We start from the raw sequence: 192,148 nt of genomic DNA on the forward strand, positions 1-192,148 counted from the left end.
CCCAACCTTCAACCTGATCCACCGAGAAAATTTCGAAACTGTCGGCATAGCGATAGCTCGCCTTGAGCGGGTATTCCGCCTGACGGCCGTTGAGATTGACCGGCTCGCTGTCGTGCTGGAACAGATTGATAGCCGGCACGCAGTTGAGCATGAAAGAGTCGGGACGGATCTTGAGTTCCGCTGGCAAGGGCCGGTCGAAACAGAAATGGATTTTGAATTCACTCACCGGCAGCGGCTGTTTGGGCCACTCACCACCGGAGAGTTCGAAGAAGAGAAAGCTCTCCGGAAAGCAGAAATACTCCTGCAGGATCCGGTAACCGGAGTAAACGTTGTTCGGATAGGGCAACAGCGCATCGTCGCGCTCGAAGCCGACCGATTTGAGAGCCTTGGCCTCCTGACGAAAGCGCTTGCCGTCGATCTCCAGCTCGATATGGGAGAGCTGGTTGGCGAGCCAGAAGTAGAGTTCATAAGCGGTGTAGCTGTCGCCCCCCAGGAAAAAGCGCAGCTTGTCCAGCTGTAACTCACTGAGCAGCAAGGGGGCATGCAGCGCAATATCGAGCGAGATGGTTGAGAGATCGTTGCCACTTTGCGCCGTCACCTCGCGCATCTCGGCCGGATAGACCCAGGCATCGTGGCAGGTTTGAAAATGACAGGTCACATCGTCAATAGGCAGACTGTCGAGTTGGCAGCCCTGCTTCACCAGCGCGGGCTGGGCGATGGCCCCCGGAATAACCGAAAACTGCATGATAGTCATGCTGGGGACGGGACGCAGGTAGTTTGGCCAGAGCATATTGAGCAGACCGTGGGTCAGCTCGGGAAACTCGTCTTCAATTTTTGCGCGCAGGTTGCCCGTGAGAAACGCAAAGCCTTCCAGCAGGCGTTCCACATCCGGGTCGGTATTCTGCTCCGACAAAAAACGGGTGAGTTCGGGATAGCTATCGGCAAATTCGCGCCCTTGCAGGCGCAAAAATGCCAACTCATCCCTGAAGTAATGTTCCAGCGACATTGATCAGACCATGCGGTAGTGGCGGTGACTGTCCATATGGACGTTGAACGAGGTAACTTGCTCGATATGCTCCAGCCGCACGTGGGCCGTCACCTGAAACGACATCTCGAGCGGACTCGCCTGATAGTCGGGTGAACGGACATCCACATGCACAATCCGCGGTTCATAACGACGGATGCATTGCCGGATCGCTTCGCGGATCCGCCCCTTGATATCCGCACTGCCCTGAGTGGCGTCATTGAGATCGATGACGCCAAGCTCGGGAGCACTGCGGCAATTGCCGGGACGGGTGTTGAGGATCTGTTCGAGCTGCCGCTTGACAGAATCAACCAACTCCTCAACCTCCGAACGGGGAGAAGGACTCAGCCCCTCCCCCCGTATGCGATCGAACAGGCTGGCCGCATTTCCTCTATCCCAGGAAGAGAGATACGGCATCGGGCCTTATTCCTTGTCCAGTCGACCTACCAGAGAGAGCTCGAAGCTCGCCCCCATGTACTTGAAGTGCGGGCGCACTGACATGGCAACCTGATACCAGCCCGGCTCCCCTTCCACATCCAGCACCTTGATCTGGGCGGCGCGCAGCGGACGACGGCTGCGGACCTCTGCCGGCGGATTCTCCTGATCGGCCACAAACTGCCGGATCCAGCTGTTCAACTCCCGTTCCAGATCCTGACGCTCCTTCCAGGAGCCGATCTGCTCGCGCTGCAGCACTTTGATGTAGTGCGCCAGGCGGTTGATGATGAACATATAGGGCAGCTGGGTGCCCAACTTGTAGTTGGTTTCGGCCTCGCGTCCTTCCTTGGTGTTCGGGAACACCTTGGGCTTTTGCACCGAGTTGGCAGAGAAGAAGGCGGCGTTGTCGCTGTCCTTGCGCATGGTCAGGGTGATGAAACCCTCTTCCGACAGCTCGTATTCACGACGGTCAGTGATCAGCACTTCGGTCGGGATCTTCGCCTGCAGCTGACCCATGGCTTCATAGACGTGCACCGGCAGATCGTGGATCGCACCACCGCTCTGCGGGCCTATGATGTTCGGGCACCAGCGGTACTTGGCGAAACTGTCAGTCAGGGAGGTGCCCATCAGATAGGCGGTGTTGCCCCACAGATAGTGATTGTGATCCGAGCTGATATCTTCCTGATAGTTGAAGCCCTTGATGGGGTTTTCGGTCGGGTCATACGGCAGACGGGCCAGGAAGCGCGGTGCGGTCAGTCCCAGATAACGGGCATCTTCCGATTCACGCAAGGCGCGCCACTTGGTGTAGGCCGGCCCTTCGAATACCGATTTCAGATCCTTGATGGAGGGCAGCTCGGTAAAGCTGTCTACACCAAAAAAGGTCGGTGCAACGGAAGAGATGAAGGGGGCATGAGCCATGGCGCCGACGGCGCTGACATACTGCATCAGCTTGATATCGGGTCCGCTGTGGGTGAAGGCGTAATCACCGATCACGGCCCCCACCGGCTGACCACCAAACTGACCATAACCGCTGGAGTAGACATGCTTGTAGAGACCGGACTGGGTGATTTCGGGTGAGAATTCGAAATCTTCCAGCAGCTCTTCCTTGGTAGCGTGCAGCACCTGGATCTTGATGTTTTCGCGAAAATCGGTGCGATCCACCAGCAACTTCAGGGAGCGCCAGGAGGACTCCATCTCCTGCAACGGCTTGGCATGGAGAATGATGTCCATCTGCTTGCCGAGCTTCTTGTCGAGCTCGACAATCATGCTGTCCACCAGTGCCTTGTTGACCGGACTGCTGGCAGTACCGCTATCCAGAATGTTGGCGATCAGGGCTGCGACCCCCTGCTTGGCGACGCTGTAACCCTCATCAACCGGCGTGATGCGTGCTTGTGCCATGATTTCGTCCAGCAAAGAGGACGAGGAGGCGGCATTCGCCCCCGCTTGAACCTGTTCTTCGACCAAAGACATGTTTGTTCCTTCTCGTTCAGTCAATACAACCCGCCGATCACTCGACTGGCTTGATCAAATCCAGCTCTTTGAGCAACTGCTCACGAGCCTCATCACTGGACAGCAGATCCTGCAAACGATTGCGGAAAGCAGGGATATTGCCGAGCGGCCCCTTCAGGGCAACCAGCGCCTCACGCAGCTCCAGCAGCTTGCGCAGTTCGGGCACTTGCTGGGCCACATTGTCAGGAGTGAAGTCTTCCAGGGACTGGATTTTGATCGAAACCGGCAGCTCGTCCTGGCTGTTCTCTTCCAGACGATTTGGAACGGTGAAGTTCAGTTCCAATGCCGATTCTTTCATGACAGATGAGAAATTATTCTTGTCGATGGAGACAGTCTGACGCTCCTCGATGGGGGTATCTTCGGTGCGTCCTTTCATGTTGCCGACCACCATCATGGTCAGGGGAAGTTCTACTTCTCCCTGTTGACCACCAGTCGACGGTACATACTTGATATTTATACGCTCTTTGGGCGCGACAGTAGCGCCATCAATTCCTTTTCCCATGCTCTAGTACCCGATTTTGAGGTTTTATCAAGAAGGGCAGAGCTTATAGCCAATAGTACTGGCAACAACTGTAATAAATTACAGTTGAAGCAAGGCCGATATTAAAAAGGGATGATCCAGAGTAATAACTTTAATATTTGACGACATATCAATAAGCCGCCACAGCACGACCCGCACGGCACCAGCCCTCTCAAGACCATATTTATTTCTTTTGAGACTGGTAAAGCACACGCGTTACTCCGCATCATCAAAAACAAAACAAAAAAACAAATAAAATCAATGACATGGCGATTTTCAATAAAGATTTTCAGCGCCAGAAGCTTTAGTGGTGCCTTGTCAGGTACATTATCGTTCTCGGCACATTCATATACGACAAATTCTGACATATATGAATCAAGGGTATGTGACCCTGGTAGATGGCATGGTCTTGAACAAAATTGTAACCGGAAATTACAGCCTAATAATCAGAATAATCTTACGTGAAACAAGAGGCCAAAAATGGCAGAGACAGATAAGTAAAAATTACGCTATTAACAAACAGTAATTAGCGTTACATCCCTTATTTAATATATCTGAGAGCAAGCCACAACACCGTCACCACAGATGACATCAGTCAATGTGAGCACTCCCTGCTAACGCTGGAGTCAAGCAGGATTGGCTGTGAAAATCAGCCCAAGCACCCTCGTCTGTTTTGACGATGCGCCCGGTGAGCAGAGGCAGAGGAATCTCACCATCATTGACCAAGCGCATGGTATGGCACCGGGAATAAATATAAGCCTTGACCAGAGAACCGATCCGTTCGCTCAAGCCACCAGAGCAGGGCTCCCTCACCGGGGAGATGGGACGTAATGAGAGGCACAACCAGATCCCGCTCTTTGCTACATAGAGAAGTGCACCTTACTCCACAAGAGGTGTCGTTCAGTGCGCCAAAAAGCGCGGGGGCCTGATGGCCCCCGCAAACACACCGGATGAGAAAATGCCCTACTTGGCGGCGCTATCCTTCACGCACTTCTGGACAAAGCTGTTCTTGGCCGCGCCAGCCAGCTTCTTGTCGGCCGCCGCCTTCTCGCACTTGGCCGCCGGATCCATCGCCGCGCCCGTCTTCACGCACTTCTGGATAAAGCTGTTTTTGGCCGCACCGGCCAGCTTCTTGTCGGCGGCCGCCTTCTCGCACTCGCCGGTCGCGGCGCCAGCGGCATCTTTCACGCACTTGCCGACAAAGCTGGTCTTGGCGGCGCCGTTAAGCTTTTTGGCTGCGGCCTGCGCCTCGCACTGCAACTGGGCTGCGTCGTTGGCAAAGACCGGATTGGCCAGCAGCACGCTGCCGCAGAGCAGGCCGAACAGGATGGTACGCTTCATGGGAGATCTCCTCTCTATCTGGTGATGTGTTTGCATGGTCATATTTGCATGACAATGTGTTGCAAATGGCTGTGATTGCAACAGCTGATTGTTGCCGCAGATCCCCCGCCTCGCCAGCTTGGGAGCGGAGCAGAGGGCAACCAGCGCCCGCACTATAGCGCCGATTGGCAGAGCGGGATTGCCCCCAACAACCCCCTCCTCAGCGGCAAGCCAACCACCCTCTTCCCCACCACGCCTACCAACCCCAATAAAATCAAGGGCCATGGGAATCCTGTCTCCGCCCACACCCTTTTATTGAGCCAGCGCAAAAAATCAGTCATTACTGACACTTACGTCAATTTTTGGCTAGCGTGACCAGATTCGATTGGCTTAACATAGCCATCCGGTGCCTATTCATCAGTGATGGGCTTCTGCCCTCGCTGGTTAATGGAGCATATTGGAAGCTGTAATCCACGGGCGGTAGCGTGCGTTTTGGTTACGTTACGCTCCTCCCAAAAAGGTGGGTGCCCAGATTTCCAATAAAAATTTCGCATTTGATTTTTTACTTTAAAAAATAAACACTCAGGAAAATATGCTAAATCAAGTCACCACATTTTATTCATCTGTTGATTGGGTAGCAGTTGCCACAGGTATTACTACATTTATCATAGCATTGATATTAAAAAGTCTCTTAGATTTTAAAATCGCTCACATAGCTGTTAAATATATGAGCTGGTTACCAGTTAGAAGTATTTTCAGAGAAAAGCCACCAGAGCTTTATGGCGAATGGGAAATTTTATGGGGTGATGGTGGAAGTCAAGACTTCTCATCTGAGATCGATAGACATGGTCATTCAGAATTAAAGCAACTCGGGAATTACATATATTTTGAGTTTTATTCAAAAAAAGTAAAGTACGCATTTTTTGGTCATATACGTTCAAGTTACATCATTGGTGAGTGGTTCGATATAAAAGATAAAAATGGTTATTTCGGTGTATATCAATTTGAAATAGTCAATAATAGATTATTAAAAGGTGTTTGGCTTGGCCACTCAAAAAAAAGTAGAGATATTAGAAATGATAAATTTGAATTTACCAAATTGAGTCCTTAAGAAAGCAATATCTCATTCTTCAACTTATTTTATTAAAAATAAAGGCACCAATTATTATCAGCCATGTAAAATAGGTACAAATTGCTTTTTATCCAACATGCATTTGTCAATTAACATTTATAATCAAGATAGACCGTAGTCGATATGAATAGTTTATCTGAACAGTGAGTGTATCTACTTCGACAGAGCACACATGGTAATCATCACTTAAATTTGATGGCGTTCTTTTAAACTTAAATAATGGTTCCGATTCACACTTCAACTAACATGACCTTAATTATAAACCATGAAAAATATATTGCATTTGTCTGATATTCACATCAGTAATATTGTTACTAAAATGAATGAATCAAGAGCAAGCAGCATCATGACTTGCTTGATTGATGACTTAATCTCAAAAAACAGAGAAATTGATACTGTGTTCATCACGGGAGACTTAACAAATACCGCTGGAGAACATGAATTTGAACTTATAAAAACAAAAATAATATATCCTCTGATAGACAAATTAAAAATCACCAAAAGCGATATATTTGTCACTCCTGGTAATCATGACATCCAACGCCTAAATTGGAAAAGGGCTGATAAATTCGCTAAAAACGATGTATTTACAAATGATCATGCTAATAAAGTAAATGAACTATTTGATGAAAAAAACAATGACAATGATTTCAACTGGTTTATTAACTATAATAATTTTATTGATTGGCTGGATGATACAAAAAAAATAATTCATAAGACAAATTTGTTTCGAATCTATGAGCATAATAACATTGCTATTGCATGTTTAAATTCCGCATGGTTAGCAAATGGTGATGATAAAGGTAAGCTAGCAGTTACCAACTCCCAAATAAAACTCAGCTTATCCACTGTAAAAAAATATGAACAAAAAATCGTTTTAATGCATCATCCACTAGATTGGCTATATGATGATGATAGAGCAATAACATCAGAGTTTTTGCATACATCTAATATTCAGATGTTTTTATTTGGCCATATGCATGAGTTAAATGTTATCCAGGAAACTCATTTTAACAATAACAGCTTAATTAAGATTCAAGCAGGCAAATTTGATATTAGTAACAATGATGAATACTCTGGATATAGTGTCATATCACTCCACCAAAGAAACAATCTTAACAGTGGAGATATATTTTTTAGGCGGTATGACCATAGCAAACAATTTTTCACCGAATGGAACAAACGAGTAACTAATGGTAGGATGTCTTTCTCACTATCAGAAAAATGTATTTTTAATATTGATGCTTTTTCTGAAGCATCCTCATGGCTAATTGATAAATTTGAATACGATTTACTATGTAACACTGGATTGGAGCATGATAAAAGAAAGCGTCTTTCAGATATTTATATAGAACCTAAGTTAAAGCTTGAACCTGGTATCGCAATGGAGTCTGGCACTAACGATGATTCGAATATAACAACTAACCAACTGGTGAATAGCCCCTTATCGTACTGTATTTTTGGTGGTGAAAATACAGGAAAAACCACTCTAGCAAAAAAAATTGTAACGGAACTACTTAGTAAACAGAAATATAAGAATATTGACAATATAGTTTATTATCTAAACTGTGAAGAAATCAATGATTCCAAGATTAATGAAGTTAAATTAAAAAATAAATTATTCGCGTTTTATGAGCAATCCTCTTCAAAAGTAAATCACCTTAAAGAGTTTAATAAAAAAATACAAGATGACGTTTTCTCTGATTCATCGATAATAATATTGGACTCTCTTGATAGATGTGATGGTTCTGTTGTACAGTCCATCTTAAATATTGTCAGAGACAACTCTCATGTCCGGTTCATCCTTTTTGCAAAAAATAATATCAAAAAAATAATAGAAGGGATATTTAATGAAACAGATCTTAAAAGCAAATTCCATATCGTTAACTTTTCAGGCATTGGCCGCACCGATATTCGGCAACTAATTGAAAAGTGGATTCCAGAAACCACCAACAAATCTGTGATTACAAGGCAAGCATTTAATGCTGTAAATAAAGCGGGCATGCCAAACAACCATTTTATATACAGCATGATAATGTCAATTTATGAACGTAAATCACATTATAGAAAATCATACTTACACGAGGCGGATCTTCTAGAGAACTTCATCGAAATTTTATTACAAAAGCATTGTATGACCGAAGGAAATAGACCTCAATATAAAGATTTGCTCCTGTTCCTCGGTTTTACTGCAAAACATTTAGCATTTGAAAGATGCACTTGTATTAAACAAACTGAACTATATAAGCTTGTAATTCAATTCAATTCATTGATTGGTCAAGATTTCGATGTAGAAGGATATATATCACCAATAATTCAAAGTGGAATAATTGTAAAGATAGATAATAACTATTGTTTTTCACAAGTGTGCTTTTTCAATTATTGTTTTGCATACTATTTATCAAAACTAGATTCAGAATTTTATGCAACTGATGATGGAATTGATTATCTGTATTTTGATAAAGCATTAGAATATCTTTCCGCCATTAAAAAAAATGATATCAAGTTAATAAAATTCATAGGTGAAAGAACTCACTCTTATATACAAAAAACAGCACTTCAAGTTCAAATAAATCTAGATGAAATTGATGCTCTATCATTGCTCAGGTCATTAGTGGACAAGAATCCTGTTGAGCTAGTTACAGAAGAAAATATTGATGATGGTTACTCTCATCGCCATAAAACGGAAGAAGAATGTGAAGTAATGTTAGATGAAATAGCTCCTGTAAATGAAAATGGAGCAACTCTGACAACTTACGATGACAATATAACACCTAATATATTATTGCAACGTTCTTTATCTTTATATGCAAGAGCTTTCAGAGCTGCAGAGCATATAATGGATGCTAATGAAACAGAAAAAATAATGGAAGATATATTTTTGTGTTATAAGCACGATCTAACTATCGGATTATATCTATTTAAGACCAAATTTAAAGAGTTTTTAGAAAGAGCAATCTCAGATGTAATGAAAAATTCAAAGGATGCGAATGTACCCAAAGAAAAAATTGACACATTCATTAGATTTGCAGCCTCATTCTTCCCTATTTGGGTTATAGATTTAATGTCAAATGACTTTATCAATCAAAGACAGATTGTAAGAGTAAAAGAATTACGAAGCAAAGTCGACACAAACTTTGATAAAGTCATCATTACGTTCGCTATGTGCGAACTAGATGATATAAAAATATGCGATGAAATAAAATCTCTTGAATACAAAGAAAACCATGAAGTTGCTATGTTACTGATAAAGTATATAGAGATAATAAATTTTAACTTCTCTATTAAAGAACAAGAAAAAGAAACATTAACAGACTATGTGAAAAAAATTGTAGGAAAAAGAAAATCCATCGCGGCAGAATATACAAGTATTGCTGATTTTTCAAATGAGCTTTTATTGGAGCAGCAGAATTAAATTCATAACATTAGCTATTTAAAGTTTCCTTTATATATCAGAGTGGGAAGCAAGAAGAGGGCTAACAGATCACAGCAATGGCGGAGTTGCGATAAGACGTTCGCCAAATAGCTTACGCCCCCTATCTGGTTGACCAAGAGCTGTACCCACATAAAAAAATCCCCCGCTCTTTGCAAAAAGGCGGGGGATTTTTTATTTCCTGTTCAACCCATTAGCCCAGCAAAAAAGCTCGCAGGGGGGCAAACTCCGCTGGCAAATTAACGGAGAGCAGCGGCAGTTCGGCGTGTTTGGCGAGCGGGCCGGGCAGCGGTACATCGAGATTGAGGATCTCGTCCACCGACTCCTTGAACTTGGCGGGATGGGCGGTGCAGAGGAACACCCCCACTTCTTCCTCGGCCAGTTGTTCCCCCAGCAGATCCCAGGCAATGGCGCCGTGGGGCTCGCACAGGTAATCCAGCTGGTGCAGCCGTTTCAGCGCATCGCGAGTCTGGGCATCGTCACGCATGCCAGAACCCAGGGTCTCCAGCGCCCAGCCCTTGCGACGGCAGAGCTCCTCCACTCGTGGCCAGTTGTTGGGGCGGCTGACATCCATGGCGTTCGACAGGGTGGCCACTGTCTGATGCGGCTCCCACTGACCGGTTTTCAGGTAGCGCGGCACGGTGTCGTTGGCATTGGTGGCGGCGATAAAGCGCTTCACCGGCAGCCCCAGCGCCTTGGCAATCAAACCTGCGGTGAGGTTGCCAAAGTTGCCGGACGGCACGCTGATCACCGCTTTGGCGCGGGAGGCTTTCGGCAGCTGGGCCACCGCTTCGAAGTAGTAGCAAACCTGCGCCAACAGACGGCTGATATTGATGGAGTTGGCGGAGTTGAGGCCAATGGCCTTTTTCAGCGCTTCGTCGTCAAAGGCCTGTTTTACCAGCGCCTGACAGGCATCAAAGTCACCATCGATGGCGATGGTGCGGATATTGCCGCCGAGGGTGCAGAAGAGCTTCTCCTGCAGCGGGCTGATCTTGCCCTTGGGATAGAGGATCACCACCTCGATCCCCTCCAGCCCGTAGAAAGCGTGGGCTACGGCGGCGCCGGTGTCGCCGGAGGTGGCGGTGAGGATGGTAATCTTGTCGTTGGTTCTGAACGCCGCGAGGCACTGGGCCATAAAGCGGCCGCCGAAATCCTTGAACGCCAGGGTCGGGCCGTGGAACAGCTCAAGGGCATAGGTGCCATCTTTCAATTTGACCAACGGTGCCGGGAAGGTGAAGGCGGCATTGATCAGCTCGCTCACTTTGGCGGCAGGCACTTCGTCCCCCAGCAGGTGGCTCAGGATGCGGGCGGAGCGTTCGGCCAGCGGCAGATCGAGCAGGGCATCCACATCGGCGAGCGGTTCGAGTTGTTCGGGGAAGAATAGCCCCTGTTCGCGACCCAAGCCCTGACGCACCGCCTGCGCGAAGCTCACCTGTTCGCTGTTGTCCTTGATGTTGTAGAGATTCATAGCTCGCTTCCTGTTACCCGTGCCCCGGCCATGTCCAGTTTGCAGACCCGGGCAAATCCATCTTCGTTCTGCACGAAATGTGTTTCCATCCAATCCTTCATCCGCTCGGCCTGCGCCAGATCCTTCATCACCACAAACACGGTGGGGCCGGAGCCGGAGATGCCGGTGGCCAGCGCCCCGTTCTGGGCCGCCTGCGCCCGCACCTCGGCAAAGCCTTCGATCAGCGCCGCGCGGTAGGGCTCGGCAATCACGTCTTTCAGTACGCTCGCCGCCAATCCCTCCTGCCCGGTGTAGCTGGCGTGGACAAAGGCAGCCAGGCGGCGGCCATAGGTGAGGCAATCCTGACGGCGATATTGGGCCGGCAGAATGGCGCGGGCCGCGGCGGTAGAGACGACGGTGCCCGGGTAGCAGACCACCCAGTACCACTGATCGAACACCGGAATGCCCTGGCTGATGACGCCGTGCTCTTCCAGCACCAGCTGCATGCCGCCGAGATAACAGGGGGCCACGTTGTCATAGTGAACGGAGCCGGAGATACGCCCCTCCATCTCCCCCATCAGCAGCAACATGTCGTGCTCATTAAGGGGCGCGCCGTGGAAGGCGTTGAGCCCTTCCAGCGCCGCCACCACGCTGCAGGCGCTGGAACCCAGACCCGAGCCCACCGGCAGGTTCTTCTCCAGCACCATCGCCAGCGGCTTGAGTTTCAGGCCCCGCTTCTCCAGCGCCTCGCCATAGGCTACCCAGCAGTCATGGAGAATATTCTTTTTCGGATCGTCCGGCAGCTTGTGGGCGTAGCGGCCCACGGATGAGAGGGCGAACGGCACGTCAGCCGCTTTTACCTGCACCCGATCGCCGAGCAGAGAGCCATCCACGGGGGCGAGCGCCGCCCCCAGAACATCGAATCCCACGCTCAGGTTGGCGCTGGAGGCTGGGGCATAGGCAACCACGCTTCTGTCATTACCCATGGCGCCTTCCGTCATATAAGAGGGGTACATGTCTGAACTCATGCTTATAGCTCCTGCTTCCAGTTCTGGGTGCGCAGCACGTCGGCAAAGACGCCCGCCGCAGTCACTTCGGTACCGGCGCCATAGCCGCGCAGCACCAGCGGGATTGGCTGGTAGTAGGTAGAGAAGAAGGCGAGCGCGTTCTCCCCGTCTTTGACCTTGAACAGCGGCTCGTCGCCACCGACCGCCTTGATGGCGACCTTGCACTTGCCACCCTCGATGGAACCCACATAGCGCAGCACCTTGCCTTCACGCTGGGCCGCAGCGAACTGGTCACGGAACCAGCCATCGGCCTCCGGCAGGCGGGCCATAAAGGCTTCCACGTCGCCGCTCACATCAAATCCGGGCGGCAGTGCCTGCTCGACTTCCACATCGGAGAGCTCCAGCGCCATGCCGGCTTCGCGAGCCAGAATGAGCAGCTTGCGCGCCACATCCATGCCGTTGAGATCGTCGCGGGGATCCGGCTCGGTAAAGCCGTTGCTGCGGGCGATTTGGGTTGCCTCGGAGAAGGCCATCCCCTCGTCCAGCTTGCCGAAGATAAAGGAGAGCGAGCCGGAGAGGATGCCGTCGAAGGCGCGCAGCTTGTCACCGGCCTTGATGAGGTTCTGCAGGTTCTCGATAACCGGCAGACCGGCGCCGACGTTGGTTTCATAGAGGAACTTGCGGCGAGTCTGGCGGGCAGTGCGGCGCAGCGCCTTGTAGTAATCGAGCGAGCCGGTGTTGGCCTTTTTGTTCGGAGTGACCACATGGAAACCGGCGGCGAGGAAGTCGGCATACTGGACGGCTACTGCCTCGGAGGAGGTGCAGTCGACGATCACCGGGTTGATGATGTGGCTATCTTCCACCAGCTTTTTCACCCCTTCCAGCGAGAAGCTGTCGCGGGCTTCCACCAGCTGTTCGCGCCAGTTGGCGAGGTTCAAGCCATCCTTGTTGACCGCCATCTGGCGGCTGTTGGCGATGCCGACCACGCGAAGGCCAGTGCCCTGCTCGGCCAGTACCGGCTGCTGGCGGGCAATCTGATCCACCAGCGCGGCACCGACGCCGCCGACCCCGACCACAAAGAGATCGATAAACTGCTGGCTGCCAAAGAAGTTCTGGTGGCACGCCTTGATGGCTTCCGCCACCTTGCGATCCCGCACCACCGCCGAGATGGAGCGCTCGCTCGACCCCTGGGCGATGGCGACGATGTTGATGGAGGCTTGCGCCAGCGAGGTGAAGAAGCGGGCCGCCATCCCTTTGCTGGTGCGCATGCCGTCACCGATGAGGGAGATGATGGCCAGATCGCTGATGATATCCAGCGGGTCGAGCAGCTGGTTTTTGAACTCCAGCTCGAACTCACGCTCCAGTACCTTGCGGGTCTTGTCGCTGTCGTAGCTGTGGATACAGAAGCTGACGCTGTACTCGGAGGATGACTGGGTGATCAACACGATACTGACCCCGGCACGGGAGACGGCGGAGAAGATGCGACCGGCCATGCCGACCATCCCCTTCATGCCGGGGCCGGAGACGTTGAACATGCACATGCCGGAGAGATCCGAGATGGCCTTCACTTTCAGGTCATCGTCGCCGCTCTCCGGGCCGATCAGGGTGCCCGGCCCTTGCGGGTTGAAGCTGTTCTTGATGAGGCAGGGAATGTGGAACTGGGCCACCGGCGCGATGGTTTTCGGGTGCAGCACCTTGGCGCCAAAGTAGGAGAGCTCCATCGCCTCCTTGTAGGAGAGGGTTTTCAGCAGGTAGGCATCCGGCACCAGACGGGGGTCGCAGCTGTAGCAGCCTTCGACGTCAGTCCAGATCTCGCAGCACTCGGCATCAACGCAGGCGGCCAATACGGCTGCGGAGTAGTCGGAGCCGTTGCGCCCCAGCAGCACGGTCTCGCCCTTGTCGCTGCCACCGGTAAAGCCCGGCATCAGGTAAAGACAGTCGCTACGCAGCCCCTTGGCGGCAAAGCGCAGGCGGGAGGCTTCAATATCGACGTGCGCTTCCAGATAACCGCCGTCGGTGACCAGCAGCTCTTCCGGTACGATCAGCTCCAGATCCAGACCGCGCACCCGCAGCAGTTCGTGCATAAAGGCGATGGAGAGGTTCTCGCCACGGCTCAGAATGCGCGCCTGCACGTTGTCCGGGCAGAGGCCCAGCAGACGGATGCCCTGCATCAGGCGCTCCACCTGATCCAGCTCGGCGGTGAGGCGGGCCAGCAGCGCCTTGTCATCGAGCGCCGGATAGGCCACCTTCAACCCGGCCAGCAGGCGGGAGAAGATGCCGTTGACTTCAAACAGGGTGGAACTGGCATCCATGCCGCGACTGGTCTGCTCGACCAGCGCCACCAGATGATTGGTCACCTTGGCAGGTGCAGAGAGCACCAGGGCTACCTGAGATTGGCCGTGGGTGTTGACCGCGATATCGGCCACCCGTAAAAAACGTTCTGCATCGGCCAGTGAAGACCCGCCAAATTTCAACACTCTCATCGCTTTCTCTCCCTGTAAATCTATGAAATTCAATCTAAAAACCAATCCAACAAAAAGGCCCGTACTGGGTGGGTACGGGCCTTTTCTGATTTCTGTGCTTGTTCGTCAGCGCATCAACCGGCCCCAGTGCCACCTGTGGTGGTACCGGTAATAATGGTGGTGGTGATGACGTTGGTGAATAACTGCATGACGAACACTCGTTGACGAAGCTGGCTTTTAGCAATACCGCGGCGGGCGATGGGCTGTCAACCTAAACCTCTTCGCTACTCACGCCCAAATCGGCGCGCAAGGTCTTTGCAGAGCAGGTGGAGCATGTTCAAATCCCGCTGCGGCAGCATGGGCACCCGGTCCATCACCCATTGATGCAGTTTTTCATCCTGCGAAACTCCGAGTTCACCCAGTAATTCTGCTGTTTTGCTTTTCAGCACCCGAACCTGCCCGGCGTTATCAAAATTTTCTGCTACCGCAGCGGCGCCGTCGGCGTTCAGCTCATCCATCAACTGACTCATCTCGTAGGCGTAGAGCATGATCGCCTGCCCCAGATTGAGAGACGGGTAGCTCACCTTGAGGGGCAGATAGCTGATGAGATCGACTTCGGCCAGCTGCTCGTTGGAGAGCCCCGACTCCTCGCAGCCAAAGACGATGGCCACCTTGTTGAGTGAAGGCTTGCTGCGGATCTGCTCGCGGATCTCCCCCGGCGTGAGGTAGTGCTGGTAACGGCCGCGCTCACGGGCGGTGGTGGCGATCACCAGATCCATGTCCGTCAGCGCCTCGGGCAGGGTATCGAACGCCTCGGCCTGAGTCAGGATCTCCTGGGCGCCGTGGGCCACCCAGCTCGCCTCCTCCTCTTCGTGTACCCGGCTCGCAACCAGTCGCATGGCATCGAATCCCATGGTTTTCATGGCGCGGGCAGCCGCCCCCACGTTCGCAGGTCGGGCAGGTGCCACCAGGACAAAATAGAGCTTCATCGGGTTTCCTCACAGGCCGGACGGCCTCTCAAACAGACAGCAAACAGTCGCTAAACCATCACCAAAACAGGGGCGCAATCTACCGTTTATCCCCGAAAATTGCCACTTGAACAGACGTTTGAATGTTGCGATAGTGGCCTGACGTGTGAACAAATTACACCCAATCCTTCGCGCTATCGGCCCGACAGATCACAAGGAAGAGAGAGATGCAGCAGCCATTGGAACAGGCCGTCGCCGAGACTATCTTGCAACGCTTCGAGTCGTTTTACAGCCGGTTTCTCGAGATAACCCAGGGCAGCAAGAGCCGCTTCGAGAACAGTGACTGGCTGGGGGTGCAGCTCGCCGGGCGCGAGCGTATTCGCCTCTATGACCACCATGTGGGGGCCACCGCCAGCTCCATTCGCCAGATGATGGGGGAGCACCACGCCACCCAGGAGCTGCTCAAGCGGGTCAAAAGTGCCTTCAGCGATCTGCTGCCCCGATGTGACAACTTCGAGGTGGCGGAGTCCTTCTTCAACTCCGTCTATAGGCGGATCTTTCGCCATCGCAACATCCGCGACGAAAACCTCTATATCCACCCCTTTGTCAGCCGTGGCGAAAAACCGGACCTGAGCGCCCTGCTGCGCATCTATCGCACCGATCTCGCCCACTTGCCACAGACGTTGAGCCAGCTTTTGGGGGATTACAGCTTCACCCTCCCCTACGAGGACAAGCAGCGGGATATTGTCGACATCCACCGCCATCTTGCGGAGAACGGCCCGCAAATCCTCCATGATGAGCCGTTTGCCATCGAGCTGCTCAAAGAGGTGTTCTACCGCAACAAGGGGGCCTATCTGGTGGGACTGATCCGGGCCCGGGATCAGGTGTTCCCCTTTATCCTGCCCCTGCTCAGCACAGGCCACAGCATCTATGTGGACACCGTCATCTTCGAGCCGGATCTCGCCTCCATCGTGTTTGGCTTCGCCCGCGCCTACTTTATGGTTTATGCCCGCGAACCGGCGCTGTTTGTCGCCTTCCTGCGCCAGATCATGCCCCACAAACCCGATTACGAGATCTACAACGCCATCGGTTGCCAGAAGCATGGCAAGACCGAGCTCTATCGCCACTACCGCCACCATCTGGCCCAGAGCCGGGATCAGTTCATCATTGCGCCGGGCATCAAGGGGATGGTGATGAGCGTGTTCACCCTCCCCTCCTACGATGTGGTGTTCAAGGTGATAAAAGACGAGTTCACTCCCCCGAAGGATGTGAGCCACGAGCAGGTGAAGGCAAAATACCGGCTGGTTAAACAGCACGATCGGGTGGGCCGGATGGCCGATACCCAGGAGTTCACCAACTTCGAGTTTCCGCTGGATCGCATCTCGCCGGAGCTCCTTGCCGAACTCAAGACGGTGGCACCCTCGGCGCTCACCATCAGCGACGACAAGCTGGTGATCAAGCACCTCTATACCGAGCGCAAGATGATCCCCCTCAACCTCTATCTGGACAAGGCGGACGAGCAGCAGACCCGGCTCGCGCTGGAGGAGTACGGCAACGCCATCAAGCAGCTGGCGGCGGCCAACATCTTCCCGGGGGACATGCTGTTCAAGAATTTTGGCGTCACCCGTCACGGCCGGGTGGTCTTCTACGACTACGACGAGATCTGCTACATGACGGAGTGCAACTTCCGCCAGATCCCGCCGCCGCGCTACCCCGAGGATGAGTGGAGCGCCGAGCCCTGGTACTCAGTGGCCCCCAACGACATCTTCCCCGAGGAGTTCGCCACCTTCCTGCTGCAAAAGCCGCAGGTGCGTGAGATCATGTTGCAGCTGCACAAGGAGATGTTCGACGCCAACTACTGGAAGATGCTGCAGAGCAATATCAAGGTGGGGGTGTTCGAGGATGTCTATCCCTACCGGCGCAAGAAGCGCTTCAAGTACCAGCGCGGCGGCTGATCCCGCAGCGCCCGCGCACATCGCAGCAACGAAAACGGGGTGGCCCAAGCCACCCCGTTTTGCTATCCGCTTTGCCCCTTAACTGCCGCGACGACGGATCACCCCCTCCTGCATGGTGCTCGCCACCAGCATGCCGTCACGGGTGAAGAACTGGCCGCGCACCAGACCGCGACCGCTGCTGGCGCTCGGGCTGTCTACCACGTAGAGCAGCCAGTCGTCGAAGCGGAAATCCCGGTGGAACCACATGGAGTGATCAATGGTGGCCACCTGCATATCCGGCTCCCAGTAGGACACCCCGTGCGGCTGCAGCGAGGTGAGCAGGAAGTTGAAGTCGGAGGCGTAGGCCAGCAGGTATTTGTGCACCCGCAGATCGTCCGGCATCTGGCCATTGGCCTTGAACCAGACGTGACGCACCGGATCCTGCACCGTCGGCCGAATAGGGTCGACCAGGGTCACCGGGCGCATCTCGATGGGCTGCTCGCAGAGGATCTTGTCGCGCAGGGAGGCCGGGATCAGGTTCTCGTAGGGGCGCACCAGCTCCAGCTCGCTCTTGAGCTCCTCCGGCGGGGTGATGCCGGTGGGCATCTGCGCCTGATGCTCGAAACCGTCGGCCGGCACCTGAAACGAGGCGTTGAGATAGAAGATGGGCTTGCCGCCCTGAATCGCCTTGACCCGGCGGGTGGAGACGGTCTGGCCGTCGCGGATATTCTCCACGTCATAGACGATGGGACGGGTCACATCCCCCGGACGCAGGAAGTAGGAGTGAAAACTGTGAACCTGACGACCGGTCTCGACCGTCTGCTTGGCGGCTGACAAGGCCTGCCCCATTACCTGTCCGCCAAACACGGCCCGCAGACCGAGATCCTGGCTCTGGCCCCGAAACAGGCCCTCCTCGATTTTTTCCAGCGCCAGCAACGCCAGCAGCTCATCAAGTACCTTGCTCATCGTTCACTCCTCTATCAGAGCCGCACAGGCTAACAAGCTCACCGGAGCAGAGCAACCGCCACAACCCCTTCCGCCCGCCAAAGGGAACTTCAAGGGCCATACGCCGCAACCAACAGCATTTATCGAGTCTGTTTTTTCCCTGCCAGAACCGCTACGCTGTCAGCAATCGATAGAGGTGAGGTCACCCGCCATGCACATCCGTTATCCGGTCACGCCCTCTGCCACTTATCGCCTCCGCTCGTCCCTTCGCTTTCTTGCCACCCTGTTTGCTCTCTCGCTGCTCCCGGCCGCCACGGTGCAGAGCGCGGTGATTATCACCGGCGAATTGCCCCCCTACTCTTCAGCGATGCTGGCCAATGGCGGCGAGCTGGCAAGCAAGGTGCTCACCACTCTCAAAGCGGCAGGCCACCCGGATCTGAGGGTCTCCTACCAGCCCTGGCCGAGAGGACTTAAAAACATCGAGCTGGGCAACGCTATCGCCGCCTTCCCCTTTACCTGGACCAACGAGCGCAGCAACACCCTGTTGTTCAGTACCCCCATCGCCTTTGATATCCAGTCCTGGTACACCACGCCCGACAAGAAGGGACTGGAATCCCCGCCCTGGCAGCAGAAAACCGCCTGCGTGCCCAAGGGGTGGTTCTCCGATGCTATCGAGCGGGTGACCATCGAGCAGAAGCTGATCGTCAGAACCACCAACCGCCTCAACCAGTGTGTCGAACTGCTGAAAAAGGGCAAAGTCGATCTGGTGCCCATCAACGACACCTCGAAAAAGAACCTCTCGGAGGAGGACAACGCCGCCCTCTACCGCCTCTCGCTGTTTCGCCAGAACGTCACCTTCTATCTGGTCACCGCCCGCAATGAAGAGGGAGAGATGTTTATCCGCGACTTCAACAAAGAGTGGATGACACCGGCCAACTGAGGAGTGTGAGAGCAATCATTGCCATATGACCGGAGCCAGCCGGCAGCTGGAGGTCACCCGCTAGAGATAAAAAAGCCCGCACCTGTTGGTGCGGACCTTTGCTTGGCCGACTGTGCGCTATTTGACGGCACGCAGTTCGCAACGGGTTATCGGCTTACTTGCTGCCGGTGCCGGAGTTGCGGGTAGAGGCTTGCGGCTTGCGACGGGCGGTGGTGGCGCGAGCGCGGGGCTCTTTGCCCTGCATCTCTTTGTGACGCTGCACGGCGCGACGGATCTGGGCGGCCTGCTTGTGGCGGCTGGTTTTGCCATCTTGCTGCAGATCGACCTTGGATTCGGTCTCCGGCGGCAGGTTGACCAGACCGCGCAGGTAGTTCACTTCCGGCAGTTTAAGCTCTTGCCAGCCGCCGCGCGGGATGCCGCGATCCAGCTTGACGTCGCCGTAGCGGATACGCATCAGGCGGCTCACCTGCACTTCCTGGGATTCCCACAGGCGGCGCACTTCACGGTTGCGTCCTTCGGTCAGGGTGACGTTGAACCACTGGTTCAGACCCTCACCGCCAGCCGGTTTGATCTTGTTGAACTTGGCGGTGCCATCTTCCAGCTGCACGCCCTTGCGCAGACGCTGCAGCATGGCTTCGGTGATCTCGCCAAAGACACGTACCGCGTATTCCCGCTCCACTTCGTGGCTCGGGTGCATCAGACGGTTGGCCAGCTCACCATCGGTGGTGAACAGCAACAGACCGGAGGTGTTGACGTCGAGGCGGCCGACCGCGATCCAGCGGGCCCCTTCCATCTTGGGCAGACGATCAAACACGGTGGGACGACCTTCCGGATCGTGACGGGTACACATCTCCCCTTCCGGCTTGTGGTAAGCCAGTACGCGGCAGATCACTTCCTCTGCGGCACGGGTCTTGACCTGGTGACCATCCACCCGGATCACGGCGTTCACTTCGACGCGATCCCCCAGTGTGGCGACCTTGCCATCCACACTGACCCGACCTGCGGTGATCAGGGCCTCCATCTCACGACGGGAGCCGTGACCCGCGCGGGCCAACACTTTTTGCAGTTTTTCACTCATCGGGGTTACCTGATTGTTGATCGCTGCCCACTGGTAAAAGGGGCAACGGGGTTAACTGTAACAAACGCCGGTTGGAGCACTCGCCACAGTTGAAAAATGTATATCTCGGTGACATCGGCACGCTTGGGCGCCATTCACCGGGCATCGTTCTCCCCGTCCACCGCAGAGGGCAACAGGGGTTGCAGCTCAGGATCCAGCTCGGGGAGCTGCTCCAGACTCTGCAGATTAAAGTAATCCAGAAACTCTCTGGTGGTGGCGAGCAGCTCGGGGCGACCGGCTACCTCTTTGTGGCCTATGCTGCGCACCCAGCCACGCTCTTTCAGGGTATTCACTATCTGGCTCGACACCGCCACCCCGCGGATCGCTTCGATCTCGGCCCGGGTGATGGGTTGGCGATAGGCAATCAGGGTCAGCGTCTCCATCACGGCGCGCGAATAGCGCGGCGCCCGCTCGCTCCAGAGCCGCGAGAGCTCTTCGGCATACTCCTGACGCGCCTGAAAGCGCCAGCCGGAGGCGACCTCCTTGAGCTCGACGCCTCGCGAGCTGTAATCTTGCCTGATCTCGGCCAACAGCAGCTGAACATAGCGACTGGTCACCGGATAATCGGCCAGCACGCTGCTTTTCAGCTCGCTGACATTGAGCGGACGACCGGCCACGAACAGCGCCGCTTCGATCAGGGTCTTGAGTCGTTCAGTGGGCAGCGCCACGGTTGCCCTCCTCGCTCTGCTCGGCCAATGCGAAATGGATTGGGCCAAGGGGTTCTGCCTGCAGGATCCAGATCAGTTGCTCCTTGCACAGCTCCAGCAGGGCCAGAAACGTCACCAGCACCCCCATGCGCCCCTCTTCGGCGCGCAGCACCTGCTCAAGGCGCAGGGTCTGCCCCAGAGTCAGCATGGCGAGGATCTCCGCCATGCGCACCCGGGTCGGGATCTGTTCGCGGCGGATCTGGTGATGTTCGAAATGAGTCGCGCGTTTTACCACACTTTGCATGTAAAGGGCGAGCTCAACCAGCGAAACATCGGGCGCCAGTGGCTTGAGGGCGCCAAAATCGGGGGGCAAGGCAGCGGCGATATAAATTTCCCGCTCCACCCGTGGCAGCTCATTGACCCTCTCCGCCCCTACCTTGTAGCGCTCGTACTCCTGCAGGCGGCGGATCAGGGTCACCCGCGGGTCTTCTCCCTCCTCTTCATCCTCCAGCTCCGGCGCCTTGGGCAACAGCAGGCGGGATTTGATCTCCGCGAGCCAGGCTGCCATCAGCAGATACTCAGCCGCCAGCTCAAGGTTGAGCCCCTGCATCAGCTCCACGTACTCCATGTACTGGGCGGTGATCTGCAGGATCGGCAGGTTGAGGATATCGAGCTGCTGACGCCGGATCAGATAGAGCAGCAGATCCAGCGGCCCCTCGAAGGTATCGAGGAACACCTCCAGCGCATCGGGCGGGATGAACAAGTCCTGAGGCAGCTCGTGATAGGGCTGCCCCTGGACTTTCGCGATGGGTAGCGCGGCGCCAGTCCCCGTCTCGGCGGAAGGGACTGTCACCGGTTCAGCGACATCACTCAAACGGAGTCGGGTCTCCGGCGCCGCGACGACGCAATACCGGCTCGTCGTCAGAGAAATCGACCACTGTGGTGGGCTGCTCGCCCAGATAACCGCCGTTGACCACCAGATCGATCTGCTTGCCCAGCTTGTCGAAGATCTCTTCCGGGTCGAACTCGGCCATCTCGGAGTCCGGCAGGATCAGAGTGGTGGAGAGCAGCGGCTCGCCGAGTGCTTCCAAGAGCGCCTGGGCAATCTTGTTGTCCGGCACCCGGATACCGATGCTCTTCTTCTTCTCGTTCATCAGGCGACGCGGCACCTCTTTGGTCGCCTTGAAGATAAAGGTGTAGGCGCCCGGGGTGTTGTTCTTGATTAGGCGAAACGCGCTGTTGTCGACCTTGGCGTAGGTGGAGATCTCGGAGAGATCGCGACACACCAGAGTGAAGTCGTGGTTGGCGTCGAGGCGACGGATGCGGCAGATGCGCTCCAGCGCCCCTTTGTCACCCATCTGGCAACCCAGCGCATAACCGGAGTCTGTCGGATAGACGATGACGCCGCCGTTCTGGATGATCTGTACCGCCTGACCGATCAGTCGGGCCTGGGGGTTTTCCGGATGTACGTAAAAATGCTGACTCATAGCTTGTTCTCGCAATGGGGGCAGCAATACCTGCCCGCTCGTATGGTCACGGGCCAAAGACCCATAACACTACCTTAACCTGTTTGTGGCCGCTTCGCTGGTGCCGTTACCGGCTCGCCAGCAGCTCGGCATGCTGTTTGGTGGTGAGCCCGAAGTGACCGGGATAGGCCAACCAGACGGGCATCCCCTCTTTGGGCAGCCAGAGGTGGCGGCCCAGCTCGGTCCAGTTGGAGGGGAAGTGAAAATCCGATCCCACCGAGATATAGAGGTCGTGATCCTTGGCCCATTGGCCCAGATTGGCCCGCTCCTGCGGGCTCTGCTGGGGCAGCGAGACCTCCATGGCATCGCCACCGGCCGCCTTGAAGGCCACCAGCAGCCGCTTGATCCACTTGGCAGTGAGATCGTAACGGCTGGGGTGGGCCAGCACCGCCAGCCCACCGGCGGCGTGAATGGCAGCGATGGCTTCGTTCATCTCGGGCCACTCGGCCGGGGCATAGCCTTTATTGCCACGGCTCAGGTACTTTTTGAATACCTTCTGCATGTTGTCGGCCACCCCGCGTGCCACCAGCACCCGGGCAAAGTGGGCGCGGGTCACTGCGGCGTCACCGGCGAGCGCCTTGGCCTCTTCATAGGTGCCGGGGATGAGGCACTTCTCCAGACGACGCCCGATTTCCAGCGCACGCGCTTCGCGACGGGCCAGCTGACCGGCCAGAAAATCCAACAGCTGCGGATTTTTTTCATCCACCCCCAGCGCCACGATATGGATCTCGTGGTGCTCCCAGCCGGTGGAGATCTCGACCCCGCTCACCAGTCGCAGCGGCAGTTGCTCGGCTTCGATAGTGCGACGCACCTCATCAAGTCCGGCAAGGGTATCGTGGTCAGTAACCGCTAACACCTCGACCTGTTTCTCGGCGGCGCGGCGCACCAGTTCGGCCGGGCTCAGCACCCCGTCGGAGGCAGTGGTATGGCAGTGAAGATCGAATCTCATCAGGTTATTCCGCTCTCGTGGTCAGGTCACCATTCATGGCAAATCGGTGAAAGAAGGCTAAAAAGCGACTTGACTTGGCCGCGGCTTTATCGTTTTCTGTAGGCACTTCATTGCAAACATCTTTTTACAGGACTTTATCATGCAAACGACTTCCATCCTGACCATCTGGTGGTGGCACACTCCCTGACATGCGGGCGTGTGGTCGTTGCTGTACCTGTAATCTGACAGCAAATTAAGAACCCAAAGAAAAAGCCCGCTGACCCCAGCGGGCTTTTTTATTATCCGGCAAATGGACCTGTGATGAAACCGAGAATTCAGACAAGCAAGCTGACCTGGCGATGGCGCCCCTGAACCAGCCACCCCGGACCAATTAAATTTTCAAGGAATTCAACGTCATGAACATCGGTAAAACGCATCACACGCAAGGGAACGCACTATGACAGCCACACATCGCCTTCCTCTGGGTGAATTCGATACCCTCAAACTCAACGCCCCCTATGTGGCCGATCCGCTGGCGCTCTATACCCGCCTCTGTCAGGGCCGCCCCAACAACCTGCTGCTGGAATCGGTAGAGATCGACTCCAAGGCAGGCAAACAGAGCCTGCTGCTGGTCGATGCCTGCCTGCGCATCGAGTGCCGTGGCCGCACCGTGCGGGTTCGCAGCCTGAACGACAACGGCGCCCAGTTGCAAAGCCTGCTGGCCGAGCGGCTGCCTGCGGTGGTTGCCCGCTCGCTGGTAGATGGCGAATTGCAACTCGACTTCCCGGCCTCCGATCGGGAGCTGGACGAAGATTCCCGCCTCAAGGGGAGCAGCGTGCTGGATGTGCTGCGCACCCTGCAGCGGGAGCTCGATTGCCAGTTGGGTAAAGAAGCCCTCTTTATGGCGGGCAGCTTTGCCTACGACCTGATCGCCTCTTTTGAAGATCTGCCCGAGGTGCCAGAGGGGAGCAACGACTGCCCCGACTACTGCTTCTACGTGGCCGAAACCCTGATCACCATCGACCATATCGCGCGCACCACTCAACTGCTGGCCTGCATCTTTGGCGGCGACAGCGACGAAAGCCAGGTGGAAGACAGATACACCCGCCTGACCGAACGGCTCACCGACTTCAAACAGATTTGCCAGCAACCTCTAAGCGCCGAGCTGACCACCCAGCCCCTGACCGGTGGCATGAGCGTGGACAAGAGCGACAAGCATTTCTGCGCCGAAGTAGAGAAGCTCAAGGGCTTTATCCGCCGTGGCGACATCTTCCAGGTGGTGCCGTCCCGCTGCTTCTCCCTGCCCTGCCCAAGCCCCCTGGCCGCCTATCGCCGCCTCAAGCAGACCAACCCCAGCCCCTACATGTTCTACGTGCAGGATGAGGACTTCACCCTGTTTGGCGCCTCGCCGGAGAGCGCGGTGAAATTCTGCGCCGCCAGCCGCGATGTGGAGATGTACCCCATCGCCGGCACCCGCCGCCGCGGCTTCAACCCGGATGGCAGCATCAACCGGGATCTCGATGGCCGCATCGAGCTGGAACTACGTCAGGACGAAAAAGAGGTGGCCGAACACCTGATGCTGGTAGATCTGGGCCGCAACGACATCGCCCGCATCTCGGAGCCCGGCACCCGCTACGTCAAGGAGCTGCTGAAAGTGGATCGCTACAGCCACGTGATGCACCTGGTCTCCAAGGTAGTCGGCACCTTGCGCACCGACCTTGACGCCCTGCACGCCTATCAGGCCTGCATGAACATGGGCACCCTCACCGGCGCTCCCAAGATCCGCGCCAGCGAGCTCATTCGCATGGTGGAAGGCAAGCGCCGTGGCAGCTACGGCGGCGCCGTCGGCTACATCAACGGCGCCGGCGAGATGGATACCTGCATCGTCATCCGCTCCGCCTTTGTGAAAGATGGCGTGGCCCATGTGCAGGCCGGTGCCGGGGTGGTCTATGACTCCAAGCCGCAAGCCGAAGCGGACGAAACCCGCGCCAAGGCGGCCGCCGTGCTGGCCGCCATCGCCGCCAGCCATGGCACCTCCCTGCAAGCCCTGAGTGCCCAGCAGGAGCAACATAAGGACGTGAGCCAATGAGTACCGGATCAACAGCCACTAACATCTTCCTGCTCGACAACTTCGACTCCTTTACCTACAACCTCGTCGACCAGTTCCGCTCCCTCGGCTATCCGGTGCGGATCTACCGCAACAGCCTGCCGGCCAGCCGCATCATGAGCGAGATCGCCGCCTGCGAAGGGGATGCGGTGCTGGTGCTCTCACCGGGGCCGGGCGCCCCCCACGAGGCGGGCTGCCTGATTGATCTGATCAAGCTGGCCCGCGGTCAGGTGCCCATCCTCGGCATCTGCCTCGGTCATCAGGCCCTGTGCGAAGCCTACGGCGGCACCGTCGGCGCGGCGGGCGAGATCGTCCACGGCAAGCGTTCGCTGATTGAGCACAACGGCCACGGCGCCTTCGCCGGTCTGCCGAGCCCGCTGCCGGTGGCCCGCTACCACTCGCTGGTCGCTACCTATGTACCGGAAGAGCTGACGGTGATTGCCCACTATCAGGGCATGCCCATGGCCATCGAGCAGCAGGATGAGCGGGTGCTGGGCTTCCAGTTCCATCCCGAATCCATCATGACCTCGGAAGGGGCCCGTCTACTGACTCAGGCGCTCGCCCATATCACCCGCCCAGAAAGCAGCGTGCGTTAAGGTAAGGAGACCAACATGCATCAACATCTCAACACCCTCTATCAGGGTCAGTCTCTGAGCCGTGAAAGTACCCGCGACGCCTTCGGCCAAGTGGTTCGTGGCGAAGTGGACCCCATCGTGCTCGCAAGCCTGCTGACCGCCCTCAAGATCAAGGGAGAGACCCCGGAGGAGATCGCCGGCGCCGCCGAGGCTCTCTTGGCAGAAGCGCGCGATTTCCCGCGTCCGGACTATGAATTTTGCGACATCGTCGGCACCGGTGGCGATGGCCTCAACACCATCAACGTCTCCACCACCTCGGCACTGGTCGCCGCCGCCTGCGGCCTGAAAGTGGCCAAGCATGGTAACCGCTCGGTCTCGAGCAAGTCGGGCTCAAGCGATCTGCTCGACAAAATGGGCATCAAGCTCGACATGAGCCCGGCGCAGGCGCGCCGCTGCCTGGATGAGCTCGGCATCTGCTTCCTGTTCGCCCCCCAGTACCACGCCGGGGTGCGCCACGCCATGCCGGTGCGTCAGGCCCTCAAAACCCGCACCCTGTTCAATGTGCTGGGGCCGCTTATCAACCCCGCTCGCCCCACCTATCAGCTGATGGGGGTCTATGCCCCCGAGCTGGTGCGTCCCATCGCAGAAACCCTGCTGGCACTGGGGCTGAAAACCGGTATGGTGGTTCACGGCGCCGGCCTTGACGAGATTGCCATCCACGGCCCGACCCAGGTGGCCCAGATCCGTGACGGCGAAATCCGTGAATTTATGATCACCCCGGCTGACTTTGGCCTCGAGACCTATCCGGTGAGCGCCATTCAGGGTGGTGAGCCTGAAGAGAACCGTGCCATCACTGCCGCCATTCTGGAAGGGCGTGGCACTCCGGCCCACAACGCCGCCATCGCCGCCAATGTGGCGCCGCTGCTGCTGATGGCGGGCAAGGCGAAAGATCTCAAGAGCGCGGCGGCCGAGGTGCTGGCAGTGCTGGCGAGCGGCAAGGCAGCGGATCTGGCCGCCCGGCTGGCTACTTTGAGCCATCAGGAAGCGGGCCATCAGGAGGCATGATGTCAGCCACCATGTCGCACAGCAGTCATTCAGAACGCCCACAGGGCAAGAGCCAGTTTCGCAAGGATAACGAGATGTCAGACCTTATTGCCCCCCATGCTTTTCTGAACATGGCCTCCATTAGCCAGACCATTCTCGGCAAGATCGTGGCGGCCAAACAGGAGTGGGTTGCCGCCCGCAAGCTGGCCCAACCGCTGGAGAGCTTCCAGAGCGCACTGACCCCCAGCGATCGGGATTTCGTAGGCGCCCTCAAGGCGGGCTCCACCCGCTTTATTCTGGAGTGCAAGAAGGCCTCCCCCTCCAAGGGCTTGATCCGCGATGACTTCAGTCCGGAGGCCATCGCCGATATCTATGGCAAATACGCCACCGCCATCTCGGTGCTGACCGACGAGAAGTTCTTTCAGGGGGATTTCGCCTTTTTGCCGCGGGTGCGCAGCCGCGTATCGCAGCCGGTGCTCTGCAAGGATTTCATGATTGACCCCTATCAGGTCTATCTGGCCCGCCACTATCAGGCGGACGCCATACTGCTGATGCTCTCGGTGCTCACCGACGAGGGGTATCGTGCCCTGTTCGCGGTGGCCAAAGAGCTGGGTCTGGGCGTACTCACCGAGGTGAGCAACGAGGAGGAGCTGACCCGCGCCATCGCGCTAGGGGCGCCGGTCATCGGTATCAACAACCGGGATCTGCGCGACTTGAGCGTCGATCTCAACCGCACCAAACAGCTGGCCAAAGACATTCCAAGCGATCGGGTAGTGATCAGCGAGTCCGGCATCAACCACCGCGCTCAGGTGGCGGATCTGCGCCACCACGCCAAGGGCTTTCTGGTGGGCTCATCCCTGATGGCCGAGCCGGATCTGGAAGCCGCAGTGCGCAAGCTGGTACTGGGCCAGAACAAGGTGTGCGGCCTGACTCGCGCCGAGGACGCTGCCGCCGCCCATCAGGCGGGCGCGGTGTTCGGGGGTCTTATCTTTGTGGCGAAAAGTCCGCGCTATGTGGACATCCCCGCCGCCCGCGCCGTGATGGCGGGTGCGCCGCTCGCCTATGTCGGGGTATTTCGCAACGCCCAGCCAGCCACCATCGCCAAGACAGTGGATGCGCTGGGGCTCGCCGCCGTGCAGCTGCACGGGGATGAGGATGCTGCCTATATCGAGGAACTGCGGCCGCTGCTGCCCGCTGGCTGCCAGATCTGGAAAGCAATTGGCATCACAAGCGGCGAGCCGCTGCCCGACCTCGACTACCCGGCCGATCGGCTGCTGCTCGATACGAAAGTGGGCAGCCAGAGCGGCGGCACCGGTCAGGCGTTCGACTGGGCCCTGTTGGCAAATCTCGATAAAGCCAAGTTGATGCTGGCGGGCGGCCTTAATCCCGACAACGCCCTGCAGGCGGCGCAAGTGGGCTGCCTCGGCCTTGATTTCAACTCCGGGGTGGAGAGTGCCCCGGGCCAGAAGGATGCGCACAAGATTGCAGCCGCCTTCGGCGCACTGCGCAACCTGTAACGCAACCCTTTTTGATGTTTCGATTTAGCTAATACAAGGAAGAAGCCATGACCCTGCTCAACCCGTTTTTCGGTGAATTTGGCGGTATGTATGTACCCCAAATCCTTATCCCGGCCCTGCTCCAGCTGGAGAAAGCCTTTGTCGACGCCAAGGATGACCCGGCCTTTATCGCCGAGTTTCAGTCCCTGCTGACCGAGTATGCCGGTCGCCCGACGCCGCTCACCCTGACCCGCAATCTGACCAAGGGCACCAAGACCCGCCTCTATCTCAAGCGTGAAGATCTGCTGCACGGCGGCGCCCACAAGACCAACCAGGTGCTGGGTCAGGCGCTGCTCGCCAAGCGGATGGGCAAGAGCGAGATCATCGCCGAGACCGGCGCCGGTCAGCACGGCGTCGCCACTGCGCTGGCCTGCGCCCTGCTCGGCCTCAAGTGCCGGGTCTATATGGGCGCCAAGGATTGCGAGCGCCAGAAGCCCAACGTCTTTCGCATGAAGCTGATGGGCGCCACCGTCATTCCGGTGCACTCCGGCTCGTCCACCCTGAAAGATGCCTGCAACGAGGCGCTGCGCGACTGGGCTGCCAACTACGAGTCGGCCCACTACCTGCTCGGCACCGCCGCGGGCCCGCATCCCTTCCCCACCATCGTGCGGGAGTTCCAGAAGATGATCGGCGAAGAGGCCAAGGCCCAGTGCTTCGAGAAGGAAGAGCGACTGCCCGATGCGGTGATCGCCTGCGTCGGCGGCGGGTCGAATGCCATCGGCATGTTTGCCGACTTTATCGATGAGCCTTCAGTGCGCCTGATCGGCGTCGAGCCGGGCGGTCACGGCATCGAGAGTGGCGAGCACGGCGCGCCGCTCGGTCACGGCAGCAAGGGGGTCTTCTTTGGCATGCACTCCTACCTGATGCAGGACAATCAGGGCCAAATTCAGGAGTCCTACTCCGTCTCGGCAGGGCTCGACTTCCCCTCCGTCGGCCCGCAGCACGCCCATCTGGCCGCCATCGGCCGCGCCGAGTACCCCTCGGTGACCGACAAGGAGGCGCTGGACGCCTTCCAGGAGCTGGCCAAATCCGAAGGCATCATACCGGCGCTGGAGTCCTCCCACGCGCTGGCCCATGCCCTCAAGATGGCCCGCAGTGAACCGGAAAAAGAGCAGGTGCTCATCGTCAACCTCTCCGGCCGTGGCGACAAAGATATCTTCACCGTCGCTGACATTTTCGAGAAAGAAGGAACCTTGTCATGAACCGTTACGCACAACTCTTCTCCCGTCTGGATGAAGCCAATCAGGGCGCATTTGTGCCGTTCGTGATGCTGGGTGACCCCACCCCCGAATTGTCGCTAGCCATCGTCGATGCGCTGGTGGAAGGGGGCGCCGATGCCCTCGAGCTCGGCATTCCCTTCTCCGATCCGGTGGCGGACGGCCCCACCATTCAGGGCGCCGCCCTGCGCGCGTTTGCCAGCCACACCACCCCGGACGACTGCTTCGAGCTGCTTGGTCGCATCCGCGCCAAGTACCCTCAGCTGCCCATTGGCCTCTTGGTCTACGCCAACCTGGTCTATGTGCGCAAAATTGACGGCTTCTACGAGAAGTGCCAGCAGGCGGGCGTGGACTCCGTGCTGGTTGCCGACGTGCCGGTGCAGATGTGCGCCCCCTACAAGGCGGCCGCCGACAAGTTCGGCATCGACAGCATCTTTATCGCCCCGCCCAATGGCGACGCCGAGACCCTGAAACAGGTGGCGGAGCTCGGCAATGGGTACACCTATCTGGTGAGCCGCGCCGGCGTCACCGGTGCCGAGACCAAGGCCGGCATGCCGGTGGAGGGGCTGATCAACACCCTGCGCGAGTTCAACGCCCCCCCCGCCCTGCTCGGCTTTGGCATCAGCGAGCCGGCTCAGGTGCGTGAAGCCATTGCCGCTGGCGCCGCCGGTGCCATCTCCGGCTCCGCCGTGGTGAAGATCATCGAGACCCACCACCAAAACCCGGAACATATGCTCACTCGTTTGAAAGAGTTTGTGGAAGGGATGAAGGCCGCGACCAACCGCTAAAGTCGGGTATGGGGTCGGCTGTTTGTGGCCCTGAGTTATCAGTTCACATAACCACGCCATAACCATGAGAAAGGGAGCCTGACCGGCTCCCTTTCTTTTTATCTCGCTCGCACCCGCTTGCAGCTCTGGGCGTCTTGCCCCCTCTCCCTCCGGGAGAGGGCTGGGGTGATGGGGAATTGTGCATACCCAGCCAAGCAAGTTTCTCACTCAGCGCACGCCCTAATGACTAATTTATTGATCCAACACCGATTCCTGCCAAAACCCGCTTCTCGACACGCCCCCTCGCTCTTAAGATAGCCAAACGACAATCCCTCACTCGGGAGCGCACCATGGCTGCGATTGTTGCTATCTCGCAGGTTAACAGCAGCGAACTGGGGGATGTAACTCTGGGGCGGTAGCGTGGTTTTTTGTAGGTTGGTGCAGCGTGTAGCGAAGCCCAACAGGCGAGCATTATTACGGGGAGTTACAAGGATGTGGCAGACCAGTAAAACAGATTTGAATATATATTGCGCAGTAAACATTGGGCTTCACTTCGCCGCTACGGTGGCCCTTCACGTTAAATGTTAGCCATGAAGATCACTCGCAACCATTTGTCATTGGCCACGAGCATTATTATGCTGGCTGCTGTCATGGTTACTTGGCCCCATCTGTTTCTATGGTCAAAAGTTGTGCATCTTCCTGACTGGGCAGAGCATATTCCGGCGCCTGTTTTTACTGGCACTTATATCTCATTCGTGTGCCTCATCCCAGCTGTGTTGGGAGCCGATAACTTTTCCAGTGCTAAACGTGCTTTGTTTGTGGCAGTTGTTATTGCCCCACTATTTGCTGTTGCAACCTACGCGCTAAATCCAGAGCATCAAAATGAATACTTATTGTTCAATGTTGTATTTCATTATGTTTGGGTTATTTTATTTTGCATGCTTGTGCCCGCAGCCATCTTGGCCGCTATCAAAAAACTCATTGGTAGTCGAGGGGCACATGGCTAACCCTCACATCAAACGTTAGCGAGCATTATTGTGCTAACCTGCTCGGGATAAACAAGGATGTAGCAGATCCGTAAAACAGATTTATAGATCTATTTCTCGGTACACGTTGGGCTTCACTTCGTGAAGCACCAACCTACGATTTTTAGCCCAACATACGTAATAAAATCCGGGCCCCCCACCTTTTTGAGGTTTAAGCCCGCTCATGGAGTATCAAAGCGGAAGTTTTAAGGAAAGATAAAAAATCTATAAAGAAAAAACAACGAGGTGATTAATGGATGATGGAAAGGGAAAGCCAAGCAACATCCCCAAAAAAACCAAGCTGATATTGGGTGTTGTAACCTTGGCGCGATGGGAGGTGGGTACTGGTGGCTTAAAGAGCCCAATGTTGAGCCGGAGATTAATCCTAATCCAGCGGAGCTTTTTACTATTCATGGCGAGTTTCCGTTTGATAAAGGGTACAAGCTTGCTGTGTCAACAGATTATGAATCAAGCAATCCGGAATGCAGAGGAACGGCGTATGTTTTTGGTATTATTCCGGCGGCGACTCATGATCGCTTGCGAGATATTGATACAGAAGTTATACGCGACAAAGATAACCCTAACAACTTTACGGCAAAAATATATAAGGATCATTATCTGCCTGGGCACTGCGGATGGAAGATGATCGATGCCTATTATTTTATAGTTAAAGCCGGGTCTCCATTAGATAAAAAACTATTAGCTGATCCTGTTCGTACATATCGCGCGGGTGCAACTGTTCTTACAGACGAAGTAACAGGTTGGGCAGAAATTAGATTCGGAGATATACACATTAATTGCAGTCCTGATAAGAACATTGATGGTGCGGTGGGATGTAAAAATAAAAACCAAAACCAAATAGACCAATTATCTATACAGGATAGAGCAGGATTAAAGAAATTAACCCCGCCTTCTTTGGTTAACGTTAAATTCATGATGCAGGAGCAATGACATGGCAAATACAAAGAATTACGCTTTTTTATCTGACAAAAGTTACGGCGACCATAAAAATGGAAATGAGCAATATTAAGAAGGTAAAAATGTAGATAATTCAGTTTGGAAAATCGTTGAAAACGACGAACAAGCTTCATCTGATTTTCAAGGTGTAATGTATCAAAATATAAAAACTGGTGAATGTGTCCATGCAATAAGGGGGACTCAGGAAAGTCAAGATTTTATCACGGATGTAAAAATGGCGTTTGGTGGAGGGGTTGATCAATTTGGATATGCCGACCGAATGTTGCAAGAGTGGGAAGGACGATGGCGACCCCAGCCAGCAGCAGGCGCGGCGGGATAATCCGGCTGCCAAGCCCGAGACCAAGGCAGAGAGGGACGGCGGCGTGAGTGACTATGGTGGGCATAGGATAAAGCTCCAACTGAAAACGTGAGCCTACCCTACCCCCGCTCGGTGAAGTGAAGGTGAAGTGAACCCACTGTATTGGTTCGCTGTTAGCTAAATGCAGCGCCAATCAGCGTTGGCGCGTTAACTTGAAATGTTCATTTAACAGCGGCTGACATGCAGAACGGAATCGTGATAAGTAGTCTCTTCGGTTCACATCACAGGGATAGTGGCAACGATGAATGTACCAAAAAGCGTCGTGCGGATTGCGAGCGTTATCAGCCTTTGGTTAATGACAGGATGCATGGCAGAGGCCGCCTCTGCGCAGCTGCAGCAAGAGCCGTACGCGCTGATCTATAACGGGCCGGTTTCTGATGGGGATAGCACCAGAGCGATTGCAGATGTGGTCAGGCAGGTGGGCTTGCCAGTCAGGTATCTCTCCAATATCGGGGCGCTGCCTGCAGAGCTCGATCATGCCAGGGTGTTTATCGTTGGCGGTACGGAGGACGATGTGGAGCCGCTCCTCAATGCCTTCACAGCAGAAGCGCGTTCGGCGTTAAAAACCTATCTGCAAAACGGTGGCCGCTACCTCGGGATCTGTGGGGGCGCATTTGTGGCATCCAACGGCTGGTCTGAGGAGGAGGGCTTTGTGCCGGCGCTGGGCCTTGTTCCTGCCACATCCGATGATTATGACGGCGACTTTAGCGCCAGGATCTTCCCGATCACCTGGCTTGGTGAAGAGCGCCAGATGTATTACCAGGCCGGCCCGCAATTTACGCCGGTGCCAAGCCCCGAGCAGGTCAAGGTCGTCGCCCATTTTCAAAACCATCAGATTGCCGCGCTGATCAGCTCATACGGGAAAGGCAAGGTGGCGGTTTCCGGGCCACACCCCGAAGCCCCTGAATCGTGGAAAGAGAATGCGGTGGACAGCGACAAGATGGAGTCGAATATTCATTTAGCCGTTGGACTCGTCAACGAGTTGCTCTCCGAAGAGCCCGTCACCCATTCGAATTAGTCGCATCCCTACGCCCCTGGATTTGCTCCCATTGATCGGCCCGGAAGTCAGGCCATCCAATCGACCGCAATCCATAAAAAAAACCACCTACCTGCAAAAGGTCGGTGGTTTTTTTATCGGTGGCAGATCACGGGTAGCCGATACAAAGCGTTCGCTACCTCAACTTTCGCCCGAGAACGAGCACTACTCTTCCTGCTCCTCCGGTTGTCTCTCCCCACCCCGCAACTGTTGCAGCTCATCGACTCGGGCTTGCCACTTCTCTTGGGCTTTTTTGCGCTCCTGAAGCTGGAACTCTTCGCGCATGGTGTCGATGTTAAGGTCAAGTGTTTCCATCAGAGTGTCTCCTTTGTATGACCGCTTAAAGACTGGCTGACGGCGCATTGGCCAACCTGCTCCCCTATTCAGACACCACTCATCCCCCAAACGCCCAACTAAATAATCGATTGAATATGCAACATTCAATCTAAAAAACTATTCATTCTGCACGGTGACACGCTGTAGCAGCGGCTGCCGCCCCGTTACGCGAAACGCAACGAGGCCCACGTCCCCCGCCAAAAAGGTGATAAAGGCATACGCTGTAACCCGGTTTGGCGTAGTCCCATGCTGGAGCAGATCTCATCGCCGAACCGGATTATCTGGCACTGCGCCGAAATGGCGTTAAGCAGTGCTACTACCATTTTCAAAGGCAGGCAGCGCAGTTGCCCAACCGGCGAAACCAATAAAAAGACCCCCTATTGCCCAGCGGTAAGAGGGGGTCTTTTGTTTGAGCCGCCGGCTAGCCGGCTATTGCCTCACGCTATCAGGCCAGCGAGACAAAGATCCCGGCCAAGGTGGCACTCATCAGGTTGGCGAGGGTCGCCGCCAGTACCGCCTTGAAGCCCATATTGGCCACATCGTGGCGGCGCTCCGGTGCCATGGTGCCGATGGAGCCGAGCTGCACCGCAATAGAGCCCAGATTGGCGAAACCACAGAGGGCGAAAGTGATGATGATCTGGGTGTGGGCGCTCAGATCTGCCTTGATATTGGCAAAGTCCAGATAGGCAACGAACTCGTTCATGATCACCTTCTGACCAATCAGGGAGCCTGCCGCCATCATCTCGCTGGTGGGCACGCCAATCAGCCAGGCCACCGGAGCAAACAGATAGCCCAGCAGCTGCTGCAGGGAGAGATCGGCCCAGCCGAACCACTCGCCTACGGTGGTGAGGCCAGCGTTGATCATGGTGATGACGCTGACAAAGGCGAGCAGGATGGTGCCGATGGCCACGGCGATCTTCATGCCGCCCATGGCGCCGCCCGCCAGCGCGTCGATGGCGTTGCTGTAGTCGCTCTTGTCGAGGGTGATCTCGGTCTGATCGCTCACCTGCTGTTGCTCCGGCACCAGCAGTTTGGCCATCAGCAGGCCACCGGGCGCCGCCATAAAGGAGGCGGCAATGAGGTATTTAAGATCCACACCCAGACCGGCGTAACCTCCCAGCACCGAGCCCGCCACCGAGGCCATGCCACAGGTCATCACCGCAAAGAGCTCGGAGCGGGTCATACCGGCGAGGAAGGGACGAATAAGCAGCGGCGACTCCCCTTGCGACAGGAAGATATTGCCGGTGGCCACCAGGGATTCGGCGCGGCTGGTGCCGAGCAGGCGGTGCACGGCGCCACCCAATACACGGATCACCCACTGCATGATGCCGAAGTGGTAGAGCACGGCGATCAGCGCGCTGATAAAGATCACCAGCGGCAGCACCCGCACGGCGAAGATAAAGCCGTTGCTGGCGAGATCGCCAAACACAAAACGGATGCCGCTGTCGGCAAAGCCGAGCAGGGCGGAGACGCCATTGCTCATGGCACCGAGCATGATTTGTCCGGGGGGGAAATAGAGCACCAGCGCAGCAAAACCGGTTTGCAGGGTGAGCGCACCCAGCACGGTTCGCCAGCGGATGGCTCGGCGGTTTTCACTCGCCAGCCAGGCGATAAACATCAGGGCCAGCATACCGACCAGACTCAATAACAGTGTCATCTTGCACCTATGAAGAGAGGAGTTTCATATGGCAAGTCTGCAGACAGGCGTCGCGGGAGATCCGGCGGGAGAGGTGCCGACCCACGCGACACGCAGACCACAAACCTACAGGTTAGTGGCGGGTCCCATCCTGGGGTCATTCACGTTCCGGGTGACAGCATGTATCGGGTGACGCCAGCGCCGTCGCAGGGGTAGATGCGGCCGGGTGGCAGGTCGGGCGGCGATGGTACAGTGATCATCGTCGCAGAAAAAGCGGTAAAACGATTGGCCGGAATAACTTTTTCAACTTGTTCACACAACGAAACAGGGCCAGCGTGACGCTGGCCCTGTTTCAATCCGTACTTGAGTACTCAGATGATTACTTGAGGCGCTTGCCGCTCGCATCCACCACCTGCTCGCCATCCTCCTTGGCGAAGGCCCCTTTTTGCTGATCGAGCAATATATCGAGCACCACTTCCGACGGACGGCACAGTTTGGTGCCAAGCGGCGTAACGACGATGGGGCGGTTGATGAGGATGGGGTGAGCCAGCATGGCATCGATCAGTTCATCATCGCTGAAACGATCTTCCGCCAGACCGAGCGCCTCGTAGGGTGGAACGTTCTTGCGCAGCAGATCGCGCACCGGCATGTCCATGGCGGCGATCAGCGCCACCAGCTGGTCACGGGAGGGGGGCGTCTCCAGATAGTGGATGACAGTGGGCTCGACGCCGCTGTTGCGGATCAGCTCCAGGGTGTTACGGGAGGTACCACATTCCGGGTTGTGATAGATGGTGATTGCACTCATTTGCGTGTCTCTCATTAATCAAGTGAATAGAAAATGGATAGCATCTAGTTCGCGGCCAGCTGTTAGCGGCCATCAGTTAACGGCTCAGCCCCGCTTCGTACCAGGGTTTGCTGGCGTTAACCACCCGCACCACCAGCAGCATGACCGGCACCTCGATCAGTACCCCGACCACGGTGGCGAGCGCCGCGCCGGAGTGAAAGCCGAACAGGCTGATGGCGGCGGCCACCGCCAGCTCGAAGAAGTTGGAGGCTCCGATCAGGGCGGAAGGACAGGCGACCGAGTGCTTCTCCCCCACCTTGCGGTTGAGCCAGTAAGCCAGCCCGGAGTTGAACAGCACCTGGATCAGAATGGGCACCGCCAACAGGGCGATAACCAGCGGCTGCTCGATGATGGCGTTGCCCTGAAAGGCAAACAGCAGCACCAGAGTGAGCAGCAGGGCCGCCACCGACCAGGGCTGGATGCGGGTCATGACGCCGTCAAAATGGGCCTCTCCCTTTTTCAGCAAAGCCTTGCGCAGCAGCTGGGCGATGATGACCGGAATGACGATATAGAGCACCACTGAGGTAAGCAGGGTATCCCACGGCACTATGATGCTGGAGACCCCGAGCAGCAGCGCCACCAGCGGTGCGAAGGCAAACACCATGATGAGGTCGTTCACCGCCACCTGCGACAGGGTGAAGTAGGGATCGCCGTTGGTGAGGCGACTCCAGACAAACACCATGGCGGTGCAGGGGGCCGCCGCCAGCAGGATCAGCCCCGCCACATAGCTGTCGAGTTGATCTGCCGGCAGCCAGTCGGCAAACAGCACGCGGATAAAGAGCCAGCCGAGAAAGGCCATAGAGAAGGGTTTGACCAGCCAGTTGATAAAGAGGGTGACTCCAATCCCCTTGAGATGCCCCTTCACCTGATGCAGGGCGCCAAAATCGATCTTGAGCAGCATGGGGATGATCATCACCCAGATCAGCAGCCCCACCGGCAGGTTGACCTTGGCCACCTCCATGGCACCGATCGCTTTGAAGAGATCCGGCAAACCTTGCCCGAGGCCAATCCCCACCAGAATGCAGAGGGCGACCCAGGCGGTCAGATAACGTTCAAAAAAGCCGATGGCAGGCACGACCTTGGCATCACATGTTGCAGACATCACAGCTCCCGATGCGGCGCAATTTCGCATCTTCTATTGGTTCAAAACACGGGTTTATAACAAGTAACGGCATATTCAAGCCGCCCGGCAGCAGACCGGGGCGGCGACTCAATGGTACTGGCAGAGGCGGCGCAGGGCATCGGGCCCCACCGGCTCCTCGGCGAGCAGTGGCACCACGGCGTAGCGGCTGGCGTGTTGCTGCTCGACTGCCTCGATATGGGGTAACTGGCGCTCGGCCCGCAGTTGCAGCAGCGGTGAGCTGACCGCGGCTTGCTGCAAGCTGTGGTTGATGAGCCAGCCCCAGGGCTCGATGCCAGCCCGGCGCAGATCGGCCTGCAGATTGGTCGCCTCCTGCACTGGCGTCGGCTCGGGCAACGTCACAATCAACACCTTGGTCTGTTTGGGATCCTGCAACTGCATCATGGGGGTGGTGAAGTGCAGCCCCTTGTTTCCCATCTGGCGAGCGATCTCCCTGTGGTAGGCGCCGGTGGCGTCAAGCAGCAGCAGGGTGTGGCCAGTGGGGGCAGTATCCATCACCACGAAGCGCTTGCCCGCCTCGCGAATAATGCGCGAGAAGGCCTGAAACACGGCGATCTCCTCGGTACAGGGGGAGCGCAAGTCCTCCTCCAGCAGTGCCCGCCCCTGCTCGTCCAGTGCTGCTCCCTTGGTGGCCAGCACCTGGGCACGGTAACGTTCGGTCTCGGCATGGGGGTCGATGCGGCTCACCTCCAGATGGGGCAGACTAGCTGCCAGCGTCTCGCTCAGGTGCGCGGCGGGATCCGAGGTGGTGAGGTGCACCGGCAAACCGCGGCTCGCCAGCTCCACCGCCACGGCGGCCGCAAGCGTAGTCTTGCCCACCCCGCCCTTGCCCATCAGCATGATGAGGCCGTGACCGTCGGCGGCCAGCTCGTCCACCAACGAACTCAACTCGGGCTGGGCTGGCAGATGGGCTGACGTTGCCAGTGATACCTGCTCACCAGCATCTTGTGGTTGCAGCAGCTGGCGCAAACTGTCGACCCCCACCAGATTGGTGGCCAGCAGCGGGATATGATCCTGCGCCAGCGCCTTTATCCCCTGCGGCATCTGGGCGAGAGCCTGTTGCTCGCGCTGCCAGAGCGCCATTGCCAGCGGATCTCCGGCAAGGGCGCCTTCGGGGAAGAGGCCATTGATCACCAGTTGCTGATTCAGCAAGCCTATGGCGGCCAGCTCCTCGTGGGTGCGGGCCACTTCCCGCAGAGTGGATTGTTGGGCGCGCGCCACCAGCACCAGCCGGGTACGGGCAGCATCCGCCAGGGCGGCGACCGCCTCGCCATACTGGCTGCGCTGCTTCTCCAGCCCCGCCAGCGGGCCAAGGCAGGAGGCATCCCCCTTGCCCTGCTCCAGAAATTCGCTCCAGGCGCCCGGCAGTTGCAGCAGCCGGATGGTGTGGCCGGTTGGGGCCGTATCAAAGACGATATGGTCATACTCGGCCAGCAGCGCCGGGTCGGTCAGCAGCGCGGTGAACTCGTCAAAGGCGGCGATCTCGGTGGTGCAGGCGCCGGAGAGCTGCTCCTCGATGCTGCGCACCACGCTCTCGGGCAACTTGCCGCGCACCGGCCCGACGATCCGCTCCCGATAGGCTTTGGCCGCCGCGGGGGGATCAATCTCCAGCGCCGACAAACCAGGCACAGCGGCGATGGCGGTGACGCGATTACCGATCTCGGTGGCAAACACCTGCCCCACGTTGGAGGCAGGATCTGTGCTCACCAGCAGCACCCGCTTGCCAATATCACACAGCGCTACCGCACTGGCGCAAGCCAGCGAGGTCTTGCCCACCCCGCCCTTGCCGGTGAAAAAGAGAAACGGCGGTGGATTGGTCAGAAAATGGTACATAGCCTCTCCCGAATGGTGCGTCACGACTCAGCAGCAACCGCTGCCGGAGCAGCAGCCGCCCTTGACGATCCCCTTGATGGCCGCTTGCGGCGCAGACAGCCCGGCATAACGAGCCAGCTCGCTGCGGCTCGGATAACGGCCGGTCAACACCACCTGTCCCTCTACCAGCACCAGTGGCAACCCCTCCTCCCCGGCGTGGGTCAGAAAAGCGCTGACGGCAGGTGTCTCGGCAAACTGCATCGGCTGCTGGGCCAGATTGAAACGCTCGATGGCCACCCCCTGCTCCTTGGCCCAGGCAAGGTCGGCTGCGAAAGTGACCAGAGCCTGATCAACCTCGGTGCCACAAACTCCGCTGGAGCAGCAGAGGGCAGGATCAAAAATCTGAATGGAGGACATGGCATTACTCCTTGTTGCAGCAGGGCTGCGCAGGCAGAACATGGGGGGAGCAGGCTGACTCGGCACGCATCACGCCGCACGCCTCGGGATGACCGGCGCAGCACTCCTCGGTGAGGTAGGCGATCACATCCAGCATCAGGGGAATATTGGCGCGGTAGCGCAGAAAGCGCCCCTCCTGTTCCACCGACAGCAGACCGGTATTGAGCATCGCCTTGAGGTGAAACGAGAGGGTATTGGGGGCAATATCGAGCTCGCTGGCCAGTTCACCGGCGACTCGCCCCTCCAGCCCCGCCTTCACCAGCAGCCGCCACACATCGAGCCGGATGCCGGATGCCAGCGATTCAAAGACCTTGGTGGCCATCTCTTTGTTCATCTTCACTCCCCTTGGTGTGACCTTTTATTTCAACTATACAAGAATTATTGAAATGATCAAGATACGTACCGAAGCGAAGATATGAGGTTCTGGCATCAAAGCGGGCTGACTGGAGAATCGACGAGTGAACAACAGTAGCGGACGACCACGCAGGGTTCGTCGCAGATAAACAGACGCCCTCCAGAGGGAGGGCGTATCAGACAGTCAGCGCTGTCGGGGCAATCAGACAAACGCGTGCCTTATTTGGCAGCAGGCACAGCGTTAAAGGTGAGCAGGGCCGCCTTGTTGGCATCGCTCAGAGTCAGCTGGTTGCCGTTGATGGAGTAGGTTGCCACCTTCTCCAGCTTTTGCAGGAACTCGGTCTCTTTGTTCATGGCGTCGCCGATGCACATCATGCGAGTGGAGCCCATGGCGCCCAGCGTCAAGACACCGTCACCCTGCTTGGTAATACCGCCAAAATAGCGGTTGCAGCCGCCCTTGCCCGCCACCTTGCCGTCGACCACTTGCAGGGTGAAGGTATCGCCGGTGGCGCCTTGCAGCTGCCAGCTGGATGCTTGCAGTTGAGCCATGCTGGAACCTGTTGCCATTGCGCAGCCTCCCAGTGCCAGCGCGGCCAGCAGAGTCAGTTTCTTGTTCATGGATTCACCTCTTAATGATTAGAGCCATCAATACGGCAGCCTGTTTAACATGGCTGGCGCCCATGCCAAAGGATTTTATTGTGATCACGCTTCACTTTACTACCAGCTGGCATGTGCCATGCTTAGGCTCAGTTCCGGACCCAGGGAGGGGAAACGAATGGTCAAATCACTCATCATCACACTGCTTGCAACCTGCGCCAGCATGGCCGTACAGGCCGCCGACTGGGCAGTGGTTCAGCCGCAATCCAACCCGTCTCTCTATGTCAAAAGTTACTCGGGTGTGTTGCTCAATGGCCATAGCCATCACAGCGACAGTTTTGATCTCTGGCTGGTCAATAGCGGCTATCAATATCCGGTGGTGGATGATGTGACCCTCTTTATGGAAGCGGGCCCGGCGGTGGCGGATCAGAATCGCACATCCGGTTTCAATATGAGTTCGGGGGTACGCTACCAGCTCTCTCCAGCATTCAATATCGGCAGCCAGATCAAGCATCTCGATCTCAACAAGGCCAGCACCCTGCTGGAGCTCAACTCCAGCCTGCTGCTGACCCCCAGACTCTCCCTCACCGCCAACTACGGCGTCAGCGCCATCACTGCCGATCAGGCACTGAGTCTGGGGGTCGGCTTCAATTTCTGATGATCACAACAGCGGCGTGGCGCTCACCACCACGCCGTTGCGATCCGCATAGACATAATCCCCTTCGTGGATGGTCACCCCGGCAAAGCTGACCACGGCCCCCAGCTCTCCCAATCCTCGCTTCTCGGTCTTGACCGGACAGGCCGCCAGCGCCTTGACCCCGAGCGCCAGTGTCGCCAGAGTGCCCACATCCCGCGCCGCGCCGTGGATCAGGATACCCTCCCACCCCTGCTCCACCGCCTTGACCGCCAGTTGATCGCCCAGCAGCGCACGGCGCAGCGAGCCGCCGCCGTCGATCACCATCACCTTGCCGTGACCGGGGCGGGTCACCAGATCCCGCACCAGACTGTTGTCTTCATAACAGGAGAGCGTTACGGCGCGACCATAGAAGATGGCCTTGCCGCCAAAATCCTGAAACACCGGGTCGGCCACTTGCAGCAAGTCGCCATGTTGATCGCAGAGGTCGGGCAGGAGATCCAGCATGATTTGATTCCTTTCAGATACATGAAGGTGTTCATTCTTTCATCAGGCAAGGTTTCTGGCAATCCAGAAGGATTCAATATTGCCCAGACAAACTGCTGATTTATCAGTCAATACCGGCACCAGCCAGAGCTGGCCATCCTCCACCCAGTAGAGAGCATTCTGGCCAAAACGGGCAGCCAGCTGACGGGCTTGTGGCAGAGATAGCGCCACCGCCAGCGATGACTCCTGCCAGCGTTCGTCCGGGTCAGATCCCCAAAATGGCCCCACCACGGGCACCTGCAAATCCACGGTCAGATGGCGCCACAGCGCCCGTTCCCGCCGCATATTGCGTCGTTCTGTGACCCACTGGCTGGCCGGATTCCAAGCTGTGATGATGGCAAAGGCAGACCAGTCTGGTGGCTCAAATGGCGCGATAAAGCAGATTTTCTTGTAGTTTTCCCACAAATTCATGTCAATCACATGTTACATTCCATTACATTTTGTAGGGGCGAAAACCCGGTTCAGGCCAAGTATGATGCTGCTGTACCAGGGTTTGACCTATATCAAATCAGAGTTAAAAAGTTGCTATCTGACGGCAAAGAGTGTTGTTATGCTCCTGTTAACTGATAAAATGCGGCCACTTTCGTAATGGACGACCTTTCCAGGCTCTGCTCGACCAGACTTGTCGGGAACCTATAAGTGGCACAGGGATACTTGCCGGTACTGATGCCTAATTCGCGATATTCCGACCTGACTCTCATACCCAGGATGACGTAATAAATTTTCAGGATCAGTCAGGAAATCGGTTTGAAACGCCAAAGAGTGTTAAATTTAAGATAATTAACTGATAAGAATCTGGGAATACTCATGCAAACACCACACATTCTGATCGTCGAAGACGAGCTGGTCACACGCAATACCCTGAAAAGCATTTTTGAAGCCGAAGGCTACATCGTGCTCGAAGCCAACAACGGCGACGAAATGCACCAGGCCCTCACTTCCCACACCATCAATCTGGTGATCATGGACATCAACCTGCCGGGCAAGAACGGCCTGCTGCTGGCCCGTGAGCTGCGTGAGAACGACAACATCGCCCTGATGTTCCTGACCGGTCGTGACAACGAGGTTGACAAGATCCTGGGTCTGGAGATCGGCGCCGATGATTACATCACCAAGCCGTTCAACCCGCGCGAACTGACTATCCGTGCCCGCAACCTGCTGAGCCGCACCATGAACGTGGCAGCCGGTGGCGAAGAGAAGAAGCTGGTTGAGCGCTACCTGTTCAACGGCTGGGCGCTGGATATCAACAGCCGCGCACTGGTCAGCCCGACTGGCGACATGTTCAAGCTGCCGCGCTCCGAGTTCCGCGCCATGCTGCACTTCTGCGAAAACCCGGGCCAGATCCAGACCCGCGCCGAGCTGCTGAAGAAGATGACCGGCCGTGAGCTCAAGCCCCACGACCGTACCGTTGACGTGACAATCCGTCGCATTCGCAAGCACTTCGAAAGCGTTAACGATACTCCGGAGATCATCGCCACCATTCACGGCGAAGGCTACCGTTTCTGTGGTGAACTGGAGCAGGAATAAGCTCCCGCTACGCTGTTGATCTGAAAAGGCGCCTCGGGCGCCTTTTCTGTCTCTGCGGTTTGCCTTAAAGCTGAGAAACGGTGAGCGTGACGTCGAACTGCGCACAAGACAGATGAAAAACAAAAAACCCACTCGCAGGAGTGGGCTTTTTGTTTTGAAGCTGGAGCGGGCAGCGGGAATCGAACCCGCATCATCAGCTTGGAAGGCTGAGGTAATAGCCATTATACGATGCCCGCCTGGCATCTCAAATTTGGAGCGGGTGATGGGAATCGAACCCACGTATGCAGCTTGGGAAGCTACCGTTCTACCATTGAACTACACCCGCGTCAGGGCTCCTACTATATGCATTTTGCCGCCGAGCGCAATGGCGCCTTTGCCACTTTTTTCAATAAATCAATCTGTTCGGACAAGGATTGAGCAGACAGTTGCTTTTTCAATCAAACATTTTCAACACAGATAATTTACAAGGTTGCCAAGGCCAAACGGCAAGGATAGTCTTGCGCCACTCGAAGCGAGGATGGTGGTAATGGATAAAAAAACGCAAAAACGTCTCTATGGCTGGTTGCGCAAGCAATCGAGTCACGGTCGCCGCTGGATCACGATATCCATCGCTTTTGGCCTTGGCCAAGGCATTCTGATGGTGGCGCAAGCCTGGCTGCTGGCGACCCTGTTGCACGGCTTTATCATCGAAGACTCAACGCCCGAGCAATCCATCACACTCTTTATTACCCTGCTGCTGGTGACGCTTGGCAAAGCGGCGCTGGCCTATGGCCGCGAAGTGGCCAGTTTCAGGGCGGGCAGTGCTGTGCGCCAGACCATCCGCCAGCTGGTGCTCACTCGCTTGGGTCGTCTCGGCCCTGCCTATATCCAGCGCCGTCCGGCCGGTAGCTGGGCCAGCCTGTTGCTGGAACAGATTGAAAACATGCAGGATTTCTTCTCCCGCTATCTGCCACAGATGGCCATCGCCGTCTTTATTCCGGTGGTGATTCTGGTGGCTGTATTCCCGGTCAACTGGGCGGCAGGTCTGATCCTGCTGGGCACGGCGCCCCTCATCCCCATCTTTATGATCCTGGTGGGTGTGGGCGCCGCCGATGCCAACCGCCGCAATTTTCAGGCGCTGGCCCGTCTCTCCGGCCACTTCCTCGATCGCCTGAAGGGGCTGCGTACCCTGCAACTCTTTATGCGGACCCAAGCGGAAGGTGACGCCATTCGCGACGCCTCGGAAGATTTTCGCGAGCGCACCATGGAAGTGCTGCGCCTGGCGTTTTTGAGCACCGCCGTGCTGGAGTTCTTCGCCGCTATTTCAGTGGCGCTGGTCGCCGTCTACTTCGGCTTCTCTTATATCGACCATCTGAACTTTGGTAGCTATGGGGTCAAGGTCACCCTCTTTACCGGCCTGTTCGTGCTGTTTCTCGCCCCCGAGTTCTATGCCCCGCTGCGGGAACTGGGTGCCCACTACCACGCCAAGGCGCAGGCCATTGGCGCCGCCGAACAGCTGCTTGAATTCCTCGAAGCCGAGGTGAGCGAACCGGCCGCAGGCACAGCGCCATTCCATGCCGACAGCCCGGTCAAGGTAGAAGCAAAAGGCCTTGAAGTGCTGAGCGCCGAGGGCAAGGTGCTGGTCGGCCCCATCGACTTCACCCTGGAAGCCGGTTCACGTACCGCCCTCATCGGCGTCAGCGGCGCAGGCAAGAGCTCGCTGGTCAACGCCCTGCTCGGCTTTGCCCCCTATCGCGGTGAACTCAAGGTCAACGGACAGGAGCTCGCCACCCTCGACATGAGCCAGTGGCGCCTGCAGTTAGGCTGGCTCTCGCAAAACCCGCAGCTGTTCCACGCCTCCTTGCGCGACAACCTGCTGCTGGCCAAGCCAACGGCCAGCGATGCCGAGCTGGAAGATGCCCTGAAACGGGCGCAGGCGTGGGAATTTGCCATGGAGAAGGGGCTCGACTATCCGGTCGGCGATCAGGCGGGCGGCCTCTCGGTCGGTCAGGCTCAGCGCCTCGCACTGGCCCGTACCCTGCTCAAATCAACCCAGCTGATGGTGCTCGATGAGCCGACCGCCAGTCTGGATCGCCACTCCGAACGCGCCATCATGACCACCATTGAGCAAGTGATGGCTGGCCAGACCTTGCTGATGATCACCCACCGCCTCGACCAGCTTACCAAGATGGACAAGATAATGGTGCTGGCCCGCGGCCAGCTGGTGGAGCAAGGCAACTTCCAGCAACTTAGTTCTGGGCAGGGGCCTTTTGCCCGCCTGCTCTCCCAACGTTCCGGAGGTTCTCTCGATGAGTGATCTGTTGCCGTTTCTGCGCCTCTATCGCCAACACTGGCTCAGCCTCACCATTGGTTTGCTGCTGGCGCTGGTGACCCTGGCCGCCGGCATGGGGCTGCTCTCCCTCTCCGGCTGGTTCCTCTCTGCCGCCGCCGTGGCGGGGATGACCGTTGCGACGACCCATGCCTTTAACTACATGACCCCCGCCGGTGGGGTGCGCTTCTTCTCCATCGTTCGCACCGCCGGTCGCTGGGGTGAGCGGGTGGTGAGCCATGATGCCACCTTCCGGGTGCTGACCCGACTGCGGGTCTGGTTCTGGCAGAAACTCTCGCCGCTCTCCACAGGTACCCTGGCCGGTTTCCGTCAGGCGGATCTGCTCAACCGACTGGTGGCCGACATCGATGCGATGGACCACGTCTATCTGCGGCTGATCACCCCCATAGGCGCGGCCCTGCTCAGCACTGCCGGACTGGTCTTCTTCCTGTCGTTTTTCGACAGTCGCCTCGCCCTTACCCTGGGAGCCATTCTGCTGTTTGGCATGATTGCCCTGCCGCTGGTGTTCTATTTCCTCGGCCGTCGCCCCGGTCAGGCGCTGATTGCGGAAAAATCAACCCTGCGTACCCGGATGGTGGACTATCTGGATGGTCAGGCCGAGCTGCAGATGTTTGCCGCCGCCCCCAAGGCGCTGGTTGAGCTGCAACAAGCCGAACAGGCGCTGCTCGCCGCGCAGGCCCGGATGGCCAAGGTGAGCGGGCTGGCCAACTTCTCGGTGCAACTGCTGAGCGGCTGGACCCTAACCCTGATGCTCTGGCTGGCCGGTCATGGTGTGGCGGGTGCTGCGCCCGACCCGATTACCGCATTGATGGTCTTTGCCACCCTAGCAAGCTTCGAGGCTCTGATGCCGCTGGCGGGGGCTTTCCAGCACCTCTCCACCAGCCTCACCTCGGCACGCCGCCTGAACGAGATCCTGCAAGAAGCAAAAGCCCCCATGTGGGGCGACGAACAGACCCACGCTACCGCTGGCGCGCTGCAGATCAATGACCTCTATTTTGGCTACCCCGGCAACCCCCAACCGGTGCTGCGTGGCTGCACCCTGCAACTGCACGCCGGTGAGAAGCTGGCGCTGCTGGGCCAGACCGGCTGCGGCAAATCGACCCTGATGGGGCTGCTGACCCGGGAGTGGAGCCCGCAGGCTGGCAAGATCCTGCTGGGTGGCAAGCCGCTCACCGACTATAGCGAAGGGGCGCTGCGCGCCTCCATCTCGGTGGTGAGCCAGCGGGTGCATCTGTTTGCCGATACCTTGCGGGGCAACCTCAAACTGGCCGCCCCGACCGCCTCTGACGAGCAGCTGATTGCGGTGCTGACCCAGGTCGGACTGGCCAATCTGCTGGAAGATGAGGCGGGCCTCGACGCCTGGCTCGGTGACGGCGGCCGCCCCCTCTCCGGTGGTGAGCGTCGCCGTATCGGCATCGCCCGTGCCCTGCTGCACGATGCGCCGCTCTGGCTGCTGGACGAACCGACCGAAGGGCTAGACAGCCAGACCGAGCGGGAGATCATGGATCTGCTGTTCCGGCTCGGGGCAGATCGCACCTTGCTGCTCATCTCCCACCGCTTGCTGGGGATGGAGCAGATGGACCGGATTGCCCTGATGGAAGAGGGACAGATCCGCCTCTGCGCCCCTCACAACGAGCTGCTGGCGGATGATTACTACCGCAGTCTCTATCAGCGGCTGGCACCGGTTTGATATCAGGCTGATATCAGCCTGATGGGGCTCACACCCTGACAACCGGGCGTAAAACGGGGCTGGTCGCCGCAGGCGGCTGGCCCCTATAATGTCCCCCTCATTATTCAACAAGATGCCGACATGGAGCGCCTGCGCATTTCTACTGTCCTCATCACCGACACAAGATACGAGACGATGAAACGCCTGATCCTGATGATGCCCCTGATTGCCTCCGGCTGTGCCAACTACGCCTTCAACAGCAATCTGGATAAAGAGAACTTCGACGAATACTTCAAACCCGGTAGCGTGCGCATCTATGAGCAGGATGAGCTGGCTGACCTCAACTACCTCTACCTCGGTACCATCGAGGGTGAATCCTGCCAGGCCGATGCCAACCAGCCGGTGCCCAACGCCGGTGAAGCGCGCACCCTGGCCCGCCGCCGCGCCGCCGACATGGGCGGCAACGGCGTCACCATCGACAAGTGTGCCGAATTCAGCGACACCCCGGGCTGCCTGAAACAGGTGATCTGCTACGGGCAGGCGCTGAAAGTGGCCGAAGAGAAGTAACCCACTGTCATGGCCCTCGCTATCGTTCGCCTTGGCAGCCCGCGCCTGCCCGATGAGGGGCTGCGGATCGGCACTGTGCGCCGCCCGCCCCGCGGCATACCCAAGAGCGAATTTGCCAGCCAGCATTGGTACGATGTCTGGTTCCCCAATCTGGCCCCCAGCAGCGAGACCATGAAGCTGGGGCAGGCAGCCGAGACACCCGCCCAGTGGGCGGCGTTTGGCAAGCAGTACAAGACCGAGATGGCGCAACCTGCCGCCAGGCACGATCTGGCGCTGCTGGCCGCCCTCTCCCACACCACCAATCTATCGGTGGGTTGTTACTGCGCGCAGGAGTCCCGCTGCCATCGCGCCATCTTGAAAGAGCTGCTGGTAGCCGCTGGGGCCGCCATCCGCTAACTCGGTGAGCGACAGCGATGGGACGGGGAATCGCGTCAGCCTCTATTCGGCAACCATCAGGCATGGATAGACAGAGAGGGCATCCCGCAGGATGCCCTCTCTCGTTATGTTCGCGCTATTGCAGCAATTTTCGACAGCAGCGGCTCGATGCACTCTCTCTTATTACAAACTGGGCTCCAGCAGCTGCTGCCGCAGCAAAGCCTCCTCGGCCTGAGTCATGGCATGTTCCGCTACCCCGGCGGCAGGCTCGATGGCCAGCCAGTGGGCAAGGTCGGCGGCGGTCTCCTCCAGCGGCCGGAAGTTCAACCCGTGGACGATGGCCGCCTCGGCGCTTATAGAGCCGTAACCGGCAAACTCCGCCTGCGCGCAGGGCAGCAGGGTGGGATAGCTCTGCCAGGGCTCGATACCGGCCGCCATCAGGGTGGGCCAGGGCAGCCACTCGGGCTGGATGGGGCGAGTGGGCTGCAACCGGGCGCTCAGCCGCTCCAGCCAGTCACTCAAGGTAATACCGGGTTTGAGCAGGTTGAATATGCCCCCCAACTGCTGCTCGGCCGCGCGCAACACAAACTCGGCGCAGTCGCGCACATCGAGATACTGCAAGCGATCCTCGCCACTGCCCGGCAACAACCAGGGCCCACCCTGCAGCACCCGCTTAATCCACCAGGCCATGCGACCGGTGGGATCATGGGGGCCACACAGCACGCCCGGGCGCAAGATGCAAAGCCGCTCACCCCAGCGGGCGCGATACTCCTGCTCGCACAACACCTTGAGGGGGCCATAGTCAGTGGGCATTTCCCCTTCGGGGATAGCATGCAGCGGCGCCGACTCATCCATTCCGGGCAGTGAGAAATCGCGATAGACGCTGATGGTGGAGATAAAGATCAGCCGCGCGCAGCGCCCGCGCAAGGCGGCCGAGAGGCTTGCCGCCTGCTCGGGGCGATAGCAACAGGTATCGATGACGAGATCCCACTGCAACCCGGCCCCTTGCAGGGCGCTCAGGCTATTGTCCCTGTCACCGGTGAGCTGCACCAGATCGCGCCAATCCGGATGCTGGTGCAGGCCACGGTTGAACAGAGTCACTTCATGGCCCCAATCCAGCGCGAGCGCGGTGAGGTGGCGCCCCAAAAAACTGGTGCCACCGATAATCAGCAGTTTCATCCCTCTCCCTCCCTTCGGCGCGAGTGCGCACATTTCATCCTGACACGCCAGTTGCCTCCACCCTACGCAACTTGACGGCATGGCACAGCCCCCGACTGGCCGGGATGGGACAGGGATCACGGCAGCGCCGCAGAAAAGGGCGTATCGAGGCCGAGCCTGCGTTTTGGGGCCGCCTGTGCTAAATTGCCGGGGTTTTCAGTCAGGATCCGCCATGAAGTTCGAAATCGACACCCTCGGGATCATCCGCTCTCCCTACAAGGAGAAGTTCGCCATCCCCCGCCAGCCCGGTCTGGTCAAATCGGCCCGCGCCCGCCTCGAGCTGCTCCCCCCTTACGATCAGCCGGATGTGCTGCGCGGCATCGAGCAGTTCTCCCATCTGTGGCTCAGCTTCGTCTTTCACCAGACCATGGCGCAGGGCTGGCACCCGACGGTGCGCCCGCCACGCCTTGGCGGCAACGAGCGGGTCGGGGTTTTTGCCACTCGCTCCACCTTCCGCCCCAATCCGCTAGGGCTCTCGGTGGTCGAGTTGCACGGGATCGGCCGTGAGCGGGGCAAGCTGTGGCTGGAGCTGGGGGCGGTGGATCTGCTCGATGGCACCCCCATCGTCGATATCAAGCCTTATATTCCCTATGCCGACAGCCTGCCGGATGCCCGTGGTGGCTTTGCCCCCGGCGCGCCCACCCCGCCGCTGGCTGTGAGTTTCAGTGCCGAGGCCGAGCAACAACTACAACCCTGGCTCAAGGCTCACCCCGAGCTACGCCAGCTGGTGAGCGAAGTGCTGGCGCAAGATCCACGCCCCGCCTACAAGAAGGGCAAGCCCGATGAGAAGGAGTACGGGGTACGGCTGTTTGACTGCAACGTCCGTTTTCGCATCAGCGAGCCGGATTGCGTGGTGCTGGCCATCGAGCCCGCCTGAACCTTGGCGGGCCGACATCACTGATGCTATTTCACGCCTTCTTCACGTCACAAGGGGCTTAATGAGCCTGTAAATTGTGTGGCATTGATCAGACTATTCACCCGTTTGCCAGTGATACCATGCAGACAGCAGAGGGCATCTCCTCTCTGACTGAGGCCAGCAGCAGGCTATCGATGTATGGCAAGCATGGCAGCCCGACGGTTGCCGCCAAAGGATCTGGCCTCGCTCCGACACGTTTGAGTGCGGGGATGCCACACGGATGTGACAGCACTTCGAAGGAACAAACCTATGCTGATGAACAGTGAACAACGTTATGGCACCCTGAATATCGGGCTGCACTGGCTGACCCTGTGGGCCATGATCGCCGTCTACGCCCTGATCGAATTTCGCGATATCTTCCCCAAAGGGGACCCTGGCCGGGATCTGATGAAGGAGTGGCACTTTATGCTGGGGCTGCTTATCTTCGCCCTGGTGTTTGTCAGACTGGCCCTGCGCTGGATGAGCCCGACGCCGCGCATCGTGCCCGAGCTCTCCCCAGTCATGCACAAGCTGGCAAAACTGGCCCACCTCGCCCTCTACGGTTTTCTTATTCTCACCCCGCTGTTTGGCTGGCTGCTGCTGAGCGCCGCGGGCAAGCCCATCCCCTTCTTCGGGCTTGAGCTGCCTGCCCTGCTCTCCCCAAGTCCGGACCTCAAGGGGCTGATCAAGGAGGTACACGAGACGCTGGGCAATATCGGTTACGCCCTGATCGGCCTGCACACGGTGGCGGCCCTCTATCACCACCATATTCTCAAAGACAACACCCTCACCAATATGCTGCCGCCACGCCGCAGCTAACAAGCAGCAGAACAAAAACAGAAGGGGCACACATTGCCCCTTCTGTTTTTTGAACGCGACAAGACCGGTGTCTCTGAAGCGGCCCACTGCTCAGGCCTCTGACAGGTCTCTACAAGCAGAACGCCTTATGATTCAGTCCCGATACAGGAGCTGCACGATAGGATTCGAATTGACTCAAAGCGACATACACTTTCTAATTGACAGTCTGGACCCCTATGACCGTTCACATCATGAAAATTCTGTTGGTCGAAGACGACAAGCTGCTCAATCACCACCTCTCCTCTCTGCTGACCGAAGCCAACAATCAGGTATACAGCACCGATCAGGCCGGAATTGCGTTGCACTATGCCGCCGACTACCCCATTGATGTGGCGATCATCGATCTCGGTCTGCCCGATATGGATGGCTTGCAGTTGATCCGCCAACTGCGCGAACGGCAGATCCCCTTCCCCATCATTGTGCTGACCGCCCGTGGCAACTGGCAGGACAAGGTCGAAGGACTGGAGGCGGGGGCTGATGACTATCTGGTCAAACCGTTCCAGAAAGATGAGTTGCTGGCCCGCCTCAATGCCTTGATGCGCCGCAGCGCCGGCTTTATCTCCCCCAGAGTGAAGGCCGGTGATTACGAGCTGGATCTCTCCCGCAAGGAGCTGACCATCGACGGTGAAGTGGCAGTGCTCACCAGCTTTGAATACCTGATTCTGGAGTACCTGATGCGCAACGCCCGTCAGGTGGTCTCCAAGCAGCAGTTACTCGACCAGCTCTACGGCGATGGAGAGGGGGATCCCAACACCATAGAGGTGATGGTGAGCCGCCTGCGCAAAAAGCTAGATCCGGAAGGGACGATTCAACCCATCTCGACCATCCGTCGTCAGGGCTACATCTTCAACCTCTCCTGTAGCTGATGCAGTTTCATCTGCCACGTCCCATCAGGATGCTCCGCAGCTCTCTGCACATCAAACTGCTGCTCAGTTCGCTGCTGGTCATCGCACTGAGCATGGGGTTCGCCGTCTATGCCCTATACCTCGGCCATATGGAGGAGCAGAGCCAGAAGGCGAGCGCCGGCATGCAGGAGAACCTTGCCAAGATGTTCTCCTCTACCAAGCCAGTCAACAGCGAAGCCACCGAGATCGGACGCATTTCCCGCCAGGTCAGTAACAGCAATCTCGATACGCTGATCTGTCGTGCCGATGGCGAGCTGATTTGGTCGAGCCTCCATATGCCGGAGGTGATCAAGGCCAAACAGACCATCTGTCGGGACCTGATGAAGTATCTGGGGGGAATGGATCTCGACTACTTCTTCAAGAAGCACACCATCAAGAACGGCGAGAGCTACTTCGTCTACAGCCTGCGTTTTACCCGCAATCCCGGCAGCGGCACCACAGCCTACTACGTGGTGATGATTGACTCGGCCAAACGCTATCACGAAGAGTCCCGCGCCTACCTCTACCAGACGGCCAAACAGGCGTTGCTCGCCTATCTGCTGCTGGCCGGGCTGCTGCTGCTCACCACCTTCTGGAGCCTCCGCTCCCTGCGCACTATCGCCAATCAGCTCGACGACATCCGGGCAGGCAAGCGGGATGCTATCGCCCATGATTTTGAACGGGAGTTGGCCCCGCTGACCGACTCCATCAACCAGTTGCTGGAGAACGAACGCCAGCAGACCCAGCGCTACCAGCATGCCCTCAACGATCTCGCTCACAGCCTGAAAACACGGCTGGCGCTGATCCAGATCACCACCCGCGAAATGAAGCTGGGGAGGGAGATCCACGACAACATCAATGAACAGATCCTCACCATGGATCAGATGATCCAGTACCAACTCAGACGAGCCGTCACCGGTCGCCAGCGCCTCGCCAGCAAGGGCACCGAGCCGGTACCGCTCATCGAGAAGCTGCTGGCCAGTCTGGCCAAGGTCTATCGCCACAAGAAGCTGCAGACCCACTTCCAGTTCGATGATGATGCCCTCTTCCACGGCGAACAGGGCGATCTGATGGAACTGATGGGCAACCTGCTCGACAACGCCTGCAAATTTGCCATCAGCGAAGTGAAGGTGACAGTACGCCGCCATCTCGATCGGTTACGCATCGAGGTAGAAGATGATGGCCCGGGCATCGATCCGGCCAAATCGGAGCAGATCTTTCAGCGTGGCGTGCGCGCTGACAGCTCGCCCGGCCAGGGCATCGGTCTGGCTGTCGTGACCGAGATCGTTCACAGCTACGGCGGCCAGATCCGGGTCGATGAATCTCCCCTCGGCGGTGCCCGCTTTACCCTGGATCTTCCCTGACACCGGATGGGCAAGGCCACGAGCCCTGCCAACCGCTCCATCGCCCTCCCCGGGGTTAAAAAATCCTGCCTGGCACCACCCAATTCAGCAATATGCTATCGAGATGCTTGAGATGTGAGGCATCTCGGTTAAGCTATGGCCGACTCGTTTGTTAACCATTTGATGGATCTTTAATCGCACTATGGAAAACATGTTTGAAAGATTGATGTACGCATCCCGCTGGATCATGGCCCCCATCTATCTTGGGCTCAGCCTCATACTGCTGGCACTGGGGGTGAAATTCTTTCAGGAGATCCTCCATATCCTGCCCAACATACTGGAGATGAAAGAGGTGGATCTGGTGCTGGTCACACTGTCGCTGATCGATATCACCCTGGTGGGGGGACTTATCGTGATGGTGATGTTTTCCGGCTATGAGAACTTCGTCTCGCGCCTCGATGTAGGGGATGAGAGCGACAAACTGGTGTGGCTCGGCAAGCTCGATGCCGGCTCCCTGAAAAACAAGGTCGCCGCCTCCATTGTCGCCATCTCCTCCATTCACCTGCTCAAGGTGTTTATGAATGCCGAAAACCTCCCCAACGACAAGATCAAGTGGTACCTGCTGATCCACATCACCTTTGTCCTCTCGGCCTTCGCCATGGGCTACCTCGACAAGCTGACCCGCAAATAGAAGTCAGCCTGTAATAGACGCTATGCCCGATAACGCAATCCGGATCGGGCATAGCGGTCGCCCCGAGCTGGGGATGGATTGGCAACGGGGATAAGCAAGTCACCAACATAAATGGCCGCCCGCCTTGGCCGGTATTGTGGCCGCCTTGAATGCCATGGCGGCATTCTCTACAATGACCCACTTTTTATTCATTTCGGGTTATATCGATGAGCGATACCAGCACCAAACCGGCTCTGCCGGATCACCTCTCCTGCAATCCCCGCAGCCCTCACTATGTGGCAGCCTGCTTCGAGCACCCGATCGGTATTCGCCTGAACGGCAAAGAGCGCACCGATGTCGAGGAGTACTGCATCAGTGAAGGCTGGGTGAAGATCCCCTCCCCCAAGGCGCTGGATCGCCGTGGTCAACCCATCCTGATCAAACTCAAGGGCACCGTCGAAGCCTATTACAGCTAATCGCGGCAACCCGCTTCGGGTAAAACAGAAGGCCACCCTCGCGGTGGCCTTCTGTTTTTCGGCATTTGTGCTGGCATCTGCGCTCGCATCGTCGCCAGCACCAGACCATATTTCTCGCCGGGCAGCCCTTATACCCCCAACCGATCGCGCAAGGTGTACCAAGCGGCGCCCGCGGCGGTGAAGGGAATGCGGAACAGGCGACCGCCCGGGAAGGGATAGTGCGGCAGCTTGGCAAAGGCATCGAAACGCTCCGCCTGACCGCTCAGCACCTCGGAGAGCAGCTTGCCCGCCAGATGGGTACAGGTAACACCGTGGCCGCTGTAGCCCTGCATGTAGTAGATGTTGGGGCCGATGCGACCAAACTGTGGCAGCCTCGACAGGGTGAGCAGGAAATTGCCGGTCCAGGTGTACTCCACCTTGACGTCTTTAAGCTGGGGGAAGGTCTTGAGCATTTTGGGGATGATCAGCCGCTCGATATCTGCCGGATCCCGTGCGCCATAGACCACGCCGCCGCCATAGATCAGCCGGTGATCGGCGCTGGTGCGGTAGTAGTCGAGCAGGTAGTTGCAATCCTCCAGGCAGTAATTCTGCGGCAGCAGCTCGCGGGCCCGCTCCTCCCCCAGCACCTCGGTGGCGATCACCTGGGTGCCACAGGGCATGCTCTTGCCAGCGAGCTCGGGCACCAGATTGCCGAGGTAGGCGTTACCGGCCACCACTATGTAGCGCGCTTTCACCGCTCCTTTGGCTGTCTTGACCAGAGCAGGCTGGCCCGGGGTGATGCTGGTAACGGCTGACTGCTCGAAGATCTGCCCACCCTGCATGCGGATCGCTTCAGCCTCGCCGAGAGCCAGATTGAGGGGGTGAATATGGCCGCCGCTCTTGTCGAGCAGGGCGCCGACGTAGCGATCGCTCGCCACCACTTCGCGCACGCCTCTGGCATCGAGCAGCTCCAGCTTGTCGTTGCCCCACTTCTGCCAGCGCGCCTGCTGCGCCTTGAGCTCGTGGAACTGTTTTTCGGTCTCGGCGGCAAAGACGCCCCCCTCCTGCAGATCGCACTGGATGTTGTAGCGTTTGATCCGCTCGCGGATGATCTGCCCCCCCTCAAACAGCATGGAACCGAGCAGCCTGGCCTGATCAGGCGGGCAGTTCGCTTCTATGGTATCAATGTCGCGGCTGTAGGAGTTGACTATTTGGCCGCCGTTGCGGCCGCTGGCGCCAAAACCGACCCGGGCTGCCTCCAGTACCACCACCTTGTAGCCCTTCTCCACCAGATGCAGGGCACTGGAGAGGCCGGTATACCCCGCCCCGATGACGCAGACATCGCACTCCAGCTGCTCGGTCAGTGTCGGGTAGGGCGCGTGTTTATTGGCGCTGGCTGCGTAGTAACTGTTTACATGTTCGGTCATGATCCTGTTTCCTTACCGGTTTGGTTGGCAAACCCTATTCCAAGATTAAAAACTGGCCGGGGTATGGGCACTGACGATGCGACAGGTCTCCCCCGACGGATTGCTGAAGCTGTGGGGTTCGCCAGTGTCGATCACATAGCTGTCACCCGCCTCCAGCTGATAACTCTCTCCTGCCACGGTCAGGATCACCGAACCCTCCAGCACAGTGCCCACCTCTTCTCCCTGGTGGGTCACCTGACCACCGGTGTCGGTGCCCGGGGGGTAGGTCTCCAGCATAAAGCCGAGCTGGCGGCGGTTGTTGCCGTTGTGCACCAGCTTCATCGAGACCCCCTGACTGCCCAGCTCGATCAACTGATCACCCTTGATCACCACCTGCGGCGGGCGACTCAGCTCCTCTTCGGCAAAAAAGCGTGACAATGGCAAGCCATATACGGTGAGCAGCTTTTGCAGCGAGGCGACCGAGGGGCTCACCTTATCCTGCTCGATCATGCAGATAGCACCGTGGGTCAGGCCGCTCAGCTCGGCCGCCCTCCGCTGGGAGAGCCCCAGTTGATGACGCACCGCCGCCAGCCGCTCCCCCATGCTCGCCTGCCGTGCAGCCCCCTGACCGGAGCGGGTACTGCTGCTCTGGGTTGGCGCCCCGCTCATGGCAGGCCTCCGCCATCGATTCCCTTGTCACGTTGGTACATTGGCCACCTCCCTGTTGCCACTGGTTAAAATAGCGGACCAGCCATGGCATCACTGTTTGCTATCTTACACAGCCTGGCGTTCATTATTTTGCACACCACTTATCGTGCGATACCCTGTTCATCTGGTTAAACTGCGCTACACAGCCCAATTTCTAGCATGCGACACACCAACAATTCAAATATATTTAACACTTGAAAAACATTTGCGCTCAATTTATGGTCTCTCTGTGCTTATTATTTTATACGGCAGCAGTACAGGATGAGCCGCATCATCGCCACCTTGCTGCCAGGTTTCATCATCGAGGCTTGCCATGTCCGCTACCAGTTCCAATCAAAGCTTGATCAAATCCCGTGCCTATATAGCTGGTCACTGGTGCGAGGCCGCCAGCGGCCGCACCTTCGAGGTGACCAATCCTGCCAGCGGGGCCGTCATTACCCAGGTGCCCGACATGGATGCCGAGGATACCCGCCGCGCCATCGCGGCCGCCCACGCGGCGCAACCCGCCTGGGCTGCGCTGACCGCCAAGGAGCGCAGCAACAAGCTCTACGCCTGGTTTGCCGCCATCACAGCCCATAGCGACGAGCTGGCGCGCATCATGACCTGCGAGCAGGGCAAGCCGCTGGCGGAAGCCAAGGGCGAGGTGGCCTATGGCGCCAGCTTTATCCAGTGGTTCGCCGAGGAGGGCAAGCGCGCCTACGGCCGCACCATCCCGGGTTTTAGCGGCGATCGCCGGCTGGCCACCATCAAGCAGCCGGTCGGGGTAGTCGCCGCCATCACTCCGTGGAACTTCCCCATTGCCATGATCACCCGCAAGGCGGGCCCTGCGCTGGCAGCGGGTTGCACCATCGTCATCAAACCCGCCGCAGAAACGCCGCTCTGCGCGCTGGCGCTGGCGGTGTTGGCCGAGCAGGCGGGCATCCCCGCCGGTGTCATCAATATCGTCACCAGCCATCAGGCGAGCGCGGTGGGCAACGAGCTGTGCAGCAATCCGGTGGTGCGCAAGCTCTCCTTCACCGGCTCCACCCGCATCGGCAAGCTGCTGATGCGCCAATGCGCCGACACCATGAAAAAGCTGTCGCTGGAGCTGGGCGGTAACGCCCCCTTTATCGTCTTTGACGACGCCGACCTCGACGCCGCCGTGGCCGGGGCACTCGCCTCCAAATACCGCAACGCCGGGCAAACCTGCGTCTGTGCCAACCGCATTCTGGTGCAGGCCAGTGTCTATGACGCCTTCGCCGAGAAGCTGACCGCTGCCGTCAGAGCCTTCAAGGTGGGAGATGGTATGGCGGAGGGCACCCAGATCGGCCCGCTTATCAACCCGGCTGCCGCCAGCAAGGTGGCCGAGTTGGTGCAGCAATCAGTCGCCGCCGGTGCCGAAGTGCTGCAGGGGGGCGAAGCCCACCCCGCCGGCCCCCTCTTCTACCAACCCACCATTTTGGGCAAGGTGGATAAAACCAACCCCATCCTGCAGGAGGAGATCTTCGGCCCGGTCGCCCCGCTGGTGCGCTTCGAGACGGAAGCTGAAGCCATCGCGCTGGCTAACGATACCCCTTATGGGCTCGCCGCCTACTTCTATGGCCGCGATATCGCCCGTGTCTGGCGCGTCGCCGAGCAGCTTGAATACGGCATGGTCGGCATCAACGAGGGGATCATTTCAACTGAGCTGGCTCCCTTCGGCGGCATCAAGGAGTCAGGTCTGGGCCGGGAAGGGGCCGCCGAGGGGCTGGAGGAGTATCTGGAGACCAAATATCTCTGCTTTGGCGCCATTCGCTAGGGCAGTAAAACAGAGACGACAGGCCGCCGATCTGGCCCGATGGGCTGTTCGGCGGTAATGGGCGCCAGATCGCCCACCACATTTTCAGGGAATATCCGGGGCTGCGGCCCCTCAGGGAGGAAAGATGAGTCAGTCAGAATCAAACAAGGCGTGGCAAGCACGCCGTGAAGCGGCCGTGGTCAACGGCGTCGGCACCCTGCTGCCGGTCTTTATCGACCGTGCGCAAAATGCCGAGCTGTGGGATGTGGAGGGCAACCGCTACATCGACTTTGCCTCCGGCATCGCCGTGCTCAACACCGGCCACAACCACCCGAAGGTGGTGGCGGCGGTGCGCGAGCAGCTGGAAAAATTCAGCCACACCTGCTTTCAGGTCACCCCTTACCCGGGCTATATCGAGCTTGCCGAAAAGCTCAACGCCCTGGTGCCCGGCCCGACCCCGAAACGCACCCTGTTTCTCTCCACCGGTGCCGAGGCAGTCGAGAACGCCATCAAGATCGCCCGCGCCCATACCGGTCGCAGCGGCACCATCGCTTTCAAGGGGGGCTTTCACGGCCGCACCATGATGGGGATGGCGCTCACCGGCAAGGTGGTCCCCTACAAGACCGGCTTTGGCCCCTTCCCGGGTGAGGTCTACCACATCCCCTTCCCCGCCGACTATCTGGGGGTAAGTGAAGAGGATGCCCTGCACGCCCTCGATCTCTGCTTCAGCGCCGACATCGAACCCTCCCGCGTTGCCGCCATCATCATCGAGCCGGTACAGGGAGAAGGGGGCTTCTATCCTGCCTCCGCGAGCTTTATGCAAAAGCTGCGCAGCATCTGCGATCAGCACGGCATTCTGCTCATCTGTGACGAGATCCAGAGCGGCTTCTGCCGCACCGGCAAGACCTTCGCCACCGAGTATGCCGGCATCGAGCCGGACATCATGACCCTGGCCAAGAGTCTGGCGGGGGGCTTCCCGCTCTCTGCAGTAGTCGGCAAGGCAGAGATCATGAATGCCGCCAAGCCGGGGGGCCTGGGTGGCACCTATGCCGGTTCCCCCATTGCCTGCGCCGCCGCGCTGGCGGTGTTGCAGGTGATCGAAGAGGAGCAGCTCAACCAGAAGGCCCAGGCGCAAGGTGAGCAGATCAAGGCGGGACTGGAACGCATAGCCGAGCGTTTTGACTGCATAGGTCAAATTCGTGGACCCGGAGCCATGGTGGCCATGGAACTGGTGAAACAACGTGATGCCAGCCGGCCCGATCCCGACCTAACCAAACGTCTGGTGACCGAGGCGGGCAAGCGCGGTCTGATCCTGCTCTCATGCGGGGTGCGCGCAAATGTCATCCGTTTTCTCGCCCCCCTGACCGCCCCTGCGGCAGTGATTGACGAAGGGTTGCGACTCCTTGAAAAATCGCTGGAGGCCGTGCTGGACTGACCAGCAGGAAAGCAATCGCTAACCTGTGCAAAAAAATGCAGTTTCGCCCCCCTTTTTTACTTGTCAAGGGGGCCCTGCAAATGCACAATGCGCCGCCACTGCAAGGACCGGTATCACCACATCTCACCGGTCCTTTTTTGTGCAGCGAACAAACCCATAAACGAGGCCGGATCACCCCCGGAAAAGATAGCGAGATTGGCAGCAATCTCCCGACACCACATTCTGTGAGGAACAACATGGGGCATCTCTATGCTTTCCTGCCGGCTCTGACCGGCGCGCGCCACCCCGGCGCCCTTGATTTCCGGGCCTCTCTCCCGGTTTCGTTGATGGAGTGTGCCGCCCTGGCACCGCGTGAGGAACAGGCATGATGAACGCCCAACCGGTTGGTCTGAAAAAGACCCTGAAACTGTGGCAGGTCGTGGTCATGGGTCTTGCCTACCTCACTCCCATGGCGGTATTCGATACCTTCGGCATCGTCACCGAAATTACCGAAGGCCATGTGCCGACCGCCTACCTCTTTGCCCTCATCGGCATGTTGTTCACAGCCCTGAGCTACGGCCATCTGGTACGCAAGTTCCCGTCGGCAGGCTCCGCCTATACCTATGCCCAGAAGGTGTTTCACCCCTATGTCGGCTTTATGGTGGGCTGGACCTCCCTGCTCGACTATATGTTCATGCCGATGATCAACATGCTGCTGGCCAAGATCTATCTGCAGGCTCTCTTCCCCGAGGTGGAGCCCTGGACCTATATCTTCGGACTGGCCGCGGTGATGACCATACTCAACCTGCGCGGCATCAAGCTGGTGGCCAACTTCAACAGCCTGATCGTCATCATGCAGTTCAGTATTATCGCCGTATTCATCGGCCTGATCGCCTGGGGCGTCCACAACGGTGAAGGGTTGGGGACCGTGGCCAGCAGCCGTCCCTTCTTCTCCGAGCAGATCAACATCTCGCCGTTGTTGATGGGTGCCTCCATCCTCTGTCTGTCGTTCCTCGGCTTTGATGCCATCAGCACCCTGTCGGAAGAGACACCGGACGCGGATCGGGTGATCCCCCGCGCCATCGTGCTGACGGCGCTGATCGGCGGTGTGCTGTTTGTCAGCACGTCCTACTTCCTGCAGCTCTACTTCCCGGACATCTCCCGCTTCAAGCAACCGGATGCAGTCCTGCCGGAGATCGCTCTCTATGTCGGTGGCAAACTGTTCCAGGCGGTGGTACTGGTCTGCACTACGGTGGCGGTGCTGGCCTCGGGACTCGCCTCTCACGCCGGGGTGTCGCGCCTGCTTTATGTAATGGGTCGTGATCGCGCTCTGCCGAGTCGCTTCTTCTCCTATGTGCATCCGAAGTGGCAGACCCCGGCATGCAATGTGCTGCTGGTCGGTCTGCTGGCCCTCTCCGCGGTATCGTTCGATCTCGAGATGGCACTGGCACTGATCAACTTTGGCGCCCTGGTGGCCTTCACCTTCGTCAATCTGGCGGTGATTGCCCACTTCTATGTGAAGCTAGGCCGCAACAAGTGTCTCAAGGATCACCTGATGTACCTGCTGCTGCCGCTCTGTGGCGCCGCCTGCATCGGGGTGTTGTGGCTCAATCTGGAACCCGCCTCCTTCGAGCTGGGGCTGATCTGGGCGGCGCTGGGTGCCATCTACCTGTTCCTGCGCCTCACCGTGTTCCGCATCCCGCTACAACCTGCTGACAAGGTGGAGATCGCCCAGTAATCGCGGCTCAACCATACCGCCATACAAAACAAGGAGCCTGCGGGCTCCTTGTTGTTTTTGCGGCGAGCTGGTTGCCAGAAACGCGGTTTCTGCAGGAAGTGTGACTGATTTCAAATAACTACCCAGCCGGACCGCTCGCCGTGCCATGGCCCGAGCCGCGTCGCCTCCTATCATTAGTCACTAATGTGAATGGATATGCAATCACTCTTTTTCCATTTCACCCCCTCCCATCCCCCGCCAGCCGATAAGATCGCTGGACTCGAGCCCGGGGGAACGCCGGCAAATATGATCAGGATCAATGTTGAGGCGCTATGCACCCTGCAGCCCCGATTTGCCGACTTTTCATACGTTACGACAGGGTTCTCTTACCCCCCGAAAAGGGGGGAGCGGCTCGGGGACGGCTGCCGGGGGCGAGTGACCACTTACCCGCCCCCTGCGTATGCAAAAAAATGCGTTAATCCGCCCTTTTTTGCTTGTCAAGGGGGCTGACCGAATGCACAATACGCCGCCAATAAAGGACCGATGTTCACTGCGACATCGGTTTTTCTATTTTGAAGTGCAGTACAAACCCACCACAAGAGGCCGGAACATTTCCGGAAGTGATATCCGAGATTGCCAAACAATCTCCCGACGTTGAGAGGATAACAATGGGGCGTTTTAATGCTTTCCTGCCGGTACAGCCCGGTATGCGCCTCCCCGGCGCCCTTGATGTACAGGCTTGCGAATCCATCGTATCCCTGCGCTCGTTGCAAGCACGTGCTGCGGCACTGATTGAGGAGAAAGCGTAATGGCATCGCAAAACGCCAAGCTGCTCAAGACCCTTACCCTGACACAAGTGATTGTGATGGGTCTGGCCTATCTGACCCCCATGGCTGTCTTCGACACCTTCGCCATCGTCGGTGACATCACCGATGGCCGGGTCGCCACCGCCTATCTGCTGGCTCTGGGTGGCATCCTGCTCACCGCTTTCAGCTACGGTCATCTGGTACGCAAGTTCCCCTCTGCGGGCTCTGCCTATACCTATGCCCAGAAGGTGTTCAACCCCTACGTCGGTTTCATGGTCGGCTGGTCATCCCTGCTCGACTACATGTTCATGCCGATGATCAACATTCTGCTGGCCAAGATCTACCTGACCGCCATGTTCCCGGGCGTCGAGCCCTGGGTGTTCATCTTCGGTCTGGTGACCGTGATGACCTTCCTGAACCTGCGCGGCATCAATCTGGTCGCCAACTTCAACGGTCTGATCGTGGTGATCCAGCTGGCCATCATCACCCTCTTTATCGGCCTGATGGCGTGGGGCATCTACCACGGTGAAGGGGCAGGTACCCTGATGAGCAGCCGTCCGTTCCACTTCGAGTCAGCACAGCTGGTACCGCTGTTTACCGGTGCGACCATCCTCTGCTTCTCGTTCCTGGGCTTTGACGGTCTGAGCTCCCTCTCCGAAGAGACCCCGAACGCCGGCAAGGTGATCCCCAAGGCGATCGTGCTGACTGCCCTTATCGGCGGCATCATCTTCGTGGTGGTCTCTTACTGCCTGCAGCTCTACTTCCCGAGCCTCGCCCGCTTCCAGCATCCGGATGCGGTACTGCCGGAGATCGCCCTCTACGTTGGCGGCACCTTCTTCCAGTCCGTGGTACTGGTCTGCACCACGGTCGCGGTACTGGCCTCCGGCATGGCGGCTCACGCCGGTGTGTCGCGCATCCTCTACGTGATGGGTCGTGACCGCATGATCCCGGAGCGGGTGTTTGGCTACATCCACCCGAAATATCGTACTCCGGCTATCAACGTGCTGATGGTGGGTGGTCTGGCCCTCTCCGCCGTGTCGTTTGATCTGGATACCGCACTGGCGTTGGTCAACTTCGGCGCACTGGTGGCCTTCAGCTTCGTCAACCTGTCGGTGATCGGTCAGTTCTGGGTACGCGAGAAACGCAACAAGACCCTCAAGGATCACGTCATCTACCTGTTGATGCCGCTGCTCGGCGCCGCCACCATCGGTGCTCTGTGGATAAACCTGGAGCAGAGCTCGCTGGAGCTGGGCCTGATCTGGGCGGGCCTCGGCGCAACCTATCTGTTCCTGCGTCTGGCGGTGTTCCGCATCCCGTTCCGTCAATACGAGGAAGCGGCTGACGCCTGATCCTTTGCGGATAATGGATAGACAGAAGGGGAGCCATGGCTCCCCTTTTTGCTGCCGGTCTGTGGCCGGTCACACGGGCTTGGGCCCGGTCTGCTTACTGCTTATCCAGTACGGCGGTCGCCGCAGCCTTGAGCGGATCGCGAGCGATGGTCTTGGCATCCTGCTCCGCCTTGTGCAGCTGCTGGTTTGCCTTCTCCATCTTCTGCTGCATACTGTTGCCGCTCTCCTTGAGGTCGGCACGCTTCTCGCCCAGCAGGTCGTTGCGGCCTTTTTGCACCTCAGCTTTCACCTTCTCTTTCTCCTGCTTCACCAGCTTGCTGGTATCACAGTTGCCCTTGACTCCCAGAGTGGCATTCACCGCTTCGTTTTTGAGGGCCTTGTCGAGGTTGCAGTCGGTTTTCAACAGGCTGGCCTGTGCCCCTGCCGAGAGCAGCCCCAGCGACAGAGAGAGGATCCATGCACGCATCATCTTGTTTACTCCTGCTTGCCAATAAAGGGGCGCAGTGTAGCGATCACATTCCGGCTGACAAGGTGGCAGTGCTTTCGTCCCCCCTTTTGCCACCCCAGAGCCAACCGGCTCGGTCAGCGCCTGTCGCCGCAGTTCGTCGTCATAAAAACATCATCGAAATGTCACGTTGTCATATTTCTGTCATTAACCATTGATTAAATGCGCGGGTCATCAACAACCCAAGACGGAACGACCGTCTCAAGAGGCTTTATGCAACACCATCACTCCTTGTCACAGCCGCCCGCGACCCGCGCCCTGTTCAACTGGATGAGTGTCATCGTACTGGTCTACCTGATCCTGGTTGCCGTGGGCGCCATCTCCCACGGCTTCAAAGATTTCTCCGGCGGCGCCGAGGGCGCAGCCCAGATCTTCGCCTTTGCCAACAACCCCTTTGTCGCCCTGCTGCTGGGTATTCTCGCTACCGCGCTGGTGCAATCCTCCAGCACCGTCACCTCGGTGATCGTCGGTCTGGTGGCTGGCGGCCTGCCCATCAGCATGGCCATCCCCATGGTGATGGGTGCCAACCTCGGCACCACCATCACCAACACCATCGTCTCCATGGGCCATGTGCGGGATCGCGCCGAGTTCCGCCGCGCCTTCGCCGCCGCCACCGTGCACGACTTTTTCAACCTGCTGGCGGTGTTCATCTTCCTGCCGCTGGAACTGATGTTCGGTCTGCTGCAACATAGCGCCGAGTGGCTGGCCAACCTGCTGGTAGGCTCCGCCAACATGTCGATGAAGGGCATGGACTTCATGAAGCCGCTGACCGCACCGGCCCAGCAGCTGATTGACAGCGCCGTGGCATTCCTGCCGGGCAAGGGTGCCGCCATCGCGACCATCATCATCGGTATCCTGCTGATCCTTGCCTGCGTCACTTATCTCGGCAAAGTGCTGCAACAGGTTTTGGTTGGTCGTGCCAAAGAAGTGCTGCACAAGGCGCTGGGCCGTGGCCCGCTGACCGGCATCACCTCCGGTGCGCTGGTGACCATCATGGTGCAGTCCTCCTCCACCACTACCAGCCTGATGATCCCGCTGGCCGGCGGCGGCGTGTTCAGCACCCGTCAGCTCTACCCCTTCACCCTGGGAGCCAATATCGGGACCACCATCACCGCCCTGCTGGCTGCCACCGCCATCAGCGGAGCCGGTGCCCAGCTGGCCCTGACCATCGCGCTGGTTCACGTGCTGTTCAACCTCTTTGCCGTGGTCATCATCTATGGCATCCCCTTCCTGCGCGACCTGCCGGTGCGCGCCGCCGAGGGGCTGGCCCGGGTAGGCAGCGAGAACAAGCTGCTGGCACTGGGTTATGTGGCGGGTCTCTTCTTCGCCCTGCCCGCCCTGATGATGGTGGCCGCCAAGTAAGCGCCGCCGCCATAAAAAGGGGCGAGTCACCGACTCGCCCCTTTTTGCGTCAAGCTCGCCGGGCTTTGCCTGCCCACTCACATCCTCCCGCCCTGTGGCTCGCCATCAGGGGCGGTGCGCGATAAGATGGCGCCCTCATTGCACTTTTTACATTTCATGGAACAGGAAAAACCGATGAAATTCATACTGATCGCGCTGCTCATCGCCGGTGTGGCCTACTACTTCTACTCCAGCAGCAATAACAAGAAGCTGGCGGCTGACAACGTGCGGATTGGCGCCGAGTTCCTCGCCAGCAACAAGGAGAAGCCGCTGGTGACCACCACCGCCTCCGGCCTGCAGTACGAAGTGCTGACCCCGGGCACCGGCACCGTTCACCCCACCGCCACCAGCAAGGTGAAGGTGCACTACGAGGGCAAGCTGCTGGACGGCACCGTCTTTGACAGCTCGGTCGCCCGTGGCGAGCCCATCGAATTTGGCCTCAATCAGGTGATCGCTGGCTGGACCGAAGGGGTGCAGCTGATGGTGGAAGGTGAGAAGACCCGTTTCTACATCCCTGCCAACCTCGCCTACGGCGACCGCGCCGCTGGCAAAATCCCGCCGGGATCAGTCCTGATCTTTGACGTGGAGCTGCTGGGTATCCAGTAACTCGCTCTGCCATGCACCATCAGCAACAAGGCCAGCATCATGCTGGCCTTGTTGCTATGGGAACCTCACTCCCCCTTGGCGATCCCTTCCCGGCGCGGATCCGCTGCGCCAAACCAGCCGCCAGCGTTGCGCTCAACCCCCTGCAGGCCGGAGGTCTGCTCGTTCAATACCACTTCGTGTCCCCTCGCCTTCAATCCCTCGACCACCGACATGGGGGTGCGTCCCGCTTCCAGCTCGGTGGGGCCGTTGCGGCTGCCAAAGTTGGGCAGGTTGATGGCCTGTTGCAGGTTCAGGCCCCAATCCTGAGTGCCGAGCAGGGTCTTACCCACGTAGTTGATGATGGCGGAGCCCCCCGGAGAGCCCAGCGTCATGGTCAGCTCGCCACTTGGCTTGTCAAACACCAGCAGGGGTGACATGGAGGAGCGGGGCCGCTTGCCCGGCTCCACCCGGTTTGCCACCGGCAGACCGGCAGCATCTACCGAGGTGAAGGAGAAATCGGTGAGCTGGTTGTTGAGCAGGTAGCCGTTGACCATCTGACGCGATCCGAAACCATCCTCGATGGAGCTGGTCATGGAAATGGCCATCCCCGCCTTGTCGACAATCGAGACATGGCTGGTAGAAGGGAGTTCCGGAGTCGCATCCTTGCCGCGCGCCAGCGCCAGTGGCGGCGTACCGGGCTTGGCAATCCCCATGGAGTGCTGACCGACAAGCTTGCCGCGCTCGGCCAGATAGCCCTTGTCCAGCAACCCCTGCACCGGCACCCTGACAAAATCGCTGTCGGCGACGTACTGGTTGCGATCGGCGAAGGCCAGACGCGCAGCTTCGCTGTAGAGGTGGATAGCCTCGCTGGAAGCAGCCAGTCCCCCCTCTTTCGTGGTGATCGGCTTGAGGGCTGCCATATCGCGGCTCTCCAGCATGCCGAAGATCTGGCCGAGCGCCAGGGTGCCGGACGAGGGAGTGGGGAAACCGCAGATCTTGCTCTGGCGATAGTCAAAGCAGAGGCCATCCCGCACTTTGGCCTGATAGCTGGCCAGATCGGTGGCCGCCAGTACCCCGGGATTGGTGGGATGCTGGCGAACCTTGGCCACCATGGCATCCGCCAGCGGCCCCTGATAGAAGGCATCCACCCCCTCTGTGGCCAGAGTGCGCAACACCCTGGCCAACGCCGGGTTGGTCAGCCGGGTGCCCGCCGTTTTGGGGCTGCCATCCGTCTGATAGAAATAGGCTCGCGCCTGCGGATCCCGTGCCAGATAGGGATCCTTGGCCAGCAATGTGGCCAGCCGTGGACTTATTACAAATCCTTGTTCTGCCAGCGTGATGGCGGGCTCGAACAGCGCAGCCCAGGGCAACTTGCCATAACGCTGATGGGCCAGTGCCAGAGCGCGCAGGGTGCCGGGAACGCCGACCGAGCGGCCCCCCACCACCCCGTCATAAAACGCCAGCGACTTGCCATCTTGCATAAACAGCTGGTCGGTGGCGGCAGCCGGCGCCATCTCGCGGCCATCCACCGCACTCACCTTGCGGCCATCCCACACCAGCAGCAGCGTCCCGCCACCGATCCCGGAAGATTGCGGCTCCACCAGCGTCAACACCAACTGCACCGCAATGGCGGCATCGACAGCACTGCCACCGGCCTTGATGATCTGGTAGCCCGCATCCACCGCCAGCGGGTTGGCGGCCGCCACCATGAAATCATGGCCCTGCCAGCCCTGTTTGTCGGTCCAGCCACTGGCGGCTTCGGGTGCGATCAGGGTCTGGGCTGGCGGGGTGTAGTGAAAGCCGTTGTCACTGGCACAACCGGCCAGCAGGGCAAGGGCGACAGCCAGCCCCAGAGGTTTGCGCAACATGACACTCTCCTTGTCTGTTTTATGACCATGAAGAGGGACTATGTCACGATTGGCGCTGATAGCTCAAGTTATTGAACCAGATCAATATCTTACTCATCTATCAATAATGGCAATCCGCAATAGATATAAAAAAACCGCCCGAAGGCGGTTTTTACGATGGGATGGCAGAGGCCAAACAGGCGCAAGTCCGGTTAGATGGACTGCTCTTCGCCACCCAGGGCAGCAAACAGCGCCGGGATAAACTGGGACAGCTCGGAGGTCACCAGCGCGAAGTCCGCATCCAGACGGGCGGCCGGATCTTCGCTGGTGACATCGTCGTTCTGCTCGCGCAGCTCTTCGCTGAATTTCAGGCGTTTGATGGAGAGATCATCCCCCAGCACGAAGCTGACGGTCTCGCCCCAGTTGAGGGCCAGCTTGGTCACCAGCTTGTCGTTGGCCAGGTGGTTCTTGATTTCATCCGTCATCAGATCCTGCTGCTTGCAGCGGATGATGCCGCCGTGCTCCATGGCACTGCGCAGCTCGGCTTCGTCTTCCAGAGTGAAGGAGGCTGGCAGATTGCCCTCGTTCAGCCACTCGGTCATGGTGATCTCGGGCGGGTTCTTGAGGGCCACCGGCACCACCGGCAGAGAGCCGATGGATTTGCGCAGCAGCGCCAGCAGATCATCCGCCTTCTTGGCAGAACCTGCATCCACCACCATTAAATTGTCGGCCGGATTGATCCAGGCGAAGGTCTGGCTGGTACGACTGAAGGCACGGGGCAGCAGGGTGTGGAGGATCTCCTCTTTCAGCGCTTCCTTCTCTTTCTTCTTGAGGGCGCGTCCCTGTTCGAACTCGATCGCTTCTACCTTCTCGGCCAGCATCTCCTTGACCACGGTGCCGGGCAGCATCTTCTCCTCTTTGCGGGCGCAGATGAGGATGTGGCCGGAGGCAGAGTGGGTCAGGGTTGAGCCGAATTTGCCAAGGGGCTTGACCCACCCGAAACGGGAGATGTCCTGACTGCCGCAAGGGGTGAAGGCACAGGCTTCCAGCTGGGTTTCCAGCTGATCCACGGTCAGGTCAAAGGGGCGGGTAAAGCGATAAATCTGCAGGTTTTTAAACCACATGGCGTCCTCGGTCTCTAGATTGTCCGGCGGGCATTGTACTAGAGAGGCGCTTTGTGATCAGCCAATCATTCTCGCTAAATAAAGGGCGATCGACCTCACAGGGTCTCATTTATATCACCTGAACGGCCGTCAAGTTCCCCTAGACTGCGAGTGTACAAGTTGTTACCAAGGATGGATTTATGTTGCGGCCCAGTCGCCCGGAAGATATGGAAGAGATCGTCGAAATCTGGCTGCTGGCCTCCCTGCAGGCCCACGATTTCGTCGATGCCTCCTGCTGGTGGCAGGCCCAGGAGGATCTGCGTACCCGCTATCTCGATCGTGCCGCCATCTGGGTGTTTGAGGAGCGCGGCGATCTGCTCGGCTTTATGGCGCTGGTGGACAACTATCTCGCCGCCCTCTTTGTGCGTCCCGACCGTCAGGGTCGCGGTGTCGGCCACGCCCTGCTGCAGGAGGCCAAGCGTCAGGGGGCGTCGCTCTACGCCCGGGTCTTCGTCGAGAACGATCAGGCGGTACGTTTCTATCGTCGCCACGGTTTCGTCATCAAGGGTGAAGAGTCCGATCCCCTCACCGGTCACCCCCAGTACAAGATGTGCTGCGAACCCGCATGAACTGATGACAGACCGCTGTTTTACTTGAAAAAAGCACGGGGCATCCTCATCTTGTCTCCATCGGGTGCCGCGGGCACCATCCCTGCAACCGGGCTGCTTTCCAATGAAAATCCTCCATACCGCCGACTGGCATCTTGGCCATCAACTCCATGGTCATGACCGCCGTTTTGAACACGATGCCTTCCTCGACTGGCTGAGCGACACCCTCAAGGCGCGCGAGATCGACGCCCTGTTGGTAGCGGGCGATCTGTTTGATACCGCCAATCCCCCCGCCAGCGCCTGGCAACAACTCTACCGTTTTCTGGCGCGGCTGCGCGCCGAGATGCCCCACCTCAACATGGTGCTGATCGGCGGCAACCACGACTCTCCCTCCAAGCTCGATGCCCCCCACGAGCTGCTGCGCGCCTTTGATCTGCATCTGGTGGGCAGCATCAGTCGCGACAGTGAGGGCAAGCTCGAGACCGACCGCCTGCTGGTACCGCTGCAAGACAAGGAGGGCAACATTGCCGCCTGGTGCGCCGCCGTGCCGTTCCTGCGCAGCAGCGACTTGCGGGTGGAGCCGTTGGAAGAAGGGCAGGACCGGCTGATCGAAGGGGTACGCCAAATCTACGCCGAGGTATTGGCCGAAGGGCGCGCCCGCTGCGGGGAGGGTCTGCCGCTCATCGCCATGGGCCATGCCTATCTGGCGGCGGGCCAGCTCTCGGAGCTGTCGGAGCGGCGGGTGCTCGGCGGCAACCAACACGCACTGCCTGCCGAACTCTTTGCCGGTGCCGACTACACGGCGCTCGGCCACCTCCATCTGGCCCAGAGCCCGGCCGAGGGGGTGCACTACAGCGGCTCGCCGCTGCCGCTTTCGCTGGCCGAAGCCAACTACAACCATCAGGTGCTGGAAGTGACCTTTTCAGAGGGGAAACTGGCCGGGCTGGAGCGGATCCCGGTACCCCGCGCGGTGGAGATGATCCGCCTGCCCCAGAGCAGCCTCGACGACGCACTCCAAGCCATCGCATCGCTCGAGCTGCCTGCTTGTCCACAAGAGGCACAACCCTTCCTCGAAGTGCGGCTGCTGCTGCCCAAGCCAGAAGCGCGCATCCGCGAGCGCATTCTCGCCGCAATCGCAGACAAACCGGTGCGTCTGGCCCGCATCAGCACCCAGTATCAGGGCTCGGGCGAAGGGCTGGCCGATGGTCGCGAGCGGCGCAGGCTCGATGAGCTCTCCCCCACCGAGGTGTTTCGCCTCTGCTATCAGCGCCAGTTTGAAGGGGAGCCCGAGGCTGGGCTGGTTGCCTCGTTTGAAGAGATCCTGGAGCAGGTGAAGGAGTCAAACCAATGAAAATCTTGTCTCTGTCTGGTGAGAATCTGGCCAGTCTGACCGGCACCTTCACCATCGACTTTACCAGGGGGGCGCTCGGCGCTGCCGGCCTGTTTGCCATCACCGGCAATACCGGCGCGGGCAAGAGCACATTGCTCGACGCCATTTGTCTGGCCTTATACGACGAAATGCCGCGCTTTATCGCCAATCGCAAGAACGTGGCCGAAGTGGGCCGCATGGATGACGAGGAGAAACTCAAGGCCAACGATGTGCGCGGCATCCTCAGCCGCGGTCACGCCAGCGGCTTTGCCGAGGTGCAATTTCGCGGCTGTGATGGCCGCATCTGGCTGGCCCGCTGGGCGGTACGCCGGGCACGCAACCGCTCGGAAGGGCGCTTTCAGGCGCAGGAGCGCACCCTGACCGATGTGGCGTCGGGGCAGGTTTTCTCCGGCAGCAAGCGGGAGCTGCAGGATCGCATCGACGAGCTGGTGGGTCTCTCTTGGGAGCAGTTCCGCCGCGCGGTGATCCTGCCGCAGGGGGAATTTGCCGCCTTCCTCAAATCGGATGCCAACGAGCGCTCCGCCCTGCTCGAACGGATGACCGGCACCGAGCTCTACTCCGCCATCTCCATCCAGACCTATGAACGGGCGCGGGAAGAGCAGCAGAAGCTGGCCACCATCGCCCAGCGCCTCGGCGACGTGGCGCTGATGGATGAAGCGACCCGCGAACAGTGGGTAAGCCAGCAGGTGAGCCTCTCTACCACCCTCAAACACGAGCAGCAACAGCAGCAGTTGATGCAGGATCTGCGCGACCTCAATAGCCGCATTGCCGCCCAGTTGCAAGGCTGCGCCGAGGGACAGGCGGTGCTAGATGCCGCCCTGCAGGCCCACGGCGCCGCTGCGCCCGAGCGCGACGAGTTTGCCCGCGCCGAGCAGGCCCAGGTGGCCCGCGCCGATCACGACGAGCTGGCCCGCCTCACTCTGGAAGTGCAGCAGCAGGAGAAGGTGATCGCCGAACTGGGGCCTGAGCTGGCCAAACTCGAGGAGCAGACCCAGCAGAGCGCGCTGACCGAGCAGCAGCTGCTGGCTGAGAAGATCGCCGCCGAGCGGGAATGGGGCGCCCTGCAACCCGAACTCAAGCGGGCGCAGGAGCTCGATACCCGCATCCGGGAAAAAGTGCAGCAGTTGCAGAAGATCCAGCAGGAGGGGGCACAGGAGCGAGAAGTGCAACTCACGCTGGAGCAGGGCTGGCGCGAGCAGAGCCGACAGGTAGAACTGCTCAAGCAGCAGCACCAGCAGTGGGGACTCTGGCTCGAAGAGCACAAGGAGCTGGCACCGGTTGCTCGCCAGTGGCAGCCCCTGCTCACCGCCATGCAGGATTGGGCCGAGGATGCCGACAAGCTACAACAGCTGCTCACCCTGCGGGATCACAAGCTGCGCACCCTGCAGCAGTTGTTGCGCCAGCTGGAGCAAGGTCAGCAGGAGCGCGACTACTGGCAACATGAACAAGCTCGGCTGCAACAGCAACAGAACGAGCTGCAGGAGCAGCAGTGGGAGAGCCGCCTCGCCAAGGCGCAGGAGCAGTGGCAGCAGCAGACCGAACAGCTGAGTCAGCTGCGCCAGTTGCTGGAGCTGGCCGATTACGGCCGCAACCACGGCGAACAGCATGGCCGCTTGCAGCAGGAGATTGCCCAGCTGGAGCAGGCGCTGGGCAAGCTCGCCACCCTAGGCGAAGAGCTGGCCCCCGCCCGCGAGCGGCTCGCCCTGCAGCGGGATGAGGCGCGCCATGCGCTGGAGCAGTCCCGCGCCATCGCCAGCTTCGAGCAGTATCGCCATATCCTGAGCGATGGAGAACCTTGCCCGCTGTGCGGTTCCGGAGAGCACCCCTACAGCCAGAGCCAGCCTCAGGTGGCGGGGATCCTGGGTCAGCTGGCGGAGCGGGCCCGCAGCCTCGAACTGGAGTGGGAACGGCTCAACCATCAATACATTCAGTGCGAGAGCGAACGTCAGGAGCTGGCCCGCCAGCTGGCGGTGCGTCAGCAACATCTGCCGGAGCTGGAAACCCGCGCCGAGCAGCTGACCCAGCGCTGGCAACAGCTGGGGGGCGATACCCTGCTCGGCCATTCGCTGCCGCTGCGCCAAAGCCCCATTGAGTGGAACGAGCTGATGAGCACACTGCTTGGGCGTGGCCAGGCGCTGGAGCAGGGGTTGGCCCAGAGCCAGCAGCAGCTGCGTCAGGCCCAGCTTGGCCAACAACAGCTGCAAGGGGTGCGTCAGCAACTTAGCCAGTTGGCTGCCCAGCACCAGCAGTTTGACCAGCAGTGGCAGGAGGCCGACCGCCAGCGCATCGCACTGGAAGGGGAAGTGAAGGGGATGGGCGAGCAGGAGGCGACCCTGCGCCAGCGCCTTGAGCAAGGCGCCCACCGCCTCGACGAGCAGATGGGCGGCCAACCGTGGCGCCAGTGGCTCGGCAGCCAGCAGTGGCACGAGTGGCAGCGAGCCTGCGAAGCCTGGCTGCACGGCCAGAGCGAGTGGGAGCGGCTGGCCAGCGAGATCGCCAGCCTCACCCCGGCCCTGAGCGCACAGGAAGCGCGCCTGCAGACCCAGCGCGAGCTGCTGCACAAACTCGAGCGGGACTACAAGGAGCACGAACAGCAGCGTCAGGGGCTGCTCACCAGCCGTGCCGCCTGTCTGGGTGGCGAGGAGATCCCGCTGGTCGAGAGCCGCTGGCAGCAACGACTGCAACAACTCGCCAGCGAACTGGAGCTGATGCAAAGCGGCGGCCGTGCTCTGCGGGAGCGGCAGACTGAACTCAAGACCCGCCTCACCCATGTGGAGCAGGAAAAGCAGACCAGCAGCCGCCGCAAGCGGGAGGTGCTGGGGCGCTGGGCTGCCCACGCCAGCACCCTTGGCATTGCCGAGTACGACCTTCGCCGCCTGCTCGCCATCAGCCCCGATGAACTCAAGGCTCGCCGCTCTGCCCTGCAAGGGCTGGAAGATGCCCTTGGTGAAGCGCGTACCCGCCTTGCCGAGCGGCAACGGGCGCTGGCGCTGGAGGAGAGCAAGCGGGATCGCTATCGCGAGCACCATCCCGAGCTGGCCGCCCTGCCGGATGCAGAGCTGAGCGAGCAGCTGACGGCGCTCGATGCCCGTTGTCGCGCCCTTGAAGAGCAGCTGTTCGAGTGCAAGAGCAAGCTGGCACAGGCCGAAGCCGCAGCGCTCAAGGCGGGCAGCCTGCAACAGGAACTGGCCGCCCAGCAGGCGGTGGCCGACCACTGGCAGCAGCTGTGCGATCTGATCGGGCAGGCCAACGGCGCCAAGTTCCGCACCTTCGCCCAGAGCCTCACCCTCGAGCGTCTGCTGCTGGAGGCCAACGCCCAGCTCGCCGAGCTCTCGCCCCGCTACCGACTGGAGCGGGTGCCCGGCACCGATCTGGCGCTGCAGGTGGTGGATCTCGATATGGGGGACGAGGTGCGCTCGGTGGACTCTCTCTCCGGCGGCGAGAGTTTTCTGGTGTCGCTGGCGCTGGCGCTGGCCCTCTCCAGCCTCTCGTCACGCCAGACCCAGGTCGAGTCGCTGTTTATTGACGAAGGGTTCGGCACCCTCGATCCGGACAGTCTGGATCTGGCGCTCGCCAGCCTCGACTCCCTGCAGGCCGCCGGTCGCCAGATCGGGGTCATCTCCCACGTCCAGACGCTGGTAGAACGGATTGGCGTGCAGATCAGAGTCGAAGCCCTCGGCGGCGGCGAGAGCCGGGTAGTGGTCCCCTGAGTAGCATCAGCTCAATCACCAGTACCATCGGCTAAATCACTACGCCGGAAATAACAAGACCCCGCCAATTGGCGGGGTCTTGTTGAGAGGCTATCAGCCGAAGCGGTAGGCGCCCATATAGAGGCTGCCGCCATCCCAGCTCTCGTGCAGCCGAGCGGGCGCCACACCATCAGCGGCCCCCAACGCCACAAAGAGTGGGCGCAGATGATCGTCGTGGGGATGGGACTCCACCGCGCCTGGAGCCAGCCGACGATAGTCGAGCAGCGCCAGCCGATCCTCGTCGGCCATCTTCTGCTCCAGCCAGTCGACAAACAGGCTGGCCCACTCCGGCACTGGCGAGCCTTCCGGTGCCAGCGCCCGCAGGTTGTGGGTGATGGCGCCGGAGGCGAGGATGCCAATCCCCTGACTGCGCAGTGCCCCCAACACCTCTCCCAACTGCCACAACTGGGCCGGGGTGAAGCTCGCGGGAATGGAGACCTGCACCAGCGGGATCTCGCTGTTTGGGTCGATCAGAGATAGGGGCGACCAGACTCCGTGATCCAGCTCGCGCCGCACCGGGGTGGCGGTCAGTCCGGCCAGTGCCAGCTGGTCGCTCACCCCTTGTTGCAGCCACTCGGGGCTGCTGGCAGGCCAGCGCATCCGGTAGAGGGGCTCGGGGAAGCCGTAAAAGTCGTACATCAAGGCCGGTTTGGGCTCGACGTTGATCTGCAGCTCGCGGCTGAACCAGTGGGCGGAGATGACCACCAGCCCCTTGAGCTCACCCAGACGCAGGGTTCGCAGAAAGCGGGTGGCGGGTTGCTCACGCAGCACCAGATCCGGTGCGCCGTGAGAGATAAACCAGACGGGGGCGAGGGACATAAAGCAGACTCCAACAAAGTATCAGGGGGCGATACCGGAGGGGATATCGCTGTTGGAATCGATTATCCTCCCGCCATGAAAGGTGGACAATCCAGCAAGATAGATAAGAACTATCAACTAATGGTTGATAATTTCACGCCTTCACGACCGGTAAGCAGCAATAGATATCAAGGCTGCGGTGCATCCGGCAGCGGTCGGGCTGCACGAAGCGCCATCCGGGTCGCTGCACTGTGATCCTGCCACTCTCGCCACGCCAATCCCTCGGCGGCCGCCTCCCCTTTCACCGGATGGGAGAAGATCGCCAGCAGACCGGCATTGTCAGGCCAGTAGCGGGCTGGCAGCATCTGAACCAGCAGCAGGGCGGCGCCCAGCAAGAGCAGAGCCCATCCGGTTTCATGGCTGTTTTTCATCCCGACCTCCTTCACCCGCGCGCCAATGAACTAACATTTTTGCGCAAGCCGGTGACAAGACGGTGACAGCGGACGGGTGGTCATTTTACAACATCTGAACCTCAACCCGGCCAAACAACCACAGATGGTAACATTTGTATCCCTTCAGCCCGAACCTGTGGCCGTATGCTCTAAAATGTGACTCACAGGAAAACGTTATCCCTGAAAAGAAAACGTTATCTGGTCAAAACGTTGTTTCTGGATCATAAAAAGATTCCAAAAACTGGTGTATATTGCTCGGCGGAAATTCCTTAACCATGAAGATTGACATGAAAAAGACCAAAATTGTCTGCACCATCGGTCCGAAGACCGAATCCAAAGAAATGCTGGCCAAAATGCTGGACGCCGGCATGAACGTCATGCGCCTGAACTTCTCCCACGGTGACTACGCCGAGCACGGCAGCCGTATCAGCAATCTGCGCGCTGTGATGGCCGAGACCGGCAAGCACGCAGCTATCCTGCTGGACACCAAGGGTCCGGAAATCCGTACCATGAAGCTGGAAGGCGGCAACGACGTCGCGCTGGTCGCTGGCCAGACTTTCACCTTCACCACCGACCAGACCGTGGTTGGCAACAAAGACAAAGTGGCCGTGACCTATGCAGGTTTCGCCAACGATCTGCGCGTCGGCAACCGCATCCTGGTTGATGACGGCCTGATCGGTCTGGACGTTATCGAAATCACCGAGCGCGAAGTTATCTGTAAAGTGCTGAACAACGGTGATCTGGGCGAGAACAAAGGCGTTAACCTGCCGGGCGTCTCCATCAAGCTGCCGGCCCTGGCCGAGAAAGACAAGCGCGACCTGATCTTCGGTTGCGAGCAAGGCGTTGATTTCGTTGCTGCTTCTTTCATCCGTAAGAAAGAAGACGTTCTGGAAATCCGTGAGCACCTGAAAGCCCACGGTGGCGAGAACATCCAGATCATCTCCAAGATCGAAAACCAGGAAGGTCTGGACAACTTCGACGAGATCCTGGCTGTTTCCGACGGCATCATGGTTGCTCGTGGCGACATGGGTGTAGAGATCCCGGTTGAAGAGGTTATCTTCGCCCAGAAGATGATCATCGCCAAGTGCAACAAAGCCCGCAAAGTGGTTATCACTGCCACCCAGATGCTGGACTCCATGATCAAGAACCCGCGTCCGACCCGCGCCGAAGCTGGCGACGTGGCCAACGCCATCCTGGACGGTACCGACGCAGTGATGCTGTCCGGTGAATCCGCCAAGGGTAAGTACCCGCTGGAAGCCGTGACCATCATGGCCACCATCTGCGAGCGTACCGATGCCGTGATGCCGTCCAACCTGTCTGCTGCAAACGACAGCAACAAGCTGCGCATCACCGAAGCCGTATGTAAAGGCGCCGTAGAGACCTCCGAGAAGCTGGACGCCCCGCTGATCGTGGTTGCTACCGAAGGCGGCAAATCTGCCAAGGCCATTCGCAAGTACTTCCCGAAAGCCTGGATCCTGGCTATCACCACCAACAAGAAAACTGCTGCCCAGCTGGTTCTGACCAAGGGTGTGGTTGCTCACGTGGTTGACAGCATCGCCTCTACCGACGATTTCTATCGCATCGGTAAAGAAGCCGCGCTGGAAATCGGCATGGGTCTGAAAGGTGACGTGGTTGTGATGGTCTCCGGTGCTCTGGTACCGAGCGGCACCACCAACACCGCTTCTGTTCACGTTCTTTAATCAGAGCTGAACGAGTTGAAAACGGCGCCTGCGGGCGCCGTTTTTTTTGTCCCTCCCCCCTGCTTACCTGACAAGCCCGGTGTTAGAATCCACGCGAATTTAATCTATGCGGGAAATCTCCCGAATATCGCGTAATAACCCGGAAGTTATATGCCCTCAATACGTTTTAAAAGAGTCTCGGCCACCCTGTTGCCGCTGCTCTGTCTCCTTGCCAGCCTCTGCGTGCCGCAAGCCATGGCGCAAGATGTCCCCTCTCGCAACGCAGTTCAGCGAGCGCTGGATGGTCTGGGTAAATCAGAGACCCTGACCGTCAGTCAGCAAGCGGATCAGAAGTTGCTGACCGAAACCCTCGGTCTGCTCGACAGCATCGACAAGGAAGAGGCGAAGGCCAAGACCCAGGCCCAGCGGATCCGCAACCTGCCCACCGAACTCAGAGAGATCAGTGCCAAGCTCGATGCCCTGACCAAGGGCAAGAGTGCCGAGCAGATCAAGAGCGAATACGCCAGCATGAGTCTGGCAGAGCTCGACAGCCGTCAGCCGGAAGTGCTGGCCAACATGCAGGCGGCCCAGGAGGCCCTCGGCGCCATCGGCAGCCAGCTCACCAGCTTGCAGACCCTGCCGGAGCGCGCCCAGGCCAGCATGAGCCGCGCCTACCAGCGCAGTCAGGAGATCCGTACCCGCCTCAACGCCGGTGAAAGCGTCTCCAGCGCCGAGAAGATGAAGCTCGGTGCCGAGCTGGCCCTGCTCGACCTGCAACTGGCCCACCTGCAAAAGGAGCTGGATAACCGTACCAGCATGCAAGATCTGGCGATCAAGCAGCGCGACTACCAGAGTGCCCGTCTCGCCAGCGAAGAGCAGAAACTGCAGCTGTTGCAGGATCAGAGCAGCGCCAAGCGCCTCGGCGACACCGAAAAAACCGCCGAGCAGACCGGTGAACTGGTGGCGACCGAAGACAGCCCGCTGGTGCAAAAAGAGCAGGAGCTCAACCACCAGCTCAGCCAGCAGCTGATCGGTGCCACCACCAGCCTCAACTCGCTGGTCCAGAAAAACCTGCAAGCCAAGAGCTGGCTGGAGCGCGGCATCCAGACCGAGCGCAACCTCAATGAACAGGTGCAGATGCTCAAGGGCAATCTGCTGCTGTCACGCATCCTCTATCAGCTCTACCAGCAGCTGGAAGCGGCGCCCACCATCGCCGTCAAAAACCTGGAAGAGCAGATCGCCGATCTGCATCTGGCCCAGTTTGAACTGAGCCAGCAGCGTGACCAGCTGTTCCAGAAGAACCTCTATCTGGACAATCTGATCGCCGGCAGCAAGGATCCGGTCAGCGAGGAGGACAAGGAGAACCTTGCCAAGCTGCTCGATACCCGCATCAATCTGCTCGATCAGCTCAACCGCCAACTCGACAGCCAGCTTACCAACGCCATCAGCCTGCAGCTGACCCAGCAGCAGCTGGCGCGGGTCTATGCCTCTATCGAATTTACCCTGCAGCAACACATCTTCTGGGTAAGCAGCAACAAGCCCATCGACAGCAAGTGGTTTATCAGCTGGCCCGCCCAGGCCTACAAACAGGCCTCCGACTGGGTATTGAAACCGGACTGGAAACGCTGGCGCGAAGAGCTGCTGGGGATCTCCCTGCTTGCCTTCCCGCTGCTGCTGATCGGCGGCCTGCTGGTCTGGAAACGTCCGGCGCTGGTTGAGCGCGAGAAGAAGATCACCAAGGACCTTGGCCGTTTCCGTCAGGACAGCCAGTGGCACACCCCGCGCGCCCTGCTCTATACCGTGCTGCAACGCCTGCCGGGCAGCATGTTCATTCTGGCTGGCGGTCTGCTGCTCACCTACTGCGGTCTGCTCAGTCCCAAGCTGATGTTCCAGATCACCCTGAACCTTGCCCTCGGCTATCTGGTATTCAGCGTCTATCTGGCGGTGATGCGCCCGGGCGGCATCGCCGAAACCCACTTCCGGATCCCGAAAGCGGAGCTGCAGGCCAAGCGCAACAGCATGCGCTACATCTGGTTACCACTGCTGCCGCTCATCATGCTCGCAACCAAGGCGGTGGTTGAACCCTCCACCCTGGGCAACGACGTGATCGGCCAGGCCATGACCCTGACCCTGCTGGGGCTGGCCGCCTATCTGGTGTTCCCCATCTCCCGCGCCCGCATCAAGGGCGAGGCGAGCATGCAGAAGTCGCTGATCGCCATCGCCCTGGCGCTGGCGCCGGTGGCGCTGATCGTGCTGGCTGTGCTCGGTTACTACTACACCGCGCTGAAGCTGACCGGTCGCCTGATCGAATCCTTCTACCTCATCATCATCTGGAGCTTGGTCTACCGCACCGCCCTGCGTGGTCTGGAGCTGGCTGCCCGTCGTCTGGCCTACCGCCGAGCGGTGGCCAAGCGTGAGCACAAATCTTCGGAAGATGCGGAAGGTGGCGAGTCCATCGAAGAGCAGCCCATGGACCTGGAGGATGTCAGCCAGCAATCCCTGCGTCTGACCCGTACCGTGCTGATGCTGATCTTCGGTGTCGCCTTCTACTGGCTCTGGTCCGATCTGGTCGCGGTCTTCTCCTACCTCGACAGCATGGTGCTGTGGCACCGCAGTGAAGGCACCGGCGCCAACGCCGTGCTGTTCCCCATCAGCCTGAGTGACGTGCTGATCGGCTTCCTGCTGCTCGGCGGTGCCTGGTCACTGGCGCGCAACCTGCCCGGCTTGCTGGAGGTGCTGGTGCTCTCCAAGCTCAACCTGGCTCAGGGGACCGCCTACGCCATCACTACCATGCTCAACTACGTGCTGATCGGCTTTGGCTCCCTCACCGCTCTCTCCATGATGGGCGTACAGTGGGACAAGCTGCAGTGGGTAGCGGGTGGTCTGTCAGTCGGTATCGGTTTCGGCATGAAGGAAATTCTTTCCAACTTCGTCTCCGGCATCATCATCCTGTTCGAGCGTCCGGTGCGGATCGGTGACACCGTCACCATCGGCTCCTTCTCCGGTACCGTCTCGCGGATCCGCATTCGCGCCACCACCCTGACCGACTTCGACCGCAAAGAGGTGATCATCCCCAACCAGCAGCTGATGACAGAACGGCTCATCAACTGGTCGCTGAGTGACACCGTCACCCGGGTGATCGTACGGGTGGGCGTGGCGTATGGCTCGGATCTCGAGCTGACCCGCACCCTGCTCAAGCAGGCGGCCGACGAAAACAGCCGCGTGCTGAAAGACCCGGCTCCCATCGTCTACTTCCTCACCTTTGGCGCCAGCACGCTGGATCACGAGCTGCGCTTCTTCGTGAGCGAACTGGGTGATCGCAACCCGGCGGTAGACGAGTTGAACCGCAAGATCGACCAGCTGTTCCGCGAGAACGGCATCGAGATCGCCTTCAACCAGATGGATGTCTACATCAAGAACATGCAGGGCGAAGAGCAGAAGGTGGAGTCCAACTCCGCCGCTCTGCCACCTCCCGCGGAAGATGGCAAGCAGCCAGCCTGATAGCGAACTGCACTGATCTGATGACAACAGCCGCTCACCCAGGTGAGCGGCTTTTTTATGTTCCCGTTGCCACGACCGTCCACTCAGGCAACCGCCGGAGAGTGATAAATGAGTTTACCCGCTGCGGTCTCTCACCTAATGTAGGCTGACGAACGGGAGAGCAGGGAGCCGCGTTTTCGCCCATGGATGACCAACAACTAGAGCACATTCTGTTTCGCTCCTTTGATGTGATCCCGCTCCCAATCCTGGTGTCCGAGTCGACAGCCAGCCAGGGTCATATGTCACCCGACCGGATCCCCCTGCGTCGCCATCTCTTCCTCAACAGGGCCTTTCGCGAACAGCTGGGCTATGAGCTGCAGGATCTGCCGGACATGGAGAGCTGGTTTCACCTCGCCTATCCCGATGAGAGCTATCGCAACTCGGTAATTCAGGCCTGGCATAACCAGATAGAGCAGAGCCTGCACCATGGACTGGAGGTCGCCGAGATGCCGGCGCTGATCCGATGCAAGAGTGGCCACTCTCGCTGGTTTATCGTCACCGCCCAGCTGGGGGCAGATGCCATCCCGGATAGCCATATCGTCACCTTTCGCGATATCCACGACCTGCAATGCATGGTAGAAGAGGTGAGCCGCCTCTCCTGCACCGATCCCCTCACCGAACTGACCAACCGGCGTGGCGCCCAGCAACAGCTGCAGGCTCTCTGGTTGCAGGGCCAGCCCCTCTCGGTGGTGTTGGGAGATATCGACCATTTCAAGCAGGTCAACGACCGCTACGGCCATCCTGCGGGCGATGCCGCACTCTGCGCCGTCGCCCATGCCATGGCGGGCCAGTTGTTGCCCGGGGAAAGCCTGGCCCGTTGGGGTGGAGAGGAGTTTCTGTTGATCCTGCCAGACTGCAGCATTGAGCAGGCGGCACAACGTGCCGAGCAACTGCGCCAGCATGTCAGTACCACCCGCTTGCCATGGCAAGGAGAACAGATCGCGCTAACCATCAGTCTGGGGTGTGCCGGCATGAAGGGTCAGGAGAGCATCGACTATCTGCTGATGATGGCAGACCGAGCCCTTTATCAGGCGAAGGAGCAGGGACGTAACCGGGTGGTCATGTCGGCACAATAGCCTGATAGCCAGAAAGGGAAGCTCGCACGCAACCATAAAAAAACCGAAGCACCAGGCTTCGGTTTTTTACTGCGGCAACTGGCATAGGCCAGCCGACCATTACTTCTTGATGCGGATAACCGGAGTCTCGCCCACAGTCACGGCACCAGTCATCTTCACCAGCTCTTTGATCTCGTCCATGTTGGAGATGACCACCGGAGTCAGGGTAGATTTGGCTTTTGCTTCCAGAACGGCCAGATCGAATTCGATGATGGTGTCACCGCGCTTGACCTGCTGGCCTTCCTGAGCGATACGCTTGAAGCCTTCGCCTTTCAGTTCAACGGTGTCGATACCGAAGTGAACGAACAGCTCGATACCAGAGTCGGACTCCAGAGAGAACGCATGGTTGGTCTCGAAGATTTTGCCGATGGTGCCGTCGCACGGAGCAACCATCTTGTTGCCAGCCGGCTTGATGGCGATGCCGTCACCCACGATCTTCTCGGCGAAGACAACGTCAGGCACATCTTCGATCGGCACGATTTCGCCAGACAGCGGAGCAAAGATTTCGATGCCGCCGGTATCAGCGCTATCGTCGGACACCAGTTTCTTCAGTTTGTCGAACAGACCCATAGTAAAAGCTCCTAAAGATGATTTGTCGCTGTTTGCAGCCGATCTTAGCAGACTGCCTTCTGCTTGATAAAGTTATCTACGCACGCTTCGATTTCAGCAGCGGTGGCAAAGCTCAATGCCTGGTCAGCCATTGCCTTCACATCTTCGAAGCTGGTGTTGCGGATAAGCTTCTTGATACGCGGTACAGAGATGGCGCTCATGGAGAACTCATCCAGACCCATACCCAGCAGCAGCAGGGTGGCGCGCTCGTCACCAGCCAATTCACCACACATACCGGTCCACTTGCCTTCGGCGTGGGAAGCATCGATAACCATCTTGATCAGGGTCAGGACGGAGGGTGACAGCGGGTTGTACATAGCGGAGATCATCTCGTTACCGCGATCGACAGCCAGGGTGTACTGGGTCAGGTCGTTGGTACCGATACTGAAGAAATCCACTTCCTTGGCCAGATGATGAGCCATCACGGCAGCGGCCGGGGTCTCGATCATGATACCCACTTCGATGGATTCATCAAAGGCTTTGCCTTCAGCACGCAGTTCGGCTTTCAGCGTCTCCACGGTAGCTTTCAGGCTACGGAACTCTTCGACAGAGATGATCATCGGGAACATGATGCGCAGTTTGCCGAAGGCAGACGCACGCAGAATGGCCCGCAGCTGAGCGTGCATGATGTCTTCGCGGTCGAAGAAAATACGCACGGCACGCCAGCCCAGGAAGGGGTTCATCTCTTTCGGGAAATTCATGTACGGCAGCTCTTTGTCGCCGCCAATGTCCATGGTACGCACGATGATCGGCTGATCCGGCATCGCTTCGGCCACTTCTTTGTAGGCTTTGAACTGCTCGTCTTCGGTCGGCAGCGCGTCACGGTCCATGAACAGGAACTCGGTACGGTACAGACCCACGCCTTCGGCGCCATTACGGATGGCACCTTCGGTATCCTTGACGGTACCGATGTTGGCGCACACTTCGACCTGGTGACCATCCAGCGTGATGGCAGGCAGATCTTTCAGCTTGGCCAGCTCATCTTTCTCGGCCTGGAACTGAGCCTGGAACTTCTTGGCTTCGGTCAGCTGTTCAGCGGTCGGATTGATGATGATCTGGTTGTTGATCGCATCCAGCACCAGCATGTCACCGTTCTTGACGCGCTCGGTGATGTCGTTGGTGCCTACCACGGCCGGCAGCTCCAGGGAGCGGGCCATGATGGAGGTGTGAGAGGTACGGCCACCGATGTCGGTGACGAAACCCAGCACATATTTCAGGTTGATTTGAGCGGTTTCAGACGGGGTCAGGTCTTTGGCGACCAGGATCACCTCTTCGTCGATGGTGCTCAGGTTGACAACGGCGATGCCCAGTACGTTCTTGACCAGACGGGTACCGATGTCACGGAAGTCAGTAGCGCGTTCGCGCAGATAAGGGTCATCCAGCTCGGCCATCATCTTGGCGTACTGTTCGATCACCTCATAGATGGCTTTGTCAGCGGAAGCCTTGTTCTCTTTGATGAAGGATTTGATATCCCCTTCCAGCTCCTCATCTTCGAGCAGCATGATGTGGCCTTCGAAGATGGCCTCTTTTTCCTCACCGAAGGTGCGACCGGCCATCTCTTTGATGGCTTCCAGCTGGGTAGCTGACTTGGTACGAGCTTCGAGGAAACGGTTGATCTCGGCATCAATCTGGTCAGCAGAGATTTTGCCCTGATTGATAACGATTTCATCTTCTTTAAGAAGAAGCGCCTTACCGAATGCGATACCGGGGGACGCAAGAATGCCAGATATCATAATCCTTCCTATTAAAACGACTGTGGGGGAGGAATCTAAAGCTGGATTACTCCAGCTCGTCCATCAGGGCAACCAGCTTCTCAACAGCTTGCTGAGCATCCGGGCCATCAGCCTGGATAGTTACGTTGGTACCCTTGGTCAGGCCCAGGGTCTGCAGCTTGAACAGGCTCTTGGCGCTGGCGGACTTGCCACCGGAGACCACAGTGATCTCGCTTTGGAATTCTTTGGCTTCTTTCACGAACTGAGCTGCCGGACGGGTGTGCAGGCCGTTTTCAGCAGTAATAACAACAGACTTCTCGTACATGGTTTCACCCCATATTATTGATATTTTTTGGTGGATTGGTCGTTTTTGAAGCAACCTGACCCACCGTGTCAGTATGGATATGTTGTAAAGTAACGAAAGCAGACCCGCAATGGTTTAATCCAGGTCAAGTTTCTGTGCAGTAATCGGCGCGCTGGTTGGCAATTTTCAGTTATTGGGCTACAAGCCGCATCAGGACTGGCCTGAAATTATTTTATAACGAAAAATAACACTTTGTTACTTTGTGATACCCAGCCAGCAAACACCGCGTGACGCCGCACAGGATATGAGATTTAGAGCGGAATGTCTGCTTTTTTTCTCACTCCGGAACTTGTTATTTTACCCCAAAAAATAAGGATCAAGTGACACTAACAGGGGTTGAGTCTAGCCCATAAAGAAGCGGCGCTCCTGGGAGCGCCGCTGTTTTGAAAGATTCCGATCAGTTACTGCTGCAGTTCCTGCTCGCTGAACACCCCGGCAAACAGGGCGCTGGAGAGGTAACGCTCCGCCGCACTCGGCAGGATGACCACAATGGTTTTGCCCGCAAATTCCGGCAGCTCGGCAAGACGGCTGGCTGCCACCACCGCAGCACCGGAACTGATACCGGCCAGGATCCCCTCCTCCTCCATCAGGCGACGGGCCATCTCGATGGCTTCATCGCTGGTCACCTTCTCCACCCGATCGATAAGGGAGAGGTCCAGGTTGCCCGGGATAAAGCCGGCGCCGATCCCCTGGATCTTGTGGGGGCCCGGTTTGATCTCTTCCCCGGCCAGCTTCTGGCTGATGACCGGCGACTCCGCCGGTTCGACCGCAACAGAGACCACCGCCTTGCCTTTCGTCTGCTTCAGATAGCGGGAGACACCGGTAATGGTGCCGCCGGTACCGACCCCGGCCACGAACACATCTACCTCGCCGTCAGTGGCATCCCAAATCTCGGGGCCGGTAGTCTTTTCGTGGATCTCCGGGTTGGCCGGGTTTTCAAACTGTTGCAGCAACACATACTTGCCCGGCTCGGATTCGAGGATCTCGTTGGCCTTGGCAATGGCCCCCTTCATGCCAAGCGGCCCTTCGGTCAGCACCAGATTGGCACCGAGCGCCTTGAGCAACTTGCGGCGCTCCAGGCTCATGGTAGCCGGCATGGTCAGGGTGATAGGATAGCCGCGAGCTGCCGCGACAAAGGCCAGAGCAATACCCGTGTTGCCGCTGGTGGGCTCGATGATCTCCTTACCCTTGGTCAGGATGCCGCGCTTCTCGGCATCCCAGATCAGGTTGGCACCGATCCGGCACTTGACGCTGAAGCTGGGGTTGCGGCTCTCGATCTTGGCCAGCACGCGACCTTTGGTAACACGGTTGAGACGAACCAGCGGGGTGTGACCGATAGTCTGGCTGTTGTCCTCAAAAATTTTGCTCATGGCGCTATCCCTGTGTTTGTTACGACGATGAAACAAGATTACCCTGTGGTTTCTGAATGAGAAGTGACTATTCGTTATAACCATATGGTATTACAACATATAGAGCTTATTCTCTCTGGCCCCTGACTCCAGGCGCCAATCGTCAAAGGAACCGACGTTATGGGATTTTCAGGAAGCAGCCAGTATCTCGCCTCCGATGCATTGAAGATGGCGGTCAATGCCGCCATCACCCTCGAAAAACCGCTGCTGATCAAAGGGGAGCCGGGCACCGGCAAGACGGTGCTGGCGGAAGCGGTCGCCGACCATCTCGGCACAGACCTGATTGCCTGGCATATCAAGTCCACCACCAAGGCCCAACAGGGACTCTACGAATATGATGCGGTGGCCCGGCTGCGGGACTCCCAGCTCGGCGACCCCAGAGTGGCCGATATCAGCCACTACATTCGTAAAGGCAAACTGTGGCAGGCCTTCAGCGCCGAGCAGCGACCTGTGCTGCTGATCGACGAGATCGACAAGGCCGACATCGAATTCCCCAACGATCTGCTGCTGGAGCTGGATCGGATGGAGTTCGACGTCTACGAGACAGGCGAGCGAGTCAAGGCACGCCAGCGGCCTGTGGTCATCATCACCTCCAACAATGAGAAAGAGCTGCCGGACGCCTTCCTGCGCCGCTGTTTCTTCCACTACATCCGCTTCCCCGACAAGGTCGAGATGCAGGCCATCGTCAAACTCCACTACCCCGACCTCAAGGAGAGCCTGCTTGGCGAGGCAATGGATCTCTTCTTCGAGCTGCGCGAGGTAGAGGGGCTGCGCAAGAAACCCTCCACCTCGGAGCTGCTGGACTGGATCCGCCTGCTCTTGGCCGACGATATCGCCCCCGAGGCGATGCGCGCCCGCGAGCCCGGCAAGCTGGTGCCCACGCTATATGGCGCCCTGCTCAAGACCGAGCAGGATTTGCATCTCTTCGAGAAGCTCGCCTTTCTGGCCCGGCGCGGCAGCTGAACCATGCTGATCGACTTTTTTACCCATCTGCGCCGCCACAAGCTCCCCTGCAGCCTGCGTGAGCTGCTGGACTTGCACGCCGCACTGGCTGCCCGGCTGGTCGCTGTCGATATGGAGGAGTTCTACCAACTCTCCCGCTGCCTGCTGGTAAAAGACGAGGCCCACTACGATCGCTTCGATCGCGCCTTCGCCGAATACTATGAGGGGCTGGACGCCATCCCCCTGCTGCCGGAAAGCCTGCCCGAGGAGTGGCTGCGCAAGGAGTTCGAGCGACTGTTGAGCCCAGAGGAGAAGGCGCTGCTCAAATCCCTTGGCGGACTCGACAAGCTGCTTGAAACCCTTAACCAGCGCTTAAGCGAGCAGAAAGAGCGCCACGCCGGCGGCAACAAGTGGGTAGGGACCGGTGGCAGCAGCCCGTTTGGCCATGGCGGTTTTCACCCCGAGGGGGTGCGCATGGGTGGAGAGAAGCAGCACGGCAAGGCGGCCAAAGTGTGGGAGGCCCGTCACTATCGCAACTTCAGCGACGACTCACCGCTTGGCCAGCGCGCCATCCAGTTAGCACTGCGCAAACTCAGACGCTGGGTGCGCAAAGGCAATCCCGACGAGCTGGATCTCGACGACACCATAAAAAGTTCGGCCCGCCAGGGCTGGCTCGATGTGAAGCTGCGGCCCGAGCGCCACAACGGGGTGAAGCTGCTGGTTTTCTTCGATGTGGGGGGCTCCATGGATGCCCACGTGGCCGAGGTGCAGCGTCTCTTCTCTGCGTTGCGCCACGAGTTCAAGCATCTGGAGTACTTCTATTTTCACAACTGCCTCTACGACTTCGTCTGGAAGGATAACGAGCGCCGCGTTGAGGAGCGGTTCGATACCCTGCGGCTGCTGCGCACCTATGGCAGCGACTACCGGGTGATCCTGGTGGGGGATGCCACCATGGGCCCCTACGAGATCACCTGGCCGGGCGGCAGTGTCGAGCAGTGGAACGAGGAGTCGGGTCAGGTGTGGCTCACCCGATTGCAGCAGCACTTTCCCAAACTGGTGTGGATCAATCCCACCCCGCGGCGGGAGTGGCTCTGGCATCCCTCCATCAAACTGATGAATGACGTGGTTGGCGGACGGATGCATCCGCTGACCCTGGCGGGTCTCGCTGCGGCGATCGACCAGCTGTAACCCTCTCTACCCTATAAACCGACAAGCCGGGAACGCACCCGGCGAGGAGCAAAGATGACCTCTATCGTGATCAGTGGCTCAGGCCTCTATACCCCACCCTTTGCCGTCAGCAATGAAGAGCTGGTGGCCGCCTTCAACAAGTATGTGGATCTCTACAACGAGGAGAACGCCTCCGCCATCGATGCCGGCCAGCTCCCCGCCAAGCAGCACTCCAGCTGCGAGTTCATCGAGAAGGCATCCGGCATCAAGAGTCGGTATCTGGTGAGCCGAGAGGGAGTGCTCAACCCCGACATCATGCAGCCGCTGCTGGCGGAACGACCCGACGAGATGCCCTCCATCATGGTGGAGATGGCAGTAGCCGCCGCCGAGCAGGCTCTGATCGCCGCCAGCCGCGAGCCCGGCGAGATCGACCTGGTGATCGTGGCCGCTTCCAACATGCCGCGCCCCTACCCGGCGCTGGCCATCGAGCTGCAGCACTATCTGGGGGCGAGCGGCATGGCCTTTGATATGAACGTGGCCTGCTCGTCTGCCACCTTCGGCATCAAGACAGCCGCAGACATGCTGGCGGCAGGCACAGCCAACGTGGCGCTGGTGGTCAATCCGGAGATCTGCTCGGGGCACCTCAATTTCCGGGACAGAGACAGTCACTTTATCTTCGGCGATGCCTGCACCGCGGTGCTGCTGGAGCGGGAGGCCGATTGCAAGGTGGCCAGTCCGTGGCAACTGGTAGCCAGCAAGCTGGTGACTCAATACTCCAACAACATCCGCAACAACTTCGGCTTTTTGAACCGGCTAAGCCCGCGCACCCGCTACGGCGACGACAAGCTGTTTCGCCAGCAGGGGCGCAAGGTGTTCAAGGAGGTGTTGCCACTGGTGTGCGACCAGATTGCCGGCCAGCTCGATGAACAAGGTTGGGCAGCAGACTCCCTGAGCCGGCTCTGGCTCCATCAGGCCAACCTCACCATGAACCAGTTCATCGGCCGCAAGCTGCTGGGCGACGATGCCAGCCAGCAGGAGGCGCCGGTCATTCTCGATAGCTATGGTAATACCAGCTCGGCGGGTTCCATCATCGCGTTTCATCTGTACAATCGCGACCTTCCTGCGGGGGCTCGCGGCGTACTGTGCTCCTTTGGCGCAGGCTACTCCATCGGTAGCCTGCTGCTACAACGACAGTAACAGAGTGCGCGGGGAGAGTGGCCCGCGCCCTGTACTCTGATTGGGGTTTGGCGCTGTTTCGCCGCTAGCCCCTCTCTCGGTTCACCCTTACGAGAGGAGAAAACGGGCATAAATAGTGGCCAGACCATGACTATTGATCCGAAAACACCGGACTACTGTGACAACGCATACCGACAAGCCATTGATGAAAAACTTATTTTTCAGATTGGTTGCAATTTTTGAGTACCATGGTGCAACGGGGCGATATCTGGATCACAAGATGACAGGAAAAGGCTGCAATTTGTCATCCTTTGCCAATGATGGCTTCCAATGAATTCGAGGTTTGCTATCATCCGGAGACATTTCTTATCTGTCGCCGGCTACAAAAGAATCCCCTCATGTACACACAGTTCTTCGGCCTATCGGAACCGCCTTTCTCCATCTCGCCCAATCCCAAATACCTCTATATGAGTGAGCGCCACGGCGAAGCCCTTGCTCACCTCAACTACGGATTGCAGGATGGTGGCGGCTTTGTGCTGCTGACCGGCGAAGTGGGCACCGGCAAAACCACCGTCTCCCGTTGCCTGCTGCAGCAGTTGCCAGCAGATACCGAGATCGCCTACATCCTCAACCCCTCCCTGACCGAACGGGATCTGCTGGCAGCCATCTGCGACGAGTTTCAACTCCCCTACCCCGCCGAGGCCGGGATCAAGCAACTGTTCGACCTGATCCGCGACCACCTGCTGGCCAACCTGACCGCAGGCAAGCGCAGCGTGGTACTGGTGGACGAGGCCCAACATCTGTTGCCCGGGGTGTTGGAGCAGTTGCGTCTGCTCACCAACCTGGAAACCGACGAGAAAAAACTGCTGCAAATCGTGCTGATCGGCCAACCCGAACTGCAACAGATGCTGCGCCAGCCCCTGTTGCGCCAACTGGCCCAGCGCATCACCGCCCGCTACCACCTGCTGCCCCTCTCCGCCACCGATGTGGATGCCTACGTCCGCTTCCGGCTGCAAGTAGCCGGTTGTGTGCAGCCCATTTTTACCCCCAGAGCGATCCAGACGCTGCATCGGCTCTCCGGCGGCATTCCGCGCCTGATCAACCTCATCTGCGATCGCGCCCTGCTCGCCGCCTTCGCCCGTGGCAGCTACAAGATTGTTCATGGCGACATCAGCCAGGCAGCGTTCGAGGTGAGCGGCGTCCGTGATGAGGGGAGCTGGCTTTCCGGTCTGATGGTGACACTGGCTGGCGCCTTGCTGGTAGCTGCAGGCTGGTGGGGTTGGCAATTTTTCGGCGTATTCCCCGAACGGCCTGTGGTCAAGGTCGAGGTGCCTGTCACCGTTGACGAGACCGCCGAACAACAGGAACAGTTAACCGAGGCGATCAATCAGGCCCTCGACCCCGAGAGCGCCATGCAGAATCTCTATCGGGTCTGGGGCTATGAACCGGAACCGTTCGATGCCACCTGTGACAACGCCCCTCGCGCCGGTCTGCGCTGCCAGGAGGGAGAGGCAAGCCTCGAGGAGCTGCGCGCCCTGCAGCATCCCGCCATGATCACGCTCACTGACCAGACTGGCGGCCTCTACTACGCGACACTGGTCAATCTGGGGCCAAGCAAGGCCAGCCTGATGATCGGCAACCAAAGCTGGCAAGTGGATCGCCAGTGGCTCAGCGACAACTGGGGTGGCAGCTATACCCTGCTCTGGCGCATGCCGAAAGGGGGCGTCAGCCTGATCGCCAGCAATGCCGGACAGACCCAGATCCAGTGGCTCGACAACGCTCTGAGCCGAGCATTGCAACAACCCGAACGCAAGGTGCGCCGTTTTGATGGCGAGCTCAAGAACAAACTGCAGCAGTTCCAGCGGGATCAGGGGCTCACCCCTGACGGCATCGCTGGCAGCAACACCCTGCTGCGGCTCAACGCACTCTCCGGCGAACCCATGCCAAGACTGGAGGAGACCTCCTGATGTCTACCCTGCTCAATGCCCTGCGCCGTGCCCAGCAGCCTTCGCAACAGAGCCATATTCCCGCCATGGGGTTGGCGATAGCCCGCGAGGAGGCGCAACCCGCGCGTCGCGTCGGCTGGTTGCTGGCGCCCCTTGCCCTGCTGCTGGGGGCGGGTGCCAACTATGGCTGGCATCTAATCCACCTGCGTCCCATCGAGGAGAAGGTGGAGGTAAAAGAGGTGATTGCCTCCCCCTTCGTGCGGGTTGAGCCCAAGGCGATGGTGACCCGTCCGCTGCCCCCGCCCCTGCCGGAACCTGTAGTGCAGCAGCCCAGGGTCGCAGCGGCTGCCAGCAATCCGGCAGCCAGTCGACCAACCTTGGCCGAACAGCTGATGCGCGCCCTCAACGAAACACCGCTGCAACAGGAATCGGGTACAGTTTCCCAAAGCGTGCAGCCGGCCCAGTTGATGTCGCTGAATGCCGCTCCGCTTTCGGTTCGCCAGCAAGTGCCCGCATTCAGCTATGGCTCCCATGTGTTCTCATCCAATCCGGCCAAGCGGGCCGTGGTGCTCAATGGCCGCGAATACCGGGAAGGGAGCGAAATAGCCCCCGGGGTCGTGCTCGCCACCATCGACCAGCAGTACATTGTGCTGGATGTCGGAGGCCAGAGCGTAACCCTCAAGGCGTTGCAGGATTGGCAAGGGTGAGTACACACCTTCCCCTGATAATCGCTGGCAAGCAGGATGCACCTCGCCTGAGTGCCACTTTTATGAGCATTCAAAGGTTTACGGTGTGATGAAATATCCATTTTTACGGTTTGGTGCGCCCCGACCCGTTGTGTCACAGCACGCAGCCGTACACAATACGCAGCCGCCCCAGAGCCTGGAATTTGTTGATTAATATGACGCTACGATTCAGGGATGACATCTTGACCCTGCTGCTGGCCCGGTGCCGGCAGCTTCCTTTGACTCGCGTCACCGGAGTGTTCTTTCTGGCGCTGCTGCTGATGCTGGCCCAGCAGAGCGCAGCCCTCACCTGGCGCTTGCTCACTCTGGCAAACCCGCAATCCAGCCAGCCGTGGCAACCCTCCACCGTGGCGGTCAGCGGCCAGAGCAGTCCGCGCCTTGAATTGGGCGAGGTGAGCCGACTGGCGCTGTTTGGCAAGGCGATCCCCAAGGCGCAGGCAAAAACCGCCGTGGCCGCCAATGCGCCGCGCACCCAGCTCAATGCCCAGCTCAACGGGGTGTTGGCCAGCTCGGATCCGGCCAAATCCATCGCCATCATCGCCATGTCCGGCATCCAGAACTCCTACGGGGTTGGCGACATGATTGACGGCACCCAGGCGCGGATCCGGCAGGTCTATCCGGATCGGGTCATCATAGAGCGGGATGGCCGCGACGAGACCCTGATGCTGGATGGCGAGGAGTATGGCAAGCCGCTACCGCAAACAACAAATACCACTCTCCTTGGCTCTCTGCGCAGCGAGCTGATGGCCGATCCGGGCAAGATCACTGATTACCTCAATATTTCACCGGTTCAGATGGATGGCCGCATGGCCGGTTATCGCCTCAACCCGGGCAACAATCCGGAATTTTTCAACCAAAGCGGGCTGCAGGCCAATGATCTGGCCATCAGCATCAACGGACTGGATCTGCGTGACAACATGCAAGCCATGCAGGCGATGCAGCAGCTGGCTGGCGCAACGGAAATGACAGTAACCGTCGAGCGGCAGGGCGAACAGTTCGACATCTATGTGCGCTTGTCAGAATAATGATTTGGAGTCGTACCAATAATGACCACTAAAGGGAAAGGCTGGCGTCTGGCCACTATCGCAGCGGCTCTGATGATGGCGGGCTCAGCCTGGGCCACCGAGTACTCTGCCAGCTTCAAGAACGCCGACATCGAAGAGTTCATCAATACGGTGGGCAAAAACCTCAACAAGACCATCATCATAGAGCCCTCGGTGCGCGGCAAGATCAACGTGCGCAGCTACGACCTGCTCAACGAGGAGCAGTACTACCAGTTCTTCCTGAGTGTGCTCGATGTCTACGGCTTTGCCGTGGTGCCGATGAATAACGGCGTGCTCAAGGTGCTCCGCTCGCGGGATGCCAAAACCTCCGCCATTCCGGTGGTGGATGGCAATAACCCGGGAGTGGGCGACGAGATGGTGACCAGAGTCGTGCCGGTACGCAACGTCTCGGTGCGTGAACTGGCTCCCCTGCTGCGCCAGCTCAACGACAACGCCGGTGGGGGCAACGTGGTGCACTACGAGCCATCAAACGTGCTGCTCATCACCGGCCGCGCCGCCGTGGTCAACCGTCTGGTGGAAGTGGTGAACCGGGTCGACCGCGCAGGCGATCAGGATGTGGACATCATCAAGCTGAGATATGCCTCGGCCGGCGAGATGGTGCGGCTGGTGACCAACCTCAACAAGGATGGCAATCCACAAGGGGGCACCGCCTCTCTGTTGCTGTCGCCCAAGGTGGTGGCCGACGAGCGTACCAACTCTGTGGTGGTGAGCGGTGAGCCGAAAGCGCGCGCCCGCATCATCCAGATGGTTCGCCAGCTCGACCGCGACCTGCAGAGTCAGGGCAACACCCGGGTCTTCTATCTCAAATATGGCAAGGCCAAGGATATGGTCGATGTGCTCAAGGGGGTCAGCTCCAGCATCGAGGCTGACAAGAAGGGGGGCGGAGCAACCACAGGGGGCGCCAGCATCGGCGGTGGCAAGCTGGCCATCTCTGCCGACGAGGCAACCAATGCCCTGGTCATCACCGCCCAGCCGGATGTGATGGCGGAACTGGAGCAGGTGGTGGCCAAGCTCGATATCCGTCGCGCCCAGGTGCTGGTAGAAGCGATCATCGTCGAAATTGCCGACAGTGACGGCCTCAATCTGGGCGTGCAGTGGGCCAACACCAACGCTGGCGGCACCCAATTTACCAACACAACACTGCCCATTGGCGGAGCCATCGCAGCCGGTAAGGATTACCAGGATGGCAATACCGAGACAGCTACCAACTTGCTTGGGAGCTTTAACGGGATGGCCGCCGGTTTCTATCACGGCGATTGGGCCATGTTGGCGACGGCTCTCGCCTCCAATACCAAGAGCGATATTCTCTCAACCCCGAGTATCGTCACCATGGACAACAAGGAGGCCTCCTTCAATGTCGGACAGGAGGTGCCGGTGCAGAGCGGTTCACAAAGCTCCACCACCAGCGATCAGGTGTTCAACACCATAGAGCGCAAGACGGTGGGCACCAAGCTGACGGTTACGCCGCAGATTAACGAAGGGGACTCGGTACTGCTCAACATCGAGCAGGAGGTCTCCAGCGTCGCCAAGGTCGTATCAGACAGTACCAAGGGACTAGGTCCCACCTTCGATACCCGCACGGTGAAAAACGCCGTACTGGTGAAGAGTGGCGAGACAGTGGTACTGGGTGGCCTGATGGATGAGCAGACCAAGGAGGAAGTTTCCAAGGTGCCGTTACTCGGCGATATCCCGGTACTGGGTTACCTGTTCCGCTCCACCAGCACCAACACCAACAAGCGCAACCTGATGGTCTTTATCCGGCCCACCATCTTGCGTGATGCGGAGGTTTATACCGGCGTCTCCAGTAACAAGTACAGCCTGTTCCGCGCCGAACAGCTCAATGCTGCCGCCCAGGAGGGGTATCTCACCTCGCCCGCCCGTCAGGTTTTGCCCGTCTATGGCCAGGATGTGATGATGTCACCCGAAATCCGGCAGGAAGTGGAAAATCAGATGGAGCAGATAAAACGCCGCCAGCAGAACACAGCTGACAGCACCACCCCCTTTGTGCAGAGCCGTCCCTGATGAGTGCCTACCATCTTGATGGCGGCGAGTTGCCGCCCCCGCTGCCGGAGCTGCCCTTCGCCTTTGCCCGCAACTTCGGGGTGATCCTGATTGAGCGGGACGGCGCTCCCGTGCTGCAGTGCCGCCCCGGCGTCACCCCGCAGGCCCTGCTGGAAGTTCGGCGGGTAGCGGGTTGCAGCTTCGCGGTGGAGCAGCTCGACAACGAGGCCTTCGAAGAGCTGCTGATGGCCCACTATCAGCGCGACTCCTCCGAAGCGCGCCAGCTGATGGAAGATCTCGGCAACGAGATGGACTTCTTCGCCCTGGCCGAAGAGCTGCCGCAAAGCGAAGATCTGCTGGATGCCGATGACGACGCCCCCATCATTCGCCTCATCAACGCCATGTTGAGCGAGGCGATCAAGGAGGAGGCCTCCGATATCCATATCGAGACCTTCGAGCGGGCACTAGTGATCCGTTTTCGTATCGATGGGGTACTGCGGGAGATCCTGCGCCCCCATCGCAAGCTGGCATCACTGCTGGTCTCGCGGATCAAGGTGATGTCGCGGATGGATATTGCCGAGAAGCGGGTACCGCAGGATGGCCGTATCTCGTTGCGTATCGGCGGCCGCGCCGTCGACGTGCGGGTCTCCACCATGCCGTCCAGCTACGGCGAGCGGGTGGTATTGCGTCTGCTCGACAAGAACAACGTGCGCCTCGAGCTCAAGCAGCTGGGGATGACCGCGGCCAACCGCAGCATCATCAGCGAGCTTATTCGCAAGCCCCACGGCATTATTCTGGTCACCGGCCCGACCGGTTCCGGTAAATCCACCACCCTCTATGCGGCGCTGTCAGAAATCAACTCGCGGGATCGCAACATCCTGACGGTGGAAGACCCCATCGAGTATGACCTCGAAGGGGTGGGCCAGACCCAGGTCAACACCAAGGTGGACATGACCTTCGCCCGCGGCCTGCGCGCCATTCTGCGCCAGGATCCGGACGTAGTGATGGTGGGGGAAATTCGTGACCTTGAAACCGCCCAGATTGCGGTGCAGGCGTCACTGACCGGTCACCTGGTGATGTCGACCCTGCACACCAACACCGCCATCGGCGCCATCACCCGGATGCGGGACATGGGGATCGAGCCCTTCCTGCTTTCCTCGTCGCTCTTGGCGGTGCTGGCCCAGCGGCTGGTGCGTACCCTCTGCCCCGATTGCCGCGCCTCGCGTCCGCCCACCGAGCAGGAGCGACTTGCAATGGGTATCACACTGGAACCTGATCAGCCTATCTGGCATCCGGTGGGCTGCGAACAGTGCAACCACACCGGCTATCGTGGCCGGACCGGCATCCACGAACTGGTGGTGGTTGACGAGGCGGTGCGTGAAGCCATTCACGGCGCCAGCGGCGAGATGGCCATCGAGCGGCTGATCCGCGGCCACACCCCCAGCATCCGCCGCGACGGTATCGACAAGGTGCTCAAGGGGCAGACCAGCCTCGAAGAGGTACTGCGCGTGACCCGGGAAGATTGAGATGGCGGCATTCGAATATAAGGCCCTCGACAACAAGGGGCGCAGCAAGAGCGGCGTGATGGAGGGTGACTCGGTCCGTCAGGTGCGCCAACTGCTGCGCGAGCAGGGGCTCACCCCCCTCGAGGTGAACGAGACCACCGAGAAGGCAAAACGGGAGGCGACCCGCTTCGCCCTGTTCCGTCGTGGCGCCAGCACAGCCGAGCTGGCCCTGATCACTCGCCAGCTGGCCACTCTGGTGGGGGCCGGCCTCACCATCGAAGAGGCGCTCAAGGCGGTGGCCGAGCAGTGCGAAAAAGCTCACTTGCGCTCTCTGGTGGCGACCGTGCGCAGCAAGGTGGTGGAAGGCTATTCGCTGGCCGACTCGCTGGGGGCCTTTCCCCATGTATTCGACCAGCTGTTTCGCTCCATGGTGGCGGCCGGTGAAAAATCGGGCCATCTGGAGAAGGTGCTCAACCGTCTCGCTGACTACACAGAGCAGCGCCAGCATATGCGCACCAAGCTGCTGCAGGCGATGATCTACCCCATCGTGCTCACCTGTGTCGCCATCGGGGTTATATCGATCCTGCTCACCGCCGTGGTACCCAAGGTAGTGGCCCAGTTTGAACACATGGGCCAGCAGCTGCCGGGCACCACCCGTTTTCTCATCGGCACCAGCGAACTGATGCAGGCCTACGGCCTCTGGTTCCTGCTGCTGATCTTCCTTGGCAGCTTTGTCTGGCGCTGGTGGCTCACCGATGAAAAGCGTCGCCGACGCTGGCATCAGGTGCTGCTCGGCCTGCCGGTGATTGGCCGGGTCAGCCGCGGTCTCAACACCGCCCGCTTCGCCCGTACGTTAAGCATCCTCAACGCCAGTGCGGTACCGCTGCTGGAGGGGATGAAGATCTCCGGCGAAGTGCTCTCCAACGACTTTGCCAGAATGCGCATTCTCGAGGCCGCCGAACGGGTGCGCGAGGGGACCAGTCTGCGCAAGTCGCTGACCGAGACCAAGATTTTCCCGCCCATGATGCTGCACATGATCGCCTCCGGCGAGCAGAGCGGCGAGCTCGACAGCATGCTGGAGCGGGCTGCAGACAACCAGGATCGGGAGTTTGAATCCCAGGTCAATATCGCCCTCGGGGTGTTCGAACCCATGCTGGTGGTCTCCATGGCCGGGGTGGTGCTGTTTATCGTGATGTCGATCCTGCAGCCGATCCTCGAGCTCAACAATATGGTGAATATGTAAGTTTCCGGTGTTCGGTGGCGCCGCTGGCGGCCCGTCGAACCCACCCAGTGATCACTCTCTGATGGGCCATCCCATCTCATTCGTTACGGAGCAACTCATGAACAAACGTCGTCAATCCGGTTTTACCCTGCTGGAAGTCATGGTGGTCATCGTGATCCTCGGCATTCTGGCCAGTCTGGTGGTGCCCAACCTGATGGGCAACAAGGAGAAAGCTGACCAGCAGAAAGCGGTCTCCGATATCGTGGCGCTGGAAAACGCCCTCGACATGTACAAGCTGGACAACAACCGCTACCCGACAACAGAACAGGGCCTGGACGCGCTGGTGACCAAGCCTTCCATCGATCCGGCACCGCGCAGCTACCGCGATGGCGGCTACATCAAGCGCCTGCCGCAAGATCCCTGGGGCAACCCGTACCAACTGCTGAGCCCGGGCCAGTTCGGCAAGATCGACATCTTCTCCATGGGTCTGGATGGTGAAGCCGGTACCGATGATGACATCGGCAACTGGAACCTGAAGGATTTCCAATAAGTGATATGTCGCCAGCGCATTCACTCCGCCTTGCTGGAGCAGCCTGAATGAGGGTTGTTCCATCTGCCCGTCGCCAATCAGGCTTTACTCTGCTGGAAGTGTTGCTGGTCGCCATGCTGATGGGACTAGTGGCCACCGCCGTCACTCTCAGCATGGGAGGCGCCAGAGGAGATCGGGAGCTGGACAAGCAGGCGCGTCGCCTGATGGCGACGCTGCAGCTGGCGCAGGAGTATGCGGTGATGGATGGTCGGCTGGTAGGCATTCGCATCGAGGATAACGGCTGGCAGTTTATGCAGCGTCAGGCCAAGGATCGCAAGTGGCTGGCCCTGACTGGCGACAAGCAGCTGGGGCCGGTGCAACTGGCCGAGAACATGACGCTGGCGCTGGAGCTGGAAGGCTTTGGCTGGCAGCCGGACTCCGACGAGAAAACCGAACAGAAGCGCGACGAGAAGGAGCGCACACCACAGCTGCTGATCTTCCCGGGCGGCGAGCTGAGCCCGTTCGTGCTCACCTTCACCCAGCAGGATGACGAGATGCGCTACACCCGCATCGTCAAGGGGGACGAGTTCGGCCGCCTCACCCTGCTCACCGGCGATGAAAATGAAGAGGTGAGCGAATGAAAGCCAGGGGCATGACACTACTCGAAGTCATGGTCGCACTGGCCGTCTTTGCCATCGCGGGTCTCGCGGTAATGAAAACCACCAGCGAACACCTCTCGGCCCTCAACTATCTGGAGCAGAAGACACTCGCCACCTGGGTGGTAGAGAACCAGCTGGTGCAACAGAAGCTCGAGAACAAGTGGCCCGGTGACAGCTGGGTGGAAGGGGATGAGCAGATGGCGGGCAGCACCTGGTACTGGCGCTATCGCGGCGTCGCCACCGCCGACAACAACTTCCGTGCGCTCGATATGGAAGTGCGCACCGAGGCCAAGGCCGAGAACCCGGTCGCCATGATGCGGACCTATATCAGCCGATGACCCTGCTATCCGCCCGCATGCCTCGCCCCGTCCGTCACGCCGGTTTTACCCTGCTTGAGATGCTGGTGGCCATCGCCATCTTCGCCACTCTCAGCATGGGTGCCTATCAGGTGCTGCAGGGGGTGCTCACCAGCGACGAGGTGGCCAAGCGCAAGGAGGCCCGCCTCAACGAACTGCAACTCGCCTTCACCCTGCTGGAGCGAGACATCACCCAGATGGTGCCGCGCAGCGGTCGCATCGAGGGGGAGAACAACAAGGTGCTGCTGGCGGCCTCCCGGTTCGGCCAGCAGAGCGATGACTGGGGCATGGCCTTTATGCGCAGCGGCTGGCTCAACCCGGACGGCATGCTGCCCCGCTCCCATCTGCAGCGGGTCGGCTGGCGCCTCAAGGATCAGAAGCTGGAGCGCCTGAGCTACCTCTATCCGGATCCGGTGATCGGCACCGAGCCGCGCATCCAGCCGGTGCTGACAGGGGTCACGGCGTTTCGCCTCTACTTCTTCGACAAGGGCAACTGGAAAGAGGAGTGGACCCAGCGCAGCGTGCTGCCCCACGGGCTGGCAGTGGAGCTGGATCTGGAAGATTACGGCACCATTCGCCGTCAGTTCCTGATTGGCGCCGGTGGCCAGCGCGCCGAAGAGAACAGCCAGAGCAGCAACCCCGACCAAGGTGGCAACAACAACAACGGCAATACCAATGGCGGTAATGGTGACAGCCAGAACGGAGGGGGCGCCAATGCGGGCTAATCTCGCCGCCCCCGGTCGCCAGCGCGGCATGGCGCTGCTGGTGGTGCTGCTGATCCTCTCGGTGATGGTGATCATCGCCAGCAATATGAGCGGCCGCCTGCAGCTTGAGCTGCGCCGCACCGCCAACATCACCACAGGCAAACAGGCATGGTGGTATGCCCTCTCGGCGGAAGCGCTGGTAAGCAAGGTGCTGACGCAGGATTTCAAGGACAACCCCGAGGTGGTTAACCTCAGCCAGAACTGGGCCCGCAAGAACACTGTGTTTCCAGTGGATGATGGCCAGCTCAAGGGCGAGGTGACCGACCTGCAATCCTGCTTCAACCTCAACAGCCTGAGCGTGGCCTCCAAGGCGGGAAGCGGCGAGGAGCTGGCGCAGCAGCCCTATCCGGTGCAGGTGTTTCGCGAACTGCTCAAGGAGCTGGCAATGGATGATTACGAGGCGGCCCAGCTCACCGATGCCATTCGTGACTGGACCGACAAGGATACGGTGCTGGTCTCCAGCCTTGGCGCAGAGGACGCCTATTACGAGGGGCTCAAGCCACCCTACCTGACCGCCAACCAGTGGATGTTGGGCAAGGATGAGCTGCGGGCGGTGCGCGGGGTGACGGCCAGGGTCTATGCCAGACTGGCCCCCTACGTCTGCACCCTGCCCAACGACAAGTTGAAGATCAATATCAATACCCTTGCCCCCCAGCGCCCCGAGCTGCTGGTTGCCCTCTATCTGGGCACTATCGGGCTGGATGATGCCAAGCGGGTACTGAATGAGCGGCCACAGAAGGGGTGGAAAGAGAGCAAGCTGATGACAGACATGCTCGCTCCGGTCGATTCGGTGAAAGGGCTGAAAGAGGCGCTGGTGGTCAAGAGCGACTTCTTCGAAGCCCGGGTCGTGGCCGAGGTCGGCGACAACCGGGCCTGGCTCGAAACCCTGTTCCAGCGGGGCAAGGACAATAAACTGGTGATACTGCGCCGCCTCAGTAGCGGCGCCGAATAAACAGCGCACCTGCAGGCCATCGCCTGCGGGTACGAGAGATGTTGGATGCAGCCTGCGGGCTGCGCACCGGTTGCCAGGGCGCACAACGCCCTTTGCAAACCGGTATCGCAGGAGAGAGATGCGTGAGCGAAAGTCTGGTCATCCGACTGGGGACCAATAAACAACAACCCGTGGCCTGGCTGGTCTGGTCCGGTCAGGAGCAGGAGATCATCGCCTCCGGCACCCTGCCCTCGGCCGATGCCCTGAGCGAGCTGCAGGATCGGGCCGGTGGCCGCCCAGTGGTCACGCTAGTGCCGGGCAGCGATCTGATCTTCCGGCGCGTCACCCTGCCGGGTCGCTACAACCGCCAGTCGGCAGCGGCCCTCCCCTACCTGCTGGAGGAGCAGATCGCCTCCGATGTGGACGAGCTCCATCTGGTGGTGCTGGCCCATGAGGGCCAGCAGGTGGATCTGATGGCGGTGGATCGGCAGAAGATGGCCCAGTGGCTCGGCTGGCTCGATGCCGCTGGCCTCAAGAGCCTGCAACTGCTGCCCGATGTGCTGGCGCTGCCACAGGCCGCTGATGGCTGGTCTGCGCTGCAACTCGGCAATGAGTGGCTGGTACGCCAGGGCCCCTGTCAGGGGATCGTCGCCGACGAACCGCTGCTGGCCATCTTGCTGGCAACCGAAGTCGAGCCGGTCACCATCCACAGCCACACCCCGGAGCCCGCCATTGCCGCCGCCAACTGGCAGGCGGCGGAGCCTGAACTCCCTATGCTGCTGCTGGCCAAGGGGGCCCTCACCTGCCGCGCCAACCTGCTGACCGGCCCCTATCGACCCCAGACCGAATATGCCCGCTACTGGTTGCAGTGGCGCAAGGTGGCCATCACCGCAGGCTTGTTGCTGCTGGTGGCCCTCGGCCAGCGCGGGGTACAGCTCTATCAGCTCACCGAGCAGGACAAGGCGCTGAAAGCGGAGATCCGTGCCGTCTATACCCGCATTTTCCCGGGGGAGAGCCGCATCGTGAACGTGCGCAGCCAGATGAACCAGCATCTGCAACAGATGGGACAGGCCCCGCAAAACGGTGTGCTGCTGATGCTCACCGAGCTGGCCCCCACCTTTGCCGAAGTCCCCGGCCTCAAGCCGCAGGTGATGCGCTTTGATGCCAGTCGCCGCGAGCTGCGGCTGCAGGTGACCGCCCCCGGCTTTGCCGAGATCGAGCGGTTCCGCGAGCTGGCGGGCAAGCAATTCGAAGTACAGCAAGGCGAGGTGCGCAGCACCGAGGGCAAGGTTGAAGGGGCGCTGGTGCTCAAGGGTAAATCATCATGATGGAAAAATTGCAGAGCTGGTGGCACGGCATCACAGCACGGGAACAGCGACTGGTGGTTGCTGGCAGCATACTGCTGCTGGTCGGCCTCTTCTACTGGAGTGTCTGGCATCCTCTCAACAACCGCATCGCCGAGCGCGAACGCCAAGTACAAAACCAGCAGCAGACCCTCGCCTGGCTCAAGGAGAAGGGTGAAGAGGTGCTGGCCATGCAGGGTGGAGCGGGTCGCCAGATCGATACCAGCGGCACCCTGGAAGGGGTGGTCAACCGCACCGCCTTCAACCACAAGATCAAGATTGCCCGGCTGCAACCCCAGGCGCAGGAGCTGCAAGTGTGGATCGACACGGTCCAGTTCGATGACTTGCTGCTCTGGCTCTCCACGCTGGTGGAGCAGCACGGCATTCAGGTTCAAATCATCGAGATCGCCCGCGAGGATCTGGCCCCGGGTCTGGTCAAGGTCAGACGTTTGCAGTTGAGTCGTCCACAATGAAAAAACGCATCCTGATTGCCAGCCTGTTTCTGACAGCCTATCTGCTCTTCCTGCTGGCCACCCTGCCCGCGGCGCTGGTGGCTCGCTATCTGCCGCTGCCTGCCAACGTTGCCAACCTGCTGAAACTGGAAGGGGTGAGCGGCACCCTCTGGAATGGCCAGATCGCCCGACTGCAATATGCCAGCGAATCGGTGAACCAGCTGCGCTGGGATCTCAACGGCTGGTCGCTGCTGCGCTTCGCACCCGAAGTGGCCATACGCTTTGGCGATCGCAACGGGCTGAACGGTCAGGGCATTGTCGGCTGGAATGGTGCCGCCTTCGGCCGGGATCTGACCCTCAACGCCCCCGCCCCCTGGTTGCTGAGCCGGGTGCCGATGCGCTTGCCGATCCCGATCACCGTCAGCGGCCAGCTGCAGCTCAAAGTGGAGCAATTTGTCCAGGGCAACCCCTGGTGTGACAACCTCTACGGCAACCTCGACTGGTACAATGCCAGCGCCGATACCCCGGCGGGCAAGCTGGATCTGGCCGACCCCGAGCTGAAACTCACCTGCCTCGACTCCAAACTGGTGGCCGAACTCAAGCAGGGCTCGGATGCGGTACAGACCATGGGTCGCCTCGAGCTGCAACCCAATGGCCAATACCTGTTCCAGGGCACCCTGAAGCCGGGCCCGGAACTGCCACCACAGATGCAGCAAGGGCTCCCCTTCCTCGGACAGCCCGACAGTCAGGGCCGCTTCCCCCTGCGCTATCAGGGGCGGGTCTAACCCCTATCCCGCCGACCCCGGAGCCACTCCGGGGTCAGCTTGTTTATCCCTTTGTGCCTTCTCCTCTCACTGCACTGACCCCCTCAGCTCTTACTCATTCAACTCTCACTTAGCGCAATAACCTCTGCAAGGTGCCTGTTCACCCTCTCCTTCAACCCGCTCAGTGTGGAAAAAGCCCGCCTCCCTCGCCAATCCACTTGCCGTCAATGGTCAATGAGCGAGCACCTTGTCGAAAAAGTGGCAGCTCATCCCCGCCCTTCTGAATGTCAATCAGGTTGCATTCCTTGTGAAATGTGAGCTAGCACCCGTTATTGATCTTTTTCAGCCAACTTGCAGCAATCTTTAAGGCCACAAAAATAACCAACTGAAAAATAAAGATTAAACCAAGGAAAACATCCTCCTTGCGCCCCATCCCATCTCATTTCCGCTGCGCCTGCCCATCAAAAATGTGAGCGACGGCAAAAACCATGGTCAACCAAAGACTATTGATATAGGTATCGAAATACCAGATGAAACCCATGGGTAGATACAATGAGGTCAACTGGAGATGATTGATTTGTCTTGCTAGCACGACAGACACGCATCTCGACCGATCTGTTCATTTGGTTTTCAAGCGTTGAGGGAAGGGTTATGGAAAAGAAGCGTATCTACCTGTTTTGCTCTGCGGGCATGTCCACTTCACTGCTGGTTTCAAAGATGAAGGCGCAGGCGGAAAAATATGATGTGCCGGTGCTGATCGATGCCTATCCGGAGACCCTGGCAGGCGAGAAGGGACAGGATGCCGACCTGGTGCTGCTGGGCCCGCAAATCGCCTACATGCTGCCGGAGATCCAGCAGCAACTGCCGGGCAAGCCGGTCGAGGTGATCGACACCCTGCTCTACGGCAAGGTCGATGGCCTCGGCGTACTGAAGGCGGCAGTAGCCTCCATCAAGAAGAGCCTCGCATAGGTAAGGAGATCCCTGTGAGCAACATCATCGCATCGTTGGAGAAGGTCATACTGCCCATTGCCGTCAAGCTGGGCAAACAGCCTCATGTCAACGCCATCAAGAACGGCTTTATCAAGCTGATGCCCCTGACACTGGTCGGGGCCATGTTCGTACTGATCAACAACGTGTTCCTGAGCTTTGGCGAAGGCTCCTTCTTCTACTCCATCGGTGTGCGGCTCGATCCTGCCACCATCGCCACCCTAGACGGCCTCAAAAGCATCGGTGGCAACGTCTATAACGGCACTCTGGGGATCATGTCCCTGATGGCCCCCTTCTTTATCGGTCTGGCGCTGGCCGAAGAGCGCAAGAGCGATCCCCTGGCATCGGGCCTGCTCTCGGTAGCGGCCTTTATGACCGTCACGCCGTTCAGCGTGGGCGACGCCTATGCGGTGGGCGCCAACTGGCTGGGCGGAGCCAACATCATCTCCGGCATGCTGATCGGTATCGTCGTGGCCGAGATGTTCGCCTTTATCGTCCGTCGCAACTGGGTGATCACCCTGCCTGACAGCGTGCCGGCCTCGGTCTCCCGCTCGTTCTCCGCGCTCATTCCGGGCTTTATCATCCTCTCCATCATGGGGGTCATCTCCTATCTGCTGAGCGATGCGGGCACCAACTTCCACCAGCTGATCATGGACAGCATCGCCAAGCCGCTGTCCAATATGAGCGGTCTGGTCGGCTGGGTCTATGTGGTGTTCTCCTCCTTCCTCTGGTTCTTCGGGGTACACGGCATGCTGGCGCTCACCGCGCTGGAATCCGGCATTCTGTTCCCCTTCGCCCTGGAAAACGTCGCCCTCTACAACCAGTACGGCTCGGTTGAAGCGGCCATCGCGGCAGGCAAACAGTTCCACTTCTGGGCCAAGCCGATCACCGACTCCTTCGTCTTCCTCGGCGGTACCGGTGCCACACTGGGCCTCATCCTGGCCATCTTTATGGTCTCCCGCCGCGATGACTACCGTCAGGTGGCCAAGCTGGGTCTGCCCTCCGGTCTGTTCCAGATCAACGAACCCATCCTGTTCGGCTTGCCGGTCATCATGAACCCCATCCTGCTGGTGCCCTTCATCCTGGTGCACCCGGTACTGATGGGGATCACCATGGCGGCCTACTACGCCGGGCTCATCCCGCCCATCACCAACATAGCGCCATGGACCATGCCGACCGGCCTGGGTGCCTTCTTCAACACCAACGGCAGCGTGGCCGCCTTCTGTCTGGCGATATTCAACCTGGGTGTCGCGACCATGATGTATATCCCCTTCGTGCTGATTGCCAACAAAGCGCAGAACGTCATCGATGAAGAAGAGGAGAGCGAAGAGGATATCGCTCTGGCTCTGAAGTTCTGATAACAGCCATTCCAATGACAGCAAGGGAGGAGCAAAACTCCTCCCCTAACAGCCTGGAGAAGTAACCCATGCAGTATCGTTTTCCGGATAACTTCTGGTGGGGCAGCGCCAGCTCGGCCCCGCAGATGGAAGGCGCCGCCAACCGCGGCGGCAAATCCACCAATATCTTTGACTACTGGTTCTCCATCGAACCGCAGCGTTTCCACAACGGGGTCGGCCCGACCGACACTTCCACCTTCTATGACAACTTCGAGAGCGACATCAAGCTGCTCAAGCAGCTGGGGCACAACAGTTTTCGCACCTCCATCTCCTGGTCACGGCTGATCCCGGACGGGGTGGGCGAAATCAACCAGGAGGCGGTCAGCTTCTACAACGCCGTCTTTGACCGGCTGCTGGCCGAGGGGATCACCCCGCTTATCAACCTCTACCACTTCGACATGCCGATGTGCATGCAGGAGCGTGGCGGCTGGGAGAGCCGGGAAGTGGTGGCCGCCTATGTGCGCTACGCCACCCGCTGCTTCGACCTGTTTGGCGGTCGCATCAAGCACTGGTTCACCTTCAACGAGCCGATTGTGCCGGTCGAGTGCGGCTACCTTGGCCACTACCACTACCCCTGCGTGGTCGATTTTGGTCGGGCGGCCACCGTCGCCTACCACACCGCGCTGGCCCATGCCGGTGCCGTGCAGGCCTATCGCGCCTGCCAGCATGATGGCGAGATCGGCATCATCCTCAACCTGAGCCCAACCTATCCCCGCTCGCAGGATCCGGCAGATCTCGCCGCCTCCCGCATCGCGGATCTGCTGCTCAACAAAAGCTTCCTCGATCCTGCCCTGAAGGGGAGCTACGACCCCGAGCTGATCGCGCTGCTAGAGCAGTACGACTTGCTGCCGCAGATCGAAGAGGGTGACAAGGCGCTGCTCGCCGCCGGCAAGGTGGATATCCTCGGCATCAACTACTACCAGCCGCGCCGGGTCAAGGCCAAAGAGGTGGCTTTGCCGGGTGTACCGCGTACGCCGGAAGATCTGTTCGACTACTACGAGATGCCGGGCCGCAAGATGAACCCCCACCGCGGCTGGGAGATTTACGAAAAAGGGATCTACGACATCCTCACTGACCTGCGAGTCAACTACGGCAACCTGCCCTGCTACATCTCGGAAAACGGCATGGGGGTCGAAGGGGAAGAGCGCTTTATCGGTCCCGAGGGACGGGTGGAGGATGACTACCGCATCCAGTTCATTCGCGAGCACCTCCAGTGGCTGCATCGCGCACTGGAAGAGGGCAGCGCCTGTCGCGGCTATCACCTGTGGACCTTTATCGACAACTGGTCGTGGCTCAACGCCTACAAGAACCGTTACGGCTTCGTCCGCCTCGATCTCAAGAGCCAGCAGCGCACCATCAAGAAAAGCGGCTACTGGTTTGCCGAGGTAGCGCGCAACCATGGTTTTAATTAACGGTTTCAATTAACGCATTTACGTAAGGAACGACACATGTTCGATCTGGACAACATCACTGAAGAGGCCACCACCAGCAACGATCTGGAAGAGGTGGTAATGGGGCTTATCATCAACTCCGGGCAGGCCCGCAGTCTCGCCTACACCGCGCTGAAAAAGGCCAAGGAGGGGGACCTGGCCGCCGCTCACCAGCTGATGGCCCAATCCCGCGAGGCGCTCAATGCCGCCCATCTGGTGCAGACCCAGCTGATCGAGGACGATCAGGGGGAAGGCAAGATCCCGGTCACCCTGGTGCTGGTCCATGCCCAGGATCACCTGATGACCTCCATGCTGGCCCGTGAGCTGATCAGCGAGCTGATCGAGCTGCACGAAAAGCTGCATAACCAATAACCTCCGGACGGGGCGAGAGGCCCCGTCATCGGCCCGCAGATCAGGAAGCGACTCATGAGCGTTAAAACAATCCGGGAAACCGAACTGTTTAACAACAAACCGTTCCACATGTTCATCTACAACAAACAGGTGAGCGGAACCGGTTTGCACCAGCATGACTACTACGAGTTCACCCTGGTACTGACCGGTCGTTACTATCAGGAGGTCAACGGCAAGCGGGTGCTGCTGGAGCGGGGGGACGTGGTGTTTATCCCGCTCGGCTCCCGCCATCAGAGCTTCTACGAGTTCGGCACCACCCGCATCTTTAACGTCGGGATCACCCGTACCTATTTTGACGAGCACTTCAAATACCTGTTGCCGGAACACTTCGTCGCCTCACAGGCCTATCCGCTCAAGAGCGAGTTCCTCAGCTACATCGAGTCGGTGCTGGTCTCGCCGGGGTTTAGGGAAGAGGCGCTGACCGAATTTCTCGAAGTGGTGACCTACGCGGTGATGAACCGGCTGCGTCACTACAAGGACACCTCCGCCAGCGATGATCTTCCGCTCTGGCTCCACGAAACCGTGGAGCGGATGCACGATCGCCCCCTCTTTGCCGAGGATGCGCTGGCCAACATGGTCTCCCTCTGTGGCAAGAGCCAGGAGTATCTGACCAGGGCCACCCGGCGTTACTACAACAAGACGCCGATGCAGATCATCAATGAGATCCGGATCAACTACGCCAAGATGCAGTTGGAGGTGACCAACAACTCGGTGGCCGATATCGCCTTCGAGACCGGCTACAACGACGTCAGCCTCTTTATCAAAAACTTCAAGAAGCTCACCTCGTTTACCCCGGGCAGTTACCGCAAATATCTCTATCCGAAATTCGAAAGTTCAGCCTGAGACCAGCGACTTGCTGACCTAAACAACCCGGTTCAAGAGAACCAATCCATTGTGACCAGCCCCTGCCACAGGCGGCTGCGGCCCCTCTCACCATGAAGACAGAGCGGCCACCATCAAACCTAGAAAGATCGATGAAGAGGGATTTATGAGCGAGAAGATCAAGGTAGTCACCATTGGCGGCGGCAGCAGCTACACCCCCGAGCTGGTCGATGGTTTCATCAAGCGCTATGCCGAGCTGCCCATCAGCGAGCTGTGGCTGGTGGATATTCCCGCTGGCGAAGAGAAACTGAACATCATCTTCGACCTGTGCCAACGGATGATCCGCCAGGCAGGCATCCCCATGACCCTGCACAAAACCCTGGATCGCCGCGAGGCACTGGTGGGCGCCCACTTCGTCACCACCCAGCTTCGAGTCGGCCAGTTGCAGGCGCGGGAGAAGGATGAGCGCATCCCCTTGAGCCACGGCATGCTGGGGCAAGAGACCAACGGCGCAGGCGGCCTGTTCAAGGGACTGCGCACCATACCGGTCATCTTCGACATCATCCGCGACGTGGAAGCGCTTTGCCCGGATGCCTGGCTGATTAACTTCACCAATCCGGCCGGCATGGTGACCGAAGCGGTGCGCCGTCATACCAACTTCCGCCGCTTTATCGGGGTGTGCAACATTCCGGTCGGCATGCAGATGTTTGTGCGCGATGCCCTCCAGCTCACCGAGCATGATCACTTCTCCATGGATTTGTTCGGCCTCAATCATCTGGTCTTTATCGGCGATGTGCTGGTCAACGGCGAATCCCGCTTTGACGAGCTGCTGGAAGGGGTCGCCGATGGCAGCCTGACCCGCGCCAGCTCGGTCAAAAACATCTTCGACTTGCCGTTCGACCCCGGTTTTATCCGCGGCTTGCGCCTGCTCCCCTGCTCCTACCTGCGTTACTACTTCAAGGAGAAAGAGATGCTGGGGATCGAGATGGGCGAGTTCTACAAGGGCGGTGCCCGGGCTCAAGTGGTGCAGCAGGTCGAGAAGAAGCTGTTCGAGCTCTACCAGAACCCCGAGCTGTGCGAAAAGCCCAAGGAGCTGGAGCTGCGTGGCGGCGCCTACTACTCCGATGCGGCCTGCGAGGTGATCAGCGCCATCTACAACGACAAGCAGAGCGAGCACTACGTCATCGTGCCCCATCAGGGCCATGTCACCAATATCCCGGCCGACTGGACGGTGGAGATGAGCTGCCTGATCGGGCGTGATGGCGCCATCCCCCACCCGCGCCTCACCCGCTTTGACGACAAGGTGAACGGGCTGGTGCACCTCATCAAGAGCTTCGAGATAGCCGCCGCCAAGGCTGCCATCAGCGGCGACTTCGATGACCTGCTGCTGGCGATGAACCTCAACCCGCTGATCCACTCCGACAACGATGCCCGCATCGTCGCCCGCGAGCTGCTGCTGGCCCACCGCGAACACCTGCCCAACTTCGCCGCCGCTATCGACGCCCTCGCCTGAGGCCAACACGCCCCGCCCGAACTGGCGGGGTGCTTAACCGCAAGGGAATCCTCATGAGCAAAAGATTGATCATCAACGCCGACGACTTCGGCCTCTGCCGCGCCCAGAACTACGGCATCGTAGAGGCGTTCGAGCACGGGGTCGTCAGCTCCACCAGCGCCATCGTCACCTCCCCCGCTATCGCACACGCCGCCTGGCTGGCCGAACGCTTCCCCGAATTGCCAGTCGGGCTGCACTTTATGCTCAGCTGGGGGAAGCCGCTCACGCCGCTCACCTCGCTGGTGAACGAGCAGGGCGAGCTCAACAAGGGGATCTGGCACAAGAGCGAGGCGGGAGAGCTGGATCTGGCCGAGATATCCGGTGAGCTGGCGAGTCAGTATCAGCGCTTTGTCGCGATTTTCGGCAAGCAGCCGACCCATATCGACAGCCACCACCATGTTCATATGTTGCCGACACTCTACCCGCTGGTGGAGGCTTTCGCCAAGGCGCATGGCCTGCCCCTTCGCATCGACCGGGGCGAAATAGCCCGCCACGGCCTGACCGTCACCCACCCGCAGAGCTGCGATCGGTTCGACGACCGCTTCTACGGCGCGCAGCTGACCCAAGCCAGCCTGCTGCAACTGCTCGATGAGGCCAGTGAACTGGGGGCCCATTCGCTCGAGATCATGTGCCACCCTTCCTTTGTCGATCTTGAAATGCAGGGCAGCTCCTACTGCCAGCCCCGCCTCAACGAACTGGCGAGCCTGACCGACCCGTCCCTGCCCGCCCTTATCGCCGAGCGCGGCTACCGCCTCGCCAGCTATCGGGAGTGGCAATAGCCGCAGGCCATCAGGTGGACCGGTAAAAACCGCAGATACAAAAAAGCCCAAGCGATTGAATCGCTTGGGCTTTCTCTTTGAATATGGCGGAGGAGGTGGGATTTGAACCCACGGATGGTCGCCCATCGCCGGTTTTCAAGACCGGTGCATTCAGCCGCTCTGCCACCCCTCCGAACGGCGTGCATACTACGCTAAGCCCTCGTTCATATGCAATACATATTTCCTGTGGGATAGTGTGCGGGAGCAAAATGGCAGGTGGCTTGAAATTGTTCCTCGTCATCCCTATTTGTTCTACATACAATGCGTAAACATGCAGTAACAAACAGCGATCACGAGGCGGCTGCTCGCCGTCTCACCCGGACATAAAGAGGACACCCAAGATGGATACCCGTTCTATCTACACTGGCACCCAAAGTGCCGTACGCGATACCAACAAGGTGCTGCGTAACACCTATATGCTGCTCTCCCTCACTCTGGGCTTCTCTGCCGTGGTGGCGGGCATCGCGACCGTAATGAACATGCCGCCGCTGCACTGGGCCATCTTCCTCATCGGCGTATACGGTCTGATGTTCCTGACCGAGAAGAATCGCAACAACGGCATGGGGCTGGTCTTCACCTTCGCCCTGACCGGTCTGCTGGGCTATAGCCTGGGCCCCATCATCAACATGTATATGAACAATGGTGGTGGCGAGATCGTGATGACCGCCCTTGGCGGCACCGCGCTCACCTTCTTCGGTCTGTCGGCCTATGCCCTGACCACCAAGCGTGACCTCTCTTTCATCGGCGGCATGCTGTTCGTCGGTTTCTGGGTACTGCTGGTGGCCATGATTGCCAACATCTTCCTGCAGATGAGCGCCCTGAGCCTGGCTCTGTCCGCCATGTTCATGCTCTTCTCCTCCGGTGCCATCCTGCTGACTACCCAGCAGATCGTGCGCGGTGGCGAGACCAACTACATCTCTGCCACCGTCACCCTGTATGTCTCCATCTACAACATCTTCCTGAGCCTGCTGAGCCTGCTTGGCGGCAACCGCAACTAATCAGAAACCCCGCTTCGGCGGGGTTTTTATTGGCGCCGATTTTTGTCAGGATAAGTTGTAAATCAAGGATATGAAGCGAAGTGGCCCTGATTTGGATCAGGGCCACTTCGCGCTTGGCGGGTTACTATCTCGCTCTCGTTTCGATCAAGGGTTTCACCTGTCTCATGCCGATGGATCTCTCTGGCCTGCTGCGCCGACTGCTGACCGATAGTCACATCTACTTCGCTCTCAAGGTGCTGCTGGCCATTCTCGGTCTGCTCGCCTTCACCCTGGCCACCGGCAATATCCAGCTCACCGTGCTGCTCTCCCTCGGGGTCGTGGCGGGTGCCATTGCCGAAACCGACGACAGCCTGTGGGGACGCCTTAAAAACCTCGCCATGACGCTCATCTGCTTCATGTTCGCGTCCCTCTGTGTGCAGTATCTCTACCCCACCCCCTGGCTGTTTGCCATCGGGCTGGCCAGCTCCACCTTTATCTTTGTGATGGTGGGGGCCCTCGGTGCCCGCTACGCCACCATCAGCTTTGGCTCGCTGCTGATCGCCATCTACACCATGCTGGGGGCCGCCAAGGCGCCGGATCTCTTCTACCAGCCGCTGGCACTCGGCGCCGGCGCCCTCTGGTACGGGCTGGTCTCGTTTATCTGGCTCTGGCTGCTGCCCTACAAGACCCTGCACGAGCAACTGGCCCAGAGCTACTTCGCCCTTGGCCGCTACCTGCTGGAAAAGTCCCGCTTCTTCCCGGCGGACGAGCACGGCGCCCAGGCCATTCGCCACAATCTGGCCCAGCTCAACATCAATCTGGTGAGCGCGCTGACCCTCACCAAGTCGGCCCTCAACGCCCGCCTGAGCCGCCGCCATCCGGCGAGCCCCGAGCTGGCCAGCCTGCTGCGCCTCTATCTTCTGGCGCTGGAGATTCACGAGCGAGCCACCTCCAGCCACTATCCCTACAGCCGGTTGGAAGCGGAGCTCAAGCAAGGCATCGTACTGGAAGGATTTCAGGAGGTGTTCCTGCAACTCTCCGAGGCATGCCAGCGGCTGGGTTACGCCATTCTGGTGCACAAGCCCTACGCCCATAACAAGCGCATCCACTGGACGCTGGAGGCCCTAGGCGATCAGCTGGAGTTCACCAATCTCAAGCAGCACTACCCGAAAACCCTGCTGACGCCGATGAAATTCCTGCGCCGCAATCTGGCCAGCATCAACCAGTTGCTGGGCAGCGCCGAAGTGCTGCAAAACCCCGAGCAGCCGGAGCAGGATCTGCCAGCGCTGGCGCGCCCCCCCCGCCTGCCGCTGCTAGCCCAGCTCAAGCAGCACCTCACCTTGCACTCCATGGTGTTTCGCCACGCGCTGCGTTTGTCGCTCGGACTGGTGATCGGCTACGGCATACTGCAAACCTTTGATATGGATAAGGGCTACTGGATTTTGCTGACCGTGCTGTTTGTCTGCCAGCCCAGCTACAGCGCCACCCGCCGCCGACTGGTGCAGCGGATGCTCGGCACCTTCGCAGGTATTCTGGTGGGTATTCCGGTGCTCTGGCTCTTCCCCGAGCTGCACGTTCAGCTGGTGGTGATGGGGCTGGCCGCCTTCCTGTTTTTCACCCAGGTGCGCAACAACTACAGCGCCGCGGTCTGCTTTATCACCCTCTACGTGCTGATGGCGTTCAATCTGCTTGATGGCATCGGCTTTGCCATTCTCGGGCCACGGCTGCTCGATACCCTGCTCGGCTGCCTGATCTCTTACGGGCTGGTGGCCTGGCTCTGGCCGGACTGGCAGTACAAGCGGCTGCCGACGCTTATCGCCAATTCGCTCTCGGCCAACGCCCGCTACCTCTCGGCGGTGCTGGCGAGCCTCAAGCAGCAGCGAGACGAGTCCATCGACTATCGGGTGGCGCGCAAGAGCGCCCATCTGGCAGACAGCGAGCTGGCCACCGCCTGGCAGAGCATGCTGGTGGAGCCGCAAAAGCGCCGCCGCTTCCTCGATCTCTGCTTTACCCTCACCTGGCGCAACCATGCCCTGCTCTCCTACATTTCGGCGCTGGGAGCCCATCGCGACAAGCTGGAGGCCATCAGCGGGCTGGATGAGGTGCGCCACCACATCTGCCACACCTTGGAGCAGGCCGCCGGACATCTGGCGGGCAACCCCTCCAGTTCCATCGGTGGTCAGTGCCCCATTCTTTGCACGGACAGCAGCGAGGAGCAGCTGATGCTGACCCAGCAGCTCAACCTGATCAGCGAGCTGGCGGATCAGCTGCTGCATCTGGCCAACGAGAGTCGGTTGCTCACCGGGGATCAAGGCGCTACCATGCCCGCCCAATCCTGATAGCCCCATTAGCGAGGAGCCCCCATGTCTGCGTCCGAAAAACATCAGCTGGAATTCAACGGCCAACTCATCGAGACCGATGCCAAGGGCTACCTGCTCAACAGCAACGACTGGAGCGAGGAGCTGGCGCTGGTACTGGCTGCGCAGGAGGGGATCACGCTTGAGGAGCCGCACTGGGAAGTGGTGCGCTTTGTGCGCGCCTTCTATCTGGAGTTCAACACCTCCCCCGCCATCCGCGCGCTGGTCAAGGCGATGGAGAAGCAGTACGGCCCCGAGAAGGGCAACAGCCGCTACCTCTACAAGCTGTTCCCGGAAGGGCCCGCCAAGCAGGCGACCAAGATTGGCGGCCTGCCCAAGCCGGTAAAGTGCATCTGATCCCATGCATCTCATCCCATAACAACGGGGGCCGCAACTGCGGCCCCCGTTGTTTTTCATGCGTCTTTCTCACGCACCGCGCATTCATGCCACGCGCACTTCCAGCCAGCCTTATCCCCGCTTGTCAGCCAGCACGACCAGCTGCTCCGCCAGCCGGTGACCGTGCAGGTAGGAGGCGATCAGCTCGCTATCCGCCTTGCCGATTTCAACCTGCTGATACCAGTGCGCCAGCATGGCGGCAAAGCCGCGCTGGGCCAGCACCGGCTGCCAGTCGTTGGGGCTAAGCATCTCGGCCTGCTTATCGCGGGCGATGATGCCGCGAGTGCAGTTCTCAAGGTGCAGGGAGAGGTTGTCGCCGTAGGCATCGATGCGCTCCTCGGTGATCCCGGCGCTGCGGTTCATGCTGCCGCTGATGGCACGATCGCCGCTCTGCCAGCTGACGCTTACCCCAGCCAGCAAGCTGTTGTCCTTCGTATCAGGTCGCAATACCGCATGAAAGTCGCCGCCCGGCACGCCGCCATAGAAGCAGAGGCTGTCGAGCACATGGATAAAGTCGTCGAACAGGAAATCCCGCGCCTTGCCCGGCAGAGCGAAGCGGTGTTTTTGCCAGTTAAGCTCGGTGAGCGGCTGGGCACGGGCAGCATCCATGGCGGGCAGATAGCGGCGGTTAAAGCCGGTAAAGAGGGCGCAATCTTGCGCAATGGCGAGGTTGGCCAGTCCCTCGGCCTCGGCCAGATTGTCGCACAGGGGCTTATCGACAAAGGTAGGGATCCCTGCCCGCAGGCACTGCTCGACCAGCTCGCGGTGAACGGCGGTAGCGGCGTGGATCATCACGGCGTCGGGGCGACTGGCCAGCATGGCCGCCACATCGGTAAAGCACTCGGCGACCCGATACTGGCGGGCCAGCTTTTCCAGCACTGCCGGATTGCGGGTGCAGAGCAGCGGGGTGACCCGCTCGTCGCTCGCCAGCAGCGGCAGATAGGCTTTCTGGGCGATATCCCCCAGACCAATCATGGCAATGCGCATCTCAACTCCTTTTCACTCGATAACGGACAAGCGGATAACTGCCCGCACCATCGCAGGATTTGTCCCGCAGATCCAGCCTGCCGTTAGCGCACTGGCTGGTGGCGGCCGCTCTGTGCAAACGGCGGCGTTATCCGGGCATGGCAAGATCGCTGACCGACTTGATCACCTCGGCCAGCCACTCGATAGCGAGATTGCCCTGGCTTTTGCGATGTCTGCCAACCACCACCTCGAACTGCTGCGGCGTTCCGGTCAGTTCCACGTTGCGAAAATCGCCGAGGGCGGCGATGGCCGACGGAAGGAATCAAATTGGGACACCCACCTTTTGGAGCGGGAGAAATTGGGACACCCATCTTTGGAGCAAGCCACTACTAGGCTACTTGCAGGCCCAATAAGAGGAGGTATCCGAACTGATGCCTGCAAAAGTTGGCTGGTGGGAGAGATTGCCAGGTTTAGAAAGCAACAGCCCCTGCACAGCCATTTATTGGACTATGTGCAATACCCGGAGCTATCAGCAGGGTGGATGCAAATCTATCACAGCCTTGGTTGATGGCATCGTCGCTGGCCACAGTGGCGGGCAAACTGCTGACATTGATCTCTGTCTCCCACCACTCTGATCCCTTGTCGCCTGAACAGCGTCACCTGCTTCAACCAGCGAACAGCATCGAGTCCCAATCGTTCCAGAATGGGTCCAAATTGGGCCGGAATATGACCCAGCTTGTCGGGCCGAATAGCACGACCAGTCCAATCAACCAGCATCAGGTAGTCGCTGAAGGCATAAGGCAGCTCTTCAGGCTTACCCTGGCGGGCAAACGGCAGCAAAAGTGGTGGCAAAACCTCAGTAGTAGCAGGCGCGTCAAGGCGCTGTTTGATACTGGTGTATTCACTCTGCTCTGGCCGATCGGTCAACGCAGCTCGTATCGGATTGAGGTCAACATACGCCATACAGGCCAACAAGGCGGATTCGGTGAGCAAAGCCTGACTCTTGAAGCGCCCCTCCCAGAAATGGCCCTTGCAACCATCTTCCTGATTGGCCTGACGGGCCAGATTTTCATTGAGTAGCCGAATAAACCAACTTATGGAGTGAAGCCGCTCCCGCCATTGGGCCAGCAATTGCTGCACGACAGCCAGCTCAGGCTCGATCAACATCTCCCCCTGATACCAGCGCCTGACCAAATGCGGCCACTGGAATAGCGCCGCCCAGCGCTCAGCCACCTCCCGCTCACTCCAGTTGGCTGCGGTATCGGGCTCCACCTTGAGCACCAGATGATAATGATTGCTCATCACCGCATAAGCACAAATGCCAATTGCAAACAGCCGCGATAGTTGCCCCAACTTGTCGACCACCCACTGACGCCGATGCTCATAACTCTGGCCAGAATGGGCATCGTCACCACACAGAAAGGCTCGCCGCACACAGCGGCTGACCACATGGTAGTAAGGCGTATCCTGCAAGCTGATTTGACGTGAACGGGCAATGGTCATGGCACATCCCTCAACGGTGACCTCTTAAGTCAAGAACAGCCCTACGCCACTGTCAAAAAGGTGGGTGTCCCGAAAAAAGGGATTCTATTGCCCTCCCTATAACCATCCTCTGCCCCTCCCCTTGCTTACTGCTTTATCAGAAGTCATCAGCCTGTCATCTGGCTGACATCCCGCGGTCATTTTCAAGCCATAGAGTTTTTCACTTATTTTTCATATGGATAGATAAGGAACATCATGACTTTCCCGCGCTCTTCTTATGTGGCTTTGGCCGTCTCGCTGGTCTTGCTTGGCGGCTGCCAGTCAGAGAACGAATCGTCTGCCGACAGCCAGGGCAAAACCGCCTACCAATACAGCACCAAAGCGGTCTACAGCCCGCAGCAGCAGGCGGAGAGCTACGAGCCAGCGCCCCGGGGGTTCAGCCCGGTCTTTACCGAGATGGTGGCGCGCCACGGCTCGCGCTCCCTCTCCAGCCCGAAATATGACGTGCTGACCAAGCTGGTATGGGAAGAGGCGCAGCGTCAGGGGGCGCTTACCACCCTCGGGCAGGGGCTGGGAGGCAAGGTCGATCTGGTGACGGCCGCCAACCAGAAACTGGGCTATGGCCTGCTCTCGGCGCTGGGCAAGGAGGAGCACGCCAATCTCGCCACCCGGCTGGCGGCGCGGCTGCCGACCCTGCTCAACAGCAGCGAGCCCCACTGCATCAAGGTGGTCACCTCGGGCAAGGACAGGGCCAACGAAAGCGCCTTCTACTTTATGGAGAGCCTCAAGCGCAACGTGAGCTATGTCAGCGACTCGGCGCAGTGCTACCTCACGCAGGATGACCCCTCGAAGATCGACAAAAAGCTGGTCAACAAATTCGAGCTCTACTTTCACAAGACCACGCCCGAGGGGGATTACGCCCGCTACCTGCCCGCCTATGAGAGCTACCAGCGCTTTATCGGCGACGAAGATGCCGGGATCGCCCCGGCCCCCGAGCTGGCCAGGGCGCGGGATCAGCTTAAAAACCTGAGCAAGACCAAAGAGATGGCTCGCAGCATGCTGGAGCGTATCTACAGCAAGGGCTTTGTCGACTATCTGGCGGGCGGCGTCGAGTTTGTCGCCGTCAACCCGGAGGATGGCGACATGACCTATGTGCGCGACGAAGTGGATGCCGCCCTGATGCTCTACAACCTCTTTATCATCGGCCCCGGCATGATCCGCGAAGCGCAGGCACAGGGCAGCGAACCCTGGGCGCTGGAACAGTTCCTGACCCCGGAGGAGTCAGCCTGGTTCTCCTACCTCTCCGATGCGGAAGATTTCTACGAGAAGGGGCCGAGCTTTGCCAACCAGAACGCCCCCTACGCCATTGCCCAGCCGCTGCTCGACGGCCTGTTTGGCGAGGTGCAGCGTCAGGTGGTGGAGGGCGAGCAGAGCCGACGGGCCACCCTGCGCTTTGCCCACGCCGAAGCCATTATCCCCCTCGCCGCCCTGATGAAGCTGGAAGGGAGCCGTCAGGGGGCCAGCCCGGATCAGCTGTTCAGCCAGCAGAACAACGAGTGGCGCGGCGGCTGGGTCTCCCCTTATACCGCCAATATTCAGTGGGATATCTACCAGAACGGGCAGCGGCAAGTGCTGGTCAAGATGCTCTACAACGAAAAGGAGATCGCCTTTAAAACGGGCTGCCAGCCCTACCGGAGCGACAGCCACTACTACGACTTCGAGGAGCTCAAGCGCTGCTACGGCTATAACGGCTAACCCCTAGCGCGCCGGATATGGCAATCACCAGGGGCGACCAGCAGGTCGTCCCAATCCACTCCCCTTCCCTGCTTGCCAAAGCGGGATATGGCTACAAAACCGCCTTCCAGTTCCATTTGCTGATCAAGCTCAAAAAACGAGACGTTTCTGATAGTTGCATCACTTTAAGGCTCGCCTCGGCAGTTTCGTTTGGCTTACCATGGCCATTCAGAACCTGTTGAGCTGCGATGGGTTACTGCCAGCGCGGGTCAAGGGAGCATATTGGAAGCTGTAATCCACGGGCGGTAGCGTGAGATTCTGTGGTCTTTCGCCTCACACAGAAAGGCGGGTGCCCCAGATTCAGATGTTGATGTTGATGTTGATGTTGATGTTGATGTTGATGTTGAAAAATATATAGTTCAAATCGTAAATATAAAGAGGGGATTATGGCACTTAGTAATGAATGGGAATACATGCACCTAACCCCATCAGGTTTGGTGCAAGGGAGTATGAAGCTAGACTTTCAAAGCGCTCAAGATATTGCAGTGCCCGAAGATGCTGTTTTGACAGCATACCGGAAAGTATACGTTGGAGCCATGGGCGCAAAACCTGAAGTTACCGAAGAAACAACAAACCTGTCTAAAGACTCAGATTTTATAAAAAAACTATTATTGAAATATGGCAAACCCCAATTTGGAGTTTAATATCAAGCAATAAATACCCCTTTAACCTATTATAAATCTTTTCCTTTATGCTTGAAAAAATGTCAGTACTCTAGAGTAAGCCACGACGGTGGCTGCTCTCTCGGGGTTATTTATATCATCAACTCAGATCATTCACTCTGGTATGAATCGATAACCTCCCCCCTCTTACACCCTCCATACATTCCTACAAACCAATATATCCTATTTGTAATAGGATAGCAGAGTGAGTGCTCCATCCTCGATAATTAAAGATCACTAAGTAAATTATAAGGATGATAAAAACAACCCCTAGATTTTATATGATAATACTTAATTGTACTCACTGAGCGGATGTGAGTATCGATTATCAATAGACCTAATCGGGTATCTCTAACAAAAGATGCTTAAATATATTACATGATTATCCCCCCCGTTTTATTTCGCTTGACCAACTATAGCAATTCAAAGCCTGTTAATGAACTATGAGATGCTGATAATGCCACAAGTCAATGACGAATATAATTAGCTATAAACCATGATAAATAGTGGATATATTGATTGGCGTTTCACCGTAAATAATAGCATGCATTAACATGTACTATTATTTCACTCAAAATTATTTTTAGCTTATACAAAAAACAGACCTTTAATATGGGTCTGTTTTGTGCTTTAAAGACTATTATTACAGAGCACTTTTTAACTTAGGTGCATTGCTGTGTGAGACTTCATCATCTTTGACACTATTTAGCTCTTTACGCAATCTACGATAATTATCAAGATATTCGCTTAACAGTTTATCTAAATCTGCTTTAGCTTTATCAAGTTCAGCCATAGCTAGTTCTGGCGTAGCTAGTTCTGGTGTAGCTAGTTCATTTTCATGATGATTGCTCACATGTTTAATAAGCAACCCCTTTAGATTTTCAAATGGATCTCTTCTTGCTTCAGGTTGAGATGTGCTTTCGCTGACCAGATCGGATCCGAGCGAAACCTTTTTTCTGCTAAGTGCCGCCTTAACCCAATAATTTTTTGTCATAGTCAACTCCAGTCCATTACCTTGTGACTTGCTATCTATATTAGTTAAATAATGTACAAGCATCAACTTTTTATGCCAAAATTTCATCATCATGAGATTACATTTCCGCAATTATTATTTGACTACTAATTAAATAGCTAACAATATGTAATTGAGGGCGTATGAATTCATAAAAAGCTTTTGCTCGGTCTTCACTGGACAGCATGTTTTTTGTTCTACTATAAACGTTTATAACCGCAATAATTTCATTGTCTCTATTATATAGAGGGATCGCAAGAAATGATCTCGTATTATCATTTTTATAATATAACCTAATGTTCTCTTTATATTTATTTGTCAGATAATCACCATGATATGAATTTTCAATTTGTTTAAAAAATTTATCTGCTACTTTTTTAGTATCTGGAACATATCGTGCCTCATGTTTCTCAATAGCTATTGGTGCACCTTCAAAATTTGGGTGGTGTTCGTGTCGTGTACCAATAATGCTATATGGAAATACCAAGGGTACCTCTTGGTTACCTTTTTCACATGTAGAAAATTGTTGTTGTGAGATTAATAATTTATCACAAAAACTTAATCGTGATTCTATGGTATCAGTAAATAAAAAGAATGGTGATTTTAAAATTGCGGCATCTAAATCTTGGTCTTTTTCATAGTCTGAAACATCAATGACACTAAATATATTCACGAAATAATCTATATTACCATGCCTCTGCCTAGTCCAATCATTTGCTATTGCAGATATACTTTCCATCACTGGTTTAATGAAACCACTGGATATTTTTAGAGCATGCGTTTTGTGCTGAACAAAGTCTGATTGGGATAAAATTAGTTTCTTATATTTTAATTCACTAATAAGGCCTGCGACTTGCTCATAGAGCTTAAGGTTATTACTATGAAGATCTGCACCCTGTGCTAAAACTTGTGTTGGTGGTAGTGATTTCTCTAGTTCTTGATTAAGTTTTTCACCACGATATCTACTTGTAAGCAGTACAATTGCAATACTATTGGCAAGTAAAAACACCCCACCAATAGCATCAATTGGTGACGTATGTGTAACTATTTGCGCCTGCAATTGTGTGTTGTAAATACTAACGCTTGATGCCCAGACCACACCAGACAAATGAAGTAATAAATTAGCTACCGAGTTGGTGCTATAAATACAGATGCTTTTTATTGATTTATAATTCAAACTACCTATTGCTATAGCCATTAAAATAATTAAAGCTGCACCTAGAATCAACGCCACGCTTTGATGAGTTGATAAATATTCCAGTACATTAAATGAGCCTTGTTCTGCGGTTTGATTCATATCTCCCCCGTGGTTTTACCGCATTATGTCATAGTTAGCATACAGTTCAAAAGTTATAACTCTATCCTGTATTTACCTTAACTAGCTATAGAAAATGGCGACCAACCGGTCGCCTTTTTATTTAAATCACTTTCCAATCAGGAAACTCACCGTGCCGGTCGCTTGGCTCCATTGCCTTTGGCCGCAGGCTTGCCGCCCTGAGTGGCGGGTTTGGTGCCCGGCTTGGCAGAGCCGGCGCGGGTCGGGGTTTTACCCTTATAGGCGGGTTTGCCGGTCGGTTTGCCCTTGCCTGCACTCTTACCAGCACTCTGACCTGCGCCTTGTGCGGCGGGCTTGCCGTTCCCCAACTTGAGCTCGGAGCCCACCGGTTTGCCATTGCTCGCCTTGCCGCCATTTCTGCTGGCTGCCGGGGCATTGCCTGCACCGGCCTCGCTGCGAGCGGCCTTGTTGCCAGCCCCATTGCCACGCTGATGAACGATATTGCTGTGACGGGTCAGGGCAGGTTTCAGGCCCTTGCTGCGGCTGCGCTCGGCCTTGGCTTCGCCACGGCCTTCCGGCGGCACCAGGCAGTCGGGGCCGTTGCCAATCAGGTGGCCCTTGCCCATGGCGAGCAGGGCTTCGCGGATCATCGGCCAGCCAGCGGGGTCGTGGTAGCGCAGCAGCGCCTTGTGCAGGCGACGGCGGCGCTCGCCCTTGGCGACAAACACATCGCCACCGGTGCGGCTCACCTTGTTTAACGGGTTTTTCTCCGTGTAATACATGGTGGTGGCGTTGGCGAGCGGCGACGGGTAGAAGTTCTGCACCTGATCGAGCTTGAAGCGGTTCTCTTTGACCCAGAGCGCCAGATTGATCATGTCTTCATCGGTAGTGCCCGGGTGGGCGGAGATAAAGTAGGGGATCAGGTACTGCTGCTTGCCCGCCTCTTTGGAGTATTTGTCGAACAGCTCCTTGAACTGGTAGTAGCTGCCCATGCCCGGCTTCATCATCTTGGAGAGGGGCCCCTCCTCGGTGTGTTCCGGCGCGATCTTGAGGTAGCCGCCGACGTGGTACTTGGCCAACTCCTTGATATAGCGGGGATCTTCCACCGCGATGTCGTAACGCACGCCGGAGGCGATGAGGATCTTCTTGATCCCCTTGAGGTCGCGCGCCTTGCGATAGAGGTTGATGGTCGGGCTGTGGTCGGTGTCCATGTGCGGGCAGATGGTGGGCCAGACACAGGAGGCGCGACGGCAGGTCTGCTCGGCCTTGGGGCTCTTGCAGCGCAGCTTGTACATGTTGGCGGTGGGGCCGCCGAGATCCGAGATGACGCCGGTAAAGCCCGGCACCTTGTCGCGGATATCTTCGATCTCTTTCAGGATCGACTCTTCCGAGCGGCTCTGGATGATGCGCCCTTCGTGCTCGGTGATGGAGCAGAAGGAGCAGCCGCCAAAGCAGCCGCGCATGATGTTGACCGAGGTCTTGATCATCTCGAACGCCGGGATCTTCTCCTTGCCATAGGCGGGATGCGGCACCCGCTGGTAGGGCAGGCCGAAGACGCCGTCCATCTCCTCGGTTTCCAGCGGGAAGGCGGGCGGGTTGACCCAGACGATGCGATCGCCGTGGGCCTGCGCCAGGGCGCGGGCACAGCCGGGGTTGGTCTCGTGGTGCAGAATGCGCGAGGCGTGGGCGTAGAGCACCTTGTCCTCTTTGACCCGCTCATAGGCGGGCAGCTTGACGTAGGTCAGCTCCCACGGCTTGGGCTTGGCCGGCTGCACCAGCACGGGTTTGGCCTCTTGCGCAGCGGGGGCCGCGTCGCTGGCATCGTCCGCGCAGGGCGCCCCTTCCATATAGGGGTTGGGGATGGGATCGATGCGGCCAATCTGGTCGAGCTTGCTCGAATCCACCCCTTTCCAACCCGGCAGCGGCTCCTTGCGGATCACGGCGGTGCCGCGAATATCCTGCATGGTCTCGATGGTCTCCCCCGCCGCGATGCGGTGGGCCACCTCCACCAGCGGCCGCTCGGCGTTGCCGTAAATCAGGATATCGGCCTTGGCATCGAGCAGGATGGAGCGGCGGATGGTCTCGGACCAGTAGTCGTAGTGGGCGATGCGGCGTAAGGAGGCCTCAATGCCGCCGATGACCACCGGCACCTCCTTGAAGGCCTCCTTGCAGCGCTGGGTATAGACCAGGGTAGCGCGATCCGGCCGCTTGCCGCCCACATCCCCCGGGGTGTAGGCGTCGTCGTGGCGCAGCTTTTTGTCGGAGGTGTAGCGGTTGATCATGGAGTCCATGTTGCCCGCGGTCACCCCGAAGAAGAGGTTCGGTTTGCCCAGACGCATAAAGTCATCCTTCGATGACCAGTCCGGCTGGGCGATGATGCCGACCCGAAAACCCTGCGCCTCCAGCATGCGGCCGATGACCGCCATGCCGAAGCTCGGGTGATCCACGTAGGCATCCCCCGTCACCAGAATGACGTCGCAGCTGTCCCAACCGAGCTTGTCCATCTCTTTGCGGGACATGGGCAGGAAGGGCGCCGTGCCGTAGCACTCGGCCCAATAGCGGGGATAGGAGAAAAGGTTGGGTACCGGCTGCATTTTAACCACCTGGAACAATTCGGGTCGCGCATTATACCGGTTGCGGCCAAGGGGAGCGATGGCTTTTTGTCCCCAGCATTCGCACGGGAAAAGGCGCTTTGCCATCCAACACCCGCATCACGCCACCACAAACAAGCACGCCCGCAGGATGAGTGCGGGCGATCTTTGACTGCAACTGCCGCACGGTGAGCCGGGCAAATGCCGAGGGCTCACCGCCTGAATGGTTACTGACTCAAATCCTTGTCGATCCAGTATTTGGAGCCGGAGATGTTGGCATCGAACAGCAATCCCTTCTCGCCGATCTGGTAGATGGCCATGCCGCCGTTGTATTTGGCGGTGAGCTCGGCGCTCTCCTTGCCAGCTACCACGCCCACTTCGGAAGTGGCCTCCCAACCCTGGGTCACGAAGGCATCGAATCTGGCTTTGTCTTCAAACAGGATCACCTGCTGATAGAACTTGCCACCGATACCGGCCGCCAGCCCCGCGCCAAACATCTTCATATAGGTGTGTTTGCCACTCTTGCGATTGATGGCCACCCCGGCGCCCTGATTGGTATGCAGCATCAGGGAGAACTTGCGCGAATCGAATACTGCGTAGCCATACGCCTTGTCAAACAGCAACTTGGCTGAAGGCTGTTCATTGAACAGGCGCACCAGTGCCGTGTCGGCCATGGTGTTGAGCGCCACCCGCGCCTCCTGCGGGGTTTTGGGCTCCAGCATCTCGTCGAGCTTCTTGTCGGCTACCTTCAGCCACTCCTTGCCAGTGGCGATGCTCTTGTCGGTCCAGACCCCGGCGGTGTTGAACGCCTCTTCACCCCAGGCAGAGATGGAGGCCCAGCTCTTTTTGGAGAAGTCGCTGACATCCTGCCATACCTCCTTGCTAGTCTCACTCACGGCGGTGCCGAGATCGGCGGCGGCAGCCTTCAGTTTCTCCCAGTCGGCATGGCTGGGTGACACCACCAACGTCAGTGACAGGGCCAGCAACCAGTTACGCTTGTTCATTTTTTCACTCCCGTATTGTCGAGTGTCTGGGTTACCCGGTGCGATCCCCTACAACGGGCTACCCGGTGAAAATCACTCCCGCATTATCGGAAGGGGAATCCGGTTAAGCAATCATTGAGTCCTGTTTATCCCGCCAAAGCGCGACAACCGTTAATAAAAAGGCTGCTCATCAGAGAGGAGCAGCCTTGTTGAACACTGTGAAACCGGACGGGCTTATTCGACCATCATCACCTTGCAGGTGTTGGTACTGCCGACGGTTTCCATCTTGTCACCGTGGGTCAGCAGTACCATGTCCCCGCTTTGCAGCAGCCCCTTCTCCTTGAGCACGGCCAGCGCGTCGCGGCACACTTCGTAGACCGGTTTGGTCTCGTCACCGTCGAACAGCACCGGGGTCACACCACGGTAGAGGTTGGCCCAGGCCAGGGTCTTGTTGTGGGGGGACATGGCGAAGATCGGCAGACCGGAGCTGATACGGGACATCAGCAGCGGAGTAGTGCCCGATTCGGTCAGCGCCACGATCGCCTTGACCCCTTCCAGGTGGTTGGCTGCGTACATGGTGGACATGGCAACCGCCTCTTCCACCGAGGTGAAGGTGTAGCTCATGCGGTGGTTGGAGACGTTCAGGCTCGGGTGCTTTTCGGCACCGACACAGACGCTCGCCATGGAGGTGACCGTCTCGATGGGGAACTGACCGGCAGCGGTTTCGGCAGAGAGCATCACCGCATCGGTACCATCCAGCACGGCGTTGGCGACGTCCATCACTTCGGCACGAGTCGGCAGCGGCGCGTTGATCATCGATTCCATCATCTGGGTAGCGGTGATCACCACACGGTTGAGACGACGGGAGTGACGGATCAGCTTCTTCTGCACGCCAACCAGCTCGGGGTCACCGATCTCGACGCCCAGATCGCCACGGGCAACCATCACGGCATCGGAACCGAGGATGATATCTTCCATCGCCTCATCGGTGGCGACTGTCTCGGCGCGCTCGACCTTGGCCACGATCTTGGCATTGGAGCCAGCTTCGCGAGCCAGTTCGCGGGCGTAACGCAGATCATCACCGCAGCGCGGGAAGGAGACGGCCAGATAATCCACGTTCATCAGCGCGGCTGTCTTGATATCTTCCTTGTCTTTCTCGGTCAGGGCTGGCGCGGAGAGACCGCCCCCTTTCTTGTTGATGCCCTTGTTGTTGGAGAGAGGGCCCGCCACGGTCACAGTGGTATGGATGCGGGTGCCTTCCACGCTCTCGACTTTCAGTTGTACACGGCCATCGTCCAGCAGCAGGATGTCACCCGGCACCACATCATTTGGCAGGCTCTTGTAGTCGATACCAACCTGCTCCTGACAGCCTTCACCCTTGCCCAGGGCTGCATCCAGCACGAACTTGTCACCGATGGCGAGATAGATCTTGCCATCCTTGAAGGTGGATACACGGATTTTCGGGCCTTGCAGGTCACCCATGATGGCAACGTGGCGGCCGAGCTTGGCAGCAATGTCACGCACCTGATTGGCGCGCTGGATATGATCTTCAGGAGTGCCGTGAGAGAAGTTCATCCGCACCATGTCGGCGCCAGCGCGGATAATCCCTTCGAGGATCCCTTCGCGGTCGGTGGCCGGACCAAGTGTGGTTACAATCTTTGTACGTCTAGGCATGAAAGACTCCAATATGAAGTTGAGATAACTTGAGATTCTGCCCCATCAAGCCGATGGCTCGATGCACCCGCTTGCAAACCATCCGGGTGGTTTTTGTTATTAAGTTACAATACCACATCAAGACTACACCAAGGAGGGTGGCATAGACAGTCGGGGGCCAAAGCCCCCGACGATTCAGGAAGAGTGTGGTGTTTCAAAGCGGGATTCGCGCAATCCCTCTTTTACCTTCTTCAGGTTTTCACGAAATTTCATCCCCCGGCGCAGGGTAAATCCGGTTGCCAGCACATCCACCAGCGCCAGCTGCGCGATGCGGGAAGCCATCGGCATGTAGACATCGGTATCTTCCGGCACATCCATGGAGAGCACCAGGTTGCACTCGCGCGCCAGTGGGGAATCCTTGGCGGTCATGCCGATGACGGTGGCGTCGTTCTCGCGCGCCAGCGCGGCGATCTCGACCAGCGCCTTGGTGCGGCCGGTATGGGAGATCAGCACCACCACATCCCCTTCGCTGCTGTTGATGCAGCTCATGCGCATCATGACGATATCGTCAAAGCTCACCACCGGGATATTGAAGCGGAAGAACTTGTTCTGGGCATCGCGGGCAACGGCTGAGGAGGCGCCAAGACCAAAGAAGCTGATCTTCTTGGACTGGGTCAGGATATCGACACAGCGGTTGATGGCCGAGATATCCAGGCTGTTCTTGGCGGCATCCAGACAAGCCATGGTGGATTCGAAGATTTTGGCCGTGTAGGTATCGGGGCCGTCTTCTGCTTCCACATGACGATTGACGTAAGGAGTGCCATTGGCCAGGCTCTGGGCCAGATGGAGTTTGAAATCGGGGAAGCCTTTGGTATCGAGGCGACGGCAAAAACGGTTGACGGTCGGTTCACTGACGTCGGCCATTTTGGCCAGGGCGGCGATGCTGGAGTGGATGGCGGTCTGGGGAGACGCCAGGATCACCTCGGCAACCTTGCGTTCTGATTTACTGAAACTTTCCAGGTTGTTCGTAATTTTATCAAGGGTATTCATCATCACCACCAGACGTTTTTGTAATTTAGCTTCAGTGTCTTTGCACTAAATCTACGGCTAAGCAGGTTTCCAATCAAGGTGATGACTATACAAGACAAGCGGTTATCGCAACTAACGCCTGCCGTACAAAGTATGACTCATCTCTAATTATTTCGTACTTTTCGTTACAAAACGTCACCTCGCTGTGAAACCGCTTACAAATGTTGCAAAGCAACAACACTGTGAGCAGGCGCACGTTTGTATCGATCCGGCGGGTGAGTGAGCCTGAGCTCGGATAGAATGGGCCGTCATAATCCAACAATAATGTCGGGACACCACAGTCGTCCCCATCCTGTAACGAAGGAGTTGTTATGCAGCATACCCATGCGCTGGTCGGCGATGTCGGCGGTACCAATGCGCGTCTGGCCCTGTGTGAGCTGGCCACCGGTACTATCTCTCAGGCAAAGACCTACTCAGGTCTGGCCCATCCCAGCCTTGAAGCCGTGGTTCGCCTCTATCTGGAGGAACACAAGGTCGAGGTGGCGGAAGCCTGCATCGCCATCGCCTGCCCCATCAATGGTGACTGGGTCGCCATGACCAACCACAGCTGGGAGTTCTCCATCAGCGAGATGCAGAGCAATCTCGGGCTGGCGCGTCTGCAAGTAATCAACGACTTTACCGCGGTCTCGATGGCGGTACCGGTATTGGCCGAATCGGATCGCATCCAGCTGGGCGGCACCGCACCGGTGGCTGGCAAACCCATCGCCATCTATGGAGCGGGCACCGGCCTTGGGGTTGCGCATCTGGTCAAGGCGGGCGATCAGTGGTTGAGCCTGCCGGGCGAAGGGGGTCATGTGGATTTTGCCGCCAACACCGAAGAGGAAGATGCGGTGCTGCAGGTGATGCGTGGCGAACTGGGCCATGTCTCGGCCGAGCGTTTCTTATCCGGCCCGGGCCTGGTCAATCTCTATCGCGGGCTGGTGAAATCCGATGGTCGTGAGCCGGAGCCGTTCGCGCCCAAAGACATCACCGAACGTGCGCTGGCGGGCGAGTGTCTGGATTGCCGCCGCACCCTGAGCCTGTTCTGCGTGCTGATGGGCCGCTTTGCCGGCAACCTGGCGCTCAATATGGGCACCTTTGGCGGCGTCTATATCGCAGGGGGCATAGTGCCGCGCTTCCAGGAGTTCTTCACCAGTTCCGGTTTCCGGGTTGCCTTTGAAGACAAGGGCCGTTTCAAATCCTACCTCAAGGATATTCCGGTATTCCTGATCACCCATGAAGGGCCTGGCCTGCTCGGCGCTGGCGCTTACCTGCGCCAGTCGATGGGGATTACCATCTGATTGGAAGGTGGAGTGAAACTGAAACATCCGTGGTTCAGCATCGATTCAGTGTGGATGGCATATAGTAGTGGCACGTAACCAAGAGGGTTGTACTTCACAAGGAGTGGAAAGCGACTCTCATCCGCTGGATACGTTTGTCACCTGACAAGCCTGAACTGTTTCAACCGGCCTTTTGGCCGGTTTTTTTTATCTCTGTGCCCCGAAATTACTGGGACAACGCCTTCAGCTGTGCCTTGTCGGGCGGGTTGTTCCAGTCGATGGGGCCGTGGGTAAAGCGGTACTGCAGCCGTGGCAGGCTGGTCTCCAGCCACTCTTCCCTAAAGTAGGCATACCCCTGATTCCAGTCAGGATCATTGGCCCAACCGGTTTGCAGGAAGTAGAGGCGAGTGCCCTGCCCTTCCGGCACAAAGCGCAGACAAACCTGAGTCTTCTGCTGACGAATATGGGGCAGACTGGGCGGAAAATTCCAACTAAAGCTGAGCAAATCATAGGGCATGACGGCCATGACCCTGCACCCTTCACTGCCCCGTTCACCCAGTGGAGCATCCGGCCTGAAGTAGATTTCGAAGGGGCCATTCGGTTCGGCTACCATCAAACACTCGGGAGCCAGAAAACTGCGCAGACCACTCTCTGTCGTCCAGGCGTGCCACACGTCATCGATATGAGCCGGAACAAAAATGTTGCCTTCAATCTGTTTATTGTCCATAAATCAACAATCCTCACGCCATCCATACAGGGGACTTCGGCAGTATAGCCCCATGACAAATGTATTGGACAGCCCTTAATCACACCCTTGTCATTTGCCCCAGATAACCTTGCCCGCGTGCAACAGGGAACAGTGACCGCCCTTGGGAGAGCATGATGATCAGGCGCATGGAAGAACGTGATATCACCCCGCTGGCCAAGCTGTTTTTACAAGGCCGCAGACAAACCTTTCACTGGGTAGACCCCTCCCTGTTTCACCTGGATGACTTTATCGAGCAGACCCGGGGAGAAGAGATATGGGTGGCTGAGCGAGGGGGGACGCTCTGCGGATTTATCGCCGTATGGCAACCCGATCACTTTGTGCATCATTTATACGTTGCGAGCGACTGGCATGGTCAGGGGATTGGGCGAGCGCTGCTCGAACATGGTCTGGCAAATAATCCCCGCACGGCATCACTCAAGGTGGCAACCCGCAATACGGCGGCCGTGGCCTTCTATCATCGGCTTGGCTGGCAGCATGGCGACGAGACCGGGTACTGCGAGCTCACCGGTCCCTGGTGCAAGCTGTGTCGTGAGTAGACAACAGCTCTCCAGACTGTCATGCATGGGCCCGTAAAGGGAAAATATCGATCCGGGATTGCATGGCAGAATATGAGAACACCACGACCCCAGTTGCGCGCGTGATCGCGACCACCGCTCGCACCGAGGATCCCCCGCAGGGCGTATGTGCTTTCTAGACCCGAAACAGCTTGAGCAGGGTATCGAGCTGACCGGAGAGCTGGCGCAAATCGCTGCTGGCTTCAGCCACTTGCACCACCCTGGCCGCGCTCTCGCTATTAAGGGTGGCAATCCGGTTCACGCTATGGCTCACCGCCTCTGCTACCGAGTGTTGCTCTTCCGAGGCTTGGGCAATATACATGTTCATCTCGCGGATCAGACTGACCTGGTTTTTAATTTTCTCCACCGATACCTGTACATCGGCGGCTTCGGCGCCCGCACGAGAGGCCTGCTCCTGGCTCAACTGCATCCCGGCACCGACATTCTGGGTCGCCTGTTGCAGCCGTTTGATGCTGGCACTGATCTCTTCGGTCGACTGACGAGTGCGCCCCGAGAGGGTTCGCACTTCATCGGCCACCACCGCAAAACCTCGCCCCTGATCCCCAGCCCTCGCCGCCTCGATGGCGGCATTGAGCGCCAGCAGATTGGTCTGCTCGGCAATACCATTGATCACTTCGATAATATTGCCGATGCTGCTGCTCTCGGTAGAGAGGGAGCGCATCAGCCCCGCCACCCGTTCCACCTCTCCCACCAGCTGATGAATCGCCTGATTGGCATGACCGGCCAGATTGTAGCCCTGCTCGACATAAAGGTTGGCCTCATCGGTCGCCGTAGCAGTCTTCACTGCATTACCTGCCACCTCCTGCACCGCCTGGCTCATCTCGGTAATGGCAGTCGCGACCTGATCCAGCTCCAGTTGCTGGGCATCACTGGCGCCCCGAGTATCCGCCGCAAGGGTGTCACAACGTTCCGCGGTCTGCAGCACGCCAGCAGAGAGCTCGTTGATTTCGGCCACCATCTCCTGAAGCTTGGCAATAAAGTGATTGATGTTGGTGGCCAGCGCGCCCATCTCATCCTGACGGAGGATCTTAAGACGCCGGGTCAGATCCCCCTCTCCCCTGGCCAAATCGAACACCGCCAGATTCATCTGATGAAGTGGTCTCAGCACATTGCGATGAATGAGTACCATCAACAAGGCAATGATACAGATATCAAGTACCAAGATCTGCCAGACAGTGGTGATCAACTGCTGGCGCAAGTTGGCCTGAATGGCCGCATCACTGGTTTCGACCAGCAATCTGGCCACGGTATTTTTCTGGCCGCTGTCGTCGTAGACCAGATCATACCCACCATAGGCCGCCGTATCGGCGGGTATGGCCGCTACAGGGGAAATAGTGCCCGCTGCATCGCGGGCAAACCCGGCCACCAGCTTCTCCTTGTTGACCACCAGCAGTGTGCTGAGCATATCGGCCGCCAGCTCGGATTTGAGCGATGCCTCGATAAAGGCCGACTCATAATTCCACAAAGGGCCAGGCAAGGAGAGCTGCAGTCGCTTGATCGCCTGCTCGACCAGCTGAGCCTGTTTGCTGTAGCTCTCTTCCCTCACCGAGCTGTAGTTATAACCACCAAACAGTACCAATAGCAGACTCACCGAGAGGGAAGTCAGTACGGCAATCCTGAACTTCAGACTTTTCCAATCCATGACTTCCTCCCGGTATTAACGGCAGCAGGAACAGTACAACTTACTGGTACTTGGCGTTGATTTTCTCGATGGTGCCGTCGGCTTTCATGGCTGCCAGAACCTCGTTGAGCTTGGTGATGAGTTCATCGGGCGTATCCTTGTTAAACGCCAAACTCATCTGGGTTTCCTTGAACACGAAGACCGGCTTGGGCGAAGCCACTTTCTCCTTGTTGGCCAAATAGGGGGCCAGATATTGGCCGGTTGCCCAGAGATCGATACGACCGGCCTCCAGTTTTTTCACGTTGGCGGTGTCATTGGCTGCCAGCTGCAACTTGGCAAATCCCTGTGCCTTGAGATACTCGGCTGCCGCATCACCGTTGTAGCCCCCCACCGAATACTGCTTGGCCTCTTCCAGTGAAGAGACTGTGATATTGGCCGTCGAGCTGGAGAAGAACACCCAGTTGTTATTGACCAGCGGCCCCACCCATTTAAACAGCGCCTCACGCTCCGGGGTACGAGTCGTGGAGTAGAGTGCGGTGTTGGGAGTGCTGAGGGTATCTTCATACGCCCGCTTCCAGGGCATCAGGGTCAGCTTGTATTCGACGCCGGCACGCTTGAGCAGCTCTTCGACCACCTCGGTCGATAGCCCGACAATCTTGCCCCCCTCCCCCTGCATGTTGAACGGAGGGTAATCCTCGGTCATCACGTTCAGTGGCGCAGCCTGAACAGCGCTTATCGCCATCATGGAAGAGACTGAAAAAATTGCACTTTTCCACAGCAGTTGATAGTTCATTGCAACCTCGCTTTGCTTGCCATTCATCCCTGAACATCCGCCGTTACCGATGGCGGTGCACATCTGACCCGCTGGGGTCATGCCGGCTTTCACGGCTCGCCGCCCACCCATGTGCAGCAGCAAACAGATCCGGATTTTGCCAGTGCGCAACGAAACACAACCGGCGGGGGAGGCTCACGACAAATCGAGGTGGAAACATGCCAGGGCAGCATGAGGGGAGTGTGGAGGGGGCGGATAAACCTCTGCCATACAACAGCGCTGTGGCGAAGCAGAAGCGCATCGTTTAATGACCAGGGTCTGGGAGAGAAATGATAGAAAACGCCAACATCCATTTTCCCATACTGCTCGAGGAGACCTCAGAGCCAAACCTGTCCTTTAGCTAAGGTCACGAAAAGAGATACGTCAAATGAGAGTGCTAACCCCCTCATCTGCTTCCAAATTAGATTCCAGATGAGCTCCGCCGAGCCGAAAAGTGGCGCTAGATAACCGAAACAGAGAAGGCCACCGCGAGGTGGCCTTCTACAAGTCAACGTGAACGTCTGGTGAAACTCAATCCTTGGCCGCGTCCATCACACCCTCTTCGGAGTGCGCAGGCAGGATCAGGTTGAGCAGGATGGCGGCAACGGAGGCCAGGCCAACACCGGCCAGCGCGAAGTCGCCAATCTTCATCTCCAGCGCACCGACACCGACAGTAAGAGTCACGGCGACGATGGCGATATTGCGTGACAGCCCCAGATCCACCTTGGATTCCACCAGCGTCTTGAGACCGATGGCAGCGATGGATCCGAACAGCAGCAGCATGATACCGCCCATCACCGGCATCGGGATGGAGGTGAGCAGCGCATTGAACTTGCCGAAGAAGGCCAGAATGATGGCAAACACCGCAGCCCAGGTCATGGTGACCGGATTGAAGTTACGAGTGATCATCACGGCACCGGTCACTTCGGCGTAGGTGGTCACGGGTGGGCCACCGATGAAACCGGCGAAGCAGACGCCGATGCCATCACCGGCCAGCGTACGGTGCAAACCCGGATCCTTGGTGTAATCCTTGCCAGTCACGCCACCAATCGCCAACACGCCACCGATATGCTCGATACAGGGGGCGATGGCTACCGGCAACATGAACAACGCAGCAGCCCAGTTGATCTCCGGGGTTTCGAAGTGGGGCAGCGCCAGCCAGGGGGCGTTCACCATGCCATCGAAACTCACCTGGCCCATGAACACCGCCGAGACATAACCGGCAATCACACCGCACAGGATGGGGATCAGCTTGATCCACCCCTTGCAGAACACAGCGGCAATCAGGGTGACCGCCAGCGAGATACCGGCCAGCGTCAGCGCAGTCCCCGCAGGAACCACCTGCTCACCACCGGCGCGGCCCATCGCCATGTTGCAGGCAACCTGAGCCACAGAAAGACCGATCACCATGATCACCGGGCCAATCACCACCGGGGGCAGCAATTTGTGCACAAAACCCATCCCTTTTGCCCGGATCAGCGCAGCCAGAATGAAATACATGAAACCGGCGGCAAACAGGCCAAACATGGTGGATGGCAATCCCCAAGTCTGGGTGGCGTAGATGATGGGAGCGATGAAGGCAAAGCTGGAACCGAGGAAAATCGGGACCTGGCGGCGGGTGCAGAGTTGGAACAACAGGGTGCCCACACCGGCGCCAAGCAGGGCCATGGAGGGGTTCAGTCCGGTGAGCAGGGGCACCAGAACCATGGCACCGAAGGCGACAAACAGGATTTGCAGCCCGGCGACACTTTGCTTGACTAAGGAAAACATGGATGTCCTTAATTTTTTGATAACTGATGGGTATATTTATCACTTTTCAGTCATCACAAGACTTTTTCAAGGCACAAAATGAACACAAATACGTCACCTGTTACCTTTTACTGCTTGGGAAGGGCATGAAACTGGCTTTTTAGGCGGGATTCGTTGCTACAAGCATCGAGTATGCGATTTTACGCATTATTGTGACGAACGCCAATCGTTTTTCCATCATGTTTATTGTGTTCATGGTCAAAGATGCCACCGCTAGGGGGCGCTCTATAATGGATCCTGTGAATCAAGATGGACAAGGAGTCCCCATGTCACAGCCCCCATTCAAGGCCAGCCAGCGCAGATTGCTTATTGGCTCGGCCATCGCACTCGCCCTGTTTGCAAACCCGTTCAGTTATGATTTCGCCCACAATGAGTGGCAAATGAATCAGGCCTATGCCAAGTCCTGCTTTATCGCCGGCACTCGCATCACGATGGCCGATGGCTCCACCCGCCCCATAGAGACGCTCCGGGTCGGTGAACGAGTGCTGGATCAACACGGCGGCAGTAACCGGATCCTGGCGGTCGAACGGGTCATACTGGGCAAACGCAGACTCTACGGGATCAATGATCTGCCCCCGTTCTTTACCGCAGAACACCCTCTGCTGACCACGCGGGGCTGGGCAGCCATCTCACCGGCCATGACACGAACCGAAAACCCGCAACTGGCAGTGCTGCCGCTATTTACCGGCATGCAGATAATGTGTCGCCCGGCACCTGTCATGGTGACGGGCAATCTGGCCCTGCAACCCCAGCCGGAATTACTGCTGGTTGAGTCACTCTGCTGGATCGAGGCATCTCCCACTACCGCACTCTTCAATCTGCTGCTCGATGGCAGCCACAGCTACATCGCCAATGAGCTGATCGTTCACAACAAAGATGGCGATGGTGGCAGTGGGGGCAGCAGTGGTGGAGGCAGCAACAGCGGCGGAGGCAGCAACAGCGGCGGAGGCAGCAACAGCGGCGGAGGCAGCGACAGCGGCGGTGGCAGCGACAGCGATGGGGGCAGCAACAGCGGCGGTGGCAGCGACAGCGGTGGGGGCAGCAACAGCGGCGGTGGCAGCGACAGCGATGGGGGCAGCGATGACAGTGGCGGCCAAGGCGAGCATGCCGGCGGAGAGCAGCATGGTGGAGGTGAACGGCATGCTGGTGGAGAAAAACATGCAGGGGGAGAACGCCATGGGGGTGGCCGCGGATTTGGCAATGGCGTTGATGACAACGGTGTGGATGCCGTCGATGCCAACGAGAACAAGCTCAGAGGTGACGGCACCATCGATGACAACGGCGTGGATGCAGTCGATGCCAATGGCAACAAGCTCAGAGGTGACGGCACAGTCGATGACAACGGCGTGGATGCCGTCGATGCCAACGGCAACAAACTCAGGGGCGATGGTACGGTCGATGATAACGGTGTGGATGCCGTCGATGCCAACGGCAACAAGCTCAGGGGCGATGGTACGGTCGATGATAACGGTGTGGATGCCGTCGATGCCAATGGCAACAAACTCAGGGGCGATGGCTCGATCGATGATCGCCAGCAAGTGCTTACCGATGAGCAGGAGCGGGTGCTGCTCAACAACGGCTTTCGCCAACAGGGGCAACCATGATGCGATATCTGTTACCACTCCTCCTGCTCGGCCTCACTGGCTGCGCCACGATCGACACCCCGCCGCTTTACCATCAGATGGATAAGGCAGATGTTCAACTGGCCAATCAGGCCCTCGCCAAGGCGCTGGAAACCCGTACCAAAGGCCAAAGCCTCACCTGGTTCAATCCAGCTAACCGTCACTCGGGTAGCGTCACCCCGCTGCGCACCTTCCGCCATACCAGCGGGGAGTGGTGTCGCGACTATCGCGAGCAACTCTATATCGGCAAGGCGAGCCAGCAGTGGCAGGATACCGCCTGTCGCAATCAGCAAGGGCGCTGGCGGCCATTGCGAACTTAGTGAATGCCACGGGATAAACGAAAGGGGGTAGCAGCGCTACCCCCTTGTCATCTTTTCCGACCCGTTATCCGGGCGGTGAATACGCGGTTATACCCGACGATAGGGCAGGTAAACCGGCTCCCACATGTGGTTGAGGATATGCTGCTGCAGATCCTGACCGATCAGCGGGTGGGAGGGATCCCGACGCACGATATCCTTGAGCACGGCGGTCGCCACATGCACCGAGATGCTGCGCAGCTCGCGAATGCGGGGATAGACGGCCCCTTTCGCCAGATCCACCTCACTCACGCACTCGGCCAGCGCAAAGGCGGCGGTAGTGAAGACATCGGGCGTGATCTCGCGGATCTGGCTGACGATGGCCGCCAGACCTACACCGGGGAAGATAAAGACGTTATTGCCCTGCCCGACCCGGAACTCCTGCCCTTCGTAGTGCACATCCTTGAACGGACTGCCGGTGGCGACGATGGCCTTGCCCTTGCTCCAGCGGTAGATATCCTCCGGCAGCGCTTCACAGTTGGCGGTCGGGTTGGAGAGCGGGAACACCATGGGGCGCTCGCAATGCTGCAGCATCAGCTGGATATGCTCTTCCTGGAAGGCACCGCCCGAGCCGCTGGTACCCAGCAGCACGGTAATGGGCACATGACGCAACACATCGGCCAGATTGGCCTTGCCGGGCACCTCGGTATCCCAACCCGCCAACAGCAGCCCAGGTTTGGCGTAGCGACGCTTGTACTCGTCGAGCCCGTCCCGGTTGTCGCACACCAGCCCCTGGGTATCCAGGATGTAGATGCGATCGCGGGCCGCCTGCGGATCCATCCCCTCGCGGATCATCCCCGCGCAGATCTGATCCGCGACACCAACCCCACCGGCGCCAGCGCCGTAGACCAGATAGTTCTGCTGGCCCAGGGTCTCCCCCTTGACCTTGACCGCGCCGATAATACCGGCCAGCACCACGGCACCGGTGCCCTGAATGTCATCGTTGAATGACGGCAGTGCCTGCTGGTAGCGGGCCAGATTGTTGAAGGCGTTGGATTTGCTGAAGTCTTCCCACTGCAGCACGGCATTGGGGAAGTGGCGCTTGACCCCCTGCACAAACTTGTCGATGAACTCCTCATACTCCTTGCCGCGAATGCGCTTGTGGGGGCGGCCAAGGTACATGGGGTCATCGAGCAGTTTCTGGTTATCGGTGCCCACATCCAGCGCGATGGGCATACAGCAGGCGGGGTGAATACCGGCCCCCAGAGTATAGAGCGCCAGCTTGCCGATGGGGATGCCCATGCCGCCAACACCCTGGTCGCCGATCCCCAAAATGCCCTGGCTGTCGGTGACGACTATGATGCGGATCGATTTGGCATCGAAGTGACGGGCCTGACTGCCCATGTCATCCACGTTGTCCGGGGTAATGTAGAGGCCGCGGGGCTTCTGGAAGCGGTGGCTGAACTCCTGACACGCCTTGCCCACGGTCGGGGTATAGATGTAGGGAGTCATCTCCTCCACATGGCGTGACAACAGGGCATAGAAGAGAGTCTCGTTGCGATCCTGCAGGGCACGCAGGTTCTGGTACTTCTCGATATCGCTGCAAGCGCTCTTGAACCCCTCATACACTCGCTCGAGCTGGGCTTCAAAAGTTTGCACCTGAGGCGGCAGCAAACCATCGAGATCAAAATCGGCCCGCTCCTGTTCGGTGAAGGCCGTGCCCTTGTTGAGGTATCGATTGTTAAGCAGATCAGTGCCGGTCAGTGCAACGGGGCGAAAATCCTGTCCCTGTGCATCTTTCCACAGCAGATATTGTCCGGTAGCCATAGTCATTCTCTTTGATTTACGTGAAATTGCCGTTCGGCAGGAGAGCAAGACTCATAATGAAATCAATCATATGACGTTTACTCGATCGGTTTTGTGAGCTTGGGCATACCCTGCGGCCAAAATAGGCGCCCGGCGACCCCGGCGAGACAAATTTCCACGGCAAGGAATGAGACTCATGTTAGCATTGCGGGCAACCCAGCCCCTTTCACCGCATCACAGCCGGGAGTGACCTGATGCCCTCGCCTCTGCCAGCCTGCGTCCCCTTCTTTCTGCCATGCGCTTGATCCCGCTGCTTGCTCTGTGGCTATTTCTGACCTGCCAGTCGGCTCTCGCCGCACCGGGCCGGGTGCTCAACATCATCGTGGGTGAATGGCCCCCTTTTGTCTCCGAGCAGTCAAAACAGCACGGGCCAGTGGCCCACCTCATCAGCGATCTGTTCAAGGAGGCGGGCTATGAGGTGAAGTTCCACTTCGCCCCCTGGGGTCGGGTCTATTCGCTGGCGGCCAACAGCCAGCTCTACGACGCCACCGCCGTCTGGATGCACAAACCGGAGCGGGAGCAGGATTTTCTGTTCAGCGAAGCGGTGCTGCAGGAGCAGTTTGTCTTCTTCTCCCTCAAATCACGGCAACTGCAAGCCGAGCGCCTTGAGCAGATCATCGGCATGCGGTTGGGGGGCGATATCGCCTATAGCTACGGGCCCGAGCTGGACAAGATGGTGGCCGATGGCAAGGTAACCCAACAGAAAGTCACCGACGTGAAACAGAATTTCGGCAAGCTGCTGCGCGGGCGGATCGACCTCTATCCGCAAGAGCTGCGAGTCGGTCTGGCCGAGTTGCAGAGCCAGCTCGATCCCGCCAGCGCGGCACTCATCACCCACAGTCAGACCCCTTTTCTGCGCAACGACAGCTTCGTGATGTTCCCGCGCAAGATGCCGGATTCAGCCAAACTGCGGGATCAGTTCAATCAGCTGTTGCAGCAGGCCATCGCCAGCGGACGTTATCAGCGCTACTTCGAGCGGCTGGCCCGGGGGGAATATTGACCTTGGCGAGGCAAAAACAGAGGGGATAAAACAACGGTGGCGGCCCTTTGTGGCCACCACCTCTGTGATGCTTGTCAGCGGCCGGCATTAGCCGCTGATGCCCACCTCCAGCTTGAACGACGTCTTGGCCTTGCTGCTCTCGGCAGCCCCCATCTGGTAGACCCGAATGGTATAAGTGCCCTTGGCAGGCAGGGTTGCCTCAAAGTTGTTCCCGTCACGCGAGCCAACAAAGATCGCCTCCCCCTTGCTGCCCGGCGGCAAAATATTGAAGTAGGGCTTGCCGGTCAGGATCACCACCATGCTCTGGCCCTTGTTGGCCGTCAGCTTGTAATCGAGGGTCTGGCTACCTTGAATAGTGCCGTTGATAGTCGCCCCTGACTCCCCCTTCTTGAACTGCACCTGCTGGGTCTTGATCCCGTCAGCCGCCTGCGCCACGCCCGCAATACCACCGAAGAGCGCAGATGCACATACCGCTGCCAGCCATGCTTTTCTCATCATTTGTCATCCCTTGTGTGAATGGAACCCCTGTTACTGTTGCTCAAGGTGGCCCAAAAAACCATCGCCGTTTGCGGCATCGTTCAATCAATTTGCCATCACCATCGACCCGCCATCAAAAGGGGCGCCGCAGCGCCCCTTCTCTTTACTCTTTGTCGACCATCAGCTTGATTTCCCCGCCTTGGGCTCATCGAGGGTGTGCTTCACCTCTTCATACCAGAGGTCGTGGTGCTCCTTGGCCCAGGTCTCGTCCACCTCGCCGGTCACCATCCCCTCCAGCGCCCCTTCCAGCTGGAACAGGCCCATGTAGATATGGAAGATAAAGCCGCAGATAAGGATCAAGGCGCCTACGATATGGATAAAACTGGCCCACTCCATCTGGCGGCGCAGCTGGCCGAAGATGGGGAAATCGAGGAACAACCCGGTCGCCACCACAATGCCGCCAAACCAGATCAGCAACCAGAAGATCGCCTTCTCGCCACCGTTGGAGAAGCCCGCCGAGGGGTGGCTTCCCTTGTGCTTGCCGAGCATGCCGCCAAACTTCATGAACCACTGCACATCCACCATGTTGACGATGTTGTGGCGGAACCACTTGATGAGCACCCCCATCAGGCAGAGGAAGAAGAGCGGCCCCACATAGTTGTGGAACACCTTGGCAAACCAGATCCAGTTCTCCCACACCCCGAGGCTCACCACCGGCTTGATGAAGTACTTGCCGTAGATGATGGCCAGCCCCGACCCGGAGAGGGTCAGGAACATGGCCGCCGTGGTCCAATGCAGCGCCCGATCCAGCCTGCTCCAGCGCTTGAGCTTGCGCCCGGTGCGCGGTTTGGAGAGCTTGGTCTGCCCCACCACCAGGTACATCAGACCGCACATGGCCAAGGAGCCGAAGATGGCGATGGCACCGAGCGGCGACACCCACTTGGTCTTCACCTCGAACCAGAGTTGGCCCGGCACCGAGATAAGTACCCCGTGCTCCGGCGAGCGGGAGGTGGTCACCCCCTCCTGCCCATCCTTCACCGCCCGCCAGTAATCGGCGCCGGCAAAGCCGACCGCCTCTTTCTCGGCATCGGCGAAACTTGCGGTACTCACCAGCAGCAGGGCAGCAAACAGGGCCATTAGCCAGGTTTTCATGCCGCCCCTCCCTGCTTGTTCAGCTTGCTGGCATCGTGGAACAGCTCATCGCCATTACCCCAAGCCGCATCCTTGGCACCACGATAGGCAACCCGCTCGCGGAAGATGTCGGAGATCACCTGCGCATCCCCTGCCAGCAGTGCCTTGGTGGAGCAAAGCTCGGCACACATGGGCAGCTTGCCCTCGGCAATGCGGTTGGCACCGTACTTCTGGCGCTCCGCCTCGCTGTGATCCTCTTCCGGGCCGCCGGCGCAGAAGGTGCACTTGTCCATCTTGCCCCGATCGCCAAAGGCGGCGGTCTTCGGGAACTGGGGCGCCCCGAACGGGCAGGCAAACAGGCAGTAGCCGCAACCGATGCAGAGATCCTTGTTGTGCAGCACTATGCCATCGTCGGTGTGATAGAAGCAGTCGGCCGGGCAGACCGCCATGCAGGGGGCATCGGTGCAATGCATGCAGGCGACCGAGATGGAGGTCTCACCCGGCAGGCCGTCGTTGAGGGTTACCACCCGGCGGCGCTGGATGCCCCACTCGAGGGCATCGTCGTTCTCGTTCTTGCACGCCGTCACACAGCCGTTGCACTCGATGCAGCGCTTGGTGTCACACATGAATTTCATTCTGGCCATGGGATCAGGCTCCTACTTTGCGAAAACGGCACAGGGTGACCTTGGTCTCCTGCATCTGGGTGACCGGGTCATAACCATAGGTGGTGACTATGTTGACCGACTCCCCCAGCACATAGGGGTCAGACCCTTCCGGATATTTGGATCGCAGATCCTTGCCCTCGAAGTGGCCGCCGAAGTGGAACGGCATAAAGGCGAGCCCCGGCTTGACCCGCGGGGTCACCAGCGCCTTCACCTTGACCCGGCCCCCTTCCGGCCCCTCGACCCACACGTCCTGACCGTCGCGCACGCCGACATCGTTGGCATCCGCCGGGTTCATCTCGACGAACATCTCCTGCTGCAGTTCAGCCAGCCAGGGGTTGGAGCGGGTCTCGTCGCCGCCCCCCTCGTACTCCACCAGACGGCCGGAGGTGAGGATGATGGGGAACTCCTTGCTGACATCCTTCTCCTGCACCGAGGCGTACTGGGTCGGCAGGCGCCACAGGCTCTTCGAATCAGGCCAGGTGGCGTAGTCGGCCAGCAAGTCGCGGCGCGGGGTGTAGAGCGGCTCGCGGTGCTTGGGCACCTGATCCGGGAAGGTCCACACCACGCAGCGCGCCTTGGCGTTGCCGTAGGGGACGAAGCCATGCTTGATGGCGACCCGCTGGATACCGCCGGAGAGATCGGTCTTCCAGTTCTTGCCCTCGGCCTCTTTCTTCTCGGCCTCGGTCAGTTCATCCCACCAGCCAAGCTGTTTCATCAGGTCGGCAGTGATCTCGGGATAGCCATCCTCCACCTCACTCCCCTTCGGCCAGGAGTCTTCGGCGAGCAGCGAGACGCCCTGATACTCGATACCGAAGCGGGCGCGGAAACCGCCGCCCCCTTCCGACACCGGAATGCTGGTGTCGTAGAGAATGTGGCTGCCGGGATGCTTCATCTCCGGGGTGCCCCAGCAGGGCCACGGCAGACCGTACACTTCGCCACTGACCGGGCCCCCTTCAGCCTTGAGGTTGGTCTTGTGGAAGGTGTGCCAGTTCTGCTGGTGCGCCTTGAGCCGCTCCGGGCTCTGGCCGGTGTAGCCCACGCTCCACATGCCGCGGTTGTATTCGCGGGTGATGTCTTCCAGCAGTGGCTGGTTGTTCTCTACCTTGATGTGCTTGAACAGCTGGTCGGCAAAGCCGAGCTTCTTGCTCAGGAGATACATGATCTCGTGGTCGACCTTGGATTCGAACAGGGGTTCTATCACCTTGTCACGCCACTGCATGGAGCGGTTGGTGGCGGTGACGGAACCATAGGTTTCGAACTGGGTGGTGGCCGGCAGCAGGTAGACGCCGTCGGTGCGATCGTTCATCACCGAGGCAACGGTGGGATACGGGTCGACAATCACCATCATGTCGAGCTTTTGCATCGCCTTCTTCATCTCCGGGCCGCGGGTCTGGGAGTTGACCGCATGGCCCCAGTAGAACATGGCGCGGATGTTGGAGCCCTGCTCGATGAGATCGGCGTTCTCCAGCACACCGTCCACCCAGCGGGAGACCGGAATGCCGTTGTTGTTCATCGGCAGCTTGCCGTTGTAGGCCTTGTTGTCAAAACGTGCCTTGATCCACTCGTAATCGACGTCCCACACCCGGGCCCAGTGCTTCCAGGAGCCCTCTTCCAGCCCGTAGTAGCCGGGCAGGGAGTCTGAGGTGACGCCAAAGTCGGTGGCCCCCTGTACGTTGTCGTGGCCACGGAAGATGTTGGTACCCGCTCCGCTCTTGCCCACGTTGCCGAGGGCCAGTTCGAGGATGCAGTAAGCACGGGTGTTGTTGTTGCCTGTGGTGTGCTGGGTACCGCCCATACACCAGACCACGCAGCCGGGGCGGTTGTCGGCCAGCAGTTTGGCGGCGCCATAGACCTGCTGTTCGTTGAGGCCGGTCACCCGCTCCACTTCGGCCGGGGTCCAGCGCGCCACCTCTTTTTGCACCTCGTCCATGCCGTAGACGCGGGTGCGGATGAACTCCTTATCTTCCCAACCGTTCTTGAAGATGTGCCACAGCATGCCCCAGATAAAGGCGACGTCGGTGCCCGGGCGCAATGAGAGGTACATGTCCGCCTTGGCGGCGGTGCGGGTACGGCGCGGGTCAACCACCAGGATCTTGCAGCCGTTGCGCTCTTTCGCCAGCAGGATGTGCTGCATGGCGACCGGGTGGGCCTCCGCCGGGTTGGAGCCGATAAACATGATCGACTTGCTGTTGTGCATGTCGTTCAGGCTGTTGGTCATGGCACCGTAGCCCCAGGTGTTGGCTACACCCGCGACCGTGGTGGAGTGGCAGATCCGCGCCTGGTGATCCACGTTGTTGGTGCCCCAAAGCGACGCCATCTTGCGAAACAGGTAGGCCTGCTCGTTGGAGTGCTTGGCAGAGCCGAGCCAGTAGACGCTGTCGGGGCCGGACTCCTTACGCAGGCGCAGCACCTCGTTGCCCACCTCTTCGATGGCCTGATCCCAGCTGATGCGCTGCCACTTGCCACCCACCAGCTTCATCGGGTACTTGAGGCGACGCTCACCGTGGCCGTGCTCGCGCAGGGCCGCCCCCTTGGCGCAGTGACCGCCAAGGTTGAAGGGGTGATCAAACGCCGGCTCCTGACCGGTCCAGACGCCGTTTTGCACCTCGGCATAGACGCCGCAGCCCACCGAGCAGTGGGAACAGATGGTGCGCTTCACCTCGACCGGCACGTCGGCCGCCACGGTTTTGGCCTCGGCCCGCTGCATCATGGCTGGCGCCAGCCAACCGGCGGCCACGGCGCCACCGGCCACCAGACCCGAGTTGACCATAAAGGCGCGACGGGTCAGCCCCTGACCGCGAATGGCCTCATTGCCCTGCTCGCCCACTTGGGGCTGCTCGGCACGTTTTGTCAGTTTCATGAGTTCTCCTTCACTGATCCGGCTCAGTCGGTGCCGCGCAGGGTGCGATAAAAGTCGTGAACATGGGGGGTCTCCCGATAGCCCTTGTCAGGCTCGGTGTCGTGGGTCAGCACCTCTTTGCCCACCACCCGACCGGTGGCACCGGCTAGCACGCCTATGGTGGCGACCACGCCAACTCCCTTGATCAGATTGCGGCGAGACGGGTCTTTCAGCTGTTCATCGCTCATTCTTGTGACCTCTGTTGTTGTTCTTGCTGGCGCCTGCGCGCCAGCTTCGCGTCCAATGGGATATCTCGTCTGCTCGTTTTGTTATGCGCAGCTCTTGTTATGCGCTGATAAGGGCGTTCAGCCCGGCACCACGCAGGCACCAAACGGCAGGCGCAATTCGTTTTCCAGCTTGAAGAAATCTTCGGCAAGGGCGCCGACCGCCCGGTAGAAGCTGCCCCCTTTCGCCTGTTGCTGATCGCGGCAGCAGGCGAGTACCCAGGGGGCAAGGTGGCGTTCATAGAAGCGGTTGCGCTCCGGGTGCTGCTCGGCAATCAGTACCGCCATCACCTCACAGAGGGCGGCCAGATGATCTTCCGGCTCGCACACTCCGCTCTGGCGCTCGAAACCGAGGGACTGCAGATCTGCGCGCAGCACCGCCAGCGGCAGCTCCATCAATGAGCCGGTGAGATACCAGGAGGCAAACGGCACGATCTCCCCGCGCCCCAGCCCGATAAAGAGATCCTGATACTCCTCGGCAAGCTCGTTTTCGTGGTGGCTGCTGGCCGCCAGCTGCACCAGCCCGAGCCCTCTGGCAAAGGGGCCCGGCATCGGCTGCAACCCTTGCAGCCAGGCGAGCTGTTCGCCACGGGGGGCGGCGCGCCAGAGGCTTGCCAGCAGGGCGTAGAGATCGGCGCTACTCTGTTCCAGTTCGGTCATGGTCAGTTCGCCAGCCTTTTCGTTATGTTGTTCACTCATCACTGGCCCCTCATACCTTGAGCTGGGAGACGGGATCCGCCGCCAGCGCCGCAAACACATCCTTGACGCGACAGTCCTCGCACATCAGCAGCCGCTGGGCGGCCTCGTTCTGGAAGTGGGAGTGACCGGCCAGTTTTTGCTGGATGCGGCGGATCATAGAGGCGGGTGCGAACGGCTTGCCGCAGCGAATGCAGCAGGCAGCCTCTTCGGCTTTCAGGCTCTGCACGGCGCGGCGCGCCTCGGGCACAGGTTGCAGGCGAGGCACCAGTACAATGGCCTGCTCGGGGCACGCCTTTTCGCACATGCCGCACTGGATGCAATCCTGCTCGATAAAGTTAAGGCCTGGCGTGTGCCCAACCGCATGCAGGGCACGGCTCGGGCAAACCGCCACGCAGCCCATGCAGAGGGTGCAGTCTGCTTCTTTGAGTTCCACCCTACCGTATGGGGCGCCGTGGGGCACCGTCAGCGGCTCGCAGCTCCCTTCGTTGGCCTGCCAGAGGGCATCGAAGGCAGCAAACAGGTTTTCCCGTTTGTCTCCTTTCAGCGGCTTGTCCAGCAGGGCAACGGCTGGCTGGCCGGAAACAGGCTCACCAGCATCAGTGTCAAACAGAGCGATGCGATCGGCAGAGAGACCGGCGCCCGCCAACAGCACGGCGGCGCTCGCCAGTTCCCGCTCAACCAGTGCACGGACGCTTTCGGGGGCGTCATCGACCAGCGCAATACGCACCGTGCTGGCACCATAGGCAAGTGCCGCGAACCAGCTCTCGATGCCTAAGCTTGCGCTCTCCTCCACCCAGACCGGCAGCCAGTTGGCAGGCAGAGCAGTGAGTTCCGTTTCAACCCATTCGCGCTCGTTTTCACCGGCGATCAGCAGCTGCGGCGCGTCGCCACCCGCCTCCCGGTAGTGCTTGAGCAAGCGCAGCAGGTAGTCGCCGCTGGTGTTGGCATCGGGCTGGTGATAGGCAATCGCCCCGGTCGGACAGGCAGAGGCACAGCTGCCAAAGCCCTGACAGAGATGGGGATCGATCTGGATGCGACCATTGATGGGCTTGAGGGCATCGGTCGGGCAGACATCGAGGCAGCGGCTGCAACCGGGTACGCCGCGGGCGGTAAAGGCGCAGGCCTCGGGGTCGAGGCGAAAATAGCGAGGTTTGTCGAAGATACCGGTCAGCGCACAGAGCTCGGCAAGCCGCTCGGCCAAGCCAACATCATCGGCCAGATGCAGATAGCCGACCGGCGGGCGTTCCAGCGCAAACAGCGGGACGCGGCCCAGATCGGCCACCAGATCAAAGCGCGGCTCGCCATTTTCCGCAGCCTGCTGAGTAAAACAGAGCGCCGCCAGATTAACCCGCTCACCCTGACCATTGAGGCCGGTGAGCTGGAACTGCCCCAGATACCCTGTCAGGCTCGGCTCGCGCAGGGTCAGGGCCGCGAGGGATGCGGTGGCATCGAAAATGGCTTCGAGATCGGCCGCCTCGGCATCGTGGACCGCTTCGGTCACCAGCAGAGTGGGCTTCACCCCGGCGGGCAGCAGGCTGGCAGCGCGGCGAATGCAATCTTCCGGGCCGACCAGCAGCAGGCGCCCCTGACTCTGGTAAGAGACAGTGGCCGGGATCAGGTTGTCGGTCTTGACCGTATGCTGCAGGGCATAGGCGCGAGCGCGCGCGTTATGCTCGGTCGCCCCCGCCTCGCGGGCTAGATTTGGGGCCAGATTTGGGCTCAGATTTGGCAATGTTTGTTCAGTGCTCACATACGCTCCTGTGCGCGCCACCTCATGGGATGGGCGCTTGTTGGTAAGCCGAGAGAGCAAGAGGCGAGCCAACTCCCCCGGAAAAAAAGTGACTGACAGGGAGTCAGGATCCTGAGGGTTCCATTTCCCCATCTTTGGTTGGGACATTTTGTCCACCACGGGAAACCAAAATGTCCCGAACGTCGGTGTGGGTTTGAGAATGGTTATCAGCCAGCTCGTGTTGCTCGGCGGCAGGTTCGCTGGCAACCGCCACCGGTTCAGCAGACCCGCTGGCCGGATTGGCCGATTCGCTCTCCGGGGCGATCACCTGATCCACCAGCCAGTTGCGCAGCCCGGCGGTCAAGGCCGCAGGCAGCAATTCGGGCTGGCTGAAATCCTGGGTGTAGTCGTCGAGCCCATCCGGCTTGTGGCTGCGAAACATGGCCCGCAGCGCCTCCCTGTCGGGGAGTTTGGCCTTGCCCGGCTGAGCAGTTTTCAGCTGCGACTCGCCACTCTCCAGCCTCTCAACGGCAAGGGATTCACTACTCCCCTTGTCAGTGCTGACTACGGGGCTATCCAGCGATGTATCTGGAGTTTTACCTTCGCCACTGCCTTCGATGGGGGCGGCAATCGCCTCGGGGATAGCCTCTTCCCTCGGCTGCAATGCCTGATGCTTGCGAGACGACCAGCGCTTAAGGAACTCACTCATGGGCGCGATTTCCGCTGTCACTGCCACGCTCGCGGCCATCGGGGCCGGTGGCCTTGACGGCGCCACAGCTGGCTTGATCTACCGTATCGACACCCAGCTGATCCTGCGCCCGTCCCTTGCCCTTTTTGCCCTTACGACGGGCCTCCAGCAGCTCGCCGTGGCGGCCGATAAAGGCCTCCACCCAGGCTTGCAGCGCCTCGGGCAGCGGGCAGGAGAGCACCTGCCGCTCGCCATCCATATAGGCGGCAGCCACGGTCTGGCTCAGGGTCAGGCCATCGGCCACAAAGCCTGTGTCCACGCGGCTTCCGGTGACAAAAAGGCGGGGCGAGCCGGAGCTCAGATTGAAGCGATAATCCCCCCGCTCGTCACGAAACAGGGTAAGGGGCAAGGCACCGGCTGCCTCAGGTTCGGCGGGGTGGAGCGCCGCAATCTCGAAACGGCGGCTCTGCCAGCGGCCAACCTGGCTGTCGATGGCCTTTAACTCCAGTTGCAGCCAGCGCTGCGGGGGCAAGGTATTGGTTGTCTCTTGCACTGTCACGGCTCCCATCAGAAGGTCTCTGCCGGGCCGCCCTCCTCCATGCTCCACCCCGTTCGGAGCGGTTCACAGCAGAACATTCAGGGCGGCCACGGCCAACAATGGGATAAGACATAGCAAGAGTGGGGCCAAGGCGGGATGGATTGTTCCATCTAGGCGTAGGCGGGCAAGATAAACAACAATTCAAATACGCGACCGTTCGAATATGCTTCGCTATTCTAACCTACGTTTCTATTTACCCCTTAGTGTGATAACTGCTTGAATTACACCCACAATCATCAATCCAACTGTTAACCATTTCATTGCCTTAGCCTGTGCAACATTTTCTCTATGTTTCCTCTGTTCCTCTTCATAATTAGATATTGTAACTAATGCTTGTGGTGACAATTTAAACCCATTATTACAGCGTTCCAAATCACCACTTAATAAAAGAGATTTAAGAAGCAGATCATTGTATCTTAACTGACGACTTTTATCTGGATGAAAAACCCAGCGTGCTGTATATAACAACGTAGATAAATTAATAGCACTTGTACAATAACCATGGCTATTATTATCTAGCTCTTTTTCAAGAAGTAGCTTCAGTACTTCGACTCTCTCAGAACGAATCAGTTCTTTTTTATTAAAAAGGAACTGATGCCCTTTTCCTATTAAAATCTTTATCTTGTCAACTGGTATGAGCCCTTCATAAAAATATTGAAAAATTGATTCATATCGTAAATCATAGGGGCCATAAAAATATGTTATATCTAATTCATATTCACCAAGAAGATAAAATGGAATTGATATAACTCCAAACTCCATATTTTTTTCCCAATACATTCCTGTGACGCCACCATGGCATACTTCATGACAGAGCAATGTCCATGAGTTATCACGTGATCTAAAGTAGACTACATAGCAGTCAACTTTTTTGGCATCATCCCCACTTCTTGGTATTCGCTCCGGCGCTGGTTTTTTTAGCAAACGACCAAGAATAAATCGCTCAATTGAATTCAATATACCCTCCATCTATAATCATTCTAAACACATATATCATCATCCATAGAGCATACTTAAAAATGTCTAATTAATAAAGTTTTGCAGCACTGCAAAAATAAACTTAAAAATATACATCAATAACATCTCTTAAATTTAAAACATATTATTCTTCAGTCAGAAATCTGGAACAAAACTTGCTGTATCCCTCCCCTTAGATCCCGGCAACCGGTCGCGAGGGGCCCATGACACCGACCTTTATCAAAAGCAATGCCGCCGCCCAGCTCACCATGGCCGTCGAGGTGATGGATGAGCAGGGCACAATGAACACCCGCCAAATCGCCTGTGAGCGGCCACTGACGGTCTACCTCAACTGGAAGGAGATAGTAACCCTGATGACACTGGGGGCCCGCCCCGAGGCGCTGGTACTGGGTTATCTGAAAAATCAGGGCTTTATCGAGGATATTGCGGCCATCGAGTCGGTGATTGTCGACTGGGAGAGCGAGGCCGCCGCCGTGGTGAGCAGCCAGCAGGCCGCCGATCTCGACAAGTCTCTGGAGAAGAAGACGGTCACCTCCGGCTGCGGTCAGGGCACCATGTATGGCAGCGTGATGAAGAAGCTGGAAGGGGTGGTCTTGGCGGCGCCCGAGCTTAAACAGAGCACCCTCTATGCCCTGCTCAAGGCGCTGTCGGCCCATAACGAAACCTACAAGATGGCGGGTGCAGTCCATGGCTGCGCCATCTGTCGGGGCAGCGAAATCCTCTCCTTTGTCGAGGATGTGGGGCGCCACAATGCGGTGGATACCCTGGCGGGCGAGCTCTGGATGCGCGGCGAGGCTGGCCACGACAAGATCTTCTACACCACCGGGCGGCTTACCTCGGAGATGGTGATCAAGGTGGCGCAGATGGGCATTCCAGTGCTGCTGTCGCGCTCCGGCGTCACCCAGATGGGACTGGATCTCGCCCGCCAGCTCGGCATCACCATGATTGCCCGCGCCAAGGGGCGCCATTTCGAGGTATTCAGCGGCCACGACCATATGGTGCTGGACGAGAAGCCGCCGGTGCTGGCGCCCAGTCCGGCTAGTCGCGGGATGCGGGATTAAGCCATGAATGAGTTTATGAACGTGAAGCAGGTGGCGGAATACCTCGATCTCAACGAGAAGAAGGTCTACCAGCTCGCCAACGAGGCGCGCATCCCCGCCACCAAGGCGACCGGCAAGTGGCTGTTTCCCCGCTCCCTGCTCGATCGCTGGCTGCTCGGCAGCTGCCACGAGGGGGTGATGAACGACCGGCTGCTGCTGGCAGGTTCAGACGACGTGCTGCTGCACTACGCCAGCAGCCGCTTGGCCCAGCAGCTCGGCACCCAGGCACTGGTGGGCTACACCCCGTGCGGCACCCGTCAGGGGCTAGCGATGCTGGCCCGCGGCCATGTGGATCTCTGCGCCATCCACTGGGGGCAGGCCGAGGAGGCGCACCTGCGCCACCCGGCGCTGGTGCAGCAGTATCAGGGCCACCGGCAATGGGTGATCGTTCATGGATTCAGGCGGGTGCAGGGGCTGGTGCTGCGCCAGGGGCTGCAACCCAAGGAGGCGAAAGAGGCGCTCGACTGGCGCTGGGCCATGCGTCAGGAGGGGGCTGGCAGCCAGCGCGCCCTGCAGGAGTGGCTGCAAACCCAAGGCGAGTCGCTGACCCGGCTGGAGCGCACCATTGAGGTCAACAGCGAGCGGGAGCTGGCCGCCGCCATCAGCCGTGGCGATGCGGATGTCGGGCCCGGCGCCCAGAGCACCGCCACCGAGTTTGGCCTCGGCTTTATGCCCTTGTCGCAGGAATGTTTCGATCTGGTGATGCCGCAGGGGGTATTCTTTCGCACCCTGCTGCAACAGCTGATCGGCTGGCTGCAATCCCCAGAGGGGCGCGAGCTGGCGGCCCGCCTCGGCGGCTATGACCTGACCCAGAGCGGCAAGCTGGTGTGGAGCCCGCAGTAAATAACCACTCACCCACCGACAAAACAGCCCGCCAACCATGTTGACGGGCTGTTTTTATAACGGGCCTTTTTATAACAGCATCAATCGCTTGTCTCACGCCCCTCGGCATTGAGGGCGATGCGCCACCCTTCCAGTTTCGCGGGCTCGCTGCCGCTGGGCAGCAGGGCGTGGCTGCGCAGCCGCACGGTAAAGCAGCTCCCCTGCCCCGGGGTGGAGTCCACCAAGAGCTCCCCACCCCAGCGACTGATGATGCGGTGACTCAGAGCCAGCCCCAGCCCGGTGCCGGTGGCGCGGGTGGTGAAGAAGGGGTCGAAGATCTTGTCCATGATGGCCGCCTCGATGCCGCTGCCGTTGTCGATCACCCGTACTTCTGCCCCGCGCAGCTGACCCAGTTCATCGACCCAGTCGCGGCTCTCGACCCGGATCTCCCCCAGCTCCCCCAGCGCGTGGCTGGCATTGACCAAGAGGTTTATCAGCACCTGCAATAGCTGCTGGCGGTCCGCCTCGATGGGCTGCTGGGCCCTGAGATCGGCCACCAGCTCCACCTGCTGCTGGCGCAGGGCGGAGCGCACCAGCGTCAGGCTCTCCTCGATGATGGGGTTGAGGTGCTGCCACACCGGTGCCGTCTCGTAGTCGCCGGGGCGCGAATATTGCAGCAGGCTGCGGGTGATGGCACGAATGCGCTCAATCTGGGCCAGCACCAGCGCCAGCTCCTCGCTGACCGGCTCGGCCGCCTCCCCCAGCTCCAGCTTCATCAGCTCCACGTTGCCGAGGATCACCGCCAAGGGGTTGTTGATCTCGTGGGCCACCCCGGCCGAGAGCTCGCCAAGGGCCGCCAGCTTCTCGCTGATGAGCAGCTGCTGGCGCGCCTCGGTCAGCATATGGATATGATCTTCCAGCTCGGCAGTCTTGAGCTCGAGGCTTTGGGTACGCTCGGCCACCTTCTGCTCCAGTTCGTCGGCGCTGCGAGCCATCTGCTGCTGGTGCGCTTCTTGCCTGTCCAGCATGGCGTCAAACTGGCGACCGAGTTGGGCCAGCTCGTGATCGGGGTCGAGGGCCAGCGGGCCGATGCGGGCCGACTCCCCGGCCTGCACCTGCCGCACCACCTTGTGCATCCGCTCGATGGGGGTGAAGAGATCCCGCGCGCCGCGATAGACCAGCAGGCCGGAGAGCAGCAACAGCAGCACCACGCCGGAGCCCAGCTCCACCAGATTGGTGAGGTAGGTGCGGATGATGGGCCACTCGAGAAAGCCGACATAGAGCATGCCGAGCCGTTCGCCCCTGGCCCCCAGCAGCGGCTCGTAGCCGGAGACATACCAGGCGTCGTGGACGAAAGCGCGGTCTATCCAGATATCCCCCTGCCCCAGCACCTGTTCGCGCACCGGGGGCGAGACCCGGGTGCCCACCGCCCGGCCAACCTGACGGCTGCTGCTGACCGGCACATTGGTGCTCACCCGCAGATCATCGAGAAACAGGGTGACCGTACCTATGCTCCCCTCTGGCAGGGTGTTTTTGGCAAACACCTGACCCTTGATCTCATCCACCAGCCGGGTACTGCCGTTAATCAGCTCCCCCCCCTCCAGCACGGCCCAAAGGGATCCGTCGCGCCCCATCACAGGCGTCAATGACAGACTGATCAGCCCCCGGCTCTCCACCGCTTTGGTGCCATCCCGCTGCCACAGCACGGCTCGCTTGGCCAGTTGCGGGGAGAGGGCGAGCATCTCCTGCTGCGACCAGACCACGAAGTGACTGACGCTGCGTCCGGCACTCAGGGTCGTCAGCTCCTGCGCCGTCAGAGCCTGAAGCTCGGCGCCGCTACGCAGGCGCAGAAAATCGAGACCATAGTTGGCCGCCAGCGGCATCACCCACTCGTCCAGCCGGGTTGGTGACTCACGCAGCCGCAGCTGAAAAGCCCAGGCATCCCGAAGATGTTCGAGGTGCTCGGCCTGACGCTGCTGCTGCACGCTGACCGCATGATGGGCGACGCCAAGGTCGCTGCGCACCGTGGTGAGCAGGTTCTGCCAGCTGTAGGTGAGGGTCCAGTAGAGGGTGAGCCCTATCATGCCCGCCAGGGTGAGCATGATGGGTACCGAGGTGAGCAACAGCAGGCGCCAGCGCACCTTGGTGCGCACGCAACGGGGCAACAGGGCGCGCATGCAGCGGGAGAGCAGGGTCAGTTTCATCGCCACCCCATCCGATCAGCCTTCCTCATTCGATGGCCCACTCCTTGAATTTGCGATCCAGCGTCTTGCGCGCCACCCCGAGCACCCGGGAAGCGGCCGACTTGTTGCCATCATGGCTCGCCACCACTTGCAGAATATGAGCCTTCTCCACCTCCGCCAATGGCCACTCCAGCGGGTAGCCCGCCTCGCTCCCGCCGGCTTCGGCAGGCTTGACGCTCTGCCAATATTCAGCGGGCGGCTTGCCCAGCAGCAGGCAGCGCTCAATGAGGTTGCGCAGCTCGCGCACGTTGCCGGGCCAGGGATAGGCCTGCATCGCCACCACATCCTCGTGGGTCCAGCTCAAGGAGCCCATCCCCATCTCGGCGGTGAGCTGGCGGGTAAAGTGATGTACCAGCGCGGGGATGTCGTCAATGCGATCCCGCAAGGGTGCAACCGGCAGCGCCACCACGTTGAGGCGATAGAAGAGGTCCTCGCGAAAGCGGCCCGCCTCCACCTCGGCCTTGAGGTTGCGATTGGTGGCTGCGACGATGCGCACATCCACCGACAATTCGCGCTCGGCCCCCACCGGGCGGATGGCCTTCTGCTCCAGCGCCCGCAGCAGGGAAGCCTGCATGGCAAGGGGCATCTCGCCGATCTCGTCCAAGAAGAGCGTCCCCTGATGAGCGACCCGGAACAGGCCGTCACGCCCCTTGCGGGCGCCGGTAAAGGCCCCCTGCACATGGCCAAACAGCTCGCTTTCCAGAAGCTCCGGGGCGATAGAGGCGCAGTTGAGGGGCACAAAGGCCCCCACCCGGCCGGAGAGCTGATGCAGGGCGCGGGCCACCAGCTCCTTGCCGGTGCCGGATTCCCCCTCCACCAATACGGCGGCGTTGGAGGGGGCCACTCTGGCGATCAGGGTCTTGAGCTCGCGGGTCTTGGCGCTGTCGCCGATCAGAGTGGGCGGGAACAGCTTGCTCACCTCCCGACGCAACAGCAGGTTCTCCCGCTCCATCTGACGGCGCTCGATGACCCTGTCCACCGCTTGCACCATCTGCTCCAGGTTGAAAGGCTTGAGGATAAAGTCGCAGGCTCCCAGACGCAGCGCCTTGAGGGCGGTCTCCATATCACCAAAACCGGTCATGAAGATGATGTCGCTGCGACGGGTGCCGGGCTCGATAGCCTCGTGCCACTCGATACCGGAGCGTCCCGGCATCCGGATATCGGCGATGATGAGATCGAAGTGAAGGCGGCAGCGCAAGGCTTCCGCCTCCTCCACACTGGCGGCTGTCTCTATCTGGGCGAAACGCTTGGCCAGCGCCTTGGCCAGAAAACTGCGCATGCCGGGCTCATCGTCAACGATAAGCAGGGAGAGGGCAGACCAGAGACCGGGAGAGGCTGTCATGGAAAAAAGTACCTCGAATACAGGTAAGGTCGAAGAATGTCCCGATAACCGGAACCTTTGTGGGACATTTTGTCCTTCCCGCAGCAAAATCACCAACACCAATTATTAAAAGCGATAACCGGCTCACCTAATTGCCACCATTAAATAACTGTTTTTTAAGGGCAAAGAGCTAATCTCTGTTATCAGAATCAGTTTGGCACCCCGCTTGCTTGGTCGTTTCCTCTCTCACCGACCCTGAAAGTTGCATCACGATGACGATTAAAACCAGCCTCAAACGTTTTGCCCTCTCCCTCGCCGCCAGCCTGCTGATCGCCGGTGCGGCCCACGCCGAAGCGGATACTAATGCCACAAAAGCGCCGATCCGCCTCGCCACCACCACCAGCACCGAGCAGTCCGGTCTGCTGGGCTGGCTGCTGCCCCAGTTCACCAAAGAGACCGGTTATCCGGTGCAGGTGATGGCGGCCGGTACCGGCCAGAGCCTGAAGATGGGCGAAAACGGCGACGCGGATCTGGTGATGACCCACGCCCCCTCTGCCGAGAAGAAGTTCGTTGATGCGGGCTTTGGCATCGAGCCGGTACACCTGATGTACAACGACTTCGTTATCGTCGGCCCGGCGAAAGACCCGGCGGGTCTGGCTAAATTGCACGACGCGGCCAAGGGGCTGCAAGCCATCAAGGAACAGGGCCAGACCTTTATCTCCCGCGGTGACGAGTCCGGCACCCACATCAAGGAGAAGACCCTGTGGCAAGCCGCAGACGTTAAACCCGAGTTTGCCGGTTACAAATCCATCGGCCAGGGGATGGGCCCGACCCTGACCATGGCCTCGGAGCTCGGTGCCTACACCCTGACCGACCGCGGCACCTGGCTCGCCTACCAGAGCAAGCTGGATCTCGCCGTGCTGCTGGAGGGTGACAAGCGCCTGTTCAACCCCTATCAGGTGATCCTGGTCAACCCCAAGCGCTACCCGGACCTCAACACCGAAGGGGCGCGCACCCTGAAGAACTGGCTGGTCTCCGAGCATGGCCAGAAGTTGATCGGCGACTTCAAGGTAGCCGGTCAAGCGCTGTTTGTGGCGGATGCCAACGGGAAATAATGGCAACCCCGACCCCTGCGATGACCTTGATGGCCCTCACCCGGTTCGCTGAGGGAGGCGCCTGATGCCGACATTGATCGACACGACATTAGCGGCCCTCACCCTGCTGTTCAGTGGTGACACCGAACTGTGGCAGGTGGTGGGGGTCTCCTTCTCCGTCTCCTGCATCGCCCTGCTGCTGGTGTTGCTGCCCGCCTTGCTGCTGGGCTTTGCCCTGGCCTATCTGCCGCTGCCCGGCCGCTGGCTCTGGCTCTCCTGCATCAATACCCTGCAATCGGTGCCGACCGTGGTGATTGGCCTCTTGCTCTACATGCTGCTGTCGCGGGCCGGCCCCTTTGGCGACTGGAAGCTGCTCTTTACCCAGCAGGCGATGGTAGTGGGGCAGATGCTGATCGCCTTCCCGGTGATCGCCACCATGGCTCACGCGGCGTTTGTCCAGAGCGACCGGCGCGCCTGGGAGACCGCCCTGACCCTGGGGGTCTCCTGGCCCAAGGCGCTGATCGGCCTGATGCACGAGTGCCGCTTTGGCCTGCTGGCCGCCATCATCGGCGCCTTCAGCCGTATCGTCACAGAGGTGGGCTGCTCCATGATGGTGGGGGGCAATATCCTGCACTTTACCCGCAATATCCCCACCGCCATCGCGCTGGAAACCCAGAAAGGGGCCTTCACCCAGGGGGTGGCCCTCGGCATAGTGCTGCTCACCCTCGCCCTCTTGCTCAACCTGCTGCTGACGGCGTGTCGCGGCCACAGCTATCTGAAGAACTGACCATGCCCCCACTGTGTATCAACAGGAGTACCCCATGGCCCTGACCGCCCACCAGCTGACGATGCGCTTTGGCGAGCGCCAGCTGTTCGAGATTGACCGGCTCGCCATCGCACCGGGGGATGCCATCTGGCTGCATGGAGCCAACGGGGTGGGCAAGACCACTCTGCTCAAAATCCTGGCGGGGCTGCTGGCCCCTACCCGCGGCCACACCAATCTGCCGGGGCGCTGGCAGCAGCGGCTCAATCGGCTGCTCAAGCGGGATCTGGGGCCGGGCCGGGTCACCTATCTGCACCAGACCCCCTATCTGTTCGATCGCACGGTGCACGACAACGTGGCCTGGGCGCTGGATAAACAGCTAGGCAGCGAGATCCGGGTGTTCGAGGCGCTGCGCCGGGTCGAGCTGGAGGGGCTGGCGCGGGAGCACATCAGCATTTTGTCCGGTGGCGAACGGCAACGGCTGGCGATGGCCCGTGCCTGGGCACTGCAACCTGCCTTTCTGCTGATGGATGAGCCCACCGCCAATCTGGACATACATTCGGTTGCCCTGATGGCCGCATTGGCGCAAGATCTGCGGGAACATGGCAGCGGCCTGGTCGTCATCAGCCACCAGAGCAACGCCCTGACCGACCTGTGCGAGCGGCAATGGACCCTCGCCCGTGGCCAGCTGCAAGAGACGACCCCTTTAAAAATCATCGAGCGACATGACTTCAAAAAGCGACAGCCACTCTGATCCCGTTGCCGTATCAGCAGTGATCCTGGCAGGAGGCCGCGCCACCCGCATGGGGGGCGAAGACAAGGGATGGGTAGCACTGGCGGGACGCCCTCTTATCGACCATGTTTTGGCGCGCCTGCGCCCCCAGGTGGATGAGGTGCTGATCAATGCCAACCGCAGTCAGGCCCGCTATCAGGCGCTGGCCCCGGTCATCAGCGATGACAACAACGACTATCTCGGCCCGCTGGCGGGCATGCAGGCTGGCCTTGCCGCCGCCCGTCATGACTGGGTGCTGTTCGTTCCCTGCGATGGCCCCGCCCTGCCGCTGGATCTGATGAGCCGCTTTCGCGCCGCCCTGACCCCACAGACCGAGCTGGTAGTGGCCCACGACGGCGACTGGTTGCAACCCGTGGTGGCCCTGCTGCACAAATCCCTGCACCCCTCCCTCACCGCTGCGTTGGCAGAGGGAGAGCGCAAAATCGATATCTGGTTTGCCCGCCACCATATGGCGGTGGTGAGCTTTGCCGATCAGCCGGATGCCTTTATCAATCTCAACAGCCCTGCCGAGCTGGCCGCCTACGAGGCCCGTCTGCTTGCCCCGGCTATCGACCCCCAACAAGGAGTCACCTCATGACCCCGGCCCCCACCCTTCCCCTGCTCGGCTTCGCCGCCTGGAGCGGCACCGGCAAGACCACCTTGCTGGAGCAGTTGATCCCCCTGCTGGTGGATCGCGGCCTGCGCATCGGGGTGCTCAAGCACGCCCACCACGACTTTGATATCGACCAGCCGGGCAAAGACAGCTATCGCCTGCGCAAGGCGGGTGCCCGACAGATGATGGTTGCCTCCCGCCGTCGTCATGCCCGTATCATTGAGACGGAACTGGCCGAAGCCGATTTTCGCCAGCTGCTGGCCAGCTTCGATCAGACAGAGCTCGATCTGCTGCTGGTCGAGGGGTTCAAGCACGAACACTTCCCGAAAATCGAGCTGCACCGCGCCGAGATTGGCAAGCCGCTGCTCTTCCCCGAAGACAGCGACATCATCGCGCTGGCCAGCGATCAGCCCCAACAGAGTGGCGAACAACAGCAGACAAGCCTGCCCCGACTCGATATCAACGATCTGGCGGCTATCGCCGACTTCGTTTGCCGCTGGCTTGACGGCTGCCAGAGCAAGGAGCCGGAGGCGGGCAAGGGCTTTCTCTCGGTCGAGGCGGCCCGCAACGCCATTCTGGCGGCCCTCACCCCGAGCACGGCCTGCTCCGAAAAACCACTGGCCCAGTGCCACGGCGCCGTGCTGGCCGCAGATCTGATAAGCCCCATCAATGTGCCGCCCCATGCCAACTCGGCGATGGATGGCATCGGCCTTCGCAGCGACGATCTCGCCGCCGGTCGCTGGCAACTGGTGGGGGAAGTGCTGGCGGGCCAGCAGCGCCACGAGCCTGTGCTGGCCGGTCAGGCGGTGCAGATCATGACCGGCGCTCCGCTGCCCCCCGGGGTAGATACTGTGGTGATGCGGGAAGAGACGCTGATTGAAGGTGAGTGGGTCACGGTCACCTCACCGATCCGCGCAGGGCAGAATGTGCGCCTCGCCGGGGAAGATCTCGCCAAAGGTGCGGTCGCCATCCCGGCCGGTACCTGGCTTGGCGCCCCCCAGCTGGGGCTGGCGGCATCACTCGGTCAGGCATCGCTCTGCGTGCGCACCCCGCTGAAAGTGGCGCTGTTCAGTACCGGTGACGAGGTGCAGGCGCCGGGCGAGCAGCTCGCCCCCGGCCATATCTTCGACAGCAACCGCTTCACCCTGATGGCCCTTATCCGCGCCGCCGGTTGTGAGGTGATGGACCTTGGCATCATTCCCGATGACAAAACCATCCTGCGCCAGCAGCTGGAGCAGGCCGCCGCCAGCGCCGATCTGGTGCTGAGCTCGGGCGGGGTCTCGGTAGGCAACGCCGACTTTATCAAGCTGGTGCTGGCAGAGCTCGGCCAGATCGATTTCTGGCGCATCCAGATGCGCCCGGGCCGCCCGCTCGCCTTTGGCAAGCTGGGGCAGACCCCCTTCTTCGGCCTGCCGGGCAATCCGGTGGCGGCGATGATCTGCGTACTGCAATTTGTCGAGCCTGCCATCGCCCGCCTACAGGGCAAGCGGTGGCAGCCGCTGCGCCTCTCGGCACTGGCGGACGAGAAGATGAAGAGCCGCCCGGGGCGCACCGAGTTTCTGCGCGGCATCTTCCATCAGGACCGTAACGGCCAGCTGAGGGTGTGCACCACAGGGCCACAGGGCTCCGGCATTCTCAGCTCCATGGCCGATGCCAACTGCCTGATTGAAATCGTACCGGATCAACCCGGGATCGCCGTTGGCGAGCGGGTCTGGATCCACCCCCTGCAGGGACGACTGGCCTAAATCCCGACGGGGCGTTGGCCGGATGCACGGCGCCCCGTCCCCCACCTGACAGGAGGCAGACCGTGCGTCTTGATGCCCCCCTCTCCCGACTCGATCTGCTGGTCTATGGCCGCTACCGGATCGTCCATGGCCTGCGCATTGCGCTCGCCTTTATGCTCACCTTTCTGCTGACCCGCGAGCTGAAACTGCCGGAGAGCACCTGGCCGCTGATAACCTTGGTGGTGGTGATGGGCCCCATCTCGTTCTGGGGCAATGTGCTCTCCCGCGCCCTGCAGCGGGTGGTGGGCACCATCTTCGGCGCCAGTTGCGGGGTGGTGGCGCTCTATCTCGAGATCTACTCGCTACCGCTTACCCTGATCTGGTGCGGGTGCATCATGTTTCTCTGCGGCTATCTGGCCCTCGGCAAGCGCCCCTATGTGGGGCTGCTGATCGGCATCACCCTGGGAGTCACCATGGGGGCCATGCCGGGGGATATAGAGACGGCGCTGTGGCGCAGTGCCGACGTGATACTGGGCTCCCTGCTGGCACTGCTCTTTTGCAGCATCTACCCCCAGCGGGCCTACAGCCACTGGCGGCTGCAACTGCACCAGATCCTGCAGCAGTCGGGGCGGCTCTATCACACTCACCTCTCCCCCAATGTGCTGGAGCGCCCGCGCCTCAAGCACAATCTCTCCCAGCTGTTGGCACAGACCGGCAAACTGCGGGCCCTGCTGGCCCCGGCGGCCAAGGAGACGCGCCACAGCGTCGCCCTGTTTGATGCGGTGCAGGTCACCATGCGCAACACCCTCTGCACTCTTGAGATGCTGGCCAACACCTACTGGAACGATCGGGAGAGCCACTTCCTGATGCAGAGCACGGCTGCGCTGCAAGCCTGCCATCTGGCCACCGAGGAGGCGATCAACCAGCTTGCCCTGATGATGCAAACCGGTGACGGGCGTGGCGCGGATGCCGCCATCGTCCGCCTGCACGAGGTAGCAACCCAGGTATCGCTCCCCCCCAATACCGAGGCGGCCATCAATGGCTACCTCTGGCTCAACGTGCAACTGACCGAGCAGCTCACCCACCTGCGCCGCCTGCTGGGGCTGATCCTCACCCCGCCCCATCGCAAGCAGCCCGACTAGGCCCAATGCAAAACGCCCCGCAGTTGCGGGGCGTTTTGCTATCTGACTGGCCGCTTGGACCATGAAGGCAGCAAATCTTAACTGGCATTGGCCAGCGGTTGCTCGGTGGTGAGGTAGAGGGAGAAATCCTGAATACCTGCCTGCAGGGCGGCAAAACAGTCGGGGTCTATCGCGGTGCCCAGATTCTCCGCCATCATCTCCAGCGCCTGCGGCACAGGGATGGCGCCGCGATAGGGGCGCTTGGCGGTGATGGCATCGAAGATGTCGGCTGTGGTGATGATGCGCGTCTCAAGGGTAATCTCGTCCCCTTTCAGCCCCTTGGGGTAGCCTTTGCCATCGAGCCGCTCATGGTGGGCGCCCGCCACTTTCGCCAGCTCCTCGAAGACACCGATACGGCTCAGGATCTCCTCGGTGTAGGCGGCATGCATCTGCACCGCCGCCCACTCCTGTGCATCGAGTTTGCCCGGCTTGTCGAGAATGGCGTTGCTCACCCCGAGCTTGCCCACGTCATGGAGCAAGGCGCCCCGCTTGAGCCAGCGTCGACGCGACTCGGACAACCCCATCTGGGTGGCAAGAATATCGGTATAGAGCGCCACCCTGCCGCTGTGACCCGCAGTGTAGGGACTTTTGGAGTCCACCACCTGCCCGAAGGCAGCCGCGATTTCGTCCAGATAATCTTCATCCAGCGCTACCTCCCCCTGTCCGGCCGGTTGGACCAGCACCCACTCGGTCAACCGGGGATCGGCCAGCCCTTGCCAGAACTCCTCGTCGGCCAGCGCTTCAAATTCGCGAACCAGTGCCGGATCAAACCAGCTGCCGCTGCGCTCGCGCAGCTCCTTGAGCGCCGCATCCGGGCCTGCGGCTGCGTGAAACACATCCACCACCTGACAGAGCAGGGCAATGCGCGAGAAGAGCGGGATCGCCTCGCCAGCCAGTTGCAGGGGCCGACCTTTGCCATTCCAGTGTTCATCAAGGGAGAGGATGCCATCGGCCACCTCGTCACTGAAACGCAGCTGGCGAGCAATATCCGCCCCCCGATGACAGCGGGTCTGGATCAGTTCGTTGGCAATCTGGTCACCGTTGCGAAAGATATGAAACAGGCTGCGAAAACGTCCCAGCAGATCCGCCTGCAAGCCGGTGTGGCCCAGCACAAAGTTGACTACCTCGGAGAGGGAGCCATCCACCAGTTTGAAATCGCGTTTGAAGTGAAGATCGTCGGTGAGATAGAGCTCGCAGATGCGGGCAGCATTGCTGCTGCACCCAAGATCCTTGAGCAGGAGCGTGTAGTAGAGATCATGGCGCAGCCGGGCATCCAGTCCCAGCCGCTCCCCCAGACGGGAACCTATCCAGCAGCAGCGAATGCAATGCCCTCTTGGTTGCCCCTCGGTCATGTCGAGTGCATGACTGAGGGAACCAATCAACTCCGCCAATCGCAATCCATTCACCGTCATAGTCTACTCCCTTAGACATCATGGCGATTTTGCCAGCTGCTTATGTATACCCTATCTGGTGCCGGATAGATCTGGATTCAGTTGAATTTAGGCAGCAGCCTTGCCCTGATTCACCCGCTCTTCCAGCTCAGCACGGCTCAGGGTAGAGACGAAGCGACCGTCGAAGTAGATATCCATCAGCTCGCCGCGCTTCTCGCCACGCATCATGCTGCTGCGACCATCCAGATAGTGCACCTCCATCTGGGCGGTATGCTCGTCGGGATAGCTGATCTCTACCTCACGCACCCCTTGCGGCAGCATGGCCAGCGGCACTTTGTGAAGAGAAGGGTCGAGGTGCTGGTTCACCTTGATTACCGGATCGGCTTTCATGTCCACCACAGCCGGAGATTTGCCGGTGATGGGGTTCTTGCCAGACCAGAACTCGATGGTATTGAAGACGAACAGGTCAGCGGTCGCGGCCAGACCGTAGACAGGGGAGAGCAGCATAAAGACCCCGGCACGAGCGTAGCGGTTATCCACCACGCTCAGGTTGCCCTTGGTGACCATGCCGGAAAGCCCCATCTGCCCCATACAGCCGCCCAGCCCCATGCTCGCGACCATAACCAGCAGGGCCATTGCCCGCCCCTTCTGTTGTAATGCCATCTTGTTCTGTTCCTGCTCTGAAATAAATGAGGCGGCAAGCCTAATCAAGGGGCCAGAAGAGGACAATTCACAATGGCGGGACGATACAGGAGGGGTTCAGATTGGCGTACCAAGTGAGCAATAAATAAGCACCGATGGAATAATCATCCATTCGGTGCCTCGTTCAACAACCAATAACCGTCAGGAGCCGATGGCCAGATTGGAGACTGTCTCGGTCACATTGATGGCGCCCTGCTCGATCTGTGACATCACGCCACTCACCTCGCCGATCTGCTCCTTGCCACGCTGGGCACTGGTGGCCACCTCATTGATGTTGCCGGTGATCTGGGCCGTCAGTTCGCGGTTTTTCTGAACCACGCTGGCGATCTCGCCGGTCGAGAGGGAGGTGCGCGCAGCCAGCTGACGTACTTCGTCGGCCACCACCGCAAAACCGCGCCCCTGATCGCCGGCCCGGGCTGCCTCAATGGCGGCGTTAAGGGCCAGCAGATTGGTCTGCTCGGCAATACTGCTGATGGTAGATACGATGGCTTCAATGCTTTTCGACTGCTCATTGAGCTGGCCAATCAGACCGGAAGTGCGGCTCACCTGTTCGGAAATGGCGCTGGAGATGGCAACCGATGCCGCCAGCAGTTCAGACCCGGTTTCGGCAAAGCGGGTGGTCTCCTGCGAAATGGTCTGGGCTATGTTGGCCGCCTCGCTCACTGCCTGGGAGCGCTTGATCCGCTCTGTCACCTCACTGGCAAACTTGATCACCTTGACCACCTTGCCGCTCTCATCCTTGATGGGGTTGTAGGTAGCCTCCAGCCAGATCTCGTTGCCGTGGCTGTCACGACGACTGAACAGCCCCGACTTGAGCTGGCCGTGGGCCAGATCGTCCCAGAAGTGAGGTTGCTCGTGATAGAAGCTCTCATCGCAAAACAGCCTGTGATGCTGCCCCTTGAGCTGCGACAGGGAGTAACCGACGCAGGAGAGGAAATTCTGATTGGCCGTCACAATCTCCCCCTTGGGGGTGAACTCGATAATGGCGAGTGCCCGATCGAGTGCCGAGATGATCGCTTTCTGACGACTCAACTGCTGATAACTCTCGGTGATATCGGAGGCTATCTTGACGACCCTGACCACCTTGCCCTCAACCTTGACCGGGAAGTAGGTAGCCTCCAGCCACAACTCCCTGCCATGTTTGTCAATGCGCTGGTAGATGCCACTGTGGGAATGCCCCTGACGCAACTGTTCCCAAAACTGGGCATAGGAGGATGACTGGGCGTAGTGGGCATCACAAAAGATCCGGTGGTGTTTACCAATCACCTCCTGCTCGCTATAGCCCACCACACTCAGAAACAGCGGGTTCGCCTCGAGGATCTCGCCACTTGGTGTGAAACTGATGGTAGCGACACCGACTTTTACTGCATCAATAAATGCCTGGGCCTGGGCCAACTGCATTTGACACGCTTGTAATTCCGCTTTGAGTTTGAAGTTGAACATCTTGCCCTGCCCCTCTGTTACCTGTTTACAACTACATCACATCTGCATGAACTTTAGCCGAGAAAGCAGAGGGATAACGGGGTCCCATCGATTAAGGTGCCAGATCCCACTCCAGATAGGCCGGATTGGCGACAAAGCCGATCCGCTCATAGAGTGGACGCCCCTGCTCGCTGGCATGGAGCCACACCTTTCCCAGCTGACGCGATCTGGCAAAGGCCGTTATGGCATCGAGCAGCGCCGTGGCGATCCCCTGCTGGCGCCATTGTGGCCGCGTATACATGTTGAGCAGATACCCCTCCATCCCCGCCAGATTGCCGGGATAGGGCGGCCGTTCAAACAATGCCAGCGTCCCTGCCGCCACGATCTGTTTGCCGCCCTCCTGCGTATCGGCCTCAGCCAGCCAGGATAGAGCCCTCTCTTCACTCATCGCCCGGGTAAAGTAGTCAAGGGTGGCCTGCCACAAGGCCGGGTCTGCCTGCGGCGTCACCAACTCACCGACCTCACAAAACAGCTCCATGCGCAGCGCCACCAGTGTGGGAATATCTGCGGCCCTTGCCTGACGAATGATCATTGGCTGCTCCTTTTCTCTCATGGGAAATTTCGCCGGCCGTCATTATGACAAAGAGCGCCTTGTGGCGCTCTTTGTCATTGGGGAAATCACTGATAAATCAATGGCTGCGACGTGTCAGCCAGTGATCCAGGCTCAGCACACCGCCGCCCCAGATGATAAGGATCAGCAGCATCCAGCCCCACAGCTGGTGATCGTAAAAGCCACCCGCCCAGAGGGTCGGGTAGGAGATCACCGCCATGATATTGAAGCCAAACAGCAGCAAGGCGGCCGGGCGAGTAAAAAGCCCCGCCAGCAGGAAGAGCGGCAACAGCAGCTCGGTCGCCGTACCCAGATAAGCAGCCCACAACCAGGGCAGCAGGGGCACCTGATACTCGGATTCAAACAGATAGAGGGTGGAATCCCACGCCGTCAGCTTGAGCCAGCCTGAAGTGATAAAAACCGAGGCGACCCAAAGCCGCGCCAACAACAGCACACCAGCACTGCTCCAGCGCGGCAAATCACCACTCGAGCTGGCCAGCGCCAGCCATTTGTTTGCCATCATGGCATTACCTCCATATCCACCAGCAGACCAAGGGTTATCAGGCGAGTGAGATGTTCACTGGCCGCAGGGTCGGCCGCAAGCAGATCGACCAGCGCCGTACCAGCGAGACAATCCTGTAGCAGCGCCCACTCACCCGCCGTCAGGGGCAAGGGGGCAACCCGGCAATCCGGCTGTTTCTTCAGTGCCAACCAGACGGGGGCATCAAGCACCTCCACCGCTTCACCACAGTGCAGCGCCATCTGCCACAGGGCCAGCACCGGATAATCGCTGGCAACCAGCAGCAGATCCGTGGCTGGCAACAGCCGCAGCCGCTCCCATTGTTGCGGCGATAATGCGGCCAGACGCTCGGCTGGCCAGCAGCGTGATTCCAGCGGCAGCAGACTGGCACGCTCAAGCTGCCATTCGAACTGAGCCAGCGCCTCCAGCCAGGGCAGCCCGGTTGTAGTCGGCAAGCGGGCCAACCATTGGCCAAATCCGGCGCCATAATGCATGACGCTCCCTTCCCTGAGCGGCTCGGCCAATACGAAGCCACGGGCCGCCGCTGCAAAAAAGTCATCCCCGACCATAGCCTTGACGGCGGGATAACTGCTCGCCAGCACCTCGCCAAGGCTCAGGATGAAGTGGTTGCGATAGACCTGCAGCACAGATTCGGCAGAAAAGAGCCGGGAGCTGATGTGAGGGGAAATGGCGTCAGGCGCCCCCAGCAGACCATCGGCAAAGTGCTGTTGCAGCTGTGCCAGTTCAGCCATGGGCCACCTCCCGTGGTGCACTCATGGCACGCGCCTCATCCAGAATGGCGCCGGCCTGCGCCGCCTCTGCCAGCAAGACCGACAGCGGCGGGATCTCGAGGTCCCACTCAATCAGGGTGGGAATGGCCTGCTTGCGGCAGATCTGGCGATAGAGTTCCCAGACCGGCTCCACTACAGGGACGCTGTGGGTATCGATATAGAGGGAGCCTTCCGGCAGCTGTTTCTCGGTATAACCGGCCAGATGGATCTCCCCGACGGTGGCGAGATCGATCGCCGCCAGATACTCATCGCAAGAGAAACCGTGATTGAAGGCACTGACATAGAGATTGTTGAGGTCGAGCAGGATGCCACATTCGCTGCGCTGCTGCAGCTCGGCCAGAAATTCCCACTCGCTCATCTCCCCGGGCAGTTGCAGATAGGAGGAGGGATTTTCAATCAACATGCGGCAACCCAGGGTCTGTTGTACCTGCTGGATCTTGTCGCTCATGTTGCGCAGGGAGGCTCGGGTATAGGGCACCGGTAGCAGATCGTTGAAGTAACGCCCGCCAATGCTGCCCCAGCTGAGATGTTCGGAGATCCGTACCGGTTTGATCGCCGCGGCCAGTGTCGACAACTGCTGCAGATGGTGCGGATCGAGCGGGTCGGCAGAACCGAGGGACATGCCAACGCCGTGAAGACTGACGGGGTAGTGTTGCGCCAGTTCGGCGAGCACCTGAAAACCCTGGCTGTGCCGTTCGAAGTAATTTTCACTGTGCACCTCCAGCCAACCGACTGCCGGCAGGGTTTGCCGGATCTCATCGTAATGGGGAGTGCGTAATCCGATACCAATCAAAGGGTTCATCGCAAGACTCGCTTTCGCCAATCAGAGAAGATGCAGGGGGCGACCCATTGGCCATCCCCTGCCCGATGTCTCTTACTTGGGTTGCAGCGAACCGCCGACCAGCTTCTCGCACAGCCCTTTGGGCATCACCACAAAGGCATCACCCTGAGCATCTTCCTTGGCGGTACCGGCGCAGGAGCTGCTCTTGGTCGCACAGTCATTCTTGCTGGCCTTGACCACGCCGTAGCACTTCTCCTTTTCATCGGCAGCCATTGCTGGTGCCGCGATAAATTGGGCGCCCAGCGCCAGCAGACCGGTCATGGCGGAGGCGATAGCAGTGCTTTTTTTAACATTCATGTTCATGTTCCTTTTGATGTCGTTGGATGTTGCTGATATCCCCGATTTGTCGCAACCGGGTACCTGCAATAGAACCGGCAAACGGGATATTCCCTTTCAAAAAAACACAAAAAGAGTTAAAAAACCCAAAGGCAAATATTCAATCAATTGATTTTAAACAGCTATTTCATCATTGAAAATGTCTCGACGACCACCCATTAATGAACGGGAAAAGTGCCATATGGTGCTTTCATCCCGTTAATCTTCTTCACTGCTTCCATCAAAAGAGATGCGTCAGACATAAAAAAGCCCCGCCAACAGGCAGGGCTGGATGCAACTTGCAAGAAACAAACAACAAACAAATGGGGACCAGGAGTTGCGGCAAGCAGATAAAAAAAGAGACAGCTTTGGCTGTCTCTTTTTGCACATGGTGCGAATGGGGTTTAGTAGAAGATCCGCTCGCCACGCTCGCTCATTTTGAGCCACACCGGTTTGGTGCTGGTTTTGTTCCAGATCCGGTGCAGATAGCTGTAGAAGCGGGCACGATCGCTGCGAAACAGCATCACGGGGAAAGCCAGAATGCCCACCAGCAATACATAAATGCGACGAAGAATAATCTGAGTCAGGGAAAAGGGATGAAACATGATGTAACTCCTTACTGGTAAGACCACTGAGCAAAGATTACCCCACTCCATGTAGGATTACTACATCACCAACGCATTTTTTTTATAAAAAATGGTGAAAAACGGGAAATACTGAAAACGGGTTACGTCATTAACCAACAGTTAACAAACTTGCGAAAATCGTGCGCTTTGCCACAGTTATCAGGGGAAAAACATGCAGTAGGGAGACACGCATGAAACTGCCGGAAGTGGCACTGCTGGTGCTGATGGTTGCCCTGACACGAGCACAACTGGAGGAGTGGCAACTGAATCGGGAAGATGCCATCGTGCTGGCCGAACGGGGCGTGCCCACCGTCAGCCTGTGGCAATGCGGCACACTGAAGCAACGGATTGCGGATCTCAACCAGCACAGTGCCGAGGTGCAGTTTCAATATCGGGGGCAAAACATGGCGGATGTGAGCCACTATCTCGAGCGCGAGTGGAAACAGGCTGGCTGCGAACAGTTACTGGTACAGCAAGGATACTGACCAAAGCTCAGACTCGAAGAGTGATGATTGAGATAAACAGAGAAAATATGGAGGCACGTTCCGGAGTCGAACCGGACTAAACGGATTTGCAATCCGCTGCATAACCGCTTTGCTAACGCGCCATGCTGACAAGACTGATTGTCTTGAAAGTGAGTTCCATCGTTGGTGCGATGGAAAATTGGAGCGGGAAACGAGACTCGAACTCGCGACCCCGACCTTGGCAAGGTCGTGCTCTACCAACTGAGCTATTCCCGCGTTACTGCTTTCGTGCCAGTTGCCTGACAACGAGGCGCATTATACGTACCACGAGCGCCAGCACAACCCCTTTTTCGCAATTTAAGCCCTGATGCAGACTGTTTGCTCAGGGTTTAAACGCCTTGCTGCATTTTTCTCCAGCCAGCTGTGACCCACCAAGCGAATTTGGGATAAAGTCGTTGAAATGATTACGCTTTCGTTCGAGACTTGAGCGGCTTAATAACCGGATTCTCAATTGAAAATCACAAGATGAAATGGATCTTCACGCTTCGTGGGCTCAGGCCGCAGTTAATGCTGGCTTTTTTCATGTTGGGCATGGTGCCCTTTTTGGTCATCACCCTCTTCTTCCTATACAGCCACGGCAAGGATCTCACCACCCAGACCTCCAACCATCTGGTCTCCGTTCGTAATATCAAGAAGAGTCAGCTCGAGGATTACTTCAACAACCTCAAAGAGCAGATCATCAACTTCTCCCAGCAGGATTTTGCCGGCAACAGTATCGGCCGTTTCTATGGCTTTACCGGCGCCTTCGAGAAGTTGGGCACCACACCGCAGGAGGCCCGCAGCCGTGCTCAGGCCCGCTATCTGCCAGGCTCCTGGGATCAACTGCGCAAACCGGACAGTCAGGTGGAGATCGAACCCTCCATCACGGCGCTTATCCTCGCCGACGAGATGTATGGCCGGGTGCACCAGCGCTTTCATCGCGGCTATGCCGACATGGTGCGCAAGTCCAACTACAGCGACATCTTTCTGGTGGACCTCAACGGTGATGTGGTCTATTCGGTCACCAAGCACCCTAACTTTGCCACCAATCTGCTCTCCGGCCCCTATCAGGGCAGTGGCTTGGGCCAGACCTTTGCCAAGATCAAACGCCGCCTTGATGGCGGCCAGAAGCCGCAGCAGATCTTCGAATTCACCGATTTTGGCCGCAACGAGCTGACCGGGCAGGTGGTCGCCTACATGGCCGCCCCCGTGATGCAGTACGACTATGTGCGCGGTGTGGTGATTTTCGAGCTGCTGCCGGACAAGCTCAACCAGATCATGGCGGAGCGGGAGGGGCTGGGCGAGACCGGCGAGACCATCCTGATCGGCCCTGACAAGCGGATGCGCGCCGATGCCTGGCTGGCACCGGAGTTCAGCGTAGAGAACAGCTTCAGCCCCAACTTCCGTCCACTGCAAACGCCCCTCATCACCAAGACGCTCTCCGGCGAGCAGGGGGTCGGGCTGTTCCACTCCTATCAGGATGACGAGGTGCTGGCCGCCTACACCCAGGTGAAGGTGTTCGATACCGAGTGGGCCTTTATCGCCGAGATCTCCACCCGGGAAGCCTATGCCCCGATCCGCCAGCTGGAAACTCTGGTAATTGTGCTGGGGGCGGGCTCGGTACTACTGCTGATCCTCTTCTCCCGCTGGCTCTCCCACTCCATCACGGCGCCGCTGCGCTCCCTGACCGAAGCGGCCGAGCAGGTGGCCGACGGCGCGCTGGATCACCCCATCGCCATCGAGCGCACCGGCGATGATATCGACCGGCTGGCCGAGGCGTTTCGCCATATGCAGCGCTCGGTGAAGGACAAGATCGAACTGATCGAACAGCAGACCCAGGAGCTGCAACAGCAGGTCAAGCTGACCCACAAGCAGAACCTCAGCCTGCAGCAAGCGGACAAGCTCAAGGATGAACTGCTGGCCAACACCTCCCACGAGCTGCGTACCCCCATTCACGGCATCAAGGGGATGGCCGAGTCGATGCTCGCCAGCCAGCAGGATTTGACCGAAGGGCAGCAAAAGCAGCTCGGCCTCATCATCAAGAGCGCCGACGGTCTGGCCCGTCTGGTGGACGATCTGCTGGACTACCACCAGATGCGCTACGGCCAGCTGGAGATCCACTCCCAGCCCGTCTCATCCAAGGGGGTTATCCGGCTGGTGCTGGATCTCTGCCAGCATCTGGTGCAGGCCAAACCCCTCACCCTGGTGGATATCAGCCCGGCCGAACTGCCGCCGGTACTGGCCGATGAGCAGCGGCTCGAACAGGTGCTCTACAACCTGGTGGGCAACGCCATCAAGTACACGCCGCAGGGCAAGGTGGTGCTCAGTACCATCGTCGAGAACAACTTCCTGCGCATCAAGGTCACGGATACCGGCATCGGCATCGCCCCCGACCATCTGGAACATATCTTCGAGCCGCTGGTGCAGATGAGCCCGGAGGTAAGCAAGCAGGGGGCCGGCCTTGGCCTCTCCATCACCCGCCAGCTGGTGCACCTGATGGGGGGCGAGCTGTTTGTCGAGAGCGAGCCGAGCGTTGGCTCTACCTTCGCCTTTACCCTGCCCCTTGCCACCGGCAAAGCGGCCAATCTGACTCTCGACAGCCGCCAGATCGAGCATCAGCTGGTGCGCCAGCAACCGCTGATCCTGCCTGACTGGGAGAGCGACGATCTGCCCCCTCCCCCCGAGGATGCGCCGCTCATTCTGGTGGTGGATGACGAGCCCATCAACCTGCACATCCTGCGCCATCTGTTGCAACCCTGCGGCTACCGCATCCTGCCCAGCAGTGACGGCCACGATGCGCTGGCCAAGCTGGCCGAGGAGCAGGTGGACCTCATCCTGCTCGATGTGATGATGCCGACCCTTTCCGGTTTTGACGTCTGCCGTCGCCTGCGCCAGCAACACCCGAAAGATATGCTGCCGGTGCTGCTGCTCACCGCCCTCAACCAGCCCAAGGATATCGAGGAGGGCTTCGGGGCCGGTGCCAACGACTATCTGGTCAAACCCTTCTGCAAGGAAGAGCTGTTTGCCCGGGTCAAGGCACTGCTGGAAGCCAAGGCCGGACGCGCCTCGCTGGTAGAGAACCGGCTATTGAAGCAGGAGATCGAACATCGCCTCACCCTGCAGGATCGACTGCATCAGGATCAGCAGCGGCTGCTGGCCCTGCTCGGCGAAGGGGCCGACCCCATGATCTTTATCGACGAGCAGGGCACTGTGCTGTTTGCCTCCCGGGTGCTGGCACGCCTGCTGGGACAGGAGCCGGAAGCCATGGAGGGTCAGCCCCTCAATGAGTGGCTCGCCACCCCGCTGCAACAGCAGTGGCCCGACCTTGCCAGCGAGCGGGAACACAATCTGGAGTTTCTGGTAGCCGGGCAAAAAGATGTGCTCAACGCCCGTGCCCTGCCTATCGCGCTCGGAGGACAGGCCGCCTTCGCCCTCACTCTGAGTACCGAACAGCGTCAGGATGAGAACCGTATAATGGCGCTGGAGAACGCCCTCAAGAACCTCTCGCGGCAAGCCATCATCGAAGATGAACAGCTACTGGGCGAGCTGAGCCGCCTGGGTGGCGAGTTCCGTTCGCTGGCCGACGACCTCATTCGCCAGCAGGATGACGAGCCGCTGCGCCGGGCGCTGGTAGAGACTATGCAGCTCACCCTGGATGCCTGGCAGCAGGGGACCGGCAAGGGCAAAATCGTGCTGGCGGAGAAGAGCAAGCTGTGGCGGGTCTATATGGACAGATCCAGCCCGCAGACCCGCACCCTCGACAAATACCTGAGTCTGGACACCCTGCCCAAGTCGCCACGCTGGAAGACGGTCGTGGCCACCACCGAGTATGTGCTGGGCCACTGCCCGCTCAATGACCACCAGCGCCAGCAGTTGCAGCACAGCGCCCAGACCCTGCGTCAACTCGCCAACCGCAAGCCGTGACACGGCGCCCTAAACGGGCGCCGGATCACAATTGGCAATCTGGTTTCTTTTTGCGCAAAACAAAGCCCCGCACAACTCCGAAACCGAGAGCAGATCCAATTCACAAATTTGTCATATACGCCATTTTCACAGCCACTTTCTACGCGAGAGCAAATAACGCAAACAAATGATTTTAAACAGATAAAAATCGATTTTGACGAGATTGACGTAACACCGTTAATTTTTACGAAAACAACGAAATCAATAGTTGTTGTTTTCCTGTTAATTCTGGTTTGCTTAGGGCGTTGGAAAACAGAACGACAAAGGTTAGACACCTGACCAACACAGAGGGCCGATTTCATCAGCATGCGAAACCGGTGCTCACACAAAACAAGGCGAACCCTCGGGAATGCCAAAGAATAAGAAAGGAAAACATATGCTTGCCAAAGTATCCAAAATCTCTACCGCTGTAATGCTGGGAACCATGATGCTTGCCGGTGCCGCCGGTAACGCCATGGCCGCAGAAAACAAAACCGTGCTGACCATGGTCGCACAGCAGGAAACCGCTTGGGTCAAGAACTTCAACCCCTTCCTGCAAGCGGGCTTGCTGCACACCACCCGTCACTTCATCTATGAACCGCTGGTGATCTTCAACGATATGCAAGGGGGCAAACCCGTCTATCGTCTGGCCACCAACTATGCGTTCAGCGATGACCTGAAATCCGTCACCTTCGATCTGCGTGACGGCGTGAAGTGGTCTGACGGCGAAGCCTTTGATGCCGATGACATCATCTTCTCCTTCAATCTGGTCAAGGCCAACAAGGCGCTGGATGAGCGCTCAATCTGGACCCAGATCAAGAGCGTCGAGAAGCTGGCCCCGAACAAGGTCAAATTCGACCTGACCGAGGTCAACACCAACGTGGTGAACGATCTGGTGCTGGTACCTATCGTGCCGGAGCACCAGTGGAAATCGGTGAAAGATCCGGTTGCCTTCACCAACGACAAGCCGGTTGGTACTGGCCCCTTCACCGAAGTGGACAACTTCTCCGCCCAGCTCTATACCCAGTGCCGCAACCCGCACTACTGGGATAACGCCAACCTCGCTATCGACTGTATCCGCATGCCGCAGATGGCCACCAACGACCAGGTGCTGGCTGCTGTCATGAAAGGTGACATCGACTGGTTCGGCTCCTTCGTGCCGGATATCGAGCGCCTCTACGTCGGCAACGATCCGAAGAACAACAAATACTGGTTCCCGGCCTCCGGTACCGTGGCGTTCAACGTCAACTTCCAGACCAAGAACCCGGGCAACCACGAAGCCTTCAACGACATCAACTTCCGTCGCGCCTTCTCCATGGCGATGGACCGCCAGTCCATGGTGGATATCGCGGGCTACGGCTACCCCACCGTCAACGAGTACCCGTCAGGTCTGGGCAAAGCCTTTGACTCCTGGAACAACCCGGAAGTGGACAAGAAGTACGGCAAGTACAACAAGTTCGATCTGGAAGGGGCCAAGGCCCTGCTGAAAGAGGCAGGCTACAAGGATTGTGACGGCGACAAGTTCCTCGACACCCCGAGCTGCAAAAAGATCGAGTTCAAGGTACTGGTGCCGAACGGCTGGACCGACTGGGTCAACACAGTACAGATCGGTGTAGAAGGGCTGCAGGCACTGGGCCTGAACGCCAAGACCGCCACCCCGGAAGCAACCGTCTGGACCGAGAACCTGATCACCGGTGACTTCGATGTCGCCCTGCAGGGTTACTTTGCCGGTGCCAACCCGCACAAGTACTTCGAGACTGCATTCCACTCCCGCAACATGGGTGAGCGCGGCAACCGCTTCGCCGCACCCCGTTACAAGGATCCCGAGCTCGACAAGCTGATCGATGACTTCACCCAGACCGCCGATGCGGCCAAGCAGAAGGAGATCATGTTCGCCATCCAGGATCGTGTTGGTGCCAACCAGACCATCATTCCGGTCTTCAACAACCCGACCTGGTACGAGTACAGCACCAAGCGCTTCAACGGCTGGTTCAGTGCTGATAACCCGGTAGCCAAACCTCAGCTCCACCCGGACACCCCTGAGCGTCTGCTGCACGTGTTGTCCCTCAAGCCAAACAGCTAAACAATCCCGGCCCCCTGCGGGGGGCCATCTTCCCCGTTAATCCCCTTCTTGCCCGACTTTGCCGGGGTTGGGGTAGCTATACCCGACGCGGGGCAGACTTGCAGTAAAAGGTACTATCATGGGATTCATACTGAGACGCTTTTCCTTCTATCTGGTTGCCTTTCTGGTAGCCGCCACCATCAACTTCCTGTTACCCCGTGCCATGCCAGGGGATCCTGTCTCCGTGATGTTTGCCCGCGCTGGCGCCATGATGGAACCCGCCGCTCTGGAAGCCCTCAAAGCCACCTTCGGCTTTGTCGACGGCCCCATCGGCACCCAGTTTCTTACCTATGTGAAGAGTGTCTTCACCTGGGATCTCGGCACCTCGGTGCGCTTCTACCCGCAGCAGGTCTCTGACGTGCTGGGCCGTGCCATCGGCTGGACCCTGTTTCTGGTCGGCACCTCCACCATCCTGAGCTTCTCCATCGGTTCCATCGTCGGCATCTTCGCCGCCTGGTATCGCGGCGGCCGGATGGACAGCATTCTCTCCCCGCTCACCCTGGTGATGCAGGCGATTCCGCCGGTGGTGGTCTCCCTGCTCGCCCTGTTCCTGTTCGGGGTCAGCCTCGAATGGCTGCCCATCGGCTACGCCTACAGCCCGGAGATCAAGGCTGACTGGGGCTGGGAGCACATCAAGAGCATCATGACCCACGCCATCATGCCGGTGCTGACCCTGGCCGTGGTACAGGTGGGGGGCTTTCTCATCACCATGCGCAACAACATGATCAACCTGCTCGGTGAGGATTACATCACCATGGCCAAGGCCAAGGGGCTCTCCAGCAACCGGGTGATCTTCAACTACGGCGCCCGCAACGCCATTCTGCCCAGCGTCACCGCCCTCTCCATGGCGCTCGGCTTCGTCATCGGTGGCTCTCTCATCACCGAAGTTATCTTCAACTATCCCGGCTTGGGCCTGACCCTCTATCAGGGCATTCTGGCCCGCGACTACCCGCTCATTCAGGGGCAGCTGCTCATCATGACCATCACCATGCTCAGCTTCAACTTCCTGGCCGACGTGCTCTACGTCTTCCTGGATCCCCGTCTGCGTACAGGAGGCAAATAAGATGCGTATGCCGACCATTCTCAAAATCCTGCTGGGCAACAAGAAGGCTGCCTGTGGCCTCGCCATCGTGGTTGCCTTCGTACTGATGGCCCTCTTTGCCCCCATTCTGGCCAGCAACGAGCCGACCAAACGGGTGGCTCGCCCGCACCAGCCGCCCAGTGCCGAGTTCGTGATGGGTTCCACCCGCATGGGCCACGACATCTGGGCCCAGTTCACCAACGGCGCCCGTATTTCGCTGCTGGTGGGCTTCAGCGCAGGCCTGCTGGTTTGCACCCTGGCCGTCGCCATCGGCATCACCGCCGGTTACTTCGGTGGTCTGGTGGACGAGTGCCTCACCTTCCTGATGAACGTGGTGCTGGTGATACCCAACCTCCCCTTGCTACTGGTGCTGGCGAGCTTTATCGGGGAGGCGTCACCGGCGGTGATTGCCGTGATAATAGGGTTGACCTCGTGGGCCTATGGCGCGCGGGTCATCCGGGCCCAGACCCTGGCGCTGCGCGAGAAGGAGTTCGTCATCGCCGCCGAAGTGCTGGGGGAGCCGGCCTGGCGCATCATTCTGGTGGAGATCCTGCCCAACCTCATCTCCATCATCGGGGTGAGCTTTATCGGTTCCATCATCTACGCCATCGTCACCGAAGCGACCCTGGAGTTCCTGGGGCTTGGCGACCCGACCGTGGTGAGCTGGGGCATCATGCTCTACAACGCCCAGACCTCCAGCGCCATTCTGGTCGGCGCCTGGTGGGAGATCCTGGCTCCCTGCTTTGCCATCGCCACCCTGGGTGCCGGTCTGGCTCTGCTCAACTTCGCCATCGACGAGATTGCCAACCCGCAGCTGCGCTCCCACAAAGGGTTGAGCCGCTGGAAGAAACTTGCCACCCCGGTCGCAACACCACTCTCTGCCGCACAGGAGAAGACAGCATGAACAAGCATCCCCTGCTGTCAGTACGCAATCTTTGCGTTGACTACATCACCGAAAATGGCGACGTGCGCGCCGTCAACTCGGTGAGCTTCGATATCAGACAGGGTGAGATCTTCGGTCTCGCCGGCGAGTCTGGCTGCGGCAAATCCACCGTCGCCTTCTCGGTGGCCCGGCTGCACAAGCCGCCCGCCTACATCAGCGGTGGCGAAATCCTGTTCAAGGGGGAGAATATCCTCCATTACAACGACGAGCGGCTGCGCTCCTATCGCTGGCAACAGGTGTCGGTGGTGTTCCAGTCCGCCATGAACGCCCTGAACCCGGTGCTGCGGATGGAGGAGCAGTTCTGCGACGTGCTGCTGGCCCACAACCCCGGCATGACCCGCTACGAGGCGATCAAGCGCGCCCAGGAGCTGCTCACCATCGTCGATATCCACCCGAGCCGGCTCAAGGATTACCCGCACCAGTTCTCCGGCGGCATGCGCCAGCGGCTGGTGATCGCCATCGCCATGGCGCTCAACCCCGAGCTGCTCATCATGGATGAGCCGACCACGGCGCTCGATGTGGTGGTACAGCGGGAGATCCTGCAGAAGGTCTATGCCCTGAAAGAGAAGTTCAACTTCTCCATTCTGTTCATCACCCACGACCTCTCCCTGATGGTGGAGTTCTGCGATCGCATCGGCATCATGTATGCCGGTGAACTGGTGGAAGTCGCTCCCTCCAAGGCGATCCTGACCGCGCCGCTGCACCCCTATACCAAGGGGCTCGGCAACTCCTTCCCGCCTCTGCACGGGCCAAAAAAGGTGCTGGAGGGGATCCCGGGCACCCCGCTCAACCTGCTGGAGGTGCCGGTCGGCTGCCGCTTTCAGGCCCGCTGCGGCAAGGTGCACGATCGCTGCCGTCAGGAGTACACCAGATTGGCCGAGATCCGCCCCGGGCAACAGACCGCCTGCCATCTCTATGACGTGCAGGATGAACAACAAGATCCCCTGATCTATCTGGACAAGGCCGCTGGCTGTTAAGGATGTCTGTCATGCAAATCGCCAAAACCGATGCACCCATCATCGAAGTCCAGCATCTCTACAAGGACTTCCCCGTCAACTCCAATGCCATCAAGAGTGGCAAGATGCGGGCGCTCTCCGACATCACCTTCAACCTGCACCGGGGCCGCGCCCTGGCGGTGGTCGGGGAGTCGGGCTCCGGCAAGAGCACCATCGCCAAGATCATCGCCAAGATGTACAAGCTCAGTGCCGGGCGCATTCTCTATCGCGGTCACGATCTGGAGGAGTTCAACAAGGGCACCGCCCTGCTCGACTATCGCCAGAGCGTGCAGATGGTGTGGCAAGATCCGTTCGGTTCGCTCAACCCGACCCACACCATCTACCACCACATCGCCCGCCCCCTGCTGCTGCACAGCAAGGTGATCGACAAGAGAGATCTGCCCGACATGGTCTACGCCCTGTTGGAGAAGGTCGGCCTGACCCCCGCCAAGGCGACTGCGGCCAAATATCCGCACCAGCTCTCCGGCGGCCAGCGCCAGCGGGTCAACATCGCCCGCAATCTGGCAGTGGAGGCGGAAGTGGTATTGGCGGACGAACCCACCTCCATGCTCGACGTCTCCATTCGCATCGGCATCCTCAACCTGATGGAGCAGATGAAGGATGAGCTTGGCGTCTCCATGCTCTACATCACCCACGACATCGCCACCGCTCGCTATGTGGCGGAAGATCTGGCGGTGATGTACGTAGGCCACATGGTGGAGTGGGGCGAGGTGGACGAGATCCTGCACCACCCGCAGCACCCCTATACCCAGCTGCTCATCTCGGCGGTGCCCGACCCCGAGAAGAGCATCCACGCCGAGCTGGAGGGCGGACGAAAAGGGGAGATCCCGCTCTGGACGCCGGAATCCTGCGGTTGCCCCTTTGCCGGGCGCTGCAATCAGGCGATGCCCCGCTGCAAGGAGAGTCTGCCTGCCATCACCAAGCTTGCTGATAACCACTTCGTGCGTTGCTACCTCTACGAATGATGGTAAGCCTTAGACCGGCCGGACTGCACAGTCCGGCCATGCCTCGATACGGGGCGGCCACGGCCCCGTGATGTGCCTCACCGTCAGTCGGTGAACCACAGGAGTAATACCTTGATGGAACTCTTGATCAATCAGGTGGGCTACGAGTGCGACGGGCACAAGGTCGCCCTGCTGCAAGCCTCCCCCGCTCATGATCTCGGCGGCTACGTCAGGCTGCAACGCCTCGATGATGGCCAGATCCTGTTTGAAACCCCGTTGCAAGCGGATGGCAGCGTCCCCGGCTGGCAGGGGCGTGCTTACTGGCACGCCGACTTCTCCGCCTTCAAAGAGCCCGGCGACTATCGGCTGGAGGCGATCACTGCCCAAGGCATTGTCCGCTCGACCCGTTTTGCCATCGGCCAGGATCTGCTGGCCAGCCGCTGCCTCTCCGATGTCATTCACTACTTCAAGGGGCAGCGCGCCAGCGGCACCTTCGATCGGGCTGACCGCAGCGCCCGCCTGTTTGGCACCGACCAGCACAGAGATGTGCACGGCGGCTGGTTCGATGCCAGCGGCGACATGAGCAAATACCTGAGCCACCTCTCCTACGCCAACTACCTCAACCCCCAGCAGACCCCCATGGTGGTGTGGTCCCTGCTCAAGTGCCGGGAACTGCTGGCCCCGCGCCACGATATCGACGGGGTCAACCTCTGCAAGCGGCTCAATGACGAGGCGCTGCACGGCGCCGATTTTCTCAGCCGGATGCAGGATGAGTCGGGCTTCTTCTTCATGACCCTGTTCGACAAGTGGAGCAAGGATCCCGCCCAGCGCGAGCTGTGCGCCTATGCCACCCAGCAGGGGATCAAATCCGCCAACTGGCAGGCAGGTTTTCGCCAAGGGGGCGGTATGGCCATTGCCGCACTGGCCCGCGCTGCCCGCGAGCACATCGGCGGTGACTTCGATACCAACCATTACGCCGAGGCGGCCAAACGCGGCTACCTGCATCTGCGTGAGCACAACCTTGCCTATCTGGACGACGGGGTCGAAAACATCATCGACGACTACTGCGCCCTGCTGGCGGCGGTGGAGCTGACCCGCACCTTCGGCGCCGAATGGCTGGCCGAGGCGAGAGCCCGCGCCAGCAAGCTCTGCGCCCGTCAGCGCATTCATCCGGAGTTGGGTCACTACTGGTCGGCCAACGAGGATGGCTCGCGCCCCTACTATCACGCCGCCGAGGCGGGGCTGCCGGTGCTGGCGCTGCTGGAATATCTGGGCGTAGAGCCGGATCAGGGGCACCAGGCCCGGGTACAAACCGTGGTGGAGCAGGCGCTGGCCGCCGAGCTGGCACTCTGCGCACGGGCGGGTAACCCCTTCTCCCTCGCCCGCCAATATGTCAAAGGTGTGGATGAAGCGCCGCGCGTCAGCTTCTTTATGCCCCACCACAACGAGTCCGGTTACTGGTGGCAGGGGGAGAACGCTCGCCTGGCCTCGCTGGCCGCCATGGCCTTTGCCGCCGCGGCACAGTTGCCCCAGCAGAGCAGGTTGCTGCGCACTTTCGGTCAGCACCAGCTCGACTGGATCCTCGGGCAAAACCCCTTCAACGCCTGCATGCTGGCCGGTCACGGCATCAACAATCCCGCCTACACCGCCGGTTATCCCAATGCTCAGGGGGGCATCTGCAACGGCATCACCTCAGGGTTTGATGACGAAAATGAGGTGGCCTTTATTCCGGAGGAGTACAGGGAACGGCTGGATCAGAACTGGCGCTGGGGCGAGCAGTGGATCCCCCACGCTGCCTGGTTTGCCCTGGCCATCACCTGGCTGAATGCGCAGGGAAATGGAGGTCGCCATGATTGAGTTCTGGGTCGGCGTCGATGGTGGGGGCACCCACACCCGCGCCCGCATTCGAGATCGGGCGGGCAAGCTGCTCGGAGAGGGGCGCGCAGCCGGATCCAATCTGGAGCTGGGCATCCCCCATGCCCACGCCAATGTGCTGGCTGCCATCGCCAGCGCCCGCCTTGCCGCCGGGATCGCTATCGAGAGTGAACAGCAGATGGGGGTCGGGCTGGCGCTCGCCTCCGCCGAGCTGGCCGACTGCTATCACGCCCTGCTCGAGATGCCCTTCCCCTTTGCCAGCGTCAGGCTCACCTCCGATGCCTTCGGTGCCTGCCTCGGCGCCTTTGGCGGCGAGGAGGGGGCCATTCTGATCGCAGGTACCGGCTCGGTGGGGCTGGTCTATCAGGAGGGGCAGATCCGCACCTGCTCCGGCCGCGGCTTCCCCATTTCAGACATAGGCAGCGGCGCCTGGCTGGGGCTGCGCGCCATCCAGCAATCCCTGCTCTGCCACGATGGCATTCTGCCCCCCAGCACCCTCGCCATCCGCTTGATGGACCGCTTCAAGCGGGATCAGGCCGAGGTGGTACGCTGGGCCGCCCGCGCCATTCCGGCGGACTATGGCCACTTCGCCCCCTGGGTATTTGATGCAGCCAGCGATGGCGACGAGCTAGCCAATCAGCTGCTGGACGAAACTTGCGAACAACTGCGGATCCTGCTGGAGGGAATGACCCAGCTGGGTGCCAGACAGATCGCCCTGCTGGGTGGGATTGGCACCCGCCTCGCTCCCCGTCTCGGCCAGCTCAACCTGATCCCCCCCCAGGCAGATGCGCTCGATGGCGCCATCCTGTTTGCCCAATCAGAGGATTTTCCATGTCTACACCCCTGATCCACACCCAGGTAGCCCGACGTGACGGCGAGGATGTCTGGTTCACTTTCACCCTCTCCCGCATGCCTGATACCAAGTGGAAGCTGCACTTCTGTCTGGCTCGCCATATCGACCCCGACTCCTTGCAAGGGGGGGAGCTGGAGCGCCAAAGCGGCAGCTACAAGGTTATTGTCCCGAACGCTGGCAGCTGCGAGCTGCGCTTTTGCTGCCGCCAGACCCCCATCAAGAAGCTCTCCGACATGCCGCAGGGCTTTTTCCTCAGCTTGCCGGAGGCGACCACGGGTGCCCAGCTGCTACCGGTGACGCTGGCCGCTCAGGATCTCGGACTGGAAAACCCGCCGGTAACCCGCCCCGACCTGCCGGATGTCGAGTCCCTGCCCGGCATAGTGCCGCAACCGGCCCATCTGGTGCTGCTGGAGGGGAACTTCCGGCTGGCCGAGCGGGCTCATGTCAGCGCCCCCCGCGATGTGCCGAAATTGCTGGCCCACTTCAACGAGCTGACGTCGCTGGCACTGGAGCAGGATCACGACGCTGAAATCCGGCTGACCGAGGACAAACTGGCCCCCGAAGCCTATCAACTCACCATCACGCCGCAGGAGGTGGTGATTGCCGCCGCCGACGAAGCTGGTTGGCGTCATGGGCTGGTGACTCTGGCCCAGTGGTATCTGCAACATGGGGAGAGCCTGCCCTGCGTCACGCTGGAGGATGCCCCGCGCTTTGGCTTTCGCGGCATTTTTCTCGACTGCGCCCGCCACTTCCACACTCCGGCAACCATCAAGCGCCTGCTCAAGCTGATGAGCCTCTACAAGTTCAACCGCTTCCACTGGCATCTGACCGATGACGAGGGGTGGCGACTCGAGATCAAGGCCTTCCCGGCATTGACCGACGTGGGTGCCTGGCGCGGCCATAATCTGGCGATCGACCCCCAGCTCAGCGGCGGCGCCGAGCCCTATGGCGGCTACTACACCCAGAGCGAGGTGAAGGAGCTGGTGAGCTATGCCAGTGAGCTCGGCATCACCGTCATTCCCGAGATCGACATTCCGGGCCACTGCCACGCCGCCATCAAGGCGCTGCCCGAGTTGCTGATCGAAACGGCGGATCACTCCCGCTACCGCTCGGTTCAGCATTTCGATGACAACGTGCTCAACCCCGCCCTGCCCGGCACCTACCGCTTCCTGGAGGCGGTGCTGGACGAGGTATGCGAGCTCTTTCCCGGCCCGCAGATCCACATGGGGGGTGACGAGGTGCCGACCGGGGTCTGGACCGACAGCCCCGCCTGCCAGCAGCTGATGGTCGAGCAGGGCTACGCCGACTGCCGCGAGCTGCAGGGCCATCTGCTGCGCCACTGCCAGCGCTATCTGGCCGCCAGAGGCAAACAGATGATCGGCTGGGAGGAGATCCTGCATGGCGACAAGGTGAGCCGCAAAGCGGCCATCTGTGCCTGGACCAGCTTTCAGGCGGGGCTGGACGCAGCCGCAGCCGGTTATCCGGTGGTGATGGCGCCCGCCCAGTTCCTCTATCTGGATCTCGCCTGGAGCGCCGATATTCATGAACCCGGCCTCTACTGGGCGGGGACCCTCAATCTGGAGCAGGTTTATGCTTGCGATCCTGCCCCAGCCGATTTCCATGCCAACGATAACATCCTCGGGGTGCTGAGCCCCTTGTGGTCAGAATTGATCACCAGCCGTGATCGTCTCGACTACATGTTGTTCCCGCGTATGCTGGCCACGGCCGAGGTGGCCTGGAGCGATCCCGCCCACAAGGGCTGGGAGCACTTCGCCGCCCGCCTGCCGGGTCAGCTGCAGATCCTCGATCAGTTGCAGGTGCGCTACCGGATGCCACAGAGGTAATGTTGTCTCTACTTTGGCGGCCAATCGGCCGCCTTTTTTACGATTAGCCAACAAAACATCAACTTCCCCCTACCATTCATCCGCCATTATTGGCAAAATCCAGCCCCCAATGAAGCTGGTCTGCCTCCTGCTGGCGCGAGCCTGCGGCCACCTCCAGATCTGCCACAATAACAACGACAACATTATCAACAAGAACATCGGAGCGTATTCCTATGGCCCGCAGAGATGTCCATACCCTGGATAGCGAAGTGGAGTTTCCTGCCGACGTACAACTGGTCTCCACCACTGACCTGCGCGGGGTGATCACTTATGCCAATCCGGCTTTTTGCACCATCGCCGGCTATAGCGCCGACGAGCTGGTCGGTCACAACCACAATCTGGTACGCCACCCCGACATGCCCAAGGCCGCCTTCGCCGATCTCTGGGCCCGTCTCAAGGAGGGCAAACCCTGGCGCGGCATCGTCAAAAATCGCTGCAAGGATGGTCGTTACTACTGGGTAGATGCCTACGTCACCCCCATCTACGAAGGCAACAGGATCAGCGGCTACCAGTCGGTACGCTGCAAGCCCGAGCCCCAATTCAAGCGCATCGCCGCTCAGACCTACCAAGCCCTGCTCAAGGCCGAGCGAGGCAACAGCAGCAACCTTCCCTCTCTTGCCAGAGTGCGCACCCCGGCCATTACCCTGCTGCTGCTCGGCCTGATGGGCTGGACCTTCGCCAGCCAAGGGGCCATGACCGTCCTGCTGATGCTGCTGCCCCTGTTGCTTATTGGCGGAGCCTACTGGCGCGAGCTCTTTGCCCTACCCCACTATCTGCAGCAGCTGGGCCGCGAATATGACAGTCTGACCCGGCTGGTCTACTCCGGTGACAACCCCGGCGCCATTGCCGATTTTCATATCAAGATGCTGCAGGCTCGCATCCGAACCGTTTTGGGGCGGATCAACGATGCCACGGCACCTCTGCAAACCTTGGCCATCAATCTGAAGCAGGCCTCTCATCAGGCCTGTCTCGATATCAACGAGCAAGATGCCCAGACCCAGCAGATGGCTACGGCTATGACTCAAATGGCCAACACAGCTCACGAAATCGCCCGCAACATTCAGGACTCCAACGGTCAGGTCAACGAAGCTCGCAATCGTTGTGAACAAACCAACCAGCAGTTGAACCAGACCGAGCAACAGATCGAACAGCTCGCCAAACAGGCAGAGCTGGCGTTCAACTCGGCAGTGGAGCTCGCCAGCGAATCCGAACGGATTGGCAGTGTAATGGGCGAGATCCAGGGCATCGCCGAGCAGACTAACCTGCTGGCCCTCAACGCCGCCATCGAAGCGGCTCGCGCCGGGGAGCAGGGCCGTGGTTTTGCAGTGGTCGCAGACGAGGTGCGAACTCTATCGACCCGCACCCACAAGGCGACCGAGCAGATCCAGGGCAGCATCAAGCAGATCCAGCACACTCTGGGACGCTGGAAGGGGATGATGCAAGAGAACCTGCAACAGACCCGCGCATGTGCCGAGATGACCCGCCAGGGCGCCAGCAGCCTCCATACCGTGCTGGCAGAGATAGAGCTGGTCACCGAACACTCCACCCAGATCGCCACCGCTGCTGAGCAGCAACAAGCGGTCGTGGAGGAGATCAGCCGCAGCATCCACCAGATCTCCGAGTACTCCCACGCCAACAGTCAGAAGATGCTGGATGTCGATCACTCCAGTCAGGCTCTGCTGGAACGGGCCAAGCAACTGAAGGGGCTTAGCCAGACCTTCGGCTGAATCATTGCCAGCCCCATGACAGAAGCGCCACAATGGCGCTTCTGTTGTTTTTGACGAATCGGGTCTATGAGCATTGAACCAAGTCCATCCCCATTGAACAAAACGGCCCGTATCGAAGCGATCATCGCCCTGATCCCGGCAAGCCGGGTGGTCAGCTATGGTCAGGTGGCCGATCTGGCCGGGTTGCCCGGACGGGCAAGACTGGTGGGCAAGGTGCTGCGGGAAACCGACAAGGTACTGCCCTGGCATCGGGTGCTGGGCGCAGCGGGCACCATCTCGTTACCGAAAGGGTCGCCAGGCTTTGCCGAACAGACGGGACGCCTGCAGCAGGAGGGGGTCGTGGTGATCGGGGGGAGGGTCAGAATGAAGGAGTGGCAATGGCAGCCCGATCTGGCCGAGCTGCTTTTTCTACTGCCGTTTTGAGGGGATCACAGCCGGATCACTCCAGCGGCGCCAGGATCTCGTCGCTGCGCACCTGCACCGGTATGGTCTCGTCCGCGCGCTGAAGCAGCACCAGCAGACTCTGCCGGTCAACCTCCAGCACATAGGCCGCCCCTTCCCGGGTCATGCAGCTCATGCCCGGCCGGATCTCGTTAATCTCCATCTCAACCTCCTTGTCTACTTCGCGATTGACGACAGCTGCACTCCTTGCAGCTGTCTCAGTATACCGCTATCCATAAGCAAAGAGGCCCCTTGTCGGGGCCTCTTTTCATCAGGCTTTTTTAGCCTTTGGCAAACTCTCTTGCCAGGTACCGTTGTCGTAGTGAGCGGTCCAACCGGTCGCCTTGCCGTTGACCTCGCTCATCACGTACTGCTCCTTGGTCTTGCGACTGAAGCGCACGATGGCGGGGTTGCCGTCCGGATCGGTGAGCGGGGCTCCCGCCAGATACTTGTGCTTGGCGGAGATGCGATCCTTGAAGCGCTTGAGCTCTTCCACCAGCGGCGCGCGGGTCTCGCGGGATTTGGGGAAGTTGCTGGCCGCCAGGAACAGACCGGCAGCCCCGTCACGCAGCACAAAGTGAGCATCGGACTGGGTGCACTTGAGCTCCGGCAGCGGCACCGGATCCTCCTTCGGTGGCGCGATGTCGCCGTTTTTCAGGATCTTGCGGGTGTTCTTGCAGGTCTCGTTGGTACAACCCATGTACTTGCCGAAACGGCCATTCTTGAGCTGCATCTCGGCTCCGCAACGGTCGCACTCGATGCTCGGCCCTTCGTAACCCTTGAGCTTGAACTGGCCCTTCTCGATCTCGTAGCCATCGCAGTCCGGGTTGCGACCACAGACGTGCAGCTTGCGGCTGTCATCGATGATGTAGGCATCCATCGCAGTGCCACAGACACCGCAGCGGTGCTTGGCGCGCAGCGCTTCGGTTTCCGCCTCTTCGCCGTCAGTGGCGGAGACAAACTCATCGGCAGAGACCAGGTTGATGGTCTTCTTGCAGCGCTCTTTCGGCGGCAAAGCATAGCCGGAGCAACCGAGGAACACGCCGGTGGTGGCGGTACGAATACCCATCTTGCGGCCGCAATCCGGGCAGTCGATGTCGGTCATCACCATCTGGTTGGCACGCATGCCGCCCTCTTCGGGCGCCTTGTCAGCCTTCTCCAGCTCCTGGGTAAACTCGGCGTAGAAGGCGTCCAGCACCTTCTTCCACTCAAGGCTCCCTTCGGCGATGCCATCGAGCTTGTCTTCCATCTTGGCGGTGAACTCGTAGTTCATCAGCTCGACGAAGTTCTCCACCAGACGATCGGTGACAATCTCGCCCATCTTCTCGGCGAAGAAACGGCGGCTTTCGACCCGCACATAACCGCGATCAACGATGGTGGAGATGATGGAGGCGTAGGTAGAGGGACGGCCGATGCCGCGTTTTTCCAGCTCGCGCACCAGCGCGGCTTCGGTGAAACGGGCCGGCGGCTTGGTGAAGTGCTGGCGCGGATCCAGCTTGACCAGTTTCAGCACCTCGCCAACGGTCACCGCCGGCAGCTGACTATCTTCGCCCTTGCGACCCATCGGCGGCAGTGCCTTGGTCCAACCGGCGAAGCGCAGGGTACGACCACGGGCCTTGAGCTCGAACTCACCCGCCTTGACGGTCAGGGTGGAGGAGTCGTACTGAGCCGGGGTCATCTGGCAGGCGACAAACTGACGCCAGATGAGATCGTACAGACGCATGGCATCCGGCTCCATCCCTTCCAGCATCTCGGCAGTCACCTGTACGTTGGAGGGACGGATCGCCTCGTGCGCTTCCTGGGCATTGGCCTTGGCACCATACAGATTCGGCTCGGCTGGCAGATAGGCAGCGCCATACTGCTCTCCGATATATTCACGCACCGCTTCAACCGCCTCTTTGCTGAGGTTGGTGGAGTCGGTTCGCATATAGGTGATGTAACCCGCTTCATAGAGACGCTGGGCCATCATCATGGTCTTCTTGACCCCAAAGCTCAGACGGGTAGAGGCCGCCTGCTGCAGGGTGGAGGTGATAAACGGTGCGGACGGTTTGGAGCCGGTCGGCTTGTCTTCCCGGTTCACCACCTTGTAGTCGACCCCTTCCAGGGCTGCGACAGCGGCAAAGGTCTCGGTCTGGGTCACCGGCTTGAAGTCGGCACCATTGCGGCTGACCACTTCCATCCGCAGATCGCTCTTGTCAGCGGTCAGCAGGTCGGCATTGAGATCCCAGAACTCGACCGGTACGAACGCCTTGATTTCGCGCTCTTTATCGACGATGAGACGCACCGCAACGGACTGCACTCGACCGGCGGAGAGACCGCGGGCCAGCTTTTTCCACAGCAGCGGGGAAACCATGTAACCCACCACGCGGTCGAGGAAACGACGGGCCTGCTGGGCATTGACGCGGTCAATATTGAGTTCGGACGGCTGGGCAAACGCCTCCTTGATGGCGCTCTTGGTGATCTCGTTGAACACCACGCGCTTGTAGCGGCTGTCGTCGCCACCGATGATCTCGCGCAGGTGCCAGGCGATCGCTTCCCCTTCTCTATCCAAGTCGGTTGCGAGATAGATGGTGTCGGCTTTCTCGGCCAGACTTTGCAACTCGCTGACCACCTTCTCCTTGCCGGGCAAAATCTGGTAGTTAGCCTGCCAGCCAGCGGTCGGATTGATACCCATCCGGGCAAACAGGGCCTTGCGATCCTTGGCAGCCTTCTCGGATTCGCTCAACTTGATGCCGCGAATGACAGGTTTCTTGGGCTCGGTGCTGGCACTGCCGCTGGTGGGCAGATCGCGAACATGACCAACGCTGGATTTCACCACGTAGTCCTTGCCCAGATATTTGTTGATCGTCTTGGCCTTGGCCGGAGACTCCACTATGACCAGTGATTTGCCCATGCTGTAACTATTATCCTCATTGCACCCGACGGGGTTGGTGTGCGGTTTTGTGGGGCTGTATAAGAGATTTGGCGCGAAAAAGCAATCTTGTGAGCAAATTTGCCTGACCAGCCCGCACCACACGGCTTCTTTTATTGCTTCTTTATTTATTAATGCGAAGGCAACAGGCCGGACGCAACCGCTTTTTCAATTTTCTGCCATACCGCCCCTCTTTTTATATCTGAAACGACATAAAAACGTCTGCCGGTTACCGGCTTGTTACAAAAAAATAAAATCTCTTTATAATGGCCCAACCCCGACGCATTGTGCGCGGAAGGAACCGCTACCCATCATAAAAATCGAAAGGATGTACTCAATGAAGCACTTCGAGGTCAATTTCGACGGTCTGGTCGGCCCGACTCATAACTATGCCGGCCTCTCCTACGGCAACGTTGCCTCCCAGAGCAATGCCCAGGAGGCTTCCAATCCGAAAGAGGCCGCCAAACAGGGGCTGCGCAAGATGAAGGCGCTGACCGAGCTTGGCATGACCCAGGGGGTACTGGCGCCACAAGAGCGTCCCGATCTCGCGACCCTGCGCCGCCTCGGCTTCACCGGCAACGATGCCCGGGTGCTGGAACAGGCCGCCAAACAGGCTCCTGCCGTACTGGCTGCCTGCTATTCAGCCTCCAGCATGTGGACTGCCAACGCCGCCACCGTCTCCCCCAGTGCCGATACCCAGGATGGCCGCATTCACTTCACCCCCGCCAACCTGACCAACAAGTTTCACCGCTCCCTGGAGCCGGACGTCACGGGCCGTATCCTGCGCGCCGTGTTCAACAATGATCGCCACTTCAGCCACCACCTCCATCTGCCGGAAAATGACCACTTCGGCGACGAGGGGGCAGCCAACCACACCCGGCTCTGCCGCGCCTATGGCGAGGCGGGGGTCGAGCTGTTTGTCTATGGCCGCAGTGCCTTTGACTACTCCCACCCGGCTCCGAAGCGCTATCCGGCCCGCCAGACCCTGGAGGCAAGCCAGGCCATCGCCCGCCTGCATGGCCTCGGCGAGGAGAGCGTGGTGTTTATCCAGCAAAACCCGGAGGTGATCGATCAGGGGGTGTTCCACAACGACGTGATCGCGGTGGGTAACCAGAACGTGCTCTTCTTCCACCAGCAAGCGTTCCTCAATACCGAGGCGGTACTGACCGAGATCCGCGGCAAGTTTGGCGAGGGGGATTTGCACTTTATCGAAGTGCCGACTGCCGAGGTATCCGTGCTGGATGCGGTGAAATCCTACCTGTTCAATACCCAGATCCTCACCCTGCCGAGCGGCGAGATGGCCATCATCGCCCCCACCGAGTGCCGCGACAATCCGGCGGTGTCGGCGTACCTGAACAAGCTGCTGACCATGAACACGCCTATCAAGGCCGTTCATTATATGGACGTGAAGCAGAGCATGCGCAATGGCGGCGGCCCGGCCTGCCTGCGGCTGCGGGTTGCCATGAACGATCAGGAACTCGCTGCGGTCAATCCGGCCTGCCTTATCAACGACAGCCAGTTTGCCCGCCTCGATGGCTGGGTCGATAGCCACTACCGCGACCGCCTGACCCTCGACGATCTGAGGGATCCGGCACTGGTGCAGGAGTCCCGCAGCGCACTGGACGAGCTGACCCAGATCCTGAAACTGGGTTCGGTCTACCCGTTCCAGCGCTAGATGTGATGCCCGGGAAGACCGCCGACGCTGGCGGTCTTCTGCTATTTCCCTTCTCTTCAGCGCGATCGCCAACTTGCACGGATGCTGTTTTGTGCAGAAAAGCAGCGCACAACTTGCTGATAAGCTTGAATTTTGAGCTGGATGTATCAAAAAATCGACGAACAGTCATTTTTTACTGCCAGATGCCTCATCAAGGGGTTCACAAAGCCTCTGGATCTGATAGTATGCGCCTCGCACTTGGGGAGGGGTTCCCGAGCGGCCAAAGGGATCAGACTGTAAATCTGACGGCTCTGCCTTCGAAGGTTCGAATCCTTCTCC

The 192,148-nt window shown here is 59.0% G+C and carries 166 protein-coding genes, 5 tRNA genes and 2 pseudogenes (1 of these 173 cut by a window edge); 93 read left to right on the forward strand and 80 right to left on the reverse strand.

All coding sequences use genetic code 11. From position 1 onward, the window contains the following. From tssF to G5306_RS06440, 5 genes are all read right to left on the reverse strand, one after another. Positions 1-1,006, reverse strand: partial view of a type VI secretion system baseplate subunit TssF gene (gene tssF, locus G5306_RS06420; protein WP_337072831.1) — the 5' portion only. Its footprint begins 761 nt before the window's first position; only the first 1,006 of its 1,767 coding nucleotides appear in the window; its start codon is at positions 1,004-1,006; its stop codon lies off the left edge, out of view. A 3-nt stretch (positions 1,007-1,009) separates the two neighbouring features. Then, a complete protein-coding gene (gene tssE, locus G5306_RS06425) occupies positions 1,010-1,441 on the reverse strand; it encodes a type VI secretion system baseplate subunit TssE (protein ID WP_005347308.1) in 432 nt (143 codons plus the stop codon). Positions 1,442-1,447: 6 nt separating this feature from the next. Next, a complete protein-coding gene (tssC, locus tag G5306_RS06430) occupies positions 1,448-2,929 on the reverse strand; it encodes a type VI secretion system contractile sheath large subunit (RefSeq protein WP_421208634.1) in 1,482 nt (493 codons plus the stop codon). A gap of 37 nt (positions 2,930-2,966) precedes the next feature. Further along, positions 2,967-3,470: a type VI secretion system contractile sheath small subunit gene (tssB, locus tag G5306_RS06435; protein WP_421205362.1), complete on the reverse strand. Its 504-nt coding sequence runs from the start codon at positions 3,468-3,470 to the stop codon at positions 2,967-2,969. Positions 3,471-4,451: 981 nt separating this feature from the next. Beyond that, positions 4,452-4,829 carry a hypothetical protein gene (locus G5306_RS06440; protein WP_181363641.1) on the reverse strand — a complete coding sequence of 126 codons (378 nt, stop codon included), beginning with the start codon at positions 4,827-4,829 and terminating at the stop codon, positions 4,452-4,454. Between the two features lie 571 nt (positions 4,830-5,400). On the opposite strand from G5306_RS06440, the gene G5306_RS06445 reads away from it, so the two are divergent. After that, complete coding sequence (locus G5306_RS06445; RefSeq protein WP_376901416.1) at positions 5,401-5,919, forward strand: hypothetical protein; 519 nt, start codon at positions 5,401-5,403, stop codon at positions 5,917-5,919. Between the two features lie 286 nt (positions 5,920-6,205). Then, positions 6,206-9,355, forward strand: a complete 3,150-nt coding sequence (locus G5306_RS06450; RefSeq protein WP_421205365.1) for a metallophosphoesterase — start codon at positions 6,206-6,208, stop codon at positions 9,353-9,355. A gap of 211 nt (positions 9,356-9,566) precedes the next feature. Here G5306_RS06450 and thrC read toward each other — a convergent pair whose 3' ends face one another. From thrC to G5306_RS06470, 4 genes are all read right to left on the reverse strand, one after another. Next, entirely contained in the window at positions 9,567-10,841 is a 1,275-nt protein-coding gene (gene thrC / locus G5306_RS06455) for a threonine synthase (RefSeq protein ID WP_421312590.1), read from the reverse strand. Then, positions 10,838-11,848, reverse strand: a complete 1,011-nt coding sequence (thrB, locus tag G5306_RS06460; RefSeq protein WP_421312591.1) for a homoserine kinase — start codon at positions 11,846-11,848, stop codon at positions 10,838-10,840. The genes thrC and thrB overlap by 4 nt, the downstream gene beginning before the upstream one ends. A 2-nt stretch (positions 11,849-11,850) precedes the next feature. Further along, entirely contained in the window at positions 11,851-14,310 is a 2,460-nt protein-coding gene (gene thrA, locus G5306_RS06465) for a bifunctional aspartate kinase/homoserine dehydrogenase I (protein WP_421312592.1), read from the reverse strand. Positions 14,311-14,573: 263 nt separating this feature from the next. Then, positions 14,574-15,278, reverse strand: coding sequence for a tRNA/rRNA methyltransferase (locus G5306_RS06470; RefSeq protein WP_421312593.1), 705 nt, complete (start codon positions 15,276-15,278; stop codon positions 14,574-14,576). A 206-nt stretch (positions 15,279-15,484) separates the two neighbouring features. On the opposite strand from G5306_RS06470, the gene aceK reads away from it, so the two are divergent. Further along, complete coding sequence (aceK, locus tag G5306_RS06475; RefSeq protein ID WP_058059117.1) at positions 15,485-17,212, forward strand: bifunctional isocitrate dehydrogenase kinase/phosphatase; 1,728 nt, start codon at positions 15,485-15,487, stop codon at positions 17,210-17,212. Positions 17,213-17,290: 78 nt separating this feature from the next. Here the strand turns inward: aceK and tesB are convergent, their stop codons facing one another. Further along, positions 17,291-18,157 (reverse strand): acyl-CoA thioesterase II, encoded by an 867-nt coding sequence (gene tesB / locus G5306_RS06480; protein ID WP_019445657.1) that lies wholly within the window; start codon positions 18,155-18,157, stop codon positions 17,291-17,293. A 190-nt stretch (positions 18,158-18,347) separates the two neighbouring features. Between tesB and G5306_RS06485 the strand changes: the two genes are divergently transcribed. Beyond that, entirely contained in the window at positions 18,348-19,076 is a 729-nt protein-coding gene (locus G5306_RS06485) for a transporter substrate-binding domain-containing protein (RefSeq protein WP_247822358.1), read from the forward strand. Positions 19,077-19,230: 154 nt separating this feature from the next. Here the strand turns inward: G5306_RS06485 and rluB are convergent, their stop codons facing one another. The 5 genes from rluB to rnm form a co-directional block, all read right to left on the reverse strand. Then, on the reverse strand, positions 19,231-20,154 hold the full coding sequence (gene rluB / locus G5306_RS06490) for a 23S rRNA pseudouridine(2605) synthase RluB (protein WP_005347347.1): 924 nt from the start codon (positions 20,152-20,154) through the stop codon (positions 19,231-19,233). Positions 20,155-20,288: 134 nt separating this feature from the next. After that, positions 20,289-20,861 carry an SMC-Scp complex subunit ScpB gene (gene scpB / locus G5306_RS06495; protein WP_005338125.1) on the reverse strand — a complete coding sequence of 191 codons (573 nt, stop codon included), beginning with the start codon at positions 20,859-20,861 and terminating at the stop codon, positions 20,289-20,291. Next, positions 20,845-21,714, reverse strand: coding sequence for a segregation and condensation protein A (locus tag G5306_RS06500; RefSeq protein ID WP_421312594.1), 870 nt, complete (start codon positions 21,712-21,714; stop codon positions 20,845-20,847). The genes scpB and G5306_RS06500 overlap by 17 nt, the downstream gene beginning before the upstream one ends. After that, positions 21,707-22,327 (reverse strand): L-threonylcarbamoyladenylate synthase, encoded by a 621-nt coding sequence (locus G5306_RS06505; RefSeq protein ID WP_005338129.1) that lies wholly within the window; start codon positions 22,325-22,327, stop codon positions 21,707-21,709. Before G5306_RS06505 ends, G5306_RS06500 begins: the two co-directional genes overlap by 8 nt. A gap of 106 nt (positions 22,328-22,433) precedes the next feature. Next, a complete protein-coding gene (gene rnm, locus G5306_RS06510; protein WP_421312595.1) occupies positions 22,434-23,315 on the reverse strand; it encodes an RNase RNM in 882 nt (293 codons plus the stop codon). Positions 23,316-23,751: 436 nt separating this feature from the next. Between rnm and G5306_RS06515 the strand changes: the two genes are divergently transcribed. From G5306_RS06515 to G5306_RS06550, 8 genes are all read left to right on the forward strand, one after another. Further along, positions 23,752-25,383, forward strand: coding sequence for an anthranilate synthase component 1 (locus tag G5306_RS06515; protein WP_421312596.1), 1,632 nt, complete (start codon positions 23,752-23,754; stop codon positions 25,381-25,383). Beyond that, positions 25,380-25,997 carry an aminodeoxychorismate/anthranilate synthase component II gene (locus G5306_RS06520; RefSeq protein WP_013723977.1) on the forward strand — a complete coding sequence of 206 codons (618 nt, stop codon included), beginning with the start codon at positions 25,380-25,382 and terminating at the stop codon, positions 25,995-25,997. Before G5306_RS06515 ends, G5306_RS06520 begins: the two co-directional genes overlap by 4 nt. Before the next feature lie 15 nt (positions 25,998-26,012). Further along, the gene (gene trpD, locus G5306_RS06525) at positions 26,013-27,041 is read left to right on the forward strand and encodes an anthranilate phosphoribosyltransferase (protein ID WP_216977302.1); all 1,029 of its coding nucleotides are present in this window, start codon (positions 26,013-26,015) and stop codon (positions 27,039-27,041) included. After that, positions 27,041-28,537, forward strand: a complete 1,497-nt coding sequence (trpCF, locus tag G5306_RS06530) for a bifunctional indole-3-glycerol-phosphate synthase TrpC/phosphoribosylanthranilate isomerase TrpF (protein WP_421312597.1) — start codon at positions 27,041-27,043, stop codon at positions 28,535-28,537. The genes trpD and trpCF overlap by 1 nt, the downstream gene beginning before the upstream one ends. Positions 28,538-28,584: 47 nt before the next feature. Continuing rightward, a complete protein-coding gene (trpB, locus tag G5306_RS06535) occupies positions 28,585-29,778 on the forward strand; it encodes a tryptophan synthase subunit beta (RefSeq protein WP_005347359.1) in 1,194 nt (397 codons plus the stop codon). Next, positions 29,775-30,581 (forward strand): tryptophan synthase subunit alpha, encoded by an 807-nt coding sequence (trpA, locus tag G5306_RS06540; RefSeq protein WP_100654204.1) that lies wholly within the window; start codon positions 29,775-29,777, stop codon positions 30,579-30,581. Before trpB ends, trpA begins: the two co-directional genes overlap by 4 nt. 569 nt (positions 30,582-31,150) lie before the next feature. Beyond that, complete coding sequence (locus tag G5306_RS06545; protein ID WP_421312598.1) at positions 31,151-31,567, forward strand: hypothetical protein; 417 nt, start codon at positions 31,151-31,153, stop codon at positions 31,565-31,567. Positions 31,568-31,915: 348 nt separating this feature from the next. Beyond that, complete coding sequence (locus tag G5306_RS06550; RefSeq protein ID WP_421312599.1) at positions 31,916-32,536, forward strand: hypothetical protein; 621 nt, start codon at positions 31,916-31,918, stop codon at positions 32,534-32,536. A gap of 302 nt (positions 32,537-32,838) precedes the next feature. Here G5306_RS06550 and G5306_RS06555 read toward each other — a convergent pair. Then, positions 32,839-32,946 (reverse strand): annotated as a pseudogene (locus tag G5306_RS06555) (metal-dependent hydrolase); the annotation flags it as partial. 216 nt (positions 32,947-33,162) lie between these two features. On the opposite strand from G5306_RS06555, the gene G5306_RS06560 reads away from it, so the two are divergent. Next, complete coding sequence (locus G5306_RS06560) at positions 33,163-33,939, forward strand: BPL-N domain-containing protein (RefSeq protein ID WP_421312600.1); 777 nt, start codon at positions 33,163-33,165, stop codon at positions 33,937-33,939. Positions 33,940-34,122: 183 nt separating this feature from the next. On the opposite strand, the gene G5306_RS06565 is transcribed toward G5306_RS06560, so the two are convergent. From G5306_RS06565 to G5306_RS06600, 8 genes are all read right to left on the reverse strand, one after another. Next, on the reverse strand, positions 34,123-34,272 hold the full coding sequence (locus G5306_RS06565) for a hypothetical protein (RefSeq protein WP_005347375.1): 150 nt from the start codon (positions 34,270-34,272) through the stop codon (positions 34,123-34,125). Positions 34,273-34,738: 466 nt separating this feature from the next. Further along, complete coding sequence (locus G5306_RS06570) at positions 34,739-35,950, reverse strand: NupC/NupG family nucleoside CNT transporter (RefSeq protein ID WP_216953192.1); 1,212 nt, start codon at positions 35,948-35,950, stop codon at positions 34,739-34,741. A gap of 358 nt (positions 35,951-36,308) precedes the next feature. Further along, positions 36,309-36,734 carry a glutaredoxin-dependent arsenate reductase gene (gene arsC, locus G5306_RS06575; RefSeq protein WP_421254962.1) on the reverse strand — a complete coding sequence of 142 codons (426 nt, stop codon included), beginning with the start codon at positions 36,732-36,734 and terminating at the stop codon, positions 36,309-36,311. A 76-nt stretch (positions 36,735-36,810) separates the two neighbouring features. Then, complete coding sequence (arsB, locus tag G5306_RS06580; RefSeq protein WP_421312601.1) at positions 36,811-37,875, reverse strand: ACR3 family arsenite efflux transporter; 1,065 nt, start codon at positions 37,873-37,875, stop codon at positions 36,811-36,813. Positions 37,876-37,983: 108 nt separating this feature from the next. Beyond that, positions 37,984-39,747, reverse strand: a complete 1,764-nt coding sequence (gene arsA / locus G5306_RS06585; RefSeq protein WP_421312602.1) for an arsenical pump-driving ATPase — start codon at positions 39,745-39,747, stop codon at positions 37,984-37,986. A 27-nt stretch (positions 39,748-39,774) separates the two neighbouring features. Then, positions 39,775-40,143: an arsenite efflux transporter metallochaperone ArsD gene (gene arsD, locus G5306_RS06590; RefSeq protein WP_421312603.1), complete on the reverse strand. Its 369-nt coding sequence runs from the start codon at positions 40,141-40,143 to the stop codon at positions 39,775-39,777. A gap of 4 nt (positions 40,144-40,147) precedes the next feature. Further along, the gene (locus G5306_RS06595) at positions 40,148-40,516 is read right to left on the reverse strand and encodes an ArsR/SmtB family transcription factor (RefSeq protein WP_005338181.1); all 369 of its coding nucleotides are present in this window, start codon (positions 40,514-40,516) and stop codon (positions 40,148-40,150) included. Between the two features lie 239 nt (positions 40,517-40,755). Next, the gene (locus tag G5306_RS06600) at positions 40,756-41,154 is read right to left on the reverse strand and encodes an META domain-containing protein (protein ID WP_005359119.1); all 399 of its coding nucleotides are present in this window, start codon (positions 41,152-41,154) and stop codon (positions 40,756-40,758) included. Between the two features lie 157 nt (positions 41,155-41,311). Between G5306_RS06600 and G5306_RS06605 the strand changes: the two genes are divergently transcribed. Next, entirely contained in the window at positions 41,312-41,791 is a 480-nt protein-coding gene (locus G5306_RS06605; protein ID WP_005350173.1) for a hypothetical protein, read from the forward strand. Between the two features lie 3 nt (positions 41,792-41,794). Here the strand turns inward: G5306_RS06605 and G5306_RS06610 are convergent, their stop codons facing one another. Together G5306_RS06610 and G5306_RS06615 are read right to left on the reverse strand one after the other, a co-directional pair. Further along, complete coding sequence (locus tag G5306_RS06610) at positions 41,795-42,274, reverse strand: putative 4-hydroxy-4-methyl-2-oxoglutarate aldolase (RefSeq protein WP_042054958.1); 480 nt, start codon at positions 42,272-42,274, stop codon at positions 41,795-41,797. Between the two features lie 42 nt (positions 42,275-42,316). Next, positions 42,317-42,724 carry a DUF3293 domain-containing protein gene (locus tag G5306_RS06615; RefSeq protein WP_421205395.1) on the reverse strand — a complete coding sequence of 136 codons (408 nt, stop codon included), beginning with the start codon at positions 42,722-42,724 and terminating at the stop codon, positions 42,317-42,319. 396 nt (positions 42,725-43,120) lie between these two features. Here G5306_RS06615 and arcA point away from each other — a divergent pair, with 396 nt between their 5' ends. Beyond that, positions 43,121-43,840, forward strand: coding sequence for a two-component system response regulator ArcA (arcA, locus tag G5306_RS06620; RefSeq protein ID WP_005338193.1), 720 nt, complete (start codon positions 43,121-43,123; stop codon positions 43,838-43,840). A gap of 161 nt (positions 43,841-44,001) precedes the next feature. On the opposite strand, the gene G5306_RS06625 is transcribed toward arcA, so the two are convergent. Together G5306_RS06625 and G5306_RS06630 are read right to left on the reverse strand one after the other, a co-directional pair. After that, a tRNA-Gly gene (locus tag G5306_RS06625) sits at positions 44,002-44,076 on the reverse strand. Positions 44,077-44,091: 15 nt separating this feature from the next. Continuing rightward, positions 44,092-44,165: transfer RNA gene (locus G5306_RS06630), tRNA-Gly, on the reverse strand. A 201-nt stretch (positions 44,166-44,366) separates the two neighbouring features. Here G5306_RS06630 and cydD point away from each other — a divergent pair. The 4 genes from cydD to G5306_RS06650 all read left to right on the forward strand — a co-directional run bounded on the left by cydD (position 44,367) and on the right by G5306_RS06650 (position 48,801). Then, entirely contained in the window at positions 44,367-46,136 is a 1,770-nt protein-coding gene (gene cydD / locus G5306_RS06635) for a heme ABC transporter permease/ATP-binding protein CydD (RefSeq protein ID WP_421312604.1), read from the forward strand. Beyond that, positions 46,129-47,859, forward strand: a complete 1,731-nt coding sequence (gene cydC / locus G5306_RS06640) for a heme ABC transporter ATP-binding protein/permease CydC (protein WP_421312605.1) — start codon at positions 46,129-46,131, stop codon at positions 47,857-47,859. Before cydD ends, cydC begins: the two co-directional genes overlap by 8 nt. A 174-nt stretch (positions 47,860-48,033) precedes the next feature. Beyond that, positions 48,034-48,405, forward strand: a complete 372-nt coding sequence (rcsF, locus tag G5306_RS06645) for an Rcs stress response system protein RcsF (RefSeq protein WP_013723982.1) — start codon at positions 48,034-48,036, stop codon at positions 48,403-48,405. Positions 48,406-48,414: 9 nt separating this feature from the next. After that, positions 48,415-48,801, forward strand: a complete 387-nt coding sequence (locus G5306_RS06650) for a DUF488 domain-containing protein (protein ID WP_421312606.1) — start codon at positions 48,415-48,417, stop codon at positions 48,799-48,801. Positions 48,802-48,963: 162 nt separating this feature from the next. Here the strand turns inward: G5306_RS06650 and G5306_RS06655 are convergent, their stop codons facing one another. After that, a complete protein-coding gene (locus tag G5306_RS06655; RefSeq protein WP_421312607.1) occupies positions 48,964-49,959 on the reverse strand; it encodes an NAD-dependent epimerase/dehydratase family protein in 996 nt (331 codons plus the stop codon). A 211-nt stretch (positions 49,960-50,170) separates the two neighbouring features. Between G5306_RS06655 and tsaA the strand changes: the two genes are divergently transcribed. The 6 genes from tsaA to G5306_RS06685 all read left to right on the forward strand — a co-directional run bounded on the left by tsaA (position 50,171) and on the right by G5306_RS06685 (position 55,124). Then, positions 50,171-50,875, forward strand: a complete 705-nt coding sequence (gene tsaA, locus G5306_RS06660; RefSeq protein ID WP_139746419.1) for a tRNA (N6-threonylcarbamoyladenosine(37)-N6)-methyltransferase TrmO — start codon at positions 50,171-50,173, stop codon at positions 50,873-50,875. A gap of 288 nt (positions 50,876-51,163) precedes the next feature. Beyond that, positions 51,164-51,712: a cytochrome b gene (locus tag G5306_RS06665; RefSeq protein ID WP_064341216.1), complete on the forward strand. Its 549-nt coding sequence runs from the start codon at positions 51,164-51,166 to the stop codon at positions 51,710-51,712. 230 nt (positions 51,713-51,942) lie between these two features. Next, positions 51,943-52,617 carry a response regulator gene (locus tag G5306_RS06670; protein ID WP_216953181.1) on the forward strand — a complete coding sequence of 225 codons (675 nt, stop codon included), beginning with the start codon at positions 51,943-51,945 and terminating at the stop codon, positions 52,615-52,617. Then, positions 52,617-53,999 carry an ATP-binding protein gene (locus G5306_RS06675; RefSeq protein ID WP_216953180.1) on the forward strand — a complete coding sequence of 461 codons (1,383 nt, stop codon included), beginning with the start codon at positions 52,617-52,619 and terminating at the stop codon, positions 53,997-53,999. The genes G5306_RS06670 and G5306_RS06675 overlap by 1 nt, the downstream gene beginning before the upstream one ends. A 181-nt stretch (positions 54,000-54,180) precedes the next feature. Further along, positions 54,181-54,669: a TIGR00645 family protein gene (locus tag G5306_RS06680; RefSeq protein WP_040065876.1), complete on the forward strand. Its 489-nt coding sequence runs from the start codon at positions 54,181-54,183 to the stop codon at positions 54,667-54,669. Positions 54,670-54,875: 206 nt separating this feature from the next. Further along, entirely contained in the window at positions 54,876-55,124 is a 249-nt protein-coding gene (locus G5306_RS06685) for a DUF3297 family protein (RefSeq protein WP_005347440.1), read from the forward strand. Between the two features lie 128 nt (positions 55,125-55,252). On the opposite strand, the gene G5306_RS06690 is transcribed toward G5306_RS06685, so the two are convergent. Both G5306_RS06690 and puuR read right to left on the reverse strand, forming a co-directional pair. Then, entirely contained in the window at positions 55,253-56,530 is a 1,278-nt protein-coding gene (locus G5306_RS06690; RefSeq protein ID WP_216953179.1) for an NAD(P)/FAD-dependent oxidoreductase, read from the reverse strand. Positions 56,531-56,575: 45 nt separating this feature from the next. Continuing rightward, on the reverse strand, positions 56,576-57,112 hold the full coding sequence (puuR, locus tag G5306_RS06695; RefSeq protein WP_337072501.1) for an HTH-type transcriptional regulator PuuR: 537 nt from the start codon (positions 57,110-57,112) through the stop codon (positions 56,576-56,578). Between the two features lie 418 nt (positions 57,113-57,530). On the opposite strand from puuR, the gene G5306_RS06700 reads away from it, so the two are divergent. The 5 genes from G5306_RS06700 (at position 57,531) to G5306_RS06720 (ending at position 64,259) form a co-directional block, all read left to right on the forward strand. Beyond that, a complete protein-coding gene (locus tag G5306_RS06700; RefSeq protein WP_421208591.1) occupies positions 57,531-58,994 on the forward strand; it encodes an NAD-dependent succinate-semialdehyde dehydrogenase in 1,464 nt (487 codons plus the stop codon). 124 nt (positions 58,995-59,118) lie between these two features. Further along, entirely contained in the window at positions 59,119-60,408 is a 1,290-nt protein-coding gene (gabT, locus tag G5306_RS06705; RefSeq protein ID WP_421208590.1) for a 4-aminobutyrate--2-oxoglutarate transaminase, read from the forward strand. Between the two features lie 367 nt (positions 60,409-60,775). Then, the gene (locus tag G5306_RS06710; protein WP_216954322.1) at positions 60,776-62,125 is read left to right on the forward strand and encodes an APC family permease; all 1,350 of its coding nucleotides are present in this window, start codon (positions 60,776-60,778) and stop codon (positions 62,123-62,125) included. Positions 62,126-62,772: 647 nt separating this feature from the next. Further along, on the forward strand, positions 62,773-62,913 hold the full coding sequence (locus G5306_RS06715; RefSeq protein ID WP_005338239.1) for a hypothetical protein: 141 nt from the start codon (positions 62,773-62,775) through the stop codon (positions 62,911-62,913). After that, positions 62,913-64,259: an APC family permease gene (locus G5306_RS06720; protein ID WP_021230506.1), complete on the forward strand. Its 1,347-nt coding sequence runs from the start codon at positions 62,913-62,915 to the stop codon at positions 64,257-64,259. The genes G5306_RS06715 and G5306_RS06720 overlap by 1 nt, the downstream gene beginning before the upstream one ends. A 94-nt stretch (positions 64,260-64,353) precedes the next feature. On the opposite strand, the gene G5306_RS06725 is transcribed toward G5306_RS06720, so the two are convergent. Beyond that, positions 64,354-64,728: a hypothetical protein gene (locus tag G5306_RS06725; protein WP_235687234.1), complete on the reverse strand. Its 375-nt coding sequence runs from the start codon at positions 64,726-64,728 to the stop codon at positions 64,354-64,356. 249 nt (positions 64,729-64,977) lie between these two features. Between G5306_RS06725 and G5306_RS06730 the strand changes: the two genes are divergently transcribed. Then, positions 64,978-66,126, forward strand: a complete 1,149-nt coding sequence (locus G5306_RS06730) for a sodium:phosphate symporter (protein ID WP_042052672.1) — start codon at positions 64,978-64,980, stop codon at positions 66,124-66,126. A 174-nt stretch (positions 66,127-66,300) separates the two neighbouring features. Continuing rightward, positions 66,301-66,771 (forward strand): FKBP-type peptidyl-prolyl cis-trans isomerase, encoded by a 471-nt coding sequence (locus G5306_RS06735; RefSeq protein ID WP_005347462.1) that lies wholly within the window; start codon positions 66,301-66,303, stop codon positions 66,769-66,771. 65 nt (positions 66,772-66,836) lie between these two features. Here the strand turns inward: G5306_RS06735 and ggt are convergent, their stop codons facing one another. Both ggt and rdgC read right to left on the reverse strand, forming a co-directional pair. After that, positions 66,837-68,618: a gamma-glutamyltransferase gene (gene ggt, locus G5306_RS06740; RefSeq protein WP_421312608.1), complete on the reverse strand. Its 1,782-nt coding sequence runs from the start codon at positions 68,616-68,618 to the stop codon at positions 66,837-66,839. Positions 68,619-68,809: 191 nt separating this feature from the next. Next, the gene (gene rdgC, locus G5306_RS06745) at positions 68,810-69,721 is read right to left on the reverse strand and encodes a recombination-associated protein RdgC (protein WP_005350107.1); all 912 of its coding nucleotides are present in this window, start codon (positions 69,719-69,721) and stop codon (positions 68,810-68,812) included. 179 nt (positions 69,722-69,900) lie between these two features. Between rdgC and G5306_RS06750 the strand changes: the two genes are divergently transcribed. The 3 genes from G5306_RS06750 (at position 69,901) to G5306_RS06760 (ending at position 75,408) form a co-directional block, all read left to right on the forward strand. After that, positions 69,901-70,329: a GNAT family N-acetyltransferase gene (locus tag G5306_RS06750; protein ID WP_216978334.1), complete on the forward strand. Its 429-nt coding sequence runs from the start codon at positions 69,901-69,903 to the stop codon at positions 70,327-70,329. Positions 70,330-70,432: 103 nt separating this feature from the next. After that, a complete protein-coding gene (locus tag G5306_RS06755; RefSeq protein ID WP_421312609.1) occupies positions 70,433-71,659 on the forward strand; it encodes an exonuclease SbcCD subunit D C-terminal domain-containing protein in 1,227 nt (408 codons plus the stop codon). Beyond that, complete coding sequence (locus G5306_RS06760) at positions 71,656-75,408, forward strand: AAA family ATPase (RefSeq protein ID WP_421312610.1); 3,753 nt, start codon at positions 71,656-71,658, stop codon at positions 75,406-75,408. The genes G5306_RS06755 and G5306_RS06760 overlap by 4 nt, the downstream gene beginning before the upstream one ends. Before the next feature lie 93 nt (positions 75,409-75,501). Here G5306_RS06760 and G5306_RS06765 read toward each other — a convergent pair whose 3' ends face one another. After that, the gene (locus G5306_RS06765; RefSeq protein ID WP_216978331.1) at positions 75,502-76,266 is read right to left on the reverse strand and encodes a DODA-type extradiol aromatic ring-opening family dioxygenase; all 765 of its coding nucleotides are present in this window, start codon (positions 76,264-76,266) and stop codon (positions 75,502-75,504) included. A gap of 167 nt (positions 76,267-76,433) precedes the next feature. Next, positions 76,434-76,676, reverse strand: a complete 243-nt coding sequence (locus G5306_RS06770) for a hypothetical protein (protein WP_216978330.1) — start codon at positions 76,674-76,676, stop codon at positions 76,434-76,436. Between the two features lie 308 nt (positions 76,677-76,984). Between G5306_RS06770 and pykF the strand changes: the two genes are divergently transcribed. The 3 genes from pykF (at position 76,985) to G5306_RS06785 (ending at position 82,992) form a co-directional block, all read left to right on the forward strand. Continuing rightward, positions 76,985-78,397, forward strand: coding sequence for a pyruvate kinase PykF (gene pykF, locus G5306_RS06775; RefSeq protein ID WP_031227651.1), 1,413 nt, complete (start codon positions 76,985-76,987; stop codon positions 78,395-78,397). A 150-nt stretch (positions 78,398-78,547) separates the two neighbouring features. Further along, on the forward strand, positions 78,548-81,877 hold the full coding sequence (gene mscK, locus G5306_RS06780; RefSeq protein ID WP_128836218.1) for a mechanosensitive channel MscK: 3,330 nt from the start codon (positions 78,548-78,550) through the stop codon (positions 81,875-81,877). A 182-nt stretch (positions 81,878-82,059) separates the two neighbouring features. Continuing rightward, a complete protein-coding gene (locus G5306_RS06785) occupies positions 82,060-82,992 on the forward strand; it encodes a GGDEF domain-containing protein (RefSeq protein WP_266134234.1) in 933 nt (310 codons plus the stop codon). Between the two features lie 99 nt (positions 82,993-83,091). Here the strand turns inward: G5306_RS06785 and crr are convergent, their stop codons facing one another. The 4 genes from crr to cysK all read right to left on the reverse strand — a co-directional run bounded on the left by crr (position 83,092) and on the right by cysK (position 87,086). Then, positions 83,092-83,601, reverse strand: a complete 510-nt coding sequence (crr, locus tag G5306_RS06790) for a PTS glucose transporter subunit IIA (protein WP_216953167.1) — start codon at positions 83,599-83,601, stop codon at positions 83,092-83,094. Between the two features lie 44 nt (positions 83,602-83,645). Beyond that, the gene (gene ptsI / locus G5306_RS06795; protein ID WP_216978328.1) at positions 83,646-85,373 is read right to left on the reverse strand and encodes a phosphoenolpyruvate-protein phosphotransferase PtsI; all 1,728 of its coding nucleotides are present in this window, start codon (positions 85,371-85,373) and stop codon (positions 83,646-83,648) included. Between the two features lie 46 nt (positions 85,374-85,419). Continuing rightward, positions 85,420-85,677 (reverse strand): HPr family phosphocarrier protein, encoded by a 258-nt coding sequence (locus G5306_RS06800; protein ID WP_005338266.1) that lies wholly within the window; start codon positions 85,675-85,677, stop codon positions 85,420-85,422. A gap of 440 nt (positions 85,678-86,117) precedes the next feature. Continuing rightward, the gene (gene cysK / locus G5306_RS06805) at positions 86,118-87,086 is read right to left on the reverse strand and encodes a cysteine synthase A (RefSeq protein WP_005338267.1); all 969 of its coding nucleotides are present in this window, start codon (positions 87,084-87,086) and stop codon (positions 86,118-86,120) included. Between the two features lie 159 nt (positions 87,087-87,245). On the opposite strand from cysK, the gene G5306_RS06810 reads away from it, so the two are divergent. The 24 genes from G5306_RS06810 to chbG all read left to right on the forward strand — a co-directional run bounded on the left by G5306_RS06810 (position 87,246) and on the right by chbG (position 112,070). After that, the gene (locus G5306_RS06810) at positions 87,246-88,088 is read left to right on the forward strand and encodes an AAA family ATPase (protein ID WP_216978327.1); all 843 of its coding nucleotides are present in this window, start codon (positions 87,246-87,248) and stop codon (positions 88,086-88,088) included. Positions 88,089-88,091: 3 nt separating this feature from the next. Then, positions 88,092-89,255: a vWA domain-containing protein gene (locus G5306_RS06815; RefSeq protein ID WP_421312611.1), complete on the forward strand. Its 1,164-nt coding sequence runs from the start codon at positions 88,092-88,094 to the stop codon at positions 89,253-89,255. A gap of 54 nt (positions 89,256-89,309) precedes the next feature. After that, positions 89,310-90,431 (forward strand): beta-ketoacyl-ACP synthase III, encoded by a 1,122-nt coding sequence (locus G5306_RS06820; RefSeq protein ID WP_421312612.1) that lies wholly within the window; start codon positions 89,310-89,312, stop codon positions 90,429-90,431. A 377-nt stretch (positions 90,432-90,808) separates the two neighbouring features. Then, positions 90,809-92,377, forward strand: coding sequence for an ExeA family protein (locus G5306_RS06825; RefSeq protein WP_216953162.1), 1,569 nt, complete (start codon positions 90,809-90,811; stop codon positions 92,375-92,377). Then, positions 92,377-93,063, forward strand: coding sequence for a GspB family T2SS assembly factor variant ExeB (exeB, locus tag G5306_RS06830; protein WP_216978323.1), 687 nt, complete (start codon positions 92,377-92,379; stop codon positions 93,061-93,063). Before G5306_RS06825 ends, exeB begins: the two co-directional genes overlap by 1 nt. Positions 93,064-93,284: 221 nt before the next feature. Further along, positions 93,285-94,127, forward strand: a complete 843-nt coding sequence (exeC, locus tag G5306_RS06835) for a GspC family type II secretion system variant ExeC (RefSeq protein WP_421203080.1) — start codon at positions 93,285-93,287, stop codon at positions 94,125-94,127. Between the two features lie 21 nt (positions 94,128-94,148). Then, positions 94,149-96,188, forward strand: a complete 2,040-nt coding sequence (gene exeD, locus G5306_RS06840; RefSeq protein ID WP_227342243.1) for a GspD family T2SS secretin variant ExeD — start codon at positions 94,149-94,151, stop codon at positions 96,186-96,188. Then, the gene (gene gspE / locus G5306_RS06845) at positions 96,188-97,693 is read left to right on the forward strand and encodes a type II secretion system ATPase GspE (RefSeq protein ID WP_421203079.1); all 1,506 of its coding nucleotides are present in this window, start codon (positions 96,188-96,190) and stop codon (positions 97,691-97,693) included. Before exeD ends, gspE begins: the two co-directional genes overlap by 1 nt. A 1-nt stretch (position 97,694) precedes the next feature. Next, positions 97,695-98,915 carry a GspF family T2SS innner membrane protein variant ExeF gene (gene exeF / locus G5306_RS06850; RefSeq protein ID WP_421312613.1) on the forward strand — a complete coding sequence of 407 codons (1,221 nt, stop codon included), beginning with the start codon at positions 97,695-97,697 and terminating at the stop codon, positions 98,913-98,915. A gap of 97 nt (positions 98,916-99,012) precedes the next feature. Then, positions 99,013-99,444 (forward strand): GspG family T2SS major pseudopilin variant ExeG, encoded by a 432-nt coding sequence (gene exeG / locus G5306_RS06855; RefSeq protein WP_005338297.1) that lies wholly within the window; start codon positions 99,013-99,015, stop codon positions 99,442-99,444. 47 nt (positions 99,445-99,491) lie between these two features. Beyond that, entirely contained in the window at positions 99,492-100,064 is a 573-nt protein-coding gene (exeH, locus tag G5306_RS06860) for a GspH family T2SS minor pseudopilin variant ExeH (RefSeq protein WP_421312614.1), read from the forward strand. Further along, positions 100,061-100,420 (forward strand): GspI family T2SS minor pseudopilin variant ExeI, encoded by a 360-nt coding sequence (exeI, locus tag G5306_RS06865; protein WP_421312615.1) that lies wholly within the window; start codon positions 100,061-100,063, stop codon positions 100,418-100,420. Before exeH ends, exeI begins: the two co-directional genes overlap by 4 nt. A 17-nt stretch (positions 100,421-100,437) precedes the next feature. Then, complete coding sequence (gene gspJ / locus G5306_RS06870; protein ID WP_421312646.1) at positions 100,438-101,163, forward strand: type II secretion system minor pseudopilin GspJ; 726 nt, start codon at positions 100,438-100,440, stop codon at positions 101,161-101,163. Continuing rightward, positions 101,153-102,154 carry a GspK family T2SS minor pseudopilin variant ExeK gene (exeK, locus tag G5306_RS06875; RefSeq protein WP_266134240.1) on the forward strand — a complete coding sequence of 334 codons (1,002 nt, stop codon included), beginning with the start codon at positions 101,153-101,155 and terminating at the stop codon, positions 102,152-102,154. The genes gspJ and exeK overlap by 11 nt, the downstream gene beginning before the upstream one ends. 122 nt (positions 102,155-102,276) lie before the next feature. After that, entirely contained in the window at positions 102,277-103,461 is a 1,185-nt protein-coding gene (gene exeL, locus G5306_RS06880; RefSeq protein ID WP_319919441.1) for a GspL family type II secretion system protein ExeL, read from the forward strand. Further along, a complete protein-coding gene (gene exeM, locus G5306_RS06885; RefSeq protein WP_319919440.1) occupies positions 103,458-103,949 on the forward strand; it encodes a GspM family type II secretion system protein ExeM in 492 nt (163 codons plus the stop codon). Before exeL ends, exeM begins: the two co-directional genes overlap by 4 nt. Further along, a complete protein-coding gene (exeN, locus tag G5306_RS06890; protein WP_421203074.1) occupies positions 103,946-104,713 on the forward strand; it encodes a GspN family type II secretion system protein ExeN in 768 nt (255 codons plus the stop codon). Before exeM ends, exeN begins: the two co-directional genes overlap by 4 nt. A 630-nt stretch (positions 104,714-105,343) precedes the next feature. Beyond that, entirely contained in the window at positions 105,344-105,661 is a 318-nt protein-coding gene (locus G5306_RS06895; RefSeq protein WP_033135185.1) for a PTS sugar transporter subunit IIB, read from the forward strand. A gap of 14 nt (positions 105,662-105,675) precedes the next feature. After that, positions 105,676-107,037, forward strand: a complete 1,362-nt coding sequence (gene chbC, locus G5306_RS06900) for a PTS N,N'-diacetylchitobiose transporter subunit IIC (protein WP_421171705.1) — start codon at positions 105,676-105,678, stop codon at positions 107,035-107,037. A 68-nt stretch (positions 107,038-107,105) separates the two neighbouring features. Further along, positions 107,106-108,488 carry a glycoside hydrolase family 1 protein gene (locus G5306_RS06905; protein ID WP_421171703.1) on the forward strand — a complete coding sequence of 461 codons (1,383 nt, stop codon included), beginning with the start codon at positions 107,106-107,108 and terminating at the stop codon, positions 108,486-108,488. Positions 108,489-108,524: 36 nt separating this feature from the next. Next, on the forward strand, positions 108,525-108,878 hold the full coding sequence (chbA, locus tag G5306_RS06910; protein WP_421171701.1) for a PTS N,N'-diacetylchitobiose transporter subunit IIA: 354 nt from the start codon (positions 108,525-108,527) through the stop codon (positions 108,876-108,878). A gap of 54 nt (positions 108,879-108,932) precedes the next feature. After that, positions 108,933-109,760, forward strand: a complete 828-nt coding sequence (gene chbR, locus G5306_RS06915) for a transcriptional regulator ChbR (protein WP_069554568.1) — start codon at positions 108,933-108,935, stop codon at positions 109,758-109,760. A 145-nt stretch (positions 109,761-109,905) separates the two neighbouring features. Further along, positions 109,906-111,252: a 6-phospho-beta-glucosidase gene (locus G5306_RS06920; protein WP_421312616.1), complete on the forward strand. Its 1,347-nt coding sequence runs from the start codon at positions 109,906-109,908 to the stop codon at positions 111,250-111,252. Positions 111,253-111,305: 53 nt separating this feature from the next. Continuing rightward, positions 111,306-112,070, forward strand: a complete 765-nt coding sequence (gene chbG, locus G5306_RS06925) for a chitin disaccharide deacetylase (protein ID WP_421312617.1) — start codon at positions 111,306-111,308, stop codon at positions 112,068-112,070. Between the two features lie 84 nt (positions 112,071-112,154). Here chbG and G5306_RS06930 read toward each other — a convergent pair. Next, positions 112,155-112,242 (reverse strand) — tRNA-Ser (locus tag G5306_RS06930). 208 nt (positions 112,243-112,450) lie between these two features. Here G5306_RS06930 and G5306_RS06935 point away from each other — a divergent pair. The 3 genes from G5306_RS06935 to G5306_RS06945 all read left to right on the forward strand — a co-directional run bounded on the left by G5306_RS06935 (position 112,451) and on the right by G5306_RS06945 (position 115,800). Beyond that, a complete protein-coding gene (locus G5306_RS06935; protein WP_227342215.1) occupies positions 112,451-113,107 on the forward strand; it encodes a Bax inhibitor-1/YccA family protein in 657 nt (218 codons plus the stop codon). 164 nt (positions 113,108-113,271) lie between these two features. After that, positions 113,272-115,425: a YccS family putative transporter gene (yccS, locus tag G5306_RS06940; protein ID WP_421205452.1), complete on the forward strand. Its 2,154-nt coding sequence runs from the start codon at positions 113,272-113,274 to the stop codon at positions 115,423-115,425. A gap of 24 nt (positions 115,426-115,449) precedes the next feature. Next, positions 115,450-115,800 carry a TusE/DsrC/DsvC family sulfur relay protein gene (locus G5306_RS06945; RefSeq protein WP_019446869.1) on the forward strand — a complete coding sequence of 117 codons (351 nt, stop codon included), beginning with the start codon at positions 115,450-115,452 and terminating at the stop codon, positions 115,798-115,800. A 111-nt stretch (positions 115,801-115,911) separates the two neighbouring features. On the opposite strand, the gene G5306_RS06950 is transcribed toward G5306_RS06945, so the two are convergent. The 3 genes from G5306_RS06950 to G5306_RS06960 all read right to left on the reverse strand — a co-directional run bounded on the left by G5306_RS06950 (position 115,912) and on the right by G5306_RS06960 (position 118,308). Beyond that, entirely contained in the window at positions 115,912-116,826 is a 915-nt protein-coding gene (locus G5306_RS06950) for a Gfo/Idh/MocA family protein (protein WP_421208563.1), read from the reverse strand. A 127-nt stretch (positions 116,827-116,953) separates the two neighbouring features. Then, complete coding sequence (locus tag G5306_RS06955; protein WP_421251832.1) at positions 116,954-117,085, reverse strand: hypothetical protein; 132 nt, start codon at positions 117,083-117,085, stop codon at positions 116,954-116,956. 272 nt (positions 117,086-117,357) lie between these two features. Next, complete coding sequence (locus tag G5306_RS06960; RefSeq protein ID WP_421251833.1) at positions 117,358-118,308, reverse strand: transposase; 951 nt, start codon at positions 118,306-118,308, stop codon at positions 117,358-117,360. 234 nt (positions 118,309-118,542) lie between these two features. Here G5306_RS06960 and G5306_RS06965 point away from each other — a divergent pair, with 234 nt between their 5' ends. Together G5306_RS06965 and G5306_RS06970 are read left to right on the forward strand one after the other, a co-directional pair. Next, complete coding sequence (locus G5306_RS06965; RefSeq protein WP_421312618.1) at positions 118,543-120,042, forward strand: histidine-type phosphatase; 1,500 nt, start codon at positions 118,543-118,545, stop codon at positions 120,040-120,042. Positions 120,043-120,467: 425 nt separating this feature from the next. After that, the gene (locus G5306_RS06970) at positions 120,468-120,725 is read left to right on the forward strand and encodes a hypothetical protein (RefSeq protein ID WP_421312619.1); all 258 of its coding nucleotides are present in this window, start codon (positions 120,468-120,470) and stop codon (positions 120,723-120,725) included. A gap of 661 nt (positions 120,726-121,386) precedes the next feature. Here G5306_RS06970 and G5306_RS06975 read toward each other — a convergent pair. The 6 genes from G5306_RS06975 to G5306_RS07000 all read right to left on the reverse strand — a co-directional run bounded on the left by G5306_RS06975 (position 121,387) and on the right by G5306_RS07000 (position 129,311). Then, entirely contained in the window at positions 121,387-121,830 is a 444-nt protein-coding gene (locus G5306_RS06975; protein ID WP_421312620.1) for a hypothetical protein, read from the reverse strand. Between the two features lie 4 nt (positions 121,831-121,834). Beyond that, positions 121,835-123,052: a GAF domain-containing protein gene (locus tag G5306_RS06980; protein ID WP_421312621.1), complete on the reverse strand. Its 1,218-nt coding sequence runs from the start codon at positions 123,050-123,052 to the stop codon at positions 121,835-121,837. A gap of 146 nt (positions 123,053-123,198) precedes the next feature. Beyond that, a complete protein-coding gene (locus G5306_RS06985) occupies positions 123,199-125,625 on the reverse strand; it encodes a YgiQ family radical SAM protein (RefSeq protein WP_421312622.1) in 2,427 nt (808 codons plus the stop codon). Between the two features lie 224 nt (positions 125,626-125,849). After that, positions 125,850-126,626 carry a beta cell expansion factor BefA gene (gene befA / locus G5306_RS06990; RefSeq protein ID WP_323912847.1) on the reverse strand — a complete coding sequence of 259 codons (777 nt, stop codon included), beginning with the start codon at positions 126,624-126,626 and terminating at the stop codon, positions 125,850-125,852. A gap of 213 nt (positions 126,627-126,839) precedes the next feature. Further along, positions 126,840-128,279: a pyruvate kinase gene (pyk, locus tag G5306_RS06995; RefSeq protein WP_216978295.1), complete on the reverse strand. Its 1,440-nt coding sequence runs from the start codon at positions 128,277-128,279 to the stop codon at positions 126,840-126,842. Between the two features lie 174 nt (positions 128,280-128,453). Continuing rightward, positions 128,454-129,311: a MurR/RpiR family transcriptional regulator gene (locus tag G5306_RS07000; RefSeq protein WP_005347620.1), complete on the reverse strand. Its 858-nt coding sequence runs from the start codon at positions 129,309-129,311 to the stop codon at positions 128,454-128,456. A 344-nt stretch (positions 129,312-129,655) separates the two neighbouring features. Here G5306_RS07000 and glk point away from each other — a divergent pair. Next, a pseudogene (gene glk / locus G5306_RS07005) lies at positions 129,656-130,627 on the forward strand (glucokinase); the annotation flags it as partial. Between the two features lie 205 nt (positions 130,628-130,832). Here glk and G5306_RS07010 read toward each other — a convergent pair. After that, entirely contained in the window at positions 130,833-131,333 is a 501-nt protein-coding gene (locus G5306_RS07010) for an SRPBCC family protein (protein ID WP_216953138.1), read from the reverse strand. A 155-nt stretch (positions 131,334-131,488) separates the two neighbouring features. Here G5306_RS07010 and G5306_RS07015 point away from each other — a divergent pair, with 155 nt between their 5' ends. Then, positions 131,489-131,911, forward strand: a complete 423-nt coding sequence (locus G5306_RS07015) for a GNAT family N-acetyltransferase (protein WP_266134392.1) — start codon at positions 131,489-131,491, stop codon at positions 131,909-131,911. Positions 131,912-132,065: 154 nt separating this feature from the next. Here the strand turns inward: G5306_RS07015 and G5306_RS07020 are convergent, their stop codons facing one another. From G5306_RS07020 to G5306_RS07030, 3 genes are all read right to left on the reverse strand, one after another. Further along, complete coding sequence (locus tag G5306_RS07020) at positions 132,066-133,592, reverse strand: methyl-accepting chemotaxis protein (RefSeq protein ID WP_421203055.1); 1,527 nt, start codon at positions 133,590-133,592, stop codon at positions 132,066-132,068. Between the two features lie 40 nt (positions 133,593-133,632). Beyond that, on the reverse strand, positions 133,633-134,364 hold the full coding sequence (locus G5306_RS07025) for a substrate-binding periplasmic protein (RefSeq protein ID WP_421312623.1): 732 nt from the start codon (positions 134,362-134,364) through the stop codon (positions 133,633-133,635). Positions 134,365-134,913: 549 nt separating this feature from the next. Beyond that, complete coding sequence (locus G5306_RS07030) at positions 134,914-136,152, reverse strand: uracil-xanthine permease family protein (RefSeq protein ID WP_005347636.1); 1,239 nt, start codon at positions 136,150-136,152, stop codon at positions 134,914-134,916. A 305-nt stretch (positions 136,153-136,457) separates the two neighbouring features. Here G5306_RS07030 and G5306_RS07035 point away from each other — a divergent pair, with 305 nt between their 5' ends. After that, entirely contained in the window at positions 136,458-137,795 is a 1,338-nt protein-coding gene (locus G5306_RS07035) for a hypothetical protein (RefSeq protein WP_421312624.1), read from the forward strand. Further along, complete coding sequence (locus G5306_RS07040; RefSeq protein WP_421250481.1) at positions 137,792-138,133, forward strand: RT0821/Lpp0805 family surface protein; 342 nt, start codon at positions 137,792-137,794, stop codon at positions 138,131-138,133. Before G5306_RS07035 ends, G5306_RS07040 begins: the two co-directional genes overlap by 4 nt. A gap of 87 nt (positions 138,134-138,220) precedes the next feature. Here the strand turns inward: G5306_RS07040 and G5306_RS07045 are convergent, their stop codons facing one another. After that, positions 138,221-139,936 carry an NAD-dependent malic enzyme gene (locus G5306_RS07045; RefSeq protein ID WP_421312625.1) on the reverse strand — a complete coding sequence of 572 codons (1,716 nt, stop codon included), beginning with the start codon at positions 139,934-139,936 and terminating at the stop codon, positions 138,221-138,223. A 274-nt stretch (positions 139,937-140,210) separates the two neighbouring features. Here G5306_RS07045 and G5306_RS07050 point away from each other — a divergent pair, with 274 nt between their 5' ends. Next, on the forward strand, positions 140,211-140,975 hold the full coding sequence (locus G5306_RS07050) for a substrate-binding periplasmic protein (RefSeq protein WP_236396761.1): 765 nt from the start codon (positions 140,211-140,213) through the stop codon (positions 140,973-140,975). Between the two features lie 87 nt (positions 140,976-141,062). Here G5306_RS07050 and G5306_RS07055 read toward each other — a convergent pair whose 3' ends face one another. From G5306_RS07055 to G5306_RS07100, 10 genes are all read right to left on the reverse strand, one after another. Beyond that, positions 141,063-141,473, reverse strand: coding sequence for a DNA breaking-rejoining protein (locus G5306_RS07055; RefSeq protein WP_236396759.1), 411 nt, complete (start codon positions 141,471-141,473; stop codon positions 141,063-141,065). A gap of 159 nt (positions 141,474-141,632) precedes the next feature. After that, positions 141,633-142,604 carry a formate dehydrogenase subunit gamma gene (locus G5306_RS07060; RefSeq protein ID WP_005334792.1) on the reverse strand — a complete coding sequence of 324 codons (972 nt, stop codon included), beginning with the start codon at positions 142,602-142,604 and terminating at the stop codon, positions 141,633-141,635. Next, a complete protein-coding gene (fdh3B, locus tag G5306_RS07065) occupies positions 142,601-143,227 on the reverse strand; it encodes a formate dehydrogenase FDH3 subunit beta (RefSeq protein WP_005334799.1) in 627 nt (208 codons plus the stop codon). The genes G5306_RS07060 and fdh3B overlap by 4 nt, the downstream gene beginning before the upstream one ends. A 4-nt stretch (positions 143,228-143,231) precedes the next feature. Continuing rightward, positions 143,232-146,108: a formate dehydrogenase subunit alpha gene (locus G5306_RS07070; protein WP_108588385.1), complete on the reverse strand. Its 2,877-nt coding sequence runs from the start codon at positions 146,106-146,108 to the stop codon at positions 143,232-143,234. Between the two features lie 23 nt (positions 146,109-146,131). Continuing rightward, positions 146,132-146,335 carry a transcriptional initiation protein Tat gene (locus tag G5306_RS07075; protein ID WP_005303194.1) on the reverse strand — a complete coding sequence of 68 codons (204 nt, stop codon included), beginning with the start codon at positions 146,333-146,335 and terminating at the stop codon, positions 146,132-146,134. Between the two features lie 117 nt (positions 146,336-146,452). Beyond that, positions 146,453-147,070, reverse strand: a complete 618-nt coding sequence (locus G5306_RS07080; protein WP_075114851.1) for a TorD/DmsD family molecular chaperone — start codon at positions 147,068-147,070, stop codon at positions 146,453-146,455. Positions 147,071-147,080: 10 nt separating this feature from the next. Further along, positions 147,081-148,820 (reverse strand): 4Fe-4S dicluster domain-containing protein, encoded by a 1,740-nt coding sequence (locus tag G5306_RS07085; protein WP_421221343.1) that lies wholly within the window; start codon positions 148,818-148,820, stop codon positions 147,081-147,083. Between the two features lie 103 nt (positions 148,821-148,923). Continuing rightward, entirely contained in the window at positions 148,924-149,508 is a 585-nt protein-coding gene (locus G5306_RS07090; RefSeq protein ID WP_421312626.1) for a DUF3306 domain-containing protein, read from the reverse strand. After that, positions 149,501-150,055, reverse strand: coding sequence for a DUF3305 domain-containing protein (locus tag G5306_RS07095; protein WP_201988990.1), 555 nt, complete (start codon positions 150,053-150,055; stop codon positions 149,501-149,503). Before G5306_RS07095 ends, G5306_RS07090 begins: the two co-directional genes overlap by 8 nt. A 219-nt stretch (positions 150,056-150,274) precedes the next feature. Continuing rightward, on the reverse strand, positions 150,275-151,042 hold the full coding sequence (locus G5306_RS07100) for a hypothetical protein (RefSeq protein WP_421312627.1): 768 nt from the start codon (positions 151,040-151,042) through the stop codon (positions 150,275-150,277). A gap of 224 nt (positions 151,043-151,266) precedes the next feature. On the opposite strand from G5306_RS07100, the gene G5306_RS07105 reads away from it, so the two are divergent. Beyond that, positions 151,267-152,124, forward strand: coding sequence for a formate dehydrogenase accessory sulfurtransferase FdhD (locus G5306_RS07105; protein ID WP_421312628.1), 858 nt, complete (start codon positions 151,267-151,269; stop codon positions 152,122-152,124). Between the two features lie 15 nt (positions 152,125-152,139). Next, positions 152,140-153,006, forward strand: coding sequence for a helix-turn-helix transcriptional regulator (locus G5306_RS07110; RefSeq protein ID WP_005312265.1), 867 nt, complete (start codon positions 152,140-152,142; stop codon positions 153,004-153,006). Between the two features lie 80 nt (positions 153,007-153,086). Here G5306_RS07110 and G5306_RS07115 read toward each other — a convergent pair whose 3' ends face one another. Both G5306_RS07115 and G5306_RS07120 read right to left on the reverse strand, forming a co-directional pair. Further along, the gene (locus G5306_RS07115) at positions 153,087-155,189 is read right to left on the reverse strand and encodes a sensor histidine kinase (RefSeq protein WP_421312629.1); all 2,103 of its coding nucleotides are present in this window, start codon (positions 155,187-155,189) and stop codon (positions 153,087-153,089) included. A gap of 25 nt (positions 155,190-155,214) precedes the next feature. After that, a complete protein-coding gene (locus G5306_RS07120; RefSeq protein ID WP_111900509.1) occupies positions 155,215-156,570 on the reverse strand; it encodes a sigma-54-dependent transcriptional regulator in 1,356 nt (451 codons plus the stop codon). 251 nt (positions 156,571-156,821) lie between these two features. On the opposite strand from G5306_RS07120, the gene G5306_RS07125 reads away from it, so the two are divergent. From G5306_RS07125 to G5306_RS07150, 6 genes are all read left to right on the forward strand, one after another. Continuing rightward, a complete protein-coding gene (locus G5306_RS07125; RefSeq protein ID WP_201997972.1) occupies positions 156,822-157,664 on the forward strand; it encodes a substrate-binding domain-containing protein in 843 nt (280 codons plus the stop codon). Positions 157,665-157,728: 64 nt separating this feature from the next. Continuing rightward, positions 157,729-158,430, forward strand: a complete 702-nt coding sequence (locus G5306_RS07130) for an ABC transporter permease (protein ID WP_421312630.1) — start codon at positions 157,729-157,731, stop codon at positions 158,428-158,430. Positions 158,431-158,464: 34 nt separating this feature from the next. Next, the gene (locus G5306_RS07135; RefSeq protein WP_270905921.1) at positions 158,465-159,160 is read left to right on the forward strand and encodes an energy-coupling factor ABC transporter ATP-binding protein; all 696 of its coding nucleotides are present in this window, start codon (positions 158,465-158,467) and stop codon (positions 159,158-159,160) included. Beyond that, positions 159,132-159,776 carry a molybdenum cofactor guanylyltransferase MobA gene (gene mobA, locus G5306_RS07140; RefSeq protein WP_421312631.1) on the forward strand — a complete coding sequence of 215 codons (645 nt, stop codon included), beginning with the start codon at positions 159,132-159,134 and terminating at the stop codon, positions 159,774-159,776. The genes G5306_RS07135 and mobA overlap by 29 nt, the downstream gene beginning before the upstream one ends. Next, on the forward strand, positions 159,773-161,536 hold the full coding sequence (locus tag G5306_RS07145; RefSeq protein ID WP_421312632.1) for a bifunctional molybdopterin-guanine dinucleotide biosynthesis adaptor protein MobB/molybdopterin molybdotransferase MoeA: 1,764 nt from the start codon (positions 159,773-159,775) through the stop codon (positions 161,534-161,536). The genes mobA and G5306_RS07145 overlap by 4 nt, the downstream gene beginning before the upstream one ends. Before the next feature lie 62 nt (positions 161,537-161,598). Next, positions 161,599-162,657, forward strand: a complete 1,059-nt coding sequence (locus tag G5306_RS07150; RefSeq protein WP_421312633.1) for an FUSC family protein — start codon at positions 161,599-161,601, stop codon at positions 162,655-162,657. 77 nt (positions 162,658-162,734) lie between these two features. Here the strand turns inward: G5306_RS07150 and G5306_RS07155 are convergent, their stop codons facing one another. The 9 genes from G5306_RS07155 to G5306_RS07195 form a co-directional block, all read right to left on the reverse strand. Then, positions 162,735-164,108, reverse strand: coding sequence for an HD-GYP domain-containing protein (locus G5306_RS07155; protein WP_337072390.1), 1,374 nt, complete (start codon positions 164,106-164,108; stop codon positions 162,735-162,737). Positions 164,109-164,195: 87 nt separating this feature from the next. Then, positions 164,196-164,750, reverse strand: a complete 555-nt coding sequence (locus G5306_RS07160) for a DUF3332 domain-containing protein (protein WP_421312634.1) — start codon at positions 164,748-164,750, stop codon at positions 164,196-164,198. 180 nt (positions 164,751-164,930) lie between these two features. Beyond that, entirely contained in the window at positions 164,931-166,232 is a 1,302-nt protein-coding gene (locus G5306_RS07165; RefSeq protein ID WP_216978275.1) for a methyl-accepting chemotaxis protein, read from the reverse strand. 91 nt (positions 166,233-166,323) lie between these two features. Further along, positions 166,324-166,803: a GNAT family N-acetyltransferase gene (locus G5306_RS07170; RefSeq protein WP_216978274.1), complete on the reverse strand. Its 480-nt coding sequence runs from the start codon at positions 166,801-166,803 to the stop codon at positions 166,324-166,326. 97 nt (positions 166,804-166,900) lie between these two features. Continuing rightward, entirely contained in the window at positions 166,901-167,344 is a 444-nt protein-coding gene (locus tag G5306_RS07175) for a DoxX family protein (RefSeq protein WP_158112124.1), read from the reverse strand. Then, positions 167,341-168,093: a DNA-binding domain-containing protein gene (locus tag G5306_RS07180; protein WP_216953114.1), complete on the reverse strand. Its 753-nt coding sequence runs from the start codon at positions 168,091-168,093 to the stop codon at positions 167,341-167,343. The genes G5306_RS07175 and G5306_RS07180 overlap by 4 nt, the downstream gene beginning before the upstream one ends. Then, a complete protein-coding gene (locus G5306_RS07185; RefSeq protein ID WP_421296341.1) occupies positions 168,086-168,934 on the reverse strand; it encodes a DUF692 domain-containing protein in 849 nt (282 codons plus the stop codon). The genes G5306_RS07180 and G5306_RS07185 overlap by 8 nt, the downstream gene beginning before the upstream one ends. A 72-nt stretch (positions 168,935-169,006) precedes the next feature. Continuing rightward, complete coding sequence (locus tag G5306_RS07190) at positions 169,007-169,270, reverse strand: DUF2282 domain-containing protein (protein ID WP_005334862.1); 264 nt, start codon at positions 169,268-169,270, stop codon at positions 169,007-169,009. 422 nt (positions 169,271-169,692) lie between these two features. After that, positions 169,693-169,893 carry a YbfA family protein gene (locus G5306_RS07195; RefSeq protein ID WP_005334863.1) on the reverse strand — a complete coding sequence of 67 codons (201 nt, stop codon included), beginning with the start codon at positions 169,891-169,893 and terminating at the stop codon, positions 169,693-169,695. A 212-nt stretch (positions 169,894-170,105) separates the two neighbouring features. Between G5306_RS07195 and G5306_RS07200 the strand changes: the two genes are divergently transcribed. Beyond that, complete coding sequence (locus G5306_RS07200) at positions 170,106-170,399, forward strand: hypothetical protein (protein WP_005347702.1); 294 nt, start codon at positions 170,106-170,108, stop codon at positions 170,397-170,399. Between the two features lie 48 nt (positions 170,400-170,447). Here the strand turns inward: G5306_RS07200 and G5306_RS07205 are convergent. Both G5306_RS07205 and G5306_RS07210 read right to left on the reverse strand, forming a co-directional pair. Next, positions 170,448-170,521: transfer RNA gene (locus G5306_RS07205), tRNA-Cys, on the reverse strand. 57 nt (positions 170,522-170,578) lie between these two features. Continuing rightward, positions 170,579-170,654 (reverse strand) — tRNA-Gly (locus G5306_RS07210). A gap of 249 nt (positions 170,655-170,903) precedes the next feature. Here G5306_RS07210 and G5306_RS07215 point away from each other — a divergent pair. The 11 genes from G5306_RS07215 (at position 170,904) to G5306_RS07265 (ending at position 187,226) form a co-directional block, all read left to right on the forward strand. Next, positions 170,904-174,341 (forward strand): ATP-binding protein, encoded by a 3,438-nt coding sequence (locus tag G5306_RS07215; protein ID WP_421312635.1) that lies wholly within the window; start codon positions 170,904-170,906, stop codon positions 174,339-174,341. A gap of 415 nt (positions 174,342-174,756) precedes the next feature. After that, positions 174,757-176,442: an ABC transporter substrate-binding protein gene (locus G5306_RS07220; RefSeq protein ID WP_005347706.1), complete on the forward strand. Its 1,686-nt coding sequence runs from the start codon at positions 174,757-174,759 to the stop codon at positions 176,440-176,442. Positions 176,443-176,560: 118 nt separating this feature from the next. Beyond that, positions 176,561-177,544 carry an ABC transporter permease gene (locus tag G5306_RS07225; RefSeq protein ID WP_005353818.1) on the forward strand — a complete coding sequence of 328 codons (984 nt, stop codon included), beginning with the start codon at positions 176,561-176,563 and terminating at the stop codon, positions 177,542-177,544. Position 177,545: 1 nt separating this feature from the next. Continuing rightward, a complete protein-coding gene (locus G5306_RS07230) occupies positions 177,546-178,466 on the forward strand; it encodes an ABC transporter permease (RefSeq protein WP_005353820.1) in 921 nt (306 codons plus the stop codon). Continuing rightward, on the forward strand, positions 178,463-179,482 hold the full coding sequence (locus tag G5306_RS07235) for an ABC transporter ATP-binding protein (protein WP_107683633.1): 1,020 nt from the start codon (positions 178,463-178,465) through the stop codon (positions 179,480-179,482). The genes G5306_RS07230 and G5306_RS07235 overlap by 4 nt, the downstream gene beginning before the upstream one ends. 11 nt (positions 179,483-179,493) lie before the next feature. Further along, complete coding sequence (locus G5306_RS07240; protein ID WP_185226709.1) at positions 179,494-180,486, forward strand: ABC transporter ATP-binding protein; 993 nt, start codon at positions 179,494-179,496, stop codon at positions 180,484-180,486. A 114-nt stretch (positions 180,487-180,600) separates the two neighbouring features. Continuing rightward, a complete protein-coding gene (locus G5306_RS07245; protein WP_421312636.1) occupies positions 180,601-182,322 on the forward strand; it encodes a glycoside hydrolase family 9 protein in 1,722 nt (573 codons plus the stop codon). After that, entirely contained in the window at positions 182,315-183,187 is an 873-nt protein-coding gene (locus G5306_RS07250) for a BadF/BadG/BcrA/BcrD ATPase family protein (protein WP_421312637.1), read from the forward strand. Before G5306_RS07245 ends, G5306_RS07250 begins: the two co-directional genes overlap by 8 nt. After that, positions 183,172-185,037 carry a beta-N-acetylhexosaminidase gene (locus G5306_RS07255; RefSeq protein ID WP_421312638.1) on the forward strand — a complete coding sequence of 622 codons (1,866 nt, stop codon included), beginning with the start codon at positions 183,172-183,174 and terminating at the stop codon, positions 185,035-185,037. The genes G5306_RS07250 and G5306_RS07255 overlap by 16 nt, the downstream gene beginning before the upstream one ends. 212 nt (positions 185,038-185,249) lie before the next feature. Next, positions 185,250-186,803 (forward strand): methyl-accepting chemotaxis protein, encoded by a 1,554-nt coding sequence (locus G5306_RS07260; protein ID WP_216953105.1) that lies wholly within the window; start codon positions 185,250-185,252, stop codon positions 186,801-186,803. A gap of 66 nt (positions 186,804-186,869) precedes the next feature. Continuing rightward, positions 186,870-187,226: an MGMT family protein gene (locus tag G5306_RS07265; RefSeq protein ID WP_421312639.1), complete on the forward strand. Its 357-nt coding sequence runs from the start codon at positions 186,870-186,872 to the stop codon at positions 187,224-187,226. A gap of 16 nt (positions 187,227-187,242) precedes the next feature. Here the strand turns inward: G5306_RS07265 and G5306_RS07270 are convergent, their stop codons facing one another. Both G5306_RS07270 and topA read right to left on the reverse strand, forming a co-directional pair. After that, positions 187,243-187,407: a hypothetical protein gene (locus G5306_RS07270; RefSeq protein ID WP_005334891.1), complete on the reverse strand. Its 165-nt coding sequence runs from the start codon at positions 187,405-187,407 to the stop codon at positions 187,243-187,245. 108 nt (positions 187,408-187,515) lie between these two features. Continuing rightward, positions 187,516-190,137: a type I DNA topoisomerase gene (gene topA / locus G5306_RS07275; RefSeq protein WP_421312640.1), complete on the reverse strand. Its 2,622-nt coding sequence runs from the start codon at positions 190,135-190,137 to the stop codon at positions 187,516-187,518. Between the two features lie 355 nt (positions 190,138-190,492). On the opposite strand from topA, the gene astB reads away from it, so the two are divergent. Then, positions 190,493-191,830, forward strand: coding sequence for an N-succinylarginine dihydrolase (astB, locus tag G5306_RS07280; RefSeq protein ID WP_421312641.1), 1,338 nt, complete (start codon positions 190,493-190,495; stop codon positions 191,828-191,830). The last annotated feature ends 318 nt before the right edge of the window (positions 191,831-192,148 follow it).

The organism is Aeromonas sp. 603404 (assembly GCF_049171775.1).
In the GTDB taxonomy this organism is placed as follows: domain Bacteria; phylum Pseudomonadota; class Gammaproteobacteria; order Enterobacterales; family Aeromonadaceae; genus Aeromonas; species Aeromonas veronii_A.

Coding starts and splice junctions, on each gene's coding strand:
- tssE (WP_005347308.1), bottom strand. CDS start 1,441: ATGCCGTATCTCTCTTCCTGGGATAGAGGAAATGCGGCCAGCCTGTTC.
- tssC (WP_421208634.1), bottom strand. CDS start 2,929: ATGTCTTTGGTCGAAGAACAGGTTCAAGCGGGGGCGAATGCCGCCTCC.
- tssB (WP_421205362.1), bottom strand. CDS start 3,470: ATGGGAAAAGGAATTGATGGCGCTACTGTCGCGCCCAAAGAGCGTATA.
- G5306_RS06440 (WP_181363641.1), bottom strand. CDS start 4,829: ATGAAGCGTACCATCCTGTTCGGCCTGCTCTGCGGCAGCGTGCTGCTG.
- G5306_RS06445 (WP_376901416.1), top strand. CDS start 5,401: ATGCTAAATCAAGTCACCACATTTTATTCATCTGTTGATTGGGTAGCA.
- G5306_RS06450 (WP_421205365.1), top strand. CDS start 6,206: ATGAAAAATATATTGCATTTGTCTGATATTCACATCAGTAATATTGTT.
- thrC (WP_421312590.1), bottom strand. CDS start 10,841: ATGAATCTCTACAACATCAAGGACAACAGCGAACAGGTGAGCTTCGCG.
- thrB (WP_421312591.1), bottom strand. CDS start 11,848: ATGAGTTCAGACATGTACCCCTCTTATATGACGGAAGGCGCCATGGGT.
- thrA (WP_421312592.1), bottom strand. CDS start 14,310: ATGAGAGTGTTGAAATTTGGCGGGTCTTCACTGGCCGATGCAGAACGT.
- G5306_RS06470 (WP_421312593.1), bottom strand. CDS start 15,278: ATGAAGCTCTATTTTGTCCTGGTGGCACCTGCCCGACCTGCGAACGTG.
- aceK (WP_058059117.1), top strand. CDS start 15,485: ATGCAGCAGCCATTGGAACAGGCCGTCGCCGAGACTATCTTGCAACGC.
- tesB (WP_019445657.1), bottom strand. CDS start 18,157: ATGAGCAAGGTACTTGATGAGCTGCTGGCGTTGCTGGCGCTGGAAAAA.
- G5306_RS06485 (WP_247822358.1), top strand. CDS start 18,348: ATGCACATCCGTTATCCGGTCACGCCCTCTGCCACTTATCGCCTCCGC.
- rluB (WP_005347347.1), bottom strand. CDS start 20,154: ATGAGTGAAAAACTGCAAAAAGTGTTGGCCCGCGCGGGTCACGGCTCC.
- G5306_RS06505 (WP_005338129.1), bottom strand. CDS start 22,327: ATGAGTCAGCATTTTTACGTACATCCGGAAAACCCCCAGGCCCGACTG.
- rnm (WP_421312595.1), bottom strand. CDS start 23,315: ATGAGATTCGATCTTCACTGCCATACCACTGCCTCCGACGGGGTGCTG.
- G5306_RS06515 (WP_421312596.1), top strand. CDS start 23,752: ATGACAGCCACACATCGCCTTCCTCTGGGTGAATTCGATACCCTCAAA.
- G5306_RS06520 (WP_013723977.1), top strand. CDS start 25,380: ATGAGTACCGGATCAACAGCCACTAACATCTTCCTGCTCGACAACTTC.
- trpD (WP_216977302.1), top strand. CDS start 26,013: ATGCATCAACATCTCAACACCCTCTATCAGGGTCAGTCTCTGAGCCGT.
- trpCF (WP_421312597.1), top strand. CDS start 27,041: ATGTCAGCCACCATGTCGCACAGCAGTCATTCAGAACGCCCACAGGGC.
- trpB (WP_005347359.1), top strand. CDS start 28,585: ATGACCCTGCTCAACCCGTTTTTCGGTGAATTTGGCGGTATGTATGTA.
- trpA (WP_100654204.1), top strand. CDS start 29,775: ATGAACCGTTACGCACAACTCTTCTCCCGTCTGGATGAAGCCAATCAG.
- G5306_RS06545 (WP_421312598.1), top strand. CDS start 31,151: ATGAAGATCACTCGCAACCATTTGTCATTGGCCACGAGCATTATTATG.
- G5306_RS06550 (WP_421312599.1), top strand. CDS start 31,916: ATGGGAGGTGGGTACTGGTGGCTTAAAGAGCCCAATGTTGAGCCGGAG.
- G5306_RS06560 (WP_421312600.1), top strand. CDS start 33,163: ATGAATGTACCAAAAAGCGTCGTGCGGATTGCGAGCGTTATCAGCCTT.
- G5306_RS06565 (WP_005347375.1), bottom strand. CDS start 34,272: ATGGAAACACTTGACCTTAACATCGACACCATGCGCGAAGAGTTCCAG.
- G5306_RS06570 (WP_216953192.1), bottom strand. CDS start 35,950: ATGACACTGTTATTGAGTCTGGTCGGTATGCTGGCCCTGATGTTTATC.
- arsC (WP_421254962.1), bottom strand. CDS start 36,734: ATGAGTGCAATCACCATCTATCACAACCCGGAATGTGGTACCTCCCGT.
- arsB (WP_421312601.1), bottom strand. CDS start 37,875: ATGTCTGCAACATGTGATGCCAAGGTCGTGCCTGCCATCGGCTTTTTT.
- arsA (WP_421312602.1), bottom strand. CDS start 39,747: ATGTACCATTTTCTGACCAATCCACCGCCGTTTCTCTTTTTCACCGGC.
- arsD (WP_421312603.1), bottom strand. CDS start 40,143: ATGTCCTCCATTCAGATTTTTGATCCTGCCCTCTGCTGCTCCAGCGGA.
- G5306_RS06595 (WP_005338181.1), bottom strand. CDS start 40,516: ATGAACAAAGAGATGGCCACCAAGGTCTTTGAATCGCTGGCATCCGGC.
- G5306_RS06600 (WP_005359119.1), bottom strand. CDS start 41,154: ATGAACAAGAAACTGACTCTGCTGGCCGCGCTGGCACTGGGAGGCTGC.
- G5306_RS06605 (WP_005350173.1), top strand. CDS start 41,312: ATGGTCAAATCACTCATCATCACACTGCTTGCAACCTGCGCCAGCATG.
- G5306_RS06610 (WP_042054958.1), bottom strand. CDS start 42,274: ATGCTGGATCTCCTGCCCGACCTCTGCGATCAACATGGCGACTTGCTG.
- G5306_RS06615 (WP_421205395.1), bottom strand. CDS start 42,724: ATGAATTTGTGGGAAAACTACAAGAAAATCTGCTTTATCGCGCCATTT.
- arcA (WP_005338193.1), top strand. CDS start 43,121: ATGCAAACACCACACATTCTGATCGTCGAAGACGAGCTGGTCACACGC.
- cydD (WP_421312604.1), top strand. CDS start 44,367: ATGGATAAAAAAACGCAAAAACGTCTCTATGGCTGGTTGCGCAAGCAA.
- cydC (WP_421312605.1), top strand. CDS start 46,129: ATGAGTGATCTGTTGCCGTTTCTGCGCCTCTATCGCCAACACTGGCTC.
- rcsF (WP_013723982.1), top strand. CDS start 48,034: ATGAAACGCCTGATCCTGATGATGCCCCTGATTGCCTCCGGCTGTGCC.
- G5306_RS06650 (WP_421312606.1), top strand. CDS start 48,415: ATGGCCCTCGCTATCGTTCGCCTTGGCAGCCCGCGCCTGCCCGATGAG.
- G5306_RS06655 (WP_421312607.1), bottom strand. CDS start 49,959: ATGAAACTGCTGATTATCGGTGGCACCAGTTTTTTGGGGCGCCACCTC.
- tsaA (WP_139746419.1), top strand. CDS start 50,171: ATGAAGTTCGAAATCGACACCCTCGGGATCATCCGCTCTCCCTACAAG.
- G5306_RS06665 (WP_064341216.1), top strand. CDS start 51,164: ATGCTGATGAACAGTGAACAACGTTATGGCACCCTGAATATCGGGCTG.
- G5306_RS06670 (WP_216953181.1), top strand. CDS start 51,943: ATGAAAATTCTGTTGGTCGAAGACGACAAGCTGCTCAATCACCACCTC.
- G5306_RS06675 (WP_216953180.1), top strand. CDS start 52,617: ATGCAGTTTCATCTGCCACGTCCCATCAGGATGCTCCGCAGCTCTCTG.
- G5306_RS06680 (WP_040065876.1), top strand. CDS start 54,181: ATGGAAAACATGTTTGAAAGATTGATGTACGCATCCCGCTGGATCATG.
- G5306_RS06685 (WP_005347440.1), top strand. CDS start 54,876: ATGAGCGATACCAGCACCAAACCGGCTCTGCCGGATCACCTCTCCTGC.
- G5306_RS06690 (WP_216953179.1), bottom strand. CDS start 56,530: ATGACCGAACATGTAAACAGTTACTACGCAGCCAGCGCCAATAAACAC.
- puuR (WP_337072501.1), bottom strand. CDS start 57,112: ATGGGGGAGCGGCTGGCGGCGGTGCGTCATCAACTGGGGCTCTCCCAG.
- G5306_RS06700 (WP_421208591.1), top strand. CDS start 57,531: ATGTCCGCTACCAGTTCCAATCAAAGCTTGATCAAATCCCGTGCCTAT.
- gabT (WP_421208590.1), top strand. CDS start 59,119: ATGAGTCAGTCAGAATCAAACAAGGCGTGGCAAGCACGCCGTGAAGCG.
- G5306_RS06710 (WP_216954322.1), top strand. CDS start 60,776: ATGAACGCCCAACCGGTTGGTCTGAAAAAGACCCTGAAACTGTGGCAG.
- G5306_RS06715 (WP_005338239.1), top strand. CDS start 62,773: ATGGGGCGTTTTAATGCTTTCCTGCCGGTACAGCCCGGTATGCGCCTC.
- G5306_RS06720 (WP_021230506.1), top strand. CDS start 62,913: ATGGCATCGCAAAACGCCAAGCTGCTCAAGACCCTTACCCTGACACAA.
- G5306_RS06725 (WP_235687234.1), bottom strand. CDS start 64,728: ATGATGCGTGCATGGATCCTCTCTCTGTCGCTGGGGCTGCTCTCGGCA.
- G5306_RS06730 (WP_042052672.1), top strand. CDS start 64,978: ATGCAACACCATCACTCCTTGTCACAGCCGCCCGCGACCCGCGCCCTG.
- G5306_RS06735 (WP_005347462.1), top strand. CDS start 66,301: ATGAAATTCATACTGATCGCGCTGCTCATCGCCGGTGTGGCCTACTAC.
- ggt (WP_421312608.1), bottom strand. CDS start 68,618: ATGTTGCGCAAACCTCTGGGGCTGGCTGTCGCCCTTGCCCTGCTGGCC.
- rdgC (WP_005350107.1), bottom strand. CDS start 69,721: ATGTGGTTTAAAAACCTGCAGATTTATCGCTTTACCCGCCCCTTTGAC.
- G5306_RS06750 (WP_216978334.1), top strand. CDS start 69,901: ATGTTGCGGCCCAGTCGCCCGGAAGATATGGAAGAGATCGTCGAAATC.
- G5306_RS06755 (WP_421312609.1), top strand. CDS start 70,433: ATGAAAATCCTCCATACCGCCGACTGGCATCTTGGCCATCAACTCCAT.
- G5306_RS06760 (WP_421312610.1), top strand. CDS start 71,656: ATGAAAATCTTGTCTCTGTCTGGTGAGAATCTGGCCAGTCTGACCGGC.
- G5306_RS06765 (WP_216978331.1), bottom strand. CDS start 76,266: ATGTCCCTCGCCCCCGTCTGGTTTATCTCTCACGGCGCACCGGATCTG.
- G5306_RS06770 (WP_216978330.1), bottom strand. CDS start 76,676: ATGAAAAACAGCCATGAAACCGGATGGGCTCTGCTCTTGCTGGGCGCC.
- pykF (WP_031227651.1), top strand. CDS start 76,985: ATGAAAAAGACCAAAATTGTCTGCACCATCGGTCCGAAGACCGAATCC.
- mscK (WP_128836218.1), top strand. CDS start 78,548: ATGCCCTCAATACGTTTTAAAAGAGTCTCGGCCACCCTGTTGCCGCTG.
- G5306_RS06785 (WP_266134234.1), top strand. CDS start 82,060: ATGGATGACCAACAACTAGAGCACATTCTGTTTCGCTCCTTTGATGTG.
- crr (WP_216953167.1), bottom strand. CDS start 83,601: ATGGGTCTGTTCGACAAACTGAAGAAACTGGTGTCCGACGATAGCGCT.
- ptsI (WP_216978328.1), bottom strand. CDS start 85,373: ATGATATCTGGCATTCTTGCGTCCCCCGGTATCGCATTCGGTAAGGCG.
- G5306_RS06800 (WP_005338266.1), bottom strand. CDS start 85,677: ATGTACGAGAAGTCTGTTGTTATTACTGCTGAAAACGGCCTGCACACC.
- cysK (WP_005338267.1), bottom strand. CDS start 87,086: ATGAGCAAAATTTTTGAGGACAACAGCCAGACTATCGGTCACACCCCG.
- G5306_RS06810 (WP_216978327.1), top strand. CDS start 87,246: ATGGGATTTTCAGGAAGCAGCCAGTATCTCGCCTCCGATGCATTGAAG.
- G5306_RS06815 (WP_421312611.1), top strand. CDS start 88,092: ATGCTGATCGACTTTTTTACCCATCTGCGCCGCCACAAGCTCCCCTGC.
- G5306_RS06820 (WP_421312612.1), top strand. CDS start 89,310: ATGACCTCTATCGTGATCAGTGGCTCAGGCCTCTATACCCCACCCTTT.
- G5306_RS06825 (WP_216953162.1), top strand. CDS start 90,809: ATGTACACACAGTTCTTCGGCCTATCGGAACCGCCTTTCTCCATCTCG.
- exeB (WP_216978323.1), top strand. CDS start 92,377: ATGTCTACCCTGCTCAATGCCCTGCGCCGTGCCCAGCAGCCTTCGCAA.
- exeD (WP_227342243.1), top strand. CDS start 94,149: ATGACCACTAAAGGGAAAGGCTGGCGTCTGGCCACTATCGCAGCGGCT.
- gspE (WP_421203079.1), top strand. CDS start 96,188: ATGAGTGCCTACCATCTTGATGGCGGCGAGTTGCCGCCCCCGCTGCCG.
- exeF (WP_421312613.1), top strand. CDS start 97,695: ATGGCGGCATTCGAATATAAGGCCCTCGACAACAAGGGGCGCAGCAAG.
- exeG (WP_005338297.1), top strand. CDS start 99,013: ATGAACAAACGTCGTCAATCCGGTTTTACCCTGCTGGAAGTCATGGTG.
- exeH (WP_421312614.1), top strand. CDS start 99,492: ATGAGGGTTGTTCCATCTGCCCGTCGCCAATCAGGCTTTACTCTGCTG.
- exeI (WP_421312615.1), top strand. CDS start 100,061: ATGAAAGCCAGGGGCATGACACTACTCGAAGTCATGGTCGCACTGGCC.
- gspJ (WP_421312646.1), top strand. CDS start 100,438: ATGCCTCGCCCCGTCCGTCACGCCGGTTTTACCCTGCTTGAGATGCTG.
- exeK (WP_266134240.1), top strand. CDS start 101,153: ATGCGGGCTAATCTCGCCGCCCCCGGTCGCCAGCGCGGCATGGCGCTG.
- exeM (WP_319919440.1), top strand. CDS start 103,458: ATGATGGAAAAATTGCAGAGCTGGTGGCACGGCATCACAGCACGGGAA.
- exeN (WP_421203074.1), top strand. CDS start 103,946: ATGAAAAAACGCATCCTGATTGCCAGCCTGTTTCTGACAGCCTATCTG.
- G5306_RS06895 (WP_033135185.1), top strand. CDS start 105,344: ATGGAAAAGAAGCGTATCTACCTGTTTTGCTCTGCGGGCATGTCCACT.
- G5306_RS06905 (WP_421171703.1), top strand. CDS start 107,106: ATGCAGTATCGTTTTCCGGATAACTTCTGGTGGGGCAGCGCCAGCTCG.
- chbA (WP_421171701.1), top strand. CDS start 108,525: ATGTTCGATCTGGACAACATCACTGAAGAGGCCACCACCAGCAACGAT.
- chbR (WP_069554568.1), top strand. CDS start 108,933: ATGAGCGTTAAAACAATCCGGGAAACCGAACTGTTTAACAACAAACCG.
- G5306_RS06920 (WP_421312616.1), top strand. CDS start 109,906: ATGAGCGAGAAGATCAAGGTAGTCACCATTGGCGGCGGCAGCAGCTAC.
- chbG (WP_421312617.1), top strand. CDS start 111,306: ATGAGCAAAAGATTGATCATCAACGCCGACGACTTCGGCCTCTGCCGC.
- G5306_RS06935 (WP_227342215.1), top strand. CDS start 112,451: ATGGATACCCGTTCTATCTACACTGGCACCCAAAGTGCCGTACGCGAT.
- yccS (WP_421205452.1), top strand. CDS start 113,272: ATGCCGATGGATCTCTCTGGCCTGCTGCGCCGACTGCTGACCGATAGT.
- G5306_RS06945 (WP_019446869.1), top strand. CDS start 115,450: ATGTCTGCGTCCGAAAAACATCAGCTGGAATTCAACGGCCAACTCATC.
- G5306_RS06950 (WP_421208563.1), bottom strand. CDS start 116,826: ATGCGCATTGCCATGATTGGTCTGGGGGATATCGCCCAGAAAGCCTAT.
- G5306_RS06960 (WP_421251833.1), bottom strand. CDS start 118,308: ATGACCATTGCCCGTTCACGTCAAATCAGCTTGCAGGATACGCCTTAC.
- G5306_RS06965 (WP_421312618.1), top strand. CDS start 118,543: ATGACTTTCCCGCGCTCTTCTTATGTGGCTTTGGCCGTCTCGCTGGTC.
- G5306_RS06970 (WP_421312619.1), top strand. CDS start 120,468: ATGGCACTTAGTAATGAATGGGAATACATGCACCTAACCCCATCAGGT.
- G5306_RS06975 (WP_421312620.1), bottom strand. CDS start 121,830: ATGATGATGAAATTTTGGCATAAAAAGTTGATGCTTGTACATTATTTA.
- G5306_RS06980 (WP_421312621.1), bottom strand. CDS start 123,052: ATGAATCAAACCGCAGAACAAGGCTCATTTAATGTACTGGAATATTTA.
- G5306_RS06985 (WP_421312622.1), bottom strand. CDS start 125,625: ATGCAGCCGGTACCCAACCTTTTCTCCTATCCCCGCTATTGGGCCGAG.
- befA (WP_323912847.1), bottom strand. CDS start 126,626: ATGAACAAGCGTAACTGGTTGCTGGCCCTGTCACTGACGTTGGTGGTG.
- pyk (WP_216978295.1), bottom strand. CDS start 128,279: ATGCCTAGACGTACAAAGATTGTAACCACACTTGGTCCGGCCACCGAC.
- G5306_RS07000 (WP_005347620.1), bottom strand. CDS start 129,311: ATGATGAATACCCTTGATAAAATTACGAACAACCTGGAAAGTTTCAGT.
- G5306_RS07010 (WP_216953138.1), bottom strand. CDS start 131,333: ATGGACAATAAACAGATTGAAGGCAACATTTTTGTTCCGGCTCATATC.
- G5306_RS07015 (WP_266134392.1), top strand. CDS start 131,489: ATGATCAGGCGCATGGAAGAACGTGATATCACCCCGCTGGCCAAGCTG.
- G5306_RS07020 (WP_421203055.1), bottom strand. CDS start 133,592: ATGGATTGGAAAAGTCTGAAGTTCAGGATTGCCGTACTGACTTCCCTC.
- G5306_RS07025 (WP_421312623.1), bottom strand. CDS start 134,364: ATGAACTATCAACTGCTGTGGAAAAGTGCAATTTTTTCAGTCTCTTCC.
- G5306_RS07030 (WP_005347636.1), bottom strand. CDS start 136,152: ATGTTTTCCTTAGTCAAGCAAAGTGTCGCCGGGCTGCAAATCCTGTTT.
- G5306_RS07035 (WP_421312624.1), top strand. CDS start 136,458: ATGTCACAGCCCCCATTCAAGGCCAGCCAGCGCAGATTGCTTATTGGC.
- G5306_RS07040 (WP_421250481.1), top strand. CDS start 137,792: ATGATGCGATATCTGTTACCACTCCTCCTGCTCGGCCTCACTGGCTGC.
- G5306_RS07045 (WP_421312625.1), bottom strand. CDS start 139,936: ATGGCTACCGGACAATATCTGCTGTGGAAAGATGCACAGGGACAGGAT.
- G5306_RS07050 (WP_236396761.1), top strand. CDS start 140,211: ATGCGCTTGATCCCGCTGCTTGCTCTGTGGCTATTTCTGACCTGCCAG.
- G5306_RS07055 (WP_236396759.1), bottom strand. CDS start 141,473: ATGATGAGAAAAGCATGGCTGGCAGCGGTATGTGCATCTGCGCTCTTC.
- G5306_RS07060 (WP_005334792.1), bottom strand. CDS start 142,604: ATGAAAACCTGGCTAATGGCCCTGTTTGCTGCCCTGCTGCTGGTGAGT.
- fdh3B (WP_005334799.1), bottom strand. CDS start 143,227: ATGGCCAGAATGAAATTCATGTGTGACACCAAGCGCTGCATCGAGTGC.
- G5306_RS07070 (WP_108588385.1), bottom strand. CDS start 146,108: ATGAAACTGACAAAACGTGCCGAGCAGCCCCAAGTGGGCGAGCAGGGC.
- G5306_RS07075 (WP_005303194.1), bottom strand. CDS start 146,335: ATGAGCGATGAACAGCTGAAAGACCCGTCTCGCCGCAATCTGATCAAG.
- G5306_RS07080 (WP_075114851.1), bottom strand. CDS start 147,070: ATGAGTGAACAACATAACGAAAAGGCTGGCGAACTGACCATGACCGAA.
- G5306_RS07090 (WP_421312626.1), bottom strand. CDS start 149,508: ATGAGTGAGTTCCTTAAGCGCTGGTCGTCTCGCAAGCATCAGGCATTG.
- G5306_RS07095 (WP_201988990.1), bottom strand. CDS start 150,055: ATGGGAGCCGTGACAGTGCAAGAGACAACCAATACCTTGCCCCCGCAG.
- G5306_RS07105 (WP_421312628.1), top strand. CDS start 151,267: ATGACACCGACCTTTATCAAAAGCAATGCCGCCGCCCAGCTCACCATG.
- G5306_RS07110 (WP_005312265.1), top strand. CDS start 152,140: ATGAACGTGAAGCAGGTGGCGGAATACCTCGATCTCAACGAGAAGAAG.
- G5306_RS07115 (WP_421312629.1), bottom strand. CDS start 155,189: ATGAAACTGACCCTGCTCTCCCGCTGCATGCGCGCCCTGTTGCCCCGT.
- G5306_RS07120 (WP_111900509.1), bottom strand. CDS start 156,570: ATGACAGCCTCTCCCGGTCTCTGGTCTGCCCTCTCCCTGCTTATCGTT.
- G5306_RS07125 (WP_201997972.1), top strand. CDS start 156,822: ATGACGATTAAAACCAGCCTCAAACGTTTTGCCCTCTCCCTCGCCGCC.
- G5306_RS07130 (WP_421312630.1), top strand. CDS start 157,729: ATGCCGACATTGATCGACACGACATTAGCGGCCCTCACCCTGCTGTTC.
- G5306_RS07135 (WP_270905921.1), top strand. CDS start 158,465: ATGGCCCTGACCGCCCACCAGCTGACGATGCGCTTTGGCGAGCGCCAG.
- mobA (WP_421312631.1), top strand. CDS start 159,132: ATGACTTCAAAAAGCGACAGCCACTCTGATCCCGTTGCCGTATCAGCA.
- G5306_RS07145 (WP_421312632.1), top strand. CDS start 159,773: ATGACCCCGGCCCCCACCCTTCCCCTGCTCGGCTTCGCCGCCTGGAGC.
- G5306_RS07155 (WP_337072390.1), bottom strand. CDS start 164,108: ATGACGGTGAATGGATTGCGATTGGCGGAGTTGATTGGTTCCCTCAGT.
- G5306_RS07160 (WP_421312634.1), bottom strand. CDS start 164,750: ATGGCATTACAACAGAAGGGGCGGGCAATGGCCCTGCTGGTTATGGTC.
- G5306_RS07165 (WP_216978275.1), bottom strand. CDS start 166,232: ATGTTCAACTTCAAACTCAAAGCGGAATTACAAGCGTGTCAAATGCAG.
- G5306_RS07170 (WP_216978274.1), bottom strand. CDS start 166,803: ATGATCATTCGTCAGGCAAGGGCCGCAGATATTCCCACACTGGTGGCG.
- G5306_RS07175 (WP_158112124.1), bottom strand. CDS start 167,344: ATGATGGCAAACAAATGGCTGGCGCTGGCCAGCTCGAGTGGTGATTTG.
- G5306_RS07180 (WP_216953114.1), bottom strand. CDS start 168,093: ATGGCTGAACTGGCACAGCTGCAACAGCACTTTGCCGATGGTCTGCTG.
- G5306_RS07185 (WP_421296341.1), bottom strand. CDS start 168,934: ATGAACCCTTTGATTGGTATCGGATTACGCACTCCCCATTACGATGAG.
- G5306_RS07190 (WP_005334862.1), bottom strand. CDS start 169,270: ATGAATGTTAAAAAAAGCACTGCTATCGCCTCCGCCATGACCGGTCTG.
- G5306_RS07195 (WP_005334863.1), bottom strand. CDS start 169,893: ATGTTTCATCCCTTTTCCCTGACTCAGATTATTCTTCGTCGCATTTAT.
- G5306_RS07200 (WP_005347702.1), top strand. CDS start 170,106: ATGAAACTGCCGGAAGTGGCACTGCTGGTGCTGATGGTTGCCCTGACA.
- G5306_RS07215 (WP_421312635.1), top strand. CDS start 170,904: ATGAAATGGATCTTCACGCTTCGTGGGCTCAGGCCGCAGTTAATGCTG.
- G5306_RS07220 (WP_005347706.1), top strand. CDS start 174,757: ATGCTTGCCAAAGTATCCAAAATCTCTACCGCTGTAATGCTGGGAACC.
- G5306_RS07225 (WP_005353818.1), top strand. CDS start 176,561: ATGGGATTCATACTGAGACGCTTTTCCTTCTATCTGGTTGCCTTTCTG.
- G5306_RS07230 (WP_005353820.1), top strand. CDS start 177,546: ATGCGTATGCCGACCATTCTCAAAATCCTGCTGGGCAACAAGAAGGCT.
- G5306_RS07235 (WP_107683633.1), top strand. CDS start 178,463: ATGAACAAGCATCCCCTGCTGTCAGTACGCAATCTTTGCGTTGACTAC.
- G5306_RS07240 (WP_185226709.1), top strand. CDS start 179,494: ATGCAAATCGCCAAAACCGATGCACCCATCATCGAAGTCCAGCATCTC.
- G5306_RS07245 (WP_421312636.1), top strand. CDS start 180,601: ATGGAACTCTTGATCAATCAGGTGGGCTACGAGTGCGACGGGCACAAG.
- G5306_RS07250 (WP_421312637.1), top strand. CDS start 182,315: ATGATTGAGTTCTGGGTCGGCGTCGATGGTGGGGGCACCCACACCCGC.
- G5306_RS07255 (WP_421312638.1), top strand. CDS start 183,172: ATGTCTACACCCCTGATCCACACCCAGGTAGCCCGACGTGACGGCGAG.
- G5306_RS07260 (WP_216953105.1), top strand. CDS start 185,250: ATGGCCCGCAGAGATGTCCATACCCTGGATAGCGAAGTGGAGTTTCCT.
- G5306_RS07265 (WP_421312639.1), top strand. CDS start 186,870: ATGAGCATTGAACCAAGTCCATCCCCATTGAACAAAACGGCCCGTATC.
- G5306_RS07270 (WP_005334891.1), bottom strand. CDS start 187,407: ATGGAGATTAACGAGATCCGGCCGGGCATGAGCTGCATGACCCGGGAA.
- topA (WP_421312640.1), bottom strand. CDS start 190,137: ATGGGCAAATCACTGGTCATAGTGGAGTCTCCGGCCAAGGCCAAGACG.
- astB (WP_421312641.1), top strand. CDS start 190,493: ATGAAGCACTTCGAGGTCAATTTCGACGGTCTGGTCGGCCCGACTCAT.